The sequence below is a fragment of the Paenibacillus sp. KACC 21273 genome, from assembly GCF_028736095.1.
Taxonomy (GTDB): Bacteria; Bacillota; Bacilli; order Paenibacillales; family Paenibacillaceae; genus Saccharibacillus; species Saccharibacillus kyungheensis.
Window position 1 is genome coordinate 1,125,343 of record NZ_CP117876.1, and the last position, 230,686, is coordinate 1,356,028.

Sequence of the window (230,686 nt, forward strand, 5' to 3'; positions counted from 1 at the left end):
GGATGATTTCTAGCGATAGCAATCAAAGGCAGGGAAGTGAACGTGGTGGATAAAAATGAAGACCATGTTAAAATGCGTATTTTGCAAGCAACCAAAAAACTAGCAGCCACAAAAGGGTTTGAAGCAACCTCAGTACGAGAAATCTGCAAAGAAGCGAATGCGAATATTTCGTTAGTTTCGTATTATTATGGTGGCAAAGAGCCATTATTTGAAGCGATGTTAAAAGAATTTATTCCAATTCCTCTATTTGCAGAACATATCCGTCGTGAAGAAGTCGATCCGATTCAGGGAATGAAGCGGTTGATTGAAGAGATGTATCATTTTTGCAAATGTGATCCAGAGATTTCAGACATTATACATCAAGAATTCACCCTGCATTCTCAGCGAATCGATATTATTCAAAAGTACACTCTTCCGGTATGGCAATTACTTCGTCATTATTTGGAAAATGGTCTACAGCAAGGCACTTTTTATTTTCGGTCGTTGAATCATACTTCTTTGCAAGTGATGGGCAGTATTTTATTTAGCAGTAATGATGTCAAGTCATTAACTGTCGTCACATTGCTAGATATTCAGCGTTCTGTAGAGAATGATCAGTTAGAAGAATTGACGCAGTATATTTTACGTGGTCTCGGTTGTACCAATGAACAGATCGCTATATCGTAGATCATCAAGACGCTATATGCAGATGTTATTTACAGGTATAGTGGTAACTAAGCCAGAACTTTGTTTATCTTCCGCTAAGAAGATAAGTGAAATTTCTGGCTTTTTTTGTTATGAACTAATGTTACATAAAATAACATTAATAATATGTAAATATTACATAGAAGATAAAATAAAAAGGTGAATAGTATATACCTAACATGTTGGAAATAGAGAATGTATATTATAAAATATCAGTAAATAATTATAAAAACTTTTAAAATGAATAAAAATAGTATTGATAACCTAAATTTTCACAGTATAATGAATGTTAATCAGTTAATAACATTTAAATATTATATTATTTGGAATTAGAAGATATAAATTCTAATTGAATAATATAATGGATATCGTTATACTGATGTAAGAAATAGGCAACATAGTTAATTTAATGTGTTACTAAAGTTTACATTATTAAAGGGGGATTATGATGAGAAGCAAGTGGAGTGGATTAATGATCGCAGCATTGATTACAGGATTACTGGCAGGGTGTGGAAATGGAGCTACGTCTTCTTCTGGCGCAAGTGGAGGTTCTACAGCAAGTACAGGTGGTAAAGTGATTAAAATTGCTACCCAATCTCCATTATCCGGTGGTAGTTCTATTCAAGGTGAAGCGATTAAGCTAGGTGCACAGATGTCGATGGAAGATCACAAAGAAGAGTTTACCAAATTAGGATATTCACTCGAATTGGTTCCTTATGACGATCAAGGTGATCCCAAAAAAGGTGTAGCCAATGCTGAATTGATCGGTGCTGATCAACAAGTATTAGGCGTGATCGGGCATCTGAACTCCGGCGTATCTATTCCTTCCTCTGTTGTCTACGAAAAATACAACATCCCGATGATCTCCCCTGCAAGTACAGCTACAGAATTAACCGATCGCAAACTCAAAGTAGTTAATCGTGTCGTTGCACGTGATGATTTTCAAGGTCCAGCAGCGGCTGAATATGCTATAAAAACAGCAGGAGCCAAAAATATTTTTATTATACAAGACAAAACAGCTTACGGTCAGGGATTGGCGGAAGCTTTTCGTGATGCCGCTCAAGCCCAAGGAGCTACGATTTCTGGCTATGAAGGAATCACTGTTGGTGAAAAAGATTTCAATGGTGTACTGAATATTGCAGCTACGCAAAAGCCTGATTTTATTTTCTTCGGTGGATTGTATGCTGAAGCAGGTCTATTGATTAAGCAAGCTCGTGATAAAGGAATTACAGCTCCGATTATGGGAGGAGATGCGCTTGATTCTTCCGGTCTGGTCGATATTGCTGGCGCTGATGTAAAAGGAGCATTGTACAGTTCGGTAGCTGGAGATATTAGCAAATTACCGGACGGACAAGAATGGACAGCCCGTTACAAAGAAGCATTTGGTAAAAATCCAGAAGGTTATTCTGTCTATGCGTATGATTCGATGAGTGTCATGTTAGAAGCGATCAAAACAGCGATGGGTTCAGGTACAGAAGCACCAGCTCGTGATGCGGTACGTGATGCTGTGCGTGCGACCAAAGATTTTGAAGGTGTAGCGACTAAAGTAAGCTTTGATGATATCGGAGACAATGCGTATGCGAAAGTATTTATTTACAAATTCGCTGATGCTACGTATCCAGGATCACTTGAAGCAGAGATTGCTCAACCTGCGAAATAAACAATCCTTTTCCAAATAAAAGCCAAAAGGTATGTGCTGTGATATACACATCTTTTGGCTTTTGTTTTAGAGTACTTTTGCAAAATCATCATGTAGCAGAATGACGAATGAGCGTATGAAGGGAGTAACTGAATGTTCTCAAGTATTTTGCAAACTTTACCTCAGGTATTGATCGATGGTCTGGCGCTAGGTGCAATCTATGCTGTAGTAGCACTGGGTTATACGATGGTATACGGTATTCTGGAATTGATTAACTTTGCGCATGGTGAGATTTTTATGACCGGTGCTTTTGTAGGGACTGCGGTGCTGTTTGGTTTTCAGGGGGCAGGTTGGTTGACCGGTATGCCCGCATGGTTGTCGTATTTGCTGATTATTTTGATCGCAATGCTGGTTACAGGCGCACTCGGAGTCGGGATTGAAAGGGTAGCTTATCGACCGTTACGCAAAGCGCCCAAGTTGATTCTATTAATCTCTGCTTTTGGAGTCTCGTTTGTTTTGCAAGATGTGATTCGATTTATCGCGGAGCTCAAAACAGGTAATTATATTATTAGCACACCGCAATTATTTGATCAGCGTTATCAATTGCCTCTTTCTTCGATCTCTAGCTGGTTTACCGATGCTTCAGTCAAAGCGAATACATTGTTTATTTTTGTAATCGCCATTTTGTTAATGATTGGACTCGATATTTTTGTGAATCGAACCAAATGGGGCGGTGCGATGCGTGCAGTTGCGCAAGATCGGGAGACCGCATCGTTAATGTCTATCAATGTAAATAAAGTGATTGTGCTAACCTTTTTTATCGGTTCAGCATTAGGTGGATCGACAGGGGTTTTATTTGCTCAACAGTATGGAACGATTGATCCGTATATCGGATTTATTTTGGGACTCAAAGCATTTACGGCTGCTGTTCTAGGAGGAATTGGTAATATTCGTGGTGCGATGTTCGGCGGAATCGTACTGGGTGTGCTTGAAATGTTTGCTTCATCGAATCTGGGCATTTTGACAGGTGGTAATTTTGGAGCAGAGTACAAAGATGTATTTGCTTTTATGATTCTGATTATTGTATTGATCTTCAAACCGGAGGGCATATTCGGCAAAGCAATCAAAGAGAAAGTGTAGGTGAAACCGATGGGGAAATTACAAACGATGTTGCAAGCGAATAAACTTGCACAAGGATTACTATTAGCTGCATTTATACTGGTAACCGCAGGTGCTGTATATTTGATCGACCGTTCGGTCACTGCCTTTCTATTGATGCTGGCTTCGCTGTTGCTGTTGTACTATACGTCATTTAGCAATGGGATGAAATGGAGTATTGCCGTATTTTTACTGGTAATTGTGATTCCATTCGCCACTTCAGGCGGTACATCACGCGAATCGTATATGGAAGTAGCGACCCAATGCGGTATATATGTAGCGATGGCGCTCGGGCTGAATATTGTCGTTGGATTTGCAGGATTGTTAGATATGGGGTTTATTGCTTTTTTCGCTGTAGGCGCCTATACATACGGCATTTTTGCGACAGGGCAAGCGAATAATTTTATTTCAGGAGAACTCTTTCCGTTATCCGGTGAAAGCTTCTGGATTTTTATTCTAATTGGAGGTTTTATTGCAGGGATCTTCGGGATATTGCTCGGTCTGCCTGTACTGCGTGTCAAAGGCGATTATCTGGCGATTGTGACACTGGGATTCGGGGAGATCATTCGTATTATTTTTAATAATTTAGAAAAGCCCGTCAATATTACGAATGGTGCGATGGGGTTATCTTCGATCCAGCCACCGAATTTATTTGGCTTTCAATTTACATTTCCACATCAATTTTATTTTATCGTGATCGGGATACTATTAATTGTTATCTTCGCAGTAAGGCGGTTAGAACATTCACGTCTAGGGCGTTCGTGGAAAGCAGTACGTGAAAATGAAATTGCTGCACAGTCGATGGGGATTCCTTTGATTCGTACCAAATTGATGGCTTTTGCAATCGGAGCTTCTTTTTCAGGAATGATGGGTGTTGTGTTTGCAGCCAAGCAGACATTTATCGATCCGACCAGCTTTACATTGATCGAGTCGATCACGATTCTGGTAATGGTTGTGTTAGGTGGAATGGGCAGTGTACCGGGTGTGATCTTAGGAGCAAGTCTGGTCACGATTCTGAATTTACAGGTGTTGACCGAGTTCACAAGCTGGCTTAATCAATTGTCTCAGCAAGGAATTTTTGAAGTACCTAATGCGTTATCTCCTTCTAAAATGCAACGATTTATTTTCGGTATGATCTTAATTTTAGTCGCTATTTTCCGTCCGAATGGATTAATTGCTGCTCGAAATCGCAGACTTCCTGAGGAAGCAGTCAAAGATCCATCTCCACCTGTATCCAAGTCAGAAGTACAACCAGACTAAAAGTTAATACACAGCATAATTAGATCCGTTGAGTGAATAACAGTGAATGAGGAAGGAGCATAAGTATGAGTGACTACCCCGATCATAGTGTGCTAAAAGTGACCAATTTGATCAAACGTTTTGGCGGATTAACGGCTGTGAATGGAGTGAACTTTGATTTTCCGAAAGGACAAATCTCAGCAGTCATCGGGCCGAATGGAGCGGGCAAAACGACTTTTTTTAATATGATTACAGGGATATATGTACCGGATAAAGGCAATATTGAACTGGATGGAAAATCGATTGTTAATATTAAGCCTGATCGGATCACCAGTCGTGGTATCGCCCGTACTTTTCAAAATATTCGCTTGTTCGGCAGTATGACCGTACTTGAAAATGTGCAGGTCGGTATGCATATTCATCTCAAAACAGGTATTATCGGCACACTGTTAAATCTACCTCGTGTTCGTCATGAAGAACATGATTCCCAGCGTGAAGCGTACCGATTACTTGAATATGTCGGTCTGGCAGAATGGTATAACGAAGAAGCAAGCAGCCTATCCTATGGCGCACAGCGGCGATTAGAAATTGCCCGCGCACTTGCCGCCAAGCCTAAAGTATTGCTGTTAGATGAACCTGCCGCAGGGATGAATCCACGCGAAACGTCTGAATTAACAGGGCTGATCCGTCGTATCCAGCAAGAGTTGGATATTTCGATTATTTTGATTGAACATGATATGAAATTAGTGATGGAATTATCTCATCATATTCTTGTACTGGATCATGGAGAGAAGATCGCTGAAGGTGGCCCTGAAGATATTCGTTCCAATCCCAAAGTGATCGAAGCGTATCTCGGTAAAAGTGCAGTCGAGGAGGAGATACAGATATGAGTCTGGTCGAACTAAAAAATGTACAAGCTTTTTACGGTGGTATTGAAGCGTTAAAAGGTATCAATCTGGAAGTGAATGCAGGCGAGATTGTGACATTGATCGGTTCCAACGGTGCAGGCAAATCGACTACACTCAAGTCGATCTGTGGACAGGTGCAGACCAAAGGCGAGATCTATTTTGATGGCAAAAAGATTACATCGCTTGAACCGCATGTGATTGCGCAAAGTGGTATTGCACATGTGCCGGAAGGGCGTCGTATTTTCCCGCGTTTAACAGTAAAAGAAAATCTGGAAATGGGCGCGTTCTCGGTCAAAAGTAAAAAGCTAATCAAAGAGCGAATAGAGAAATCATTTGTATATTTTCCACGGCTCAAAGAGCGTTATCATCAGACCGGTGGCACGATGAGTGGTGGCGAACAGCAAATGCTTGCGATTGCTAGAGGACTGATGATGAATCCCAAAATTCTACTGTTGGATGAGCCTTCGATGGGTCTTGCTCCGGTATTGGTCGATCAGATTTTTGAGATTATTCAGGAGTTGAATGATGCAGGAATGACCATCTTACTGGTCGAGCAAAATGCGTATCAAGCATTACAGATCGCACATCGGGGATATGTCATTCAGACAGGAGAAATTATTTTGCAGGATGATGCCAAAGTACTTTTAACAAACAATCAGGTGCGGGAAGCTTATTTGGCATAGATAGTTTACTTTTTTTGTTTTGAATTAGATTGTGATGGTTGTTTATGAGAAATTAAAAAGCTTCTGTATCGCTATAAAGAGAATAATTCTCTCAATAGTGGACAGAAGCTTTTTTAATTATAACAGTTCATTTAAATAAATTAGCCTTTTTTCACATCTTGAACCGCTTGGTAGATCAAGTTGAACAGGTCTTCCAAATATTCTTCAGCGATACAAGAGAAAGCAACGCGAAGATCATGTGCGCCAAGAGCGATTGTGCCTACTTCGTATTCACGTAGTAAGCGTAGACGAACATCTTCCGCAGATACGTCTTTTAATTTGAGGCACATAAAGTATCCCGAGTTGAATGGATAGTATTCCCATGCATCTTGATATTTATCAGTGTCGAGCAATTCTTTAACTTTGTTTGCTCTGCCTTTCATGATTTGGAACTTTTCTTCTTTTTGCGCTTCGAAATTAGAATCTTGTAACGCTTTTAGAATAAATGTCTGTGATGGGTGTGGCCCACTGGAAATGGTTGCACGAATAATACCCAGTGTTTTTTGTTCTAAAGCTACAATAGATTCTGTATCTTGCGCGCCATATGTGATAAAGCCGACACGGAAGCCCCATACATATTCTTCTTTGGTAGCACCATCGACTTTGATCGGTAGAATACGTGGGTGCAAGTCAAGCAATGAGCCGAACAATGATTCATGCAACGAATCTTCAAAAAATAATCCGAAGTAAGCATCATCGGTAACTACGACTACATTGATTCCTGCTTCCGCCGCTTCGTTAATTGCAGCTACGATTTTTTTGCCATCCGCTACACTTGGAGTATAACCTGTCGGGTTGTTAGGGAAATTGAGAACAACAATCGCTTTACCTTTTTCTTTTTGCGCTAACAGAGCATCTCTTAATCCATCGCTGTTAAATGTCATTTCTGCTGTAAATAATGGATAAGTGATGATCTCCGCTCCGCGACGAACCGCAAAAGTAAGCTCATAGTTTTCCCAGTTTTTATCTGGATATATAACAGCATCGCCTACGTCTGCGAACAGATCCGCTACAATGCTTAGACCATGTGTCAATGCATTGGTAACGATAGGGTTACTGAATTTTTTATCTTGTAATGAAGGATTGTCTTTGATCATTTTCTCACGCCATACACTGCGAAGTTCTGGTTTGCCCGCAGGTGGAGCATAAGGGTACAAATCTTTAGGAGCAAAAGCAGACAACGAATCTTGTAGCACCTTCAAATGCATCGGTCCACCATTTTCAGTTGCAATTCCGATCGTTGCATTATATTTTTTAGCCTGGCTTGATGCTTCTGCCGATTGACTTAATATACCTTCTTTTGGGAAATAAATCTCTTTGCCAAGAGTCGATAACATCTCATAAATATGAGGACTATCTGTTTTCAGTTTCTCGTTCAATTGTCCAGCCAGTGGGTTCATCGTTTTCATCCTTCCAGGTCTGTTAAATAATGAATCAGCCGCACCTGATGATAATGGAACAGTAGAAGTTCGCCTGATTTCTGCTGCCCTAGTATATCATTTTTCGCGTTGAAGTGTCACCGTTCAGGAAGTGAAATTTGACGGGTAAGTTGTGACTATGATGTGAATCTTATAACATATAGCCCAATAGCCCTTAACTTTGATGATGTGGACAGTATTTTTTCATCATTTCGATTGTAGTTAGATCATCGTCAAGACCACGTTCTTGGAGACCATCAATAATATGTTGACGCTGATCGCCTTTGACATTTTGACCGAATTTGAACTTGGCTGTCCATTCCTGCGGGACAATTTTGATCAAAGCGACTCCTTTTAATTGCGGGATATAACGTGGATCATTCGCATCAATCGTATCATAACCGCCTTCAGGTTGAAGCTTATGCATAAATATCGAAAAAGCATCTGCTTTCTCTTCCAGATCGGTGATCAACTCTGCATGTCCACGTACCGTTACACTTTTAAAAAAGGCTGTCGCAGGGCAAGCCAGTTCAGCATCGGTAAAGTAAGAAGGAATCAGCGCATACTCTTTGGCGACCGAAAATGTAACACGAGTATCCTGTTTGAGCAATTTCATTTTCTCTCCTGCACGACTACCATGAATATAAAAAACACCGTTACCATAAGCAAAGTTGAGTGGAATCACCCTCGGAAATCCATCTTCATGACTCATCCCTAGAAATCCAAAACTCATTTCTTGTAAAAATGTTTCCAGTTCTTGCTCTTCTTCGATCGTAAATTCTTTGCGTCTCATATGTATCTCTCCTTTTGTGTATTGACCATCTATGCATTTCAGCATATGCTACAATTGGATTAGTCAAAAGAGCCAATTTGCATGAAAACAAGTAGTCCAATAAAGGAGAATACGATGGATATTACGATTGCGTACCAGCGTGCTATTCAGAAGTATCAACATAAATATGTAGCGTTATACCATGCACTGCGAGAAGGTATTCTAAATGGATCGCTAGCCAGTGGAACACGTCTACCTTCTACTCGTGATCTAGCTACGATGTATGGATTATCACGTGGAAGTGTATCGGAAGCGTATGACATGCTACTGGCTGAAGGATATATTCAATCTGCTGTAGGTAAAGGAACTTTTGTGATCGAACAATCTCTTTTATCGAATACAGATAACGATATTCCGATCCAAGCAGATCATATATCGAATACGACAGCACCTTTGCCTCCTTTATCGCTATGGGGACAACGGATTGTGCAGATTGAACAGGAAATTATAGATACTCGCACATATACACCAGATTCTACTTATGACGAACATCATCTAGTGAAGTCTTTACATCAACAAATGGACTCTACAGATGCACCACCTGACATCATTTCTTTTCAATCGGGCGAAATTATATTAGAAGGCAGTTCACAGATTTCGTGGAAAAGCGCATTGTCTGCCGCAGGTAAAGATGTGCAAAAGTCAGCACTCGATACCAATAAGGCGACAGTTCAAGGTGATCTCTGGTTGCGTGAAGCAATCTGTCATCATGTAGGGCGAACACGAGGAATTACAGCTACTCCAGAACAAGTGGTATTGTGTAGCGGTTCTATGGAAGTGATAGCTTTGCTGTGTCAATTGTTAATCAATGAACAAGATACCGTCATTTTGGAAAATCCATGCTATTCCGGTATACGGCGTGCGATTACGGCATGTGGAGGGAAGATCGAACCTGCTCCACTAGATCAGCATGGCATTATTCCAGAAGATTGGCATGCTCAATTGTTAGTTGTCACACCGGGTCGTCAATTTCCGACTGGATCCATATTACCACTGGCTCGTCGTCAACATATTTTACAATGGGCAAGGTCTCGTGGAGCATGGATCATCGAAGATGATTATGATAGTGAATTTCGCTGGTCGGGTCGTCCAATCGAACCGCTCAAAGCTTTAGATGATACGAATTGTGTGATCTATGTCGGCTCCTTTTCTAGAAGTATGTTCAGCAGTCTGCGTCTTGGTTATGCGATCTTGCCGACCGCACTGGCGCAAGCACTTACCGCTGCCAAGCGCATCTATGATCCATTGCCACCTGCTAGATTAGAGCAAAGAGCGTTAGCACGATTTATGATTCGTGGTGATTATGTACGACATTTGCGCCGTATGAATCGGTTATATCGCTCACGTTATGATGTTTTTCAACAAGCAATTCATGAGTACAATCTGGATGAACTATTTCACTGGCAACAAACCGATTGCGGATTGCATGCTTATGCCACATGGAAACACCAACCTGCTATGTATAGTCAGTGGATGCAATCTGCTTATCGTCATGGTGTAGTCTGGCGTGATGCTGCTACATATCAGATTGTGCCTACTGTACCGTCTGCTTGTTTTATTTTCGCGTATCTGCCTGAATCTCATATTATTGAAGGCGTTCGCCGTCTGCGAGAATCATGGGATCGTATGCAATACAATGATTGACGGTTACAGACTTTTTGGTCAATATAAAGAAAAGCTATCTTATCTGTTGTTAGGATTGAATAGAGCTATAGATAAAATAAAATCAAGGAGGGTTGAGTGATGCTGAATTTGTCACCTTCTTCATTTATACTGAAACCAGCTTTTGCTAAAATCTTTTGTGAACCAGAATGGCGTTGGCCCAAACGTGAAAAACCGATGCCCAATTATGATTTATTCTATGTGTGGAGCGGTGAAGGAGAATTAATTCTAAACGGTGAGCCTTATCCGATCAGTCAAGGCAGTTGTTTTTTGTTCTATCCGGGGGATGAGACAACAGCGACACACAATCCGCAAAAACCACTGGTGCTTACTTATATTCATTTTGATATCGCTGAACCGGCGCAAATGATTCCTGTACGTTATCGCAAATTAGAAGAGCGAATTGATTTTGAATATATGTTGGTACGGTATGTACGATTATTTCTCGAACAAGCTTTTGCCGCAGAAGAAGAAGCCAAGCTGATTTTGAAGCAGTTAATGATTCATTTATTACGTGAAGATCAGCGTGAACCGGTAGAGCGCAAAGTCAGTAATCAGCTAAGCGAAGTTGTGCAGGAAATTGCGAATTATATTCGTCAACATCCTAGTCTGGCTCATCGGGTAGAAGATTTGGCTTCACGTGCCGGATTGTCACCACGCTATTTTTCGATCAAATTTAAAGAGTTAATCGGTGTATCGGTGCAATCGTATATTATCAAAATGCGGATCGAACGAGCAGAACATTTGCTAGTCTATACAGGCATGAATGTAACTGAAGTAGCAGATGCACTGGGATATCGAGATATTTTCTTTTTCAGTCGTCAATTTAAGCAATATACAGGTAAAAGCCCGTCTGAGATTAGATAAATAGGACATAGGGTCAATCATACATTTCTGTAAACTTTGCATTTTACATTATGCTTGATTTAAGATAGGGATACCCGTGATTCTCGATTGTTTCACAATAATTGTCAACGGGTAATACTTGTCATGTTAACGTAATGTAAATGGAAGGAGGTCTACAGAAAATGCGTTTTAGACAGCGGATTCGTAACAGAGGCGGTTCATCTACAGCAGGTAAAAACATTTTTCGTAATCGGCTGCGTCGATTCAAAATGTCCACTACTCTTACTGAATCGTGGTTTTGATCACAAGGTGTATACTTAGGTCGTTCTTTTAACTTATACAAGGCTTGTTGAATGTGTATTCAGCAATCTACTATATATAGCATATCTCAACCTTTACCGGTTGATCAGATGATAGAAAGACAGCCCTGCTTGAAAGTATTCTTTCAAATAGGGCTGTCTTTCTATTCTTATCTCTACATCCATTATAGAAGTATATGATTAAGATTGAACCGTTTCTGGAGCAACACGACGATAAGGGCGAGTAGCTTGCAAATCGACCAGTGTACCCAGACGTTCTCCCATTTTAACTTTACTACCAATGTGTAATTGTTCATTGGCTATAAATGTTCCTTGTTGCACCAGTAGAACTACTGTAGAACCAAATTCGAAATAAGCCAGTTCATCACCTTTTTGCCATGATGTACGTTCAGGATCAGCGTATTGAATACTGCTTACATTGAGCGCACCTACTTTGACGACAGCCACTTCGCCACAATCATGAGACATGTAGGTAATTAATCGTTCATTACGACTGAGTACAGAACGCATAAAGGTCATACCTTTATCATTGACAGGATATACTTTGCCTGGGATATGTTCAGACTCGGTCTGTCTACCTGTGACAGGTGAATGAATACGATGATAATCAGTAGGGCTTAAATAGAGCACAAACATATATCCATCTTTGTACGTCTCCATACGTGGAGAATAATTAAGTAGTTCTTCCAGTAAGTAGTCTTGACCTTTTACTTGTGGAATGACATTGTTCTGAAGTGGCCCCATTGCTGTAATCACAGCATCGACCGGACTCACAAGCGACATTGGATCAGCATCAATCGGACGCATTCCAGGACGAAGTCGACGTGTGAAAAATTCATTAAGGCTATTATAATCTTGTATGTTTTTTTCTGCTTCTTCCGCTGGAATATGATATGCCTGGATAAATTTCGGGATAAATGTCCGGCTGGCCCGTGATTTAGCGAAGCTTCCTGTAAGCCGTGAAACCCACTTGCGTGAAGATAACTCGGTCATCAGGCGAAACACTGTGTTGGCCATAATAAAGTTGAACCCCTTTCTACATTCGGGAAAACAAATATGATGTAGTGCTTGAATAGACAAGCACGACCATAATTCTATTAAAAAATGCTTTTTACTCGCTAAAATACTGGACGATAACGCTCGTTGGTTCGCTACGTTATATTGCCATATATAACACATGAAATCAATGGTTTGAATCAAATGTGACAGGATCGTATCTAAAATCAGCCTACGAATTGTCACCTAACAGTGATAAAATAGAGAGATCACAATTGATAATCGTACCATTTGATATATACAGAAGGATATGCTAAATCATACAGAAGTAAGTACGTGAATGGAGGAATAATAATGACTACATTTGGATTAATCAGACATGGTAGTACCATTTGGAATAAAGAAGGCAGAGCACAAGGGAGTTCAGATATTCCACTAGATGAAGGTGGTTGGGAGCAAGCGTATCAATTAGGCAAACGAATCCAAACCGAATCGTGGGATCGCATTTATGCAAGTGATCTGATTCGTGCACAACAGACAGCGCAAGCGATAGCAGAAGGTGGAGATTTGCAAATTAGTTCTGATCCTCGTCTACGTGAATTGGATGGAGGTCTGATTGAGGGAACGACTCAAGCTGACCGTATCGAACGCTGGGGAGAAGACTGGAAAAATCAAGATCTTGGATTGGAAACGCCTGAGTCTGGAGCAGCACGTGGAGTAAGTTGTCTGGAAGAATTAGTGAGTCTTTATCCAAATGAGCGCATTTTGATTGTTAGTCATGGCGTGTTACTTAATCATGTGTTAAATCAGATTTTAGCAGATGAACCGAAATGGCATGGACTGGAAAATATGTCGATGACTGTTGTACACTGTAATGAAGATCATGTGTGGAGTTGTGAATTATACAACTGTACTCAACATTTATTACCGTCTGAAGCAGAAGCTTTGGAATAAAGAGGGTACAGATCGTTTGTAATCAAAGGAGATTAGAATCATGCAATTAAAGTGGCTAGAATGGGCGAAACAGATTCAAGCGATCAGTCAAGCAGGGCTAGAATACTCTAAAGATATGTATGATATTGAACGTTTCCAACAGTTACGAGAACTTAGTGTAGAGATTATGCATCAGTATACCGATGTAGAAGTGGAAAAAGTGCAAGCGCTTTTTGCCAATGAGACAGGGTATGCAACGCCCAAAGTCGATATTCGCGCTGTTGTTTTTCAAAACGATAAAATCTTGATGGTACGTGAAAAGCAAGACGGTGCGTGGGCATTACCGGGTGGATGGGGAGATATAGGATTATCGCCCAAGCAGATTGCAGTTAAAGAAACGAAAGAAGAATCTGGCTTCGATGTAGAAGCGGTTCGTCTGCTTGGTGTCGCGGATAAAAATTTCCATAACCATCCACCGTCTCCCTGGCATGTATATAAGTTTTTTATTTTGTGCCGGATAGTTGGCGGAGAAGCAACCGTAGGTGATGAGACATCCGAAGTCGGCTTTTTTGCTGCCCATGAATTACCGCCTTTATCAGTAGAACGTAATACTCAAGAGCAAATATTGAAAATGTTTGATAGTAACAGCAGTCCGCATAAAACGGTATTTTGCGATTAATAATAAGTAACTGTATTGGTCATTGTAAAAATAAAGAAAACCAGAACATGTCTAGTTATGATAACAATCATCGGATCATGATTGTAAGAGATGATTATTGTAACCAGACGATCAATACCGGCATCACTATAAAGGAAGCCAGTGTTGTCCAAAGAATACAACGGGAAACAAGCTGGGGAGCCGCATTGAATTGTCCTGCAAGAATAACAGCATTGACTGCGGTTGGCATCGATGTAAGAATCAACAATACACTAAACAATATGCCTTCCACATGCAACAATGTTAACAATACCCATGACAGCAACGGAGCGCCTACGAGACGAATACTCATGCCTGCCCAGAATGCTCTGTTGCTAGATGATATTGTGTGTTCAGCAGGGGTCGTAGAGCTTGTAGTGCCCATCGTAATCATTTGTGTGCCTAGAACAACAAGCGCTACTGGTGAATAAGCCGCCGCTAACATTGCAAATCCAGAATCAAGTGCAGTTGGCAATGAAAGATCAGTTACTCGTAATAGGATAGCGATCACCGTCGCATAGATGGCAGGTAGTCGAAAAATAGCCATACCTGCTTGCTTTACCGAAAATTGAGAACGAGCTGCAAAAAACACGCCGACAGTATTTACAATAATCATTTGCCCGATTACATAGACCGAAGCTTTATCTAATCCCAATTGTCCAAAAGCTAGTAATACCAACGGTAGCCCATAATTCACACAGTTCGTAAATGTAGAGATAAGTGTTAGACCGGCTTGTTCTTCTTTATTCAATCGTAAAATACGACTCAACCCGACCGCAATCGCCCATAATAACACAAGACTTAATAATGAAAAGCTAATAGTAGTGCCTATATCTTGTAGCGAAATATCAGCATGCAATAAAGTATTAAATACAATCGCTGGTGTTAATACATACAGAGACATCGTAGCAATCGGCTTACTATCGAGATTGCGGAATCGCTTGAGCAGAATACCACCAATCACAGGTAGCGAGATCGGCAAAAAAACTTGATATAACGTATGTAACAGATTCATGATCAAATGGTATTCATCCTTTCTAGTGCGATGTTACCAATTTACGTCTGAATGTACTCTTCGTCAAATATCTATATCCTATTCATTTATAGTCTGTACCTATCAATGATTATTCGTTTATTGGAAAGAGTGATCTGATTGGAAATATATGATATATCAGAGCACACAAAAGCCACTTCGTTATGCTGCTAATTACAGCGTCCATGAAGTGGCTTTTGTATGTTCCCAATCATTCTTCGTCAACTAAGCGAAGATTTATTTATTTAGATTGTATATGAGACCGAACTTAAAACATTGTATTTTTGTTAGCTGATTTCTCAGGAACGGCTTGTATAGTGTCCCAGTGTTCTACAATTTTACCATCAGCTACTCTGAAAATATCGACTACTGCAGAACCACGATCATTTTTATCCATACGACTCCAGCTATGCAGAACGACTATATCACCTTCTGCAATGACACGAATAATTTTGTTGCTGCTATTTTTGTTAGATTGTAAAAATGAAGCGAATTGATTCAAAGGCTCTCTACCTGTAGGCACGGTAGGATTATGTTGAATATAATCTTCAGCAATATATTTGTTAATCACAGATACATCGTGTTTGTTAAAAAGATCATCGTAGAATGTTCGCACCATTTTGGCATTTGCTTGAACTTCACTCGGGCTTAGAGGAGTGACTTCGACAGGTGTACCTTTAGCAGGGAACATCGTATTTGTATTTGCTGATTTGGCAGGAACCGGTTGGAAAACATCCCAGTGCTCTACGATTTTGTTGTTTTTGATACGGAAAATATCGACTACAGAGCTTCCACGATCTTTCGCACCTGTGGTCACATAATTATGCACAACCACTAGATCATTTTGAGCGATAATGCGTTTTACTTCAGATTTATAATTTGGATTCTGCTTCAGGTAAGATCCAAAAAATTTCACAAAAGCTTGACGACCATCTGCAGCTAACGGATTGTGTTGCTTATAATTTGAGACGATATACAAGCTAGCTTTGTTCAATTCATGATCATTGAAAATATCTTTGTACATGTTGAGTACCAACTTTTTGTTTTTAGCCAATTGCGCTTCTGTAGACTTCGCTGTTGTCGTGCTAGTTGGTGTCGCACTGGTAGAAGATATTTTGACAGGAGAAGAGGTGCATGTATTATCTTTTGATCCTGCAAGTGGACTCGCCTGAACACCTGTAACTGCAAGCGCAGATGCTAATGTAAAACTGATTGCCAATGTACTTGTTTTCTTCATCATGAATAACACTCCTTTGTATAAAATGATCTTGTATCCTGTATGGATGGAATGATTGTAACTTACATAGTTACATGTATGCAAGTTTTACTTTGAAACGGTTACATACTTGCAGTAACAACAAAAAAAGCTTGTAATGACAACAAAAAAAGCCACTTCATGTCAGGTAGACGATGAAGTGGCTCTTCGTATATAATGCTTCTATTCATTTATATTGCGTGGTGTGAATGTAATCGGGTATTCTTTTACTCCAAATACGAAAGCGCTTTGAATCGGTTGCAATGTCGTATCAGGAACCAGTTGAATATGTTCCATATGATTTAACAATGTCTGTAATACGACTCTACCTTCTAAGCGAGCAAGAGGAGCGCCGAGACAGAAGTGAATTCCGAATCCAAATCCCATATGTTGATTGGGCTTACGGTTAGGAACAAATGTATCTGCATCTGCAAATTTCTGTTCATCTCGGTTAGCTGAACCGACCCATGAGATGACTTGATCTCCTGCTTGAATCGTCTGCCCGCCTAGCTCAACTGTTTCTTTGGCTACCCGTCCAATAGCGACAATTGGTGGATAATAACGCAACGTTTCTTCGACAGCAGTCTGGATCATTTCTGGATGCTCACGTAATTGCTCTTGCAATTGAGGTTGTTCCGCCAGAATCCGAACACCATTCGTTATCAGATTAGTCGTCGTCTCATTACCTGCTGCTAGCAACAGAATACAAAAGCCGACGATTTCTTTATCTGTTAATTTCTGCCCATCAATTTCTGCTGCTAACAGTAATGAGATCAGGTCATCTTCCGGTTGTACACGACGTTGCTCCATAATAGCAGTGAAGTAATTAGATAATTCTTCATGATTTTTAGCTTTTTCCGCCATTAATTCTTGGAAAGCTTCATCGCTATCATCTCTAGCGCCTTTGACCTGTACATCTGACCATTCTTTAAATTTATCACGATCTGATGTAGGGACACCGATTAATTCAGCAATCACGATAACCGGAAGCGGTGTAGCGAGATCATGAACCATACGGATCTGTCCTTTGGCTAAATGAGAAGAAAGCAGATCATCGGCAATTTCTTGAATACGTGGAGCCAACGCTTCTATCGCACGCGGAGTAAACGCTTGATTCACTAGATCACGTAATTGTTTGTGTTTGGGTGGATCGGTTGTCAACATACTCTCATTGGCACGATTACGCTGAGAAGAGAATAATTTTGGATTTTTAAGCACATATTGAACATCTTCATAACGGAAAACGTCCCAACATTTGCGATTTTCATCATACCGAACAGGGGTCTGTTCGCGCATTTCATCATAAACGGTAAAAGGAGATAGCTGACTTTCAATCGCTGCCAGTTCTCGAATAGGAATGTAGTTTGCATACTTCTTGGTAGCTTGATTCATGATATTCCTCCACCTTTATATATTTATTTACATATAAAACTATTTCTTTATTATAAACGTACTTGTGCCAAGATACAAATTTTGTAATTTTTCATGACTGGTACATACAGTTGAAAGGTGGGCTACATATGAATGTTTTATGGAAAAAGATCGAACAAAGTTCGCTACAGACATGGCCTGCACTACAGAGTCAACTGATTAATGGATGGAATATACGTCTTTCTGACGGCTATAGTAAACGTTCCAATTCTGTCAGCCCGTTAGATTATGTAGAAACAAAAATGACGCTGGAAGAGCAGATCGCTTATTGTGAAGCACAATATCATCAGGCGCAATTACCGGTTGTTTTTAAAATGACTTCTTTTGTAGAGCCGACGATACTCGATCAACTTCTACATGCACGAAATTATCAGATCCAAGACGAGACAAGCGTACAGTTGAAGTCACTGAATATGATCGATCAAGAGTATGCTAACTACAAAAGTAATCAACAACAAAGGTTATCGGAAGTAACATATATCATTGAAGAACAGTGGAGTGAAGCGTGGATTAGACAAGCGAGCACACTTGGACAATGGCCTGACAATGTAGGTCAATCTATTGCCAAATTGATGAAGGTGAACCCATCATTACCCAAAGCGTATATCACGCTTTACCAAGCAGGAACACCTGTAGCTTGTGCTATTGGGATTATAGATAGTGATTATATGGGCATTTACGATGTGATCACAGGGGCTGCTTATCGACGTCTTGGTTTTGCTAGAACAATGTTATACCATCTGATGAAATGGGCAAAAGACAAAGGAGCAAGTTATACGTATCTACATGTAGGTGAACATAATGAGGTGGCTATTCAGCTCTATCGTCATCTGGGTTTTGAAGAAATATATCGCTATTGGTATCGTGTATTGCTAGAGAAATAACAAAGAGCGCCTATGATCGGGCGCTCTTTGTTGTATTTACTATTGAATGATTTAATGAGTCGATTTGGGTAAAACAGATGGAGTATCTTTGTAATATACTCTAGTCTCATACGGACGTAATGGTAAAGAATGAAGTTGATGATGTTCGTGATCATCATAGTTAGACAAGACCAGTTCCCATCCTTCATCACTAATACGTTCAGATAATTCAAATGTTGGTTCATCATCAAAGAAATTCATAATAACCATTAACTCAGTGCCTTCATAACTACGTATAAACGAATACACTTGATGATGCAAAGCACAGAGCAACCGATAATCTCCATAGATTACAACCGGATATTTTTTGCGTAAAGCGATTAGACTTTTATAATAGTAAAAAATCGAGTCAGGGTCATTAAGCGCTTGTTCTACATTGATATCCGTATAGTTTGAATTGACTTGAATCCATGGATTGCCATCTGTAAAGCCAGCATGAGTCGTGTTATCCCATTGCATTGGAGTACGAGCGTTATCCCGACTACGTCTAGCTAAATTTTTCAGAATCTCTTCTTCGGTTTTGCCTTCTTTTAACGAAATATTGTAGTAATTAATCGTCTCTACATCACGGTAATCTTCAATATGCTGGAAGCTCGCATTGGTCATTCCAATCTCTTCACCTTGATAAATATATGGAGTTCCTTGTAGTAAATGGATCAGTGTTGCTAACATTTTAGCAGATTGTTTGCGGTATTCGCCTGTATTGCCAAAGCGTGATAGATGTCTTGGTTGATCATGGTTAGAGAAGTAATTCGCATTCCAGCCTTTGCCATGTAGAACGGTCTGCCAGTGACTCATAATCTTTTTGATATCTAACAAGTTCCAGCTTCGACCTACCCATTTGGAACTTCCTGTACCGACACAATCCAGATGCATATGTTCAAATTGGAACACCATATCCAGTTCATGACGTTCATTTCCCACATATTCGAGTGCTTGTTCAGGGCCAAGACCGGATGTTTCACCCACTGTCATCAGATCACGTGTTGCAAATACTTGCTGATTGAGGTCTTTCAGTAAGGTATGGACTTTTTCCAGATTGGAGAAAAATTGAAAAGCTTGTACAACCGGTAGATTTTGTGGATTATCCGCATCCGGTAGACCAACAGCTTTGACAATATGAGCGATCGCATCCAGACGGAATCCATCGACACCTTTATCCATCCACCAGCGAATCATATCGTGTAATTCATTGACCACTTCTTTGTTTTCCCAGTTCAGGTCAGGTTGTTGACGGGCATAGAGATGCATATAATATTCTTCTGTTTCTTGATCATATTCCCAGACCGAACCGCTAAAATACGACTCCCAGTTATTCGGATAGCCGCCATTTTTTCCTTTACGCCAGATATAATAATCCCGCTTCGGATTATCCAGTGAAGAACGTGATTCGACAAACCAATCATGCTTATCCGATGTATGATTGAGCACCATATCGAGCACAACTTTGATTCCCCGTTCATGAGCTTCACGCATAAATTCGTCGAAATCCTGCATCGTTCCGAAGTCTTTCATAATCGCTTGAAAATCACTGATATCATAACCGTTATCAAAATTGGGAGATTCATAAATAGGGCACAGCCAGATCGCCCCGATCCCGAGTTCTTGCAGATAATCTAATTTGGAAATAATGCCTTGAAAATCACCGATGCCATCACCGTTAGAATCTTTAAAACTTCTTGGATAAATCTGATAGATTGCATTTTCTTTCCACCATTTGCGTATCATCGTTGGTTCCTCCATCTGCAAGCTGAGTATATGTTTATAGTAAATAATGAATAAAGAGTTGCACTTTCTTGTGTAATTGATTTGCAAATAAGAAGATAGAGCACTTTGCAAAATCGCTTGGTGTTTGAGCAGAACATAATAGCTTACTATTCTAAGTACTACGATGTACGCGATATCTCTACTTTACTTTTATCCAATTTAGTCACAGACGAAAACGAAATAAGCGATTATCACTGAATCAATACGATGAAAGTGTATTTATTGTGATCATTTCAATGATCTGCTACACTGCTAACAAATACATAATTTATCTAAAGGAGCTTATGATCATGAACAATCATACCGTTGTTATTCGTGAAGCCCATCAACAAGATATCACACCATTAGTAGGGTTAATGGAACAATTAGGCTACCCGACTACAGAAGAAGTGTTCAAAATAAGAATCGATGCGTTAGAGCAACATGAAGATTATCAAATATTTGTAGCTGAAATAGAAGAGCAAGTGGTCGGTATGGTTGGCTTGATTCGTGAACTGCGCTTTGAACGAGATGGAGTACATGTCCGCATCGGCTCATTAGTTGTCGATGAACAATATCGTGGTGCAGGGATAGGTCATTCTTTGATGCAAGCAGCGGAAGGCTGGGCAGGTAGTGTGGGCGCTCAAGCGATCGCTTTAAATAGTGGTAATCGATATGAGCGTGAAGGTGCACATGAATTTTATCGCAAATTAGGATTTGCAGGACTTTCTACTGGATTTGTAAAAAAGTTATAAACAAAGAAAATTGCACAAGTAGGATGAAAAGGTGTCTGTATCAGAATAACCATATCTATTTATAGAGAGGATGTTCATGATGGCTAAAGTATTCGATTCTATGTCTCCCGAGCATATCGCATTTATACAAGCACAGAAGATGTTTTTTGTAGGTAGTGCGGCAGCAGAAGGTCATGTCAATATTTCGCCAAAAGGCTACGATTCATTTCGCATTCTATCCCCTAATCAGGTCGCTTATCTTGATCTGACAGGTAGTGGTAATGAGACCAGTGCTCATTTGCAAGAAAGTAATCGGATGACTTATATGTTTATCGCTTTGGAAGGTAAGCCACTGATTTTGCGATTGTATGGAGATGGACAGATTATTTTACCGGATGATCCAGCATGGGAGCAGTACGCGCATGTATTTGATCTTTATCCAGGATACCGGCAGATCATTGTCTCGAATATTCACCGGGTACAGACGTCTTGCGGATATGGTATTCCTTTCTATGAGTATGAAGGGGAACGAGATACGCTGATTGATTGGGCAGAGAATAAAGGCGAAGAGAAGTTAGAACAATATCGTAAGCAGAAGAACTCGACAACTATAGACGGTATACTTACACCGATAGGTCAAAAGTTGGCTGATATTCAGTAAGTTGTTGTATTTCATCTATATTATTGATAGCATGCAAATGATGGATTATACACGCAGATAAAGAGGGATGAGCATGAAGTTGGTCAATACGATCAAAAATAATTTTAGATTATCAGATTTTATAACGTGGTATGTGATTATGGCGATTTTGTTAGTTGTGTTAGATGTGAAAAATAATCCTGATGGTGTTACATTTTTGAGTGTATTGATTACACTGGTGATGGCGTTGATTCCAGCTGCTATTTTCAGCTTCTTTTTCCGCTTAATTACGGGTTGGATTGTCAAACTCAACGAATAGCAGGGTAATAAATAGAAGTACAGCTTAGATAAGCAAAGGAGTTATTTAGTTATGAAGAATCATGCGATTGCTAGACGAGTGCGTGAATTAGAGCAATATGCCCCGATGCATACAGCACAACCTGATTTGGCTGATTTCTGGCAACAGACATTACAACAATTTGCAGATAAGCCGTTAAACGCTCAACAGACGGAGCAAGTAACACCGATGAAATCGATCCAGTCGTATCAAGTGATCTATGAAGGATTTGACGATACGCCGCTTCATGGTATCTATGTACGACCTGCCGATCAAGCAGGACAAGCGATTCCATGTATCGTTATGTTTCATGGATATACGATGAACAAAGGGTATCCTGAAGATTATGCTCACTGGACAGCGATGGGATATGCGGTATTCGCTATTGATATTCGTGGACAGGGCGGAGATACAGGTAATCATTTGAATGCTGATTTTGGGATGAGTAGCGGTTGGTTGACTCAAGGATTGCTGGATAAAGATAACTTTTATTATCGTGCAATCACGATGGATGCGCTCAAAGCGATACAATGGGTAGCCGAGCAATCTGATGTAGATCGCAGTAAAATTGCAGTCTATGGCGGTAGTCAAGGTGGCGGACTAGCGTTAATTACATCTGCTCTAAGCGATATTCCAGCAATTACTGTCGCTAATATTCCGAATATGAGCCATATGGATTTCGGCATATTAAATTCAGAAAGTTCTCTTCGTGAAGCCGCTCAATTTGTAAGCCGTTATCCTCAACATTTGGATCAAGTGCTAGAGACGTTGAGTTATTTTGACATGATTAATCTAGCAGATCGTATCCATACACCTATATTGATCTCGTGCGGTCTTAAAGACACTGTCTGTATGCCTGAAACGGTCTATGCAGTATACAATCGGATTCATGCAGAAAAAGAAATGTGTTTGTATCCATTTGATGGACATTTTGTGAGTCCATATCATCAACGCAAAACGATGGAATTTGTTCAAAAACATTTCGGATAAATCATCAAAAAGTTTAAAGAAAAGTCTGTTTCTGAGTCTATAAGAAACAGGCTTTTTTTGTTCTGAAAAAGTAAATATATCAATCGAAGGTCAAAAAAGGTCAAAAACGATAAAAGAGGTTGAAAACAAGAATTTTAATAAAGAAAAAGGCTGTAAATCGGTCTAAATAGGCTTATTTTGCCTATAATCTATTTTGCTTACTACAGGTGTTATCACTATAATAAAGACATAAGGTCAAACAAAGTCAAACTTATCAAAAGCAGTTAAAAAATCATTTAAGGAGGAGATTGGATATGTTTGATTTAGTTCCTTTTGGTAAACGTCGTGAGGATGCTTTGAGTCAATGGATGAAGTCGTTTCAAGATATGTTTGAAGATGATTTGCTAACTCCGTTCAAAGGATCGACCTTATCCTTCCGTACGGATATTCGGGAAAATGACAAAGCGTATCTTGTTGAAGCCGAATTGCCTGGTTTACAAAAAGAAAATATCGACATTGATTATGCCGCTCCTTATTTGACGATCAAAGCTGTGCAACAACAAGAGCAACAAGAAGAAAATGCTGAGCAACGTATGGTGCGCAAAGAGCGTCGTTATGGAGAATATGTTAGAAGATTTTATGTGCAGGATATTGAAGAAGATCAGATTCAAGCGACTCTGAAAGATGGAATACTGTTACTAACTATTCCGAAAAAACAGCGTGTTGAAGGTCGGCGCATTCAGATTGAAGATGGCAGTTCCTCTTCGGCTCGACTTGAAGACGGACAGCAAAAGTCTTCTGAATAAAAGTCGCATCATTCACAGGTTAGCTGTAAAATAATCTTATATCCAGAGGTGCATTGTAGATTAAACAGCTATGATGCACCTTTTTTTGAGTAAAAAGAAGCCATTCCGCTTATTTTCCTGTAAAGTACGTTAATAAATAGAAAGATGAAAGCTACAGGAAAGGGGGAGAACCGATGCTCAAAGATTATTATAAGATTCTAGGCGTTGATCGCCAGGCTTCACCCAAAGAAGTGAAGAAAGCATATCAACAATTGGCTAAAAAGTGGCACCCTGATGTGAATAAAGCTACGGAAGCGGAAAGTAAATTTAAAGAAATCGCTGAAGCCTACGAAACATTAAGTCATACCAACAAAAAAGAAACGTATGATCAGCAGTTACATTACCAAGAAAATCCTCCTCGTCATACAAGAGCGAACACCGCGTATTCAACGCGTGATCATAAAGCAAGTCGAGCTTACAATTTTGAAAATTTTGATAATGCAGGTTTTCCTGATGAAGATTTATTCGATATGTTTTTTAATAGCCGTACCGCTGGCGCTGGTCGAGGGATGGAGAATATGACTCAAACGTTACGGGCTAATCTGGATATTACACTGGAGCAAGCCTATCGGGGAGATCGAATTTCGGTACGAGTCAGTGGCAAATCGATTCAACTCAAATTGCCTGCCCGCATCAAAAATAATAGCACATTAAAAATTCGTGGAAATGGTAGCAATGGACTTGATCCAAATGAAGAGTTATTAATTAGCTTCCATATTGTTAACCACTCGATGTATACGATTGAAGAAAGTAATCTGATCGCGGTAGGTCAAATTGCACCGTGGCAAGCGGTTTTTGGTGGCGATATGCCTGTCCGTTTACCTGATCAATCTACGGTTCGTCTCAAAATTCCTGCCGGTACACAGACCGGTCAAACGTTACGCCTTTCCGGTAAAGGATTAAGCAAAGACAAGCAACATTATGGAGATGTACTGATTCGTATCGAAATGATTATTCCGGAGATCAACGATATCGATGAAAATGAACGCAAATTGTATCGTCAATTAGCAGAATTTAACCCGTTCCAACCACAAATCAAAACCAAATAAGGAGGAGTTCACAATGGATTATAATAAGCTGACTCAAAAGCTTCAAGAAGCGGTCGCTTCTTCACAATCCATTGCTTCAACGATGGGACATCAAGAAATTGATACCGCTCATCTGTTAAAAGCATTACTAGAACAATCGGAAGGATTATTACCCCGGTTGTTGCAAAAAATGAATATTTCATTGTCGGAAGTCACACGCTTGAACAATGAACATTTACGTCGTAAACCGACCATTAGCGGCTCATCTGGAGCCGTACGTCGTTATGCTTCACCTGCATTATTATCTGTATTGGATCAAGCTCAGCAAGAAGCGACTACTATGCAAGATGAGTTCGTAGCCGTAGAACATGCTGTACTTGCTATGGTGTCCGGTCATGATCGCGAGAATCAAGAACTACGCAATATGTTACAACAACAAGGATTAAAGCGTGATCCGTTATTAACTGCTTTAGCCGAGATACGAGGTCATCAACGAGTGACGAGCCGGGAGCCGGAAGCAACCTATGAAGTATTGCAGAAGTACGGTCGTGATCTTGTTGCAGAAGTACGCAGTGGTAAAGTCGATCCTGTGATTGGACGGGACGCTGAGATTCGTAGAGTTATTCGTATTTTATCTCGCAAAACCAAAAACAATCCGGTACTGATTGGTGAACCTGGTGTCGGTAAAACAGCGATTGTTGAAGGGCTAGCACACCGGATCGTACGCAGAGATGTACCGGAAGGGCTTAAAGATAAAACGATTTTTTCACTGGATATGAGTGCACTGGTTGCCGGTGCTAAATATCGGGGTGAATTTGAAGAACGTCTTCAAGCAGTGCTCAAAGAAATTCGAGAAAGCGATGGACGGATTATTTTATTTATTGATGAATTGCATACGATTGTAGGAGCAGGCAAAACAGAAGGTTCAATGGATGCAGGGAATATGCTCAAACCGATGTTAGCGCGCGGAGAACTTCATTGTATCGGTGCAACAACACTGGATGAATATCGCAATTATATTGAAAAAGACCCTGCATTGGAGCGCCGTTTCCAACAGGTGCTAGTGCATGAGCCTAATGTAGAAGATACCATTTCTATTTTGCGCGGCTTAAAAGAACGGTTTGAAGTGCATCATGGTGTCAAAATTCATGATAGTGCTATTGTAGCGGCAGGTGTGCTATCTGATCGGTATATTTCAGATCGCTTTTTACCGGACAAAGCAATCGATTTGATCGATGAAGCTTGTGCTATGATTCGTACCGAGATTGACTCTATGCCAAGTGAAATGGATGAAGTCACCCGCCGAATTATGCAGATTGAGATTGAAGAAGCTGCTCTGAAAAAAGAAACTGACGATGCTAGCCAGCGTCGATTAGAACAGTTACAACGTGAACTAGCTGACCTCAAAGAAAAACAACTAGAAATGACAGCACGCTGGGAAAAAGAAAAATCAGCGATTCAAATTGTGCGTGATCTCAAAAAAAATCTAGAACAAGCACGCAACGATCTGTTAGAAGCACAGGAAGAATATGATTTGAACAAATCGGCTGAACTCAGTTACGGTATTATTCCAGATCTAGAACGTCAGTTAAAACAAGCGGAAGAAGAAGCGTATCAAGATCAAGATAATCGTCTCTTGCGTGAAGCTGTTACCGAAGAAGAAATATCAGATATCGTATCTCGCTGGACAGGTATTCCGGTAAGTCGTCTGGTTGAAGGGGAACGGGACAAATTATTGCGATTAGAGGAAAGTCTGCATAAGCGTGTAGTCGGTCAAGATGAAGCTGTACAATTGGTTGCTGATGCTGTGATTCGTTCACGTGCAGGTATCAAAGACCCGAATCGTCCAATAGGTTCATTCTTATTCCTTGGACCTACCGGAGTAGGGAAAACAGAACTTGCCAAATCGATTGCTGCTTCTTTATTCGATCGTGAAGACGGTATGATTCGGATCGATATGTCAGAATATATGGAAAAACACAGCGTTTCTCGATTAGTCGGAGCGCCACCTGGATATGTCGGTTACGAAGAAGGCGGACAATTAACCGAAGCTATACGTCGTCAACCTTACTCTGTATTGCTATTGGATGAAGTCGAAAAAGCACATCCCGATGTGTTCCATATTCTTTTACAATTGCTAGATGAAGGACGGTTAACAGATTCGCAAGGCAGAGTCGTTGATTTTAAAAATACAATTGTAATTATGACTTCAAATATAGGCTCTGCTCATCTTGTGAGTGGATTGGGCGCAGATGGAGAATGGAGCGAGACGGTACGTGACAATGTTATGCGTGAATTGAGTAATCATTTCCGCCCTGAATTTCTCAATCGTGTCGATGATATTGTCTTATTCAAACCACTAAGCTTAACAGAGATTGGACAGATTGTTCGCAAATTGGTAGAGCATTTACAAGATCGTCTGAAAGATCGTCAGATTACGTTACAATTGACTGACGAAGCTGTCCAACTGATTGCTGAACAAGGATTCGACCCGGCTTATGGTGCAAGACCGCTCAAACGATTTATTCAGCGCGCATTAGAAACCAAAGTTGCTCGCGCAATGATTGCTGGCGAAGCTTCAGAAGGATCGACAGTTATCGTAAATGTGGTAGATCAAGAATTGCATGTTGTGATTCAGTCATCGCCATCAGCAGACCGCCCGGCAGAAGAATCTCCTGAGGCTATTTCGATCGGCTGATCGTAAATGGCTGTACAAGTTGTAAAAGATACGCTATTTTGGCGAACTAAATCTAGAATATATTACAAAAAGTCTGCATGCTCGTAATGAGCGGATGCAGACTTTTTGCATTTGATTAGGAAGAGGTCAGTACAGGAGATTCTAAAAATAATTCTTGCGCTGTTTTGATCAGTAGTTGTACCGCAAGTGATGCTTGAGATACAGAAGGAATAGCGATTCCGATCTGACTTGTGATGCGCGGGGTGACTTCTCGTACATCCAGATGATGGGGATGCATCGATAAGGCTAGATTAGAAACGATACCAATTCCAAGTCCCTGACGAACCATATTGATCAATGCACTTACATTATGGGTCGTAAAAGTGATTTTGAGATGGCTTTTTTCTTGATCAAAAGCTTCAATAATCGCGGTCTCATGACCACCTTTGCACAAAATCATATCTTCTCCATGAAGATGCTGAACAGTAATATGAGCTTGCTGTTGCAATGGATGGTTATCCGGTAACAGAAGTACCATATCATTTTCACATAATGGAATAACATCCAAGTCGGGTGCTGGCAACAGAACAATACCGACTTCAATCTTGCGAGTATAGACCCATTCTTTGACATCATTAGCAGAGCCTTCGTGTAGATCGAAAATCAGGTTAGGATAGTTTTGTTTGATTTTTTGAATAATAGGTGGCAAAAAATAAGCAGATGCTGAAGGAAAAGCGCCTACACAGATCGTGCCTACATCTAACCCTTTCACAGCAGCTACCTGTTGTTGTACTTTTTCCATACTGTGTAAAATGGTACGGAATTGTACTAATACTTGCTCACCGATTTCAGTCAGTAATACTCCTTTTTTGCGATCCCGTAACAGTAACAAAGTGTCTAATTCATTCTCAATACTGGCAATCGCATGACTAACAGCAGGCTGGGTCATATGTAGCTCATGTGCAGCTTGGGTAAAACTTAATGTCTCGGCAACCCGCACAAATGTCATAATCTGAGTGATGGTCATAACAATATCGTTATCTCCTTTATGCAAAATATTCATTTTCTTTATGAGTGATAAAAGTATAACCTAAAGAAGCACAAATTTAAAACAGTGTACTGTAATAGATGAAAGGATGAACAACATGAAGACTTTATCACCCAAAATGACATTATGGCTGGTTATTTTTCTTGTAACGATCTGGGGCATTAACTGGCCTTTAACCAAATTAGTATTACCTGATGTACCGCCACTTTTATTTTCAGGTCTGCGAACATTAATTGGTGGACTTATTTTGTTAGGATTTGCTATGAAGCATGTCGAACGATTGCAATGGAAACGAAATCGAAAGATATACGCTATACTCGCCGTTTTAAATATTATCGGTTACTATGGATTGCAGACAATTGGAATCGGTTATTTACCAGCAGGGTTATTCTCAACGATTGTATTTCTACAACCTATTTTGTTAGGGCTGTTCTCATGGTTATGGTTAGGCGAAAAGATGAACACTTTAAAAGTAATTGGATTAATACTAGGTTTTGTAGGTGTGGCTGTGATTAGTTCAGGCGGTCTTGAAGGCAATTTATCGTTAACCGGTATCGGATTCGCGTTAGCCTCTTCCTTATGCTGGGCGCTAGGTACAATATATATGAAGAAAAATAATCAACAATTGGATTCGTTATGGACAGTTACGATGCAGTTATTAATCGGTGGCGTAGTATTAATGATTGCTGGATCGTCTACCGAAAGTTGGAGTGATATTCAGTGGACTCCTTCATTTATTGAAGTATTATTGTTTATCTCGTTGTTTGTTATCGCAGGTGGATGGATGGTTTATTTCAAATTAATCGACAGTGGAGAAGTCAGCACCGTAGGAACGTATACATTTATGATTCCGGTGTTATCTAATATTTTTAGTATCTGGATTCTTCATGAGTCGATCACATTATCATTATTGATCGGTCTAGTTATGATTGCTTGTAGTATCGCTCTCGTCAATTGGAAAAAAGCGATGAAAGCTCCATTGGTTGTCCCTGTTCCTTTAAATAAAAAGTAACTTCGGTTACAGCTAAATAAATACATCATCATTATTAAAAGACTATTTCGATTCTAGGAATAGTCTTTTTTTGCTTTCAAATAATCATAAAAGTGAATGTGGAACCATCTATTCTGAGTTATATTGCGAAATTTTGAACAAAATCTAGGTCAAGCTGACTATGAAGTAAGTACCTTTCTAAGCTGACCGATAGACCTTATTTATATTACATATAATGGTAAACATGTCGAACGTTAATGAGGTTTGTACTATTTTTCATATGAAAATACCTAATTTTGGTTATTCATATTAGAAAAAACTACAATGCTAAATAGTAAGTTGCTATTTTTTCCTTTTATTAGGAAAGCAGCTCTATTTACCTCTGCTTCAAATTCGGACAAAATAAAAACATGTTTTTCAAAACTTATTAATGAGTCATATTTACAGTTTGATCTTTACAGCATGATTTTTACAAATTGATTAAAACAAATAGGAGACAACAAATGATAGGACTTATTTATATTCCATTTCTTGTTCTATTACTGGTCTGTATTATCACAGATTGTCGTAAGCGAATTATTCCAGATGTGATTACTTTACCAGGTACTCTATATTTTTTAATTATCCATCTTGTTGTTAACGATATCACGATCTGGCAAAGTCTTCTTGGTGTCATAGGTTTGGGCGGGATAGCACTTTTACTTGCTATCGTAAGCAAAGGAAAATTGGGTGGAGGGGATATTAAACTTTTTGCAATGGTTGGTGCTTGCTTGGGATGGTCTGGAGGGATATGGGCATTCCTTTTTACATTTCCATTGGCAGCTCTGGCGGCGATTCCTTTACTGCTTTTACGCAAAGTAGCGCCACAAACATTTCGTGTTCCTAATGAATTACCTTTAGCACCATTTATAGCTGTAAGTTGTTTTTTACTAATTGCATTACTACAAAAGGTGGCAGAGACGTATGTTTGAATCTAAAAAGCGTGCATTTGTATTTATGTTGATCGCAATCACTTTAGGCGCTATTGCAGTTATTTTGTTTTCTAGTTATATGAAAGAGACCAAAGCCAGTCTAGGTGAATTTGTAACCGTACAAGTAGCAGCGCAAGATATTCCAGCAGGTAGCGTAATCAAGTCTGAATTGTTAAAGACTCAAGAAATTCCGCGTAAATATATGATGGATTCGTTGATTACCTCTTCACAGCAATTGGAAAATAAAATATCGGTTGTTCCTATTACAGAAGGTTCTGTACTAACAACCTCGGTCTTGCGTAACAATACGTTTGTCAAAGGAGATTATCGTCAAGTGATGTTGCGTGCTCCATTGGCTGTTTTTGATGAACAGATTGATGCGTATGACAAAGTGGATATCGTCTATTCTTATGATGCAAAATCGACTAAAGAAAAAGAAGCAAATGGAGATAGTCGGATTACTAAAGTATTACTGAAAGATGTAACCGTAAATAGTGTTCAAAAAACAGGGAATGAAATTACAGCGATTGGTGTATTGGTCAGCCTCAATGATTCTAAATCTGTGGTATGGGCGCTTAATTATGGTAAAGAAGTACGCTTATTAAAAAGTGGAAGCAGTAAAGATGTAGGTACAGATAATAGTAATACATCAAGTAACGTATCTTCGACAGCAAGCTCACCTACAGCGAACAAAGAAGATACTCAAGCTTCATCAAAAGATAAAAAAACAGCAGAAAAAGCAGTAGAGCAATCAACATCGACTAAAGAAAAAGCGACCAATAAAGCATCAACCGATCGAATTCAAAAAGATGCTATATCTAAAGAATCGTCTCAAAAATCGAAAGAAACTTCTAATACATCTTCAACAGATAAGTAATCGAAGAACGGTTCAAACTTACTATAATCAGCAAGGAGGCAATCCATTTGTCGACAGTTAAAATATCTATCGTATCTAGCAATGAGCGCCTCACTCAACAGTTAATACAAAGTATTCATTTTTATAATATGCAACCAGGCGAAGTGATTGAAAAACCACGTGAAGCTTATATGCAAATTCATCCAAAAGAACCACGTGTTATTTTGTTAGCAGAATCGGAAGAATCAACTGATTTGACACCGATTATCCAGCAGTTAAAAAAAGTAAATGGCTCAGCACCGGTTATTTTTCTAAGTCGTACTGGAGATTTTACACAAATTCGAGAAATGTATCGTGCAGGCGTGACTGATGTACTGCGAATACCTGATGAATTGGATCATCTAGAGAATGTGCTTGAAAAAGCGATACGACTTGCACAACGAGGAACAGATCAACGTTCTATTCATGCACCTGATGCAAATGGTGGTAAAGTGATAGCTTTGTATAGCGGCAAAGGCGGTGCAGGAACAACCACAGTCAGTGTGAATCTGGCGCAGACAATAGCATTGCAAACAGATGCTAAAGTGCTGTTAATTGATCTTAATTTGCAATTTGGTGGGATACAACATTATCTGGATATTCAATTTGAACGTAATCTGGGTGATCTCAAATCAGTATTGAAAGAAATTACGTATAGTCAGCTTAGTAATGTACTGTATCCACTACAATCATCTGGCTTGAATTTGCTATTGTCACCAGCACATCCGCAAGAAGCTGAAAATTTTACCGGCGAAGATATCGAAATGTTGTTCAATACTTGTCGTCAGCATTTTGATTACATCATTTTGGATTTACCTCGCGAATTAAATGAAGTCTCTATTAGTGCAATTAGTCAAACCGACGAATTAGTCTATGTGTTGAATTTGGATCGTGCTTCTATTTTGAGTTTGAAAAGTGTGATCGATATTTTGGATCGTTATCACCTGATGGATATGAATCGTATTTCTCTTGTGATTAACAAACATAGTAAACGATCCGATGTGACAACCAGTGATCTAGAAAAGATTGTTAATATTCCAACGATTGGTTCGATTTCAGAAGATCTTAAAGGTCAGTTACAGACGAGTGCGAATTTGGGGCAACCTCTATTGCTTGAACGCAAAGAAAAGTTAAAAGGGGTCAAAGGATTAATCAAAGAATTTATCAACCTTCAATCTGCTTTAAGTGTTAAAGAAGGAGGCGAGTCTCATGTCGATCTTTCAAAAGTTAAGCAGCAGGCTTGATGATTCGCAAGCCGAAGAGCAGAAGCCTTTAGATTATACTGATTATTTATTTAATCATTACAAAAATCGTCTGCTGAAAGAAACCAATTTGGATCAATTAATCAAACTGCCTAATTTTCAAAAACGACGAGCGATTGAAAAATTGATTACAGATATGATGGAGCAAGAAAAAGTTATTATTACACAGATGGATAAAAACAAATTACTCGACATGATTTTGGATGATTCTGTTGGTTTTGGTCCATTAGAACCTTTATTACAAGACGACGATATTACAGAAATTATGGTTAATGCGCCAGATGAAATTTATATCGAACGGAAAGGTCAGATCACTTTATCCGATATTTCTTTTAAAAATGATGATCATATCCGCAATATTATTGATCGTATTGTTGCTCCTATTGGACGTCGTATTGATGAAAGCTCACCGCTAGTTGATGGACGTTTAGAAGACGGTAGCCGTGTTAATGCAGCGATTCCTCCTATTGCTTTACATGGGCCTGTGATTACGATTCGTAAATTCAAAAAAGATCCATACACAATGAATAATTTAATTGGATTCCAATCCTTATCTAGTAAAATGTCTACTTTTCTAGAAGCATTAGTAGGAGCAAAAATGAATATTATTATCTCTGGTGGTACAGGTAGTGGTAAAACAACATTACTTAATGTGGTCTCAGCAGCAATTCCAATCGGTGAACGTGTGATTACGATTGAGGATATGGCAGAGTTAAGGTTAAATCGTAAAAATGTTGTTTCATTGGAAGCACGTCCAGCTAATATGGAAGGCGCTGGCGAGATTACAATCAGACAGTTGGTTAAAAATGCGCTTCGTATGCGTCCTGATCGTATTATTGTCGGGGAGGTACGTGGCGGGGAAGCTATGGATATGCTTCAAGCGATGAATACCGGTCATGAAGGATCTTTGACCACGATTCATGCAAATAGTCCGCAAGATGCAATGTCTCGATTAGAAGCTATGATTTTGATGAATAACTCATCTATGACAGCTGAAGTGGTAAGACCTTTTATCTCAGCAGCTATTCAATTAGTAGTACAGACATTACGATTATCCGATGGTACACGCAAAGTGGTGTCTATTGCAGAAGCTATCAGTGAAAATGGCAATATTCGATTGAATGATATTTTTCGTTTTCAGCGGATAGGAACAGAAGCAAATGGACGTATAAAAGGTAGCTTTGTGACTACAGGCTATATTCCGCAATGTGCAGATAAGCTCAAAACATTCGGCTATGATCTAGGAGAATCATTTTTCACTCCGATGGAGGAGGAGATCATCCATGTCGGTTGAACATTGGTTTTTAATTATCCTTTTTATAACAGTCGTTGCGATTACGATAACAATTATGGAAATAACGGCTGTACGAAAAAAAGAAAAAGTGCTTCACAAGCGACTGGCTGATTTGCATACGGAAGAGATTAAAACCAATAAAGGAACATACCGCAGACTTGCAGGTAAGTTCAATCGTTCTGATTATGGACGAGAATGGGATAATCGCCTGGCAGGAGCAGACTTGAATATTTCAGGATTTAATTATGTATTAATTCAATGCGCATTGTTATTTATAGCGACTTACCTACTTAACGTATTGGTCGGGTTACAATTTCCGATGGATATTATCGTCGCTTATTTTCTAATCACGATTGGTTCTTCGCAGTGGCTCAAATCTAGACGACGCAAGTTTGCTGCACAGATCAATGGTCAATTACCTGAAGTATGCCGAATGATGGGAAGTTCTATTCGTGCAGGTATGAGCATACAACAAGCGATAGACATGGTAGCCAAAGAATTGAAAGCACCTGCGGGCCCTCTTTTTCAAGGAATGGCTCGTGAAATGCAATTAGGTAACAATCTGGATACTGTACTTGAAAATATGAACGAGAAGTTTAGTAGTCGCGATATTCAATTAATGACTCAGACGATTACGATCCAGCGTCAAGCCGGTGGTAATCTTGCCAAAGCTCTAGATCAATTAGCTAAGACCTTAGAAGAACGAGAACGTATGAACAAAGAATTAAGCAATCAAACAGCAGAATCGAGATATATTGCATTAACACTTGGTTTAATGCCTGTATTTCTTATTATTGCTTTTAATATTGTATTTAAAGGATTTATTACGCCTTTGTTCACGATTCCAGGTTTGATTCTATTGGTTGTTGTCGCTATTTTGATGGTGTTCGGATTTATTATGATTCGTAAAGTCACCAATATAAAGGCGTGAATAAATAATGTTATGGACGAATACTCTATTATATACAGCACTAATTTCGTGGGGTGCTGCTGTATTCTTTTACTGGCGGTATCAGCTAAAACGACTCAGTCTCAAAAAAAGAATGGGTATGGTGAATGAAGATAAGAAAAAGAAACGTACTCTAAGTGAACGATTTAAAAAGCGAATATTTGATTGGTCAGAAAAATTAATTCCTTTAGGTTTGCGGTTCAAATTGTTTACAAATCCGACTACGATTCAACGGCAAATTGAACTTGCTGGACATCCAGGTGGATTACGATTGGATTCCTTTTATGGATTTCGCTTTTTATGTGTATTTGCAGGAATGTTATTCGGGACATTGCTAGTATGGATGGGATTCGGTAATGGCGTTGTATTCATTTTATTTATACTTGCTGGATTAGCATTTCCTTCGCTCTGGTTACGAAGTGCGGCCAAAGAAAGACAAGAGCGCTTAGGTTTGGATTTGCCTGATTTTATGGATGCGATGAGCGTTACTTTACAAGCCGGTGTACCGATGGATCCTGCTATGAAACAAATTATTATGAAAATGGATGGACCTTTACAAGAAGAGTTATCTCGCTTTCAACAAGAATTAGATATCGGAGTTCCGCGCGAAGATGCATATATCCGATTGATGAATCGCAATCAAAGTAAAGAATTAGAAACGTTAGTATCTTCACTGGTACAAGGCAGCAAATTAGGCGTTCCCATTTCTCAGACATTTAATCTGCTATCCACAGATATGCGTGAAACTCGAATCGGTATGATGAAAGAGCGTGCTGCCAAAGCAGGACCTAAAGTCACTTTGATTACCAGCTTTCTTATTTTACCTGCAGTATTGCTATGTGTTGTCGGATTGTTAGTACTTAACTTCATCTATAATCCTGAAGGTATTGGCGTCTCATGGGATGCTTTGCAATAACAAAAGGGATATTGCATCAAACCATTTGATTTTATTGAGAGGGGGTGAATAACGATGATGAACAAATTAGGTTCTTACTTATATGCCAAAGCAACAACGATTGGACAATATACCAAAAATGAAAAAGGTGCTCAAGCAATCGAGTATGTAGGTGTAGCTGCTGTTGTCGTTGTACTGATCATTGCACTAATGAGCTTGTTTGGTAAAGAGGGTGGCGGAATTGCGGAAGCACTGGTGGATAAAATTAAAGATGCAATCGATAAAATCAAAATTGGTGGATAACCAAAGTACTTATACTGGTGACATGCCGTCTACGGGCGGCTGGCGTCAGTATCTTCATAATCAGCGGGGTGCGCAAGCTATTGAATTTGTAGGTGTGTTGCCTTTATTTATTTTAATGGTACTTATTGTTTTTCAATTTGCTTCTGCTGCGATTACAGCAGTAACAGTCAAACAAGCAGTAATGGAAGGCGCACGTGTGGCAATGGTAGAAGATCAAGGAAATGCTGGATATCAGACAGCAATTCGTAATTTTGCAGGTAAATACGATATCAAGGAAATGAGCAAGCAAGAATATTCATCAGGTGGCGATACATATGTCACCGTCAAAGTGACATTGGAATCACCGCTTGTATCTGGAGCTTTGTTCAATACATCGGGATTATCTATTCCGATCTCATCTTCAGCGACGGTACGCAAAGAAGAAGATCCGGCAAAAGAATAATTATACAGTTATTCTCAAAAACGTACGGAAAGGAAGTGTTCAATATCCGACGCGTTATGTATAAAATAGGTGGAGCACTGCTTGCAGTGCTTTTTGTTCTCACATTAGCTTCACCTGTGTTCGCTACAGCGGATACTGATCAAGAGTCTCCTTTTAAAGTCCATCTGAGTGATGTTGAAGTGAAAGATCAGAATGCTGTTCCACCTGACACTACAACCGATACAGCTATTCCGCCTGGCGATAGCGCGCATCCAGATGGTAATCACCAGGGGCAGACTCAGACACCTGATCCTAACGGACAGCCAAAGCCTGAGATTCCTACAAATGGAACTTCTGAAAAAAATCACAATGGTGGCGCTGAGACAGGCGAATTTGCTCCTCTTCCACCTATTAATCTTGGAACAGATACTTTAAAGCCATATGATTTTAATAATATGAATAGTCAAAATCAAAAAGGAAATCAAACAGCGCCCAATAATATTGAATCCAATTCTATAGAGAAGCCAGTTGAGGTCGATAGTAATGCACCAGATAATCGACCGTGGTATGAGAAGCTATGGGATAAAGCAAAAGATATTGCTGCTAACCCCATTGAAAGCTTACAGAACTTTGGGAAAGGTGCAGCAGCAGGAGCTATTGGAGCAGCTGTTGTTATCGGAGCAGCCGTTGTCATTTTTGCAGTTGTGTTGAGCGCTCCTATTTCCGTACCTGTTCTTATTGTAGCTGGAGTAGTTGGTATTGTAGCTGGTGGTATATATGGATTAATGGCTGGCGATGATTTTGAATTTATTAAAGGAATTGGGTATGGTGCTTTAGGAGCTATATCTGTAATTGGTATAGCACAATCTGGAATAGTTGGTGCAGTCCGAGGTGGCTGGACTTTTTTCAGAAGCCAAGGTACAAAATTGTTTTTGAAAGAAGTAGGAAAAAAATCTTTAGGATATGTAAAAGGTTTGGGTAGAGGTCTATGGGATGCAGGTAGAGGATTAGTAACTTCACCTATTCAGACTTTAAAGTCTGCCGTGACGAGTAAGACATTTACAACTTCTATTTTCATTAATATGGGAACAGGACTATTCAATAAAATAGCTTTTGAAGGAAAATTACCGAATCTACAAGAAATGGGTATAATGGCTTTAGAAAGTGTAGCAGGTGCATTAGTGTTTGAAAAAGTATCAGATATATTCAAAAAGCCAGCAGTATCTAACTTTGGTAAATCAGTTTCTGGATTTTTTGGAAGTATAGTAGAATCTCTTTCAATGACTAAAATTAAATCTTTAATCGATCCAGACGAGAACAAAAGTTTAGCAGAGCAAGGTCAATCAAGTATTATTAAATCGATGATTTTGACTCCAATATTTGGACGAGTACTTAAAAATATAAGAACTAAAAATGGTATTACGACAACGACTTCAGATTTGGAAGAAAGAGGAATTGAAGTGAGTCAGAGTAACGTCGGTAATAAATCAATCACACATCGTCAATTAGATATGATTTGGAATAATCGTGCCAATCAAAACACAGTTAATCGTTGGCAAAATAATCATAATTCTTCTTTAACTCAAGCTCAATACGATCGTTTATTACAACAAGAAAAAGCTTTACAAAATATAAAAAATTCATTAGATCTTAATCAGAAAATAGCAGAAGGAGCCATGGACAAAGGTACAGAATGGTCATCAGATAAAAAGAAATAATAAAATATATTAGAAATTTAAGAGAGGAGAATAGAGCATGATTAATTTATTGAGAGAAAATTTTGATGATCGAAAGCAAAAGAAATATTTAAATATTAGTGTTTTAATTATGATGTTATCTCTTTTTACAGTAAGTTATCTCAATAGACACTTAGGAGTATTGAGTTATTTTTGGGGAGTCATTATTGCAGGTGCATCTTTCATACCTGGAATTTTAGTTATTATAGCAATTTATATACTTGCAGATGAACCAGAGCGTAAACAATATCGAATCCGTTTATATTTAGGAGTAATTGTATTTAGTATTATCGGATATTTGAGATATGGAACATAAATTACTAAATGGATGTGAATAGTCATGAGAAAGAAGGGATATTATATCCTATTACTGACTGCTACGATCACGTTAGCAGGATGTAACAACAATTCAGCAGAGCCAACCACTCCACCTAAGACTACTGCAACCGATACAACAGCAGAAAATACAGCGACAACCACAGAGCAAACGACGACAAGTGATCCATTAGCCGCGCCTGTTCCTGTGAACGTTGAAGTGCAAGATGACAAAGCATCTACAGATATGACAGCAATCCAAGCCAAAGATATCAGTAATAGTCCGGCTCAACAGCAAATCAAAAAGCTTATCGAATCTGGCGCGGTGTCATTAGATGATAGTGGGAATTTTAATCCGAAAGAGCCTATTACTCGCTCTCAATTTATTCATTGGATGTACGGATATGATAATAAAGAAATCAAACTCAAAAATAATCCTACCCCTAGCTTTGATGATGTTGCGCAAGACAACCCTGACTATCCATTGATTGAAGGGCTCCAAATTTCAGGTGTTATTACTGGATTTCCAGATGGAACGATGAAATTAGATAAATCATTAACTCGCGAAGAATTAAGTCTGCTTTGGGGATGGTATCAAAGTGATGGCGATGTAGTAGATTCTGCTGTTTCTCCAGAAATTCATTTACAAGCATTAAAAAAATATAGTGATTACAAAAAAATAGGCAATATTTTTATAGATGCAGTATATCGTTATGGTTCTGATGATGATAGTGAATATGCTCATGTATTTGGCAAAAGTAATAAGCTACAACCTCAACAGGCGGTTACTCGGGAACAAGCTGCACAATGGATTGTTGACTATACCAAAATCGAAGACCGCGAAGAAGAAGATACAGATGATGTAGAAGCCAATTTAGAGACATCAGCTTCTAATACGGTAACAGTGACTGATATTTCACAACATATGGCTCAAAACGATATTGTGAATTTGCTGTCTTCAGGAGCTACTTCTGTAGATCCTGATGGAAAGTTTAATCCAAATGATTCTATTACAAGACGTGACTTTATTGAATGGATATATCGCTATCATCCGACAGAAGAATCTACATCAACCGATTTTACTCCGTTTGTAGATGTAGCGGAAAATGATCCTGATTATGCATTGATTCAAAAATTACAGCAAACCAATCAAATTGTAGGATTTGAAGATCATTCGTTAAAATTAGACCAACCTTTGACTCGTGAACAATTGTGTTTGTTATGGACAGCTTATACCAATATAAGTGCTCTGCAAGATCCGATTGTAAGTCCATCTGTAACACAAACTAATTTGTCTAATTATATAGATGGTAAAGAAGTTGGAAAAGACTATACAAATAAAGAATTTTATCAGCAATCTGTATTGCCGTTTTTGATTGGAGATCGTGAATATCGTCAAGTATTTGGCTATGTGCCTCATATTCAACCGCAAGCTGAGGTATCACGAGCAGAAGCCGCACAGTGGATTGTAAAATTCACTGATAAAGATGATTGAGATTACGATATCACATGGAGGGATCAACCATGCAATATACCTGTCAATCTTGCCGGGATATCTCGGAACGCAAATTATTACGTAAAGAAATGGTATGTGCTAGATGTGGCGGTGAGATTGTAGCGGATCCGCAACAGATGGCAAAAGTGAATAAACAAATCATGTTAGTGCTTGTCGTAATGGCGATTATTGCTATTTGTGTTATTGTATACGGCTAATTATTGGTTTGGTTAAACTAAAAATGGAGATGAATACACATGAACCGATGGATGAAGAATATACAGCAGAAACTTCATAATGAACAGGGCGGAATGTCGATTTTGACAGTATCGACGCTTGCCTTTGTTATCATCGGTAGTGTGTTTTTATTTTATTATTTTACCGTTTTTATTGAAAAGCGACAGGCGCAAAATGTAGCTGATGCCACGTCGCTTACTGCTGTACAAGAAGTGAAAAAACAGTATGAACTGGCAATGCAAGAAAAAGCAGAGCAAACCATACAGGACTATTTAGAAAAGCTGGATGAACAATCTTCTGAAAGTGGAAGTAGTGGTTCTTCTTCAAGTTCACCGAATCATTCAAATTCTTCTGGTGGTGGTCACTATGAAGGTAATGCAGGTGGACATACGAATGGATCAGGTTCGACGGGTTCTAAGAGCGACAGTGGTTCTGGTTCAGGTGGTGATCAAGAATCAGATCGTGAAGAACAAATTAAAGAAGATATAGATACCAAAAAGTTAGAAGATATCTTGATTGATAATGAATTTGATGCTACAACAGATTGGATGCTAGTGGTAAAAGAACCTTATTTTGAAGAAGAATTTACAGCAACCCAAAATGGTGATTTATTGTATGATCGGATGCGACAGTATGCCAATCAGATCGGTGCTGCTGCCCGGCAAGCAATAGATAGCAACGGTGGAGATACAAGTGAGGGTAGTCTTACGTTTCCTGTTGAAGGAGAACCCAAATTCAAACTTGCAGCTGCACGTACACTCAAATTAGAAAAACTAGGGATCGAAGAAGATATTTTTGCTGCTTCTGCCGCAGGTATAGGCTCTAAAGATGTACCGATTGATGTGAGCACGAAGCCAGAATTTACGATAAACTGGTAAGATGAGATTGAATATCTAGAGTGAAAGGAGAATTTCATTGTTATCACCTAAAGTTCAGCAATATTTCAAAGAACAAAACGTATGGTATGAAGAAGCTTCGACTGAATATGCAGGTGCACTGGAAACGTTGCAGATTCCACTGGATTCAGACTTTGCGCAGTTTTATCTACATGCAGAGACAGGGCCTACTTTTTACAGTCGACATCAGGAGCTTTACCATATTTGCTGGTTTGTATTGTATTCGAATTATGATCTAAGTATACATAGTGCTCGCGAGACATTGAAATTGCCTGAACAATATCTTCCACTGGATGCTTTTGTCGGTGAAGGTGGATACTTTTACAATCGGCAGACAGATCAAGTGTTGGAGTTGAGTCTCGGTCAACGATTACAAGACTTTTGGGCAGGGCAATTACAACCGCAATGGGAGAGTTTTAACTCTTTTTTAGAATGGTTTTTTGAATTGGATCATTCTTCTCATACTTCATCTTAAATAAGTCGCTAAGATCATCATGATCTGGCGGCTTTTTTTAAGCTTTCCTTTACCTTCTTTTAAGCTGAATTTATAACAATTACGTTATAGTAAAAAGGATTTTGGGAAAAGCGGGAGGGAACGAAATATGCTGCAAGTCCAGCAAGTAAGCAAATGGTTCGATCAGCGTCGAAGTGTAGACGGGATCGATTTTGAAATGAAGCGGGGCGAAATTGTTGGCTTTCTAGGTCCCAATGGAGCTGGCAAAACCACAACGATGCGTATGATTACAGGCTATCTCACCCCATCTTCTGGACAGATATGGGTAGATGGCTTACCGATGCACGAACAATCCAGACAAGCACGTAGCAAAATAGGGTATTTACCGGAGACCCCGCCACTTTATCCAGATATGACGGTACGCTCTTATTTACGCTTTGTAGCGGATCTACGCGATGTTTCGGTACGAGAGCAGAAATTAAGAATTAGCGAAATGATCGATCGGCTTGGACTACAAGGAAGAGAGCGACAGGTGATCCGTTCTTTATCTAAAGGATACAAGCAACGTCTCGGTCTAGCTGGCGCGATTATTCATCAACCGGAATTGCTTATTTTGGATGAACCAACATCCGGGCTTGATCCGAATCAGATTATGGAAATTAGACAATTGATTCGAGAATTAGGTGAACAACATACTGTACTATTGAGCACCCATATTTTGCCTGAAGTCAGTATGCTGTGCAATCGGATGTTAATTATTCATGAAGGCAAATTAGTACTGGATCGCGATGCTGATCATATTGGTGATTCGTTACAACAGAATTTCCAGGTGCAATTGGAAGTGAAATCGAAGCCAGTGATCGTACGATCTGTACTGGAACATGCTGATTTTGCACATACCGAATTTCAGTATTCTCATACGAATGAACAACAAGAGCAATTGATTACGATTAAATTAACAGGAATCGATGAGGAAGACTTTAGAGAATCGTTATCTCTTTTATTAGCAGAAGCGCGGATTCCTGTATTGGAAATGCGTAAAGAAGGTCAGAGTCTGGAAGAGCTATTCGCCAAATTAACGACCGATTCTCCATCTGACCTTAATGTAAATTCAACTTCTGTGGATGATCTAGATACTCCTTTACCGAAGGAGGACACAACCAAGTGAGACGCATGTGGGCAATATGTTCTAAAGAATTACAGTTGTATTTTTTGAATCCAACAACATATTTTGCGATAGCGGTCTATGTATTGCTATCTAGCTATATGTTTTATGTTAGTTTTGTCGGTTACCAGCCAAGTATACTGGATTACCGCTTGATTTTGGGCAATACGATTTTTATGTTATTGATTATTATTCCGTTATTAACGATGCGTTTGATATCCGAAGAATTTAGACAGGGAACCGATGAATTGTTACTGACTTCCCCTGTAACCGTCACTGAGATTGTAATCGGTAAATACTTAGCTTCTCTTGGATTATTACTGGTATTGATTGCTTGCAATCTGGTGTATCCGATCACGATGTCTTTTTTCGGTACGATGAATATACCGATGTTGTTGTTATCTTTGTTAGCGGTATTTTTACTAGGCGCTGCCATGATGGCGATCGGATTATTTGCTTCCAGTCTGTCTCAACACCAGATGGTATCAGCTGTGATCGCTTTTGTATTATTGCTAGGATTATGGATTATAGATTCCTTTACGATGAATTCAGATATCGCTCAGAAATGGCTAGAGCCTTTTTCTATATCCAGCCGCATTGATAATCTAGTCAAAGGTGTATTGCATGGACCGGATATTCTGTTCTATCTCACCTTATCGTTATTGTTCCTTGTACTGAGTATACAAGTCGTGGAACGGAAAAGGTGGAGGTGAGCACAATGAAAAAATGGATACAAGGCACAAATGCAGTCATATTTTCGGTAGCCGTTATTGGTATTTTTATTATTTTGACGTTATTTCTTAATTCGATCGGAACATTTCAAGTTGATCTAACCAAAAACAAACAATATACATTATCCGATCAGACGATCACCACACTACAAGGATTGGATCAGAATGTTGAAGCTCTTGTTTTTCTAAATTCACAGGATGCAGAAGTATATACCCGCGAAGTGACTGATTTATTAGCAGAATACCATAAAGTAAACAGCAAGCTAGAAGTGAAAACTTATGATCTGTTGACCAATCCGACACTTGCGAAGCAATATGGCGTTACCGAAAGTGCAGTAGTATTGAAAAAAGGAGATACTACCAAAATTGTTCCTGTCTACGATATGTTCGCTGATGGTGCAGGAGCTAGTGATATGAGTGCAGAAAGCGCGGAAGCCAGTGCATCTTATCAATTTAGCGGTGAAGAAAAGTTAACGTCAGGTCTGTTATCGCTATCTTCATCTACCACACACAAAGCGTATTTGCTTAACGGACATAATGAATTTGCAACGACAGATATGAGTACACTGATGAGTCATTTAAAAGAAGAGCATATTACTGTGAGTGATCTGTCACTATTGCAAGAAGGTTCAATTCCAAAAGATGCTAATCTGCTAATGATTATTGGACCGCAAAATGATTTGAGCGATGGAGAAACCAAGCTGATTAAGCAGTATTTGAACAATGGTGGTAAGTTATTTTTATCGCTTGGCTTTAATGAAAAAATGAGCAGTAGCTGGAAAAACTTAGACTCTTTGATGAGTATGTATGGTGTCAAAGATACACATGCTGTAGCGGTAGAACCCAAAGACACTTCATTATACGATCCACTTACGATTATTCCAGACTACGGGCAACATGAGATTACAGCCAAATTAGCGGCAAATAAATTGTATACGATGATGTCACTGTCGATAGGATTGCAGTTAGAAGCAGTGAAAGGATGGACAACTACGCCATTACTGACTTCTTCAAGTAACAGTTATGGAGAAACGAATCTATCTGGATTACTAGAATCCAAAACAGAGCGTGATACCAAAGACCTTGCAGGGCCATTCGATCTTGGTTTTGCTGTAGCAGATGCTAAAGGTGAACCGAAAGCTGTGATTTTGGGCGGGTCTACATTTATGATGGATCAGGAAATTGTACAACAAGCGAATTTGGATTTTGCATTGAATAGTATCAATGATCTACTGGGAAATTCGAATAAAATTACGATTCGACCGCAAGTGCAAGAGCAATACCAGACTGCTAATTTATCGTTATCTCAAGCGAAAATCATTTTTATTGGAACGGTTATTGTATTTCCTTTGTTATTTGTCATTGTAGGAATTGTACTATGGTGGAGACGACGTAGAGGATAGAAAGGAGTCGTGCAGATCGTGCAACTTCGTAAATGGATGCCAACGATCATCATGGTGGCGATTTTGCTATTAGGTGGAGCCTATGCCTATTCACAGAACTTTTTTCAACAAGATCAGACTGCTCCTGTGGAAGCGAAATGGATTACATTTACACCTGCTAACGTGCAACAAATCGAAATGAAATCTTTATCAGATGATGCAAAAGCCACTACAACCCCATCATCGATCACTTTAGAAAATAAACAAAATCAATGGCAGATGCGTACACCTGCAAGCTATCCGACCAATGCGTATGCAATTACAGATTGGTTGACTACACTACAAGCAGCAACAGTACATGCTATTGTCGAAAATCAACCGACCGATGTTGCCAAATATGGGATAGATACCAAGCAACCTACGATTGTACTTACATCAACAGATGGCAAGCAGGATAGGCTCTATATTGGTAGCAAATTACCAACAGATGGGTATTACTATGCACGTTTAAATGAAGGAGCTATTATTCAATTATCTCAGCAGACAGTTACGGACTTATCAGCGACTGTATTTAGTTTCGTGGATACGACTCCATTCGGTTGGGATGATCAATATATGACAGCTTTGAGCTGGGCAGGTCAAGATCAGGATAATCAGTGGACTTTAAAACATCAAGCCAATCTGGAAGATCCAAGTCAAGATCGCTGGACATTTAATGGTCATTCGATTAGTAGTGAACAAGCTTCTAATTTGACCGATAGTATCAAAAATATTCCAACCGATCAATTGCCACAACCGGCTTCTCAGCTATCTTCCAAGTCGCCTGTATTCACTCTTGAGGTTACTCGCAAAGAAGGGAAGCGAACAGTGACCGAGACTTATCAAGGATTCCAGTCTCCCGATAACTCTGCTTATATTGAGGTGGTCGATCCTGCTCATCAATGGGCATATCGGTTGCCGTCAGAATCGATCAAGCAAGTGATTCAAGCCGCGCAAGCGATAACTTCGTCATCTGATCACCAATAAGTTCAAAGCGGTATGTCATAGATACACATTATCGAACTGTGGATAACTAACATCTTTTATAGAGTCGATCCTATACTCTGTAAAAGATGTTTTTATTTTTGCCAAAAAGCAGTAATGTTACATAAAATGATTGACTGTAGGTAAAATTGATAATAATATCTAACTATAAATTAATCAAAACATAATCAAAAAGTGATAAATGAATCAAAATATAACAATGATATGGATAGTGAAGTTAACTTTTATGATGTGTATTGATTAGAGGAGGAACAGAAATGACAGAAGCACGAGCAGTAGAAAAGTTGAAAAATTATATCAATGGAGAATGGGTAGAAAGCAAAACAACAGTCTACGAAGATGTATATAATCCAGCGACCAAAGAAATTATCGCCAGAGTCCCTCTTTCTACCAAAGAAGATATTGATTATGCCGTTGAAGTCGCACATCAAGCTTTTCAATCCTGGCAAAAAGTAGCTGTTCCTCGTCGTGCTCGAATTCTGTTCAATTTCCAACAATTACTGTCTACTCATAAAGAAGAATTAGCTCGTCTTATCACTATTGAAAATGGGAAAAATCTAACAGAAGCACTTGGAGAAGTGGGGCGTGGGATAGAAAATGTAGAGTTTGCCGCAGGTGCACCTACATTGATGATGGGAGATTCTCTCGCTTCGATCGCAACAGATGTAGAAGCTGTTAATTATCGCTATCCTATCGGTGTAGTCGGTGGCATTGCTCCATTTAACTTTCCTATGATGGTGCCTTGTTGGATGTTCCCGATGGCTATTGCACTGGGAAATACTTTTATTCTCAAACCTTCTGAACGCACACCGCTATTAACGAAACGTCTGGTGGAATTATTTACAGAAGCAGGTCTACCCAAAGGAGTATTCAATATCGTATACGGAGCACATGATGTCGTAAATGGTGTATTGGATCATCCGTCTGTGCAAGCTATTTCATTTGTCGGTTCAAAGCCTGTCGGAGAATATGTATTTAAGCGTGGAAGCAATAACCTCAAACGTGTACAAGCATTAACCGGAGCCAAAAATCATACGATTGTATTAAACGATGCTGATCTTGAAGATACGGTAACGAATGTAATTGCATCTGCTTTTGGTTCGGCAGGTGAGCGTTGTATGGCTTGTGCCGTAGTTGCTGTTGAAGAAGGCATTGCTGACGCATTTATACAACGGTTAAAAGAAAGAGCAGGCGAGATCACCATCGGTAACGGTCTTGATGATGGAGTGTTTTTGGGGCCGGTTATTCGGGAAGAAAATCAGCAGCGTACGATAGGCTATATTGAAAAAGGAATCAGTGAAGGCGCTACATTAGTCTGCGATGGTCGTGAACAGATTTCGAATGAAGGCTATTTTATCGGGCCGACTATTTTTGAAAATGTAACGACAGATATGACGATCTGGAAAGATGAAATCTTTGCTCCGGTATTATCGATTATTCGAGTGAAACATTTGAAAGAAGCGGTTGAAACAGCTAATCGGTCTGAATTTGCAAATGGAGCGTGTATTTTTACATCCAATGCGTCAGCGATTCGTTATTTCCGTGAACATATAGATGCAGGCATGTTAGGTGTGAATCTGGGTGTACCTGCTCCGATGGCATTTTTCCCTTTTTCCGGTTGGAAATCTTCATTTTTTGGTACATTGCATGCTAACGGCAAAGACAGCGTAGACTTTTACACGCACAAAAAAGTAGTCACTGCTCGTTATGTGACACCGACGTTTGAATAAGGGAGATGGCACATGATGAGTACATTATTGCGTAAGCCTCAACAACAACATATTCGTCCGGGTGTCACCCTTTTGCATGAAGTCAACGCAGATCATTCACCACTGCATTATGTAGGATTCAAAATGATCGACTTGGAACCCGGTGCACTATACGATGAAGTATTAGGTCGAACAGAATGTTGTATTGTAGCAGTGACCGGTACAATCACTGTTAGTGATCATGAACAGACTTTTGCAGGAGTAGGGACACGAACAAGTGTGTTTGAGAAAAAGCCTACAGATAGCGTATATATCTCGAATGATCGTTCTTTTGTAGTGACCGCAGAGACGATAGCTAGAGTAGCATTATGTTATTCACCTTCATCTGTACAACGTCCAACTCGTCTTATTCCAGCTAGTGAAAATAGCGTAGAACATCGCGGTAAATATAATAATCAACGGCTTGTGCATAATATTTTGCCAGATTCTGATCAGACTGTGAATAGTCTATTAGTGGTTGAAGTGATCACAGAAAGTGCCAACTGGTCAAGTTATCCACCACATAAGCATGATGTAGATATGTTGCCTGCTGAATCTTTATTAGAAGAAACGTATTATCATGAAATCGATCCGGCACAAGGATTTGTTTTTCAACGGGTATACACAGATGATCGCTCGATCGATGAGACGATGGCGGTAGAACATCGAAATGTCGTTATCGTTCCTGCTGGATATCATCCTGTAGGTGTACCTGATGGATACACGTCTTATTATCTGAATGTTATGGCAGGGCCCAAGCGCATCTGGAAATTCCACAACGATCCTGATCACGAATGGATATTGCAACGTTAAGCAGATTATCAAATCGAAAATTGTGAAGGAAACGGAGTGGAAGTACAGATGAAATTCGAATTAAAAAGTGACCGTGTATTCGATATGATTGCGATCGGAAGAGCATGTATTGATCTGAATGCTACTGAATATAATCGTCCTATGGAAGAAACGATGACCTTTACCAAATATGTAGGCGGATCGCCTGTTAATATCGCGATTGGCAGTTCCAAATTAGGGCTCAAAACAGGGTTTATCGGTAAGCTTGCAGATGACCAACATGGGCGCTTTATTTCAAGTTATATTCAGAATCTAGGTATTGATATTACAGGAGTCGTAATTGATCAGGCAGGTCACAAAACAGGGCTTGCTTTTACCGAGATCAAAAGCCCTGAAGAATGCAGTATTCTGATGTACCGCGAAAATGTAGCAGATCTCTATCTGGAGCCAGATGAAGTAAGCGAAGATTATATTAAACAAGCAAGGGTTCTACTGGTATCAGGCACTGCCTTATCTCAAAGCCCCTCACGAGAAGCTATTCTCAAAGCAGTCAGCCTCGCTCGCAAGCATCAGGTGAAAGTGATTTTTGAATTGGATTATCGTCCATATACATGGACATCCAAAGAACAAACCTCGATCTACTATACACTGGTTGCAGAACAAGCAGATATTGTCATCGGCACACGAGATGAATTTGATATTTTGGAAAATCGTATAGGAGAAAATGAGCAGACAATCGCTTATTTATTTCAGCATACCCCTCAATTGATTGTGATCAAGCATGGAATCGAAGGATCATATGCGTATACAAAGTCAGGCGATGTTTTTCAAAGCAAAGCATATATGACTAAAGTGTTAAAAACATTTGGTGCTGGCGATTCGTATGCTTCTGCTTTTTTGTATGCTTTATTTGCAGGCAAAGATATTGCTACAGCGCTCAAATATGGTAGTGCTTCTGCTTCGATCGTGGTTAGCAAGCATAGTTCTTCTGAAGCGATGCCTACAGTAAGTCAGATTGAACAATTGATTGCAGCAGATGAGACAGAGGCATAATACAGATCGAGGTGAAATAATGCAAACGATTCGGCTTACAACAGCACAAGCATTAATTCGTTTTTTGAATGCGCAATATATCCATATAGACGGGAACGAATTTCCTTTTGTAGAAGGGATATTTACCATTTTTGGACATGGCAATGTACTTGGGATCGGTCAAGCATTAGAACAAGAATCCGGTCATCTCAAAGTGATACAAGGTAAAAATGAACAGGGGATGGCTCATGCAGCGATTGCCTATAGTAAGCAAATGCTACGCCAAAAAATATATGCAGTCACTACCTCTGTAGGACCAGGAGCCGCCAATCTAGCAGCAGCGGCAGGAACAGCACTTGCCAATCAGATTCCGGTACTTTTTTTACCGGGAGATACATTTGCTACCCGCCAGCCTGATCCGGTGCTTCAACAAATCGAGCAAGAATACAGTGCCGCAGTCACAACCAATGATGCTTTAAAACCGTTATCACGCTATTGGGATCGTATTACTCGCCCGGAACAATTGATGTCTAGTTTACTGCGAGCTTTTGAAGTGATGACCGATCCTGCCAAAGCAGGGCCTGTGACGATCTGTATTGCGCAAGATGTAGAAGGCGAAGCTTATGATTATGATGAGACCTTTTTTGCTCGTCGTGTACATTATGTAGATCGCAAATTGCCAACTGCACGTGAATTAACAGGAGCAGTAGCATTGATCAAAGCAAGTCGCCATCCGGTTATTCTTGTCGGTGGTGGAGCTAAATATTCACAAGCAGGCGATATATTAAAAAGATTATCTGAAAAGCATCATATTCCATTATTAGAGACACAAGCAGGTAAAGCGACTGTTGAATATACATTTGCGAACAACCTAGGTGGGGTAGGAGTTACCGGTACATTGGCGGCTAACAAAATAGCTCGGCAAGCTGATCTGATTATTGGTATCGGTACACGCTATACGGACTTTGCAACCTCTTCCAAAACGGCGTTTAATTTTGAACATGGTCAATTTTTAAATATTAATGTTAGTCGTTCTCAAGCGTACAAATTAGATGCTTTTCAAGTAGTGGCGGATGCAAAAGTAACATTGGAACAACTGGCTCCGCTGTTGGAAGGGTATACCAGTGAATTTGGCAATCAGATACAGGGGCTCAAAGTAGAGTGGGATCAAGAGCGAGAACGATTAAGTCAGATTACATTTAACCGTACAGACTTTACGCCAGAAGTGGATAATCAATTTGATCAAGCGGCACTTAATGAATATGCAGACGCACTTCAGACCGAATTGCCACAGACTACGGCTTTGATCGCTATGAATGAATCTATACCGGCAGATAGTATTATTGTTGGTTCAGCAGGATCGTTGCCAGGTGATCTGCAACGGATTTGGAATCCGAGCATTACCAATACGTATCATCTGGAATATGGATATTCTTGTATGGGTTATGAAGTATCCGGTGCGCTTGGTGTTAAGTTAGCCGCTCCTGATCAAGAAGTATATTCGATTGTGGGTGATGGAAGTTTTTTAATGTTACATTCCGAGTTGGTTACTGCTATTCAATATCATCATAAGATCAATATTATTCTTTTTGATAATGCAGGCTTTGGTTGTATTAACAATCTACAGATGGAGAACGGTGGAGGCAGTTATTTGTGCGAATTCCGTACGCCAGACAACCGTATATTAAATATTGATTATGCCAAAATAGCCGAAGCCTATGGAGCCAAATCGTACAAAGTGAACAATATCAAGCAATTGCAAGATGCTCTGGCAGATGCACAGCAACAGGCATCTTCTACATTGATTGAGATCAAAGTATTACCGAAAACGATGACTCATGGATATGAGAGCTGGTGGAATGTAGGAGTAGCCGAAGTATCTGATCACGAAAGTATTCAGCGTGTTTTTGCGGCGCAACAAGAAAAGTTAAAAACTGCTAAACAGTATTAATATTTTTCTTTAACTATCTTTTAATGATCTACGGATAGCAGGCTAGATTTGAAGTTAAATCGCACCAAGATATGCTCTTCTAAATGCAAAATGATAATAAGGAGAGATGAAGTTGAGAACGGTATCTATGAAACAGATGTTACTCCAAGCGCAAGCAGGTGGATATGCAGTAGGGCAATATAATATTAACGGTGTGCAATGGGTACAAGCTATTCTCAGAGCTGCTCAAGCAGAGCAAGCACCTGTTATTTTGGCGGCTTCTGATCGACTGGTGTCATTTCTTGGAGGATATGCTTTAATAGCAGCTATTGTCGATAAGTCGATACAAGAATTATCGATTACTGTACCGGTTGCTTTGCATTTAGATCACGGAATGAGTGTAGAACACTGCAAGCAAGCTATTGATAATGGATTCAGCTCAGTGATGATTGATGGTTCACATTATCCTATTGAACAGAATATAGCGATGACGCTAGAAGTCGTAAAGTATGCTAGCTCTTTTGGTGTATCGGTTGAAGCAGAAGTTGGCACTGTTGGTGGGATGGAAGATGGATTGATCGGAGGTATCCAATACGCAGATCCGCTTGAATGTGATCGGCTGGTCAAAGAAACAGGAGTAGATGCACTAGCCGCTGCTCTCGGTTCTGTGCATGGTCCTTATCAAGGAGAACCTGTACTTGGATTTGCTGAAATGAAACATATTGCCGACCTCACAGGTGTACCGTTAGTGTTACATGGAGGTTCAGGTATTCCAGCGCATCAGATTCGGCAAGCAATCGAATTAGGGCATGCCAAAATTAACGTTAATACTGAATGTATTCAGGCATGGGCATCAGCTGTACGTACAGTGCTGAACCAGAATCCTCAACTTTACGATCCTAGTCACATTCTTACACCGGGTACAGAAGCTGTCCAACAAGTAGTTCAAAATAAAATGCAAGAGTTTGGTACCAGTGGTCAGGCGATGCACATGGTATAGCAGAGACTTATAAATGATCCAATCAGCAGAATAAACAATATATCATACCAAAAGACAATTCTTTCTCTAATCATAACTTAGAAAAAGAATTGTCTTTTTGGATCGTTTATTTACAAATATATAATTCAATCTGATGTTCCCGACAGAACGAATGATATTCATCAGGTAAGGTGCCAGAAGTAATTAGCACATCGACCTCTTGCAAAGGAGCATACGTAAGCTGAGTAGACTTGCCGAATTTGGAGGCATCCGCAAGTAAATAGACGGACTGTGCTTTTTCAGCTATTCGCTTTTTTATTTCATATTCCAAAATATCTGAATTCGTCAAACCATGTGCAATAGATACTCCAGTTGCCGCCATAAAAGCTTTACTAATATTGTACTTATCTAAAATATGTAGATCATCAATACTGACAAACGATTTGGTTTTGCGTTTGTAGCGATTACCGATCGTAATCAATGTAATATTTTCAAAAGCAACAGCCGCATTGATCACATCTAGACTATTGGTCAAAATGGTTAACTGTTGAGAGGACGAAAGAAATTCAACAATATTACGTGTAGTTGTACCGGAGTCGATAAAAATCAAATCTTGATCTTGTACCAATGCCGCTGCTTGTTTGCCGATTTTTACTTTTTCGGGATGATTGGTATGATCACGATTTTCAAAAGGGATCAAAGCAGGAGTGACTGACGTAACACCGCCGTATACTTTTTGAATCGTTCCCTTTTCTAAAATCTGATTTACATCACGACGTACTGTATTTTTAGAAACGTTAAAATATTCACAAAGTTCATCTAAAGAGACGGTCCCTACTGAATGGATATAATCTTCCAGATGTTGTAGACGTTTTTCTTTCATGAAAGTAAACTCCTGTCTCATTAAAAATGGTACTCAGAATATAACATATGACCAAAAGTTAATCAATAGTTTATCTTTAAATAATAATTTGAGAGTAAATAGCACTAAAAAAGCAAGTTCTCTAGTAATTATACCTGAAGAACTTGCTTATCTATTGTATATTAACGGTAAGATTTGAGCAGTCCTTTGATAAAAATATGCTGTAATTCCATTTCAGGATTCAGCACCAGTATATCAGCACGTTTGCCAATATCTAGACTACCTGTCTGTTCATACAAGCCTAATTCACGAGCAGGATTACCACTTGCGGCGGCAGAAGCTTGCATAATCGATAGTCCTGCTTGCTGGATCAAAAAGCGGAAACCTTCGATCATTGTTAAGCGACTACCCGCTAGTGTTCCACTATCATCCGGTAATGTCGCTATTCCATTGATCACATTTACAGGCTGATCGCCAAGCATATACTGACCATCTCCAAGTCCAGCCGCAGACATCGCATCGGTAATCAGAATAAGATTATGAGCTTGCTTTAACTGTGCTAGCAAAGCAACTGCCGCAGGATGAACATGAATGCCATCGGCTATCACTTCAGCATGAATAGCAGGAGTACTTAGTACAGCACCAGCGACTCCTGGTTTGCGATGATGCAGTGGAGTCATCGCATTAAATGTATGAACTGCGTGATTAAGCCCCATTTCTACAGCAGCCATAACCTCTTCATAAGAAGCATCTGTATGTCCGGCAGCGGCTGTAATTCCATGCTCACGTAACCATGAGATTAATTCCAAAGCACCTTCCCGCTCAGGAGCGAGAGTGAGTTGCTTGATCAGCCCGGGATAACGTGCTTCCCATTGTTCTAACCATTCGATATTCGGTAATACGATATGTTCTGGATTTTGAGCACCCGGCCACTTCGGACTGATAAATGGGCCTTCCAGATGAACACCTTCGACTTGAGCACCTGGCATTTGTCCATGATGCATATAATTGTAGACCTGTTCTAATACATGATCGATATCCGCATGAGGTGCTGTCATCGTCGTAGCTAGAATAGCGGTTGTTCCTTGACTGGCATGAAAAGTAGTAATCGTGTCCAATACTTGTGGATCAGCATCCATAAAGTCTGCACCCATTCCACCATGCACATGAATATCAATAAAGCCAGGAATCACCAGTCCGCCTTGAGCATCATACGTAGTCTGATGTTGCCATATAGGAGCATTGGCTGTTGAACCTACATACGTAATCATTTGATCTTGTACTTGCACGGTTCCATTTTCAATAATATGAGTAGGTGTTACCACACGTCCATGAATAATTTGAAATGAATGAGTGGTATCTGTTGAGATCGACATTACTGAAACAACCTCCCGGCTTCAGCATCTAGCAACACTGTAACATTAGAATGCAATTGTAACAGTGAAGCAGGGCATTGGGTTGTAATCGGACCTGTAACTGCGCGATGGATAATTTCGGCTTTGTCTGCACCGCGTACGAGCAATAGTATTTGACGAGCTTTCATAATACTACCGACACCCATCGTAATCGCTTGTGCAGGAACTTCGTCGATCGAATCAAAATAACGAGAATTAGCTTCTCGTGTCTGTTCCAATAAAGTCACGACATGGGTAGCAGGATTTAAGCTATCATCGGGTTCATTGAATCCAATATGACCATTATGTCCAATACCTAGCACCTGTAGATCAATGACGGCTTCAGACAACATTTCATCATACAGACGACATTCAGCATCCAGATCAGTCGCTTGTCCATCCGGTACATGTGTATTTTCAAGATTAATATCAATATGGTTAAATAAATGCTCATTCATAAATGTACGATAAGAAGCAGGATGATCGGTAGGCAGACCTGCATATTCATCCAGATTGTAGCTTTTTACTTTGGCAAAACTAACTAATCCTTGCTTATGAATCTGAATCAATTCACGATACAATCCTACAGGTGTGCCTCCTGTAGCAAGCCCTAATACTGCACGAGGAGAAGTCTGTACCAGACTAGCGACAATATGAGCAGCTACTTTGTGAAAATCTTCTTCATGAGTCACTTTGATTACATTAGCCATTATTAAAAACCTCCCGAGTCTTTACGATAGCGTTGCACATTTTTATAAGATAGTTCCAACTTAGCAACAGAATCATTAAATTGAGCGCTGATCATACCGGTAAACAAAATATCAATAATATGAAGCTGAGCGATTCGTGAAGCCATATCCCCGCGGCGTACTCCTTGTTCAAGAGACGAAGAGAATAATGCAATATCCGCCATCGAAGCTAATTTATTGTTGCTGTATTGAGTAAGTGATAATACAGTGGCTCCATTATCTTTGGCACAAGAAAGAGCATCAATCGTTTCTTTCGTTTCCCCGGAATAAGAGATCGCTAGAGCTACATCTTCTGAAGAAAGGGTAGAAGCAGAAGTGATCTGCATATGAGAATCAGAGAACGATGTGCTGTTTTTACCGATCCGAATTAATTTCTGATAAAAGTCTTGTGCTACGATCGACGAAGTTGCAATACCGTACAGATCTATACGACGCGCACGGGTAAGATAACCGATAGCTTGTTCAAGCTTAGGTAGATCCAGAAGACGGGTTGTATCATTAATCGATGTAATATGATTGGTTTCTATCGCTTTGACAATCTCTGCTAGCGGATTACCTGCAATAATATCTTGATAGGAACTTGGAATCGATTGTTGTGCTAATTCACTAGCCAATTTCATTTTAAAATCAGGAAATCCTTCGAAATGGAACGTTTTGCAAAACCGAGTAACTGTAGCAGGACTAATGCCACATTGAGTAGCTAGTTGTGTAATCCCCATACGGATCACAGTAGAAGGTTGTTGTAAAATATAATGAGCCAGTCGGCGCTCTTGAGGAGATAAACTTTCGATGCGTTGCTCCAACATATGCAAAATAGGAGACAAGTTTAATCCTCCTTAATGAAAATTATTTTTATTTTATAATTATATATAGAGAAAATTATTTTCTTTCACCATTATCTTAAAGCACCCCAAACAAGATTGCAACCTATAAATATTCTTTTTGGAGCAACGTTATTCACAGTGTAGATCGTACTTCATAAAGGGCATGATTTAGCACGCTTATATATGTAATACATAAGATTGAGATTCTTGTAAAAAATGATGACGGGTGACTGATTCTCCAAAATAGGAGCGGTAAGCATTGATTGTTCCGTCATGCGTGACAATATAGATTCTAGGTTGGTCTTGTTGGCGACACCATGTGATAAACTGATCTGCAACTTTGCTAAATTCTTGCTCACTGATTGTATTTATTCCGTTTGTCCATATGTGCTGTGAGGATTCCGCAATACGAACCGAAGGATAATCTGATCTTATTTGGTGCAAAGACAGTATTTGATCACAACTATAAGCCTGATCTGGTGCTAATAAAGGAAACATTCGCGGACCGACAAATGGATGAGCGATCAGCATACAAGATATATTTTGTGACCAGATCAGAGAAGTTTGAATCGTGCGTCGAGTAGGGCTTATAACTATCATATCATCGGTGTGTAAAGGGAATGTGTATGCTAATTGCTGTGCTTGTTGTTTTCCTTTTTCAGTTAAAGAGGGATGGTGTATATGTAGGCTTTCTGGTGGAGATAAGGTATGTTCGCCCTGACCATGACGTATAAAAATAATTTTCATCGTATTCTCCTTTGGTATGAACAATCATACATAGAATGGATTATTATAATATGTTAACAAAAAAAGTCTATACCCTTATATAAAAGGATATAGACTCTTTCGATATACTTTATTTTATAATCATGATTGTAGCGGATTATAGCCATTTAAGCTGTCTGTTTACGACTACGATATTCAGGTAAAATCAATCTCCATACCATCCAGATCAGTACGATCATTTGTGGGATAAAGGTCTCCCATGTCGGATACATACCAATCCAACTGATCGAAGGCAATCCAGCAACTGTATGAGCAGGGAATTTACCTGCCACTTGCAACGCATGAATACTTTCGCCAAGAAAACGGAAAACGAGATAATAGATCAATACGGTGGCCGTTAAAAAGAATGGACGAATCGGCAACTTCACACTGAACTTGATAATCAGTACAGCAATGACGATTAGAATCACTAACGCAATCGCTATGCCTAAGATCAATTGTGAAAGGGCTATCGCTGGAGCCATTCCAATATAGAAAATAGCAGTTTCTGCACCTTCACGCAAAATAGCGAGTCCAGAAACGATAGCTAACGACCACAGACTACCACGTTCCAAAGCGCCACTGACCTGATTTTCAATATACGTATTCCAGTTTTTTAAATTAGCTTTCTGATGTAACCAGTGCCCTACACTAAGCATCATCACGACAGCGACCAGACCGGTAATACCTTCAATCATTTCGCGAGTACTTCCGCTACTAGACACTTGAGAGAAAGCATACACGAAGATCGCTGCCATCACGCCACTAAGCACCAGTCCAGAAATAGCACCAGACCAGATATAGTTGCCGGCAGTACGACTACCACTACGTTTGGCATAAGCGAGCAAAGCAGCTAAAACCAGAATCGCTTCCAGACCTTCACGTAGCAAAATGATAGCCGCATCCCATGCGGTATAAGATGTTTTGGAAGTTAAAGGTGTTAATTCATCAAGCATCGTCACAATCACTGTATTCGCTTGTGACCATAGGGGAGGATTAGATACCAGATATCCTTGAACTTCAGCCATTTCATTTTCAATAGCTGTATACGTAGAAGCAGAAGAAATCTGTACTTCTCCTTCAACCAACGGCCACATTGAGATAAATTGAGTCATAAGATCAGAGGCTTGGGTCTGATCTTGATTGGTTACAGCAGTCTGTACTTGTTGTAGTAAAGTGACAGCATCACTCAAACGAACCGTACCACTTGCAGGAGCAGTATCCGCAATATCGCCTGCTGCATATTCGTTCAGTAAAGTAATCAATGCTTGAGTGTCTGCTTTGGCTTGTTCTTCACGCGGAGGGTCTGCTTGAAGTGCAACACGAATCATACTCATCTTAACCTCAAGCTGACTATACACTGTGAAATTATCGGCACGAATCGCATTCTCTACATCAGGCCACGAATTAACGATTTGTTTGTAACTGTCTTGAGCAGCTTGCCAATTGTGCTGATCGATATGCTCAATCGTTGTATCCGCTAAAGGCAAAATGACTTTAACTGCTGTGAGTCCCTGCTGAGAAGGCCCGGTACTGCTACTTGTTGCACTGCTTTTGGCTTGACCAGCTTCGGCAAATGTATTGACTGCACGTGCTAATGTCCCTAGAGCAGAGGTAGCTGCTTTGGGATCAGTAGACGATTTGCCAAGAGCTGTTTGAGCATCGGTCAAAGCTGTGTTTACTTCATTGGCTTCAGTTGGAGCCGCCGATGTATCGATAGCTTTCCATGCTGTAGCAAATGTATCTAATTCCTGTTGTGCATCTGTCCACTTTTGTTGTCCGGTATCTACAAGAGCGCTACCTACCAGTGGCAACAGTTGATCTACTTCCGCAGAATCATTAGAAGCAGCTTGTACAGTAGATAGGGATACACCCCAAGCAGAAGCAGATAAGACTATCAATAGACTCAAGCAAAGCATAAACCTGATCAACAGGGCACTTTTACGCATAGCCTAGAACCCTCTTTTCCATATCAAAATAAATAACGATCATACTGATTAGATTGTATTTCAAAAATCGCTATTGTAAAAAAAATATCTCTATAACCTGTCTAAATGAGCAATTACTCAAGCCGTCACACCAGTTGGTCGCCGATATAACCGCCTTGTTGTACACCCGGGAAACAAGCGAAAACAGCACTTCCGATATGCTGAATATATTCATTCAACGCATCGATCTGTGCTAACCGTTGTTGCATCGGAATAAATTGTTTTTCGATACTGCGTTGATAGCTAATAAAAAACAATCCAGCATCCAATTGTCCGGTAACTTTATCCATCCCACTTGAATATGAATAAGGACGACGCAAAATCTGCATAGTACCATCTCCACGAGCGACACGCATATGGGCATTCATTGGAATCACCGGCTTACCTGAAGTGTCTTTAGCTTCCATATCTCCGCGATCAAATTCATTATGTGAACCGAGTGGAGCACCACTGACCCGTTCTCGTCCAAATGTATTTTCCTGATCTCCCAGACTGGAACGGTCCCATACTTCAATACGCATCCGAATCCGGCGCACGACCATATAACTACCGTTGGTCATCCAGCCTGCACCATCTTGTGGTTGCACCCAGACGACTTCGTTCATCACTGAGTTGTCTTTGACACTTGGATTAGCGGTGCCATCTTTGAATCCCATCAGATTTCGTGGAGTCGCCTGATTGGGATCAGCTGCACTACTGCGCTGGAATCCTTCTTGGCTCCAACGTAACACCGCCGAACCGCGGGCAATTCGAATTAAATTACGCATCGCGTGAAAAGCGACTTGCATATCATCAGCACAGATTTGTACAGCTAGATCTCCACCACACCATTCGGATTGTAGATTGTCTCCGTTAAAAGCAGGCAGGTCTTTAAAGTTCGCTGGTCTTTTGCCAGATAGTCCAAATCGATGGTCAAATAAAGCAGGGCCAGCACCAAATGTAATCGTAAGGTTGGAAGAAGAAAGCCCTGCCGCTTCACCAGTATCCGCAGGGGGAAGATTCGGATTTTCATTTTGCCCTTCTAACAATTCGCCAGCCATAAGTGAAGCACTTGCCTTAGTCCAAGCTTGAAATAGTCGGCGTAAGCCTGCGGCATCATTTAAAGTCACATCAAATGAAGCAAAGCACATAAAGTTCTGACTAGGCGTAACAATACCCGCTTGATGTGTACCATAAAAAGAATGTTGATCCCCGCCATGTGTAATGCCAGTTGTTACATTTTCAGCACTACCCGGTGTATCGGACGCAGGTTGTTTGGTGAGACCGGTAGCTTTCATAATACCTAGTGCGCCTGAACTTCCCAAAAGAAGCCCAACACCAGAAGCGCCTGCTAACCGCAACATATCACGACGGCTAACAGGCTTTTTGAATACTCCAGTTTGAGGTTCGTTACTTACTTCTGTAGAAGAAGTTGAATCCACTTCAGATGGAACTGAAGTGGATTTTGGTTGATCTTCGGATGAATTCTTTTTGCTCATTATGATTACACCCCTAAAATAGTACCCATCTGCGACAAAGGTTCAGCCAGTGCATCAAGGTTTTGACTTAATGTACGAATATCTTCTTTAGTCAGTTTGTCATAGGTTACATAACCGCCGTCTTTGGTAGCAAAAGGAGCCAATTCTTTATTTAACGCTTCAAACCGTTCACCGATTTGTTTTTCCAGATCAGCATCTTTTTCAGCCAAACGTGGTTTAAGAATGTCGTAAATTTTTTCTGCACCTTCTACGTTAGCGACAAAATCATACAAGTCCGTATGAGAGTAGCGTTCTTCTTCACCTGTAATTTTGGAAGAAGAGACTTCATTCAGCAGTTCTACGGCTCCAACCACAAGCATACTAGCATCAATGTCAACCGTTTCCACTTTAGCGCGTAACAATTGCGCATCTTGTAGAAGACGATCAGCATATTCGCTCATGCCGTCTGTTGTTTTCTTTTCCCAAAGTGCTTGTTCGATCTTATGGAATCCACGCCAGTCTTTATCATCAACATCGCCTGCACGTGCATCAATATCAGGATCAAGATTTCCCAAAGCTTCTGCAATCGGTTCGATCCGTTCATAATGCATACGAGCTGGAGCATAAAGTGCTTGAGCTTCTTTCAACTTGCCGGCTTTGACTGCTGCTGTAAATTTCTCTGTTTCGGTTACAAATGAATCAATCTCACCGATCGCATATGTACGATACTGTTCGGTCTCATTTTTGAAATCAGCTGTAGAAGCTGTAGTCGATTCGGTAGATGGTGTAGCAGTTGTTGACTCTGTGGTAGTTGCTTCTGTTGTTGCTGGAGCTGCTGTTGTATTAGTAGGCGCTTGATTACCACAAGCGGTAAACAGTACAGAAGATAAAAGAATTGTTGCTGGTAATGTTACACGTGCTTTCATAAAATGACACTCCTTAATAATGATAATCGTTCTCAATTATTAATCTATCATAATGGTGAACGATAAGAGCGTCAATCTTTATTTTTATGTAAATGGATACAGGGGGGATTGAAAATAAATTATATATATTCTGCTATAATAATTATAATTAAGTAATAATTGGATGGAGGAGAATATTTTGTCTATAGAAAAGTTGTCTTTTAAAAATGTAAGGTCTTTAAAAAATGTAGAGATCAACCTAAATGATATTGTTTGCATGATTGGAGAAAATGGGGTTGGAAAATCGAATGTAATTAGAGGAATAAAATATTTCTATGATAGTTTGACTGAAATGAATTTTGACCCATTAATTTTTGATAAAAATAATCCATACAATGATTATATAGAAATAAGTATTGTATATAATGTAGATCGCCTTCTTAAAATTACAAATAGAAATCTTGAGAATCAAGTACTTTTTGGAGTAACTTCATTTTTTGAAAAAATTTCTAATTCGATGGAAAAATTTGTTGATAAAGATAACAATCTAGTCGTTACACTTAAACAATATAAAAATAATAAACAATATTGGAATATACCTTATGATTTAAGAGTATTTTTAAAAAATAATTTTCCAATATACTTCATACAAGCACGTAATATTGAGTTGAAGGATTGGAATAATTTATGGGAAATAATCGGTGATATGAGTAAGTTTAAAGCAGATGATACAATAAATTTTGAAAACGAAATTTTGATTACTTTACAAAAAATTTATGGAGATAAATTTGTTAGAGATTTTAAAGATTTAAAAAATATTTTTTTTGAGAATGAGATTAACTTTCAAGACTTTAATCCCAAACAGCAATTTTCGCATATTTATCAATTACAGATGGGAGGAAAATTATTTAAATATAAAGAAAAAAGTTTAAGTTACTTTTCTGATGGAATGAGTTCATACAATTATTTGAAAATACTAATGACTATAATAGGAAAAATGGCAAAAGCCAAGCTAAAAGAGCCTTGTATTATTATTGATGAGCCTGAGATAGGCTTACATCCAAATTATATAGATGATCTTGTGGATTGTTTTATAGAAAACTCTAAAGCAGTTAGAATAATTATTTCCAGTCATTCTTCAAGAATAGTAAAAAATATTCTTAGCAAGTCTAATAACACTATGTATCACATAAGTCTGAAAAAGAAATATACAATAATCAAAAAAATGAATGAATTTGTAGATAAGAGAGAAAGAAATATAATCTCAGAAAAAGAAGCTAGCTTTTATTTTTCGAAAGGTATTTTATTTGTTGAAGGAGCTACAGAATTAGAATTATTTAAAAATCCTTACCTCATAGATTTATTCCCTATACTAAAAAAATTTGAAATATATTCTTATGACTCTGATAATGTGAAATTAAAATTAACAAATCCTTCCGAGAAAAATACTAGTATTCCATATTTGTTGTTATTAGATATGGATAAAATAATGAGTTTTAATACAGGAGAACAAATGTTTTACGTTAGAGGCGATAATTATAATCCTTTATTGAATAATAAAATAAAAGAGAAAGAAAATTTTCTTTATGGAAAAAAAAGATTTGAAAGCTTAAATTTAAGAAAAAGAATAAAAGGTATTAGTACAAAAGTTAAATTTAATCCAAATATCCAATGGGGATATATTAAAGATGATTATTATCAATTATTAATTTCATTAATTCAAAAGTTTTGTTTGAATTATAATGTATTCCCTGTCACTACTACTATTGAAGGAAGTATAGTCACTTTAGAAAATAGCATGTTATTTCAAGATTGGATCTTATCTCAGACTAGTAGAGATGATCTTAACAAGGTTTATAATTCTGATAATGCTCTATATATTACACAAATGTCTAGAATTTTAGTTAGTGGAAAGTATGATACTTTAAATTTTCCTGATAATGATAAAATTCAGAGGAATAATTTTTCGGAAGATGTAAAAGAAGTATATTCTATAATAGAAAATAATAAGAAGAAGAAGACTGATGGATGGGTTACTGATTATTTAGAGTATTTTTTTGAAAATATAATCAATAATAAAAAGTCAGAAATTGATAAAATTAGTATTTTTAAGTTTTATTTCAAAGAACTCAGTGTTATAATAAATAAGCTTGAACAATTGTTAAATAAGTAATAAAGAATGAGTAGTAAATGCTGATTTAGAAATAAATCGCTCCTTGATGTATTTAAGCATATTTGTTCTGAAAAAATAAATATGTTATTAAAAAGCCAAGGATGAAAAGATACAATTTGCTGCGAAGTTGTCGTCATCCTGTATATGACGATGACTCTTTTCCTGTTAACGCGCCAAGTCGAAATTTTGAGAAGGTACTCATTCTTTATTACTTAATTGTTTAGGAGAGGTTTAACATATTAATATACAATAAAGATTTTTTATATCAAAACATATACAAACTATCAAATACAGAGATTGAAATGATAATTTCCGAAAAAAATAGTAAGTATCATTTAGTAACAATTCCTAAAACAAAAGGAATAAGAATATTAAATTGTATAGAACCTAATAGTAAATTATATGATCTTCAAAAAAATATTTTGAATAATTTTTTAGAATCTATACCTTTAGTTGATAACGTGTTTGGTTTTATTAAAGATGTCTCTTATAAAGACTTTTTAATACCACATAAAAGTAATAATCAAAAAAAATACTATGTTCGAGTTGATATAAAATCTTTTTTTGACTCTATTAATTCAAATTTAATAAAAAATGCTCTTATTTACCATTTCAGATTAAAAAAAGATAATGAGAATGAAGAAGAGTTAAGAAAAATAACTGAAATATTTACTTTAAATGATTGTTTACCTCAAGGCGCAGTGACCTCGCCTGCAATTTCAAATATTGTTTTTAGACCGTTAGATATTAAAATAAGAAATTATTGTAGAAAACTTGATTTTACATATACTCGTTATGCAGATGATTTACTTTTTTCATCGTATAATATTAAGATATTCAAACCATTTTTTGTGAAAATGATAACAAAAATTTTAAAAGAATATGGATTTTTTCTTAATTTTAAAAAACTTAAAAAAACTTCAAAGGAAATTTCTTTAAATGGTTTTGTTGTTGGTGAAAATATTAGATTATCAAGAAAAAGAAAAAATGATATTGCAGCGATTTTATTTTCATATGAAGATGGAAAAAAGCCGAATTCATTAAGAGAATGCATAGGGAGATTTAATGAAATTGAACTTTATTATCGTAATAAACCTTTCTTGGTTAAGAGTGATATAATTAATTATTTGAATGGTTACCGTTCTTTTATTCTGAGTTGGTTAATAAAAGAATATGATAGTGATATTTATTTGAAGAATAAAAGACTTATAGAGAGGATAGAAAAAATAGTGCAACAAATAGAAAAGTTAAATTGAAATTAGCAAAAAGAGTGATGTTTTTTAGCATCACTCTTTTTTATATTTAATAATAATTTACCGTTCTTTGTCTAGTATTCGTGTTTCGTGTTTAATAAAGAACATACTTAGTTTTGCTAATCAAACCTTATCAAGCATTGAACATACCCGAGGAGGAAATAATTATGACGATTAAAGCAGTTATTTTTGATTTAGATGGAGTTATCGTATCGACGGATCAGTATCATTTTGAAGCTTGGAGTAAAATTAGTGAAGAAGAAGGTATCCCTTTTAACGAAACGATCAATCATCAGTTGCGCGGAGTGAGTCGGATGGAGAGTCTGGATATTATTTTGCAACGTGCGACCAAAACGTATACAGACAAAGAAAAATTAGCATTAGCAGAGAAAAAGAATGAGTATTATCGCCAATCGTTACACCATTTAAGCCCGAGCGATCTATTACCAGGGGTTGAACATACATTGAAAGAATTGAAAAAAAATAAAATCAAAATTGCTATCGGTTCTTCTAGCAAAAATACGCCAACGATTTTGAAGCAGATAGGTCTGGATAAAGAATTTGATGCGATTGCAGACGGTAATGATATTACGCGCAGTAAGCCTGATCCTGAAGTGTTTTTATTAGCGGCAACTCGTTTAGATATTGCTCCAGAAGAATGTCTGGTCGTAGAAGATGCATTAGCAGGTGTAGAAGCAGCGATAGCTGGCAAAATGAATGTAGCAGCTGTAGGAGAGTCTTTGCGTAGTTCTGATGCAGACTACTATTTGGAAACGGTCGATGAATTACTTGAATTAGTATTATAACTTGAACACCCTTCAAAACATGCTATGATGAATATATCTTAAATTCATTCTGGGATAAAGATAATGAATAGATAAAAATATTCGGATAGTGGGCTATGGGGGGAATCAGCAATGGATTACACGTCAACATTTGATCGTATAATTGCGCGTATAGGAACCAGTTCAGAAAAGTGGGATGCGCTTCGTAAACATTTTGGGACAGACGATGTTATTCCTTTATGGGTAGCAGATATGGACTTTGCGGCGCCATTACCTGTACAAGAAGCTATTCAGCAACGGATGGAACATGGTGTGCTTGGTTATACAGTTCGTACCAATCAGTATCATCAGTCGATCGTGAATTGGATGGAACATAGGCATCAATGGAGTATAGATCAGGACTGGATCGTATTTACACCAGGAGTGGTATCTGCGCTGAATTTTGCTGTAGAGACTTATACAGAACCCGGGGATAAAGTGATTATTCAGACACCGGTGTATCCTCCTTTTTATAGTGTCGTCAAAGGACATGGACGAGAATTGGTCGAAAATCCGTTGATCCAAGATCCTAACGGAGATTATCTTATGGATTTCGAACATTTAGAAGGTGTGCTAGACGAACAGGTAAAAATGTTGATTTTGTGCAATCCGCATAATCCTATCGGACGGGTATGGAAACGCAACGAATTAGAGCAATTAGAACGTCTCTGTGCGAAATGGAATATTATTGTAGTATCTGATGAAATTCATGGTGATCTTGTGCATGAACCTCATTCTCATATTCCGTATGCCAGCTTGTCTGAATCTGCTAGAAACCGGAGTATTATTTGTACTGCGCCAAGCAAAACATTTAATATTGCAGGCTTGAACACATCTAACATTATTATCCCGAATGAACAATTACGGAACGCATTTGCATTGAAAATCAATCAATTTGGGATCGGGCAAATTAATGTGTTTGGAGCGGTCGCTACAGAAGCAGCATATACACATGGTCAAGAGTGGTTACAGCAATGTATGGAGTACACGTATCGCAATATGGAATATGTACAACAGTATATAGCGGAGCATTTACCAGAATTATCGGTGCGATTGCCAGAAGCAACTTATTTACTATGGATCGATTGTAGTCAGCTTCATATGGAACAATTGGAGTTGGTTTCTTTTTTACTGGATCAAGCCAAGATTGCACTGAATGATGGCAATGCGTTTGGTACGACAGGTCAAGGATATATGCGTATGAATGTAGCATGTTCACGTTCTTTATTAGAAGAAGCGATGGGACGATTGCATAACGCTATAAAAGTATGGAGAACAACACAACCAGTAACAGCTACGGTGGAATAGACTACACCTTATAAGTAACAACTGTTCAAGCTTCTTACGATATCTTCAAATTATTAAAAACAGACTGCTTCTACAATACCGACTATAGGTATCTAGAAAGCAGTCTGTTTGATTTGGATCATTATTGATATACAGAGCTACTATTTTGTATATCACGGCTATGCCAATTTTAGATTTGGTTCAAGTATTCTACAATCGTAAGCAAGCCTTTATCAAAGTTCTCCAAGTTGAAATGTTCATTAGGAGCATGCAGGTTCTCGTCAGGTAAGCCGAAGCCCATCAATACTACAGTAGGAGCAATTAGACGGGAAAATGCTTCAACGATTGGAATCGAACCACCATCTTTAGTGAATAATGCACGTGTACCATAGACTGTTTTGAATGCGTCAGCCGCTTTTTGCAACAATTCGGCAGAAGGATCGATATTGAAAGCACGAGCTTTTTCACCTGGTTTAATATCAATCGTTGCGCCTGTTGGTACATTTGCTTCTAGATGCTTAATAATTTGATCCAACACATAAGCAGGATCTTGATTAGCGACTAGACGGCAAGTGATTTTGGCACTGGCTTCTTTTGGAATAACTGTTTTGCTTCCTTCACCTTGAAAACCACCATACAATCCATTGATCTCAAGTGTTGGACGAGCGCCGACACGTTCTACAAAAGAATAACCTTCTTCACCATGTAGAGATTCTAGCGCTAATGATTGTTGCAATTTCTTCTCATCGAAAGCTTGTTTTACAAATTCATTGCGCATTTCATCAGACAATGGCAATACACCTTCATAGAATCCATCAACCAATACACGACCTTGTTTATCATGCAAAGAGTTCAGTATTTCTACGATAGAGTGAAGTGCATTTGGAACTCCACCACCGAAGCTACCGGAGTGTAGATCCGTATTAGCTGTATGAATCGTAAATTCAAGCGAGCATAATCCGCGCAATCCTGTGCAGATCGCAGGTTTTCCTTTTTCGATCAAAGCTGTATCTGAGATCAATACAGCATCCGCAGATAACATGTCTTTGTTGCTTTCCAAAAATGCAGGCAGATTCGCACTAGAAATTTCTTCTTCGCCTTCGATACAGAACTTCACGTTAACCGGAAGTGTACCTTCTTGCTTTAGAATCGCTTCTACTGCTTTGATATGCAAAAAGATTTGACCTTTATCATCGGTTGCGCCACGAGCGAACAATTTGTCACCACGAATCGTAGGTTCAAACGGAGGCGTCTCCCATAAGTGTAATGGATCGACTGGTTGTACATCATAATGTCCATAGACCAATACCGTTGGCTTACCCGGTGCATGCAAATAATCCGCTGTCACGATTGGATGGCCGGCAGTTGGATGAATCTCTACATGTTCGAGACCCGCTTTTTTCAACGTTTCTGCTAACCATTCAGCCGCACGTAGCATATCTGGCTTATGTTCTGAGATAGCAGAAATACTAGGAATAGATAACCATTCTTTTAACTCATTTAAATGGTGTTCACGGTGTTCTTGAAAATATGTAGCATAACTCATAATTGTATATCCTCCTTAGGAAATAGAGATCATTGCTTGAATCCGATAGGATCATATCCAGTCATCAAAAAGCGTATGTTTCTATTTTACTACGTTTTGCTCCAATTGCGAAAAGTTTAACTATAAAATAAAGCAGAACGGTTCCAAAAGCGTACTTTGGAATCGTTCTGCTCTATACAATCATCATGTATTCAACTATTGATATACTTAAAAAAGAAAGATAAAGAAAAGCATAAAAGAGAGATAATTATAAACACAAACAACAAAAATAGATCTATTCGTTATTGTGTTTCTTTTATCACTATATTTATTTTGTAATCGTGCTTACTTTAAAAGCTCCATCTGTCAATTTACCTGTATTGGCAAAATCGACACCCGGTGTATTGGTCTCTGGATTGATAATCGCTACTGCAATATCATACGTACCTGCGGCAAGACTGCTAGCCACAGGAATCGAATCAGTTACTGTATATGATCCTGTTTTCCATGTGGTTAGATTAGCTGTTGTAGTTTTTTTGGCAACAACGGTATCTCCTTTACGCAATTGAATTTCCAACGGCCATGCAAAAGGGAAATGCTGTACGCCTTTATTTTCGACTTTGACTGTTACCGCTACAGAAGTGCCTGTAAGTGTAGTCGGATGGGATACTTCTTTGATCACAAAATGATAACCCATTCGTTTTTTCAACGTATCGATATTGGCTTGTAGTGTTCCTCCAACAGCAAGAGAAGCAGGGGAGTTAGGGCCGAGCCAGCTTGGTTTACTAAGTTCCGTCTGACGCAACGTTTCAGTAAATCCAGCACCTGTAGTGAGTGCTGCATTCATACCCGAAGCACCACCATAGAACTCACCACCCGAAATGCGTGTTTCCCAGAAATCTTTGTGAGCAGGTTGCTGTTGACCAATATCATCCCAGTAGCCATTTTGCGTTCCTGTGTACCAGCCCCAATCGGCATCGAAGCTTGGTTTGTCTCCGAATACATCGTTAAACATACCCATGACAAGCCCTTTATTATTGGTTTTGGCAAGAGCAATACTGCGTCGAATCATTAATTGCATTTTATCTTCTTTGCCTGCAAAAGCATCAATATAATGTTGTACATATTGATTAGAGATCGCATTAACAGGGAATGTTCCGGTATAGTTCGTTTCTCCATTAGGTCCAACATAAGGCCATGTATGGAATTCACCCCAATGTCCAAGCGATCCAATCTGTACAAAAGCGACCGGACGATCATTCGTATTATAACGATTAGCAATGGCTTCGATCGCTAGCTTATGGCGAGCAATCAAATAAGTGGAACTATAATTAGGAGAAAATCCTGTATTGTTACCAGCGCCCATGCCTCCAGTAGCATCACTATAAGCTACTCCAGCAGATTCACCTTGAGCAACAATATCATTGACTAACCAATCTGGAATATCGCGATGGGCACTTCCAGAAGGGCTATCGAGAATAAGGCGGAATACGACTTTAACTCCTTTACTTTTCCAGTATGCAAAATTGTTAGTCGCTTCGATCGCGGCGAAATCATAATTACCTTTGGTGGGTTCTAATTCTTTCCATGTGACTCCTGCATATACCAATCGGTGTTGCTGCGGGTAAGAAGTCGATTTGGCAGAAGGAGACCAACCTTTAAAAGGATTATTAAGAGGGCTATCTAATTCTGTAGGCGTGACCACTGTTGTAGTACCTGTTGATGGTGTATCTGTAGCAATCGTATAAGAAGGTAATATCAGTGAAGCGGCAGGGAGACGGTTAGTTGCTGAATTGTTATCAATATAACCAATTTTTATCGTATTGCTGACCGCTAACTGCAAGGTAGACAATGGAATAGAAGTCTCAATAGTGGAAGAATTACGTACAAATTGAGAAGCAGGTAAAGTGCTGATTGCATTCCAACTCCAACTTGTGCCATCTCCGGTGTAACGATATAACGTATTATTTTCGAGCATCCATTCAATACCGGTGACACCCCAGCCAGAAGCTTGGTAACCTGTAGCTGTATTATTGTCTGTATTGAGCCAGAAGCTTCCTGTAGCCGTGCTCAGACCAGCACCTTGAACAAGAGCGTACAAGTTGGTACTGTTCTGTGTTACTTTGAGACTTTGAGCAGTACCTGTATTAGTTGTTAAAGTGTTAATACTACTCCAATCGGCTGCATTACCATCTACTCCAATCGTTGCTGCCTGACTTTGTTGAATCATGGTTGAAGGGGCAAACAGTGTACATAACATCACTAACACGATCCACATTAAAGTAAGACGCTTCGTACTCCATTTTAATAATTGCATCGTCATCCTCCTTCGTATTTATACGGTTTATTCGTGACTGAAGATCTGTTTCCTCCCTGTTCAACCACCTCCTTTACGTATTAAATAGTTGATCGACCCATGACTTTTAGAAAATAAGCAATAAAATTATTTTTTTGCCGCAAATATTGAAAATGGATAGAATCAAAAAAAGTATTATGTAAGATCACATAAGCATTATAAGTCAATTATTTTCCATAAACAAGTTAATTTAACTTCAAATTTGTATATTTTTGAGAAAATAAAAGAAATTAAACTTAAAATTGCGGCAAAATATAACATGAAAAAGCATAAAATAGATTGACAAGAGTCAATGTCTACTTTACTATCAAGTCATACTTAGTATTGAGTTAGCTTATTTAACATTGCTTATATTTTAATTTGCCGCAAAATTAAATGATGGAGTGTGGGAAAATGGAGAAAATAAGGCTAGCATTTATTGGAGTAGGCGATATGGGGTCGCATCATTGTATCGGATTCGATCGATTAGATGATTGCGAAGTATCGTACATATGTGATACCCATGAAGCCAATGTAGAACGAACGTTAAAAGAATTAACGAATAGTCAACCTGTTATTTATCAAGATTATCGGGAATTATTGAACAAGGACGATCTGGATGCAGTCGTGATCAGTATTCCTAACTATTTGCACCGTGAAGTAGCTGTTGCTTTTTTAGAAGCAGGCAAACATGTTTTTTTGGAAAAGCCAGTTGCTCATACATTAGCAGACTGTGATGCTATTATTGCGGCGGCAGCTCAACATAATAAAGTATTACAGATCGGGCTGGTCTATCGTTATTCGAATCTGTATCGCCGTATGGCAAAAGAATTAGCGAACGAACGTCTGGGTGATGTGAAATTAATGTGGTGCAAAGAGTTTCGTGATCCTTTTCCACCGACCGATTGGTTTTATGATCAGTCCAAATCGGGTGGAGCGATTGTAGAGAAAGATTGCCATCATTTTGATATCTTCAACTGGATGATCGATTCTCCACCTGTACGTGTATTTGCTTCAGGTGGGCAGCATGTACTGAAACAAGGACAGGAAAATATGATTTATAATTCATATAGTCATTATCCGGTCAAAAGTATAGAACAGACTTCGATCGTAGATCACGCTTTTATCACGATTGATTATGAAAATGGCAGTAAAGCGAATCTAGGATTGTGTATGTATCTGCAACCTAGAAATTTACTGGATGAAGGATTAGAGATCGGACTCATTGGTGAAAATGGTGTGCAAATGGTAGCCAAAAACGACCGTACGATCGATATTGCAGGTGGAGCCGATTATACACGTGAACATTTGGATATGGATGTAACTTCAGATTCGATTATGGGCGGACATACCGGTGGACAGACCCAACGGATCGATTTTTTGAAATGTATTATAGAAGGAACTGAGCCATTTGCCAATGCGGAGATCGGTCGTAATGCTTTGTTAGTCGCGCTGGCAGCCGAGAAATCAATCGTAGAAGAGCGGTATGTGTATTTAGCCGAACTATAAAAAGAAAGGGGGGCTCAAATGAAAGGTCTCAGAAAGTATGATACCCTGTTATTTTTTCTTTTTATTGCTCCATGGATCATCGGCTTTATTACATTTTTCTTGATTCCTTTTGGAACATCTGTTTTTTATGCTTTCACCGATGCTCGTTTACCGGGAGCCGTCACGTATCAATTTGTAGGTCTGGATAATTTTGTCGAGATGACGAATGATTCTATTTTTCTCAAAAGTTTGTTTAATACATTATATTTTGTTGTGTTTGGCGTTCCTGTTGTGACGATTGGTATGTTGTTGTTAGCATTATTGCTGAATATGAATATCAAAGGCATAGCGCTATTCCGTACCTTTTACTATTTGCCGACATTGGTACCGATTGTCGCGACCGTGATTATCTGGCGGTTGGTATTTAACTCCGAATTTGGGATATTGAATGCTGCGCTTGGGAGTATCGGTATTTCCAAAATCGATTGGCTTGGCGGCGAGCATACGATAAAACCAGTTATTATTTTGCTACAAGTATGGATTTCGGGTAGTGGTGTTCTCATCTTTCTGGCTGCTCTCAAAAATGTACCTCGTCATCTGTATGAAGCGGTAGAAATTGATGGAGCAGGTAAAGTACGCAGTTTCTTTTCGATTACTCTTCCGATGATTAGCCCTTCGATTTTATTTGTTGTGATTATTCAGACCATGTACAACTTTCAGCTATTTACCGAATCCTTATTATTATCCCGGGGTGGACCCAATTATGCTTCGTATACGTTTGTATATAGCATTTACAAATCAACCTTTACCGACCTCAAGTTTAGTATGGCGATGTCCCAGTCTATCTTTTTGTTTATTCTGATTGCTGTCGTGACATGGATATTGATGAAAATTTCGAATCGTGTTGTGTATTACGAAGGGGATAAGTAGGGAGGGGAAATAATGAGAAGTACGAGAACGATATCAACCCGTTATGTCGCAGGTGTGATTGTGAAATATGTATTGTTATGTACCGCATTGTTACTATTTATAGGGCCTTTAATCTGGCTACTTTCTACCATGATGAAAACAAAAGCTGAAACGTATAAAATGCCGCCAACTCTTTTACCAGAATCGATTACATTTGAATCGTTTGAGCGATTGTTTGCTGTTCAGCCTTTAATGTTGCAATGGATAGAAAATTCATTAATCGTATCGATCTTGGTCGTGATTGGTGCTGTGATTTCTAGTTCACTGGTTGCCTATGGGTTTGCGCGCTTCAAAACAAACTACGCTTCACGTTTATTTCCATTAGTGTTAATGACATTGATGATCCCTCCTTCAATTATGATGATTCCTTCGTACGTATTATTTACTAAGCTCGGGTGGATTGATACCTGGCTACCGCTTATTGTTCCTTCATGGTTAGGAGGAGCCTATTATATTTTTTTGTTCCGCCAATTTTTCTTAACGATTCCGCAAGAACTGGATGAAGCTACTTATCTCGATGGAGGTAATCGCTGGACGGTTTATTTTCGCGTAATTATGCCTTTGTCCAAGCCGATTATTATCACGACGATTATTTTTGCTTTTGTTAATTCGTGGCTCGATTTTTTAGGTCCTTTTTTGTATATCAAAGACAGTCAGTTATTCACATTGAGTGTAGGCTTGCAATTGTTGATCGGACAGACCAGCCAGGATTTTCCCGCTCTGGCGGCAGGTGCTTTTATCAGTATTATTCCGATAGCGATTCTGTATTTTTTCGCGCAACGTTATATTGTCGAAGGGGTTGTACTGACAGGTTCCAAAGGATAAGGTCGATCATCTAATTAAAGGGGCGCTTATTATGAAAATCAACAGTAAATGGATGTACTGTAGTGTGATCATGTTGGTGATGATGAGTATGATACTGGCAGGGTGTGGACGTGGCACTTCCAATTCGAATTCAGCTTCTGGAACCAAAGAAGGTTCAGCAGACAGTCCGGTTGAGATTACGTATGCGCAGTGGGGAACCGCAGAAGAATTACAGCGTACACAGGAATTGTTGGATACTTTTATGAAAGCCAATCCCGATATCAAAGTAACATTAGAAGGTAAAGATTGGAGCAGTTATTGGGATGGGCTAACCGCGAATGCCGCAGGCGGTAAATTACCTGATGTGATGAAAACAAGTTATGCATATATTGAGAAGTATGCACAGCTTGGTATTTTTAAAGAATTAGATCCGCTATTAACCAGTCAATCTTTTGATCTGAATAATATTGATCCCGGTATCTTAGCGCTTCATCAATATGAGGGCAAACAAGTCTCTTTGCCGATCGATGCCAATGTGATTGTCTGGTATTACAACAAAGCATTGTTCAATGATCCCAAAACCAATCCCAAAGGAGCCAAACCGCCTGTATTAGAACCTACATGGGACGAGATTACACAAATTGCTACCCAGATGACGATCGATAAAAATGGGAAAACAGCAGATGAAACAGGATTCGATAGTAATCAGATAGCCCAGTGGGGGATGTCGATCTCACCCGGTTCAAGTATTGATTGGTTTCTAGAACCTGAATTGTGGTCCAATGGAGCTAAATTAATCAATGATGACGGCACATTAGCGCTGAACACACCTGAAGCGAAGCAAGTGTTAGATACATTTATCGATCTAACCAAAACTAAAAAAATCAATACCACTCCTGCTCAAATTGAAGGATTGGGCGGACAGGTTAACCTAGCGATTACCACAGGCAAAGTAGCTATGAATCCTGGTGGAAGCTGGAATGTAACCAATTATCAGGAAGCGAAGACCGATTACGGTATTACGTATTTGCCTAAATTCAAAGAAAATAAAACCGTTGTTCAGCCCGCAGGTGTAGCCGTTAGCGCTATGACCGAACATGAAGAAGCGGCGTACCGTTTGGCCGCATGGTTAGCAGGGCCGGATGGACAAACAGCGCTGGCACAGCAAGGGTATTCGATTCCGTCAAATAAAGCCGCTGCCGATGCTTATTTAGCCAAAGCAGGTTCAGGTAATCAGATTTTTATTGATGCTCAACAATTTGGAATTGTGTCTCCTTTTACCGCGAAGAAAACGGATTTGGTCTGGACATATGGTGAACAAGCACTTAAGCTTCCGTTAGCAGGTGAAGGAGATGTACAAGCCGCACTAGATCAGTTAGCATCGCAAATGAATTAAAGATATGACGTTCAGAAGCAGAACAATAGTGAGATTATCGCGCTTGTTCTGCTTATTTACATAAAGATGGTATGATTGACAGAAGCAAATGAGCACTATAAAATTAATTTTGCCGCAAAATTTGCGTATGAAATAAGTATACAGATATTGAATCGTTACGATCACATGATCAATCCAAAGAATCACTTGCAGAGAAAGGACAAACTTATGGCTAAACTAAAAGATATTGCTGAACGTGTAGGTGTGTCGATCTCTACCGTTTCACGAGTAATGAAAAATGATGCCAACCGTTCGGTAAGTGAAGAGACACGTAAAAAAATATGGGATACCGCCGCAGAACTGGGATATAACAAAACTCGTTCATCCACTACCAAAAAAGACGAGCAGACTACAGCTTACCGTATCGGTTGTGTTGTAGCGAAGCCGCAAAATAAATATAATAATCCGTATTTCTCTGTGATTTTAGAAGGTATCGAAAAAGAGTTGAGTCGTCGGGGAATGCGGTTAGAATTTGTATTCAGTATCGAAAATCCTACAGATACCGAGCAATTAAAGCATCTTGTGCATGAACATCAGATCAATGGGATGCTGGTAGTAGAACGTATTGAGCAAGAAGCTTATCAATGGATCAAAGAACATGTTCAAGTGGTCGTAGGTGTTGATCTCAGCGACGCTTCGATACCTGTTGTTCATTATGATCGGACTGCTGCTGTGCAAGAAGTGGTGTCTTCACTGATCGAACAAGGACATCGACGGATTGCTTATCTAGGTGGCTCTGAATCGGATGATCATTTTCGCAGTGAAAAGCGTTTTCTAGGGTATCAACGTGCGATGCTACAAGCCGATCTTCCTATTGATGATCAATGGGTGATTGATGTGAAGTGGGATGTATCACTTAGTTACGAACTCACCAAGCAAGCTTTTGCACAGAATAAAGAATTACCAACAGCTATTTTTGCCGCTAGTGATATGATGGCGATTGCCGCGATGAGAGCAGCGAATGAACAAGGGTTGAAAATTCCGGAGGATATCGCTTTTTTTGGAGTCGATGATATTGAAGTTTCTGCCTTTACATCACCACCGCTATCTACCGTGCATGTGCCAAAGTTAGAAATGGGTATATTTGCAGTGAAGTTGTTACTGGATTATTTAGAACATCATTATGCGATTCCTGTGAAAATAACGATTCCCCATCAGATTATTGTTAGACAGTCCTCGGGCACTCTTTTATCTGAAAAAGTAGATGCGCAGGCATGATAGTTCTTTTGCAGTCATGTTGAATAAGATATCGATCAAATGAATGCTCTTTGCTTCTGTAGCAAAGGGTATTTTTTATATATGTCATCATTCTATAAAAGCATACTCTGAAAGAAATCATAGAAGTATGTCTTGAACATCCTATTTTATGGGTAATATGCGATAGGTCATATACATAATTGAAGTGGAAAAGAACAGTATTAGATGAATATTTAAATTGTTATAAGCCATAAAAATTAGCTGTTGACAAATAAGTTTCCCTGATGCAAAATATGGTCTAAGTATTATGTTGCTATTGATATAATTATTATCACTATACAGACACATAGAATGTATTGGTATTCTAGATAAAATAAGCCATTGGATAGGCTTACTGTAGAGAAAGGATGAGACACGAAGAATGGATTCCAACACAGAATTAAATACAAATATAGATGTCAAAAAATCAAACTGGTTACACTCCAGTTCAAGTATCAGTATGGAAGAAGTGAACAATACCGTTAAGATTCCTGAAAATGCTGGATTCTGGCGTAAATTTTTCGCTTTTTCCGGTCCGGGAGCATTGGTTGCTGTTGGATATATGGACCCGGGGAACTGGGCAACTTCGATAGCAGGAGGAGCACGATTCGGATACACCTTGTTATCAGTTGTACTGATTTCTAACTTGATCGCTATGTTATTACAAAGTCTATCTGCCAAACTAGGAATTGTGACAGGGCGAGATTTGGCTCAGGCGACTCGTGATACAACGAACAAAAGAACAGCCGTTTTTCTCTGGATACTGACTGAACTTGCGATTATTGCTACTGATCTAGCAGAAGTAATCGGATCAGCGATTGCACTGAATTTGTTATTCGGGATACCGTTACTATGGGGTATTGTGATTACCACTTTTGATGTATTACTTCTATTGTTATTACAGAAAAAAGGATTTCGGATTATTGAATCTATTATTATCGTATTGATGGCGACGATTTTTTGTATCTTTGTATTTGAAGTGATTATCTCCAAGCCAGAAGTATCAGCTTTGTTAGGCGGATATGTACCGAAGTTTGAGATTGTGACCAATCCAGCGATGTTATTTGTAGCATTAGGGATTTTGGGAGCGACAGTAATGCCGCATAATCTATATCTACATTCATCGATCGTACAGACACGTCAATACAAGCGCACAGAAGAAGGTCGCAAAGAAGCAGTAAAATTTGCGAATATTGATTCTATTCTTTCATTATCTGTCGCTTTTCTAATCAACTCGGCGATTTTAATCTTAGGAGCTTCTGCTTTTTTTGGTACAGGGTTAAATGTTAGCGGGATTGAAGATGCTTATGCTTTGCTAAGTCCGACATTAGGCGTAGGAATTGCCAGTACATTATTTGCAGTAGCTTTGCTGGCTTCAGGACAGAATTCGACAATTACAGGTACACTAGCAGGACAGATTGTCATGGAAGGATTTATCAATTTACGTATTTCACCTGTGTTACGCCGTATTATCACTCGATTATTAGCTGTTATTCCTGCTTTTATCGTGACATGGATTGCAGGAGCAAAAGGAACAGGAGAGTTATTATTGTGGAGTCAGGTGGTACTGAGTCTACAATTACCATTTGCAATTATTCCACTGGTTCGGTTTACCAGTGATCGTGCCAAAATGGGCTCATTTGTCAATCCAGCATGGGTCAAAATTTTGGCATGGATCGCTACTGTGGTGATCGTAGCTTTAAATGTATTTTTAATTATTTATATTTTTGCAACCGGCGGTGGCTTTTAATACCCAATCAATATCAATATAGGATGTTTAATCCATCGATCTCAAAAAGCTTTTATCCACTTACAAGGGTAAAAGCTTTTTTGTCATACTTTGTTCAAATAATAGGCTAAAAAGGTGGGAAAAATGGAATATTTTTTTATAAAATACTAATCGTTTTGTGCAGTTTGTACGTATATATAAGTAGAACAAAATTCAATAATATATGTCATACATTTACCAATATTGATAAATAAATATTACTTTTACGATTTGTTTGATAAGCTGTGGTTAAAATATGTATACCGCAGTCTATATATCACTCAATTGCAATCAAGCGAAAGAATATAGCATTATTGTACATCTATCAATATCCTTCATCATTTACTTCTACTAATGAATTCACTCCTTTTATAAAAGTTACTATTGAGTAATAAGTACTATGTCTTCCTACTGTTTTATGGTTCTATAGGCATACTATTCCTACTCTCATACCTATGTATAGGAATATAAAAATGTCGAAAAAGAACGAATGAGAGGAAAGTGCTATAAATATTATGCAAAATTTACCGATAAACTATATAACAGGCACAAAGTCGCATGAAAAACGCAAACATTACCTAAAATCTAAGGGGGATTCAACCTATGAATTATACTAAATTATCTAACGTAAAAATTATGGAAAAAGCAAAAGCAACTTCTGGTGGATGGTTCCGATTCGTAGAAAGTAGCGAAATTAAAAACAATGCAAATGAAATGGAACAATGGGCAGCTATTTACCACGTTGCTAATGATAAATATATCGTAACTAATGATTTTCTAAATGTAGGATTGAATGACCATGCTAACCAAGTCAACGTTGTGGGTTATGGCGATAATTTAGATAGCATTATGTTCGTTATCTGGGAACACCAAAAAGAAGCAGGCAAATCTTTCACTATTTTAGATGAAATTCGTCAAATCAAAAATGAAGAGATCGAAAAAGCTAGCCAAAAATTGTGGGACTGGAACGAAAAAGCAGCAGACAGCACTTACTTCAAACACGAAATGTTCAACCCGTGGGAAGAAAGTTATTGAGCAATGAATGACCGAATCAAAAACAAGCTCTTCTGAACACCTTATGCTATAGAGGTGCAATCAGAAGAGTTTTTTGTGTTTGGATCGTTTATAATATACATATAGACAGACTGACGGAGGATACATACATTATGGAATTACCAGAAATCACTCATTTTGAACATGGTATTATTCAGGTGAAAATAGCGATGTCTTATCCACTACGCTGGGTCAACAGTTATATTATTGTTGGCGATCATACATGGAGTGTAATTGATCCAGGGCCTCGTAGTGCAGAAAATGAAGCTGCATGGCACACCGTACTGAATACGTTGGAATTACATGTAGATCAATTGGAATCCATTATTTTGACGCATCATCATCCTGATCATTATGGATTAGCTGGTTGGTTACAAGCACAAAGTCATGCACCTGTGTATATGTCGGCACGTTCACTGGCTGAAGCTCGATTAGCATGGGGAGAAGGTAATACCGCAGCTCAAGATTTGATTACGTTTTATAAGATTCATGGTATGCCTTCAGAGATTACCAATGAACTTCCTGAACATTTGCAAAGCTTTGTCACGCAGGTATTACCACAACCAGAAGTATCTATAATTACACCAGAGCAACCATTTCTGATTGCGGGATATCCATGGTTACCGATCCAGACATCGGGTCATGCAGCAGGGCATATATCTTTTTATCAAGCCGATTGGAAAGCGATCATCTGTGGTGATGCAGTCTTACCTCAGATATCACCTAATATTAGTCTGATTCCGAATAGTGATCCTGAACCATTAAAGTCTTATGTAGAAGGATTACGTGTGCTTGGTCAATATGACGTAGAGTGGGCATATCCGGGGCATCGTCGTCCTTTTAACGGATTTAGAGAACGTACTGTCAAATTATTAGATCATCATGAACAACGATTGGATGCGATGACAGAACGAATCCGTACTCAACCTGCTAACGGATACGATGTATGTATGTCTATATTCAATAGCAAGCTTACGCTACATCAACTAAGATTTGCGATGTCCGAGACGTTGGCGCATCTGGAAGAACTTATTCGCCGCGGGATTGCACATAAATATCAACAAGATGGCATTTGGATCTATGCAGTCTGATTAGCACAAATAGGTTACAGTAATAATTAAAGAATACCAATATAAAGAAGCAGGATATAGAGGGTAGCAACCACCTCTATATCCTGCTTCTTTTCATTATCATTTGAAAAAGACTATGATAATACTGAAATATTTACATATTAATAAAAAGTGATACTATCATTCATTCAGATCACCGGTTAATTTGGCAATTGCCCGGCGAGCGATCTGTAATGTGTCTTCTGTAGTGGCTTTATTTTTGGCAGATTGCACTTGTTCTAATTGTCGTTCTGCTTGATGAATCGTATGTTGTAGACTGCGAAGCAATACATCACGTTCATTTTCATCCAATAACGCTTTGAGCTTATCAGTCACATTAGGTTCATGAGGCATCTGGTTATATTCGGAAGCTGACATTTTACGAATATCCAAATAGCTATTTTTGTATTCGATAACGGTTTCGGTATTACGAGCATTTCGCTCTGTTTCAACAACAACCATTTTATTCGCATAATCAGGATAAACATTCACAATTTTTTGTCTAATATGCAATAATCCACATATTTTACGAAAAGGAATTTTGTGTACTCGACTGACTTCTTGTGACATCATATCAACCTCCGCAACCTATCGTCATTAGTTTTAACTCTGTTTAAGTCCATTTTCATCCAATATTAAGCTAATTCTTTTACAATACATAATAATCAACACCCCGAAATGCGAAAGGGGCTTATCATATGTTTAGCACAAATGGAACTTTATTGGATATCGCAGTCGAAGGATTGCGATTCCTTGCTTATTTATTATTGCTGATTGGTGCAGTTATCGGAATATTTAGTAATATGTCTATGATACAAGAAAAGTACCGTTCTGTCTGGTACCGTGGTCGTAATATCCTAGTCTTTATGGGACTTAGTGTTGGTATTGTTCAAGGGATCACCAGTATGATTAATATTATTGTTCATCAAGGATGGTCGGCTGCTATTATTCCATTTACCACAGCTTCAGGACGTTTGGCTAATGGCTGTGCATTAATTGCTTTCTATATCACACTAGCATATGTTATTCCTGCTATCTGGGTATGGAAAAGACATCATCAACCGTCACCTCGTTTTATTTCAGTCTTATTGTACCCTGTATTAGAGTTGTTATTGCTGTCTGGATTATTGACCCGTAATGATTCTGGCATTTTATCGATTCACTTGTTTTATGTATTTACAGGATTATGCTTAATCTGGTTATTCGTACTACAGTTTATGTCTGGTGAAAGTAGAAGACGACGTGAACGCAAGCACTGGTGGGTCAGCCCTGATATCAAAGTAGGTCACCAATCTTCTTCCAATGTTCAACCCGAATCAAAAGAAGAACCATCTTCTTTATTTCATCCCAAAGGATTTTAAAAAAATTAATCTACTATTACCTGTTGGATAACGATCATATATGTGCTAATCAAAAACTCTGATCCCTGTATAAAGTATCTATACAGAGTCAGAGTTTTTTTGTTGGGATTGATTTGAGCAGACTAGACAGATGGTTCGCTTTCATCATCTTCAGGTAATGGGGTATTGCTTGTATCTGCTGTAGGGTCTTGTTCTTTATATTTGCCATGAGCAATACGACTACTTGCTGCCGCTGCAATCGCACCTACAATATCGTCAAAAAACGTATGAATGGGCCCGATACTTTTATCATTTAATCGTCCCAACACACCGGGTTTTAATTTATCGACATATCCATAATTGGTAAAGCCGATACTTCCATATACATTCACAATCGCAAATGCCAAAATTTCATCGACACCATACAATCCTTCATCGTTTTCGATCATTTCTTGTAATGGAGAGATCAATTTACCTTCTTCTGCCAGAATATCTAATTGAATACCGGTCAGAACAGCATTTTGCACTTCACGCTTTAATAGTACTTTTTCGACACTTTCTACACACTCTTCTATCGTAAGCGAAGGATAGTAACTTTTTTGAAGAAACATTACAATGTCTGCTATTTCCAAAATCGTAACCCCACGTTTGAGCAACCATTCTCTTGTCGCTTGTTCTACATTTAGACTGCTTAGATTATAAGGAACTTTGCTTGGTTGGGATTCCATAGATAGCCACCTCTTTCATAAATAACGTTATACAGTATTAACCGATTTTTTATGAAAAACTCACATATCCGCTGTAGCATCATAATCAATCGTCAGATAAGGATGCTTTTACAAGTTAGGTTTGTTAGAATAAGAAGGTGAATATGACGCAGGAGGCAACCATTTATGAGAACAGACGGACGACAACCGAATGAATTACGCCCGTTAACAATAACACCGAACGTGAACAAATATGCAGAAGGTTCTGTCTATATTGAAGTAGGCGATACCAAAGTATTATGTACTGCTTCTGTAGAAGAACGTGTACCGCACTTTATGAAAGGTCAGGGTAAAGGCTGGGTAACAGCAGAGTATTCGATGCTACCTCGTGCTACACATACCCGTAACCAGCGTGAAGCAGCAAAAGGTAAATTGGGCGGACGTACGATGGAAATTCAACGTCTGATTGGACGTGCACTTCGTTCAGTTATTGACCTACAAGCATTAGGAGAACGTACGATTACAGTCGACTGTGACGTAATTCAAGCGGACGGTGGCACACGTACGACATCGATCACCGGTTCTTTTGTTGCGTTAGCAATCGCTATGAACAAATTATCGACTCAAAATAAACTGACTAAATTCCCTATTACAGATTATTTAGCTTCTGTCAGTGTGGGTGTAGTCGGAGATCGTGCTTTACTTGATTTGAACTATGAAGAAGATTCCAAAGCCAAAGTAGATATGAACGTGGTAATGACAGGCGCAGGACAATTTGTAGAACTTCAAGGCACAGGGGAAGAACGTCCATTTTCTCGTGAAGAGCTAGATCAATTGCTAGTACTGGGTAGCGAAGGTATTGAGAAAATGATTGCGATGCAAAAAGAAATTCTTGGCCCGATCGCTTTGAAAATTGGTTCCGGTCAAGCAGGTACACAAGTATGAATCTGATGAGTAGCTCTATTGTCGTTGTTGCTACTCAGAATAAAGGGAAAGTTAGAGAGTTTGCTCATGCCCTAGCTCCTTTCGGCAAAGAAGTGCGCAGCATGTTTGATTATCCTGATCTGCCTGAAGTGGTAGAAGATGGAGCCACATTTGCTGAAAATGCACTCAAAAAAGCCAAAACTGTTGGAGATGCTTTAGGTGTTCCTGTACTTGCTGACGATTCAGGTCTATGTGTGGATCGTTTAGATGGAGAACCTGGAGTGTATTCGGCAAGATATGCAGGCGAATCGGCTACAGATGCTGATAACAATGCCAAATTGCTAGATGCACTTGAACGTTTACAAATGGGTGAAGATACCGATCAGACATTGCTCAGTACAGCACAGTTTGTATGTTGTCTGGTATTGTATGATCCTGCTACAGGCTTAGCAGTAACAACAGAAGGATCAGTAGATGGTTGGATTACATCTCAACCTTCTGGCAACGCTGGCTTTGGGTATGATCCATTATTTTATTTGCCGACTCACGACAAAACGATGGCAGATATTACGATCGAAGAAAAACAAGCGATTAGTCATCGTGGAGAAGCGTTACGTAAATTAGTCGATCAATTGAATCTTAATTCTTAAAGTAGAAGCAGCTTAACCTGAACAATAGAGGTTAAGCTGTTTTTATGTCAATAAGCATTCTTTTTTTGATTATCGAGAGATTTCTATTGTAAAATATAACAAATAGAATTGAAGGAGGGTTTAATAATGGAAGTGAAATTATCGGTTGATTATGATCAGAATGAAAATGGGGTCAAGCTAAAAGATTTGATCACAGAACTCGTTGCTGATGTAGAAGCTTGCAAAGCCATTACCAGCTTGATTATAGGGGATTGGGGCGCAGCTTATGAAGATACGATGGATGATGCTATTCCAGCTCTGATTGAAGCAAGCCCGATATTGCCGAATTTAAAAAGCCTTTATATTGGCGAGATGTCTTCAGAAGAATGTGAAGTTTCGTGGATCAATCAAACCAATCTAGGGCCTGTACTTGCTGCTTATCCACAGATCGAATCGTTTACGATTCAAGGAAGTACAGACTTATCGTTAGAACCTTTACACCATGATAAATTACATACATTAACTATTATTTGCGGAGGATTGCCCAAATCCGTTTTGAATGAGATTTATAACGCGCATTTACCTGAATTAACAACACTTACTTTATATCTAGGAGTAGAAGATTATGGATTTGATGGTTCTATAGAAGATATTTTGCCATTTTTGAATCAGAATCCTTTTCCTAAATTAAAATATCTAGGTCTAACTGATAGTGAAATTCAAGATGAAATCGCTATCGCAGCGGCAAATGCGCCTGTACTTGAGCAACTAGATACACTCGACTTATCGAATGGAACACTATCTGACAAAGGTGCAGAAGCACTTATCAATAGTGATGCGGTCAAAAAGCTTAAACATTTGAATTTAAATTATCATTATATGTCTGACAAGATGATCAAGCGCTGGAAAGATACAGGCTTGTCTGTTGATACAGGTGACCAACAAGAAGTAGATGAAGATGGCGAGTACGAATGGCGTTATCCTGCACTTACGGAGTAATGAATTTGATATGAATAGATCTACATCGACTTCTTATCAGCAATGGCTGGCTTCTGCATCTGCTTGTATTTTGTTTGGTAATCCTAATAACAAGCGGACAGCAGGCTGGCAACAAGCAAGAGAACAATATGATCTGTCTTCTGCATTGGTCGTTCCTTATATTCGTCTGTTGCATAGTATTCGTGCAGGAGAATCGCTAGATGATCTGTTACAAGCTGTATTTCAAAGGCAGACTCATCATCAGCATCCTATTCGTGTGAGTGAACCCAAAATCGGTATTGATGGATATTCAACATCCTCTGGTGTAGAGTCATCTTCGTTATCTCAATCTTCATTATTATTGCGTCTGGATGCACCTGGTGATCATTTTGCGGTTGAACGTGAATTGATTGCATTAGGGGCAGTAGATGCAGAAGGCGATATAGATGATGCGTTGGTGCCGTTAAATGCTTATACAGTAGGCGCTTCAATCTCAGCAACAGCAGCACGTCGATTGCAACCTCAACATGGACGTATCTGGTATCCTGCTCAGTGGTTTCGCGGGTATTGCCGATTGTTATCGTGGCTTCAGCGTGAAGTATCATTGTTATTACCACACGCAAAATGGATGAATGATCCTGCTGATATTGCTATCATGTTCGATAAAAGGCGCTGTCATCAGTGGCTACATACAGCAGGTGTAGCTGTACCTCCACTTGTACCTGATCTGCTAGGGAAGCATACTGGTTATGAACAACTTCGGCAAAGTATGAAGCAACACCGAATTCATCGCGTATTTATCAAATTATTTTGTGGATCTGCGGCTTCGGGTGTGATCGCTTATCAATACAATCCCCGTACCGGTGCAGAGATTGCGACCACTACAATCGGAATAGATAACAGTGGCAACGAGTCTTATTATTATAACTCTGGCAAATTACGTCGTTATACAGACTCTAAGACTATAGCGCAGATTATCGATTGGGTAGGGCAAGAAGGTATGCATGCCGAACGATGGATCAGCAAAGCCAGCTGGCAAAATAAAGCTTATGATGTACGCCAGTTGGTGTGCCGACATGAAGCAGGGCATGGGGTTATGCGATTAAGTCATACTCCGATTACAAATTTACATTTGCGTAATGATCGGTTGGTAGTGTCTCAATCTCATTTGTCAGCAGACCAAATACATGCTATTGAACAGACAGCGATGGCTGGGCTACGTACGTTTCCTTATTCATTTTGTACAGGAATTGATGTGCTCGTTCCGAGTCACGGTGGACAGCCTTATATTATAGATATGAACCCATTTGGTGATTTGCTGTATGATGTAGAGCATCGCGGGTTAGGCACTTATGCATGGGAGTTACAACAATGGTTAGAGCATGAGTGACAATGAAAGGATTATCGTTATGCTTAATATGAATGAAATTGTCGGTACACATGACATTTTGATGATTACACTGGATACGTTGCGATATGATGTAGCCAAGTTAGAAGAAGAGAACTGTACTCATTTATGTGCAACAGGAGGATGGGAGAAGCGTCATAGTCCGGGCAGTTTTACGTATGCTGCGCATCATGCTTTTTTCGGTGGATTTCTACCGACGCCTGCTAATACGGATAAAGCTTCACATATTCGATTATTTCATGGAAAACACAGCGGATTTCGCACTCATCCGTACACCTGGCTATTTGATGCGCCTGATATCGTATCTGGATTGGCGCAAGAAGAATACCGTACGATCTGTATCGGTGGTGTAATCTTTTTTACGAAAAAGAATAAACTGGCAAAAGTGTTACCTGCTTATTTCCAGGAGAGTTATTGGCGAATGACATTTGGCGTGACCAATCCACGCTCTACCGAACATCAAGTGAATCACGCGTTGCAATTGTTAGACGGAGCTGATCTAGAGCAACGTTTATTTTTATTTCTCAATGTATCTGCTATTCATGGACCGAATCATTATTTTATTCCTAATCATATTCGTAAAGACTCGATAGAGACTCAGCGAGCGGCTTTGCGTTATGTTGATAGAGAAGTAGGACGATTATTTGAGGCTTTTCGCAAGCGGAAGCGCCCCACCTTATGTCTGGTATTTTCCGATCATGGAACCGCTTATGGGGAAGATGGATACGAAGGTCACCGGTTAGCACATGAAGTAGTCTGGAATGTGCCTTATCGTGAATTTATATTATAGAAAATGTATATGATATAAGCTGTGCATTGTATAAAAAGTATAAAATCATGTAAATAAAACAAAACATGAAGCTGTTCAAGTTAAGCGGTTATTGATAAAAAAGGAGTGTTGTAGTATGAATTCGGAATCATTACAGTTACCGCTCCATGCGATTCCACCATCAGAATGGACACCTCAGTTGCAGGAATGGGAACAACAGATGAAGAGTGCTCCTTATCGTTCATATCTTTACTCTTATCCACATAAGACAGCGTATCGTGAACTCAGTCCACCGTATTCGTTGCAACAATTATGGGAGCAAGAGCAACTGGAAAGTTATTTTCTTTATATGCATATTCCATTTTGCGGAGCCCGCTGTGGATTTTGTAATTTATTTACGTTGCCAGATAAGCGGGTTGATGTACATCAGCAGTATGTGGATGCGCTGGAGCGTCAAGCCAAGCAATGGGCACCACTTGTAGCCAGACGACCTTTTTCACGATTTGCGATTGGTGGAGGGACGCCTACTTTATTACAGCCAGATCAATTGAATCGATTGTTTGATATCGCCGAACATCTTATGGGGCTTGATCCTACACATGCTTCGATTTCTGTAGAAACATCGCCAGATACGGTAACACCTGAACGGTTGGATATTTTGAAGCGTCGCGGAACTGACCGAGTGAGTATGGGGATTCAGAGCTTTGTCGAATCGGAAAGTAAAGCAATCTATCGTCCGCAAAAACCAGAGTTAGTACGCGAAGCGTTGCGGATGTTAGTGGATTATGATTTTCCTTTACTGAATGTAGATCTGATCTATGGATTGCCTGAACAGACGGTAGAGACATGGTTATATTCGGTAGACCAAGCATTATCGTATAATCCAGGTGAAATATTTATTTATCCATTATATATTCGAGAAAATACCATATTGAAGCCAGGGCATACCGGATTAGAGCAAGATATTCGTCTAGAGCTGTATCATGCTGCTCGTACCCGTCTAGAAGCTGCTGGATATACACAGTACTCGATGCGACGTTTTGCTAAGCCGTTATCTTCCTCTAAGCAACTGTTGCCGTATAGCTGTCAGGAAGAAGGGATGGCTGGACTTGGATGTGGAGCACGTTCCTATACTAGAGAGGTGCATTATGCTTCTCATTATGGAGTGAGCGCCGCTACAACACGTAGTATTATCGAAGACTATGTAGCCGCTGAACGTCATGATCAGGCGAATTATGGATTTGTGCTGAATCAAGAAGAACGCCAGCGACGTTTTATTCTCAAAGCTATTTTACATCGCGAAGGATTAACGATAGCTGATTATGTAGAACGGTTTGGTCAATCACCACTTACTCATTTTCCAGAATTACAGAATTTGATCTGGACAGGGATGGCTGAACTTGTAGAAGACGAGCAACAATCTCAAGTGCTACAACTAACCACCGAAGGGTTAGCTTATTCAGATGGTATTGGAGATTGGTTTATTTCAGACGATGTGTATGCATTGATGGAAGGATATGTAGGCTCATGAGTATGCAGGCAACTATTTATTATCGGGGCAAATTATCTTCGTGCAATTATAGTTGTCCCTATTGTCCGTTTAGCAAAACAGTCGATAGCAAAGAGACATTGATGCAAGATCGTGAACAATTGTCACGCTTTATGGAGTGGGTACGTGAACAACAGCATTATGGTCATCAGCTTTCTATCTTTTTCAATCCTTATGGGGAAGCTCTTGTACATTCATGGTACCGGGAAGCGATGATTGAATTGTCTCATATGAGTCATGTGAACAAAGTGGCTGTGCAGACCAATCTGTCTGTGAAATTAGATTGGACAGCTCAACTGAATCCAACCAAAGTATCGTTTTGGGCAACGTATCATCCAGAACAAGTACGTGAAGATCGATTTGTTGCTCAAGCGATGATATTGTATCAACAAGGCATAATATTTAGTGCAGGTACAGTCGGATTACGGGAAGCTTTTCCAGCGATTCATCGTTTGCGTGCTCGATTGCCTGAAGATGTCTATGTCTGGGTCAATGCATTCAAAGATCGTCCGCATTATTATAGCGAAGCAGAAGTAAAAGAATTGAGCGAGATCGATCCTTATTTTAGATACAATCTGCAAGATTATGATAGTCTCGGACAAGCTTGTCAGGCAGGGGAGCATGTTTTTTATGTGCAAGGCTCAGGGATTGTAAAGCGTTGTTATCAAGATAAGCGTGTGATTGGACATCTTTATCGTCATTCTTTGGAAAAGTTATCGCAAGATCGTCCGTGTCAAATGAAAACATGTGGTTGTTATATTGGTTATATTCATATGAAAGATCAGCCGTTTGACTCTATGTATGGATCACATTTGTTGGAACGTGTACCTCAATCGTATCGTACATTATCTACAGCTATGCAACGATAAACAAAACCGGAATGGAATATATCCATCACCGGTTTTGTTTTTTTATCGATTCTATTGGTAAAAGAGTATAAGTTTATGAAGAAGAAACGCTGGTTTGTTGAGGTACTTGTTGTTGATTTAACATGTACTCCATATTGAATAACTGTTTTTCGACTTTTTCCCAGACGTTTAATTTATAACTATCAATCATAATGCAACCGTTATGCATGTTGTTTACATACACATGAGTACGTGCTTTGAGTACGCAGTGTGCATTGCTACTACTACCTACATTTTGAGCAACGATTCGATCCATAGCTTCCAGTTGAGAACCACGACATACGGAATGTTCATCTAAAAAAGCGATACTGCCCGCAGAATACAATTCACTTTGGATCACACCTGCTTGTGTAACTACGATATCGCCATTTGATTTGATAATAGCATTCTGACATTGAGCCATTTCGATACTGACTTTGGTCTCTTGCATACTGGCTACATTGGAATGAAGCTGTTCTAACAATAATCTCATTCGTCCCAAAGTCTGTTCGCAGAAAATATCTGCTACTTGAGCGGATTGAATGATCTGTCGAAGTAATAGCAATAACTGTTCATTTTGTTCGGTCTGCACTTGTTGGATACTTGCAAATACTTGTAATAGATCACGTGCGAGATCAGGAATAATCTTAAATTTGCTTTCTAACAACAACATAATAACCTGTCCATACCGTACCGTTTGTTTGCGTGCACGTATTTCATTAGTCAGCAATTGAGCAGCAATCTCTAAGCGCTCCATCTCTTGCTTGAGTTGCTTGGAGACCATATACATTCGATTGAACATCACTCCGAAATACCCTGAATACAACTGACCACTAATCACATTTCCTTTAACTAGAATACTTCCTGTCGCTGTGATTGTAGAATTATACACATTTCCATGAACATAGACATTGCCAAGCGATTCAATAATCATATGATCGGTGACATGACCATGAATAATCACATCACCTGAAAAGACGATATTACCTGTACTAAGATCTACATTGCCTTCCACGATAAAAGCATTAGAAATATCGAATTGATGTACTTTTTTGCCCGTTAAGCGTGGTCTGCCCGGAGTAAGAGCAATAATTTCACCTTTGTCATTCATTTCCGTTGATTCTTTAGCGACCACTATAATATCTTGAGCAGGTGTAGGAGGAAGCATATCTCCATATACGTTATAGCCTGGAATTCCGTCGACCAATGCATGTTTGACAGCAATCACATCACCTTCATGAACAGAAGGGATACGGCGATGACTGCGATAATCGATCACACCACCAATTTCATGGAAGATCGTTTCAACTTGTTCAGGAAAAAATAACTCTAATCTTGCATCGATGCCTGGTGTTGACGCTTTGCCACGAGCTACCACCACAGGTTGGTGAGTAGGATGTTCCAATTCTTCCATAATAGCAGCGGTATCCACATGTTTGCGAATCCCTAGCTTCTCAAGTGTATTGATAATATGATTGAATTGCACCACATCAATTACAACATCTTTGTTCGGTGCAACTTTAATAAAAGCACGATCAGAAGCAGGCAAATCTTGCAGTTCCCATGTATATTTTTCACGCGAATATAGAATGAATGAAGCTTCCATTTGATCGCGAGACACTTTAATTTCAAATAACGGTGGGTATTTAATATCCCATGTAATAATATCGTCTTCGGTAACTTCTGTTGCTCCATTTAAAGGAATCCCGTTGATCAATAATGTTAAGGGGGAGACTGCACAAATAGTGGCCGGCTTTTTACCTTCATCTGGTGAAGTGACGATAATCTGATGATTCTCCACCTGAATCCATCCATTACCATGAAAAGAATCCGATGCACCAGACTTACGATCTACAGAAGCAGACGATGAATCCAAGTTCATTCGGTTAATAAGTAAGCCCAGTTCCTTTTCGGAGATGGGTGTAGCCATAGGGAATACCTCCATTTCAATTGCTGATAGATACTATAGGAAAATGGAACCGACATGAGTATGTTTGAAAAAATAAGTGGGAGCGTTTGCAAGTAGGAAAAGTATGTATGCGTGGGAGATTCGATATAGGTATATTAATCCACTTTTTTCCAATTGAAACTTATAATTGAATATAAAGTACCACGTATTTCATAAAAAAAACAGGTAATTCTAAGTATATAATAATTTTTTTTGAAATTAAATACATAATAGAGTATAATCAATAATGTTGTATTACATACATAACCTATTTGTCTCAGTAGCTCAGCTGGATAGAGCAACGCCCTTCTAAGGCGTCGGTCGGGGGTTCGAATCCCTCCTGGGACGTATTTTATTAATTACAAACGGATTGATACAATTGAGTTTAGAAGAAATTAGGGATTTGTTCAGGGCGTTGGTCACTGATGCAGAATCCCTTTTTTTATATTTAAAATTAGTAAGGAGTATAAAATGGATAAACAAAAACTTCAAAATGAATTACATAATGAACTTTTAAAAGCAGCAAAAATCGCTAGTAGCATTGGATATAATCCTCATATTTTTAATCAAATGTTAGCAAATGAAGGAGGATACGCAGTTGCAAAAAAACTAATACACAAAGTTTCTTCAGGATTTGAAAAACTATGGGAAATTAATCGATTAGATTTATCCGCTGAAGCAGTGATGTTAAATCCTAAATTTAAAGACTTATTTACTCAAGAAGAAATAGATACAGCAAAAATGAGATTAAAAGAATTTGGTTACGAGATAGAAGAAATTATCTTACCTATTTTACAGCCAAGTGGTCGTAAAAGAGAATATGATAATTATCAAGATGAAATTAAAGCAAAGGTTATTTACGAGCATCTTGCTAATGGTTTAACACATAGAGAATTAGATGAGAAAGTACTTGGCTTAGATAAAGATAAAAGTAAAGGGTTACAGTCGATGAATATTCTTCATTATTTAGGAATGAAGGCTGATTACAAAGGCATTTTTGAAGGTAAGGAATTAAATGAAGTCTTAAATATTTTAAAAAAGCAAGATGAATCTTTTACAGAAGCAGTTCGATTACTAATATTATTAACTGATGAAGAATTAATAAACAATATTAATTCAGATCTAAAAGCTGAGTTAGAAGAAGAAGGTCATAGGATTGAAGGACAAGTAAAATATTATTATGGTAAACGTTATGAGAGAGATTCTAAAAATAGATTACTAGCAGTTAAAAAGCATGGTTTAAGCTGTTATACTTGTGGATTCAATTTTGAAGCAGTATATGGAGAACGTGGTAAGGATTTTATTGAAGTACATCATATTAAACCATTAAGTACATTAGAAGAAGCAACTGAAGTGAACCCTGAGACAGATTTAGTTCCTCTTTGTGCCAATTGTCATCGAATGATACATAGGAGAAAAGAGGAGATACTAAGCCCTGACGAACTCAAAGTATTAATAGAAAAATTCAAGAATGTAACTTGATTCAATCCCTCCTGAGACGTAAAAAAAGAAGTCTTCTCATTATACCAATGGGGAGACTTCTTTCTATATTCAATAACCATAAATAAAAACAGTAAGCATACAATCACTTAACGATAGATTTCACTTATGTGTTACTAACTAGATAAGTCACATTACATACATTCCCACTACCACCAATCACCTGAACCATATAAGCAGGTGAACTACTTTGTGCAGAAAATCCGTCTGAACCCACGTATGGATCATCAAAGTACAACGTAATTTCTCCTTGAGGTAACTTGTAATAAATTGTTCCTTCTACCCCTGTTGCGAATCCATCAGAATCTGCTTCAAAATTAACAGGCTTAGCATTGTTTGTTACATTGGTCGGAGAAACCACCCATTCTCCATGAGCTAAATTCGTTTTACTTTCCAAAACCAATTCGCTGTCAGTTACATTAATTACAGAAATGTGTACTTCGCGTTGAGACATACGAAAATCACTCCTCTAATATAAAGTGGTCTTGCAGAACTATAATAATTTAATTTACTAAATTAATCAATATATTTATTTTAAAACATTTTTGGTATAAAAAGTAAAATGTAAATATGAATGTAAAGCTTTGAATAGTCTCATTGCGGGTTCTCAATTCCGATTGTATAATCTATGGATAGACGAATATATACAAATAAAAGATCGTAGATCGTTATAGAATAGAGGAGGATCACCTTGAAATCGTGGATGAGTCATATTTATAAAATACCTGCTATTTTACAAGGAATATTGAATACTACACTTGTTTTAGTAGGTTTTACACTAACGTTTTTTCTTCTTAAAGAAACATGGTATATTTTTAGCTTTATGTTTATTGATTCAGATGTGGGTAAAACAGATTATGAATTTACAGAACAGCTTTTAGTATTCTTTTTGTATTTCGAATTTATTGCACTGATTATCCAGTATTTTAAAAGTGGATTTCATTTCCCGTTACGCTACTTTATTTATATTGGGATTACTGCGATTATTCGTCTGATCATTATCGACTACACCAACGCATCCAATACATTATTGTGGTCGATCTCGATTGCTGTATTACTAGGTGCACTGGTACTCGCCAACATGAAAGTTGTACGAAGAGACGAGCATTAAAGACTTATTCATCTAACCCTAATTTTGGAGGAATCTGTATGAGTGAACAAGTGAAAGTATCGCAGCGTACCGCATTGATTTTAGAGCGTCTACGTCGTGATGGAATAACGCAAGAGCAATTGATCGATGCTTTGGAACGCCAGGATATCGCTCCATTAGAGCAGATCACATCATCACAGACTGATTTTCAAGAATGGTTTACTTATGCAATAGAGCATAATGAACCTCTGGTACAAGCAGTAAAAGAAGGATACCGAATCACATTTAATACGATTCAAGGACTGAAAATGTGGTTGGATTATCGCTTTTTGCTTGAAGAAGAAGATGATTATACAGAAGGCGAAGGTCGCTTGGATGAGATTACATTGACTGCTGACCAAATTGAGCAATTAAAAGAGGCTATCGCTGTAAATTGGGTAGTGTTGGAACAAGAAGATGGTACAGTATCTCTTGCGCTACGAGGATTTTTACCTGTTTCATAAATACATGTACAATAAAAAGACTTCTATACTCACACTTAGATGATATATCGGTGGAGATCGAAGTCTTTTTATTTTGTTTGGTTTACGGCTTTTTGAAGCTAGCTTTTTTGATGTTAACTTTTTGATTTCAACTTATAGCCATGTGATTCTAATAAGTGATCATTTCAATCTATCTTATGCTTCATTTGAACATAGCATTTCATTACGATATGGTATACATAGACTCAAATCAAAAAGAAAAACAATAGGAGACCAATGATGCAAAATATAGAAACACAGCGATTACGATTGAGACATTTTATCGAAGCAGATGCGCAAGGACTTTTAGAATATTTAAGACAGCCGCGGGTAAATTGTTTTCTCGATGATAAAATCAATACATTACAAGAAGCTCAATTAAAAATTCAAAAAAGAAGCAAAGATGATTCGTATATCGCTGTCTGTCTCAAAGACACAAATGAGTTGATCGGAGAATTATTTGCGTTAAAAGAAGAACCGGATACGTATTGTGTCGGTTGGAACTTCAATGCTCGGTTTGAAGGCAAAGGGTATGCCAGTGAAAGTGTGCAGGCGTTGTTTCAATACCTATTTACACAGATGCAAGCGAGAAGATTATATGCTTATGTTGAAGATGATAATTACAGATCACAGAAATTATGTGAACGATTCAAAATGCGTCAAGAAGGTTGTTTTGTAGAATTTGTATCTATGACCACGTATGAAGACGGCACTCCTAAATATGAGAATACTTTTCAATATGCATTGCTCAAAAAAGAGTGGTTACAACATCAGTCTATGTAGTCACCACTTATTGTATGTTCAAAAATCGCATATGCAAAAGGTAGCTCATCTCATACACTGCATGTTTATCTATTTATACCTATATGTTTGGCAGAAGCCCGGTATTCTCGAGGACTGACCTGAGATAAATGCTTAAACATTTTACCAAAATGCGAAAAGTTGCCGAAGCCTACTATATTTGCGATATCGATAACTTTAAGCTCAGATTCTCGTAACAATCGTTGTGCTTCCTGTATACGAACTGTATTCAAATATTCAGTGATACTGAATCCTGTTGTTTTTTTGAAAATACGACTAAGGTATGACGGGCTTAAATGAAATTGATCTGCTAGTAAAGGTAAAGAGAGCTCTTGCTGATAATGAGACTTGATATAGCGAGCGACTTCAGACATATGTTGATGAGCTTCAGTTCCGATAGGGGCAGGGAGCTGAGGCTGTTCGCGATGCAGACGGGCACAAGTAATTAGTAATTCAGTTACAATACACTGCATACATAATTCATACCCTGTTGCTTGCACAGTTAACTCACGCAATAGTTGTTGTACAAGAGGATTCAGATGAGATTGTTCTCGTGTAGATAAATGAAAAACAGGTTGCTTGGACTGGAATAAAGATAATATCCATGTACGATGTCCGGCAAAATGTTGTTCAGCAAAATGATCATTAAAGTACATCACAATCCGTTCATGTTCAGGCAGTTCAGCAGGAAGTGTACGATGCAATTCATTTTTGGCGATAAATACAAGATCTCCTTGTTGTACACGATAGATCTGATCTCGTATAAAATAATGCCGCTCACCTGATAACAAAATGTACACTTCATAATGAGGATGAAAATGCTCATGAGTCATTGTAAAATAATCGCTTCGTCCTGCATATTCTACAGTGAGCGCATTCGGTGTCTGCGTATCAGTCAAGCTTGACCCTGTCTTATATCCATGATTCATATCTAGCTTCCTCCCGCTCGATAAAATCCATAAGTTTTTATGTGCCATGTTTATTTACCTAGTCTATCCATATATCTGTAAGCGTTATCTTTAAATGAGTATATCACAACAAAATAAGCGGTATATATGAAATAAAACAAGATTTGCGGAGAAATATAATGCTTTATTTGCTACTCTGTTTATAACCAGTGATAAAGTAATGAGAGGGGAAAATAGCATGACATTGAAAAAATATGTATTAGTAGGTACAGGTGGACGGGCTGAATTTTTTTATGGAGCTATAGCAAATACATATCGAGATACGTCGGAATTAGTGGGACTATGTGATATCAATCTCACTCGCGCCCGTCATGCTAATCAATTACTACAAAATAAATACAATTACCATGCTGTAGATCTATATACCGCAGATCAATTTGAACAGATGATTCATGACAAACGTCCAGATGTTGTGATCGTTACAAGTGTCGACCGTACCCATCATCGTTATATTATCAAAGCACTGGAATTGGGATGCGATGTAATTACCGAAAAACCTATGACAGTAGATGAACATAAGTGTCAGGATATTATTGATGCTGTTGAACGCACCGGTCAGAAAGTAAGAGTGACATTCAATTATCGTTATGCTCCTCATCATACCAAAGCACGTGAATTAATCGCAGACGGTACGATTGGTGATATCACTTCTGTTCATTTTGAATGGTTGCTCAATACAGAACATGGAGCAGACTATTTCCGTCGCTGGCATCGAGACAAGCGCAATAGCGGTGGATTATTAGTGCACAAATCGACCCATCATTTTGATCTGGTTAACTTCTGGATCGGTTCACAGCCGGATACGGTATTTGCGATGGGAGACTTATTGTTTTATGGTCGTGAAAATGCAGAAGAACGAGGCGAAACGAATTTTTATGCACGTTCTACAGGAAGCGAAGTCGCTAAAAATGATCCGTTCGCTTTACCACTAGATACCAATCCTAATCTAAAAGCGATGTATCTGGATGCCGAACATGAAGACGGTTATATTCGCGATCAGAGTGTGTTTGGAGATGGAATTAATATTGAAGATACAATGAGTGTTGTGGTGCGTTACAAAAATAAAGCGATGCTAACCTATTCGTTAAATGCGTATATGCCCTGGGAAGGATACCGTATTGCTTTTAACGGAACCAAAGGACGTATCGAAATGGAAGTCGTCGAAAAATCTTATGTCAATGCAGGCGGAGAAAAAGCAGACGAAGGTGCTCTCAAACGCAAAACGATCAAAGTGTTCCCGATGTTCGCTGAAGCCTATGAAGTGCAAGTGGAAGAAAAAGAAGGCGGTCATGGTGGAGGCGATCCTGTGCTTCTAAACGATCTATTCGGCGAACCTGTCGAAGATCCTTTTCACCGCGCAGCCGATCATGTGGATGGAGCACGCTCGATCCTAACAGGAATCGCGGCTAACCAATCGATCCGTACCGGCTTACCTGTCAAAATCGATGGATTGGTTCATTTTAATCAATCCAAGTGATATGCAAACATTATCAATTTAGAGATCAAACACAATAGATAAGAAAAAGCCCTTCTCTCTTCAATAAGATGGGTTTTTTTCTATGTCTATTCATCCTCCTCATAGTGATTACAATCACTACCTTGAATATAGGCACATGTTACGATTCATTTGAGAATAATTCTCAATAAACAGAATGATAGCCAAGCATGATCAATAAGGAAGGATTGAACTATAATGAGTGAACTGATCAACAACCGGGAACATCGGAGCCCCTTAGAGGATACACGTCAACAGATGCTGAAAGAAATTATTAAAGAACTGCATCAAGGTAAAAGTACTGAAGAAGTGAAAGCCCGATTTACAGAAGCAGTAGGTGATATTACGGTCGAAGAAATTTCTAGCTTGGAACAATCATTAATGGAAGATGAAGGCATTCCTGTGGAAGAAGTGCAACGGTTATGCAGTGTACATGCAGCGATTTTCAAAGGATCGATTCAAGATATTCATCGTGTTCACAGACCAGAAGAACAACCCGGACATCCTGTTTATCTATTAAAAAAAGAAAATGCAGAATTAGAACGGTTATTGCATTTCTCTATCAGTCTGCATCTAGATCAATTTCGCAAATCAGATGCCGAGCATAACCGTCTTAAATTACTGGAAGATTTGAGCTTATTGTATGATGTAGATAAGCATTATAGCCGTAAAGAAAATTTAATTTTTCCATTTTTAGAAAAGTACGGTATTTTCGGGCCGACCAAAGTAATGTGGGGTGTCGATGATGCGATTCGTGGAGCGATTAAAGAAGCCAAACAGTTGTTAACGACTTATCAAGGCAATGCTGATGAAGTGATTGCTTGTATAGAGCAAGTCAGCCGCGAAGTTAGCGAAATGATTTTTAAAGAAGAACATATTTTATTACCGATGGCGTTGGACAAATTAACAGAAGATGAGTGGGTATCGATCGCTCGTGAAAGTGATCAGATTGGATTTTGCTTAATAGAATCGGATTTGCAATGGAATCCTGATCGCCAGCCATTACCTCTAGCTTCTACAGAAGAACATTCAGGTTATATTCATTTACCAACAGGTATACTTTCGGTACAACAGCTTGAACTGATGATGAATCATTTACCTGTAGATCTTACATTTATAGACGAAAATGATGTGGTTCGTTATTTCTCTCATGGCAAAGAACGGATCTTTGCACGAACCAAAGCAGTGATCGGCCGCACGGTGCAAAATTGTCATCCTCCGCAAAGTGTACATGTAGTTGAAGAACTTTTACGAGATTTCAAAGCAGGGATTAAAGATATCGAAGATTTCTGGATTCCTTTAAAAGATCAATTTATCTATATCCGTTATTTTGCTATTCGTGATGAAGTAGGCACCTATATGGGAACATTAGAATTCACCCAAAATATCAAACCTATTCAAGCGCTAGAAGGAGAAAAACGCATTTTATCCTGATCATATATGTATGAAGGATATAATAAAAAAGAACAGTACTCCGATAAAAACACAAAAAAAGAAGTATTCTATAATGAAATAGAATACTTCTTTTTGGTACGTCCCAGGAGGGATTCGAACCCCCGACCGACGCCTTAGAAGGGCGTTGCTCTATCCAGCTGAGCTACTGAGACAAATAAAATATGCGTTTGAAGCGCAACAAAAATATTATAGCATAACATAAATAGGTAAGACAACACTTTTTTTAGATTGTAAAATAACGTAATGCAACGAGGGAAGAACGATTACATACTTTTTGAAGCAGGGACAAGCTATGTTATAATCATAAAATCGTAACGCTTATATTGATATTTTCTTAATATTAAATATACAGTTAGCATTGAAATGTAGGAGGTGCTATTATAACGGACTCAACGAATTCACATACAGAATCATCTGGAAATGTTATTTTGTTTCCCAAAACGTTAGATTTTTATCAGATTGAATTAACGAATATGTTAGAAACCGAACGTTATGGCGAAGCGATGTCTTTGCTTGATTTTTTACTGCATTGTCAGGGACAAAGCGACCAGCAAATCGAAGAGTGGGAATCGCTATTAGGTTGGTTACGGATGAGCTTTCCAGAAGCAGCGATCCAAAATAGTTCTTTGGATCAACAAGAAGAGGAAGAGAACCATCCAGATAGTGATACAATGATGCGAGATCGTATCAAAGGGAAACAATCAGCAGATCATTCGTATGAATCCCAACTACTGGAGACAGCCATGCAACAGCCTGTCACCGAGCGCACGTTGTTAGCACTTGAACAGCTATCTTATTTGGATCAGCCGAAGATTGATGACGAGTTGATTGAATGGTTGCAGACAGGTAAGCAACATCCTTTGATTCAATTCCGTATTTTGCAAACGTTGCGTAGACGTGGGCATTTGGGTAATGTAAGCTTTGAACGTGATCATGAATGGATTGAAGTCGAAGTGGAAAATGTTCCGTTAGAACCTGCTGAGTTTCCTTTACCGGTTATTCAGATTTTGGAGCGTGTCGCTGATAAGACGGAAAGCGATGCACCGAACTTATTTTACTTTGCTCAAGAATTATGGTCACAGTTTATGATGGGCATATACGGTACATCTAATTATCAGTTGATCGCAAGAGGCGACGATGCTGAACTTGATATTTGGGCAGCGGCTCTTCATCAGACCGTTTCTGAGACATTAGAAGGTAGCAAGGAAGAAGAAAGTATCCGTTTACTATACGGGGTAACAGATAATATTCGCTTCCGCTATGAACAAGCTTATCGCGCTATGCACCAATTTGTGTCAGGACAATTGCCACGTTCTTGATCTAAGAACAGAGAGTCCAGACCATCAAAGGAATCACGCTTGAAAAACCATCGATAGTTGTATATACTATAATGGTTATTCTGTACGTGAAATTAACATTTATACAATGTGAAATATTTTTTGGAGGGGAATACTTGAAATGACAGCAAAATGGGAAAAAACAGAAAAGAACCTTGGGGTTCTTGAGGTAGAAGTAGGTGCAGAGCGTGTAAGCGCGGCACTTGATAAAGCATTCACTACAGTAGTTAAAAAAACCAGCATCCCTGGTTTCCGCAAAGGTAAAGTGCCTCGGTCTATTTTTGAAGCACGCTTTGGCGTAGAAAGTCTTTATAACGATGCAATCGATATCTTGCTTCCAGAAGCTTACTCTGAAGCTGTTGACGAAGCAGATATTTTCCCTGTGGATCGTCCTGAAATCGAAATCGAGCAATTCGCAAAAGGCGAAACTTTCAAATTTAAAGCTAAAGTTACTGTAAAACCTGAAGTTAAATTGGGCGAATACAAAGGACTAGAAGTACCAGTTGCTAAAGCTGAAGTTAGCGAAGAAGACGTGAACGAAGAATTGACACGTTTGCAACAACGTCATGCTGAATTGTCTGTACTTGAAGAAGGCGCTGCTGAAAATGGAGACGTTGTTGTTATCGACTTCGACGGTTCTGTAGATGGCGTTCAATTCGAAGGTGGACAAGCAGAGCGTTATTCTCTTGAATTGGGTTCTAACTCCTTTATTCCAGGATTTGAAGAGCAAGTAGTTGGTATGGCTACTGGCGACTTCAAAGACGTAAGTGTAACTTTCCCAGACAGCTACCATGCGGTAGAACTTGCTGGTAAAGATGCAGTATTCAAAGTAAAAGTTCACGAAATCAAACGCAAAAATCTTCCTGAATTGGACGATGAGTTTGCTAAAGACGTAAGTGAATTTGATACACTTGATGAGTTCAAAGCAGATTTGAAATCTCAAATCGCTACTCGTAAAGAAAACGAAGTAAAAGCAGCAAAAGAATCAGCAGCAGTAGAAAAAGCAGCTGAAAATGCTGAAGTAGAAATTCCAGAAGCGATGATCAGCTCCGAAACAGAAAACATGGTTCGTGATTTTGACAACCGTCTTCGTCAACAAGGTATGAACCTTGAAATGTACACAGGATTCTCTGGTCAAACAACAGATGATCTTAAAGAGCAAATGAAAGAAGAAGCTTCCAAACGCGTTCGTAACAACCTAGTGTTGGAACAAATCGCTAAAGAAGAAAATATCGAAGTTTCTGAAGAAGAAGTAACTGCGGAATTGGAAAAAATGGCTGGACAATTCCAACGTGATGCTGAAGAAGTTCGTAACATTCTTGCTGCGAATGGTTCTCTTGCAAGTCTTTCTGACGAAATCAAATTGCGCAAAACAATCGAAATCTTGGTAGACAACAGCAAAGAAGTTGAGCCTGTAGCTGCTGAGAAAGCTGAGTAATTTTTAACTTTATATGAACGTTGCAAATATTTGCAACCTTTTCAGATAAGGCACGTATACATTTGCGTGCCTTATTTTTACCTATTTATAGATAAAATGATTAGCACTGAAAAAATGACATGAGACCTTGTACATGTTAAAATGGTTCTGTGTCATTATTTCTATGCATTTTTATATGCCCTATATTTTATGACAAAGAAAAGAGGTTGGTCTTATGAGTCTAGTACCTATGGTTGTCGAACAAACCAGTAGAGGTGAACGATCTTACGATATTTATTCAAGATTGCTCAAAGACCGTATCGTGTTTCTGAGCACGGCGATTGATGATGATGTAGCCAATCTCATTATTGCACAACTATTGTTTTTAGCTGCGGAAGATCCAGAGAAAGACATTCATCTATACATCAACTCTCCTGGTGGTTCTGTCACAGCAGGGATGGGTATATACGATACAATGCAATTCATTAAGCCAGATGTATCTACGATCTGTATCGGTATGGCTGCAAGTATGGGTTCACTGTTGTTAACAGCAGGTGCACCAGGTAAACGTTATGCATTGCCGAACAGTGAAGTGATGATTCATCAACCGCTTGGTGGTATTAGCGGACAAGCATCAGATATGAAAATCCATGCTGAATGGATTATCAAAACACGTCAAAAATTGAACCAAATTTATGTAGAACGTACGGGGCAATCTTTAGACAAGATTGAAAAAGATACCGATCGCGATTATTTCTTAGAAGCTGAGGAAGCGAAAGCTTACGGAATTATAGATCAAATTCTCACTCGTCCGATCACAAGCTAAAGAGGGGTGCTTACATGTTTAAATTTAATGATGAAAAAGGACAGCTTAAATGTTCTTTTTGCGGAAAATCTCAAGATCAGGTCCGTAAGCTTGTAGCAGGTCCTGGTGTTTATATATGTGACGAATGTATCGAACTTTGCACAGAGATCGTAGAAGAGGAATTGGGACATGAAGAAGAGTTAGATCTTAAAGATATCCCAAAACCACAAGAAATCCGTGCGATTTTGGATCAATACGTTATTGGACAAGATCAAGCGAAAAAATCATTGTCTGTAGCTGTATATAATCACTACAAACGTGTAAATTCACAAAGTAAAATTGAAGATGTAGAATTGCAAAAAAGTAACATTATGCTTGTAGGACCAACAGGTTCTGGTAAAACGTTACTTGCGCAAACAATGGCTCGTATTTTGAACGTACCATTTGCGATTGCAGATGCAACTTCATTAACAGAAGCTGGTTATGTAGGGGAAGATGTTGAAAATATCTTGCTCAAACTAATCCAAGCTGCTGATTATGATGTAGAAAAAGCAGAACGCGGTATTATTTATATCGATGAAATTGATAAAGTAGCTCGTAAATCTGAAAATCCTTCAATCACTCGTGATGTATCCGGTGAAGGTGTTCAGCAAGCATTGCTGAAAATCCTTGAAGGTACGGTTGCTTCTGTTCCACCACAAGGCGGACGTAAGCATCCTCATCAAGAATTTATTCAAATCGATACCACTAACATCTTGTTTATCGTAGGTGGTGCTTTTGACGGTCTTGAGCAATATATCAAACGCCGGATCGGTAAAAAAGTAATCGGTTTTAACTCTAACAATGAAGGTCAAAAAGAATTGAAAGCAGGCGAATACCTAAGTATGGTATTGCCAGAAGATTTGCTTAAATTCGGTTTGATTCCTGAATTTGTAGGACGTCTACCAGTTATTTCTGCTCTAGAACCACTAGATGAAGAAACATTGGTACGCATTTTGTCTGAACCTAAAAATGCATTGGTAAAACAATATTCCAAAATGTTGGAAATGGACAATGTAGAATTAGTATTTGAACAAGGTGCACTTGAAGCGATTTCCCGTGAAGCGATCAAACGTAACACTGGTGCTCGTGGACTTCGTGCCATCATCGAAAGCATTATGCTTGATGTGATGTATGAAGTACCGTCTCGTGATGATGTAACCAAATGTGTGATTACTCAGCAAGTTGTTGAGGATAAAGTGGTTCCTGAGTTACAGACAGGCAAAGATAAAAAGCAAGAAGAAAGTGCATAATAACTTAACGATCAATGGTTGAGTATGCGTTTCTTCTATGATGTTCATAGATAACGCGCCGGCCTTTTTCCTTTGCAGGATGAAGGCTGGTTTGCGATTAAGCCCACATGTAAGGGAGCAAAAAAAATGTTTTTGAGAGAAAACACAAGACCGGTCAAAGTCGGAGATTTGACAATTGGCGGCAGTAATGAAGTTCTGATTCAAAGTATGTGTACCACCAAAACAGCAGATGTAGAAGCAACTGTAGCTGAAATACTACGTCTGGAAGAAGCAGGTTGTCAGTTGGTTCGTGTAACAGTCAACAACGAAGAAGCAGCAGCGGCAATCAAAGAAATCAAAAAACGCATTCATATCCCTCTTGTAGCGGATATTCATTTCAATCATAAATTAGCTTTACTTGCGATTGAAAATGGAATCGACAAAGTACGTATTAATCCGGGTAATATCGGTAGACGTGATAAAGTCGAAGCTGTTGTACGTGCATGTAAAGAAAAAAATATTCCAATTCGTATCGGTGTTAATGCCGGTTCATTGGAAAATCATTTGCTTGAGAAATATGGTTACCCAACACCAGAAGCAATGGTAGAAAGTGCATTATTCCATATCGGTATTTTGGAAGAATTGGATTTCCATGATATTATCGTTTCCCTTAAAGCATCTGATGTGCCTATGGCGATCGAAGCTTATAGTCAAGCAGCGAAAGTGATTCCTTATCCGCTTCATTTAGGAATTACAGAAGCAGGAACATTGAATGCAGGAACGATCAAAAGTTCTGCGGGTATTGGTGCACTTTTAGCACTAGGTATCGGTTCTACTGTTCGTATCTCATTGAGTGCCGATCCTGTAGAAGAAGTAAAAGTAGCTCGTGAACTACTCAAAACATTCGGCTTGATTACGAATGCAGCAACATTGGTATCTTGTCCGACTTGCGGACGTTTGGATATTGATCTGTTTTCAATAGCCAATGAAGTTGAAGAGTATATTTCCAAATTGAAAGTGCCGATCAAAGTATCTGTACTAGGTTGTGCGGTAAATGGACCAGGTGAAGCGAAAGAAGCCGATATCGGTATCGCTGGTGCTCGTGGAGAAGGACTTCTTTTCCGCTATGGTAAAATGATCCGCAAAGTACCCGAAGCAGATATGGTTGTAGAATTGAAAAAAGAAATCGATGCGATTGTTGTAGCGTTTGAAGCGACAGGGAAAATTCCGGGTCGTGAAGAGCGTCATGCACCTGCAACGAAGTAAATGTATAGACTAATGTAATAAAGCATACGTAAAGATACTGGTGGAGGAAGTTGCCTCAATCAGTATCTTTTTTTACATGAATTTCTGCAAAATCAGATCGGTTGGAGGATCATTGGTTTTTCAATGTGATATTTGGTAAACTAGGAATGATATAGGCAGTATGATACGCACAAGCATAGGAGGATGAAAGCGATGGGACCAAATAAAAATAAGGGGCGTCGTTTTCCTTTACTGCCTTTGAGAGGACTACTTGTCTATCCAAGTATGGTATTACATCTGGATGTAGGACGAGATAAATCTGTAAAGGCATTAGAAAAAGCGATGGTTGACGATAATTTAATTCTTCTTTGTTCGCAATCGGAAGTCAGCATCGAAGAGCCGAGCCAGGATGAGATTTTTAGAATCGGAACGGTAGCTAAAGTCAGACAAATGTTGAAGCTGCCTAATGGAACGATTCGTGTACTGGTAGAAGGTTTGGAACGTGCAGAGATTATTCAATATATTGATAATGAAGAATACTATGAAGTGCAAGCAAAGGAACTACCGGAAGAAGAAACCAATGATCCGGAAGTCAGTGCATTGATGCGGACCGTATTGACTCAATTTGAACATTATATTAATTTGTCCAAAAAGGTAACGCCAGAGACATTAGCAGCGGTATCTGATATTGAAGAACCCGGTCGATTGGCAGATGTGATTACCAGTCATTTGTTGATCAAAATCAAAGACAAACAAGATATTTTGGAAACGGTTGATGTTCGTGCGCGTCTGGAACGTTTGTTAGATATTTTGAATAATGAACGTGAAGTATTAGAATTGGAACGCAAAATCAATCAACGTGTCAAAAAGCAAATGGAAAAAACGCAACGTGAATATTATTTGCGTGAACAAATGAAAGCGATCCAAAAAGAACTAGGTGAAAAAGAAGGTCGAGCTGGCGAAGTCGAAGAGTTACGTCAACAATTATCCGAAATTTCGGTACCTGAAAAAGTACAAGAAAAGATTGAAAAAGAAATCGATCGTCTGGAGAAAATGCCTGCCAGTTCTGCTGAAGGTAGTGTTATTCGTAACTATGTCGACTGGTTAATCAGCTTACCTTGGTCGAAATCGACAGATGATGATCTGGATCTTCATCATGCAGAAGCGATTTTGAACGAAGATCATTATGGACTTGATAAGCCCAAAGAACGGGTGCTTGAATATTTAGCAGTACAGAAATTAGTGAAAAAGCTAAAAGGACCTATTCTTTGTCTTGTAGGGCCTCCGGGTGTTGGTAAAACGTCATTAGCACGTTCGATTGCCAAGTCTTTAGGACGCGAATTTGTTCGTATCTCACTTGGTGGTGTGCGTGACGAAGCTGAGATTCGTGGTCATCGTCGTACGTATGTAGGAGCGATGCCGGGACGTATTATTCAAGGAATGAAAACAGCAGGTTCGACCAATCCTGTCTTCCTGATGGATGAGATCGACAAAATGGCTTCTGATTTCCGTGGAGATCCTTCAGCGGCATTGTTGGAAGTGCTTGATCCCGAGCAAAACAATACGTTTAGTGACCATTTTGTTGAAGTGCCATTTGATCTATCCAACGTTATGTTTGTGACAACAGCAAATAGTGTGCAAAGTATTCCTCGTCCGTTATTGGATCGGATGGAGATGCTTTCTATTCCTGGATATACTGAACTTGAGAAAATGCAGATCGCTAAGCAGTATCTATTGCCTAAGCAGACCGAAGAACATGGTCTAACTCCTGAGCAATTAGAAATTGGCGAAGATGCACTGTTACGTATGATTCGTGAGTATACACGTGAATCGGGTGTACGTAATCTAGAACAACAAGTCGCTGCACTTTGTCGTAAAGCAGCCAAAGCAATCGTCTCTGATAATTTAGAAAAAGTCTCTATTAAACCGGATCAAATCAAAGATTATCTAGGTGTACCTAAATTCCGTTATGGTCTGATTGAAAAAGAAGATCAAGTCGGTAGTGTCACTGGACTTGCTTGGACAGAAGTAGGCGGAGAAACGCTAACGATTGAAGTCACCGTTGTACCGGGTAGTGGTAAATTAATGCTAACAGGTAAATTAGGCGATGTGATGAAAGAATCAGCGCAAGCTGCATTCAGTTACACACGTTCCAAAGCTAAAGACCTGCATATTGCAGACGATTTCCATGAGAAAAATGATATCCATATTCATATTCCAGAAGGCGCTATCCCTAAAGACGGTCCTTCTGCCGGTATTACGATTGCAACTGCACTAATCTCGGCTCTAACCGGTCGCCCTGTATCTAAAGAAGTCGCCATGACAGGTGAAATCACACTGCGTGGACGTGTACTCCCTATCGGTGGTCTCAAAGAAAAAACATTAGCTGCTCACCGTGCAGGCTACAAAAAAATCCTACTTCCGATGGATAACGAACGCGACTTACGTGATATCCCGGAAAGCGTAAGAAACGATCTTACCTTTGTGCCTGTATCTCATATGGATCAGGTGCTAGAAGAAGCTCTTATCGCTCCCAAAGAAACACCTGAAACGATCCAGCCTTTAATCTAAACCACTCAATTTAATAACAAACTACCAACGGAATCGTTCTATAAGCAGTAAAATAGAGCGATTCCGTTTATTTGATGTGCTATACTATTACTAATCCGTTGTAAGGGATAGCATACCTTTTTTAGCACGTAGCGAAATAAATAGAATTATTTGATAGAAGCGAAGCGCTCGCCTTTAAGGTCGAATATCTACTGCGATTAGCAGTATTTCAAGATATTCGACCTTAACAGCGATCGACAAAATAATCTATTTATGGAGCGATTGAAGCTAATAGGTCAGCGATTCACTTTCAACTTCTAACTAAAGGGGAACTTGTAATTATGAAAGTAAATAGCGCGGAATTTATTATTAGCGCGGTGCGTCCGAACCAATACCCGGAAGATGGGTTGCCAGAGATTGCTCTAGCAGGACGATCTAATGTAGGTAAATCTTCTATGACTAACCGTTTGATTAGCCGTAAAAACCTGGCACGTACCAGTGCAACACCGGGTAAAACACAACATCTAAACTACTATATGATCAATGAATCGATGTATTTCGTCGATTTTCCTGGATATGGGTATGCCAAAGTTTCCAAAAGTCAGCGTGAAGCATGGGGTAAAATGATTGAAAAATATTTACTCGAACGCGAAACATTACGTATGGTTGTACTGGTAATCGATCTTCGCCATCCACCTTCCAAAGACGATGTAATTATGTATGAGTGGCTTAAATACTATGAACGGGATGTATGTATCGTTGCTACCAAAGCCGATAAGATTCCACGTAGTAAATGGGACAAGCATATCAAAATCGTTAAACATGGTTTGAGCTTTGTACCGGAAGATGATTTTGTACTGTTTTCATCTGAAACAGGATTGGGTAAAGATGAACTATGGTCCGTCATCGAACGTTATGCTTTTGCACTTTCTGAGTCAGAAGATGATGAAGAAGTAGCGCAAGTGGAGACAGAGAACGAAGATCATTCGTTAGAAATGGAAGAGTCCAAACCCCCTCAAAGTAATCAATAAAGTCACGAACAGGTCAGCAAAACGAAGAAGTTTGTATAGAAAAGTGAGTATTCAGGCCGTTCTTTAGAACTTTACGGGGATTGTTCCGTTTTTTTCTGGAATATGGTGAAAATAGTTCATCTTGATCACAAGCAAGGCGTTTCGCAGATGATGTATAATGAATATATTGGAATGTTAAAAGAATTGAGGAGATTTTTATGGCTCAGCGGTTAGCCACAGAATATATTAAAGCCAGTTTACAGTTGTCGAAAGCTCAAATGTCCCAGTTTGTCCATTATGCCGAAGATCCTCAGATCCACCATCGGGTAAAAATACTTGATAACGGAAATCAGGAAATTGTTCTCGGAGTGAAAAACGGAGAAGAAGTGCATTTACCTTTTGACCTCAGAGAAGGAAGCTATGTCTGTGAGTTATCTTTCCGCTTGGTAAATCCGCAGTTAACCAACATCATTCGCAAACTATTTGTTGCTTTCAAAGGCAACGGAATAGTCAATCGAATCTATGATGGATTTATTATGAGATACCATTATCAACAAGGCTCTGTTCGTCAGATTGTGGAATGTATAGGCGAACAAGAGAAAATGATCTACCAACACAAACATACAGCAATAGATATGAAAAGCCAGTGGCAATCCGTATCTGTTGAGACTGATATTGAATTGGTACGAAGTATTGTAGACCGTCTGTTAGACCAACGTTTAGCTTCACAAGGTCCGTATGAGCAGATTGATCAAGAGCTACGTATTCAATCCCAAAGATTGTTCGGTATGGAAGCTTAACTACGAATCATAGTGTCTGTTTTCCTTTTGAGGAAAGCAGGCTTTTTTATTATAAAAATATTATATTTATACATAAAAATGCATGCTAAATCAGATAAAATAAACAATCTTTAAATATTTAATAAATATTGCAAAAAGGCTTGCAATTCATGTCGATAGATGTTATTTTTAATCTCGTTGAAAATAATATTAGGAACCAGGATTCACTCAGGACATAGTAATGTTGCGAGAGATAAGACCCTCGGGAAGTGAATGACGTAGGTCCTAGCGGATGAAATTTTTCAAACATTTTATTCCTAGGAAGGGGGAACCGGAAGATGGAATACTCAACTTTCGGAAGACACGTTGCTGTTGATACTTGGGGTGTAGATTTTGATATGCTGAATAATGCTGAGGTTTTGCAAGCTCATATGGTTGATGCAGCTGAAGCATGCGGAGCAACAGTAATGTCTGTTCAAGCCAAACAATTCGAACCACAAGGTGCTACAGTACTTGTTTTGTTGTCGGAGAGTCACCTCTCGATTCACACATATCCTGAGAGAGGATTCGCGGCTATTGACTGCTATACCTGCGGAGAGACCGTAGATCCACAGTTAGCTATTGACTACCTGGTATCCGTTCTGAAACCTGAAAAAACGTATGCCAAAAAATTAGTTCGCGGTTTGGGAGAACTTCAAGTGGAAACACCTGAAATCAAATCGGTTGAGCTTATCAATCAATAATATAAACTTTGCTTTGTAGAAGCAAAAGATTAAAATGAAATAAGATCTAAACAATAGCCATGGGGGTTACCTATGGCTATTTCTTTTTAAGTCCATCATTTGACGATATGAAATCATTTGATTATGGTAGGGATAAAGAAATTGTGTCTATATTCCGATGATGATTTCATAAACATTTCATAAAAACGACGAAATTCGTAATTTAGCTGTGATATAATTAACGTATTGTTAATGAACGTATAGAGATATGACTTTTAGATTAGGCAGGTGAACTTGCAATGCACATCGTTGTTGTCGGATTGAATTACCGCACAGCACCCGTTGAAGTGAGAGAACGGTTTGCTATTGCGGACGAAGATTTACCGCAGGCGCTCCGGCAGCTCAGAGAAACTAAGAGTGTGTTGGAAGGGACTATTGTAGCGACTTGCAACCGTACGGAGATTTACGTGGTATTAGATCGTCTGCATATGTGTGGACATTTTATTCGTACCTTTATGGAGCAGTGGTTCGGTATTCCCCGTCAGGAATTTACACAGCATTTATATATATATGAAGATGAACAAGCGATTAGTCATCTTTTTCGTGTAGCTTGTGGATTGGATTCGATGGTGCTGGGTGAGACTCAGATTCTGGGTCAAGTAAAGCGTTCATTCCAATGGGCGCAAGAAAATAAAGCAACAGGTACATGGTTTAATATGTTGTTTAAGCAAGCTGTGACACTGGGCAAACGTGCACATTCAGAAACAATGATCGGTGAAAGTGCAGTTTCGATCAGTTATGCAGCTGTAGAGTTGGGCAAGCGCATTTTCGGTGCTTTTCATAATAAAGTGATTATGATTCTAGGTGCTGGTAAAATGAGCGAGCTTACTGTGAAGCATCTATATGCGAACGGTGCGGCTGAAGTGATTGTAGCGAATCGTACACTTGGACGTGCTCAAGAATTGGCGCATAAGTTCAACGGTACACCGTGTACTATTGAACAAGCGATGGATCGTTTACATCAAGTAGATATTCTGATCAGTTCTACAGGAGCACAAGGATATGTACTAAATGCAGATACACTTGCTCAAAGTATGAAATTGCGTAAGTCTCGTCCTTTGTTTATGATTGATATAGCGGTTCCACGTGATATCGATCCAGCAATTGGCGATATTAGCAATGTGTTTTTATATGATATCGATGATCTAGAAGGTATTGTAGAAAGCAATATGGAAATGCGCCGAGCAGAATCGATTAAGATTGAGCGTATGATTCGCCAAGAAGTAGAATCGTTCAATCAATGGCTCAAAACATTAGGTGTACGTCCAGCAATTCGTGCTCTACAAGAACGTGGAGCAGATATTCATGCAGAGACACTGGAAAGTTTATTTAATAAATTACCAGAGTTAGATGAACGACAACGTAAAGTGATCAGTCGTCTAACCAAAAGTATCGTAAATCAAATGAATCATGAACCGATTCATCGGATTAAAGAAATGGCTGCCGAGAAAGATGGGGCTGAAGCACTTGATTTGTTCACTCGAATATTTGCTTTAGAAGATCAGCTTGAACATTCAGCAGATCAAGTCAATCAAAGCGAAGTTTCTGAAGCACAGTCGCCTGTGCAAGCTAATAAATTGGGATTAGAAGGTAGTTTTGGGTCTTTTGCTCCCGCAACCCTATAGGCAGGTGATTCGCTTTGACGCTTTTTAACCTGTTATACGATATTATTATTTATTTATACGCCCTGAGCCTTCTGTTTTATTTCTCGGATTGCATTCGTCGCAATCCGAGGGCGAAGCGGTTAGGCACAGGGTTTCTTATTTTGGTATTTGTTATTCAGATCGTCAGTATTACGATTCGAACGATAGAGGAAAAAACATTACCGTTATTTTCAACGTATGATTTTTTCTTTGTACTGACTTTTATTTTAATATTAATTTCCTTTTTTATTGAAAAGGTATTGAAGACTGATTATGCCGTATTGCTGTTAAATGTAATCGGCTTTTGTGCTATGGTGCAAAATCGACTTCATTCACCAGGTGAAGGTGTACTCCCTACAGGTTGGGATACCGTTCATGGATTATTAATTTTACATGTAATATTTGCTAATATTAGTTTTGCTGCGTATACCGTAGCTGCTGTGTTTGCTTCGATGTATCTCTTTTTACATCGCAAATTAAAACAAAAAAAATGGGATAATACAGTACGCCGTCTACCTAGCTTAGAAAGTATGGAGAAGTACACTTACACAGCGATGTTAATCGGTACACCGGTATTGATCGTTTCGTTGATTGTCGCTTTGATGTCGATTGTTGCAGAAGGAAGATATATTCTTTTGCTGGATTCCAAAGTGGTGTTTACGTTGTTAGCATTATGTGTGTATGTTGCTTTTTTTGCTACTAAAAAAATGCGTAACTATTCAGCCAATACGATGGCACTATGGGCAATCTTAGGATATATTTTGTTTATTTTAAATTTTGTTTCTAATTCATGGTCTGCTTTTCATCAATGGGTGGGTGTATGAGTGATTCTATTCATTATCTGCCTATTATGCTGGATTGTAGAGATCAAGATTGTCTGATTGTAGGTGGCGGTAAAGTGGCTGAACGTAAAAGTATCTCTTTGCTACAAGCAGGAGCATTACTCACGATAATCAGCCCTACTGTAACACCGAAATTGCAACAATTAGTAGATCAACAGCAGATACGCTGGCATGATCGCGAATATCAGAGTGGTGATATCGCTAATCGTGTTCTTTCCGATGAGAAACTTAGTGAATTTGGTTACAGACCTTATTTTTTGGTACATGCGGCTACATCAGTACCTGAAGTTAATAATCAAGTTGCTAATGAAGCACGTTCTTACCGCATTCCGGTAAATGTTGCTCATCAGCGGGAACAGAGTACTTTTATTAATCCAAATGTGATTCGTCGTGGACGGTTAACGATAGCGGTAGCGACTTCTGGAGCTGGACCTTTAGCAGGTCGTCATATTGCGAAAGAAATCAATCAACATTTTGGAAATGAATATGAGATGTATATTGATTTTTTGTATCATTTACGGGAAACGATTGCTACACAAGTTAACGATGAATCATTACGCAAATCATTGCTACATCAAGCGATGTCGCTTTCTATTTTAGAAGATATTCGGCAGGGTGTATTTGAACCCTGGAGTGAGCAACAAATACAACACTGGATCAACCAATCAATAGAGCAATTAGACTATTGAATACAATGGGATCAGGAGATGAATATATGCGTACGATCGTAGTAGGAAGTAGACAAAGTGCTCTAGCGTTAACACAAACAGGGCATGTGATTGATGCGTTAACCGCGATTAGTGAAGAGCAAGGTCTAGAAGTACATTTTGAAATTAAAAAGATCATTACCAAAGGCGACCGGATTCTAGATGTTACTTTGTCCAAAGTCGGCGGGAAAGGTCTATTTGTTAAAGAAATTGAACAAGCACTGCTTGATGGTGAGATTGATATGGCTGTGCATAGTATGAAAGATATGCCGTCTGAATTACAAGAAGGTCTTATCAATGGTGCAATACCACCAAGAGTCGATCCTAGAGATTGCTTGATTACACGTACAGGTTGTTCGTTAGAAGAGCTTCCGCAAGGGGCTAAGCTTGGTACAAGTAGTCTTAGACGTGCAAGTCAGCTTAAATTATATCGTCCTGATCTACAAATTGAATCGATTCGCGGCAATATTGATTCTCGTTTGCGTAAGCTTGAAACCGAAGGCTTTGATGCGATTATGCTAGCGGCGGCAGGATTAGAGCGGATGGGTTGGTCGGATCGAATCACTTCCTTTTTACCGACAGACATCTGTCTGCCTGCTGTAGGACAAGGAGCACTTGGAATCGAATGTCGTGCAGATGATATCGAAATGTTGCAATTGTTGTCTTTGTATAATGACGATCTAACCGCAGTCACAGTCACAGCAGAACGTACATTTTTGGCTGAGTTAAATGGTGGCTGTCAGGTGCCTATCGGTGCATATGCGGTTCGTCTTCAAAGTTCGGATGTGCCGGAAGAGCAAAGTATTATACAATTAACAGGAATGGTTGCTACACCGGATGGCAGTATTATGCTGAAAGAAACGATGCAGGGTACAGATCCTGTAGCACTTGGTATTGCTGTAGCGGCACAACTGAAAAGTCAGGGAGCAGATCGGATACTGGCAGAAGTAAGGGGATGAGTGTATGACCGGTAAAGTGTATTTGGTGGGGGCAGGTCCTGGAGCGTTAAAGTTAATTACGCTTCGAGGCTGGGAATGCATAGGGCTTGCAGATGCGGTAGTCTATGATCGTCTAGCAAGTCCACGGTTGCTCAAGCAAGCCAAGCCAGGAGCAGAAAAAATTTATGTAGGCAAATTGCCTGATCGACATACGATGAAGCAAGAAGAGATTAACCAGTTGCTGGTTGATCTGGCGTTACAAGGGAAAACGGTTGTCCGTCTAAAAGGTGGCGATCCGACGATTTTTGGTAGAGTAGCGGAAGAAGCTGAATTGCTACGCCAACATCAGATTCCTTATGAAATTGTACCGGGGATTAGCTCTTCGATTGCTGTGCCTGCATATGCAGGTATTCCGGTTACTCATCGTGACTTTGCTTCATCTTTATCTATTATTACAGGGCATGAGAGCCCAGATAAATTGGATCAAAGTATTCACTGGGATAAAGTGACTAACGCTACAGGAACACTTGTCTTTATGATGGGTGTTGCTAAGATCGGTTATATTAGTGAGCAATTGATAAAGCATGGACGACCGACATCTACACCGGTTGCTTTGATTCGTTGGGGAACGCGAGCTGAACAAGAGACACTGGTCGGTACACTTGAAGATATCGCTGCTAAAGTAGAAGCTGCTAACTTCAGACCGCCTGCTGTGATTGTAGTCGGTGAAGTGGTGAATCAACGTGAGCATTTGAAATGGGTAGAAGATTTGCCTCTATTCGGTAAGCGTATTTTGGTAACTCGTGCACGTAGTCAGGCAAGTGAATTGGTTAATCGTATCGATGAGCTAGGCGGAGAACCGTATGAGTATCCAGTGATTGAGACAAGGCTGTCTGTAGATGAAGAAAGCACTCAAAATATCGCCAATGCTTTATCAAATTTGCCTAAATATGATTGGGTATTCTTCACCAGTGTTAATGGAGTAGAGTACTTCTTTGAACATTTGAAGCTACATGCTCAAGATATTCGAGCATTGTATCGTGCCAAAATAGTAGCTGTCGGTCCTGCTACATTAGAAGCTCTACGATTGCATGGGATTGCTGCTATGCCCTTGCCTGAGAAATTCCAAGCAGAAGGCTTGTTAGACAGCTTAGAAGGTCAACTACAAGCCGGACAGCATGTTTTACTACCCCGTGGTGATCTAGCACGCTCATGGTTACCGGATACACTTCGAACAATGAATATAGAAGTGACCGAGATCGATACGTATGAGACAGTTATGGTCGGAGAAGATGATATTGAGTTACGTAAGTTATTAGAGGAAGAAGCGATTCATGCTGTTACATTTACCAGTTCTTCGACAGTAACTAATCTTTTAGCAGCTTTGAAAAAGATGGGCATTGAAGATCCTGTACAAGCATTGCAACATTCGATGATTGCTTGTATTGGACCGCAGACTGCTTTAACAGCCGAGCAAGCAGGCCTTAAAGTAGGATTATTGGCTGAACAAGCAACGATTGAAGGATTACTAGATGTGCTTTGTCGTTGGAATGCTGATGTATTGATAGATGTTTAAGTTATAAATTGATGATCGACATCAGATATGCCGACCTTGCAAGTGCTGGTCGGTTTTATTTATCTAGGGTAGTAAGAATATGTTATTTACGATGTATACATTCAAGGAGGAATATCATTATGAGTCAACCTTTTTCACGTCACCGTCGTCTTCGCAAAACGCCTGCTATTCGTAGCATGGTAAGAGAAACGATTTTGCACAAAAGCGATTTTATTCAACCGGTATTTGTAACATACGGTACAAATGTAAAAGAAGAAATTTCGTCGATGCCTGGCGTATACAATTTCTCATTAGATACCATGCAAGCAGAAATTCAAGAAATTGCTGAATTGGGCATTCCAGCAGTCTTATTATTTGCCGTTCCTGAAGTGAAAGACAGTGTAGGTACAGGTGCTTATGCTCAAGATGGTCTGGTACAACAAGCGACTCGTTGGATTAAAGCTAATTATCCGAATCTGCTAGTGGTTGCAGATACGTGTCTATGTGAATTTACCGATCATGGACATTGCGGTGTTGTGCATGCACATGAATGTGATGGTCATATTGAAGCTGAAGTCGATAACGATGAATCGTTAGCATTGTTAGTCAAAACAGCAGTCTCTCAAGCAGAAGCAGGAGCAGATATTATTGCTCCTTCTAATATGATGGATGGATTTGTATATGCGATTCGTGAAGGCTTAGATGCAGCAGGATACAAAGATATTCCGATTATGTCGTATGCTGTTAAATATGCTTCAGCATTTTATGGCCCATTCCGTGAGGCTGCTCAATCTGCACCTCAATTTGGTGATCGTAAGTCTTATCAAATGGACCCTGCTAACGTGCGTGAAGCATTACGGGAAGCAGAAAGTGATGTAGCCGAAGGAGCAGACATGTTGATGGTCAAACCTTCTCTTGCTTATATGGATGTATTGCGTGCTGTACGTGAAAACTTTGATCTACCATTAGTGGCTTATAACGTAAGCGGTGAGTACGCTATGGTCAAAGCTGCGGCACAAAATGGCTGGATTAATGAACGTGGGATTGTAACTGAAATGATGCTTGGCTTCAAACGTGCAGGAGCAGACATGATTATTACGTATTTCTCCAAAGATGTTGTACGTTGGTTGCGTGAAGAAAAATAATTTAATCTCAAATAAATAAATTGATTGATGGAGGTATTTGCTCATGGAATCTACTCATTCTGTTCGTCGTGATGAGCGTTCACGAGAAGCTTTTGAAGAAGCAAAACAATATATTCCTGGAGGCGTGAACAGCCCTGTTCGTGCTTTCAAAACGGTAGGCTTAACACCAATCTATGCTGAACGTGGTGAAGGTTCAAGATTGTATGATATCGATGGTAATGTATTTATCGATTATATCGGCTCTTGGGGACCACTCATTATGGGACATGCGCATCCTGATGTGGTGCGCGCTCTACAAGAAACAGCAATCAAAGGAACAAGCTTTGGTGCACCTACTGAACTGGAAACAAAAATGGCGAAGCTTGTCGTAGAACGTGTTCCATCAATGGATATTGTACGCATGGTCAATTCAGGCACAGAAGCGACCATGAGTGTGATTCGTCTTGCTCGTGGATATACAAAGCGCAATAAAATTTTGAAATTTGAAGGTTCATATCATGGACATTCCGATAGTCTGCTGATCAAAGCAGGTTCAGGTGTTGCTACTCTTGGTTTACCTGATAGCCCGGGTGTTCCTGAATCAGTAGCAACCAATACGATTACAGTCCCTTATAATGATCTGGAATCTCTAAAGTTAGCGTTTGAACGTTTTGGCGAAGAGATTGCTTGTATTATTGTAGAGCCTGTTGCTGGAAATATGGGAGTGGTTCCACCACAACCGGGATTTTTACAGGGATTACGTGATATTACGACTCAATATGGTAGTTTGCTTATTTTCGATGAAGTGATGACAGGTTTCCGTGTTGATTTGAATTGTGCACAAGGACGTTATGGTGTTACACCTGATTTGACATGTCTGGGTAAAGTCATCGGTGGTGGATTGCCTGTAGGTGCTTATGGTGGTAAACGTGAGATTATGGAGCAAGTAGCGCCAACAGGTCCTATTTATCAAGCAGGAACATTGAGTGGTAATCCACTGGCTATGGCAGCAGGATACACCACACTTAGTCTTTTAACTCCAGCAGTTTATGAGCGCTTGGAGACAATTTCTGCTCGTTTGCAAGCAGGATTTGAAAAGAATGCGGCTGAGTTTGGGATTCCATTGACTGTCAATCGTGTCGGATCGATGGTGTGTCCATTCTTCACAGCAGGACCGGTAACAGACTATGATTCTGCCAAAGCTAGTGATATGGATATGTTTAAGCGTTACTTTGGAGCCATGTTAGATCGCGGAATCAGTGTAGCTCCGTCTCCATTTGAAGGTATGTTTGTATCGGGTGTTCATAGTGATGAAGATATTGAACAGACGCTTGCAGCTCATTATGAAGTGATGAAGTCTTTGCAATCATGATGAATGTATCCGATCCTAAGCCATCTTCTATTCTGGCTCAGTGTTCTATAAGAGATGGAGAATGGTTACAAATCACGCCAGATCATGATCTTCTACAGGCAGAAGGCAATGCCAGACACAAAGCGGTGATGCAGTGGTTAGAACAAGTATCGGTTCCGGTGAAATTAATCGGTCGAATGCATTCCAAAGGTGAAGTGAAAATAGACGGAGAGCATATTCGGCTTCGTCTGTTTCCACCGATGGATTATGGATTTGATCCTCGTCCACATGATCGCGCGAAAGTGCTCTATGAAGATGATTATGTTCTGGTGATGCATAAGCCAGCAGGTATGAATGTTCATCCTTCGGAAGCATCTGATCCAACGATTACATTAGCCAATGTAGTGGCCGATCATTATCAACAAACAAATCAGCAATGTGCTGTTCGTCATGTGCATCGTCTGGATGAAGATACAACAGGCCCTGTTTTATATGCCAAAAATGAATTTGCTTTATCTAAATTAGATGAGCAAATGCGTTCTAAAACGATTGATCGTAAATATATAGCTATTGTACAGGGCAAAGTAAGTGATCAATTAAATATCATAGATCAACCGATCGGTAAAGATCGCCATCACAAACAGCGTCGACGGGTTTCTCCGACAGGGCAAGAAGCGATTACTCATATTGAGAAATTATACAGTTCAGCCAGAGCGAGTCTTGTGCGATTAACACTAGAAACAGGGCGCACTCATCAAATTCGTGTGCATATGAGTGATGCCGGTCATACGCTTATCGGGGATGTTCTTTATGGAGGTAGTCAAGAATTTTATCGTCAGGCGCTTCATGGAGAACAATTAACATTTGAACATCCTTTTACAGAGGAAATAATGACTGTTAATGATCCTTTACCAGAGGATATGATCGAATTATTGGATCAATCAGGCATACCTCGCCTTTAAGTCAGCTCTATGACAGGTTTTTTATTGACTTTGATAGGAGCAACGGGTATGATTTGGAGTAAATATTGATTTATTTATGATCTCAATAACCTTGAACGGGAATAGTAGATTATATCGTCCTCAAGAGAGTAGAACTGTTGCGCTGAAAGGTTCTATAGGATCCGGTAGATCGAAGTCGCCTGGGAGTTGTTTATTTGAATTTCAGTAAACCTATTAGATGGATACTGAATGTAGAATAAACCGGTAGCAGCCGTTATCTGCCTCGGAGTGTCGTTCATAGGCTTTTTTATGCATGGACGAAACAAAGGTGGTACCGCGAGAGCTAAGTCCTTTCGTCCTTTGAGACGAAGGGCTTTTTTTATTGAGAATTTTAGCAAAATGACTACGAATATGGGGGTATTTACTATGGCAGATACGCATGAGAATCAAGCAACAACTTCAATGCCGACAACTTATGATCCTAAAGCGGCAGAACGTAAATGGTATGACTATTGGATGGAAAATGATTTTTTCAAAGCAGGGCAACGTCCTGATGCGAAGCCATATACAATCGTTATTCCACCTCCTAACGTAACAGGTATGCTTCATATTGGACATGCACTTGATTTTACATTGCAAGATATTATGACTCGTACCAAACGGATGCAAGGTTTTGATGCGCTTTGGCTTCCAGGAGCAGATCATGCAGGGATTGCAACACAGACCAAAGTAGAGCAGAATCTGCGTGCAGAAGGTATCACTCGTCATGACTTGGGACGTGAGAAGTTTGTAGAAAAAGTATGGGAATGGAAAGACAAATACGCAGCTAACATTCATGAGCAATGGGCGAAAATGGGCTTTTCTCTTGATTATTCACGCGAGCGTTTTACATTGGATGAAGGTTTATCCAAAGCGGTTCGTGAAGTATTTGTAAAGCTATACAACAAAGGTCTCATTTATCGTGGTAAATACATTATTAACTGGGACCCTGAAGCACGTACAGCTTTATCAGATATCGAAGTAGAATACAAAGAAGTGAACGGACATCTGTATCATTTACAATACCCGCTTCAAGATGGTAGCGGACATATTGTGGTAGCAACGACTCGCCCGGAGACAATGCTTGGTGATACAGCGGTAGCCGTTCATCCCAAAGACGAACGTTACAAAGATATGATTGGTAAAATGCTAGTATTGCCAATTACCGGACGTGAAATTCCGATTATTGCTGATGATTATGTTGACCGTGAATTCGGTAGTGGCGCTGTAAAAATCACTCCTGCTCATGATCCGAATGACTTTGAAATGGGACATCGTCATGATCTGCCTCAGATCGTAGTAATGGATGAGACAGGCACGATGAATGAAAATGCAGCGCAATACGAAGGATTAGATCGTAGTGAATGTCGCAAACAGATCGTTAAAGATCTAGAAGCAGCAGGCGTTTTGATCAAAATCGAAGATCATGTACACCAAGTAGGACACAGCGAACGTACAGGCGCAGTAGTTGAACCGTATTTGTCTACACAATGGTTTGTAAAAATGAAACCACTTGCTGATGTTGCGATTAAAGCGCAAAAAGAAGGCGAAGGCGTTAACTTTGTACCGGATCGTTTTGAAAAAACGTATTTGAACTGGATCGAAAATGTACGTGACTGGTGTATCTCCCGTCAATTATGGTGGGGACACCGTATTCCAGCATGGCATTGTGAAGAAACAGGCGAAATTATTGTAGCAACAGAAGATCCAAGTCATTTACCTGAACATGCAGGTAAAACATTACGTCAAGATGAAGACGTATTGGATACATGGTTCAGTTCTGCATTATGGCCGTTCTCTACACTTGGCTGGCCGGATGAAACAGAAGATTTGAAACGTTATTATCCTACTGATTTACTTGTAACTGGATACGATATTATCTATTTCTGGGTATCTCGTATGATCTTTACAGCACTTGAATTTACAGATCAAATTCCATTTAAAGATGTATTGATGCATGGTTTGGTACGTGCTGCTGATGGACAGAAAATGTCCAAGTCGCTAGGTAACGGTATTGATCCACTTGAAGTGATCGAGCAATATGGTACAGATGCGATGCGTTATATGTTGTCTACAAGTAGTACCCCTGGACAAGATTTGCGTTTCCGTCTGGAGCGTGTAGAACAAGCACGTAACTTTGCAAATAAAATCTGGAATGCTTCCCGTTTTGTTTTGATGAATATGGAAGGCTTCCGTTATGAAGATATCGACTTGAGTGGTGATCTTAGTACAGCAGATCGCTGGATACTACATCGTATGAACGAAACAGCACGTGATATTACACGTCTAATCGATTCATATGAATTTGGTGAAACAGGTCGCCTATTGTATAACTTTATCTGGGATGATCTATGTGATTGGTATATCGAGATTGCTAAATTGTCACTATACGGTGAAGATGCAGTAGCGAAGAAAACAACGCAATCGGTATTAGCTTATGTATTGGATCGTACATTGCGCATGATTCATCCATTTATGCCATTTATTTCAGAAGATATCTGGCAACATTTGCCGCATGAAGGCAATACAATTACACTTGCAGCTTGGCCTGAATTTGATCCAGCTTTAGAAAACAAAGCAGCGCAAGAAGAAATGAATTTGTTGATCGACTTGATTCGTGCTGTTCGTAATATTCGTGCAGAAGTGAATGTACCGATGAGCAAAAAAATCGAGTTGATGGTCAAAGCCAAAGACCAAAAAACATTGGATATTATTCAATCCAACGAAGAATATATTCGTCGCTTCAGCAACACTTCTGAGTATCAATCTGGATTGGATCTAGCAGCACCGGATAAAGCGATGACAGCGATTATTACCGGCGCAGAGTTGTATTTACCACTTGCGGGTCTGCTTGATATCGGTCAGGAAATCGCTCGTCTGGAAAAAGAAGTAGCGACTTTAACTTCTGAAGTTGAACGTGTTGATAAAAAGTTAGCTAATCAAGGCTTCGTAGCTAAAGCACCTGCTAAAGTGATTGAAGAAGAACGTGCTAAACAAGCCGATTATTCGGAAAAACGTGAAAAAGTTCTTGCCCGAATCGCAGAATTGAAAGGGTAAGGTGAACAGGATGGAACATGGAACATCAGAGGGGCATCAAGCCCCTTTTCACACTTATGAGCAAGCTGTTGAATGGATAAATAGTCTGATTCCCTTTGGGATTCGTCCGGGGTTATCTCGTATTGAAGGTCTGATGGAGTTATTGAATAACCCGCATCGTAAGCTTAAATTTGTACATGTTGCAGGCACGAATGGCAAAGGAAGCACCTGTGCTTTTTTAACAAGTGTTTTGGTACAGTGCGGTTATGATGTCGGTACATTTACATCGCCTTATATCACCAAATTCACTAATCGTTTTCAATATAACGGTATAGATATTCCAGAAGAGACATTGTGTCGCCTAGCTAATCGTCTATATCCTTTAGTGGAGCAAATGGCAACAACAGATTTAGGATCACCAACGATGTTTGAAGTATCAACAGCACTCGCCATTTTGTACTTTGCTGAAGAATGTTATCCTGATGTGGTGATCTGGGAAACAGGCCTTGGTGGACGAATGGATGTAACTAATATTGTTCATCCAATATTGTCAGTCATTACAAATGTAGGCTATGATCACACTGATATTCTAGGAGATACATTAGAGCAGATTGCTAGTGAAAAAGCCGGCATTATTAAGCCGGGCGTACCTGTAGTGAGCAGTGTAGATCAACCGGAAGTGATCGAAGTACTTCGTGCTAAAGCAGCAGCTTGCAAATCAACGCTTTATTTAGCAGATGAACAATACACAGCAGAACGTCTATCTGGCGATGAAGCGGAGCAAACGTTCCGTTACAAAGGTCTTTTTCGTGAAATCGATATTACGATCTCTATGCAAGGGGAACATCAATGTACCAATGCAGGTGTAGCGATGATGGCGTTAGAAGTACTGCGTCAATATTCAGCTTTTGTATTGGATGATGAGCTGTTGCTGAAGGGATTTAGACATACTTTTTGGGCAGGACGCTTAGAGAAAATGCCTGGCGAACCAACGATTGTACTGGATGGAGCACATAATCCTGAAGGAGCAGCAACGCTTGTCAAAAGTATACCGCAGACTTATCATTACAAGAAGCTTCATATGCTTGTCGGCATGTTAGAAAACAAGCATCATGAGCCTGTATTTAGACATCTATTATCAATTGCAGATACAATTATTTTGACAGAACCCGATTTTCGACGCAAAATGGATGCAGATCAATTGGCACAATTAGTGCTCAGATTACAACAAGAAATGAACAGAACAGAAGTAAATGTTATAGTGGAGCGTGACTGGCGGCAAGGTATTCAGTTGCTTCAATCACGAACAGAACGGGAAGATCTAGGGGTCGTAACCGGAACACTGTATTTAATTTCGGATGTAAGAGCGACTCTTTTGCATCAAACCGATTCTGAAAAGGGCTGGTGAGTCAGATGAATAAGACAGAACATGTACATTTTATCGGGATTGGTGGGTACGGTATGAGTGCCATCGCCCGTGTTATGCTTGAAATGGGATACAAAGTAACAGGTTCCGATATGGCAATGAGCGCGTTAGCAGCGAAATTGCAACAAAAAGGAGCAGTCATTCATATAGGTCATGCGACAGAACAAGTTCATGGTGCTGATCTGGTAGTCTATTCTACTGCACTATCTGATGATAATGCGGAATGGGTAGAAGCGAAGCGTCTTGATATTCCAGTGATTCATCGTTCTGAAATGTTAGCAAGATTGCTTAATGAACGTAAAGGTGTAGCTGTAGCAGGTGCTCATGGCAAAACAACCACTTCTTCGATGATTGCACTGGTGATGGAAGAATGTGATACCGATCCAACGTATATTATCGGTGGAGAAATCGTTAATCTGGGTACCAATGCCAAAGCAGGTAAAGGCGACTATGTAGTTGCAGAAGCCGATGAAAGTGACGGTACTTTTTTACAATACCATCCTGCTATCGCTGTAGTAACCAATATCGAAGCCGATCATCTTGAAAATTATGATGGTGACTTTGCTAATCTCAAAGCAGCCTACGTGCAATTTTTAAGTCAATTACAAGCGGGTGGTAAAGCTATCGTTTGTGGTGATGATGAAAATATTCGCGAAATTATACCGAATATCGAAGGCACAACGATCACTTATGGTGTAGAAGCACAAAATGATTATACAGCGACAGATATTCAACCCGGTGATCGTAAAATTTCCTTTACTATGCAATATCAAGGAGCAGATTTGGGTCGGATTGAATTATCTGTGCCAGGACTGCATAATGTATATAATGCGATGGCAACTGTAATTTCATGTTTGGAAGCAGGAATTTCATTTACAGCGATTGCAGCAGCGATCGTTCAATTCCATGGCGCCAAGCGTCGTTTTCAGGTGGTCGGTGATGCTAGAGACATTTTGATCGTCGATGATTATGCTCATCATCCTACTGAAATCGAAGCGACGATTGTGGCAGCTCAAGCAACAGGCAAACGTGTGATTGCTGTTTTCCAACCGCAACGTTATTCACGCACCTTCTTTTTGTTAGATGCTTTTAGTCGTGCTTTTACAGGAGCTGACGAAGTGATTATTGCTGATATCTATTCACCAGCAGGAGAAAAGCAGATTGAAGGTATTAACTCTGCACGTCTGGTTGAACTGATTAAGCAAAATAGTAATGCGGGTGCGCGTTATATCGCACAAAAAGAAGATATTATTGCAGACTTATCTACTCGTATTCAACCCGGCGATCTTGTTATCACTATGGGTGCAGGCGATATATGGAAAGTCGCAGAAGCACTTGCTGCTGATTTGCAAGCAACGGAGAAAATAGAGTAATGTGATAAAAAAGGCTGTCTCCGGACAGTCTTTTTAACTGGAATAATAACAAAATGTTTGCGAAATGAAGGCGATAAGTTACAAAAAATTGTTACTTTCATTTTTGTTTGTATTGATGTGGGAATAAACGTATAATGATGAAGTGTCAAATTAAAGGCAGGAGAAATAAGAATGAAAAAGAATGCAGGTATGCTTATTTTATTTTTATTGCTAGGCTGGTTTATTGGCACATGGGTAGCCACTTTACTTGAACCTGTAGCGATGGTATCTTTTCTCACGCGATCGACAACGATTGATTGGGAGCCTAGCGCTAATTTAGACATGATTCGTTATCATCTCGAGATTCATTTCAAAGTGAGTCTACTTAGTTTGATCGGTATTGTTGCTAGTATTTGGGCATATCGCAAACTGTAAAGAACCAATCTGACTTTTAACACAAAGGAGAGGACCTTTCGATGAACAGAGAATCAACACGCCGTCTCATTTTGGCGTCCGCTTCTCCAAGGAGAAAGGAATTAATGACCTCTTTACAACTGGAATTTGAAGTGTTACCCAGTGATACAGACGAATCGGTGCCTGAAGACTGGTCACCAGAGCAAGTCGTCAAAGAGCTTGCACTGCGCAAAGCTACTGCTGTTCAACATCATTATACAACCGAGGTAGCAGATAGCATTATTATAGGCAGCGATACAATCGTTGTTTTGGATAAACGTATATTTGGTAAGCCTCGTGATCATGATGAAGCTGTAGCGATGTTAGATGCTTTGCAAGGAAGAAGTCATTATGTCTACACAAGTGTAGCTTGTATTGATACTTCTACTGGTGTAACTCGTGTGGAATACCGGCGAACTCTTGTACATATGAAGCCGCTCACCCCTTCCAAAATTCAATCATACGTACTTAGCGGTGAACCTGCTGACAAAGCTGGAGCTTATGCTATTCAAGGTCTAGGTTCGACGTTGATCGATAAAATAGAAGGCTGTTATTTTACAGTCGTCGGATTGCCTGTATCACTTTTGAGCGATATGTTGGAACAATTTGGTGTGCAGATTATTTGAATCTGTCGTGGAGAAGAGGAACATATTAATGGAGGCGCCACAGTACCTTTTACGTGATGTTCCACTGGAAGAAAGACCCCGGGAACGGATGATGAATTACGGTGCAGAGGCGCTTAGTCATGCAGAATTACTAGCGATTTTACTGCGCACAGGCACAAAAGATGAATCGGTGATGCATTTAGCAAACCGAATTATGCGTCAAGTAGGCAGTATCCGGCAACTGGTTGATCTCAGTATTGAAGAATTAACAGAGATCAAAGGAATCGGAACAGCCAAAGCAATCCAGATCAAAGCGGGGATCGAGTTAGGTAGACGTATTACCCGTACTGGTAAAGAAGAAGTCAAAGCTATTCGCAGTCCGCGTGATGCGGCTGATTTATTGATTGAACAATTACGATATCTTCAAAAAGAACATTTTGTATGTCTGTTTCTAAACACGAAGAATCATATTATTTCCCAGGAAACATTGTCGATGGGTAGTTTAAATGCGTCTATTGTTCATCCACGTGAAGTTTTTCGAGCAGCGATCAAATGTAGTAGTGCATCTGTTATTTTTGCACATAATCATCCTAGCGGTGATCCTACACCAAGCCCGGAAGATGTAGCACTAACCAAACGGCTTGTAGATGCAGGCAAAATTATTGGAATTGAAGTACTGGATCACCTTGTGATTGGTGATATGAAATTCGTAAGTTTGAAGGAACAGGGCTTAATGTAATATAATAGTCGAGATTTAGGAAGAAAGGGAGTTAATAGTTATGTTGGGTGGCTTTTCAAAAGATTTAGGAATTGATTTAGGAACAGCAAACACGTTGGTATATGTAAGAGGTAAAGGTATTGTTGTCAGAGAACCGTCGGTTGTGGCGATTCGTACAGATACGAATACAATCGAAGCAGTAGGAGAATCTGCAAAAAAAATGATCGGTCGTACACCTGGAAATATCCGTGCAATTCGTCCGATGAAAGATGGCGTTATTGCTGATTTTGATACAACAGCTACGATGATTAAATATTTTATACGTCAAGCGCAAAAACAACGTTCGATGTTCCCGCAACATCCAAACGTAATGGTTTGTGTACCATCGGGTATTACAGCAGTAGAACAACGTGCTGTTGAAGATGCAACCAAACAAGCTGGTGCGCGTGAAGCTTATACGATTGAAGAGCCTTTTGCAGCAGCAATCGGTGCTGATCTTCCAGTATGGGAACCAACAGGTAGTATGGTTGTTGATATCGGTGGCGGTACAACAGAAGTAGCTGTTATTTCTCTTGGTGGTATCGTAACAAGTCGTTCTGTACGTGTAGCAGGCGATGAAATGGATGAGTCGATTATCCAGTACATCAAACGTCAATACAACTTAATGATTGGTGAACGTACATCGGAACAATTGAAAATGGAAGTGGGTTCTGCAACTCCATTTGAAAAAGTCGAAACGATGGAAATTCGTGGTCGTGACCTTGTAAGTGGTCTACCAAAAACATTAACAATCACTTCAGACGAGATTGCTGAAGCATTGTCAGATACAGTAGCTGCTATTGTAGAAGCTGTAAAAGTAACTTTGGAGAAATGTCCTCCAGAACTTGCAGCAGATATCATGGATCGCGGTATCGTATTAACAGGTGGTGGAGCATTACTTCGCAATCTGGATAAATTACTTGCTGGTGAAACAGGTATGCCTGTAATCGTTGCTGAAAATCCTTTAGATTGTGTAGCAATTGGTACAGGAAAAGCATTGGAGAATATCCACCTGTTCAAATCACGTAGTAGTTCGTCACTTCGTTCAAAACGCTAATTTTCGGCCAGGTATGGTCAACCCCTGCTAGGGAAAGAAAAACCGTTAATTAAGAGGGTGTTGAAACTGTTTAAGCTGCTGGGTAACAAGAAACTGTTTATCCTGCTTGTAGGACTCATTTTATTTATCGCTTTAATGGGATTTACGTTGACGAATCGTACATCTTTGTCCTGGCCTGAGAAGTTCGTCCGTGATACTGTTGGTTTTGTTCAAGGTGTGTTTTACAAGCCCGCTTCTTACATGGCGGGCTTGTTTGAAGATATCGGCAACTTGAACAACCTTTACGAGGAAAACCAAGAGTTGAAGTTAACAGCGGCGCAGTATTTACTGCAACAAGCTAGTTATAACAAATTAGTACAGGACAATAAGCGTTATAAAGAAGATCTTAAATTTACACAACAGCAACTTGCTCAAAACCAATTTGATCTTCGTATTGCAAATGTAACGAGTGTCGATACAGATGCAGATACAGGAACGATTGTGATTGATCTGGGGCAAAATGATGGGGTACGTAAAGATATGCCTGTTATTTCCACAGAAGGTATGGTTGGAATTATTAGTGAGACAAGTCCGTTCCATTCAACAGTGAAGCTGTTAACGACACTTGATCCACTGGATTCTAATTCCAAAGCGATTGCTGCAACTGTAGTAGGTAAAGAAAATGAATCTTTCGGCATGATAGAAAGCTATGATAAAGCAACAGGTATGCTCACAATGACACAAATTAAAGAAAATGATCCGCTCAAAAAAGGCGATGAGATCGTTTCATCTGGTAGTGGTGGATTATTTCCAAGTGGCATGATTATTGGTAAAGTCGTTAGTCGTCAAGTTGGTGATTTTGGATTGACCAATACAGCTACAATTCAACCAGCGGCAGACTTTAAAGACTGGAAAGAAGTATTTGTAGTGTACACCAAGGAGACTCAGGAATAATGGTACGTCGTATCGTATTGCTGTTGTTGTTATTTCTAGTATTTGTCTGTGAATCAACCATTGTGCCATGGCTGATTCCAGATGTATTGCATACTAGATTGATTCCACATTTAGCGTATATTTTAATTTTGTTTGTAACAGTTTATTATCATCGTCATACAGCGCTTGTGCTAGGATTGGTGTTTGGATTATTGCATGATGTTGTATTTTACGGTGATATGATTGGTGCTTATTCGTTCTCTATGGGATTGTCTGCTTATGTATTAGGGCTGCTGTTCCAATCTCCTCGAGCACCATATCCACTAATGATGACAGTGGTATTAATCGGTAGTTTGTTACTGGATAATATGCTGTATGGACTTTATTTGGTATTTGGTTTAACTAGAGAACCTTACAGTTGGGCGTTAGGACATTATATGTTCCCGAATTTGCTGCTTCATTTTATATTTGCTTTGCTGGTGTTTGTACCTGTTCGTCGTCAACTGGAGAAAGTAGCCAAGTTGCGTAAACGGGCTGCCGAAGATGAGTAAACGTATAATATTCCCACATGCAGAGACATTCAGTTCCTGCTTAATTTGCGGATGAAGCAGGAAAATCCCGCGACTAGCACGAACTGATAGTAAGGTGGGGGTGACAGGTGAATGGCTGTAAAATCATCAAGATATGTAACCATCAAAGGAATTAAAGATGGATTGATTTTTCAATTTGATGATCAATGTGAATTTAATGACCTTGTAACAGAGCTGACGTATAAGCTAGAACATAGTCATCAAAATATTTTAACAGGCCCGCTAGTTCATATTGATATGAAATTAGGAAAACGGGAAATTACAGATGAACAAAAAGATACATTGTTAGATATACTTAGTCAAAAAGGAAATCTGATTGTTCGTTCATTTGATTCTCCGCATGAGGAACCTGTAGTAGCACCTTTGCCAGAAAAACATATGGTCAAAACGATCAGTGGTATGATTCGTTCCGGTCAGGTACTTGAGCATGAAGGAACCGTTCTATTTCTAGGCGATGTTAATGCAGGAGGTACGATTATTAGTACAGGTGATATCTATATTTTGGGAGCACTTCGCGGAATGGCTCATGCAGGTATAGATGGTAATGAACAGGCTGTAATCGCTGCTTCTTTTTTCTCACCTACACAGATTCGGATCGCGGATATGATTAGTCGCCCGCCAGATGAAGGTGAAAGTCGAGAATCTCATATGGAATTTGCTTATTTGCAGGACGGAATTATGAAGATTGATAAAATGGCTAATATTGCTCGACTTGGTCGGGATTTCAATGTGTTCAAAGGGGTGTAGTACATGGGAGAGGCTATTGTCGTCACTTCAGGCAAAGGCGGAGTTGGAAAGACAACCACTACTGCTAATATAGGTACCGCGCTCGCGCTTCTTGGTAAGAAAGTCTGTCTAGTCGATACAGATATCGGTTTACGTAATCTGGATGTTGTAATGGGGCTGGAAAACCGGATTATTTATGATCTTTGTGATGTAGCGGATGGTCGTTGCCGTTTAAATCAAGCATTAGTCAAAGATAAACGGTTTGATGAGTTATACATGCTTCCAGCTGCGCAAACAAAAGATAAAAATTCTGTATCACCAGAACAAGTCAAAGAGATCATTTTAGAGCTCAAAAAAGACTTTGACTATGTAGTGATTGATTGCCCGGCAGGTATAGAGCAAGGATTCAAAAATGCGATTGCAGGTGCAGATCAGGCGATCGTTATGACAACGCCCGAAAATGCTTCTGTTCGAGATGCAGATCGAGTGATCGGATTACTTGAAAATTCACATATTACAGCACCCAAATTGATTGTAAACCGTATTCGCCAAAGTATGGTCAAATCAGGAGATATGCTGGATATTGATGAAGTATTACAAGTGCTGAATATTGATCTTTTAGGTGTTGTACCGGATGATGAAATGGTAATCAAAGCTGCCAACTCAGGGGAACCTACAGTAATGAATCCTGAATCCAAAGCAGCGATTGCTTATCGTAATATTGCTCGTCGTATTTTAGGTGACACAGTTCCTTTGATGCCACTGGATCAAAAGAAAAGTGCATTCACTCGCTTTAAGAAGTTTTTTGGAATGGGTTGATCGATTTTGCTTAACAAGCTAAAAAAGCTAGACTTGGGTATTATTACTTTACTCGTTGTTTTTATGGTGTTTAGCACGTTGATCGTGCGCAGTGCAATTGCTCCTGATCCCAAATTTCAGGGCTATGATACGCGGACGATCATTTTCTATGTCATCGGGTTTATCGTTTTATTTGCAGTCAGCATATTTGATTATCGCATCTTATTACGCAAACACTGGTATTTATATGGCTTAGGTTTACTTTCGCTGTTGTTATTGTATCCGTTTGGTTCAGAGATTAATGGTGCCAAAAGCTGGTATGCTTTTCCAGGAGGGTTACAATTTCAACCTGCCGAAATGGTCAAAATCGTGCTTATCTTAACGATGGCTCATATGTTAAGTAAAAGAGACGGAGATCCTCTTCGATTTCGTTCTGATCTGATACCAACGGCTTTTATTGCATTGGTACCTTTTCTGATTGTATTGATTCAACCCGATTTGGGAAATGCAATTATCTATCTTATTATACTGGTAGGTATGTTGTGGATCGGTAACACCAAATATACCCATGTATTGATTGGATTAACGACAATTGTAGGTGGACTCATATTGGTTGTAGTGATGTTTACTACCTTTAATACACAGATTCATGATTACTTAGAAAGCCATAGTAAGTTGCACTGGTATCAACGTATCAATACATTTATAGATCCAGCCCAGGCTTCAGATGATGATAAGCATCAATCTAGTTATGCATTGATTGCTGTAGGATCAGGCGGTTTGCTAGGCGACGGTTATATGAATGGACAATTAAAAAATAATAAATTTGTACCTTATCCGTATTCAGATTCTATCTTTGTTGTTATTGGTGAAGAATTTGGGTTTATCGGCGCATCGATATTATTACTTTTGTATTTCTTACTCATCTATAGGATGATTTTGATTGCATTGCAGTGTTATGATCGGCGAGGTTCATATATTATTATCGGAATTGTCAGCATGTTCGTATTTCAGATTTTTGAAAATGTGGGTATGATGATTGGTCTGATGCCTATTACAGGAATCACGTTACCATTTATTAGCTACGGCGGTACTTCATTGCTTTTGAATATGTTTAGTATCGGGCTTGTCCTTAGTATTAAGATTTATCAAGAAAAATACGAATTAGAATAGCCGGTACCGGAAGGTGCCGGTTTTTTGTTAACACTATAGTGATGATGAAACTTTTTACTTACAGATAACGTCTAGACATCAAGGGAACGTATAAGGTTCGTTAGATAAATAGTAGCCTTGATGAGAGATAGAGGTGGAACATATAGTGAAGCAAATGATTGTAAACTGTGGTGTCAAAGATACACGTATGGTACTGCTTGATAATAGTAAATTAGTTGAATTTGCTTCAGAACAATCATCAGGTAGCGGAATTGCTGGAAGTTTTTATAAAGGAAAAGTGATGAATGTTCTACCGGGGATGCAAGCTGCATTTGTAGATATCGGTCAGAAGAAAAATGCTTTTCTATATATTGATGATGTTTTGCATGCTCATTTAGATAAACAACCGAAAGTCAAACCAAGTATTGCTGATCTATTAAAACCCGGTCAAGAAATACTAGTACAGGTGACCAAAGAACCTTATGCGAACAAAGGGGCACGTATCACCACTCATTATTCATTGCCAGGGCGATGGATTGTCTATATGCCGGAAGCTGACTATATTGCTGTATCCAAAAAGATCAGTACTGATGGAGAGCGGGCACGATTACGTCAATTGGGTTCACATCTGAAGCAAGGTGAAGAAGGGCTTATATTACGTACTGTAGCTGAAGGAGAAAATGACGAAGCCATTACAAATGATCTGAATACACTAAGACAACACTGGCAACATATTCGTGAATCCTTTGTTCAGAAATCGGCTCCAGCAGAATTACATCGTGATCTAGGGATGGTGGAACGATTAATTCGTGATGTATTTAATCCATTACAAGATCAATTGATTATTGATAACCAAGAGCGAGCTACTTCTGCTATTCAATTTCTGCAAACCTTACTTCCTGCTGGAGTACAACCACCGGTATCTATTTATACGGAAAAAGAACCTTTATTCCATGCAATGAATATCCACGAACAATTGCATCGTGATTTTCAACGTAAAGTATGGTTGCAAAGTGGCGGTTATATTGTATGGGATCAGACAGAAGCTTTTACGGTGATTGATGTAAATACAGGCAAATTCACAGGCGGAATCACACTGGAAGATACAGTAACGCAGACTAATCTTCAAGCAGCTTCAGAAATTGCACGATTGCTTCGGCTACGGGATACAGGTGGAATCATTATTGTGGATTTTATAGATATGGATAATGAAGCTAATCGCCGATCAGTAGTAGAAGCTTTAGAGCAGATTTTACAAAGAGACCGAACCAAAACTCATATTGTTGGATGGACACGATTAGGACTTTTAGAATTAACTCGTAAAAAAGTTCGCGAAGAAACAGGTGGCTTTTCATATGAGACCTGTACAGTGTGTCAGGGAACCGGTAAAATAGCATCATGGATAAAAGATTGATTTCTTAAAATGGCTGTGATAGAATAGTCAAGTATGTGTCTGGTTCATAAGCTTTTCACATGCTGTAACCGCTCCGATGGGGTCACAAGCTTATACGTTGTATAACGTATGACACCTGCATTAGGCGAGTCTGAGACATGAGGAGGTGCAATTCAAATGTACGCAATTATCGAAACAGGTGGTAAACAATACAAAGTTCAAGAGGGCGACGTATTGTTCATTGAAAAGTTGGACGCTAATGATGGCGACAGCGTAACTTTCGACCGTGTTCTAGCAGTATCTAAAGAAGATGGTTTGGTAACTGGTTTACCGTTGGTAGAAGGTGCTTCTGTAACAGCGACTGTCGAGAAACACGGCAAAGGAGCTAAGGTTGTAGTTTACAAATACAAACCTAAGAAGAACTATCACGTGAAACAAGGTCATCGTCAACCATATACAAAAGTAACTATCGGAAAAATCCAGGCATAAGAAGGTGCGGTAATTGATTATCGTGCGAATCGAACGTAGACCAGATGGTATGATTGATGGTTTTTCATCCCGAGGACATGCCCGTTATGCCGATCCTGGTGAAGATATTGTCTGTGCTGCTGTTTCCGCTATAACAATCGGAACAGTGAACTCAGTTGAAGCTTTAACAGGAGTAGTCATGAAATCAAGAATGAAAGACGGGTTTCTAAGTGCGCGTTTACCGAAGCTTTCGGAAAATGCAAATGTGGAACAGATTCAACTGTTACTTGAATCTATGCAGGTTATTCTTATTGGAATTGAAGATGAATATGATAAGTATATAAAAATAAAGCAAGTCACAATCTCGTAAGAAGGAGGTAGACCACATGTTAAAAATTAATTTGCAGTTATTCGCATCGAAAAAAGGTGTAGGTTCCACAAAAAACGGACGTGATTCTCACTCCAAACGTTTGGGAGCAAAACGTGCTGATGGACAATTCGTAACTGGTGGTAATATTTTGTTCCGTCAACGCGGTACAAAAATTCACCCAGGAACTAATGTAGGCATCGGTAAAGACGATACACTATTTGCAAAAGTGGACGGCGTTGTTAAATTCGAACGTTGGGGCCGCGACCGTAAAAAAGTGAGCGTCTACCCGGTTGACGTTGCACCAGTAGCAGCAGCAATCGAAAATTAATCATAAACCTGATAGGTTAGATTAGATAAGCCTCCGGTACTTGATGTGCCGGGGGCTTATTATATTTGCATATAAGTTGGACGTTAACGTAATTTTTAGTATAATAATGTCATAAAATTCTGCGCTATATGTTATACTTGTTCTTGGTTAAAAAGCCATTGAAAGAATGGAGAGAAACCATGAAGCAATCCAATCAAGTACCCACGCTTTTACTTATTTCTATTATCATCCCATTAATTATTGCTTATTGGACGCAATCTTGGATTGCTTACATCGTACTCGGCATCTGGATTGTTGCAGCCTATGCAAAAGGTGTACAATATACATGTCGTTTTTATGAAAAGCGTGAGCAAGTGCAACTTGGAGAATACCATAACGGACAATCCAAAATGGCTGTGAAAAAGAAACAGTATCAAGCAGAACATCAAAAACAACGTGCAGTCATTGACCAAGCTCATACAAAATTAGATGAAGTCTATGCAGTAGCAGTTGATGCTTTAAGCCATCATCGGCATGACTGGATGAATGAACTCCAATTATTGTACGGTTATGTTCAATTGGGCAAACGTGATAAGCAAGTCGAATGTGTTGAAAGAATTAAAGAGCAAATGCTAGCAGAGAGTCGCGTTTCCAAACTGGGTATTCATTCCCTTGTTTTTTATTTACAATCTTTTAAAGCGGTGAATCGTTCGATTCAATTAGAAGTTGAATTAAATGACGGAATCACGCTTGCAGATCGATTGGGAACGGAACAGAGTGAGGAATTGACCCGAGTCATCAAAGAGACGGTCTCTGCATATGAGCAATTTGGTGGATCGTCCTGGGGTGAGTGCCCCACACTATTTCTGATGGTGAGCGAATATGAAGGAGCAGTTCATTTTATATTTGAGCCAGAAGAAGAGTATCCTAATCCTGATGGAGTATGGGAAGCTATTGATTTGATTGTTCAAGACACTCAGATCACAGCAACTCGAACGGAAGAAGATCCTGCCTCCATTTCTCTGCAAGTGTTAGTGGATTCTAAAAATTAGAGGTGTAATCATGTTTGTAGATAAAGCGAAGATTTATGTAAAAGGCGGTGACGGTGGAGATGGTATTATCTCTTTCCGTCGTGAAAAATATGTACCTAATGGCGGCCCGGCAGGTGGCGACGGTGGACGTGGTGGAGATGTCATTTTTCGTGTAGATGAAGGTTTGCGAACATTGATGGATTTCCGTTACCAACGTCATTTCAAAGGCGAACGTGGCGTTAAAGGTCGTAACAAAAGTCAGCATGGTGCGAATGCAGAACATACGATTGTTCGTATTCCTCCAGGTACAGTGATTTTGAATGATGATACAGGCGAAGTGATTGCAGATTTGACTCGTCACGGTCAAGAGATCGTTATTGCTAAAGGTGGACGTGGCGGACGCGGTAACGTTCGTTTTGCTACAGCAGCGAATACAGCTCCTCAAATCGCTGAAAATGGTGAAGAAGGACAAGAACGTTATATCGTACTTGAACTTAAAGTAATGGCTGATGTAGGGTTAGTTGGCTTTCCAAGTGTAGGTAAATCTACACTGTTATCTGTAGTATCTGCTGCTCAGCCCAAAATTGGCGCATACCATTTTACAACAATCACTCCGAACTTGGGTGTAGTTGATGTAGGAGATGGACGCAGTTTTGTGATGGCTGATCTACCTGGATTGATTGAAGGTGCACATGAAGGCATAGGGCTTGGACATGAATTTTTACGTCATGTTGAACGTACCCGTGTAATTATTCATGTGGTAGATATGTCCGGTTCAGAAGGACGCGATCCATTTGAGGACTGGCAGAAAATCAACGAAGAATTAAAACTATATAATGCAGAACTTGAAAATCGTCTACAAATTATTGCAGCTAATAAAATGGACGATCCACAAGCTCAAGAAAACTTAGAAGAATTCTCTAAAAAAGTACGTGAAGTTCGTTCAGATATTGAAATTCTTCCTATTTCTGCGTTGACTCGTAATGGTATTCAAGAAATGCTTTACAAAACAGTCGATATGCTTGATAAATTACCAGATGCAGTAGCGGTAGAAGAAGTAGAACAAATTGCTGAACGTAAAGTGTACACGTTAGAAAAGAAAGAAGACGATGGCTTTATTATTCGTCGCGAGAACGATACTTTTGTTGTGGAAAGTGCCAAAATTGAGAACATGATGAAACGGATGCAATTGAACTCTCATGATGCTATTCTCAAATTAGGACGTACACTTCGTCATATGGGTGTAGATAGCGAACTTCGTCAACGTGGTGCGAAAGATGGCACATTAGTACGTATCGGTGAGCTTGAATTTGAATTTGTTGAAGGTAGTAGTTACTTCTAAGCGCAATCTATATCACTATCAAAAACCGGACATGAATCATCATGTTCGGTTTTTTTGTTATGATTTTAGAAGAAAGCTAATCGTTTTGCTCTATAAAATAGGTAAGGAAATAATATTAAAAAAGTTGTGTGAATAACCTTTCTTCGTAATATAGTTGCCTAACACGAATGGTTACTTTATAATGTCCACTATACGAATACATGAGTCTTTGAGGAGAGGACGTTGTGAAAGAACGCTATTATTTAGTTCGAGAAGATATTTTACCAGAAGCAGTGATCAAAACGATGCGTGTGAAAGAACTGCTTGCTGCTGGAGAGACTCGGACGATTAACGAAGCAGTCGAAAAAGTTGGTTTAAGCCGGAGTGCTTTTTATAAATACAAAGATGGGATTCATCCGCTTAACCGTTTGGAAAAAGATCAGATTATTACGATCTCATTTGATTTAGAGCATCGTTCCGGTATTTTGTCTCATGTACTGGGTCTGATGGCAGAGTACGGTGGAAATGTATTAACGATTCATCAAAGTATTCCTCTTCAAGGTCGAGCGAATGTGGTACTCTCTGTAGAGATTTCTCGCTTAACAGAAGATTTGGAAACGATGGTAGAAGCAATGGAAAATGTTCCGGGTGTCAAACAAATTCGGATTACCGGTCAAGGATAATCTTATCAGTGAATCTACTTTAATCTAGAAGCAATATAGGATAAGCTACAATAAAATAAATATCCTATAATAAAAGCTTGCTAATGAACAGTTCCAGGAGGGAAACAACATATGAAACCAGTAAAAGTAGGATTGCTTGGACTCGGTACAGTAGGTACAGGAGTTGTACGTATCGTAGAAGGAAATCAAGAAGATCTAAGCAGTCAGGTAGGATCGCCTATTCTGATTGGTAAAGTAGCTGTAAAAAATATAGACAAGCTACGCAATATCGAAATTGATCCGTCCAAACTTACAGAAGATCCATGGGAAGTTATTCGTGATCCTGAGATTGATGTCATTGTAGAAGTGATGGGTGGCATTGAACAGACCAAAGAATATATATTAGAAGCTTTAAATCTTGGCAAACATATCGTAACAGCTAATAAAGATTTAATGGCACTACATGGCTCAGAGATTTTAGCCAAAGCTCAAGAAAAGCAATGCGATGTTTTCTATGAAGCTAGTGTGGCAGGTGGTATACCTATTATTCGTACATTGATCGAAGGATTCTCTTCTGATCGTATTATCAAAATCATGGGTATCGTTAATGGAACAACCAACTATATTTTAACCAAGATGAGTCAAGAAGGAGCTTCCTATGAAGATGTGCTTAAAGAAGCTCAAGAATTAGGGTATGCAGAATCTGATCCTACAGGTGATGTAGAAGGATTGGACGCTGCACGCAAAATGGCTATTCTCGGTACACTCGGATTCCGTACAAATGTAGATTTGAGTGACGTAAGTGTCAGAGGTATCTCTTCGGTAACCAAAGACGATATTACGTATGCCAAAAATTTGGGTTATGAAATGAAGCTAATCGGTATTGCCGATCGCCAAGATGAACATATTACAATCAGTGTGCAACCAACAATGATTAAGCAGTCTCATCCGATCGCTTCTGTAAATGGTGTATTTAATGCTGTAGTAGTACATGGTGAATCTGTAGGGGAAACGATGTTCTATGGAGCAGGCGCAGGAGAATTACCAACAGCCACATCCATCGTAGCTGATCTCATTGCTGTAATCAAAAATCTTAAATTAGGTGTAAATGGACTCAAAGCGATTGTGCCTTATAAGACGAAGAAACTACAAAGCGATGAACAAATCTTTTATAAAAACTTCATTCTGCTGCATGTAGATGATAAAGCAGGGGTACTCGCTCGAATTACACAGATTTTTGCAGAATACGATGTAAGTTTAGCTTCTGTTGTTCAACAACCTAATGAACATAATCCAGATGCAGAGATTATTATCATCACTCACAAAGCAAGCAAAGCCAATATGGACAAAGTACTTAAACATTTTGAACAGTTGGATGTTATTCAACGAATCAAAAGTGTATATCGTGTAGAAGATATTTAATTGACTACCGATTCGTGGAATACATTTGAAGTAAGGAGTCATAGATTATGATAGAGCAAGACACTAAACAAGAACATTGGCAGAACCATACAGTACGTGTAGCTGTTCCAGCAAGTACTGCTAACTTAGGGCCGGGATTTGATACATTAGGAATGGCAGTTAATCTATATTCTTGGATCGAGATGAAAGTGTCTACTGAGACCAAAATTACTTTACTAGGTGATGAGCTTTATGGTATTCCGACAGACAAAAGCAATCTGATCTACAAAATGGCACAATTGGTTTTTCAAAAAGCACAAGTAACTATCCCGGACTTAGAAATCACAATGTACTCTGATATTCCACTTACGCGTGGCTTAGGAAGTAGTGCATCAGCCTTTGTTGGTGGACTATGTGCGGCTAACGCTTTAATCGGTTTTCCTTTAACAGACAAAGATATTCTGAATATATCAACTTCTATCGAAAAGCATCCTGATAATGTAGCGGCTTCCTTATATGGAGGGATAGTCGTAGCGACATGGGATGGGCAAGAAGCTAACTGTATTCAGATTACTCCACCAGAAGATTTGGAGACATTAGTTGTTATTCCAGAATTTCAACTATCCACTTCCAAAGCTCGTGAAGTATTACCGACTGGGTTATCTGTAGCAGATGCGATATTTAATATTAGTCGTAGCTCCTTATTAGTAGCTGCATTATCATTAGGCAAACTAGACATGATCAAAACAGGGATGCAAGATCGACTGCATCAACCGTATCGTGCGTCGCTTGTACCTGGTATGCAGCAGATACTGGAGCAAGCTACAGAGCAAGGAGCATTAGGTATAGCGCTTAGTGGAGCAGGCCCTACAATGATCGCTTTTGTAGATCGTCATTCAGTGCAAAAAGAACAACTGGAGCAATATCTGGTAGATACAATGAAAGATCAAGGAATCAATGCACAGGCAATGTGGCTCAAGCCTGTAACTGAAGGTGTAATATACTATGATGATATAGAATCTCATTCATTCATGGATGTAATTAAAGGAGAAGTACGTTTATGATTCGTATAGCTGCTTTACCCTCTGGATCTGTTTCACATGAAGCACTTTTGCATCTACTAGGAGATCAGGAAATCGAGATCTTTCATCATAAGCTTATCGCAGATGTATTTCTTTCAACTGCTGAAGGGAAAACCGACTACAGCGTTATTCCGATTGAAAATACAATCGAAGGTTCTGTAAGTCTTCATATGGATTGGCTTGTGCATGAAGTGGATATTCCAATGCAAGCAGAATGGGTGTATCCATCTATTCAGAATTTGATTGGTAATCGTGCTGAATTCAGCAATGAGAAAAATGAACTTGATTATAGTGGAGTGCAGAAAGTATTATCACACCCTGTAGCAATGGCACAGTGTCTTCATTTTATTCGAAAAGAAATGCCTCATGCAGAACTAGAGCATGTAGGAAGTACAGCAGAAGCAGTAGAGATGGTTAGCAAAAATGCAGGTAAAGGTTGGACTGCTATCGGCACTTCGTTAGGAGCACTTCGATATAATCTTGATATACTAGCCGATCGAGTGACAGACCATGATAACAACTACACACGATTTGTTTTGATCGGACAACAACCTGTTCATATTGAGCGAGCAGCAGATCATACCAAAACAAGTATATTAGTCACCCTATCTGAAGATTTTGCAGGAGCACTCCATCAGGTACTAGCTACGTTCTCCTGGAGAAAGTTAAATCTATCACGCATCGAATCTCGTCCAACCAAGAAGAAGTTAGGAAGCTACTATTTCTATTTGGATGTACTAGCGCCTCAAGATTCAATTTTATTAACAGCAGCGATAGAGGAAATTATAGCTCTAGGTTGTCAGGTGAGAGTACTAGGTTCGTATCCTTGCTTTGAATACAACCTCGTATCCAAGTAGTATAGTTAATCTAAATGAATAGCATACCTTAGGGTATAGATATACCTTTAAGGTATGCTATTTTAGCTTTTAAAAATAATTCCAAAATAATGCTTGCTAAATAAATTCAACCATGATATATTATAAAAGTTGTCACGAACGAACGACAACACAAGCAACACATCATACAAAAACAACTTGAAAAAACACTTCAAAAAAAGTGCTTGCCAAGTGGTTGAAAACATGATATGATATAAAAGTTGTCACCGAGAAACACTGACAACGAAAAACGAAATGTTTGATCTTTGAAAACTGAACAACGAGTGAGTAAACAAAGGTCTTAGCCGACCTTTACAAAATAGAGAACTTCGGTTCTCGCCAGTTTCAATTGAGCAAGTCAAACACTTTATGGAGAGTTTGATCCTGGCTCAGGACGAACGCTGGCGGCGTGCCTAATACATGCAAGTCGAGCGGAGAATGAAGGAAGCTTGCTTCTTTTATTCTTAGCGGCGGACGGGTGAGTAACACGTAGGCAACCTGCCCTCAAGCTTGGGACAACTATCGGAAACGGTAGCTAATACCGAATACATGATTTGTTCGCCTGAACGAATCTGGAAAGACGGAGCAATCTGTCACTTGAGGATGGGCCTGCGGCGCATTAGCTAGTTGGTGAGGTAACGGCTCACCAAGGCGACGATGCGTAGCCGACCTGAGAGGGTGATCGGCCACACTGGGACTGAGACACGGCCCAGACTCCTACGGGAGGCAGCAGTAGGGAATCTTCCGCAATGGACGCAAGTCTGACGGAGCAACGCCGCGTGAGTGATGAAGGTTTTCGGATCGTAAAGCTCTGTTGCCAGGGAAGAACGTCCGGGTTAGTAACTGAACCCGGAGTGACGGTACCTGAGAAGAAAGCCCCGGCTAACTACGTGCCAGCAGCCGCGGTAATACGTAGGGGGCAAGCGTTGTCCGGAATTATTGGGCGTAAAGCGCGCGCAGGCGGCTTTTTAAGTCCGGTGTCACAGCCCAAGGCTCAACCTTGGGTCGCACTGGAAACTGGAGAGCTTGAGTACAGAAGAGGAAAGTGGAATTCCACGTGTAGCGGTGAAATGCGTAGAGATGTGGAGGAACACCAGTGGCGAAGGCGACTTTCTGGGCTGTAACTGACGCTGAGGCGCGAAAGCGTGGGGAGCAAACAGGATTAGATACCCTGGTAGTCCACGCCGTAAACGATGAATGCTAGGTGTTAGGGGTTTCGATACCCTTGGTGCCGAAGTTAACACATTAAGCATTCCGCCTGGGGAGTACGGTCGCAAGACTGAAACTCAAAGGAATTGACGGGGACCCGCACAAGCAGTGGAGTATGTGGTTTAATTCGAAGCAACGCGAAGAACCTTACCAAGTCTTGACATCCCTTTGACCGGACTAGAGATAGTCTTTTCCTTCGGGACAAAGGAGACAGGTGGTGCATGGTTGTCGTCAGCTCGTGTCGTGAGATGTTGGGTTAAGTCCCGCAACGAGCGCAACCCTTATGCTTAGTTGCCAGCACATCATGGTGGGCACTCTAAGCAGACTGCCGGTGACAAACCGGAGGAAGGTGGGGATGACGTCAAATCATCATGCCCCTTATGACTTGGGCTACACACGTACTACAATGGCCGGTACAACGGGAAGCAATATCGCAAGATGGAGCCAATCCTTAAAAGCCGGTCTCAGTTCGGATTGCAGGCTGCAACTCGCCTGCATGAAGTCGGAATTGCTAGTAATCGCGGATCAGCATGCCGCGGTGAATACGTTCCCGGGTCTTGTACACACCGCCCGTCACACCACGAGAGTTTGCAACACCCGAAGTCGGTGGGGTAACCGCAAGGAGCCAGCCGCCGAAGGTGGGGTAGATGATTGGGGTGAAGTCGTAACAAGGTAGCCGTATCGGAAGGTGCGGCTGGATCACCTCCTTTCTATGGAGAATCGTTTCCTGTAACGGAAACATTCGAACGTCTTTCTTTCGGGAAAGACAAACGCAGAACACTCCGGTGGATCTGTGGTCATCCAAGTGGTGACACACTCACTCGTTGTTCAGTTTTGAAAGAGTAAACCTCTTTCAGACTGTTGATCCTTGAAAACTGGATACCGAAAACGAAACATCGCGTTTTAGAAGGTTTCTTCTCTACAAACTGTGCAAACAGTGGTAGGCGAGAAATTGAAATACACCGTTTCTATTTATAGAAACACTTAGGTTAAGCTACTAAGAGCACACGGTGGATGCCTAGGCGCTAGGAGCCGATGAAGGACGTGGCGAACAACGATAAGGCCTCGGGGAGCTGTAAGCAAGCTGTGATCCGGGGATGTCCGAATGGGGAAACCTAACTGGATTCATCTCCAGTTACTCACACCTGAATACATAGGGTGTGCAGAGGCAGACGAGGGGAACTGAAACATCTAAGTACCCTCAGGAACAGAAAACAAGAGTGATTCCGTCAGTAGCGGCGAGCGAACGCGGAACAGCCCAAACCAATGAGCTTGCTTGTTGGGGTTGTGGGACGTCTCTTTGGAGTTACAAAGGAGTATCGTAGTTGAAGAGGTCTGGAAAGGCCCGCTAAAAAAGGTGAAAGCCCTGTAGATGAAATGATGCTCTCTCCGAGACGGATCCCGAGTAGTGCGGGGCACGTGAAACCCCGTATGAATCTGCCAGGACCATCTGGTAAGGCTAAATACTCCCTAGCGACCGATAGTGAAGCAGTACCGTGAGGGAAAGGTGAAAAGGACCCCGGAAGGGGAGTGAAATAGAACCTGAAACCGTGTGCTTACAAAAAGTCAGAGCCCTATTACTGGGTGATGGCGTGCCTTTTGTAGAATGAACCGGCGAGTTACGTTCCCGTGCAAGGTTAAGGTGAAAAGCCGGAGCCGCAGCGAAAGCGAGTCTGAATAGGGCGACTGAGTACGTGGACGTAGACCCGAAACCAGGTGATCTACCCCTGTCCAGGGTGAAGGTACGGTAACACGTACTGGAGGCCCGAACCCACGCACGTTGAAAAGTGCGGGGATGAGGTGGGGGTAGCGGAGAAATTCCAATCGAACCTGGAGATAGCTGGTTCTCCCCGAAATAGCTTTAGGGCTAGCCTCGGAAGGTGAGTCGTGGAGGTAGAGCACTGATTGGATGCGGGGCCCGCAAGGGTTACCAAGTTCAGTCAAACTCCGAATGCCACAGACTTTATTCCGGGAGTCAGACAGTGAGTGCTAAGATCCATTGTCGAAAGGGAAACAGCCCAGACCATCAGCTAAGGTCCCCAAGTGTGTGTTAAGTGGGAAAGGATGTGAAGTTGCACAGACAACCAGGATGTTGGCTTAGAAGCAGCCACCATTGAAAGAGTGCGTAATAGCTCACTGGTCGAGTGACTTTGCGCCGAAAATGTAACGGGGCTAAACACACCACCGAAGCTATGGCTTGATACGTTGTATCAGGGGTAGGGGAGCGTTGAATGAAGATTGAAGGTGTACCGCAAGGAGCGCTGGACCTCATTCAAGTGAGAATGCCGGTATGAGTAACGAAAAGATCAGTGAGAATCTGATCCGCCGAAAACCCAAGGATTCCTGAGGAAGGCTCGTCCTCTCAGGGTAAGTCGGGACCTAAGGCGAGGCCGAAAGGCGTAGTCGACGGACAACAGGTTGAAATTCCTGTACCACCGAAAGCCGTTATGAGCAATGGGATGACGCAGGAGGATAGTGACGCGGACTGATGGATGTCCGTTCAAGCAGTGAGGCTGGTATGTAGGCAAATCCGCATACCGCAAGGCCAGGCTGTGATGAGGAGCGAAAATTGTAGTAGCGAAGGTCATGATTTCACACTGCCAAGAAAAGTCTCTAGCCAGGAAGCAGGTGCCCGTACCGTAAACCGACACAGGTGGGTGAGAAGAGAATTCTAAGGCGCGCGGAAGAACTCTCGTTAAGGAACTCGGCAAAATGACCCCGTAACTTCGGGAGAAGGGGTGCCCCGGTAGTGTGAATAGCACGAGGGGGCCGCAGTGAAAAGGCCCAAGCGACTGTTTAGCAAAAACACAGGTCTGTGCGAAGCCGCAAGGCGAAGTATACGGGCTGACGCCTGCCCGGTGCTGGAAGGTTAAGGGGAGTGGTTAGCGCAAGCGAAGCTATGAACCGAAGCCCCAGTAAACGGCGGCCGTAACTATAACGGTCCTAAGGTAGCGAAATTCCTTGTCAGGTAAATTCTGACCCGCACGAATGGCGTAACGATTTGGGCGCTGTCTCAACGAGAGATCCGGTGAAATTTTAATACCTGTGAAGATGCAGGTTACCCGCGACAAGACGGAAAGACCCCATGGAGCTTTACTGCAACTTGATATTGAACTGGGGTGCGATTTGTACAGGATAGGTGGGAGCCGTAGACATCGGAGCGCAAGCTTCGGTTGAGGCGCCGTTGGGATACCACCCTGATCGCATTTGAGTTCTAACCTCGTACCGTGATCCGGTACAGGGACCGTGTCAGGTGGGCAGTTTGACTGGGGCGGTCGCCTCCTAAAGTGTAACGGAGGCGCCCTAAGGTTCCCTCAGAATGGTTGGAAATCATTCGAAGAGTGTAAAGGCATAAGGGAGCTTGACTGCGAGACAGACACGTCGAGCAGGGACGAAAGTCGGGCTTAGTGATCCGGTGGTACCGCATGGAAGGGCCATCGCTCAACGGATAAAAGCTACCCTGGGGATAACAGGCTTATCTCCCCCAAGAGTCCACATCGACGGGGAGGTTTGGCACCTCGATGTCGGCTCATCGCATCCTGGGGCTGAAGTAGGTCCCAAGGGTTGGGCTGTTCGCCCATTAAAGCGGTACGCGAGCTGGGTTCAGAACGTCGTGAGACAGTTCGGTCCCTATCTGTCGTGGGCGTAGGAAATTTGAGAGGAGCTGTCCTTAGTACGAGAGGACCGGGATGGACGCACCGCTGGTGTACCAGTTGTTCCGCCAGGAGCATCGCTGGGTAGCTACGTGCGGAAGGGATAAGCGCTGAAAGCATCTAAGCGTGAAGCCCCCCTCAAGATGAGATTTCCCAGTATGTAAGACCCCTTGTAGACGACGAGGTCAATAGGTTGGGGGTGGAAGTGCCGCAAGGCATGGAGCTGACCAATACTAATCGGTCGAGGGCTTATCCAAATAAGCTAACACGCGATGTTTTTCGTTTTCGGATTCAGTTTTCAGGGAGCAACACACCTGCCTGTTTGGTAATGATGGCGGAGGGGTTCCACACGTACCCATCCCGAACACGACCGTTAAGCCCTCCAGCGCCGATGGTACTTGGACCGCAGGGTCCTGGGAGAGTAGGACGTTGCCAAGCGAAGCAAGACGATTGACCGTTTCGAGGAGAGATCCGGCGAAGCGGTGACTATTCCCTGATAGCTCAGTTGGTAGAGCACTCGACTGTTAATCGAGTTGTCACAGGTTCGAGTCCTGTTCGGGGAGCCATATGGAGAGGTGTCCGAGTTGGCCGAAGGAGCACGATTGGAAATCGTGTAGGCGTCACAAGCGTCTCGAGGGTTCGAATCCCTCTCTCTCCGCCAGAGGCCGTTTTATTACAGCCACTAGCCTAGAATATTAGTTGTAAATGGACTTGTTCTAAAAGTAATAAGATGTTAGTATGTAAAGTATCGGTTTTATTGTGGCCCGTTGGTCAAGTGGTTAAGACACCTCCCTTTCACGGAGGTAACAGGGGTTCGAGTCCCCTACGGGTCATATTACTTCTTTGGAGATTTAGCTCAGCTGGGAGAGCATCTGCCTTACAAGCAGAGGGTCGGCGGTTCGATCCCGTCAATCTCCACCATAGAATTTTATAGTAAGTGTTAATGACGCGGGGTGGAGCAGTCCGGTAGCTCGTCGGGCTCATAACCCGAAGGTCACAGGTTCAAATCCTGTCCCCGCAATTAATCTGGAACCGTGGTGTAGGGGTTAACATGCCTGCCTGTCACGCAGGAGATCGCGGGTTCAAATCCCGTCGGTTCCGCCATTTTCTTTTAAAGAAATTGGTTCGATCATAGACTTTGTAATTCATATTATACTGCGGACGTGGCTCAGCGGTAGAGCATCGCCTTGCCAAGGCGAGGGTCGTGGGTTCGATTCCCATCGTCCGCTCCAATATTTTCTAAATTTTATATGCGCCCTTAGCTCAGCTGGATAGAGCGTTTGACTACGAATCAAAAGGCCAGGAGTTCGAATCTCTTAGGGCGCGCCATTTTTATCTTGATTGGCCGGTGTGGCGGAATTGGCAGACGCGCGCGACTCAAAATCGTGAGGGAAACCGTGGGGGTTCGAGTCCCTTCACCGGCATATTATTTATCGGGACGTAGCTCAGCTTGGTAGAGCACCTGGTTTGGGTCCAGGGGGTCGCATGTTCAAATCGTGTCGTCCCGATACTAAAAAACCATTGATCGTAATGATCAATGGTTTTTTTATGTTCATTTATATTTGTTTTAATTTACTTATGATAAATAGTTATAAGAATAATATAAAGCTTGCTATAGCATCTACTGTATCGACTTACATCTACTGTATCGACTTACATCTACTGATATAGATGAATTATACGTACATATTTATAGTTATGATTTTAATAAGAATAACTTAACCTAGCTTTGAAATGGAATAGATTTTATTGAAATGAAATTTTGTTATTTTATTAACTCAAGTGGATTTATATTTGCTATAATGAAATGAAAGAGATACATATGTTCGCCTATTTAGCTTTACTTGAATATATGATTAAGATGATGAGTAGTAGTAAGCCCTATAATAAATTACTCTCTATCATCAGTAAGAACTCATTTTATTTATTTGGAAAACAGAATATATGTATTCATTATGATTACTATTTTATTTATAAAAAGAGTATTAATATTTATGTAATAGAACAAGGGAGAGATCGATTTGCGTGTAATGGGAATTGACCCCGGAATTGCGATTGTTGGTTTTGGGTTTATAGATAAAAATGGAAGCAAGTTGACTCCAGTTCAATATGGTTGTATTCAGACAGAAGCTCATACACCTGATGAAGATAGATTATTGCATGTATATGAAGGTACTGTACAATTAATTGAGAAGTATCAACCAGATACGGTTGCTTTTGAAAAACTATTTTTTAACCGTAACGTAACTAATGCGATGTCTGTGAGTCAGGCGCGTGGTGTGATGATCTTAGCAGCTAAACAAAAGGGTTTGCCTATTGCAGAATATACACCAATGCAAGTAAAACAAGCTGTTGTAGGGTATGGTAAAGCTGAAAAAAGGCAAGTTCAAGAAATGATTCGAATGTTTTTGAATTTGCAAAAAATTCCGAAACCTGATGATGTCGCTGATGCATTAGCTGTGGCTGTATGTCATGCTCATTCTTATGTGCTAAATTCGAAGATAAATGAGGTATTGAAAAAATGATTGATTTTTTGCGCGGGCCGATAGTGCATTTAGAAAATGAATATGTGGTTGTAGATATGCAAGGAATCGGGTATCGCGTATTTTGCCCTAACCCTTATGCATGGATGAAAGAGACCGGTGAAGTCACCATTTATATTCATCATCATGTACGTGAAGATGCAATTCAATTATTTGGATTCCCTACACGTGATGAACAGAAATTATTTCGCAAATTGATTGAAGTATCTGGTATTGGTCCACGTGTAGCTCTTGGTATTCTAAGTGGTGGTAGCCCTGAAGGGGTTGTTACTGCTATTTATCAAGAAAATATTACGTTTTTGACCAAATTGCCTGGGATCGGTAAAAAGACTGCACAACGTATGATTCTGGATTTGAAAGATAAATTGGGTGGTATTGGTGATTCTATTATTGCTACAGGATTATTTGCTCCACCAACGACTAGCACTACTTCTGGAGAAGTATGGCCTGAAGTACGTGATGGATTGAAAGCTCTGGGGTATACGGATACCGAATTGGATCGAATCTGGCAAACGTTGAAACACGAAGTATTCCCTGACGATACAGCCGATGATGTTATGAAGAGAGCATTAAAAATGTTGTATACTGGCTAATCTCATTACTATGCTAAAATACATCGGAATAATAGAAATTCGATCTATTTTGGTATATTTGGAACAAAGCTAATGAAGGTGAAAGCTTATTTCTATTTTGCATATATGATGAATAGTATAGTAATTGAGATCAATGGATACTATTTTAAAAAACGGCAATCTATGAACTTATCTTGTGCTAAATATTTATATTAGAATAGCTATGGTATATTTAAAGATAGTGGTAATGAAATTTTAAAAAGACAGGTAGAACAGATGAAGGGGAGCGAATAAAGATGACGGATGACCGCATCATATCTGCTAACTTGATGATGGAAGACCAAGCGGTGGAACTGAGTCTACGTCCCCGTTACCTTTCAGAATATATCGGGCAAACTCGGATTAAAGAAAATATGAAAATTTATATTGAAGCTGCTAAGTTGAGAGGCGAGGCGTTGGATCATGTTCTTTTATATGGCCCCCCAGGGTTAGGTAAAACTACACTTGCTAACATTATTGCTAATGAGCTTGGTGTCAACTTAAGAACAACTTCAGGGCCTGCTATTGAGCGTCCTGGTGATCTGGCGGCTTTGCTGACTAATCTGCAAGATGGGGATGTATTGTTTATTGATGAGATTCATCGATTACATCGGTCTGTAGAAGAAGTCTTGTATCCGGCTATGGAAGATTCGGCGCTTGATATTATGATTGGTAAAGGACCTAGTGCTCGTTCAGTACGTTTGGACTTGCCGCCATTTACATTGATTGGTGCAACAACACGTGCAGGTTTGTTATCTGCTCCTTTGCGTGATCGATTTGGAGTTGTGAGTCGGCTGGAATTATACACAGTCGATGAACTTTCCTTTATTGTAAGCCGAGGATCAGAGATACTTGGTATTGATATTGTAGGCGATGCAGCAGACGAGATTGCACTTCGTGGTAGAGGAACACCTCGTATTGCTAACCGTCTACTCAAACGTGTACGGGATTATGCACAGGTACGTGGTGATGGGATTATCACACCTGAGATTGCAGACGAAGCATTGGATATGTTACAAGTCGATCCGCGAGGATTGGATCAGATTGATCATAAAGTACTGCAAGCGATGATTCATAATTTCCGCGGTGGTCCTGTAGGGTTGGATACTATCGCTGCCACTATCGGTGAAGAAGGTCAAACGATTGAAGATGTATATGAACCCTATCTGCTTCAGTTAGGATTCCTACAACGTACTCCACGAGGACGTATTGTTACGCCTATGGCTTATGATTATTTGGGGATACCTATGCCCGATCATTTGAATGGAAAAGCATAAAATTGAATGAATAGAAAAGGCTGGTTATTTGTAGAGAGCAAGATGCTATAAATAGTCAGTCTTTTTTTGCGCTCAAAGAAGTTGCTTACTGTTCAGCTATCCGTATAATTTTGGAGTGTTGAGTGTTGAGTGTTGAGTGTTGAGTGTTGAGTGTTGAGTGTTGAGTGTTGAGTGTTGAGTGTTGAGTGTTGAGTGTTGAGTGTTGAGTGTTGAGTGTTGAGTGTTGAGTGTTGAGTGTTGAGTGTTGAGTGTTGAGTGTTGAGTGTTGAGTGTTGAGTGTTGAGTGTTGAGTGTTGAGTGTTGAGTGTTGAGTGTTGAGTGTTGAGTGTTGAGTGTTGAGTGTTGTAAGTTAAATAGAGCAATTTTAAATATGTATTGTAGTAATATAGATATAATTTACAACAAGTATAGACGGAGAAAGACAGGACTAGGAAATAGAGGATTTGAATATTAAAACATTTTGAATAAAAGGACTTGAGTATGACCAGTCGCAAGGATTTTGAGAGAATTTCGGTGCAAACCAAGTCATTTGGACTACTTATGCGTATAATGGATAAGAGTGTCGATGTATAAGTATGGACTCAAGAAAGGAACAAGTGAATGAATGTGACTACAAATGTAAATACAACGTTGAAAAAATGGAAGCAAACATTATGGCTTTTGCCTGTAGTGATACTTTTAGCAGGAACATTGCCTCAATCTTCTTATGCAGCAACACCATCTGTTGATAATGAAAAAGTGCGTGTAGGGCTATTTTTAGATGTGGGAAATACATATTCTTCAATAGTCCCTGTAGTTAATGTGAAATCAGCAGGGAGTCTTAGTGTAGGTCAATCGAATAATGGAGTAGTTGATTCTTGGTTATCTATTGGCAATCAAGCCAGCTTTGGTATTGATGGCTATCGGGTGAAAGTATTGGAAACGGCTGATTTCGCTACAGCGGCGGCAGGGATCAAACTATTACAATCGACAAGTGATAAATCCATCGTATTCTCAGCTTCCAAAAATGGTGGCACCGTATATCAATTGTATACAGGGATGTATTCTTCTAAAGCAGCGGCTACGACTGGAGCTTCTCGTGTAGCTTCTACAGTAAGGTCTATTTTGAATGGTCAGACACCTGTGGTAAAAGGTGGTTTCCATTTGTCTGCTGGAAGTTATGCAACTGAAGCACAAGCGAATGCTGGACTTGCTGCTGTCAGTGCAGCTGGATTGGATGGATTTGTCGCTATCACTAAAAGTGGCGGAGCTCTCGCTTACAATGTATGGGTAGGGGAAGAAGCAGATGCGGCTTCTTTGGCAAGTATCAAATCAGTTGCAGCAACAGCATTACCTGATATTACACTCACTACTGTAAATAGTACACAAGCGGCGCTTATTAAACGTACAAATGTGACTTCAAGTATTACTAGCCCTTCACCGATTGATCATTATATGGTTAGTGGAACAGATGTCAAAATGATGTTACAAGGAAACGATTCAGGAACTCAAGTGACTGAACGTTCTGCTCGAACATATCGTGGTGATTTTGAAATAAGTAATTATAACGGTCAACTGGCATGGATTAATGTTTTGCCTATGGAAGAGTATCTATATTCAGTAGTCGGTGGCGAAGTGTCTGCTTCATGGCCAGCAGAAGCTTTGAAAGCTCAAGCAGTAGCTGCACGTAGTTATGCTAGATTTCAAGAGCAAGGTTCTAAATTTAAAATAGCAGATGTGGTAGATACTACACTGAGTCAAGCGTATAACGGTGTGAGTGCAGAAGATAAACGAATTATTGCGGCTGTTGATGCTACAGCAGGTGAAATCGTCACAAAAAATAATAAAGTGATTGAGGCGATATTTTCTGCCAATAGTGGCGGGGCTTCAGCTGATCCTTCTGAAGTATGGAACGGCGGTGGAGATGTATTTGTGAGTGTGGTATCAAAAGAAGATGCGGCTTCACAAGCGGCGCTTAAAAATTGGTATCATGTATTATTAGATAACGGAAAGTCTGGTTATGTACGTGAAGATAATGTAAAATTATCAGGCAAGAAAACATCGGCTGGACTAGACTATATGACAGTTACTGCTAAAAATACAAATGTGCGTCCTTTACCAGTGGTACAAAGTAATGTATCTATGGTAGGTCAAATGAATCCAGGTGATCAAGCTGTTGTGTTAGAATTATTACCTGAGTCCAATAGCTATCAGTGGATACGTGGCCCTTTTACTTCGGCGCAAATACTGGCAACGTTAAAAGGTAAAACAACCGCAAGCTTACCATCTACCATCACTTCTATTCAGGTTTCTCAGCGTGGCCCTTCTGGACGTGTTACTGAAATCAAAGTAAATGGTGCTGTTGTGAAAGTGAAGTATCCTGATGTGTTCCGTTCTGCACTCAATAGTCTACCAAGTACATTATTTGATGTGGTAAATACAGCAAATTATGTAGTTGTAGGTTCAAATAATGATCAAAATGAAATGCCAGCTGCCGGAACTGTTATTTTAGGAGCTTCAGGACAGGGAACAGGTTCAAGCTCAACGGTGATTTTAAATGGTGATGGTGTAGCTAGAGTGACTGAAGCAGGTGGATTTTTATTTACAGGTAACGGGAATGGTCATGGATTAGGTATGTCCCAATGGGGCGCTAAAGGTATGGCTGACAAAGGATCAAATTATAAACAAATCTTGCAACATTATTATAACAATGTGCAAATTACGAAGGGGTAAGTAGAACCATGAAAGTAGATGTATATGATTTTGAATTACCAGAGCATTTGATTGCTCAAGTTCCATTGCAAGATCGAACAGCTTCACGCTTGCTTACTTTAAACAAACAAACAGGTGAAGTCAGACATCAGCATTTTGGTGAAATTTTAGATTATTTACATGAAGGCGATACATTGATTTTGAATGATACACGTGTAATTCCAGCTCGTCTATTTGGGATCAAACGGGATACAGGTGCTAAAGCAGAAGTATTGTTATTAACTCAACTGGAAGGTGATCGTTGGGAAGCACTAGTAAAACCAGGTAAAAAGCTGAAAAAAGGCGCTGTAATTGATTTTGGCGGTGAGCTGGAAGCCGTGATTGAAGAAGAATCGGATATGGGGATGCGTGTATTGTCTTTCCGATATGAAGGTATTTTTCAAGAAATTCTAGATCGTCTAGGAGAAATGCCACTTCCTCCATATATTAAAGAAAAGCTGGATGATCGTGAACGTTATCAGACGGTATATGCAAAACATGAAGGTTCCGCAGCTGCACCAACAGCCGGGCTTCATTTTACAAAAGAATTGTTAGATCAAATTGCAGCCAAAGGTGTACAGGTAGGCTTTGTGACTTTGCATGTTGGATTAGGTACATTCCGTCCTATGTCTGTCGAAACGGTTGAAGAACATGTGATGCATGAAGAGTTTTACTCATTGTCTGCTGAGACTGCTCAATTGTTAAATGAAACGAAAGCGCGCGGTGGCCGTATTATTGCTGTAGGGACAACTTCTGCACGTACATTGGAAACCGTAGCTCGTGAAGCAAAAGGGCAATTGATCGAAGCTTCTAGTGGTTGGACGCAGATTTTTATTTATCCAGGGCATGAATTTGGTCTGGTTGATGCAATGGTTACGAATTTCCATTTGCCTAAATCTACCCTGGTCATGTTGGTCAGTGCATTAGCTGGACGAGAGCATATTATGGATGCTTATCAGCAGGCAGTAGCTGAGAAGTATCGCTTTTTCAGCTTCGGCGATGCGATGTTTATTTATTAGAAAATGATTGTATTTCATAGGGATGCTCCCGTATAATTAACTGTTGATGAACGTTGTTGTAAGCTATATCTATAGTGACGTTAACAGGATAAGCTAACTTAGTGATAAGACTGACTATCCTATTTTATAAGCAGAAGGATGAGAACCAATACTATGGCTGGACCTATTACGTACGAACATATCAAAACTTGTAAGCAATCAGGAGCACGTCTTGGACGTGTTCATACTCCGCATGGAGTTATTGAAACACCTGCTTTTATGCCTGTAGGTACACAAGCAACAGTCAAAACGATGAGTCCAGAAGAATTAAAACAGATGGATGCGCATATTATTTTGAGTAATACGTATCATTTGTTTCTTCGTCCAGGGCATGATTTGATTCGTGATGCTGGTGGGTTACACAAATTTATGAACTGGGATCGCCCAATTTTGACAGACAGCGGTGGATTCCAAGTATTTAGTCTGAGCGATATGCGTAAAATTAGTGAAGAAGGCGTTCATTTTAAATCGCATTTGAATGGAGATAAGTTGTTCTTATCCCCTGAAATTGCAATGGACATTCAAAATTCATTAGGTTCGGATATTATGATGGCATTTGATGAATGTCCTCCATATCCTGCTGAATATGAATATGTGAAAAAGTCACTTGAACGTACGACTCGCTGGGCAGAACGTTGCCTTGAAAGTCATGGTCGTCCACATGATCAAGGGCTGTTTGCAATCGTTCAAGGTGGGATGCATGAAGATCTACGTAAACAAAGTGCACTTGATTTGACTTCGATGGATTTCCCGGGGTATGCTATTGGTGGACTGAGTGTAGGTGAGCCTAAAGACTTGATGTATCAAGCTTTGGATTTCACTGTACCGTTTCTTCCGCACAATAAGCCACGTTATCTTATGGGTGTCGGTTCGCCTGATGCTTTGATCGAAGGATCGATTCGTGGAGTAGATATGTTCGATTGTGTGTTGCCTACAAGGATTGCACGCAATGGTACAACCATGACTAGTGAAGGACGCGTAGTGGTACGTAATGCAAAATATGCACGTGATTTTGGACCACTTGATCCGAACTGTGATTGTTATACGTGTCGGAATTATTCCCGTGCCTATCTGCGTCACCTCATCAAAGCAGACGAGACATTTGGTCTACGATTGACCACTTATCACAATCTGCATTTCTTATTGAATCTGATGAAAAATGTACGTCAAGCGATTATGGATGATCGTCTTCTGGACTTTAAAGAAGAGTTCTTCACGCAATATGGACTACATGATAATGATAAAGGGTTCTAAAAAAACGGTATGTACATGACATCCATCGAAAACGATATGATATTGTTTTTCGATTAATGGTTGATAAGAAAAAGGGGGAAATAACATGTTTGAAACAGCAGCAGCTGCAGGTGGAACAGGCGGTATCTGGGGAGCAATCCTTCCATTTGTATTTATGTTCGTTATTTTTTACTTCTTACTGATTCGTCCGCAACAAAAGAAACAAAAGCAACGTAAAATGATGTTAAATACATTGTCTAAAGGTGATAAAATAGTAACGATCGGTGGATTGCACGGTACGATTGCTGAAATCACAGACGATATCGTTGTTTTGCGCGTAAACGATGTTACTAAATTAACATTCGATCGTGCTTCAATCAGTCATGCAACAGGCGAAAAAGCACCTGTTTTGACTAAATAATTACGTGTATTGATCCTTAATAATAATGTTTACATCGAAGCGGGCCTGATTAACAGGTCCGTTTTTTGCTTGAAGATGATATATTGAAGTAGATAGGATAAACATAAAGTATGAATAAGGAGGTGCAATATGCAACCGACAGCGTTGATGAGTTCATGGCAGCCTGTGGCAGCGATTGTGATCTTTTTGATCATATATGCAGTGTGGATGACGGATCGGATCAGTAGAGCGTTAGTTGCGTTAGCAGGAGCTCTGATTTTTCTTGTGATTGGTATTGTGCATTGGCAAGATGCTTATATGATGCATATCCAGTGGAATACGATCTTTCTCTGGATCGGTATGATGCTCATTGCGGCTGTGATGAATCGAAGTGGCTTGATACCGTATGCAGCGATCTATAGTCTGAAATGGACGAAAGGCGGACCTGTACGGGTTATGCTTTTGCTGACCTGTTTGACTGCTATTGGTTCAGCACTGTTAGATAGTGTCACGATGGTATTATTGATCGTACCGGTCACATTTGTGATTACTCGTAAATTAGAGCTGAATCCTGTTCCTTTTTTGATTGCTGAGATTTTGGTGAGTAATCTGGGTGGTGCTGCGACATTGATTGGGCATCCGGTGAATATTTGGATCGGATCGGCTAATCCTCAGTTGACTTTTAATTTATTTCTGACAGTACTTGGACCTATTGTACTTATATTATTAGTTGTGAATGTAGGTCTGTTATTGCTGTTTTATCGCAAATCATTCCGTCAACACTCACTCAAGGCTCCACTGCAACATTTGGAGGAAGAAGCGCGTTCTTATATTCAGAACCCTCGTCGCGCAATAGCGATATTGATTATATTTATAGTGACGTTGCTTGCGTTTGTAAGTCAGAACTGGATAGGCATTGAGACTCCTGTGATTGCTTTAAGCGGCGCTGTATTGATGCTGTTAGTTAGTACTCGATCCCAGTGGCGTACTGGCGAAATCTGGCGTGAGATCGAATGGGAAACCGTTTTGTTTTTTATCGGGCTATTTATATTGGTAGGCGGTCTAGTCGATACAGGATGGATTAGTCTGGGAGCTACACAATTATTAGAATTAACGAATGGCAATCTGGGATTTGCGGCGATGATTATATTGTGGATAACAGGTCTGGTATCTGCGGCGATTGATAATATTCCATGGGTTGCGACGATGATTCCTTTAATTCAAGAAGCAGGAGTGCAAATGAATGCAGATGCGCCTGCTGTGCTTAACCCTCTCTGGTGGGCTTTATCCCTAGGTGCTTGTATTGGTGGAAATGGGACATTAATCGGTGCTTCTTCCAATCTATTAGTCGCTGCTATAGCTCATCGTGAAAAACATCATTTTAGTTATATGGAATTTTTGAAAGTAGGATTACCATTAACACTTATTTCTTTGGCAATAGCTTCTGCTTATCTTTATTTTATTATCTTGTGAATGTAGCAGGAGATTCCAATTCAATGCAGAATTACTTAATGTTGAGCATGGACAAATAAAAAAATAGACAGGGTAATCAAGTGTGGGAAGGAAAGGTGCTCCAATGGCGATGGAAGAATTGACCAATGCCGAGCTTACTGAAGTAATTGAGACATTATGCGAAAGTAAAGCAGAAGAATTTCGTCTGCTTGGCTACGAAAATGTGACTTCAGATGAGATATGGGATTGCCTCGGCCACAAATATGATAAGCAGGGGATGCCCAAACTTCATGAGTTGGTTAGTGACATTTTGTCGATGAGGGTAAATCAGTTTATGAATTATGTAACAATGTCATCTTATAAAAGCGCACCAGATACTTGGAACCAGGCACCGTTGGATCAATCATAAACTGTTGAATAACAGCATGAACCAATGATAAGCTGGAGTCGGTACTTTATCGACATCAGCTTGTTTATTTTGCAGACCAGTGGTAAATTGACTGTAATTTGTGCCATCGCTATAATAGGAATATTGAGAATGAAAGGGGAACCACATACGGGATGAAAAGAATCATCAGCTTCGTAGTCGTTATGCTCGTCGTTGCTGGCGTTATTGGCGCAACGACACCGTTATTTAAGGATGTTCGTTTAGGACTGGATCTTAAGGGCGGTTTCGAGATTTTGTATCAGGCTACGCCAACCACGCAGGGGGAACAAGTCACCAGGGAATCATTATTGCAAACAGCAAAAAGTTTGGAACAACGTGCAAATGCTTTGGGAACCAGTGAACCAGAAATTACAACAGAGGGTACAGATCGTATTCGTCTGAAAATTGCTGGAGTTACGGACGAAGCAACCGTTCGCCAAACGATGAAAGAACCAGCGGAATTAACATTCCGTAGCGCAGATGGCTGTACAACAGATTCTTCTGCGAAAAAAGATGAAGCAACAAGCAAATCTACAAGTAGCACTAAAAAATCTGATGCTACGAGTAAATCGACTTCCAAAGACAGCAATGAAGTATCGACTCAATCGGCAGGAGCAACACAAGAAATTAATGTTGATCCAACGACTGGAGAAGCTACAACTGCCCCTGGAGATACATACAATGGCGCAGCAGAGCAGGATCCAGCAGCACAAGATCCGCTTAAAGTATATTGTAAAGTAGAATTGACAGGTAATGATTTCACAGAAAATGGAGCATCTATTTCGTACACTCAACTGAATGAGCCACAAATTGCGATTAAGTTGAAAGATGCAAGCAAATTTGCTGAGATCACTAAACGTTTGACAGGTCAAAACTTAGCTATTTTCCTAAATGATCAATTGCTTTCTGCTCCTAGAGTACAAGGTGAACTTTCAGACGGAACAGCTGTTATTACAGGTACGTATACACAAGAAGAAGCACAACAATTGAAAGACCAGATCAACTTGGGTGCTTTGCCACTTAAATTGACAGAAGTGTATTCACAAAGTGTTGGCGCAACATTGGGTCAACAATCGTTGAAAGATACATTGCTTGCAGGGGTTATTGGTTCGATCTTGATCCTGTTATTTATGGCTCTCGTCTATCGTGTGCCTGGTCTTATTGCAGGTTTCTGTATTATTGTTCATACATGGCTATTGGTTATGATCTTTATTGCAGGCGACTTTACATTAACCTTGCCAGGTATTGCAGCATTTATTCTCGGGGTTGGTATGGGTGTAGATGCGAATATTATCACCTACGAACGGATCAAAGATGAACTTCGTAGTGGTAAGAGCTTATTGTCTGCATTCAAAGCAGGTGGACGTAATTCATTCGGAACAATTATGGATGCGAATATCACAACGATTATTGCTGGTGCTGTAATGTTCGCATTAGGTACAGGGGCAGTAAAAGGTTTTGCATTAGTATTGATTCTTAATATCATAGTAAGTATCTTGACGAATGTGTTCTTCTCTCGCTTCTTGCTATCTTTGCTTCTCAAAGGAAAGATTATTACCAAAGCGAAGTCGTTCGGTGTAAAGGAGAGTGAACGCAGTGCGCTTTAAGTGGAATTATGATTTTATCAAAATCAGTAAGTATTTCTATACGTTCTCGATCATTTTGATCGTACTTGGTATTTTGAGTCTAGCGATCTTCAAATTAAATTATGGCGTTGATTTCCGTTCAGGTTCTAATGTGGATGTCACATTAACAAAACCAATCACAGAAGCTCAAGCCAAACCAGTTATTGAAGCTTTAAAATTGAGTGATGATCCTAGTATTACAATCGGTGATGGACGAATGAATGTCCGTTTCGAAAAAGTATTAAGTGATACTCAAGAAAATCAGTTCAAACAAGCATTTACCAAACAATTGGATAGTGGAGCTTCTTTTGAAGTCAACACTGTAGATCCAGCGATTGCACAAGAATTAGAGCGTAATGCTCTATGGGCAGTATTAGCTGCAAGTTTGGGTATTATTATCTACATTACGATTCGTTTTGAATGGCGCTTTGCTGTCGCTGCGGTTGTAGCAATGCTTCATGATGCATTTATCGTAATCGCGATTTTCTCTATTTTCCGTTTGGAAGTCGATCTTACCTTTATTACAGCGATCCTGACTATTATCGGTTACTCGCTGAATGATACTGTCGTTATCTTTGACCGTATCAGGGAAAATCTACGCTTCTCTAAACAGAAGAAAACTGGTGATGTTAAAACCATCGTCAACAACAGTATTTCTCAAACCATGACTCGTTCACTAAATACAGTATTAACTGTATTTATCGCTTGCGTATGTTTGTTCATATTCGGCAGTGAGTCGATTCGTATGTTCTCATTAGCAATGATTCTTGGTCTTGTATTTGGTGCTTACTCTTCTGTCTTTATTGCTAGCCCATTGTGGTTATTGCTTAAAAACAGACAAAAACCAAAAGCGAAAACTCCGTCTAAAACGACGGCGTAACATTGCAAGTCCAACATGTTGAAGCCGCGTCCTGTTACAGACGCGGCTTTATGTTGTTTTAGGAGGGGAAATCGTGAAAAACCAAGATATCCATCAAGGAGAAAAGGTGTTTTGGACATCGGTTGTTACGGGACTCGGATTGGCGATTGTCAAAGGAGTTACCGGTTATATTGCTAACAATAAAGCATTGATGGGAGATGCATTATATACAGCTTCTACAGCGGCAAGTAGTCTTGTCGAACGTTTATCCAATCCCAATGGGAATGCAAAACAGCACACACGCCAACATAACAAATTAGCGCAAAATCAACCTCCTGCCAAAACAGGTGCTCCATTTGCTAACTTGATGATAACTGTGCTTTTGTTGTTAGGTGGATTAGAAATTGGCATTTCAGCTATACGAGATATGATGTCTATAGAGACTCCTGATCCTAAGCCGTATGCGATTATTCCTGTATTTTTATCTATTGCTATCAATGAAGCTGTATTCCGTTATCGTTATCGTTATGCGAAAAAGCAAAAAAATGCTCGTCTGGCAGATGATGTGGATAATCACCGTTATTCGTTGTACTCTTCTATTCTGGTGCTTGCCGGGATGTTAAGTACAATTGCAGCTTTGGAATTGAATATCGATCAACTGTATTATATCGAACCGATTTCAGCTATTCTGGTGGCTGGTATTGTATGGCGTCAAGGATATCGAATTGCGAAGCATTCTATTTATGGATCACTGGTACAAGAATTAGATCAACAAGATGCTGTAGATTTTATGGATACCGTACAACGTGTACAGGGTGTTATCACTGTAGAAGAATTAAAAGCACAAGAAGTAGGAGACAGTGTCAAAATCGATCTTAAAATCAGTGTGAATCCACAAATTACGGTTCGAGAAGCGGCAGAAATTTCAGAGTATGCCAAAAATTTATTGTTAAGTCGTTTTGCTCATGTCAGTAGTGTACAGGTACAGGTAGTGCCTTATAACGGTGGATATCCGTATAAATCGAATTATGAACTGACACAAAGCAGAGATACATCTGGAAACGGTATGCTTCAATAAGGAGGAACCATATGATTCATTCACAATATCATTGGAATATTCGTCGTCCTGATCAGACGATTTCACAGTCTCTAGCGAACAAGTTGGGCATATCTTCATTAATGTCTACTCTTTTAACCAGTAGAGGCTATACAGAGGAACAACAAGCACTACATTTTCTTCATGGAAGTCGTGATGATATTCATGATCCGTATTTGCTAGCAGGGATGACAGAAGCGGTCGCACGAATACGTCAAGCTTTAGAACAAAAGGAAAAAATATGGATCTATGGGGATTATGATGCAGATGGTGTATCCAGTACGACCCTTATGATCTATTTGTTGCGTCATTTACAGGCTGACTTTGATACTTATATTCCTCATCGTTCCAAAGAAGGATATGGACTGCATCAACATGCGATCGATCAAGCTCATGCACAAGGCGTAACCTTAATTATTACGGTGGATACAGGTATTAGTGCAGTAGAACAAATTGCTCATGCAGCCCAATATGGTATAAATGTTATTGTTACCGATCATCACGAACCACCTGCTGTGTTGCCACAAGCGTATGCGTTAGTGAATCCGAAGCTACCTTATTGCCCATATCCTTTTAAAGGGTTAGCAGGTGTTGGGGTTGCTTTTAAGCTGGCTCACGCTTTATTAGGTTCTATGCCTGAGCAATGGTTAGAAATCGTCGCTATCGGTACGGTAGCCGATCTGATGCCACTTGAAGGTGAGAACCGCATGATGGTACGTGCAGGTGTAGAAAAAATGAAAAACAGTTCATTTGTAGGGATTACCGCTTTGATGAATGTAGCTGGTATTGAACATGAACAAGTATCGGCTACACATATTGCATTTGCAATGGCTCCACGTATCAATGCAAGTGGACGAATGGAACATGCGATGCGTGCTGTAGAATTGTTGACTACAACAGATGCAGAGCAAGCTGATTATATTTCTCATGAGCTGGATCAATTAAACAAATCTCGTCAGGAGCTTGTAAATACGATCACTCAAGAAGCACATCAGATGGTTGCAAAAGGGTATGAGGGACAGACCAAAGAGATTCCAGATGTGATTGTAGTCGCAGGAGAAGGTTGGAATCCAGGTGTAGTTGGGATTGTGGCTTCTAAATTGTTAGATCGTTATTATCGTCCTACGATTGTATTGGGAATTGATCCCGTAACAGGGCTGTGTAAAGGTTCTGCTCGTTCGATTGACGGATACGATATTTATCAAGCGCTACTGAACTGTGCCGATTTAATGGATCATTTTGGAGGACATCCAGCGGCGGCAGGAATGACACTTCATCGTGATCAATTGGATGCTTTTCGTCACGCTTTGAATGAGCGAGCAGCTACCATCTTAACGGAAAAAGAGTTGGTTCCACAGACGCAAGCGGATTGTGAATGTGAGTTAAGCGAGTTATCTTTATCTGCGATTGAAGAATTAGATCAGTTGGCTCCATTTGGGATGTCTAATCCATTACCTCGGATTGTGTTGCGCGGTGTTAAAGTGATTCAAGCCAAAACGATTGGTAAAACAGGTACACATCTGCGATTAGTTGTCGAGCAAGGGGATACGATGATAGAAGGTGTTGCTTTTGGTAAAGGAGAACTTGCGGGTTTACTTGCCGAAGGAGATCATATCGATCTGCTCGCCGAAACGAGTATCAATGAGTGGCGGGGGAATCGCAAACCTCAATTGATGATTCAGGATATCGCTGTATCGGGCTTGCAAATCTGGGATCGTCGTGATTGCAAAGCGATCGATAGTGAATTGACCAAAGTTCGTCAACAATTTGGACGTTATATGGCGATGGAACAAGGACAATGGGCGATATTAAGTGAAGAAGATGAAGATTTATTAAAAAGCCAATTGTGTGATGTATCCCTTTGGGGTTATGATAGAAAGGCTGGCATTATCGCTGGCAATACTATTTCTATGCAATATGGTGCAGAAGCTGTACGCACGTTATGTGTATTGTCTTTACCAGCGCATACAGGGCAATTGGATATGATTTTTGCCCAGTTCACTTCTCTTGAAAATATCATTCTTCTCCATGATAAGCGGCAACAGCAGGAACTTCTGCAAAAACCTGATCGAGATCAATTTAAATTGATCTATGGATGGCTTGTCAAAAGCAATCAGCAATTTGTTCATGAAGATGAGCTTATTCCTTACCTGAGTCAAAAAACATCCAGTTCAATAAGAATGGTACAGCTTATGCTGGAAGTATTCGAGGAACTGGAATTTATTATCCGAGAGCAAGGAAAGGTTACGGTTAATACTTCTCCTTCCAAACGTCCTCTGGATAGTTCGAAGCGGTATCAGGAACTTAGCGAGCTGGCTGAAATGGAATATATGTTATGTGAAAGTGATCTGCCGCAGTTAACATCATGGATGATTTCCCGCATGCAAGGCGCGTCATAACAAAAAAAAGTATAGGGTTATACAGGTTTTTATTTTGAGGAGGAGATTTTTTTGGATTTTAAAGAGTATATTCGCGTGATTCCTGATTTCCCGCAAGAAGGAATCAGTTTTAAAGATATCACCACTTTGATGCAAAATGGACCTGTCTACCAACAGTCTATCAATGAATTGAAAAAAATGGTTGAGCATTTGCAAATTGATGTAATTGCTGGTCCAGAAGCACGCGGTTTTGTAGTAGGTGCGCCACTTGCTTATGCATTAGGTGTAGCTTTTGTACCTATTCGTAAAGCTGGCAAACTTCCTTACAAAACGATTCAAGCTGATTATGCACTTGAATATGGTCAAGATAGCCTGGCAATGCATGCTGATGCGATCACAGAAGGACAAAATGTTCTGATTGCTGATGATCTACTTGCTACAGGTGGAACTATTGCTACATCTATCAATTTGATTCGTCAATTGGGTGGTAATGTAGTTGGTACAGCATTTATGATCGAGTTGCAAGATTTAAATGGTCGTGAAAAATTACCAGACGTTGATGTGTTCACATTGACACAATATCCGTTCTAAAACAGAGCATTTCCCGGGAAATAAAAAGAATCATATATAAAAAGTGTTGTAATATCGCCCGATTGCCAATAACTATTGTTGGTAAATCGGGTTTTTTGGCGTTTTTTGAGCTAAATTGGTCAAAAATGAGTTTTTTTATGAAACCTATTGAATAGAAGCCCGTATAACATTGTAGAAGCATACTGTATGTACAGTTATTTCTGTATCAAATAGTCATGCTATTTTAAAGATAAAGGAGGGGGAAGTATGGCTAACATTCGTGAGACGGACTTACCCGGTATTGGCAGGAAATTTTCAGTAGAAACAGAAGAAAGTGAGAAAATTTCGATTATTGTCCATGAAGATGGGAAACGAGAGATTTTTCACAATCCACCAGACAGCCCGGAAGAGTATGAGTTGGTCGTTACACTTGGAGATGTAGAAGCTCGTCAAATTGCTAGTATTATTGGTGGAATGAGTTATCGACCTAGTGGACTGGAACAAGCTGAATTATCGTTATCTCAATTGAGTATCGAATGGTACAAATTGAAAAGAAATATGGATTGTCTGGGGAAAACGATTGGCGACTTAGCGATTCGGGAAAATACAGGCACTGTCGTTATTGCAAGTATTGAATCCAGTCGTAAGCAGAAGATTAGTCCAGGGCCAGAATATGTACTGCAAGAAGGATATACACTTGTAGTAGCTGGTGAGCGTAGTGGTATTCAGATTCTTAAGCAATTGCTTGAGAGGGGGTCTGGATAATATGGACTATATTGTTTTTGAGATTGGGATTGCTGTTCTGTTAGTAGCGCTAGCAGGATTACTTGCATCCAAATTGAAGTTCTCGGTAGTTCCTTTTTATATTTTAGCAGGAATGGCTGTAGGACCTCATGCACCGGTATTCGGCATTTTGGATTTTCGATTTATTCAAAGTGCGGAATTGATTGAATTTATGGGAAAGATCGGCGTTATTTTCCTGCTGTTCTATCTGGGACTCGAATTCTCGGTAGGTCGGTTGGTCAAAGCCGGTAAATCAATAGCGATTGGCGGAACGATTTATATTGGAATTAACTTTACACTTGGATTGCTATTCGGTTTTGCTACTGGATTCGGCATCAAAGAAACATTGGTGATTGCAGGGATTACAACGATCTCTTCTAGCGCGATTGTAGCGAAAGTGTTAGTTGATCTCAAACGGACTGCTAATCCAGAAACAGAAATGATACTCGGCATTATTATGTTTGAAGATGTATTTTTAGCAGTGTATCTATCTGTACTCTCCGGTCTATTGTTAAGTGGAGCAACTTCTATTGGTGGTATTCTTCTATCTGCTGCTCTAGCACTTGGATATATGTTACTTATTCTAGTCGTCGGACGCAAAGCTGTACCGTTATTGAATAAGCTACTCAATATCCCGTCGAATGAAATTTTTATGTGTACTGTATTTGCTGCATTATTTTTAATTGCTGGATTTTCCGAGACGATTCATGTCGCAGAAGCAATCGGTGCTTTGTTAGTAGGGCTTGTTCTTGCCGAAACTTCGCATATGCATCGGATCGAAAAAATTATTTTACCTTTCCGTGATTTCTTTGGCGCATTGTTCTTCTTTAGCTTTGGATTAACGATTGATCCATTGTCATTAGGTGGAAATGCTGTCTGGTTAGCGATCGGCGCTGTAATCTTGACGATGATTGGTAACTACTCGGCAGGAATGTTAGCAGGCAAAACAGCTAACTTGTCACCTAAATCTTCATCCAATGTAGGGCTAACGATTATGTCACGTGGTGAGTTTTCAATTATTGTAGCGAATCTGGGTGCTGCTGGAGGACTGGCTGCGATTTTACAACCGTTTGCTGCAATCTATGTATTAATTTTAGCAATTTTGGGGCCATTGATGACCAAAGAATCGAAATGGATTCACAATGGAATAGCTCGTATTTTCAGACTCAAAAAATAAGCAAATTATTTTCCTATAACACGTCGAGCGAACAGATGTGAGCGTTATTCAGCAACCATATATTGAGTATGGTATATGACTCGTATTATAAGAAAATGACTTGCTTGGGATGGTCATCATGACCTTGATATCTCGAACAGAAAATACAACGCTATTTCTAAAAAGAAACAAGGCATAGCATTCAATAAAAAAGACTACCTTTGTACAATTACTTTGTACGCTAAAGGTAGTCTTTTTATTTTAAAGTAGTGAAGATGAATCAAATGAATATATTAATCTATCAATCTGGATTTTTGGCTGGCAAAGATGGATCGTCTTTATCATTCGATAATCCGGTTACATGTAGCAAACGGAAAAACAAACTCAGTACAATACCTACAATCGTAGCAAGTGCCATACCTTTTAACTCTACAGAGCCAAATTTCAAAGTCGCTCCGCTTAGACCTGTGATCAGTACCATAGTAGTAAGTAGCATGTTTTGCGCTTTGGAATAATCGACTTTTTGCTCGACTAGAATACGTAGACCAGATGCAGCAATAACTCCAAATAGCAGTAGAGAAACACCACCCATAACTGGTTGAGGAATAGCAGAGATTGCTCCTGTAAATGTACCTGAGAATGATAATACGATAGCAAATAACGCTGCACCTGCAATCACATAAATAGAGTACACTTTCGTCAACGCCATAACACCGATATTTTCACCATAAGTAGTATTCGGTGTAGAACCGACAAACCCGGATAAGATCGTAGAAATACCATTACCTAATAAGGAACGATGTAGCCCTGGATCTTTGGATAAATTTTTGCCGACAATATTACTGGTGACTAGCAAGTGACCTACATGTTCTACAATAACAACTAATGCCACTGGAATAATAGTCAAAATAACAGACCAGTTAAATGAAGGTGTCACAACCTGTGGTAATTGGATAAAGCTTGCTTCATGAATTTTGGTGGTATCGACTAATCCCATCGGAAAAGCGAGTCCATAACCAACAGCAATACCAATTAGAATATGTATGATTTTGGGAAATCCGCGAAACGTTACTGCACCTAGCAGGGTAACTCCCAGTGTAATCAGCGATAACGTAATGACTTTCATATCAGGAGCCCATGTACTTGCATCTGCACCTGAAGGAGCTATAAATCCAGCCATTTGTGCAGCCACCGGAATCAGTTCAAGTCCGATTAGAGCAACAATAGCGCCCATCGCTGCTGGTGGGAATACAATATCTAACCAGCGTGTACCGGCATATTTTACAATAAGAGCGACCAGTGCAAAGATAACTCCTGTTATAATAAAAGCACCTAAAGCTAGAGAATATCCATTCTCATCAAATCCGTATTTGGTCAAAACAAGTGTAACTGGAGCGATAAAAGCAAAACTAGAACCGAGATAAGCCGGAATTTTGCCCCGACAGATCCAAATGTAAAGCAGGGTTCCTATACCATTCATCAATAAAATCATACCTGGATCAACATGGAATAGATTAGGAACAAGAACAGTACTTCCGAACATAGCAAAAAGATGCTGTAAGCTTAACAGCAATCCCTGAAATAAAGGCAGTTTCTCATTCACTTGAATTTCACGCTGCACGCTATTCACTCCTCTGTATCAAATGGCACTACTTCAATCATGAAACAACTGTCTGACTCATAACCAGAAGGCATATCTTTAATAGCTTAATGAGTTTGGATGTTTTTTTCAATAACGTTTTTCAGAAAAGCTTGATAATCTTCATAAACCATTCATCCAGAATGGTTGACGCGGATACGTGCAAGAGGCATAATTATAGGAAATCCCCTTTTCGGAACCTGATGCCACACAGATATGGGCAGGTTCCATTTTGATATGTATTTTTGACAACTACTGAAAATTTTAAAAAAGATGTGAAAACAGGTGACATTCTTTGTTTTTTTATAAGGAACTCACAATGTTTATTTATAAATAGAAAGGATACGACAACGATTCTATGGGCATAGAGCGATTACTTGAAAAGGCGTCCGCCTACATTAAAGAAAAGGATCTTCACCGCATACGGGAAGCCTATGAGTTTGCTGATCAAGCCCATCACGGCCAGGTGCGGAAGTCAGGAGAACCTTATATTTTGCATCCTTTGGCGGTTGCAGATATTGTTGTTGGCATGGAAATGGATACGATCTCCATTATCGCCGCACTTCTGCATGATGTTGTTGAAGATACCACCGTATCCCTTGATGAAATTCGTACCCGGTTTGGCGATAATTGTGCCATGCTGGTTGATGGTCTAACCAAGCTAGAACGAATTAAATTCCGCTCCAAAGAAGAACAACAAAATGAGAATTACCGTAAAATGTTTATCGCAATGGCGCAAGATATCCGCGTAATTGTAATCAAGCTAGCTGACCGTCTGCATAATATGCGTACGCTCAAATACCAATCCGAAGAAAGCCAACGTCGGATTGCGTACGAAACGCTTGAAATTTTCTGTCCTGTTGCTCATCGTCTGGGTATTTCGGCGATTAAATGGGAAATGGAAGATATTGCACTTCGTTACTTGAATCCACAACAATACTATCGTATTGCTAATTTGATGCACAAAAAGCGTGCTGAACGTGAACAATATATTGATAATGTTATCGGTCGTATTAATGAAAAGCTATCAGAGATGGGTGTAGAAGCTGACCTTTCCGGTAGACCGAAACATATCTATAGTGTGTATCAAAAAATGACGATCAAAAATAAACAGTTTAATGAAATCTATGATCTGCTGGCGATCCGTATTATCGTAGATAATATTAAAGATTGTTATGCAACACTCGGTATTATTCATACTTTGTGGAAGCCGATGCCAGGTCGATTTAAAGACTATATCGCGATGCCTAAAACAAATATGTATCAGTCTTTGCATACTACGGTTGTAGGCCCAAATGGTGAACCTACAGAAGTACAGATTCGTACATGGGATATGCACCGCACCGCTGAATTTGGTATTGCGGCTCACTGGGCATACAAAGAAGGCACAACAGGTACGATCGAAAATAAAGTTCCTTTTTTCAAAGAAATTCTCGAATTACAGCATGAAGCGAAAGATGCTTCTGAATTTGTAGAATCCCTTAAAATGGACTTTTTCTCTGATCTAGTGTTTGTATTTACACCAAAAGGCGAGGTTATTGAATTACCAATCGGTTCAGTACCGCTAGATTTTGCTTACCGTATTCATACCGAAGTGGGGAATCGAACGATTGGTGCTAAAGTCAACGGTCGTATTGTACCGCTCGATCACCGCTTAAAAACAGGCGATATTATTGAAATTTTGACTTCCAAACATTCATATGGCCCAAGTCAAGATTGGCTCAAAATTGCACAGTCTTCTCATGCGCGTAGCAAAATTAAGCAATGGTTCAAAAAAGAAAAACGTGAAGAGAATGTAGAAAAAGGTCGCGATGCATTAGAACGTGAAATTAAGCGCCTAAATCTGGAGCCTTCTGTCTGGTTAACCGATGATAAGTTAGTCGAAGTCGGTAAAAAGTTTGCCTTTCATGATAGCGAAGATATGTTATCTGCTATAGGATTTGGTGGCATTACAGCAGCTCAAGTCTGTACACGTTTAACTGAAAAATTGCGTAAAGAACAAGAAGAATCTGCAATTATTGAACTGAGTGAACAGGTTAAAGAAGTCAAAACAGCACCGGAAGAAAAACGTCCACGTCCAACCAATGGTGTGAGCGTCAAAGGTATTGATAATCTATTAGTTCGTTTTGCTCGATGTTGTAATCCAGTTCCAGGTGATGATATTGTCGGTTATGTTACACGCGGACGGGGTGTCTCGATTCACCGTAGCGATTGTACCAATGTGCCTGATGTCAGTGATAACAGTGAAGCAGCACGTATTATCGAAGTCGGCTGGGAAAATGCAGTCGAATCGAACTACAGTGTTGATATTGAAATTACCGGTCATGATCGCCGTGGATTGCTAAATGAAGTGTTGCAGACAGTAGCTGAAAATAAAACCAATATTTCGGCTGTGTCTGGACGTTCAGACAAAAACAAAATGGCAATGATTCATATGACGATTCTGATTCGTAATACCGATCATTTGCAATCGGTTGTTGATAAAATCAAACGAATCCAAGATGTATATACCGTTCACCGGATTATGCAGTAAAACCAACACATGATGATACAAATTGAAAAGAAGCTAATCTCCTTTACTGGAATGTTTAGCTTCTTTTCTACATAGAAAGGCAGGATTTGAATTTATGAGAGTAGTCGTTCAACGTTGCAAACATGCTTCTGTCACTGTAAATGAAGAAATTGTCGGGCAGATTGGCAAAGGATTGATGGTGTTAGTCGGTGTTACTCATACGGATACCATCGAAGATGCGAAGTATCTTGCAGGGAAAGTAGCAGGCATTCGTATTTTTGAAGATGAGCAAGGTAAAATGAATCTAGGTCTACAGGATATCGGTGGTGAAGTATTATCGGTATCCCAGTTTACGCTATATGGAGATTGCCGCAAAGGAAAGCGCCCGGGGTTCAGTGATGCTGCACGTCCTGAAGTCGCTACGCCTATCTATGAAGCGTTTAACGAGGCTTTACGCAGTCTAGGCGTAGGTGTAGAAACAGGAATATTTGGCGCAGATATGGATGTATCTTTGACCAATTGGGGACCGGTAACATTGATTATTGATAGCCCTGTTGCTAAAAATTAATACGTTGACATGTAGATGATCGTGATCAAAAATACAATACTAACAAGATCAAAAGGGCAATCTTTGGGACAAAAGATTGTCCTTTTTGTTATTTATTTATCAATTCAAGAGCTGATTGTGGTAGAAGAACAGGAGAACAGGGTAATAAGAAAGCGAGAACAATTACAGTACTACACTGTATTGATTAACTAGATAGCAACACGAAAGGAGAACAATTCCCATGAGTAAAGTAGCATTCTTATTAGCAGACCAATTTGAAGATTCCGAAATGCAGGTACCTTATGACGAGCTAAAAAAAGCAGGTCATGATGCAGATATCATCGGTCTCCAAAAAGGAGAAACGGTGAAAGGTAAAAACGGTAAAGAGGAATACACGATCGAAAAAGCAATCAGTGAAGTTAATGCTGCGGATTATGATGCAGTTGTAATCCCTGGTGGTTCTTCACCGGAAGGTTTGCGTTTAGATCAAGACATTTTGAAATTTGTTACTGAAGTTAATACAGCGAAAAAACCAATCGCAGCGATTTGCCATGGTCCACAAATTCTGGCAAGTGCTAATTTGCTTAAAGGACGTACGATCACTTCATTCCCTCCGCTAAAAGACGACATGGTCAATGCAGGAGCAACGTTTGAAGATGGCGAAGCGATTGTAGATGGTAATTTTATCACTTCTCGTACGCCAAAAGACGAGCCTGCGTTTGTACGTGAAATACTAAAAGCATTGTAAGTGTAACGCACCACGAAAAGATTTCTTTTTCTTAAATAGTATGTCTGTAATACGTATTTAAAATACAGCAAGGAGGTAATGACAATGACTAAACATATTCAAGCTTATTTTCAAACAGAAGATCAAGCAGAGGGTGCTAGAACAGCTCTGCAAACGTTCAATGTAAAACAACTTGAGGTGGGACGATTGCCACACCAAATTAGTCAAAGTGGTAAAGTATTAGTACCACTCGTTCCGATTGCTACAAATACAGGCGGTGCTGTAGGTACAGCAGGAGCTCCATCTGGAGCAGGTCCAGGTGGTATTGTTGCTCCAACGGCTATCATTGAAAATCGTGAAGATCGTCTAGAGAGTGAAGATTCTCCTCGTAGCGATAGTGACAATGATGCAGCATACAGTGCAAGCAATGCTACAGAAAAAGACTATGATGATCTTAAATATGTATTATCTGCTTCTGTGATGGAAGCCGATGTAGAGCACGTGGTACAAGCATTACGTACAAATAATGCATTTGTAGAAGTGTTAGATTAATTGTTATTTTAGTAACAAATAGATGAAATAATCGGTGTTACAGGTGGAGTTTATCCATTTGTAACACCTTTTTTATTGATTTTTATGATAAAAGTTTACCTATTGTAATGAAACTGTAATATAGGAAACATCTTCTCTTAACAATCACCATCTATAATGTACCTATGACCCCCTTTTTAACATACTATGTTGGCCTACAGCCCGTTGCTGTAGGTTATTTTTTTGTCTATAGCGATATACTGTACTTGCACAGTATATTTTTATTAAGTGAAAGTGTTGACTTTAGTGCAGTGGTTCATTACAATCGTTAAATATAACATGATTGTGACTATGAGCTTTGCAAATGTCATAGTAGATGAAAGTTGGAACGATTGAATATAAGATTATGTTGATTAAAGTAATCTTTAAATATACGAATTTGTAGACGGGAAAAGTAACTTAGACCGATACAGTATCGATGATCGATAAAGAGAGGAATTCCGTGGCTGGAAGAATTCCCTGTATCCCTTTGTGAAAAGACCTCCCCGAGAACATGATGTGAAAGATAGAAAAGTGAGATAGGAGCTGTAAATTGATATTTGCAGTATAACTAATCCTTTTGGAATCCAAGTAACCTCATGCGTAGTCAGCGGGCGTTAACCGCTAATGAAGCGAGTGCAATGGTTGTACTCTAGATCAGACAGTTATCGTTTGAGATAGAAGATTGTATTCGAAATGTGGGTGGTACCACGGGTGAATGGAATAATCCAATCCCTCGTCCCTGTTTATAATAAACAGAGGCGTGGGATTTTTTTGTGTCATTTATGAACAGGATAAAGAATCACTTGAATCAAGGAGGAATCAGTCATGGCTTTTCAAAAACCAACAGGTACGCAAGATTTTTTACCAGGTAAAGTAGAAAAATGGCAGTATATCGAACAACAAGCACGCGATCTATGTAGACGATATAACTATCGTGAGATCCGTACTCCATTATTCGAATCTACAGAATTGTTCCAACGCGGTGTAGGGGAAACAACCGATGTGGTACAAAAAGAAATGTATACGTTTGAAGATAAAGGTGGCAGAAGTATGACGCTACGTCCTGAAGGGACAGCTGGTGTTGTACGTGCTTATGCTGAAAATAAATTGTATGGCGAGCCTGATGTCAGCAAATTATATTATATGGGCCCTATGTTCCGTTATGAGCGTCCACAAGCAGGGCGTTATCGTCAATTTCACCAGTTCGGTATCGAAGCTTTTGGCTCTGTTGATCCAGCGATTGATGCAGAAGTGATTGCTTTGGGATTAGAATTTTTTAGAGAATTAGGATTAAAAGGAGTTACGGTTGAAGTGAACTCTGTAGGTACAGCAGAGACACGTGCCAACTATAACGAGACATTACTTGGATTTTTGCGCCCGATGCGCGACACATTGTGTAAAGATTGTCAGACTCGGATGGAACGTAACCCGATGCGTGTATTAGATTGCAAAATCGATCATGACAAATTTGTAGATGCACCTTCGATTTTAGATAGTCTGGATGAAGAAAGTACTGTTTATTTTGCCAAAGTCAAAGAGTATTTGGAGATTATGGATGTAGAGTATACGATCAACCCTCGTCTTGTACGTGGCTTGGATTACTACGCACACACTGCTTTTGAATACAAAGCGCAAGGAATCGGTGCTATTGATACGGTTGGTGGCGGTGGACGTTATACCAAATTAGTATCAGAAGTCGGCGGACCGGATCAACCGGGTATTGGCTTTGGTATCGGAATGGAACGTCTGCAATTGTTACTGGAAGATCAAGAAGTAGAAGTTCCAGGTGTTCAACCACTTGATGTATATTTGCTTGCCTTAGGGGAAGCGGCAGAAGTTGAAGTGGTCAAACAATTATTCAAATTACGTAAACTAGGTTTCTCTGCAGAACGCGATTATCTAGGACGTAAAATGAAAGCTCAAATGAAATCAGCTGATCGCTTCAAAGCCCGCTATACAGCGATTTTGGGTGATGATGAATTGTTACGTGGTGAAATTGCATTGAAACGTATGGATACTGGTGAACAGCAAACTGTCAAAATGGACGAGTTAGCAGATCACTTGAAATAAATAGCTATATCTGATTAAGCAACCCTGTATCACTGCAATAGCGAAAAACGATCAACTCAATTTAAAGGAGAATGAATAACTTATGTTAAGGACTCATAACTGTGGACAATTAACAACTGCCAACATTGGCGAAACGATTACGTTGAACGGCTGGGTACAGACTCGTCGTGACTTAGGTGGCGTACTATTTATCGATCTACGTGACCGTACAGGGATTGTACAAGTTGTATTCAACCCTGCATACTCTGGCGATGCTTTACAAGTCGCAGATCGTGTTCGTAGCGAATATGTATTAGCCGTTAAAGGTGAAGTGGTACTACGTGATGATGAGACAATTAACAAAAACTTGCCTACAGGTGAAATCGAAGTACGTATTACCGAAATTGAAGTATTGAATGCAGCCAAAACGCCTCCATTCTTTATCGAAGATGGTATTGAAGTCGACGAATCAGTTCGTTTGAAATATCGTTACTTGGACTTGCGTCGCCCTGAAATGCAAAAAACGTTGATGTTGCGTTCCAAAGCAGCTAAAGTTTTCCGCGACTTCTTGGATGGCGAAGGTTTTATTGATGTAGAAACACCAATTTTGACAAAGAGTTCACCAGAAGGTGCACGTGATTATCTTGTACCAAGTCGTGTTCATGCAGGCGAATTTTTCGCATTGCCACAATCACCACAGATCTTTAAGCAATTGTTAATGGTGAGTGGACTTGAACGTTACTACCAGATCGCTCGTTGTTTCCGTGATGAAGATTTGCGTTCAGACCGTCAGCCTGAATTTACACAGGTCGATATCGAGACTTCGTTCTTAACTCAAGACAACTTGCTTGATATGATGGAACAATTAATGGTGAAATTATTTAAAGAAACCGTGAATGTAGATATTCCTACACCATTCCAACGCATTACACATGCAGATGCAATGGACAAATACGGTTCAGATAAACCAGATCTTCGCTTTGGCTTAGAATTGGTGAATGTAAGTGATATTGTAGCAGCTAGTGGTGTTAAAGTATTTGCTTCTGTAATTGAAAAAGGTGGAGAAGTGAAATGCTTAAATGCTAAAGGCTGTGGCACATGGACTCGTAAAGAAATCGATAGCTTAGAGCCGTATGCAGCACGTTATGGCGCTAAAGGTCTAGCTTGGATTCAAGTCAAAGAAGGCGAGCTTAAAGGACCTATCGTTAAGTTCTTCAATGAGCAAGAATTAGAGCAAATCAAAACAGCTGTAGGCGCAGAAGATGGCGACTTATTGTTATTCTCAGCTGACACCAAAAAAGTAGTTGCAGATGTATTGGGCGCTTTACGTCTGAAAATTGGACGCGATCTAGGTCTAATCGATGACAAAGCATTCAAATTTGTATGGGTTGTAGACTTCCCATTACTTGGTTACGATGAAGATGCAAAACGTTATGTAGCAGAACACCATCCGTTCACACGTCCTCGTGAAGAAGATGTCCATTTATTCGATACCGATCCAGGTCAAATTCGTGCTCAAGCTTACGATATCGTATTAAATGGTTACGAAGTAGGCGGCGGTTCGATGCGTATCTACAAACGTGATGTACAAGAAAAGATGTTCGCAGCGTTGGGTCTTCCAGAAGAAGAATCTCGTGATAAATTCGGTTACTTGATGGATGCATTCGAATACGGAACGCCTCCACACGGCGGTATTGCTTTCGGATTTGACCGTTTAGTGATGTTGCTTGCAGGACGTACGAACTTGCGTGAAACGATCGCATTCCCGAAAACAGCCAATGCTACTGACTTATTGATGGATGCACCGTCTCAAGTTGACGTTTCTCAATTACAACAATTGCATATCAAGCTTGCTAAAAAACCAGGCGACGATAAAAAACAAGAAAACAACTAAACTCTTTTATAACAAATGATGATTATAGTTGCAGTTTCTCATTTATAAAGAAAGGAGTGAACATCGATGTTAAATCAATTCTCACGTACAGAACTTGCTTTTGGTTCAGAAGGTATGGAAGTGATGAAAAACAGTACCGTTGCCGTTCTTGGGATCGGTGGAGTCGGTTCAATCGCTGTCGAAGCTCTAGCACGTACAGGGGTTGGACGCATTATTTTGATCGATAAAGATACAGTCGATATTACTAATATCAATCGTCAAATTCATGCGCTAACGACTACTGTTGGACAAAAGAAAGCTGATCTTATGGTTGATCGTGTGAAATTGATCAATCCAGAATGTGAAGCAATAGCACTGAACATGTTTTATACCGAAGAAACGTATGAAGAATTATTTAAATACGATCTTGATTATGTCATTGATGCGTCTGATACGATTATTTACAAAATCCATTTGATTAAACAATGCTTGGAACGCAATATTCCAGTGATTTCGAGTATGGGTGCTGCTAATAAGATGGACCCTAGTCAATTTCAGGTCGCAGATATTTCACAAACTAAAATGGACCCGATTGCACGCATTGTCCGTACCAAATTGCGTCAAGAAGGAATCAAAAAAGGCGTGAAAGTAGTCTTTTCTACCGAAAAACCGATGAAACCACGTCAAGATATTACCGATAAAATTGTACCTGAAAATGCACCGGAGATTCGCAAAGCCAAACAACCACCAGCAAGTAACGCTTTCGTTCCTCCTGTAGCAGGACTAATTATGGTCAGTGTCACCGTTCGTGAACTGCTCGAAAAAAACGGTATCGAACTTTAATACGCATTTCTAAATGAATTTTCCCAATAAAGAGCATGTTATCTTTTAAAAGATACATGCTCTTTTCTTATAGTTCTTTTTAAGAATGATCGGCATTAGCAAATTGATAACTGATATAAAAAGTAATATTTTAAATTCTTGCATCTGAAAGAAAGAGAGTGAGGAGAATAACATGCAAAGAGTAGATGTAGTCTATGCTCTTATTTATGATAAAGATCAAGATCAACTATTGATGGTGAATAATAAAGGATCGGGTTGGTCACTTCCTGGCGGTGCTGTAGAAATCGGTGAAACATTAGAACAAGCTGTTGTCCGAGAAGTGCAAGAGGAGACAGGACTAACGATTATAGTTGAACATGTGTTAGCAATAAATGAAGCTTTCTTTCAGGAAAAAGACCAGCACGCTTTATTTATAACCTTTAAAGCAAATATTTTATACGGAGCATGTGAAATTAAACATCCAGAAGAAATATCAGAACTGAAATGGGTCGATTTGTAAACAGCCAATACACTCATGCCTTATCATTCAAATGGAATCAAAAAACTACTTCAGTCATACTGTACATATACATTTCAGTCTTAATTTTCTAAAGTATTTGTTCAATCATAAGTATTAAAACTGTTTATTTAATAATCCTTTATTGAAGCAATCTAACTCTTTTTTAAAAGAATCCAAGTACCAACATAGCGTAAGAAATGGCATTGTTCTGAAAGTCGCCTTTGAAGTGGAATCCCGACTGCTATGCAGTCTAATCAAGGGATTTCATTTCAAAGGCGACGGCAAGAACAAAGCCTTTTCTGAAGCGGATGATGCCCAATACTCCCCATACTCAACCACCATATTTCAATGATGTCCTTCAAAAAAGAACTAGTTTTTTCAAAATGCTTGTGGTATATTAAAAATCCTTTGTTAATGGCAAAACTATAAACATAAGCGCAGACTGACCTGAAAATAGTACACATGACACCATATTCGCTTTGCAAAAAGTGATCATGAGAAGTGTACCTTTTACTGTTACGTCTGCGTTTTGTTTTTTTGCGTGCTTAACAAAGAGATCATAAGTAGATTTCTTAGGAGGTAACTGAAATTGGAGGACAACTTTCAAAGTGCCTATCAAGAAGAGCAAGACAAGTTGCAACAAACAGTTGTTGAGATTGATGAACAACTAGAGCGTTTAAGCCAGATTCCTGTCTATACGGGGCATGATTTTACCGAACAGATTTTGGAATCCGGTCGTGAACAGCAACGTCAATCTCTTTCGAAAAGCGCACAAGCACCATATTTTGGTCGTCTGGATTTTGCAGAAGGAGAAGAAGGAACACGCCAACCTCTGTATATTGGTAAGATCGGTGTTGGCAAGTCTGAGGTAGAGGATCAGCCGTTAGTAATTGATTGGCGAGCACCTGTAGCAAGTTTGTTTTACTCATTTACAGGCGGAGAAGAAGCAGCAGTCTATGAAGCACCAGAAGGATTGATTCAAGGATTGGTCTATCTTAAGCGTAATATTGTTATTCATCAACGCATGTTAGAACGTCTAGCAGATACGTATGATCGTGAAAGTACAGAGCCCGCAGTCACCGATGAATTTCTAGTGTACCGTCTGGGCGAAAACAAAGATAACAAACTACGCGATATTGTATCTACGATTCAAGCCGAGCAAGATCGGATTATCCGCGCTGCCAAAAATACAGCACTGGTCATTCAAGGCGTCGCAGGTAGTGGAAAAACAACGGTTGCTTTGCACCGATTAGCTTTTTTACTGTATCAATATCAAGAGCAAGTATCTGCCGATAAAATGATTATTTTTGCACCCAACCATATGTTTTTAGATTACATTTCGGAAGTGTTGCCAGAACTGGGTGTAGGCGATATTCAGCAGAGTACATTTAGTGATTGGGCACAACAGATTCTGGAAAGTGATATTCGTCTGGTACCTCAATCAGAGACGTATGAATACTGGTTTGAAAATACAGATCGTCCGGCTGTTACAGATCACACCCCTTCACGTTACAAAGGATCACTTGCTTTTATGCAGTTGATTCGTGAGTATGTGAACGTATTGGAACAGACGGCTGTACCTGAGCTTGATTTCAATCCGTGGGATGAGGCTGTTTTGTCACAGCAAGAGATACTGGAATGGTTCAATAACGAATACAAACACTATCCATTAGCGAAGCGCAAAGAACGGGTGATGGCACGTGTTCATCGCTGGATAGAAATGCAGCTTAAAGTAGCACCTTCAGAAGCAATTCGCAAAGAACGCAAGAAAAAAGCAGCTCAACGAGAAAAAGCATACTTAAATAAATGGCCTAAATACGAGCCATTATCATTATATAAACAGTTATTTAAAGCGATCAAAAGTGGTAACCATGCTGAAGCACTTCAATCGATCTGGGAACAGATCCCGGCAGAGGTGCTAAAACAGGTATCTGCTGAATTAAAAAAAGATCGTATTCGTGAAGATGATCTGCCTGCTCTAGTCTATATCCATACGTTACTTCATGAGATGGAAGCAGAACATCGATTTGACCATGTGGTTATGGATGAAGCACAAGACTTTTCTCCTTTTCATGTCGCTTTGCTTGATCTTTATGTACGTGGTAGTTCATTTACGATATTAGGTGATCTATCGCAAGGGATTCATGCTTATCGCGGAGTACATCAATGGGAAGAGATCAGTGATTTATTTACTCCAGAACAGACTGATTATTTCCCGCTGACTCGAAGTTATCGTTCGACGATGGAAATTATCGAATTTGCAAATATCATTTTGGAAAAAGGTGTACAAAATGGAATTACAGCTGTACCTGTATTCCGTAGTGGTGATCCTGTGCGGATGATTCCTTGTTCAACAGATACACGTCTGGAGACAATCCGCTCGAACTGGCAACAATTGCAGACCAAAGATTACCGGACTACAGCCATTTTGACACGAACATTACATGAAGCTATTGAATTACATCAACAACTAACCGAGCAAGGGATAGAGATTCATTTAATTGATGGAGGTAAAGCCGCTTATCAAGGTGGGCATTCGATTTTACCTGTATATTTATCCAAAGGGTTAGAATTTGATGCTGTTATTGTGAGTGATGTGGATACCGACCATTATCGTAATGATGCATGGGATGCCAAGTTATTATATGTAGGTTGTACGCGTGCATTGCATGAATTATGGATTATGCACGGACAGCAGATCCCTGAGTATATTACGAGCGATACAGAATAAAAAGAATACAGAAAAAGAGAGTTCTCTGTACAGTTGATCTGTAGAAGAACTCTCTTTTCTGCTTTTTGTGCAAAATAATGTTAAAATAAAGAGAAGGGCTTTAGTATGATTTAAGATTTGATAACTAAAATCGATGTATCTTCAAGTGCTTTAAGTGAATGGTATTCATCCGGTTCCATCACTAACACTTCATTAGCAGATAGTGTGATTTCTTGATCGGACACAGTAAATACAACCTTTCCACTTTTGACAATAATGAATACTTGTTTAGGACTTTTATGAGTAGGAATTTCTTGCGCTGCACTTAATTGCAGATGAACGATTTGACGGGCTTCGGTATTGTAGATCGAAGTTATTTTTTTGTCTTGTTGAGGTATGACTGTATCTAATGAAATAGTTTGCATAATATAGGTCTCCTTTGGGTTAATAAAATAAAGCAATAATATGATCGATGTGGATCTGCTTTTAATATATACCGGAATGATCATGATATAGGTGATTACAGTCACTATAAATGTGACAGTACAAATGATGGATTATAGATAGGATGTGAACGTATGGACTTATTTTCGTATGATGATCGTGGTCAGGATGCTGAATCGAATAGTATGGGTGTACTTGCTGACCGGATGCGTCCACAGTCACTCGATGAATATATAGGGCAAGAACAGATTGTAGGTCAAGGTAAATTGTTGCGTCGTGCGATTGAAGCCGATCAAGTATCGTCTATTTTGCTGTATGGGCCACCGGGTTGTGGTAAGACCACATTAGCTCATATTATTTCCAAGCATACGCAAGCTGAATTTGTACGATTGAATGCCGTTGAAGCGACAGTTAAAGAAGTTCGTGAAGTGATCGAGCGTGCACAGACGAATAAGTCGCTATATGGAACGAAAACGATTCTTTTTTTAGATGAGGTACATCGTTTTAACAGTTCTCGTCAGGATGCTCTATTACCAGCAGTAGAAAAAGGAACGATTATTTTTATTGGGGCAACTACCGAAAATCCTTTTCACTATGTGAATGGCGCATTGATGAGCCGATCGACTTTGTTTCAATTAGAACCACTGAATCAAGAACATTCCATGATTGCGATGAAACGTGCTCTTGGTGATGCTGAACGTGGACTTGGATTTATGCAATTACAGGTGGATGAAGAAGCACTACAACATATTGCTTCGATGGCAAATGGAGATATTCGGCGTGCTCTTAATGCATTAGAACTTGCCGCTGTGACTACTCCTCCAGACGCAGAAGGCAATATTCATGTCACTTTGGAGGTGGCAGAAGAATCGATTCGTCGTCCGATTGTCCGAGCAGATGAATCGACTCAATATGATGTGTTGTCTGCTTTTCACAAAAGTATACGGGGTTCCAGTGATGCCGCTTTATTCTGGTTCTTGTATGCAGTCGAAAAGTTAGGGATGGACCCGATGACATTTCTACGACGCTTAATCGCCGCTAGTAGTGAAGATATCGGTCTGGCTAATCCACAAGCGATGATTCAGTCGTTAGGGGCGCTAGATGCATATCGTACGAACGGTTGGCCTGAAGCGAAGCTAAATATTGCGCAAGCAATTTTGTTTGCTGTAGAAAGTCCGAAGTCTAATGCAGTCTATACAGCGATCTCCAGCGCTATGTCAGCGATAGATGAGATCAAGTCTGCTGAAGTTCCACTGCATTTACGGGATACTCATTACAAAGGGGCTGCACAGTTAGGGCATGAAGGATACAAGTATCCTCATAACTTCCCGAATCATTTTGTCAAACAAGAGTATTTGCCAAAAGGTATTTCTCGTAAAGTATTTTATCAAGCGACAGAGCAAGGCAATGAATCGAAAATTAAGTTGAATCAAGAGCGTCGTAGAGGATTGTAATATGCCAATCTTTACAAACCAATAGTCATACGTTATATTAAAATCAACTAAATCGGCGATGGAGTTCGCCATTGACTGCTGGTTTCAGCTAATGACTCCTACTTGTGCAATCACAGGATTACTGTGTGTTGTTCGAGTAGGAGTTATTTTTATGTACAGGAAAGGGGATTATAAATATGTATTATGTCTGGGTAGCTCTATTTGGCGTATTAGGAGCATTATGTCGTTATCTAACAGGAGTATGGATTGTCAGCCCTGGCTTTCCGCTAGCCACATTGATCATTAATATTGTTGGATGTTTTCTATTAGCTATCGTGATGAAGTACTTAGCGGAACTTCCTTATATCTCCAAAACGATTATTACAGCGTTGGGTACAGGATTTGTAGGTTCATTTACTACCTTTTCAACATTCAGTCTGGAAAGTATCCAACTGATCGAAAAACACTGGTATGGCACAGCAGCCCTTTATATTGGAGCCAGTCTTATAGGTGGATTGTTATCTTCAAGCTTCGGATTCTATGTTAGTGAACAGTGGCTGAACAAAAGGAGGAACCGTCATGCTCATTAATATGTTGTTGGTATCTGTAGGAGCTGTATTTGGCGTTCTGGCTCGCTTATTGTTATCCAATTGGATGAAAACGAAGTGGCCGATGCAATTTCCTTTAGCGACATTATGTATTAATGTTAGCGGTTCTTTTTTGCTAGGATTATTATTCGCTTCAGGGTTGAATAGTCACTTTCAATTGTTAATTGGAACTGGTTTTATGGGTAGTTATACTACTTTCTCAACATTCAAATTAGAAAATATTGAATTACATCTCAAGCAAAAGTATCGTCTGTTTTGGAGTTATATTGGTGCTTCATATATACTAGGTATCGGCTGTGCAGGGCTTGGATTATGGGTTGGAAATACGTATTTCTAATCATCTCGAAAATCTAAAATACCCAATCAAAAAAGAGTTACCGATGACAATCATCAGTAACTCTTTTTTGTAATACTTATTTATGATCATGTCTATCAAATATTGTTACTCTTGAACCTGTACTATTACATAAAATACTACCAGTATCTTGAGCCGATACTATACAGAGCAATTATACTACTGCTTCGTAAGCTACTTTTTCCACGACATCAATCGTACCGCCACCAAGACAAAGTTCGCCATCATAGAAAACAACAGCTTGTCCTGGAGTGATAGCTTTTTGTGGCTCATCGAACTGTACATGGACATTACCTTCTGCTTGCCATGTTAATGTAACTCCTTGATCCGGTTGACGATAACGGAATTTGGCTACACAATGCAGTGTAGTACCCGGTGCATGCTCTGAACCATCAATCCAGTTCATTACAGATGCGACAAGACCGGTAGAGTATAGACTTGGATGTTGATCACCTTGTACAACATACAGAATATTTTGTTCCAAATCTTTGTCAGCGACAAACCATGGATTACCATTTCCTGAACCGCCAATACCCAATCCTTGACGTTGTCCAAGCGTATAATACATCAATCCATCATGATCACCTTTTACTTCACCTGTTGCAATATCGACCATTTTGCCAGATTTGGCAGGCAAATATCCACTTAAAAATTCGCGGAAATTACGTTCACCGATAAAGCATACGCCTGTGCTATCTTTTTTCTTCGCTGTATATAGACCTGCTTCTTCTGCAATACGACGTACTTCAGGTTTTGGTAAATGACCGATTGGGAACATCGTTTTGGATAATTGCTTTTGATTCAATGCATTTAAGAAATACGTTTGATCTTTGCCATTATCGATACCACGTAGCAATTGGAAAACGCCGTCTTTTTCAACGACACGTGCATAATGACCTGTAGCTACATAATCAGCACCTAGATCCATCGCTTTATTCAAAAATTCACCAAACTTGATCTCACGGTTACACATCACGTCTGGATTCGGTGTACGTCCACGTTTGTATTCGTCTAAGAAATAAGTGAATACTTTATCGAAATATTCTTTTTCAAAATTGACGGTATAGTAAGGAATCCCGATCTGTTCACAGACCCGGCGTACATCTTCTGAATCTTCTTCTGCTGTGCAATGACCGAACTCATCGGTATCATCCCAGTTTTTCATAAAAATTCCGATTACATCATAACCTTGTTGTTTGAGTAGCAACGCCGTTACTGAGGAATCGACTCCGCCGGACATACCGACAACGACACGAGTGTCTGCTTTTGCTTTTTCCATTTGTACTCACCACTTTATATAAGATGAGATGATTCTATTATTTGCGAAATGATTAATAGGAAGTGCACAATAATAAGAGTTCATCTGTAAAAGGTATATCTAACCGACAGCAATAATTCATTGTACCATTTTCTTGTAACATAACGTTGTAAAAGGCACGAATAATTTCCCATAAAGCCTGTATATATGTTACGATAGGTAACAAGAATGATCGGAATACAGTGAATTATCGGAATTTTACGATACGTGCAACTATTAATAATAATTGAGGTTGTTCAATAAATCAACGATTTATCATTGTTTTTGCCAAATTTAAGTGAGGTGCCCTATATGAAGATATCAACTAAAGGACGTTACGGTCTAACGATTATGATGGAATTGTCTTCCCGTTTTGGTGAAGGCCCGACATCACTCAAAAGTATCGCTGAAAAAAATCAACTTTCTGAACATTATTTGGAGCAATTGATCGCTCCACTTCGTAATGCCGGATTAGTAAAAAGTATCCGTGGTGCGTATGGCGGTTATATTTTGTCTCGTGAACCGGAAACGATCACAGCAGGTGAAGTGATCCGTGTACTTGAAGGTCCAATCTCAGTGGTTGATTTTACCGATGAAGATGTAGCAGCGAAGCGTCATTTATGGATGCAGATTCGTGACGCAATCGCACAAGTGATTGATTCAACGACGCTCAAAGACTTGATCACGTATCGTGAGCAAGGTCAAGAAGACAATTATATGTTTTATATCTAAATTCGATGTAGACCACAAGACGGAGGGGAACCCGCAGGTATATTGCTGCTCCCTTCCGTTTTTTGTTGTCTTTGTACGTATATTTTATTTTCTTATACAGAAAGGTGAATACATGATGAAAGCTATTTATTTAGATCATGCGGCTTCTACCCCGATTCATCCAAAAGTCGCTGAACAGATGTTAAAAGTAATGACAGATACCCACGGTAATGCTTCAAGTGTGCATGCTTTTGGTCGCTCTGCGAAAAAAGTAGTCAGTGGAGCAAGAGATCAAATGGCTAAACGGTTAGGATGCCGCCCTGATGAGCTTGTTTTTACAGCAGGAGGAACTGAAAGTGATAATTTGGCTTTATTCGGTATTGCTGAATCATTACGTCATAAAGGCAATCATATTATCACTTCACAAATTGAACATCATGCGGTACTTCATGCGTGTGAAGCTCTGGAAAGTCGTGGATATGAAGTGACTTATCTGCCTGTCGATCAACATGGATTGGTTCATATTGAAGACGTAGAAGCGGCGATCCGTCCAGAAACGATATTGATTAGTATTATGTTTGGCAACAATGAAGTCGGTACGATTCAGCCGATTGCAGCAATAGGACAGCTGGCACGTTCTAAAGACATTATTTTTCATACCGATGCTGTGCAAGCATTAGGTGCTATTGATTTGAACTGTCATGAATTGCCTGTTGATTTGATTAGCTTTTCCTCTCACAAAATCAATGGTCCTCAAGGGATCGGTGCTCTTTATATTCGTCATGGTGTCAAAGTAGAACCTGTTCTTTATGGAGGACTGCAAGAACGCAAACGTCGTGCAGGTACTGAGAATTTAGCGGGTATTGCCGGTTTTGGTCAAGCGGTAGAACTAGCAGTAGAAGGATTACCAGAGCGTATAGAGCATCTTCATTCGCTGCGTACGTATATGCTGGAATGTCTGGAACATGAAGTAGGATCAGAAGGGTATGCAGTCAATACGCCTATCGATCAATCATTGCCTCATATTCTGAATATTAGCTTTCCCGGTGTGAAAAGTGAAACGATGTTAATGAATTTGGATATGGAACATATTGCAGCTGCAAGTGGGTCTGCATGCACTTCAGGTTCGTTAGAATTGTCACATGTTCTTCAAGCAATGAAAATTCCTGAAAATCTATTGAATTCCGCGATTCGCTTTAGCTTTGGGATGGGTAATACTAGGGAAGAAATAGCATATGTAACACAAAAAATTGCAACTATTTTAAAGCGCATACGTAGTAGAAATTAGGGCTCCCCTGTGTGGTGAATAATAAGGGAGGGAAGATGATCATATGACGCCAACAGCCGGGCAAGAAAGAAATGATTTTCTTCCTGCGCAATCTATGCGATGAGGAGGTCCTGAGCGTTATGAAGATGCAGGGAATGATTGGACTTGCTGTATTTGATATTGAAGATGGCAAGCAACTTGGTAAAATTCACGATTTTATATTAAGCGAAGACTGGTCTGTTCAAGGTTTTGAACTGGAAGGTAAAAGCTTTTTCTCATTACAAGTGCGTACCATACTGTGGGAAGATATTGTGTCCTATGGAGAAGACGCTATTATGATCCGTAATCAACAGGCAGTCCGCCAGATCGCGGCTGACGATATTAAACATACATTTTTGATCGGTCAAAACAAAATTAAAGATATGCCACTTCTGACCAGTGATGGAGCGATGTTAGGGTATGTCTCTGATGTTTATTTTGACCACGAGTTGGGTAAAAGCATTACCGGGATTGAAATCAGTGATGGCTTTATCTCGGATATGATAGGTGGAAGAAAGTGGCTTCCGGTAAGCGGACAAGTTGCTTTTGGTGAAAGCGCGATTATGGTGCCGATCGAAAGTAATGAACGACTAGAGGAATGTCATTAAACTTGGAGACGGATAGGGTGAGCGCTGAATGAAATGTCCAAATTGTAATTCAAAAGATATTGGTAAAATTGGTTCCCATCAATTTTATTGCTGGGGTTGTTTTATCGAGCTAACAGTAAATGGTGGCAAAATGTCTGTATATCAAGTCGAAGAAGACGGCACACTAAGTTCATTAGATGATTTGTTTGTCGAAGAACCAGTAGCTATGTATACACAAGCTTGAGCCTTTTTATAAACATGAACGATGTATAGAGTGGCGAATATCGGCTGTTTTGACAGCGCGGTACAATTCTTATCTTATACATACTACGTGTATCAGCGCTATTTTAAAAACCCCGTCTTGTATTGCACATCTGTAGAGGTGGCGATAGAAGTCGGGGCTTTTAAGCATGACCGATGCGATTGACAGACGTATGGGCGCTAGATATACTGATATAGTTGTTAAAGAACCGTGAAATTTCGGAATATGGACGATCCATGACCCGAAATAAAGGAGATCCAGGCATACATCTTTTGTTACACAGGTAATTGAAGTGATGACCGAACCCTACATAGGTATTATTGGACGTATTAAGCGGTTGTTTGTCACTTGATTCACAAAACCTATACACAATAAAAGAGCGGTTGCAGGGACTAATGTTAGATACACACCAGAACACCGCCCCTGATTTTGCGCAGGGCGCTTTTTTTTTACCGACTTGTCAGTAGATACAGGTTGGATAGATCACACTGGATCAACAAGAAATAGATGTTTAACTATTCTGAGGAGGCTCATTACTTATGAAAGCAAGTGAAATTCGTTCCAAATGGCTCGCTTTTTTTGAAAGCAAAGGACACAATGTAGAGCCAAGTGCTCCACTGGTACCTCATAATGACCCATCTCTATTATGGATTAATGCGGGTATGGCTCCACTGAAAGCGTATTTTGATGGACGCGAAAAACCTGAAAATCCACGTATCACTAATTCACAAAAATGTATTCGTACCAACGATATTGAAAACGTAGGTAAAACACGTCGTCACCATACCTTTTTTGAAATGTTAGGAAACTTCTCAATCGGTGATTATTTCAAAGAAGAAGCGATCACTTGGGCGTGGGAATTTTTGACAGGAAAAGAATGGATCGGATTTGATCCAGAACGTTTATCAGTTACAGTCTATCCAGAAGATGAAGAAGCTTTCAAATTGTGGAACGAGAAAATCGGTCTACCGGCTGAACGTATTATTCGTCTGGAAGAAAACTTCTGGGATATCGGCGAAGGCCCTTGTGGACCTTGTAGTGAGATTTTCTATGATCGTGGAGATGCTTATGGTGCTCTTGATCCAAATGATCCAGAAATGTATCCAGGTGGAGAAAACGAACGTTTCTTAGAAGTATGGAACCTGGTATTCTCTCAATTTAATCATAACAAAGATGGTAGCTACACACCGCTACCGAACAAAAATATAGATACAGGTGCAGGTTTAGAACGTTTTGCTTCGATTTTGCAAGAAGTGGATTCTAACTTTGACACTGACTTGTTCCAACCGATTATTCAACAAGCTGCTCAAATTGCAGGCGTAACTTACAAACAAAACGAAGAAACCGATGTAGCATTGAAAGTTATTGCTGACCATATTCGTACTGTTGCTTTTGCAGCGGCTGACGGTGTATTGCCTTCCAATGAAGGACGTGGTTATGTTATTCGTCGTTTGCTACGTCGTGCTGTACGTTACGGTAAAGTGATCGGTCTGGATAAACCGTTCTTATTCAGCTTAACAGGTATTGTAGGCGAGATTATGGGTGTCTACTATCCAGAAGTAGTATCCAAACGTGAATTTATCGAGAAAATTATTCGTACAGAAGAAGAGCGTTTCCATGAGACTTTATCCGATGGTTTGAATATTTTGGCTGATCTGAGTACACAAGCGAAGCAAAATGGACAAACAGCAATCAGTGGTGCAGAAGCGTTCAAATTATATGATACGTATGGTTTCCCGTTTGACTTAACAGAAGATTATGCAGCAGAAAATGGACTAACTGTAGACCGTGAAGGCTTTGATGCAGCCATGCAAGAGCAACGTGATCGCGCTCGTGCTGCTCGTCAAGATAGCGGCAGTATGAAAGTTCAAGGCGGTGTATTGTCTGATTTTGAAGGCAAAAGTGAATTTATCGGTTATGAGCAATTAACAGTACAAGCTACTGTAGTCGCTTTGATTCAAGAAGAAGCATCGGTAGATCGTGTAGGCGAAGGGCAACAATGTCAGGTGATTCTGGATGTAACTCCTTTCTATGCAGAAAGTGGCGGTCAGATCAGTGACGTAGGTCGTTTGAGCAATGATACGGTTGAGGCTTCTGTCGAAGGATTGTTCAAAGCTCCACGCGGACAATTTGTGCATATCGTTACTGTAAGTTCGGGTGAACTGCATATCGGTGATGTCGTAACAGCAGAAGTAGATGCACCAAACCGTAACGATATTATCAAAAACCATACAGCGACTCACTTATTGCATCAAGCGCTTAAAGATGTATTAGGTACACATGTTAATCAAGCCGGTTCACTGGTTGAAGCAGAACGTTTGCGTTTTGACTTTTCTCACTTCGGTAGTATTACACCGGAAGAACTTGCAGATATCGAGCGTCGTGTGAATCAGGAGATCTGGAAAGGTCTAGATGTAGAGATTGAGTACAAAGGAATCGACGAAGCGAAAGCAATGGGCGCTATGGCACTATTTGGTGAAAAATATGGCGATATTGTACGTGTAGTCCAAATCGGTGATTACAGTATTGAATTATGTGGTGGTTGTCATGTTGATAACACAGCACGTATCGGATTGTTCAAATTGGTATCTGAAAGTGGTATTGGTTCGGGTGTACGCCGTATCGAAGCCGTTACTGGACGGCTAGCATACATGTTCTTAGATAGCCAATTGGATATTTTGAAGCAAGCTGCGGTACAATTGAAATCAAACGTACATGATGTTCCTAAACGTATTGAATCGCTTAACCAACAACTACGCGATCTAGGTCGTGAGAATGAATCACTGCAAAGCAAATTAAGCTTGATTGAAGCAGGTCAATTAACAGATCAAGTCGAAACTGTAGGTTCTACTCAACTGTTAGCTGTCTCTGTTAATGTTCCAAGTATGGATGCTTTGCGTGGTCTAGCAGATGAATTAAAAGGCAAGTTGCCTGAAGCAGTGCTTGTTCTAGGTGCAGCTCAAGACGACAAAGTAAACTTTGTTGTTGTTGTTCCGAAGTCTGGTATTGAACGCGGACTACATGCAGGTAAATTGGTGAAAGAAGTCGCTGCTATCTGTGGTGGCGGTGGTGGTGGTCGTCCTGATATGGCGCAAGCTGGTGGTAAAGATGCTTCCAAATTAACAGAAGCTCTTGCAGCAGCGAAGCAACATGTCGCTTCGATTTAATGATATTAGGAACAGATAATGGGTATAAAAAGATAAGGAATAGCGTGTTAGATTCAAAAAGGTGAAACAATTTTGTAACTTTTTGAATTGTTTTAACGTAAATATTCCTTGTATATCCCTTGTTGTGTTATGATGAAAAAGAATCAGCATGAATAGCAAGGGATTCCATTTTGAGGAAGTGTACAAGTATACACTTTTTCCAAAAAGCGAGGTGTCAGCGAGTGGACTCCATGGATAAAACAGTTAAATTTAATGTGAAGGGTGACGAGCACGAAACCTCTTCTCAGGAAATACTTCTCACTGTATACGATGCACTGGTTGAGAAGGAATACAACCCGATCAATCAAATGGTTGGATATTTAATCTCAGGGGACCCCGCTTACATTCCCCGGCATAAAAATGCTAGAAGTTTGATCGGCAAAAAAGAGCGGGATGAATTAATAGAAGAACTGGTCCGATCCTACCTGGCCAGTCATCGGTAGAGACGGAGCGTAAAGAAATGAGAATATTAGGGTTAGATTATGGGGATCGAAAAATTGGCGTTGCAATCAGCGACGCTTTTGGCTGGACCGCTCAAGGGGTAGAAGTCATTGATCGCAAGCGTACCAAGGATGTGGATGCGCGTATCGTCGAGCTTATACGTGAGCTTGAAGTGACAGAGATCGTGGTTGGATTACCTAAGAATATGAACGGAAGCGTCGGTCCCCGTGGTCAACTAAGTATGGAATTCGCTGAAAGTCTCAAAGAATCTGTGCAGCTACCTGTTCACCTATGGGATGAAAGGCTTACCACTGTCTCAGCTGAGCGTACGCTTATTGAAGCAGATGTAAGTCGCAAGAAACGCAAGCAAGTGGTTGATAAAATGGCTGCAAGCTTGATTTTACAAAATTACTTGGATGCCAAAAGTAAAAGGTGAGGGTGGTAAATATGGCTAAAGATCAAAATTTGCTTGAGGAAGAACCAGAAATTATTTATATTCCTGATGATGAAGGTAATGAGGAAGAGTTTGAAGTCATCATGAAATTCGAGGTTGATGGTTCGGACGCCAAATATATGATGGTCGTGCCTATGGAATCCACAGAGGACGATACCGACGAAGTATATGCGTTTCGATATGAAGAAGAAGGCGAAGATCTCAAACTTTTCATTATCGAAAATGAAGAGGAATGGCAGATCGTTGAAGAAACATTCAATACTTTAGTTGCTGAATTGGATGGTGAATAAACCTATGACTGATCTTTCTGCGAGTAACGTCAAGTTTACGTCAAGATTGCTGGAAGCTTATGGTCTGTTGATTGAACTAACGGATGAACAGAACGAAGTGACTGTTTATCGTATTGTCAGTGAATTTCAGATAGACACAGGGACTTATGCAGTCTTGCAAAAAGATAATGGTATTCCTGAAGACGAAGTCGAGATTTTAAAAATTATCGATGCTGCGGATGGACAACCTGAACTTGTGACTATTGATGATGATGATGAATGGGAAGATGTAGCCGAGCTATATGACGAACTGACATTACCGTTTGAAGATTAATCACGGATGCAGTACAATATGCACAATTATCTTCCAAAAAGAGCGGGATCTTTCCGCTCTTTTTGGCTGTAAAAGGAGCTGTTATATTCATTGCGCAGACGAGGTAGGACAGGGATATGGATTATATTGATTGTTCTGATTGTGATTGCAGCCGGTATTGGCTATGGGTGGAATGCTATGCAACCTACAGCAGCATCGGATCAAGTAGTACCGTATACGTTAAAGCAAGGTACAAGCACAGCTACAGTAGCTGATGAATTAGCTCAAAATGGATTAATCAAAAATGCGTTCGCTTTTAAAGTGTATTTGAAAATGAAAAGCGAAGGCAGTGAATTCAAAGCAGGTGATTATGAATTCACTCCAGGTTTAACGTATGATCAGATTATTTCAAAGTTAGATAATGCAGAAGTTGTTGTGCCCAAAACGATGAAATTTACGATTCCTGAAGGGTATACAGTAACTCAGATTGCCGATAAATTAAGTGAGGCTGGGTATATAGATCGCGATGCTTTTATGAAATTAGTAGATGATCCTTCTTCTTTAAAACTCGCTCAAGAACTTAAAGTGCCAACAGGTGATGGTATTCTGCATCCACTGGAAGGTTATTTGTTCCCGGCAACGTATGATCTACCGATTGAAAGTACAGAATCCGATATTATTGCTAATATGTTGTTAGCGACTCGCACCAAGCTACGCTCAATTGATAATCTGGATGCTCAACTAAAAGAACGTAATCTCACGGTTCACCAGCTGTTGACAGAAGCTTCTCTAGTGGAGCGTGAAGTCGTAGTTCCAGCAGAAAGAGCGCAAGTCGCAGGTGTCATCGATAATCGTCTCAAGCAAAAGATGAAGCTTCAAATTGATGCAACTGTGCAATATGCCCTAGGCAAGCAAAAAGATCGACTGTTATACTCAGATCTTAAAATAGATAGTCCTTACAACACGTACTTACATGAAGGTTTACCACCGGGGCCAATCGCTAATCCAGGTCTGGATGCGATCAAAGCAGCACTGGCACCTGAAGCTTCAGAATATCTGTATTATGTTACGAAAAAAGACGGTACAGGCGGTCATTTATTTGCCAAAACGTATCAAGAACATCTCAAAAATATAGAAACAAGCAAGAGTACAGCCAAATAAGGCTGTGTGGGAGGCGGCTTCAAGATGAATAAAAAACCTGAACTGTTAGTTACAGCATCTTCACTCGAAGAATTGTATCGTTTAGCAGAAGCGGGAGCCGATGCTTTTTTGATCGGTGAAGAACGTTATGGTATGCGGCTGTCTGGGGAGTTCAAAGTAGAAGATATTGCACAAGCAGTAGATTATGCGCATGAACATGGCAAGCGTATTTATGTAGCGGTTAATAATTTAATGACAAATGACTTATTAGAAGGTTTACCGGATTATATGAAGCAGATGGCAAAGTTACAAGTCGACGGGATCGAATTTGGTGATCCGGCGATAGTAGGTCTAGCTCGTGAGTATGCGCCTGAGATCGCTTTGCACTGGAATGCAGAGATGACTTCTACCAATGCGACTACAGCGAACTACTGGGGTCGTAAAGGCGCTACACGTGCTGTGCTAGCACGTGAGCTCAATATGGATGAGATTACAGGCATGATCGATACATTAGAAGTAGAAGCTCAAGTACAGGTACATGGGATGACTAATATTTATCATTCCAAAAGACGTCTAGTTGGTAGTTATATGCAACATCAAGGTCGACCGGTTGATGGTGATGATTTGGGTCTGCAACGTGGACTGTTTTTGATCGAAGCTGAGCGTCGTGATGAGAAATTTCCTATCTATGAAGATAACAATGGAACCCATATTATGAGTTCAGAAGATGTCTGTATTCTGGAAGATTTGCATTTGTTAATGGAAGCTGGCGTTCAAAGTTTTAAAATCGAAGGTATTCTCAAATCTATCGCGTATAACGAAACAGCGGTCCGGATGTTCCGTCAAGCGATTGATCAGTATGCTCAAGATCCAGAACAGTATGAATTTGATGAATCATGGATGGATGAGATTCGCCGTATGCAAGATCCTGAACGTGAATTGTCATTTGGATTCTTTTATAAAGAACAAGTATTTTGATAAAGGTAAGAATGGAATGATTGAAAAAGGGGGGCTTTCCATGTCAACAACGGAAAAACCAAAGTATTATGGTAAACGTCATCGTCTTGCCAAACCTGAATTACTAGCACCGGCTGGTAATTTGGAAAAACTGAAATTTGCTATTCATTATGGGGCAGATGCAGTCTATATTGGTGGACAAAAATACGGTCTTCGTTCGAATGCAGATAACTTCAGCTTTGAAGAAATGCGCGAAGGAGTAGAATTTGCTAATCGCTATGGTGCTAAAGTATTTGTAGCTACCAATATCTATGCTCATGATGAAGATATAGCAGGTCTGGAAGAATATTTATGTAAATTAGAAGAAGTCGGTATCTCTGCGGTGATTGTAGCCGATCCTGCGATTATTGAGACCGCTCTTCGTTGTGCACCGGGTCTGGAAGTGCATTTGAGTACACAGCAATCCACATTGAACTGGCAAGCGGTGAAATTCTGGAAAGAAGAAGGATTGCCACGAGTGGTATTAGGACGGGAAACAAGCTTTGCGGAGATCGCGGAGATCAAAAAAAATGTTGATGTTGAAATCGAAGCGTTTATTCATGGAGCAATGTGTTCTTCTTTCTCTGGACGTTGTGTATTATCGAACCATTTTACAGATCGTGATTCTAATCGCGGGGGATGCTGTCAGTCTTGTCGTTGGAAATATGATCTTTTTGAAGATGCTCGTTCAGAACAAGAATGGGTATCCGAAGAAGATGCAGCAGACCAACAGATGTTGCAACAGTTTAGTCTGGGCGTGAATCAAAAGCCTTTATACGAAGAACAAGATTCTGCGTTCTCGATGGGTTCTAAAGATTTGTGTATGTTAGAACATATTCCTAGTCTGATTGAAGTCGGCGTAGATAGCTTCAAAATTGAAGGTCGTATGAAATCTATTCACTATGTAGCGACTGTGGTTAATGCGTATCGTCAAGCGATCGACTCTTATATGGCTGATCCCGAGAACTATGTATTAAAGCCAGAATGGCTTGAAGATATTAACAAAGCAGCTAACCGTCCGCTAAATACAGGATTTTTCTATGATACACCTGATCATGAAGATCATATTTACGAAGCAGAAGAAAAAGCAGTTCCTTATGATTTTGCAGGATTAGTATTGGATTATGATGAAGCTACAGGGATCGCTACTGTGCAACAACGTAATCATTTCAAACCAGGACAGCAAATTGAATTTTTTGGACCGAATCAAATGTTCTTCAAACAAACAGTCGGTCAATTATGGGATGAAGCAGGCAATGAATTAGATGCTGCCCGTCACCCTTTACAAAAAGTGAAAATGAAAGTAGATCATCCTGTTCGTTATTTTGATATGATGCGCAAAAATAACACTAAACAAGCCAAACAAGCTGTAAAAGCAACAGTAACCGTCTAATCATAGTTCATGATTCTGTATCATAAGCTAGATAGTTTACAATTATATTATGTAATAAGGTCTATTATACGTCATAGTATAATAGACCTTATTTTTTTGCGAAAAGGGGTTCAAATTTCCTGTTTTATAACCGATAATGGAATCAAGAGCATTTTCGATGCTTATTTTTTGTTTCGTTTATTAAGGTGAAACAGGGATAAACCAGTCGAATTACATAAAAAAACCTGTATGCACACGAAATCTAAAACGGCGGTGAAGATTATGGGGTTATTGCAGAAAAAAGGCAAAACAAAAAGCAAAATAACACTTCCAGACACCAAGAAGCTTGAAAAAGAGCAAAAAAAGCAACTCAAACGTGAACGTACAGGTTTATCGAAAAAGGCGAAAGAAACAGCTCAGAAAAAATGGTTTACACAACAAAAGAAAACGCATACAACTAATTCTTCTTTTCCCTCTCCTACCGTCAAAACGGCGCGTACATTTCCGAAGTGGGCGCAAATTCCCAAAAGACTAACCTTTTCTACAAACAAAGACAATCCATCCAATGATCCATCTGTACCTGCTCAGCGCTGGCGTGGCTTACATCCAGCTAAATCGGTAGGGATTAAATTATTCCTTATCTTTTTTATCGCCATTATGTTGCTTGTTGTATCATTAGGCACATTCTCGTATTTAACTGCCAAAAGTATTATTAAAGAAAATGCAGCAGTTGGTAATGAACAAACGATTATTCAAACAGGTGAAAAATTAGATGTCATTTTGGGACAATTGGTTAATTCATCGACTCAAATCTTTTTTGATCCTAATATGCAAGAAGAGTTAATCAACTTATCCAAACCCGGTATAGATGATTTTGATAAATTCCAAGCTGTTAATGCGATTACAAGTAATCTACAAAATCAATTAAATTCATTAGATGCGATTGATTCGATCTATATCGTACCTATGAACAAAAATGTAAATGTAGTTGGAGCTGGTGTACAAATTCCAGCAGCCGAGGATGTGCGTAATACAGCATGGTACAAAGAATTAGAAAGTGGCAATGGTGTAATGCAATGGGTTCCTACTATGGAGATGCAAGGCACTGTCAAAAACTTTTTATTTGCACGAGCTGTACGTACGACTAATTCTTCCGATTCGTTTGTATTCGTGATTAGTGCTAACAGTAAGTTGATTGAAGATCAGATTGCTAATGTAAATATGGGTACAGGTGGTCGTGTTGATCTTATTGGCGGTGCTACGAATACAGTGATTGCATCGACGAATAGTGCAGACATTTCCAAGCCATCCAACTATAGCTTTTTACCTCAATTGACAGAGAAAAGCGGTCGAGTTGAAAATAGTGATGGTCAATCGCCTATTCTGATCGCTTACAGTACACTTCAAAATTCAGATTGGAAATTGGTAGGAACTGTACCGATTAATGAACTGGTATCTAGCGCCAAACCTATTTTGAATATGACATTAATTTTTGCAGTCATTGACGCTGTATTCGCTGTATTGATCGGTATCTTTATTATTCGTATTATTGCGAAGCCATTACAAAATCTACAACAATTGATGCGCAAAGGTGCACAAGGTAAATTGAATGTGCGTACGACTCATAAGTCTGAAGATGAGATTGGACAATTGGGTGCCGCTTTTAATGAAATGATGGAAAATATTACGAACCTTGTAAAACAGACCAATCAATCTGCTCAAGAAGTACTGGGTACTGCAACAATATTGAGTAATGCGTCTAAGCAGACCGCTACATCAGCGAAAGAAATAGCAGTAGCGACAGAAGAAATTGCAAATGGTGCAGGTAGCCTTGCCTTAGAAGCAGAACGGGGTACAGAACTTGCTGATGGCATTATGGGTCAAATGAATAAAGTGATCAGTGCTAACAATGAAATGGGTGCTTCTGCGCATGATGTAGAACAAGCAAGTGAGACAGGTGTACAGCATATGGAGAAATTGCTAACCCGTACACAAACGACAGAAGATATGATTCGTTCGTTAGGTGCTCGTATTGACTCATTGCAACAAAGTACTTCATCTGTACAACAAGTGCTTGATGTCATGCAGAATATTACGAAACAAACCAATATTTTATCACTCAATGCAACGATTGAAGCCGCTCGTGCTGGAGCCGCTGGTAAAGGATTTATGGTGGTTGCTGATGAAGTACGCAAACTAGCAGAACAATCGCGCGAATCTATTCTTATGGTTGGTAAAATCACAACTAATATTCAGCAAGAAATGGAAGAAACGATTAAAGTTCTGAATAACGCGTATCCGTTATTCAAGCAACAAACTGAAGCAGTTAAAGATACAACAACTATTTTCGAATCAGTACAAGGTCAGATGTCTGCTTTTGTAACGAAGTTAAACTCTGTAACAGCTTCGATTAATGATCTGAGTCAAGTACAGAATACGATGTCTGAAGCGATGAGTAATGTGAGTGCAGTAGCAGAACAGTCTTCTGCCACTTCACAAGAAGTAGCTTCACTGAGCAATGAACAACACAATGTTAGTGGTCAGCTTGTTCAACTATCCGGTCAATTGGAAAATGTATCGCTTGATCTGAAAGAAACTATTTCTCGCTTTACAGTAGATGAAGAAGAGACTCATTCTTCTGAGGTATCTTCAGATTCTCCAGACGATGTTGTTGAAGAACAGACTGCACAAGCCGAAGAATCTGATTCGTCTACACCTGTTGATATCGACCAATCACAAACAGCGGAAAATGATACACTATTAGATAACGAGTCAGACAAAAGAACGTAATATAGATACACTCGCTTATATGAGTACAGATTGTATCTATCACGTCATTATTTTAGCTACAGCTATGTATAAGAAAAGCCGAAAGACCTTTGTTTATAAAGGTTTTTCGGCTTTTTGCTATCTATACCATATCATTATCACCATTTACACTTACCAAGTCTGCTGAATGAATAGCTATTGTACAGGCGGAGGAGGAACATCTTCGGTAATCGGTTCAAATTCTTCTTTTGGAAGTCGAATCCAGCGTTGTAGATATCCTTGTAACCACAATTCTTTTAACAAAATAATTAAAATAGGTGATAATACCAATCCAACCACACCAAAAATTGATAATGAAATAATCATTGCAGACAACATCAAGTAAGCAGAGGAAATGCCAATCGAATTACCTGTGATTTTGGGTTCAAGCAATTGACGGGTTAACATCACCACGACCAGTAAAACGATCAATCCGATAGCAAGCCCTGTCTCACCAACTACAAAAAGATACACAATCCATGGAATAAAAATGACTGGAATACCGAGTAATGGCAAAATATCAAATGCTGCACTGAGTAACGAGATTGAGAAAGCATTATTCACTCCTAAAATCAGCAATCCTATGTACACCAATACAAAAGTGATCATCACCATTATCAATTGTGCTTTCAGATAAGCTCCAATCGCATAGAAAACATGTTCTTTCAAAAAGAAATAAGCTTTTTTCAGCGTATTCGGTGTGCGTTCGGTAGCGACACGTCGCCAAAGATTAATTTCAGCACTCAAAAAGAAAGCTAAAATAATACCTACAGCAAAGTTAGCAATAAAGGTAGAAAATGAACTGAGCCAGCCCAATACATAATTAAAAGCTGCTTTGCCCCAGATCGCTAAATTCCCTGTAAAGATAGCAAAATATTCATTGATTCGCTGTGTAACATTATCTGGTAATGTATTTAACTCTTGATGCATTAGTGTAGTCAGTCTTGTAAAATGACCTTGCACAATTCTAGCGTATTCAGGTAAGTTATCAGCAATCTGAGCAGATTGAGAAATAAAGATTAATCCTGCTCCAAATAAAGCGCCGAGTAGAAATAATACAAAGGTGAGAACTGCTATTGCTGAACAGACCATTTTGGGCAATCCACGACGATTTAAAAACATAGCAAAAGGTTCGATTAAAGCAAAAATAATAAAAGATAAAAAGATAGGCGCTGCAATATGATAAAGCTTGCTAGCAAGCAATAACACTAGATATACCGTCAAAATGACAATCCCGATATCAAAAGCAGTACGCCAATATTTTTTGTATAAAGGAAGCATAAGCAGACTAAATCTCCTTTTCTAACAGAGTATACAAGCATTTTATAAGTGGACTTCATTTACGTCAACAGAAAAAGGAACTGCCCCTGAGGACAGTTCCTTTTGAGTGGTGCATCATTTTCTATCGAATAATAGAAAGGAGAGAAGACTATATTTTCATAACTCCGCCCATACTTGCATTCGTTACAAGTTTGGAATAACGAGCTAGATATCCTGTTTTTACTTTAGGTTCAAATTCAACCCAACCTTTACGACGTTCAGCAAATTCTTCTTCACTGATATGAAGTTCGATTTTGCGTTCGTTCAGATCCAGTTCAATAATATCTCCGTCATTAACGAAAGCGATAGGGCCGCCTTCAGCTGCTTCTGGAGAAATATGACCGATACTGATACCACGAGAAGCTCCTGAGAAGCGTCCATCGGTGATTAGACCGACTTTGGCACCAAGACCCATACCTACGATTTGGGAAGTAGGAGCAAGCATCTCCGGCATACCAGGGCCACCTTTAGGTCCTTCATAACGGATAACAACGACATGACCTTCTTTAACATGACCGTTAGCAATACCGTATAGAGCATCATCTTGTGAATCGAAGCAGATAGCAGGGCCTTTATGGTATCCGCCAACAGAAGGATCAACTGCTCCAACTTTGATAATTGCACCTTGAGGAGCCAGATTACCGAACAATACAGCTAGACCGCCACGCTCAGAGTGAGGATTATCAATTTTGTGGATAACTTCTGTATTTTGAATCTCTTGACCTTCTACATTTTCACGAATTGTTTTACCTGTAACTGTAATACAATCTGGATGTAGAGCGCCTGGTTTTTTAAGCAATTCATTCAATACAGCACTTACGCCACCTGCCAAATGCACATCTTCGATATGCCAGTCAGAAGCTGGAGCTAATTTTGCTAAGTGAGGTACGCGGTTAGCGACTTCATTGATACGTTCGATCGGATAATCGATACCTGCTTCTTGAGCAAGTGCCAATGTATGAAGAACTGTATTTGTAGAACCACCCATCGCCATATCCAAAGCAAAAGCATTATCCAAAGCTTCTTTTGTTACGATATCACGAGGTTTAAGGTCTAATTTGATCAATTCCATTAATTGTGTAGCTGATTTACGAACAAAATCACGACGATCTTCAGAGACTGCAAGGATAGTTCCGTTACCTGGCAAAGCAATACCCATTGCTTCTGCTAGACAGTTCATGGAGTTCGCTGTGAACATTCCTGAACAAGATCCACAAGTTGGACAACCAAATTGTTCTAATTCAAGTAGACTTGCATCATCAATCTTACCAGCTTGATAAGCACCTACACCTTCAAATACAGATGTTAGGGAAATCGAGCGACCATTTTTGTCTTTACCAGCTTTCATCGGTCCACCGCTAACAAACATCGTAGGGATGTTTACGCGAAGAGCACCCATCATCATACCTGGTGTGATTTTGTCACAGTTTGGAATACAAACCATGCCATCAAACCAGTGAGCTGCAACAACAGTTTCAAGTGAATCAGCAATAATTTCACGACTTGGTAATGAATAACGCATACCAATGTGTCCCATTGCGATACCATCATCTACGCCGATGGTGTTAAATTCAAACGGAACGCCGCCTGCTTCACGGATCGCTTCTTTAACGATTTTACCGAACTCTTGCAAATGTACATGACCGGGTACGATATCAATATAAGAGTTACATACCGCGATAAACGGTTTACCAAAATCTTCTTCTTTAACGCCAGCGGCACGAAGTAAGCTACGATGTGGTGCACGATCGAACCCTTTTTTGATCATATCGGAACGCATTTTTTTGCCCTTGTTGACTACCATGGTGTCGATTTCCCCCCAAATATATAATAGTAAGCTTTTAAGCTTTAGCGCGTTGTAACGCCAAAGGTAAAAGCTAAAAAAGTCTTGCATAATGTAGTATACAGATACGAATTACGCGGAAGTTTTCTATAGAGTCTATCATATGTGTTAGCTTTTTTCTAGCGAATATATATTAAATCTGTAGTAAAACAAAATAAAATGCAAAAGAAATGCGAAAAAAAAGCAGACATTCCACCATTAATGGAAAAGTCTGCTTTTTATGGTATTAACGACTGCCGCCTTTTTTACCTATTTCTCTATAAAAGTCTTTGTCGTGAGATTCGGAAGTAGCTTCGCCACCTTTTTTACCAATTTCTTGATAAAATTCTTTGTCATGAGACTCAGAAGTAGCTTCTCCGCCTTTTTTGCCGATCTGTTGATAAAATTGTTTGTTATGTTTTTTGGAGGTTGCCTGGCCACCCATACGACCTGCTTCTTCACGGCTCATTTTGCCGTTGTTGTTATTCTGTGCCATCACCAAATCACTCCTTATTCATATAAGTGTAAGCATGGAACGCCATGTATACTTATCCGTTACTTACCCGTCTCATTTATAGTGAAACGAAAAATTAGGAATGAGTTGGAAAAAAATATAAGATTAAGCTAGAAAATCATCCTTATTTTCCCTGTTATAGACCGTTATTATTTTTGAAATAAAGTATGTCTTTGAACATAATGAATCATAGAGTAGAACGGTTGAGGAATAGAAGGTTCCACCAATCGTGAAGTCCAGTATTTGACCTGCGGTTGAGCTAATACTACAGCCACCAGTACAGCAAAGATCAAAAGGATTATGATTTCTACAGGTGTATTCAGATGATGTAAGATTCCTGTCGTTTCGATAGCTCTGACTAAAAGACCATGTAACAAAAACACATATAATGTTCGTCTACCTAACTCAGTTATATAATGAGCATACAGAGGCACAATAGCTAGAAAACCAATCGAAGCGATACATTGAAGAATGTACATACACATCCGATAGAAAAGTCCATCACCTGCATTTACACCTAATTGCACAAAAGTCTGATTTCCATAAAACCATCCGATCGAAAGCGGAAGATTCATATAAAACACTACACTTAATAAAGCAAAAGAAAAAATGGCTATCCAGTGTCGGTAACTATAGAAGAAACTCATCATTTTATCTACATTCATATGATAGCCTACAATAAAGAAAGGAAAATAAATCAAAGTTCGTGATAAAGCAAGCCACACACCGTCTACAGGAAGTAATCCTACACCTAATCCAAGTGCTAGAGAGATGATAAGTTGTTGCTTGAATGTAAAAGTACGTAGCGAAATGAGCAACAAACGCCATACGATATGACCTGCCAAAAACCATAGCAACAAATAAGGAGCAAAAAAAGAATGAGTAATATGCGGAACACGAAAAATAGTATAATCGAGTAGAGAATAGATACTTTGAAATAATACATATTGAAGAGCAATATGACGTAATACTTTGCTACCTGCGGGTCCCTGTAGATTGAAGCGAGCAAAATAACCGGTTACCAATACAAACAAAGGCATATGAAATGAGAAAATCCATAAAAAGATAGTATGTGCCCAGACAGACTGCTGAATAAGTGGCTCTAATAAATTGCCTGCCACTACACATACAATTAACAAAAATCGTATATTTAAAAAATACGTTTCTCCTATAGTACTCAATGTAGAGGTATGGTTTCTTATTGACGAATTCATCTGTTATTCCTCCTAAATATATATGATCTATCCAGTCGCCATAGTGATCTTACATAGAGTGTTTTCAGTGGTATTTATAAGTTACTTTAAAAATAAAACAAAAAACTTTTTAATATTGTGATTTAATTCACAATTGAAAACGGTATCTATCGTTAAAATTGTGTATATATGATGAAGCTATGTCATTGACAACAAAGAAAGCGGTTGCGACAATGGTAAATATGACCAGCTACATATTACGCATGATATTTGATGCACTCAGGAGGCTTAACAATGAACAATCAGCATACTTACCCGGAAGTGGTCACTTTCGGTGAGTCTATGGGGTTGATGACTGCGGATGACTCTCGTGGTCTGGAGTACGCTGCCAATCTACACAAATCATTTGGCGGTGCTGAAAGTAATCTAGCGATTGGTATTGCTCGCTTAGGGCATACAGTCGGTTGGTTCGGTCGTCTTGGCGCTGATCCGTTAGGGCGTATGATCCAAAAAGCAATTCGTGGTGAAGGCGTAGATGTGTCTCGCTCAATGCTAGCAGAAGGAGAACAGACAGGGTTGATGTTACGAGAAAATGTATCCGGTCATGCTTCGGTTCATTATTATCGCAAACATTCAGCAGCAAGTCGGATGACTCCAGATGATCTGGACGCAGAGTATATCAGTCAAGCTAAAATATTACATGTTACAGGAATCACAGCAGCTATTAGTGAATCCGGTCTGGCAACTGTAGAGAAAGCGATAGAGATTGCTAGACATGCAGGTGTCAAAGTCTGTTTTGATCCCAATTTGCGTCTCAAATTATGGAGTATTGAACAAGCGCGTCCTGTATTATTGCGTTTAGCCGAACAATGTGATTATTTTTTACCAGGTTTGGATGAACTGAGTTTATTGTATGAAACTGAAGATGAGGCACAGATTTTTGAACGTCTGAATGCATTATCAGCAGTCTGTATTGTCAAAGGCGGACCTAATTTGACCTATGTGTTGGATCAAGGGCAGAAGTTAGAAGTGCCGTATTTCAAAGCAGAACGTGTATTAGATACTGTAGGAGCAGGAGATGGATTCTGCGCTGGATTTATCGTTGGATTGTTACGCGGGTATGAAGTGACTGAAGCTGTACGTCTGGGTAATCTAAATGGGTCTATGGTGATTCAAGCTGTAGGCGATTGGGAAGCATTACCGACTCATGAGCAGGTAGAAGCGAAGCTGAACAATAAAGTTCATATCGAACGCTAAACTTACAAACTAAAGGAGCATATACCGATGAAAAAATTACAACTAATTCAAAAAATAGTCGATAACGGCGTTGTAGCTGTGCTACGCGGAGATTCAGCAGATCAAGTGTTTACCATGGCAGAACAAGCGATTGCTGGTGGAATCAAAATTATTGAGATTACAATGACAGTGCCTGGTGCATTAAAAGCCATCGAAAAATTAAGTCGCATGTATAGCTGGAAAGCAGATGCGTCAGAAAACTTTGCGATTATCGGAGCAGGAACAGTACTGGAACCACAGACAGCACGCGCTGCAATTATGGCAGGAGCAGAATTTGTTGTTGGGCCTTCATTGAATCCTGAAACGGTCAAAATTTGCAACTTATATCGTGTACCTGTATTACCAGGGGTAACTACCCTTGAAGGCATCCAACATGCGCTTGAACTTGGTGTTGATATCGTAAAATTATTCCCGGGCAATCTGTATGATCCATCTATTATCCAAACGTTAAAAGGACCGATGCCTCAAGCGAATATTATGCCTACCGGTGGTGTATCCTTAGCTAATCTAGGAGAATGGGTCAAAGCAGGAGCTGTGGCTGTAGGGATCGGTTCAGATCTAACGACCGAAGCACTCAAAACAGGGGATTACAGTCTGGTACGCCAAAAAGCAGAACAATATATGGAAGCTTTCTATCAGGCTAAGCAGCAATAAAGGTTTAGTCTTCATAAAAAATGCAGACGTGTGCATAAATGATAGACTATTTAAAAATAAACAATGATTCCCTAACATGATATAATCACATAAGAAGCAGCCTGTTGTCCTGCGAAGGAAACGGGCTGTTGCTTTATATAGCGCTAGGATGAATGTGGAAGGGGACTCACAGATTTATGTTTAGAAAGAATCGTAATCAATTTGGAAGTTATGGTAGTACACGTAAGCGCAGTCGAGCTGGAAAGATCGGTAAAATTCTACTCGTTATTCTTATTGTGCTTATTCTTGCAGCAGGAGCGGCGGCATGGTATGTATTTACCCCGTATACGCCAACAAGTCAGGCTGAGCAAGCTTTAGTCTCTGGAACTGACAAGATTGCAGTGCAAGATACAGAAGAATGGATATCATTTAGCAATGCCAAACCTAAAGGAAATAGCATTATTTTTTATCCGGGTGCAAGAGTCAAGCCAGAAGCGTATAGCGTGTTCGCTCATGATCTAGCTAAAAGTGGGCATACGGTATACATTATGAAATTGCCGTTTAATTTTGCTTTTTTCAAAACCGATGCAGCGCAAGCTGTGATTGATCGCCATCCTGATGAGAAATTTGTTATTGGTGGTCATTCATTGGGTGGCGTTTTTGCAGCTCGTTATGCAGCAGCGCATCTGGATCATATAGCCGGTGTATTTTTCCTAGCTTCTTATCCAGAGCAAAAAGGAAATCTGCAAAAAACAGATATTCCTGTACTATCAATTACTGCTTCTAACGATGGATTACTCAAAAAAGATACGTATGAAGCGGCACGTGCTTTTTTACCGCAACAAACGGTTTATTATAGTATTGAAGGTGGTAATCATGCTCAATTTGGTAGCTATGGAGAGCAAAAAGATGATCTTCCTGCTCAAATTGATGCAGACGAGCAACGTAAGCAGACGGTAAACACTATTCTTGGCTGGATGAAAGAAATTCCGACCATTTCAAAATCTGCTACCAAAAAGTAAGGATTTCGATAAAACGTTCTAGATGCCTGTAGCTAAAGGGGTAAATGCCAATGGTACGTTTGCAAATTGGAACACAACAAGTGGATTGCGATGCTCTTTTATTTGATAAAGATGGCACATTGCTTGATTTTATGCAGTTATGGGGATCATGGGCTGAACGTGTGTTGACCCAGATCGAGAATCATTTGCAAGCAAGTGGTCATACTTTTACAGGAGATCGAGAGCATGTATTTGGTACTCGCTATAATCAGGAAGGTCATCTGATCGATTATGACCGTTGTGGCCCGCTCGCGATGGCTTCTGTCGAAGAATCTACAGCGATACTAGCATGGCAGTTATATGCTACAGGTACACCATGGGATCAAGCGATAGCTCAGATTCGTCGATTCAGTGATATCGCTATAGAACATATTGAAAAGGAACGTCCGGTGCAACCATTGCCCGGACTGCTTCCATTTCTAGAACAATGTCGCGCAGTACAGCTTCCACTTGCAGTGATTACCGCAGATTGGACTTCTGAAGCGGTAAAGCATCTTCGTTGGAGTGGGTTGGAAAGTTATTTTGAACATATTATCGGCAGTGATCAAGTACAACAAAGCAAACCAGCACCTGATCTGGTCTATACAGCATGTGAACGTTTGGGTATTTCACCGACTCAGACAGTAATGATCGGCGATAGTAATGCAGATATGCAGATGGGGCAGAATGCGGGTGTGCCTTGTTGTATTGGTATCAGTTCCTCTGAACAATCAGCGTATACAGAACTGCCAGATGCTCATACCATTATTACGCATTATGATCAGCTTAGTATAATCAAGTAATAAATCATGACAACAAATAGATAAAAGGAAATAGAGAGGAGCATACAATAATGGATAACATAGAACAATTAACAGAATGGATACAGCAATCCAAAAAGATTGTCTTTTTCGGTGGAGCAGGTACATCGACAGAAAGTGGTATCCCTGATTTTCGCTCGGCACAAGGATTATATAGTGAAAATGGCAAAAGAGGATATTCGCCTGAAGAAATGTTAAGCCGTTCTTTTTTCGAAAAAGAAACAGAGTTATTTTTTGAATTTTATCGCAGTAAATTAATCCATCCACAAGCTAAGCCTAATCCGGTACATCATGTATTAGCTTTGTTAGAAAAGCAAGGCAAATTATTATCTATTATTACGCAAAATATAGACGGTCTGCACCAGATGGCAGGTAATCAAAAAGTGTTGGAATTGCATGGTTCTATTCATCGTAATTACTGCACAACGTGTAAGCGACAATATACATTAGAAGACGTTTTGGCTCAATCAGGAGTGCCACGTTGTCCTATTGATCAAGGTGTGATCAGACCGGATGTTGTATTATACGGAGAATCATTGGATCAAGCTGTATTAGAGCAGACAGTGGCGGTATTATCTCAAGCGGATTTATTGTTGATTGGGGGAACTTCGCTAACTGTGTATCCAGCAGCAGGATTGGTTTCTTATTTCCGCGGTCAACATACAGTATTACTGAATGCTTCACCGACAGGTCATGATCGTCATGCTGATTTGTTGATTACCGATCCAATGGGCAGTGTGATGGAGCAAGTACAACAGCGCCTCTAATATAAGTTTAGCGAAATGAATTTATTTGCATAATGGTAACGCTTACGCTATGATTTGGAAGATGTGAATATATCTATTTTTGCTTGAAGAAGGGTAGGGGTTATTGTGGTCTATATAGCTTCAGAAAAGCGTTATGAAGAGATGAAATACAATCGTAGCGGTCGTTCGGGATTAAAATTACCAGCGATTTCGTTAGGATTGTGGCATAATTTTGGCGGAATTAACGTCTATGAGAACAGTCGTGAAATGATCACACGTTCTTTTGATATAGGAATTACGCATTTTGATCTAGCGAATAACTACGGCCCTCCTGCTGGTTCGGCAGAAGAAACATTTGGACAAGTATTGAAGCAAGACCTTGCGGCTTATCGAGATGAGATGATTATTTCGACCAAAGCCGGTTATTATATGTGGCCAGGCCCTTATGGAGAATGGGGTTCTCGCAAAAACTTATTATCCAGTCTAGATCAAAGTCTTAAACGGATGAAACTAGATTACGTTGATATTTTCTACTCTCATCGTTTTGATCCAGAGACTCCTTTAGAAGAAACGATGATGGCATTAGATTATGCTGTACGTTCGGGTAAAGCTTTGTATGCAGGAATCTCTAGTTATTCCGCAGAACAGACACGAGAAGCGGCTTCTATTTTAAAACAATTAGGTACACCATTGACTATTCATCAGCCTAATTATTCTATGGTTAATCGTTGGATCGAAGATGGTTTGCAAGATGTGCTGGAAGAAACAGGTACAGGAAGTATTGCGTTCTGTCCGCTAGCACAAGGCTTGTTAACGAGCAAATATCTGAACGGTGTACCTGAAGATTCACGAGCAGCCGGTTCGTCTGTCTTTTTAAGTGAAGATTCGATTACACCGGAAAGTATTCGCAAAGCACAAGCTCTTAACGAAGTAGCTTCAGAGCGTGGACAAAGTCTAGCTCAATTAGCATTAGCATGGGCATTACGTGGAGGCAAATTAACTTCTGCTCTTATCGGTGCAAGTCGTGTTTCTCAGATTGAAGAAAATGTAGCTGCACTAAACAATCTTGATTTTACTCAAGCTGAATTGGATCGTATTGATTCGATTTTGCAAGCAGACGAAAATAAGTAATGTATAGTAGGAATTTGAATAATATAATTATTTTTCATTTTTAAGTTAAAAAGGCTTTAGAACGTGGTTACGTTCCAAAGCCTTTTTGCTGTACAGTCTTTACCCCTTTGTGTAGAACCATGATAGCTAATACAATCAGTATAATTCCCAACCAAGCAGGAGCAGCATGACCGAGTAAAATATACAATTGACCTCCAATAAGTGGACCGATCATTCTAGCCAAAGCTTGGATCGATTGACTTCCTCCTTGAATTCTCCCTTGTTCACTTGCATCGACAGATTTGGAAAGCATTCCGTTAAATGCAGGTCCGAAGATAGAATCACCACAGCCAAATACAAACAGCCCTGCGATAAAAAGAGGATAATACGTGAATCCAATTGATAATGCAATCAGTCCATAACCAATAATTTCGGCGATCATACCAAATGTAACGATTTGTTGATCAGTGTATTTTTTCAACAGTTGGGGCATAATCAGACCTTGAGAAATAATATCTTGAATACCAAGTATGGAAAACATCAGTCCGATCAATACCGGTTTCCATTGAAATGTATCTATCGTCAATTGAGAGAAGATCGCTTGCAAAGATCCATTTGGAATCCAGAGTAAAAAAGCAGATATCAATAATCGACTCAAGTATTTCGTCGAAAGCAGACTAGCAAGTTGAGAAAAAGGATTTAACTTTTGTAGCGTGATCTCTGGTTGTCGATGTTGCTGTGCAAGACTTTCTGGCATAAAAAAGAATCCATACAACATATTTAACAACGTGATAATAGCTCCAAAGTATAAAGGGAATGCATAATCAAATTTAGCGAGTAATCCGCCTAATGTAGGGCCAATAATAGTCGCTACACCTACAATCGCACCTAACCATCCAAAATATTTGGTTCGTTGTTGTGAAGGTATAATGTCTGCAAAGTAAGCAAAGATCGTACTGATACTTCCCCCTGTGATTCCTTCAATTATACGCCCTACAAACAGTACCCATAACGCACCACCAATACCAAAAATCAAATATCCGATAGCTGAACCGAAAAGACATAATAACAGAATAGGACGACGACCGTATTTATCACTTAACGCTCCAAGTACAGGTGCAGCTAGAAACACACAAAGAGCATATACAGACATCAATAGTGTCACCATAATCGCTTGTTCTGCTGAAGAATGGACATACGGTTGAACTAAAAAAGGCACGACAGGCGTTATAATACTGAATCCAAGTCCGCACAGAAATACAGAAATCAGTCCAAAGCGTAAAGCATGTTTATTTACAGATGGTTCGATAGGTTGTGCATGATGAGATGTAGCCAATAGTCATCTCTCCTTATGATTTCATATTGATTCCTAGGAAACAAATTTATAATATTATTATTTTGTTTCCTTGTCAACAAAAATAAAAATAGAAAAAAGACAACTTGCTCTTTATAAAAGAGTCGTTGTCTCGGATAGATCCTATATTTTGATACTGTATCTGTTTATTCAGACTTTGGACTATGATCTAGCTTTTTAATTTCATCATCTAAATGGTCACTGTATCGTTGTATAAATTGAAGCATATGATCAAATTGTTCATCGGTGACTTGTTCAAATACGACTTGATCTCGTTCTTCAAATTCTTGATGTAATTGATCATGGGCTTGTTTGATTTGACTTCCTTGCGCTGTAAGTTTGAAATAAATTTCTTTTTTATTATCTGGTTTCTGATAGCTTTCGATCAGTTGTTTGTCGATCAGCTTTTTAGTGATTTTACTGATGGCTCCTCTGGTCATATATATAGACTCTGCCATCTTAGTGACATTTGCATCGGCATGGTTACCAATATATTCGATACAGTGTACTTCAGAAGGCTTATAATCATGAAGAGTACTTTCCATTTTAAGCTTATTTAGCCAGACCAGTTTACTAAATAAGTCTCGAAAATCAGTCAGTACTTGTTCTTTTTTATTCATATCTCATGGTCTCCTCCCGGTTATGATAGTCTCTGTATACCTATGATCACTATCACGAGCCTATCTACGTCTATCTACGTTATTGATGTTTGTATTGATGAACAGAAGCTCGATATCCAGTAGGCGAAACTTGGTAAAATCGTTTGAACTGTTTGGAAAAATAAAGAGCATCTGTCAAACCTACCGATGCCGCAATCTGTTGGGTAGATAACTCTGGACGTTCTCGCAATAATTGGCGAGCTTTATCGATTCGTAATTTGAGCAGATAGGTTACAGGTGTCATGCCTGTTTCTTTTTTGAAAATGCGAGACATATACGCCCGATTATAACCGAGACTATTGCACATATCTTCAATCGATACAGGATGAGCATATTGACTGGACATATAATGAATCATTTGCTTAACGATACGACGGGTCATCGATTGCGTGCCAGGAAGTACAGACTGTTGCATCATCAAGTCACTGACCTCTGCTAAAATAAGATGAAGATATCCCAGTGCAGCCAGATCAGAGCTTTCTTTTTGACTGGCGAATGATACAAGCAATTGTTCCAAATAAGCACCGATTCGTTCTTGATCACCAGAACGAGCAATCGGAGCATGTAAAGTGAATCCTACCTGTTCTACTAAAGGAGTCGCATGTTGTCCGGCAAAAGCAAGCCAGCGATAATGCCACGGTTGCTCTTGATCTGAAATATAACTAACCAGTTGACCGGGATGAATCAAAAATAGATCGCCTTTAGAAAGATGATACGTGCGTTCTTCAGTAATAAATTGTCCATGACCGCTTTCGATATAGTGAAGCAAATAATAATCATATATTTTGGGACCCAGTCGATGATCAGGAGCAGTCTGACTTTCGCCAGCAAACAATACATACAAAGCTCCTTGATCATGAAAAATAGGATTAGGTGAAACTTGATACGTTTTGGCAGTTGCCATTACAAAGCACTCCTTTTGACTATTCTACAGCTGAAGTCACATTTGTCCATATAGATCACACATCTATTCATTACATCTTATGATATTCATATAGTATACTTAGTTCAAGCCAAAGATTCAAAAACATATTATTTAAAGCAAATAAAGGCGAAAAGAGTATCTTTTATTTGATATCACTGCACAAAATGTATATTTATTCAGTATAATCATAATTAGTCATTAAAGACATAAGGTCACATCGATACTGCTCATTATGATCTACATATAGATCAGTATCAGCTTTTCTCAAATCAATGTATTGTGCAAATCTGTTGTTTATATGCTCTTCACAAAAGAGCGTTACACTAGACATCAGCGGATATACTACTATTAGGAGGCGAATGAAATGGCAATATTAGTAACAGGTGGAGCAGGTTATATCGGATCGCATACGGTAGCAGATTTATTAGAGCGTGGAGAAGAAGTAGTGGTAATTGATAATTTATTAACAGGGCACCGTGAAGCACTGTTAGGTGGTACATTGTATGAAGGTGATCTACGTGATAAAGAATTGCTAGCACGTATTTTTGCGGAAAATGAAATTACAGCAGTCATTCACTTTGCAGCCAGCTCATTGGTAGGCGAAAGTATGCAGAATCCTTTCAAATATTATGATAACAATGTCTACGGAGCCATGTGTCTACTGGATGCTATGCAACAAGCAGGTGTGAAAAAAATCGTATTTTCTTCAACAGCAGCAACGTATGGTGAACCGGAAAAAGTACCTATTGAAGAAAGCGATCGTACAGAACCGGCTAACGTGTACGGCGAAACCAAGTTAATGATGGAACGCATGATGAATTGGTTCGATAAAGTACATGGTATTCGTTATGTAGCATTGCGTTACTTCAATGCCGCAGGTGCACATATCAGTGGCAAAATTGGAGAAGATCATCGTCCAGAATCTCATTTGGTTCCTTTGGTACTACAGACAGCGCTAGGTCAACGTGAATTTATCTCGGTATTCGGTGAAGATTATCCAACAGAAGATGGCACATGTGTACGTGATTATATCCATGTAAGTGATCTAGCAGATGCTCATATCAAATCGGTAGAGTATTTGAACAATGATGGTGCAAGCAATGTATTCAATCTAGGTAATGGTCAGGGATTCTCTGTTAAACAAGTGATTGAGACAGCAGTCAAAGTGACTGGACGCGATATTCCTGTGAAATTTGAAGCACGTCGTAGTGGTGATCCAGCAGTATTAGTAGCTTCTTCAGAAAAAGCACGCTCTGTACTAGGTTGGAAGCCTTCTTATCATCAATTAGAAGATATTATCAGTGGTGCATGGCAATGGCACGAATCTCATCCACAAGGATATGGTGATCATGAGTAATCCAGTAGAACGTACAACAGAACAAAACAGTGCATTACTTGCGATAGATGAACTGATTAAGTTCGCATTTGATAAAGGATTGATTAAAGGTGCAGATATCGATTACGGACGGAATCTATTGTTAAAACAATTCCATTTCGATGAGCCTTATAATCCGGATGTACCTGCTATTCATATGGTAGCTCAAGGACAAGCAGCAGCAGAACCTCAAGTTATGTTAGATACGTTGATCGATTATGCGTATAGTATCGGGTTACTAGCTGAAAATACAGATACGTACCGTGATCTGATGGACGCAGAAATTATGGGACTATTGATGGCACGTCCATCTGAAGTAACAGGTGATTTTTTCGATACATTAGATCGTGAAGGCATTGAATCCGCAACAAGTGAATTTTATCAATTATCGATCAATTCTAATTATATTCGGATGGATCGTGTCTCTAAAAATGTATATTGGAAACAACCAACTTCCTATGGTGAAATGGAAATGACGATCAATCTATCTAAGCCTGAGAAAACGTCAGCCGAAATTGCTTTGGCGAAATTAATGCCTCCACCATCGTATCCAAAATGTCAGTTGTGTCGCGAAAATGTAGGTTATGCTGGACGTATCAATCATCCAGCCAGACAAAATTTACGCGTGATTCCGCTACAATTGAATGGAGAATCATGGTTGTTCCAGTATTCACCTTATGTATATTACAACGAACATTGTATCGTACTGCATCATGATCATGTACCGATGAAATTAACAAAAGATACATTCCGTCGTTTGCTCGATTTTGTCGATGAATTCCCGCATTATTTCCTCGGCTCTAATGCAGATTTGCCGATCGTAGGCGGTTCGATTCTAACACATGATCATTTTCAGGGTGGACGACATACATTCCCGATCGAACAAGCAACAGTAGAAGAAGTGTATGGTCATACTGTTCATGATGATATTACTTTAGAATTGGTCAACTGGCCGATGTCTGTAGTGCGTCTACGTGCGAACAATTCTTCTTTATTGTTGAATTCAGCTAATGATATCTATGAAGCGTGGAAACAATACAGTGACGCTGAAGTGGATATTCTGGCATCAACGATCCAAAATGGGGAACCGGTTCGTCACAATACAGTCACTCCGATTGTTCGTCGTCGTGATGGACAATATGAGATTGATCTTGTACTGCGTAATAACCGCACCAATGAACAATATCCAGATGGTATTTTCCATCCTCATCCTGAGATGCACCATTTGAAACGGGAAAATATCGGATTGATTGAAGTGATGGGTTTAGCGATTTTACCAGGTCGATTGAAAGAAGAATTGGATCAGATTGCTTCTATTTTGACAGGAGATATCGCCCTATTGGAAATGATCAGACAACAACCTGACCATCCATTAGCCATACACTTGTTATGGATTGAACATCTGGTAGAAGCATACGGTACAGAGCTGGATCACGATCAAGCAACATTAACGATTCAAGATGAAGTCGGTACGAAGTTTGCTGAGATTTTAGAGCATGCAGGTGTATACAAACGCAATGATGAAGGACGCAAAGCGTTCCGTCGTTTTATTACTCGTATGAATTATGTGTTAAAAAGTTAAATTATATGCTAGTCAATCTACTATCTCTGGGTAATGATAAGAGGTAGTAGATTTTTTTATGGTTTCGATAAATATAATTGTATCAAATTGATGTTAAAAGCAGTTTGATCGGAAAACTTTGTTTTTATGTGTATAAGGTATATAATTGTAAAGGGCTGAGGAACGGTAACTTACTTATAACTTATTACAACAGTGATCCTACAGTTTAGGTGTTAGATGTATTTTTATATGTGTAGAGAAGGATAACTTTATCTACTAATCGTTATATCCCAAGGAGGCATTTTGAATGAATTCATTTGAATTTTATAATCCAACCCGTCTTATTTTTGGTAAAGGTCAACTGGAAAAGTTGAAAAGAGAAGTAGGTAACTACGGTAAAAACGTATTGCTTGTATATGGTGGCGGTAGTATCAAACGTGCAGGTCTATATGACAAAGTGATCGGTTATTTGAACGAAGCAGGAGCTAATGTAACTGAACTTGCTGGCGTAGAACCGAATCCACGTTTGAGCACAGTACACAAAGGTGTAGACTTGTGCAAATCTAACAATATTGATCTAATTCTTGCTGTTGGTGGCGGTAGCGTACTTGACTGTGCCAAAGCAATTGCTGTAGGTGCAAAATATGATGGCGACATGTGGGATTTTGCACAACGCAAAGCAGCTCCTACAGATGCATTGCCACTAGGTACCGTATTAACAATGGCAGCAACAGGTTCAGAAATGAACAGCGGTTCTGTAATTACAAATACAGAAACACAAGAAAAATTAGGTTGGGGTAGTGCGTATTCATTCCCAGCATTCTCTATTCTTGATCCAGAAAACACATATTCTTTGCCAAAAGATCAAACAGTCTATGGTATCGTAGATATGATGTCTCATGTACTGGAACACTATTTCCATGCTGAAAAAAATACAGATATTCAAGATGGATTCTGTGAATCGATTCTACGTGGAGTTATTGATGCTGGCCCTAAATTGATCAATGATCTACAAAACTTTGAATTACGTTCAACTGTAATGTACGCAGGTACAATGGCGTTGAATGGTGTAGTGAATATGGGTTACAACGGAGACTGGGCTACTCATAATATTGAGCATGCTGTATCGGCTGTCTATGATATCCCTCATGGTGGTGGACTAGCGATCTTGTTCCCGAACTGGATGCAACACAACTTGCAAGTGAATCCTGCTCGTTTTGCTAAATTAGCAGTGAATGTATTCAATGTAGATCCAACAGGTAAAAGCGATGAAGAAGTAGCAAATGAAGGTATCCAAGCATTGCGCGACTTCTGGACTTCAATCGATGCACCTAGCCGTCTAGCAGATTATGAAATCGATGATAGCCAAATCGATGTAATGGTAGACAAAGCTATGAAATTTGGCGCTTTTGGTAACTTTAACAAGCTAGAAGCAGAAGATGTGCGTAAAATCTATAGCATGTCTCTATAATTTCTCCGTTTATTAATACAATCATACATGTTCGAGCTGTTTATTCCTGTCAGTCATGATAAGGAATAAACAGCTTTTTTTGTCTATATCGCAAAAAATTGAAACTTTCCTTACCAACAATACGTAAATATAGGTATAACGCCAAAAAATGGTGGAAAAGGGCTGAATATCGCCTTTTTCCGTCAGATCAAAGAAAGGAGCGAACAGAAATGGAAACGCTATTTTGGATTTGCTTGATCACCGGTGCTTTGTATGCATTATTCAGTCTGTTATTCGGTGACTTGCTTGGTGATGTGTTAGGCGGTATAGATCTGCCTGGATTTGATCTTTTTAAGCCTGTTATTTTAGCGGCGGCTGTTACGTTGTTCGGTGGAGCAGGAATCATGTTAATACGTTACAGTTCGTTCGCTCCTTTCGCTGTTATACTGCTTGCACTTTTGATTGCTGTTGTCGGAGGAATGTTTGTATTTTTTGTCTATGTCAAACCGATGGAACATAGTGAAGTATCGACAAGTTATTCGATTCAAGAAATGATTGGTCGTATAGGAGAAGTGACTATCCCGATTCCTCAAGTGGGATACGGTGAGGTCATGATTAAGCTTACAGGTGGCAACACGTTACATATTGCATACAGTTTCGATCGTTGTGCTATTGCCGCCGGTATGCGGGTAGTGATCGTAGAAGAAAAAGAAGGAACATTAGGTATATCGCTTTTAGAAGATTCATTATAAGGAATATGAGTGTGAGAGCAGTATAATAGCTTTTTGGCAAGCAAGCCTATATCAAACCAAAAGGGGCGAGGATTATGGCATTTTTGAACGAAATGATTGTTGTACCTGCGATTGTGATTGTAGTATTGATCGTACTTGGTATTACATTCTGGGCGAGGTACAAAACAGTAAGTACAGATGAAGCAATGGTGGTTACCGGTTCTTTTCTCGGAAGCCGTAATATCTCAGATGATGGAGCAGGGCGCAAAATTAAGATTGTACGCGGTGGTGGTGCATTTATTTTACCTGTGTTCCAAAAGTCTGAATTTCTATCGTTGTTATCGCACAAACTGGATGTAACAACGCCTGAAGTCTATACCGAGCAAGGCGTTCCTGTACTTGCCGATGGAGTAGCTATTATCAAAATCGGTAGTTCTGTAGAAGATGTGGCTACAGCGGCAGAACAATTTATGGGTAAGCCCATTCAAGCGTTACAAGCCGAAGCCCAAGAAGTATTGGAAGGACATCTGCGTTCGATTATGGGTTCGATGACCGTAGAAGAAGTGTATCGGAATCGTGATCGATTTGCACAAGAAGTACAAAGTGTCGCTGCTCGTGATCTAAAAAAGATGGGTCTACAAATCGTCTCATTTACAATTAAAGATATACGCGATAAGCATGGATATCTGGAGTCGCTTGGTAAACCTCGAATCGCCGCAGTGAAAAGAGATGCAGAAATCGCTGAAGCCGAAGCTGTTCGAGATTCTAGAGTACAGAAAGCACTGGCAGAAGAAGCCGGGCAAAAAGCAGAGTTGCTTAGAGATACCAATATAGCTGAAGCTTCCAAAGAAAAAGAATTAAAAGTAGCTTCATTTAAAAAAGATCAAGATACTGCAAGAGCCGAAGCCGATCAGGCCTATCATATTCAAGAAGCCAAAGCCAAACAGATTATGATGGAAGAGCAAATGAAGATCGAGTTGGTTCGTAAAGAGCGTGAAATAGATCTACAAGAACGAGAAATTACAGTACGTGAGAAATACTATGATGCAGAAGTGAAGAAAAAAGCCGAAGCAGATCGCTTCTCGGTGGAACAAGCAGCCGAAGCGGAAAAAGCTCGCAAAATGCGTCAAGCCGAAGCTCATCAATATTCAATCGAGACCGAAGCCAAAGCATCTGCAGAGCAACAACGTCTAGCTGGACAAGCGGAAGCTGATGCCGAACGGGCTAAAGGTACAGCTGAAGCCGAAGTCATTCGTTTACGTGGTCTTGCTGAAGCCGAAGCGAAGCAGAAATTAGCAGAAGCATTCGAAAATTACGGACAAGCCGCTATACTTGATCTGGTTGCCAAAATGCTCCCTGAATTAGCAGGTAAAATTGCAGAACCAATCGGTGCGATTGATAAATTAACAGTTGTTGATACAGGTAAAGGAGAAGGCGGCGGAGCAACAAGAGTCAGTAACTATGTGACAGAACTGATGGCGACCGCTCCAGAAATGTTGAAAAGTGTGTCGGGACTCGATATAGAAGAATTAATTAAAGGATTTGCAGGTGGCAAATCTCAACAAGCTCAACCTAGTACTTCTAATACTACGGCTGGCGTAAATGTAAATAACCATACGCAACAGACAGCCCGTCCTGAAGCTATATTAGCACTTCCAATCCAAAGCTCACACGATCAAGATCGTGCAACAACATCCACAGGAATTGGAATTTCCAGTGAACAAGAATGATAATGGAAGATTTATATGTAACAATCATGCTATAAAGCAAACTTGCTTTCAATGATGCAGAGACGACAAATCCTTATTCATCAAGGATTTGTCGTCTTCTTTGTATACATAACTAACGAGTAGATTGTATTGACTAGATGGTGAATTTTTGGTAACTTTACGGGATGAAGGTGATCGTAAAAGGGGTGCAAATGTGAGCAGCCTACTTGTGGCTAAAGTGCTGAATAATAACGTTATTATTGCTGATCATCCTCAGTATGAAGAAGTTGTGGTGATCGGTAAAGGAATCGGTTTTAACCGTAAAGCGCGTGATGTGATTCCTTTGGATGTTGTCGAGAAGATGTTTATTTTAACCAATGAGCAAGAACAGGAACAATACAAGCAACTCGCAGTTCAGATCGATGAGCGTATTATCGAAGTCATTAACGAAATTATTTATTATATTAATTCTGAAAGTAAGACTCCACTTAATGAACATATTCATATTGCTTTAACCGATCATATTGCATTTGCAATTAAGCGTGCTGAGCAAGGGATGACGATTCAGAATCCTTTTCTATATGAGACGCGAGAAATGTATCCGTTAGAATATAAATTAGCTGCTCATGCGTTAGAAATAATTCATGACAAGCTAGGTGTAGCTTTAGAAGAAGATGAGATTGGTTTTGTAGCACTGCATATTTATAGTGCACTAACCGATCAACATATCACAGCGATCAAAGCCGATTCTCGTTTGATTGCCGATATGGTCAAAGTTATCGAAGATAGTCTCAAAATTTCGATTACAGGAGATACGCTGGATTATTCGCGGTTGCTTACTCATTTGCGATTCGCTATCGAACGTATCCGTAGAGGTGAGAAAGTAGCCGCTACTCATCGCTTAGAAGAAATGCTCAAAATGGAATATCCCGAAGTGTATTCGTTATCATGGAAATTAACAAAGATGATGGAAAAACGATTACGCCGACCAGTCTATAAAGCAGAAGTAAGCTACCTGACCATGCATTTACAACGGTTTGTCGAGAAGCGTGAAGAAGAAGAGGAAAGTACGCAAGAATAGATTCAAAATTCATTTAACCTTTTTTATTGAAAAGGCTTGCAGATTTAAAAAGTGGGTGCTATAATTCAGAACGTAATCAACAAATGAATAGCGGATTTTTTAACGTGTTACTGATTCGATCAGGCATGAGTTAACAAAGTATTTGATGTAAGGCTGTAAGCACACAGGGGTAGTCTATCCTTATGTACCGAGATCCTTATCCTATCAGATGCGTTGTTCACTCGTGCCTTTTTTTGTGGCTTTCCGCTTTAATTTGTTGAAGCAACAATATACTATTTATACTATTCGAGGGGAAGTGGCGGTATTGTTTAGACGTCTGTTTGGCGTTTTGCAAAAAGTAGGTAGAGCATTGATGCTTCCAGTGGCAATCTTGCCAGCAGCAGGTTTGTTGCTTGGTTTTGGTAACATGCTAGTTAACCCTGACTTTTTGCAGTATATTCCTGCATTAAATGCACACTGGGTTCAAATTACTGCAACAGTAATGATGAACTCCGGACAAATTGTTTTTGATAACTTATCTCTACTCTTTGCCGTCGGGGTAGCCGTCGGTCTTGCAGGAGGAGAAGGGGTAGCCGGGCTCGCAGCCATTATCGGTTATCTGATCATGAACGTAACAATGGGTACAGTTATGGGCGTTACAGCTGATATGGTCGGTAAAGGCGACTTCTCAGTAGCTTCTGTACTTGGTATTCCTACCTTACAAACAGGCGTATTCGGCGGTATTATCGTCGGTATTCTAGCCGCAACGATGTACAAACGTTTCTTCCGTATTGAATTGCCTTCATATCTTGGATTCTTTGCAGGTAAACGTTTTGTACCAATTATGACTGCTATTACTTCGTTGATTTTGGGTCTGGTAATGGTTCTTGTATGGCCTCCAATTCAATCATTCTTGAACACTGTTTCTCACAGTATGGTTGAATCGAACCCAACATTAACTGCATTTATTTTCGGTGTGATTGAACGTTCATTGATTCCTTTCGGTCTACATCACATTTTCTACTCACCATTCTGGTATGAATTTGGTGAATATGTAAATAAAGCAGGACAATATGTACGTGGTGACCAAAAAATCTTTATGGCGCAACTTCGTGATGGTGTTCCATTTACAGCAGGTACATTTATGACTGGTAAATTCCCGTTCATGATGTTCGGTCTTCCAGCTGCTGCACTTGCGATCTACCATGAATCCAAACCACAACACAAAAAATACGTTGCAGGTATTATGGGTTCCGCAGCATTGACTTCGTTCTTAACAGGTATTACTGAACCGCTTGAATTCTCATTCTTGTTCGTAGCACCAGTATTGTTCGGTATTCATGCAATCTTCGCTGGTCTTTCTTTCATGACTATGCAAATTCTAGGCGTTAAAATTGGTATGACCTTCTCAGGTGGTCTGATTGACTTTATCCTGTTCGGCGTTATTCCTAACCGTACTGCATGGTGGGATGTTATTATCGTCGGTCTAGTACTAGCAGTTATCTACTACTTCGGATTCCGCTTTGCAATCCGCAAATTCAACTTGAAAACACCAGGTCGTGAAGATACGCCGGCAGGTGATGATAGTGAAGTAGGTAGTGGTGGTAATAGCAAAGACGAATTGCCACATAATATTCTTGAAGCATTTGGTGGACAAGAAAATATTTCAAGTCTAGATGCTTGTATTACTCGTCTACGTATTCAAGTTAAAGAACCTAAAAATGTAAATAAAGATCGTTTGAAATCTTTAGGCGCTTCCGGTGTCCTAGAAGTGGGTAATAATGTGCAGGCGATTTTCGGAACACGTTCTGATACGATCAAATCACAAATGCAAGATATTATTGCAGGACGTACTCCACGCCCAACACCAGTTACAGTAGACTCTGTTCCAGCAGAAGGAACAGCAGAGAATCAAGTAAACATTTTGGCAGAAGAAGTAATCGTAGCTCCTGCTGATGGTGAATTGATGGATATTAGTGAAGTACCAGATCCTGTATTTTCACAAAAAATGACAGGTGATGGATTCGCTGTATTACCAACAAACGGAACGATCTGTTCACCGGTTAATGGTAAAGTATTTAACGTATTCCCTAGTAAACATGCGATCGGTATTATGTCTGAAGCCGGTAAAGAAATTCTTGTGCATGTAGGCGTAAATACAGTTAAATTGAAAGGTCAAGGTTTCACTGTATTGGTTGCAGAAGGCGATGATGTTATGGCTGGACAACCAATCCTTGAAGTGGATCTGGAGTATGTAAAAGCTAATGCACCATCGATCATCACTCCGATCATTTTCTCTAACTTACCAGAAGGTGCTACAGTAACATTGCACAAAACAGGTAATGTGAAAACAGGAGAAGGCAATATCGTTACAATCAAGTAATGTTATTCATTTCGACTTTTGCAATGAATCTCAAAAGAATATAAAATAACAAACTATACGTACTTGTAAGTTAGAGTGCGATAAGGGTCAACACGATGTTTGCTACAGCAATAATCTATCCTTATTGTCTTTAACTTACAAAATGCTTATAGTTTTGTTATTAAGCTGCATTGTAAGCAAGACTTAGAAAATGATTTATTTTTTCTAAAAACACCATGAATTTGCAGGATATTGCTGAATAATGTTAGCGATTGCTGAAAAAAGTCGAAAATAATTGTTTTGAGACGTGCATCATGCTTTATAATGCTGTACAATATAAGGGATGATCTAGTTATTAGTTAGTTATGATTTATTTTTACTATCCTACTATGATGAAGAAAGCGAGTGAATTTTATAATGGAAAAAACATTCAAAATCGTTGACGAAGATGGTATCCACGCACGCCCAGCAACAGCATTGGTAACAGCTGCTAACAAATTTGCTTCTACAGAATCTTTTGCAGAAGCTAAAGGTAAAAAAGTAACTTTGAAATCAATCCTTGGAGTATTGTCTCTAGGTCTTGAGCAAGGTGACGTTATCGTTCTTTCTACACAAGGTGCAGAAGAAGATGCAGCATTGAAAGCTTTGACTGACGTTATGGTGAATGAAGGGCTAGGCGAAATCAATGGCTAATATTTTGGGAATCGCGGCGTCTTCGGGCATCGCCATTGCCAAAGCATTCCGTCTAGAACATCCTGAATACGAGATTACCAAACGCTCGATTAGCGATACAGATGCGGAATTGGCTAAACTTGAGTCAGCGCTGGAAATTTCCAAAACTGAACTTGAGGCGATCAAAGAACGTACGTTACAAGAAATGGGCGCTAAAAAAGCAGAGATTTTCGAATCACATTTGTTGATTCTGAACGATCCTGAATTGATTAGCCCTGTAAAAGATAAAATTTCTATGGAAATGGTTAATGCTGAGTTCGCACTAAATGAAGTTGCTGCTCAATTCGTAACCATGTTTGAAAATATGAAGAGCACTTATCTTCAAGAACGCGCTGCGGATATGAGAGATGTAAGCAAGCGTATCTTGAATCACTTGATGGGTGTAAACTTCCAAAGTCCTGCTGAGATTCGTGAAGAAGTGGTTATTATTGCAGAAGATTTGACTCCTTCGGATACAGCTCAATTGGATCGTAATTTTGTTAAAGGCTTCACTACAAATATTGGCGGACGTACTTCTCACTCCGCAATTATGGCTCGCTCGTTGGAAATTCCAGCAGTAGTCGGTACAAAAGAAGTGATGGAAGTTATTCAAAATGGGGATATCGTTATCGTTGATGGTCTTGAAGGTAATGTTATCGTTAACCCTGATGAAGCAACTCTTGCTGAGTACCGTGCCAAAGGCGCAGCGTATGAAGCTCAAGTTACTGAATGGCGCAAATTGCGTGATGAAGTAACAGTTTCCAAAGATGGTGTACATGTTGAATTGGCTGCTAATATTGGTACGCCAAACGATGTGGCTGGTGTATTGGATAATGGCGGCGAAGGCGTAGGTCTATACCGTACAGAATTCTTATACATGGGTCGCGATGAATTGCCTTCTGAAGATGTGCAATTCAATGCGTACAAAACGGTTTTGGAAAAAATGGCGGGTAAACCGGTTGTTGTTCGTACATTAGATATTGGTGGCGACAAAGAACTACCTTACCTTGTTCTTCCAAAAGAAATGAATCCATTCCTTGGATTCCGTGCAATTCGTCTTTGCCTAGATCGTCAAGACATTTTCCGTACTCAACTACGTGCATTGCTTAGAGCAAGTGTATATGGTGACCTACGTATTATGTTCCCGATGATCGCAACATTGATGGAATTCCGCGAAGCAAAAGCAGTATTGTTAGAAGAAAAAGAAAAACTGGTTGCTGAAGGTGTTGCTGTTTCTGAGAACATCCAACTTGGCATCATGGTTGAAATTCCTTCTACAGCAGTACTTGCTGACCAATTTGCTAAAGAAGTGGACTTCTTCAGTATCGGTACAAACGATTTGATCCAATACACAATGGCAGCAGATCGTATGAATGAACGGGTATCTTACCTGTATCAACCATACAATCCTTCTATCTTGCGTTTGGTTAAAATGGTTATCGATGCAGCTCACAAAGAAGGTAAATGGACAGGCATGTGTGGTGAAATGGCTGGCGACGCTACAGCAATTCCATTGCTACTGGGTCTAGGTCTGGATGAGTTCAGTATGAGCGCAAGCTCTATTCTTCCAGCACGTAGCCAATTAGCTAAATTGTCTAAAGCAGATATGCAAGAATTAGCTGCTAAAGCTTTGGATATGCAAACAGCTGAACAAGTGGTTGAACTGGTACAAGCAATCCACGCTTAATATTTTCTTCCGTTACGTGCTTGATATCATAAGCACTAATAAGTTTTCCCAACATTTACTTTTAGCTGGTTTCTCTTTATAGAGAAATCAGCTTTTTTTATGACTATAGAATAAATTTTATTGCTGTAAAATAATGTATAGTTCTTTTAGAATAAATAAAATGCAATAGATGGATCGAAAAAAGACTCTGCTATAATCAGCAAAGTCTTTTTTTGATATTGTAGATTTGAGCTATGATCGTATTCATAAATAGAATTGAAAGTGATCAACTAGCAATATCTATAAGTGATTCATACAATCATAAAATAAAATCTGAATTGAATTTAGTTACAAGCACAGTTCAATACTGGTTTACGAGCTGCTGTCGTTTCATCCAAACGTCTGACTGCTGTTCCATAAGGAGCATTCAGTAGCAATTCTGGATTGTCTTTCGCTTCGCCAGCGATCTGAATCATCGTATCGATAAAAGCATCCAGTGTTTCTTTACTTTCGGTTTCGGTAGGTTCGATCATAATACATTCTTCTACATTTAGCGGGAAGTAGACAGTAGGTGGATGGTACCCGAAATCGAGTAATCGTTTGGCAACATCCAGTGTACGAATACCGTACTGTTTAAGCCCTTTACCAGACATCACGAATTCATGCTTACATACGCTTGTATAAGGCATTTCATAATGATCTTTAAGACGGTGCATCATATAGTTCGCATTCAGCACAGCACATTCAGATACTCTACGTAGACCTTCTGGGCCATAGCTACGAATATACGTATACGCACGTACTAGAATCCCAAAGTTACCATAGTATGCTTTGACACGACCGATCGAATCAGGCGAACCGCTACGAAGAGTAAATGTACCATCTTCTAATTTTTCGACTACAGGTTCAGGTAAGAAAGGAAGCAATCTGCTTTTCACCCCTACAGGACCTGCACCAGGACCTCCACCACCATGCGGTGTACTCATTGTTTTGTGTAAATTCAAATGAACCACATCGAAGCCCATATCACCTGGACGAGTAATTCCCATAATCGCATTGGAGTTGGCACCATCATAATATAGTAATCCACCAGCTTCGTGGACGATTTGAGCCACTTCACTGATTTGCTTTTCAAAAAGACCGAGTGTATTCGGGTTCGTCAACATGAGAGCAGCAGTATCCGATCCAACAGCAGCACGAAGTGCATCAAGATCGACCAAACCTTCTGGAGTAGAAGGAATCGTAATCGTCTGGAATCCGGCCACTGTTGCGCTCGCAGGATTCGTACCATGCGAAGAATCAGGCACGATCACTTTGGTACGATGCTCGCCACGTTTTTCATGATACGCACGAATCATCATCAGACCTGTCCATTCTCCATGAGCACCAGCAGCAGGTTGTAGAGTCACAGCATCCATACCTGTTAAAGCAGCAAGGTCTTTTTGCAATGTATGCATCAGTTCAAGTGCACCTTGAATACTTTGTTCTGGTTGATACGGATGAATTTTGGCAAATCCAGCATATCGCGCTACATCTTCATTGACTTTAGGATTGTATTTCATCGTACAAGAACCCAGTGGATAGAATCCGTTATCGACGCCAAAGTTACGACGGGACAATTCGGTATAATGACGAATTACATCGACTTCATATACTTCAGGTAAAGCAGGTTCTTCTTGACGAAGCATTTCCTGCGGAATCAATTGAGATACGTCGACCCGAGGAACATCACAATCTGGTAAAGAATAACCGATTCGACCCGGTTGACTCAATTCAAAAATCAAAGCTTTTTCAGTAACAACAGCGCCTTGTACAGAAGTAACGGTCTCATGGACTACAGTTTCGTTTGTCATAGGATTGCCTCCAGTTCAGTTGCCAATAGATCTATCTCTGCTTTGGTACGTTTCTCTGTGACTGCGAATAAGATATGACCGGACAATTCAGGGTAAGACAAGCTTAGATCATAACCACCAATCATGCCTTTGGCTAACAATTGAGTATTGATATCAGCGACCGAAGTGCCTTCTGGTAAGGCAAGCACGAACTCATTGAAAAAAGGAGATTGGAACGCTAATGTTACATTAGGAATCGCAGATAGTGTTTGCGCAGCATAATGTGCTTTTTGCAAATTCAGATCAGCGACATCCACCATACCTTGTCTACCCATCACAGATAGATACACCGATGCACATAGCGCAAGCAATGCTTGATTAGAACAAATATTCGAAGTCGCTTTGTCACGACGGATATGTTGCTCACGAGTCTGCAATGTTAATACAAAACCACGTTTACCATCGATATCTTTGGTCTGTCCAACAATACGTCCTGGCATACGGCGCATTAACGGTTGAGCAACAGCGAAGAATCCACAAGTAGGGCCACCTAATGACATCGAGATTCCGAGTGGCTGTGCATCACCAACAACGATATCAGCTCCAAGCTTACCAGGAGATTCAAGTAGTCCAAGTGAAATTGGATTCGTACTTACTACTAGCAAAGCACCTTTGGCATGCGCTAGATCAGCCGCTGCTTGAATCGCTTCAATACCGCCAAAAAAGTTAGGGGATTGAACAAGCACTACAGCTGTCTGTTCATCGATCGCTTCAGCAAGAACTTGAATATCGGTAACTCCATCTCCATAAGGAACTTCCACTACATCCAGATTCAAGCCACGAGCATAACTGCGTACAACACCGCGGGACTCGGGATGAATCGTCGAAAGAGCAATAATCTTTTTGCGTCCTGTAGCAGATGCTGCAAGAGAAGCCGCTTCAGCGAGAGCAGTTGCACCATCATACATACTGGCATTGGCAACAGCCATTCCTGTTAATTCACAAATATAAGATTGAAATTCAAAAATCGCTTGTAGTTCACCCTGACTGATCTCTGGTTGATATGGAGTATAAGCTGTATAAAATTCAGAGCGAGAAATCACATGATTGATCACAGAAGGCAAATGATGATCATATAAGCCTGCACCAAGAAAACTGGTATACCGATCTGTATCTGCATTTTGACCCGCAAGACTGGACATATGACGAGTAAGGGTATACTCATCTAGCATTTCAGACATCGGCATTGTACCTTGATAACGAAGGGATGCCGGAATATCTGTAAATAAATCCTCTATCGAAGAAGCGCCCACCACCTCTAACATTTCAGCTTCATTCTGTGGGGTCATGGGAATATAACGATGCGATTTCATAAAGGTAGACTCCTTTGGGGCAACATATCAGTCGCCTTGTGATTTTATTTAGTGACAGCAGATGCTCGTTTGTAGAAAGGAGCTTTGATCACTTCAGCTTTGAGCATTTTACCGCGAATCTCAAGTTCTATCGGTGTTCCTAGAGCAGCACTATCAGCTTCAATTAAAGCAAGTCCAAGGTTACGCTTGAGTGTAGGAGATTGAGTTCCTGTAGTCACTTCGCCGATTTGTCGGCCATCCCGATATACTGGATAGTGAGGACGAGGAATACCACGATCAATCATTTCGACACCAACCAATTTACGAGCTAATCCTTTTTCTTTTTGCGACACTAGAGCATCTTTACCTGTAAAGTTTTCTTTGTCTAATTTGACAAAGTAACCAAGTCCAGCTTCCAGTGGAGAAATATCTGCGGACAGTTCTTGACCATACAGTGGCAGGCGAGCTTCAAAGCGAAGTGTATCACGCGCGCCAAGTCCACAAGGGATCAAGCCAAGTGGTTCTCCAACTTGTAGCAGTTGTTCCCAGATCACCGGAGCATCTGTAGCAGATACATACAATTCATATCCATCTTCACCGGTGTAACCTGTACGAGAAATTAGCGCATGAACACCAAAGATTTCAGCTTTGTCGATAAAAGAAAATCCTGCTAGTTCAGCATAACGATCGCTTTGCGTAGCCGCTTGCAAAATAGCAACCGCTTTAGGACCTTGCAGAGCAATTAATGCTGTTTGTTCTGAAATATTTTCAAGTGTGACATGAGCAGGTAAAGACTGCTTCATCCAATCGATATCTTTATCAATATTCGAAGCATTGATCACAAGCATGTAATGTTCTTCGCCTAGACGGTATACAAGTAGATCATCGACTACACCGCCTGTTGGGTAGCACATCAGTGTGTATTGAGCTTGTCCATCTTGCAAACGAGAAGCATCGTTAGTTAATAATTGCTGTAGATAAGCAAGTGAACCTTCACCTGAAATGATCACTTCACCCATATGAGAAACATCGAATAACCCTGCTTGTTCACGTACAGCTTCATGTTCTTTTTGAATTCCTGTAAATTGAACAGGCAATTCCCAACCGCCAAAGTCGATACAACGTGGTGAACCGGATTGAGCATAAAGAGGGAAAATAGGCGTACGTTTCAATTCTGTTGTCATCATCGTCACCTCATCAAATTAGTATTGTGGCGAAAAAGTAAGATTTTCAATATGTTGCGAAATAGACAAAAGGTCACAACACCTTAAAAGCTCAACAAAAAAAGACAGAGAGAAAAGGAAATAAGCAGGTCGTATACCTGAACTATTTCTTTTTCTCCCTGTCCTTGATACCTGAGAGTTACCTTGCACTTCTAAATACGTCAGAAGCAACAAGTTTCCCCTTGGGTGATTGGGCGTAATCATTCGGATATCGTCGGTGACCGAATAATGCCAATTCTCTCCAGAGCTGCGTCCGGTACAGGTCCCTTTTACCTGAGAGATTCACCATTACTGGCTTACTCCTTCGGCGCTGTCATGATTCTGAACAGTCTCTCCCTGTACTTTCATTCGCTACATATGATGTTATGTATTTCCGAACATTAAGTATTGAAACAGCAATGAATGTATGTATATTATATTAATACTTGATTCAAAAAGCAATGTCAAGAGTATTGACAGTATAATCTGCCTTGCTATACGCTTGTGTGCATGAAGACATTACAACCATGAACCGGAGGAATGAACAATGAGTGAGATTAAAGATCAATTGCTGTACAGTGCAGAACATGAATGGGTAGAACGCATTAGTGATGATACTGTTCGTATCGGGATTACTGATTTTGCTCAACATCAGCTAGGAGATATCGTGTTTGTTGAATTGCCACAATCAGGTGCAGAAGTTGCTTCTGAAGCTGTGATTGGTACGATTGAATCGGTTAAAACCGTATCTGATCTTTTTAGCCCGGTTACAGGAACAATTACTAATTTCAATCCTGAATTAGAAACAGAACCTGAACTGGTGAACTCTGATCCTTACGGACGTGGCTGGATGGTAGAAGTGAAAGTTAGTGGTAATCTGGATGAAGCTTTATCCAGTCTATTAAGTGCAGAAGCATATGCTGAACATGCACAAGACTAAGTTCTAAAAAAAGTGAATACATACAAAATAAGTAGAAATCATCTAGTTATTTGTATTGTAACAAGCTTAAGACTGAAAGCCTAGCAGGCGATCAGTCTTTTTTTGGTATATATGGATGTTTTGTAATTTTAGGTTGGAGGAATCTGCATAATACGATAGAATGATTAAATAAAGCAGAAATAGAATTTTTTTACATAGATTCAATAGTACCATCTTGTACGAAATGTGCACTGCACTTCTATATAGGGATGACTACATCTGGAGGGGAGATTGTTGTCAAAATATCTATATCGTTTATTTTTGATTATGGTGATATTGGGCTCACTGCCTGTACTGGTTATCGGAATAT

Annotated in this window: 199 protein-coding genes, 12 tRNA genes, 3 rRNA genes, 2 pseudogenes, 2 riboswitches and 2 other annotated features (1 of these 220 cut by a window edge); of the genes and pseudogenes, 179 read left to right on the plus strand and 37 right to left on the minus strand. The window is 39.8% G+C overall.

The window, feature by feature from the left end:
• The first annotated feature begins 45 nt into the window (after positions 1-45).
• The 6 genes from PQ460_RS05250 to PQ460_RS05275 all read left to right on the plus strand — a co-directional run bounded on the left by PQ460_RS05250 (position 46) and on the right by PQ460_RS05275 (position 6,311).
• Entirely contained in the window at positions 46-666 is a 621-nt protein-coding gene (locus PQ460_RS05250) for a TetR/AcrR family transcriptional regulator (protein ID WP_274171961.1), read from the plus strand.
• A 466-nt stretch (positions 667-1,132) separates the two neighbouring features.
• Positions 1,133-2,344 carry a branched-chain amino acid ABC transporter substrate-binding protein gene (locus tag PQ460_RS05255; RefSeq protein WP_273613461.1) on the plus strand — a complete coding sequence of 404 codons (1,212 nt, stop codon included), beginning with the start codon at positions 1,133-1,135 and terminating at the stop codon, positions 2,342-2,344.
• Between the two features lie 132 nt (positions 2,345-2,476).
• Complete coding sequence (locus PQ460_RS05260) at positions 2,477-3,463, plus strand: branched-chain amino acid ABC transporter permease (protein ID WP_204826776.1); 987 nt, start codon at positions 2,477-2,479, stop codon at positions 3,461-3,463.
• A 9-nt stretch (positions 3,464-3,472) separates the two neighbouring features.
• A complete protein-coding gene (locus PQ460_RS05265) occupies positions 3,473-4,741 on the plus strand; it encodes a branched-chain amino acid ABC transporter permease (RefSeq protein WP_273613460.1) in 1,269 nt (422 codons plus the stop codon).
• 65 nt (positions 4,742-4,806) lie between these two features.
• Entirely contained in the window at positions 4,807-5,610 is an 804-nt protein-coding gene (locus PQ460_RS05270) for an ABC transporter ATP-binding protein (protein ID WP_274171962.1), read from the plus strand.
• Positions 5,607-6,311 (plus strand): ABC transporter ATP-binding protein, encoded by a 705-nt coding sequence (locus PQ460_RS05275; RefSeq protein WP_274171963.1) that lies wholly within the window; start codon positions 5,607-5,609, stop codon positions 6,309-6,311. Before PQ460_RS05270 ends, PQ460_RS05275 begins: the two co-directional genes overlap by 4 nt.
• Positions 6,312-6,451: 140 nt before the next feature.
• Here PQ460_RS05275 and PQ460_RS05280 read toward each other — a convergent pair whose 3' ends face one another.
• On the minus strand, positions 6,452-7,750 hold the full coding sequence (locus PQ460_RS05280) for an aminotransferase class I/II-fold pyridoxal phosphate-dependent enzyme (RefSeq protein WP_273613457.1): 1,299 nt from the start codon (positions 7,748-7,750) through the stop codon (positions 6,452-6,454).
• A gap of 193 nt (positions 7,751-7,943) precedes the next feature.
• Positions 7,944-8,561, minus strand: coding sequence for a pyridoxamine 5'-phosphate oxidase family protein (locus tag PQ460_RS05285; protein WP_274171964.1), 618 nt, complete (start codon positions 8,559-8,561; stop codon positions 7,944-7,946).
• 114 nt (positions 8,562-8,675) lie between these two features.
• Between PQ460_RS05285 and pdxR the strand changes: the two genes are divergently transcribed.
• Both pdxR and PQ460_RS05295 read left to right on the plus strand, forming a co-directional pair.
• Positions 8,676-10,244, plus strand: coding sequence for a MocR-like pyridoxine biosynthesis transcription factor PdxR (gene pdxR, locus PQ460_RS05290; protein WP_274171965.1), 1,569 nt, complete (start codon positions 8,676-8,678; stop codon positions 10,242-10,244).
• Between the two features lie 99 nt (positions 10,245-10,343).
• Positions 10,344-11,129, plus strand: a complete 786-nt coding sequence (locus tag PQ460_RS05295) for a helix-turn-helix domain-containing protein (RefSeq protein WP_273613454.1) — start codon at positions 10,344-10,346, stop codon at positions 11,127-11,129.
• A gap of 479 nt (positions 11,130-11,608) precedes the next feature.
• Here PQ460_RS05295 and asd read toward each other — a convergent pair whose 3' ends face one another.
• Positions 11,609-12,445 (minus strand): archaetidylserine decarboxylase, encoded by an 837-nt coding sequence (gene asd / locus PQ460_RS05300; protein ID WP_273613453.1) that lies wholly within the window; start codon positions 12,443-12,445, stop codon positions 11,609-11,611.
• Positions 12,446-12,778: 333 nt separating this feature from the next.
• On the opposite strand from asd, the gene PQ460_RS05305 reads away from it, so the two are divergent.
• Together PQ460_RS05305 and PQ460_RS05310 are read left to right on the plus strand one after the other, a co-directional pair.
• Positions 12,779-13,378, plus strand: coding sequence for a histidine phosphatase family protein (locus tag PQ460_RS05305; RefSeq protein ID WP_273613452.1), 600 nt, complete (start codon positions 12,779-12,781; stop codon positions 13,376-13,378).
• A gap of 40 nt (positions 13,379-13,418) precedes the next feature.
• Positions 13,419-14,036, plus strand: coding sequence for an NUDIX hydrolase (locus PQ460_RS05310; protein WP_273613451.1), 618 nt, complete (start codon positions 13,419-13,421; stop codon positions 14,034-14,036).
• 94 nt (positions 14,037-14,130) lie between these two features.
• On the opposite strand, the gene PQ460_RS05315 is transcribed toward PQ460_RS05310, so the two are convergent.
• From PQ460_RS05315 to PQ460_RS05325, 3 genes are all read right to left on the minus strand, one after another.
• Entirely contained in the window at positions 14,131-15,075 is a 945-nt protein-coding gene (locus tag PQ460_RS05315; RefSeq protein WP_274171966.1) for an AEC family transporter, read from the minus strand.
• A gap of 280 nt (positions 15,076-15,355) precedes the next feature.
• Positions 15,356-16,327 carry a nuclear transport factor 2 family protein gene (locus PQ460_RS05320; protein ID WP_274171967.1) on the minus strand — a complete coding sequence of 324 codons (972 nt, stop codon included), beginning with the start codon at positions 16,325-16,327 and terminating at the stop codon, positions 15,356-15,358.
• 198 nt (positions 16,328-16,525) lie between these two features.
• Complete coding sequence (locus PQ460_RS05325) at positions 16,526-17,734, minus strand: cytochrome P450 (protein WP_274171968.1); 1,209 nt, start codon at positions 17,732-17,734, stop codon at positions 16,526-16,528.
• Positions 17,735-17,862: 128 nt separating this feature from the next.
• On the opposite strand from PQ460_RS05325, the gene PQ460_RS05330 reads away from it, so the two are divergent.
• On the plus strand, positions 17,863-18,657 hold the full coding sequence (locus PQ460_RS05330; protein WP_274171969.1) for a GNAT family N-acetyltransferase: 795 nt from the start codon (positions 17,863-17,865) through the stop codon (positions 18,655-18,657).
• Between the two features lie 51 nt (positions 18,658-18,708).
• Here PQ460_RS05330 and PQ460_RS05335 read toward each other — a convergent pair whose 3' ends face one another.
• Positions 18,709-20,424 carry a glycoside hydrolase family 13 protein gene (locus PQ460_RS05335; RefSeq protein ID WP_274171970.1) on the minus strand — a complete coding sequence of 572 codons (1,716 nt, stop codon included), beginning with the start codon at positions 20,422-20,424 and terminating at the stop codon, positions 18,709-18,711.
• Positions 20,425-20,753: 329 nt separating this feature from the next.
• Here PQ460_RS05335 and PQ460_RS05340 point away from each other — a divergent pair, with 329 nt between their 5' ends.
• The 7 genes from PQ460_RS05340 (at position 20,754) to clpB (ending at position 27,693) form a co-directional block, all read left to right on the plus strand.
• A complete protein-coding gene (locus PQ460_RS05340; RefSeq protein ID WP_273613445.1) occupies positions 20,754-21,197 on the plus strand; it encodes a GNAT family N-acetyltransferase in 444 nt (147 codons plus the stop codon).
• 79 nt (positions 21,198-21,276) lie between these two features.
• On the plus strand, positions 21,277-21,837 hold the full coding sequence (locus tag PQ460_RS05345; protein ID WP_274171971.1) for a pyridoxamine 5'-phosphate oxidase family protein: 561 nt from the start codon (positions 21,277-21,279) through the stop codon (positions 21,835-21,837).
• Positions 21,838-21,910: 73 nt separating this feature from the next.
• Positions 21,911-22,135, plus strand: coding sequence for a hypothetical protein (locus PQ460_RS05350; RefSeq protein ID WP_273613443.1), 225 nt, complete (start codon positions 21,911-21,913; stop codon positions 22,133-22,135).
• 51 nt (positions 22,136-22,186) lie between these two features.
• A complete protein-coding gene (locus PQ460_RS05355) occupies positions 22,187-23,143 on the plus strand; it encodes an acetylxylan esterase (RefSeq protein ID WP_274171972.1) in 957 nt (318 codons plus the stop codon).
• A gap of 293 nt (positions 23,144-23,436) precedes the next feature.
• The gene (locus tag PQ460_RS05360) at positions 23,437-23,928 is read left to right on the plus strand and encodes an Hsp20/alpha crystallin family protein (RefSeq protein WP_273613441.1); all 492 of its coding nucleotides are present in this window, start codon (positions 23,437-23,439) and stop codon (positions 23,926-23,928) included.
• Positions 23,929-24,101: 173 nt separating this feature from the next.
• The gene (locus tag PQ460_RS05365) at positions 24,102-25,016 is read left to right on the plus strand and encodes a DnaJ C-terminal domain-containing protein (RefSeq protein WP_274171973.1); all 915 of its coding nucleotides are present in this window, start codon (positions 24,102-24,104) and stop codon (positions 25,014-25,016) included.
• 13 nt (positions 25,017-25,029) lie between these two features.
• Positions 25,030-27,693 carry an ATP-dependent chaperone ClpB gene (gene clpB / locus PQ460_RS05370; protein ID WP_274171974.1) on the plus strand — a complete coding sequence of 888 codons (2,664 nt, stop codon included), beginning with the start codon at positions 25,030-25,032 and terminating at the stop codon, positions 27,691-27,693.
• Positions 27,694-27,808: 115 nt separating this feature from the next.
• Here the strand turns inward: clpB and PQ460_RS05375 are convergent, their stop codons facing one another.
• A complete protein-coding gene (locus PQ460_RS05375) occupies positions 27,809-28,699 on the minus strand; it encodes a LysR family transcriptional regulator (RefSeq protein ID WP_274171975.1) in 891 nt (296 codons plus the stop codon).
• 118 nt (positions 28,700-28,817) lie between these two features.
• Here PQ460_RS05375 and PQ460_RS05380 point away from each other — a divergent pair, with 118 nt between their 5' ends.
• The 24 genes from PQ460_RS05380 to fba all read left to right on the plus strand — a co-directional run bounded on the left by PQ460_RS05380 (position 28,818) and on the right by fba (position 52,658).
• On the plus strand, positions 28,818-29,732 hold the full coding sequence (locus tag PQ460_RS05380; RefSeq protein WP_274171976.1) for a DMT family transporter: 915 nt from the start codon (positions 28,818-28,820) through the stop codon (positions 29,730-29,732).
• A gap of 482 nt (positions 29,733-30,214) precedes the next feature.
• Entirely contained in the window at positions 30,215-30,682 is a 468-nt protein-coding gene (locus PQ460_RS05385) for a prepilin peptidase (protein ID WP_274171977.1), read from the plus strand.
• Entirely contained in the window at positions 30,675-31,559 is an 885-nt protein-coding gene (gene cpaB / locus PQ460_RS05390; RefSeq protein WP_274171978.1) for a Flp pilus assembly protein CpaB, read from the plus strand. Before PQ460_RS05385 ends, cpaB begins: the two co-directional genes overlap by 8 nt.
• A gap of 47 nt (positions 31,560-31,606) precedes the next feature.
• Complete coding sequence (locus PQ460_RS05395; RefSeq protein WP_274171979.1) at positions 31,607-32,821, plus strand: CpaE/TadZ family protein; 1,215 nt, start codon at positions 31,607-31,609, stop codon at positions 32,819-32,821.
• Positions 32,787-34,133, plus strand: a complete 1,347-nt coding sequence (locus PQ460_RS05400; protein ID WP_274171980.1) for a TadA family conjugal transfer-associated ATPase — start codon at positions 32,787-32,789, stop codon at positions 34,131-34,133. Before PQ460_RS05395 ends, PQ460_RS05400 begins: the two co-directional genes overlap by 35 nt.
• Positions 34,123-35,064 (plus strand): type II secretion system F family protein, encoded by a 942-nt coding sequence (locus tag PQ460_RS05405; RefSeq protein ID WP_274171981.1) that lies wholly within the window; start codon positions 34,123-34,125, stop codon positions 35,062-35,064. Before PQ460_RS05400 ends, PQ460_RS05405 begins: the two co-directional genes overlap by 11 nt.
• A gap of 7 nt (positions 35,065-35,071) precedes the next feature.
• Complete coding sequence (locus PQ460_RS05410) at positions 35,072-35,998, plus strand: type II secretion system F family protein (protein ID WP_274171982.1); 927 nt, start codon at positions 35,072-35,074, stop codon at positions 35,996-35,998.
• Between the two features lie 54 nt (positions 35,999-36,052).
• Positions 36,053-36,280, plus strand: a complete 228-nt coding sequence (locus tag PQ460_RS05415) for a hypothetical protein (RefSeq protein ID WP_137223651.1) — start codon at positions 36,053-36,055, stop codon at positions 36,278-36,280.
• A 22-nt stretch (positions 36,281-36,302) separates the two neighbouring features.
• Positions 36,303-36,722 carry a TadE/TadG family type IV pilus assembly protein gene (locus PQ460_RS05420; protein WP_274171983.1) on the plus strand — a complete coding sequence of 140 codons (420 nt, stop codon included), beginning with the start codon at positions 36,303-36,305 and terminating at the stop codon, positions 36,720-36,722.
• Positions 36,723-36,778: 56 nt separating this feature from the next.
• The gene (locus PQ460_RS05425; protein WP_274171984.1) at positions 36,779-38,419 is read left to right on the plus strand and encodes a hypothetical protein; all 1,641 of its coding nucleotides are present in this window, start codon (positions 36,779-36,781) and stop codon (positions 38,417-38,419) included.
• A 37-nt stretch (positions 38,420-38,456) separates the two neighbouring features.
• Complete coding sequence (locus tag PQ460_RS05430) at positions 38,457-38,753, plus strand: hypothetical protein (protein WP_274171985.1); 297 nt, start codon at positions 38,457-38,459, stop codon at positions 38,751-38,753.
• 24 nt (positions 38,754-38,777) lie between these two features.
• The gene (locus tag PQ460_RS05435; protein WP_274171986.1) at positions 38,778-40,247 is read left to right on the plus strand and encodes an S-layer homology domain-containing protein; all 1,470 of its coding nucleotides are present in this window, start codon (positions 38,778-38,780) and stop codon (positions 40,245-40,247) included.
• 29 nt (positions 40,248-40,276) lie between these two features.
• Complete coding sequence (locus PQ460_RS05440; protein WP_274171987.1) at positions 40,277-40,465, plus strand: hypothetical protein; 189 nt, start codon at positions 40,277-40,279, stop codon at positions 40,463-40,465.
• Positions 40,466-40,504: 39 nt separating this feature from the next.
• Complete coding sequence (locus tag PQ460_RS05445) at positions 40,505-41,362, plus strand: hypothetical protein (RefSeq protein ID WP_274171988.1); 858 nt, start codon at positions 40,505-40,507, stop codon at positions 41,360-41,362.
• 37 nt (positions 41,363-41,399) lie between these two features.
• The gene (locus tag PQ460_RS05450; RefSeq protein ID WP_274171989.1) at positions 41,400-41,855 is read left to right on the plus strand and encodes a hypothetical protein; all 456 of its coding nucleotides are present in this window, start codon (positions 41,400-41,402) and stop codon (positions 41,853-41,855) included.
• 127 nt (positions 41,856-41,982) lie between these two features.
• On the plus strand, positions 41,983-43,002 hold the full coding sequence (locus PQ460_RS05455) for an ABC transporter ATP-binding protein (RefSeq protein WP_274171990.1): 1,020 nt from the start codon (positions 41,983-41,985) through the stop codon (positions 43,000-43,002).
• Positions 42,999-43,712 carry an ABC transporter permease gene (locus tag PQ460_RS05460; RefSeq protein ID WP_273613434.1) on the plus strand — a complete coding sequence of 238 codons (714 nt, stop codon included), beginning with the start codon at positions 42,999-43,001 and terminating at the stop codon, positions 43,710-43,712. The genes PQ460_RS05455 and PQ460_RS05460 overlap by 4 nt, the downstream gene beginning before the upstream one ends.
• Before the next feature lie 5 nt (positions 43,713-43,717).
• Positions 43,718-45,133, plus strand: coding sequence for a GldG family protein (locus PQ460_RS05465; protein WP_274171991.1), 1,416 nt, complete (start codon positions 43,718-43,720; stop codon positions 45,131-45,133).
• An 18-nt stretch (positions 45,134-45,151) separates the two neighbouring features.
• Positions 45,152-46,138 carry a DUF4340 domain-containing protein gene (locus PQ460_RS05470; RefSeq protein WP_274171992.1) on the plus strand — a complete coding sequence of 329 codons (987 nt, stop codon included), beginning with the start codon at positions 45,152-45,154 and terminating at the stop codon, positions 46,136-46,138.
• 275 nt (positions 46,139-46,413) lie between these two features.
• Positions 46,414-47,886: a methylmalonate-semialdehyde dehydrogenase gene (gene iolA / locus PQ460_RS05475; protein ID WP_273613431.1), complete on the plus strand. Its 1,473-nt coding sequence runs from the start codon at positions 46,414-46,416 to the stop codon at positions 47,884-47,886.
• Between the two features lie 15 nt (positions 47,887-47,901).
• Positions 47,902-48,717 carry a 5-deoxy-glucuronate isomerase gene (gene iolB, locus PQ460_RS05480; RefSeq protein WP_274171993.1) on the plus strand — a complete coding sequence of 272 codons (816 nt, stop codon included), beginning with the start codon at positions 47,902-47,904 and terminating at the stop codon, positions 48,715-48,717.
• 48 nt (positions 48,718-48,765) lie between these two features.
• The gene (iolC, locus tag PQ460_RS05485) at positions 48,766-49,749 is read left to right on the plus strand and encodes a 5-dehydro-2-deoxygluconokinase (RefSeq protein ID WP_274171994.1); all 984 of its coding nucleotides are present in this window, start codon (positions 48,766-48,768) and stop codon (positions 49,747-49,749) included.
• 16 nt (positions 49,750-49,765) lie between these two features.
• Positions 49,766-51,679, plus strand: coding sequence for a 3D-(3,5/4)-trihydroxycyclohexane-1,2-dione acylhydrolase (decyclizing) (iolD, locus tag PQ460_RS05490; RefSeq protein ID WP_274172872.1), 1,914 nt, complete (start codon positions 49,766-49,768; stop codon positions 51,677-51,679).
• Between the two features lie 112 nt (positions 51,680-51,791).
• Positions 51,792-52,658 (plus strand): class II fructose-1,6-bisphosphate aldolase, encoded by an 867-nt coding sequence (gene fba / locus PQ460_RS05495; RefSeq protein WP_274171995.1) that lies wholly within the window; start codon positions 51,792-51,794, stop codon positions 52,656-52,658.
• A gap of 106 nt (positions 52,659-52,764) precedes the next feature.
• Here fba and PQ460_RS05500 read toward each other — a convergent pair whose 3' ends face one another.
• The 8 genes from PQ460_RS05500 to efeO form a co-directional block, all read right to left on the minus strand.
• Positions 52,765-53,520, minus strand: a complete 756-nt coding sequence (locus tag PQ460_RS05500; RefSeq protein ID WP_274171996.1) for a DeoR/GlpR family DNA-binding transcription regulator — start codon at positions 53,518-53,520, stop codon at positions 52,765-52,767.
• Between the two features lie 161 nt (positions 53,521-53,681).
• Positions 53,682-54,875 carry an N-acetylglucosamine-6-phosphate deacetylase gene (gene nagA / locus PQ460_RS05505; RefSeq protein WP_274171997.1) on the minus strand — a complete coding sequence of 398 codons (1,194 nt, stop codon included), beginning with the start codon at positions 54,873-54,875 and terminating at the stop codon, positions 53,682-53,684.
• Positions 54,875-55,603: a glucosamine-6-phosphate deaminase gene (nagB, locus tag PQ460_RS05510; protein WP_273613425.1), complete on the minus strand. Its 729-nt coding sequence runs from the start codon at positions 55,601-55,603 to the stop codon at positions 54,875-54,877. Before nagB ends, nagA begins: the two co-directional genes overlap by 1 nt.
• 2 nt (positions 55,604-55,605) lie before the next feature.
• Positions 55,606-56,466, minus strand: coding sequence for a MurR/RpiR family transcriptional regulator (locus tag PQ460_RS05515; RefSeq protein ID WP_273613424.1), 861 nt, complete (start codon positions 56,464-56,466; stop codon positions 55,606-55,608).
• A gap of 177 nt (positions 56,467-56,643) precedes the next feature.
• Positions 56,644-57,213: a histidine phosphatase family protein gene (locus PQ460_RS05520; RefSeq protein WP_274171998.1), complete on the minus strand. Its 570-nt coding sequence runs from the start codon at positions 57,211-57,213 to the stop codon at positions 56,644-56,646.
• Between the two features lie 146 nt (positions 57,214-57,359).
• The gene (locus PQ460_RS05525; protein WP_274171999.1) at positions 57,360-59,180 is read right to left on the minus strand and encodes an FTR1 family iron permease; all 1,821 of its coding nucleotides are present in this window, start codon (positions 59,178-59,180) and stop codon (positions 57,360-57,362) included.
• Between the two features lie 125 nt (positions 59,181-59,305).
• Positions 59,306-60,697, minus strand: a complete 1,392-nt coding sequence (efeB, locus tag PQ460_RS05530) for an iron uptake transporter deferrochelatase/peroxidase subunit (RefSeq protein WP_443147192.1) — start codon at positions 60,695-60,697, stop codon at positions 59,306-59,308.
• Positions 60,698-60,702: 5 nt separating this feature from the next.
• Entirely contained in the window at positions 60,703-61,602 is a 900-nt protein-coding gene (gene efeO / locus PQ460_RS05535; RefSeq protein WP_273613420.1) for an iron uptake system protein EfeO, read from the minus strand.
• Positions 61,603-61,780: 178 nt separating this feature from the next.
• Here efeO and PQ460_RS05540 point away from each other — a divergent pair, with 178 nt between their 5' ends.
• From PQ460_RS05540 to PQ460_RS05555, 4 genes are all read left to right on the plus strand, one after another.
• Positions 61,781-63,754, plus strand: coding sequence for a retron Eco8 family effector endonuclease (locus tag PQ460_RS05540; RefSeq protein WP_274172000.1), 1,974 nt, complete (start codon positions 61,781-61,783; stop codon positions 63,752-63,754).
• Between the two features lie 302 nt (positions 63,755-64,056).
• Positions 64,057-65,010, plus strand: a complete 954-nt coding sequence (locus PQ460_RS05545; RefSeq protein WP_274172001.1) for a reverse transcriptase family protein — start codon at positions 64,057-64,059, stop codon at positions 65,008-65,010.
• Between the two features lie 164 nt (positions 65,011-65,174).
• Complete coding sequence (gene pgmB / locus PQ460_RS05550) at positions 65,175-65,813, plus strand: beta-phosphoglucomutase (RefSeq protein WP_273613419.1); 639 nt, start codon at positions 65,175-65,177, stop codon at positions 65,811-65,813.
• Positions 65,814-65,924: 111 nt separating this feature from the next.
• Positions 65,925-67,139 carry a MalY/PatB family protein gene (locus PQ460_RS05555; RefSeq protein ID WP_274172002.1) on the plus strand — a complete coding sequence of 405 codons (1,215 nt, stop codon included), beginning with the start codon at positions 65,925-65,927 and terminating at the stop codon, positions 67,137-67,139.
• A 169-nt stretch (positions 67,140-67,308) separates the two neighbouring features.
• Here the strand turns inward: PQ460_RS05555 and PQ460_RS05560 are convergent, their stop codons facing one another.
• Together PQ460_RS05560 and PQ460_RS05565 are read right to left on the minus strand one after the other, a co-directional pair.
• A complete protein-coding gene (locus PQ460_RS05560; protein ID WP_273613417.1) occupies positions 67,309-68,664 on the minus strand; it encodes a dipeptidase in 1,356 nt (451 codons plus the stop codon).
• Positions 68,665-68,971: 307 nt separating this feature from the next.
• A complete protein-coding gene (locus PQ460_RS05565) occupies positions 68,972-70,960 on the minus strand; it encodes a DUF4832 domain-containing protein (RefSeq protein ID WP_274172003.1) in 1,989 nt (662 codons plus the stop codon).
• A gap of 432 nt (positions 70,961-71,392) precedes the next feature.
• Here PQ460_RS05565 and PQ460_RS05570 point away from each other — a divergent pair, with 432 nt between their 5' ends.
• The 8 genes from PQ460_RS05570 to PQ460_RS05605 all read left to right on the plus strand — a co-directional run bounded on the left by PQ460_RS05570 (position 71,393) and on the right by PQ460_RS05605 (position 80,822).
• Positions 71,393-72,487: a Gfo/Idh/MocA family protein gene (locus PQ460_RS05570; RefSeq protein WP_274172004.1), complete on the plus strand. Its 1,095-nt coding sequence runs from the start codon at positions 71,393-71,395 to the stop codon at positions 72,485-72,487.
• Positions 72,488-72,505: 18 nt separating this feature from the next.
• On the plus strand, positions 72,506-73,396 hold the full coding sequence (locus PQ460_RS05575; RefSeq protein ID WP_273613414.1) for a carbohydrate ABC transporter permease: 891 nt from the start codon (positions 72,506-72,508) through the stop codon (positions 73,394-73,396).
• A 12-nt stretch (positions 73,397-73,408) separates the two neighbouring features.
• Positions 73,409-74,260, plus strand: coding sequence for a carbohydrate ABC transporter permease (locus PQ460_RS05580; protein WP_274172005.1), 852 nt, complete (start codon positions 73,409-73,411; stop codon positions 74,258-74,260).
• Between the two features lie 31 nt (positions 74,261-74,291).
• Positions 74,292-75,635, plus strand: coding sequence for an ABC transporter substrate-binding protein (locus PQ460_RS05585; RefSeq protein ID WP_274172006.1), 1,344 nt, complete (start codon positions 74,292-74,294; stop codon positions 75,633-75,635).
• 207 nt (positions 75,636-75,842) lie between these two features.
• Positions 75,843-76,892, plus strand: a complete 1,050-nt coding sequence (locus PQ460_RS05590; protein ID WP_274172007.1) for a LacI family DNA-binding transcriptional regulator — start codon at positions 75,843-75,845, stop codon at positions 76,890-76,892.
• A 400-nt stretch (positions 76,893-77,292) separates the two neighbouring features.
• A complete protein-coding gene (locus tag PQ460_RS05595) occupies positions 77,293-78,660 on the plus strand; it encodes an Nramp family divalent metal transporter (protein WP_274172008.1) in 1,368 nt (455 codons plus the stop codon).
• Positions 78,661-79,281: 621 nt separating this feature from the next.
• A complete protein-coding gene (locus tag PQ460_RS05600) occupies positions 79,282-79,713 on the plus strand; it encodes a hypothetical protein (RefSeq protein ID WP_273613409.1) in 432 nt (143 codons plus the stop codon).
• A 131-nt stretch (positions 79,714-79,844) separates the two neighbouring features.
• Positions 79,845-80,822 carry an MBL fold metallo-hydrolase gene (locus PQ460_RS05605; RefSeq protein WP_274172009.1) on the plus strand — a complete coding sequence of 326 codons (978 nt, stop codon included), beginning with the start codon at positions 79,845-79,847 and terminating at the stop codon, positions 80,820-80,822.
• Between the two features lie 159 nt (positions 80,823-80,981).
• Here PQ460_RS05605 and PQ460_RS05610 read toward each other — a convergent pair whose 3' ends face one another.
• Complete coding sequence (locus PQ460_RS05610) at positions 80,982-81,413, minus strand: hypothetical protein (RefSeq protein ID WP_274172010.1); 432 nt, start codon at positions 81,411-81,413, stop codon at positions 80,982-80,984.
• A gap of 125 nt (positions 81,414-81,538) precedes the next feature.
• On the opposite strand from PQ460_RS05610, the gene PQ460_RS05615 reads away from it, so the two are divergent.
• Entirely contained in the window at positions 81,539-82,201 is a 663-nt protein-coding gene (locus tag PQ460_RS05615; protein WP_273613406.1) for a hypothetical protein, read from the plus strand.
• A gap of 122 nt (positions 82,202-82,323) precedes the next feature.
• On the opposite strand, the gene PQ460_RS05620 is transcribed toward PQ460_RS05615, so the two are convergent.
• Complete coding sequence (locus PQ460_RS05620) at positions 82,324-82,908, minus strand: phosphatidylglycerophosphatase A family protein (protein ID WP_273613405.1); 585 nt, start codon at positions 82,906-82,908, stop codon at positions 82,324-82,326.
• A gap of 165 nt (positions 82,909-83,073) precedes the next feature.
• Between PQ460_RS05620 and rph the strand changes: the two genes are divergently transcribed.
• From rph to PQ460_RS05655, 7 genes are all read left to right on the plus strand, one after another.
• Positions 83,074-83,832 (plus strand): ribonuclease PH, encoded by a 759-nt coding sequence (gene rph, locus PQ460_RS05625; RefSeq protein ID WP_274172011.1) that lies wholly within the window; start codon positions 83,074-83,076, stop codon positions 83,830-83,832.
• A 5-nt stretch (positions 83,833-83,837) separates the two neighbouring features.
• Positions 83,838-84,461: an XTP/dITP diphosphatase gene (locus PQ460_RS05630; RefSeq protein ID WP_373462045.1), complete on the plus strand. Its 624-nt coding sequence runs from the start codon at positions 83,838-83,840 to the stop codon at positions 84,459-84,461.
• Between the two features lie 126 nt (positions 84,462-84,587).
• Entirely contained in the window at positions 84,588-85,439 is an 852-nt protein-coding gene (locus PQ460_RS05635; protein WP_274172012.1) for an STM4015 family protein, read from the plus strand.
• Positions 85,440-85,449: 10 nt separating this feature from the next.
• Positions 85,450-86,808: an STM4014 family protein gene (locus tag PQ460_RS05640; RefSeq protein WP_274172013.1), complete on the plus strand. Its 1,359-nt coding sequence runs from the start codon at positions 85,450-85,452 to the stop codon at positions 86,806-86,808.
• A gap of 19 nt (positions 86,809-86,827) precedes the next feature.
• Positions 86,828-87,616 (plus strand): STM4013/SEN3800 family hydrolase, encoded by a 789-nt coding sequence (locus tag PQ460_RS05645; RefSeq protein ID WP_274172874.1) that lies wholly within the window; start codon positions 86,828-86,830, stop codon positions 87,614-87,616.
• 199 nt (positions 87,617-87,815) lie between these two features.
• Positions 87,816-89,126 carry an STM4012 family radical SAM protein gene (locus PQ460_RS05650; RefSeq protein WP_274172875.1) on the plus strand — a complete coding sequence of 437 codons (1,311 nt, stop codon included), beginning with the start codon at positions 87,816-87,818 and terminating at the stop codon, positions 89,124-89,126.
• 2 nt (positions 89,127-89,128) lie between these two features.
• Positions 89,129-90,013 (plus strand): STM4011 family radical SAM protein, encoded by an 885-nt coding sequence (locus PQ460_RS05655; protein ID WP_274172876.1) that lies wholly within the window; start codon positions 89,129-89,131, stop codon positions 90,011-90,013.
• Positions 90,014-90,086: 73 nt separating this feature from the next.
• On the opposite strand, the gene PQ460_RS05660 is transcribed toward PQ460_RS05655, so the two are convergent.
• Positions 90,087-91,961 carry a flagellar assembly protein A gene (locus PQ460_RS05660; protein WP_274172014.1) on the minus strand — a complete coding sequence of 625 codons (1,875 nt, stop codon included), beginning with the start codon at positions 91,959-91,961 and terminating at the stop codon, positions 90,087-90,089.
• Positions 91,962-92,253: 292 nt separating this feature from the next.
• Between PQ460_RS05660 and PQ460_RS05665 the strand changes: the two genes are divergently transcribed.
• Both PQ460_RS05665 and PQ460_RS05670 read left to right on the plus strand, forming a co-directional pair.
• Positions 92,254-92,327: transfer RNA gene (locus tag PQ460_RS05665), tRNA-Arg, on the plus strand.
• Between the two features lie 123 nt (positions 92,328-92,450).
• A complete protein-coding gene (locus PQ460_RS05670; RefSeq protein WP_274172015.1) occupies positions 92,451-93,461 on the plus strand; it encodes an HNH endonuclease in 1,011 nt (336 codons plus the stop codon).
• Positions 93,462-93,585: 124 nt separating this feature from the next.
• Here the strand turns inward: PQ460_RS05670 and PQ460_RS05675 are convergent, their stop codons facing one another.
• A complete protein-coding gene (locus PQ460_RS05675) occupies positions 93,586-93,933 on the minus strand; it encodes an aegerolysin family protein (protein WP_274172016.1) in 348 nt (115 codons plus the stop codon).
• Between the two features lie 237 nt (positions 93,934-94,170).
• Between PQ460_RS05675 and psiE the strand changes: the two genes are divergently transcribed.
• The 3 genes from psiE to PQ460_RS05690 all read left to right on the plus strand — a co-directional run bounded on the left by psiE (position 94,171) and on the right by PQ460_RS05690 (position 95,873).
• Complete coding sequence (psiE, locus tag PQ460_RS05680) at positions 94,171-94,590, plus strand: phosphate-starvation-inducible protein PsiE (RefSeq protein WP_274172017.1); 420 nt, start codon at positions 94,171-94,173, stop codon at positions 94,588-94,590.
• 38 nt (positions 94,591-94,628) lie between these two features.
• Complete coding sequence (locus PQ460_RS05685; RefSeq protein ID WP_274172018.1) at positions 94,629-95,072, plus strand: hypothetical protein; 444 nt, start codon at positions 94,629-94,631, stop codon at positions 95,070-95,072.
• Between the two features lie 258 nt (positions 95,073-95,330).
• Complete coding sequence (locus PQ460_RS05690; RefSeq protein WP_274172019.1) at positions 95,331-95,873, plus strand: GNAT family N-acetyltransferase; 543 nt, start codon at positions 95,331-95,333, stop codon at positions 95,871-95,873.
• Positions 95,874-95,938: 65 nt separating this feature from the next.
• Here PQ460_RS05690 and PQ460_RS05695 read toward each other — a convergent pair whose 3' ends face one another.
• Complete coding sequence (locus tag PQ460_RS05695; RefSeq protein ID WP_274172020.1) at positions 95,939-96,820, minus strand: AraC family transcriptional regulator; 882 nt, start codon at positions 96,818-96,820, stop codon at positions 95,939-95,941.
• A 217-nt stretch (positions 96,821-97,037) separates the two neighbouring features.
• On the opposite strand from PQ460_RS05695, the gene PQ460_RS05700 reads away from it, so the two are divergent.
• Complete coding sequence (locus tag PQ460_RS05700; RefSeq protein WP_274172021.1) at positions 97,038-98,336, plus strand: Gfo/Idh/MocA family protein; 1,299 nt, start codon at positions 97,038-97,040, stop codon at positions 98,334-98,336.
• Positions 98,337-98,552: 216 nt separating this feature from the next.
• Positions 98,553-99,788 (plus strand): DUF438 domain-containing protein, encoded by a 1,236-nt coding sequence (locus PQ460_RS05705; protein WP_274172022.1) that lies wholly within the window; start codon positions 98,553-98,555, stop codon positions 99,786-99,788.
• Between the two features lie 99 nt (positions 99,789-99,887).
• On the opposite strand, the gene PQ460_RS05710 is transcribed toward PQ460_RS05705, so the two are convergent.
• Positions 99,888-99,961, minus strand: a tRNA-Arg gene (locus PQ460_RS05710).
• A gap of 276 nt (positions 99,962-100,237) precedes the next feature.
• On the opposite strand from PQ460_RS05710, the gene PQ460_RS05715 reads away from it, so the two are divergent.
• The 68 genes from PQ460_RS05715 (at position 100,238) to PQ460_RS06050 (ending at position 167,000) form a co-directional block, all read left to right on the plus strand.
• Positions 100,238-101,128, plus strand: a complete 891-nt coding sequence (locus PQ460_RS05715; RefSeq protein ID WP_373461983.1) for a hypothetical protein — start codon at positions 100,238-100,240, stop codon at positions 101,126-101,128.
• A 139-nt stretch (positions 101,129-101,267) separates the two neighbouring features.
• On the plus strand, positions 101,268-102,584 hold the full coding sequence (gene tig, locus PQ460_RS05720; RefSeq protein ID WP_273613393.1) for a trigger factor: 1,317 nt from the start codon (positions 101,268-101,270) through the stop codon (positions 102,582-102,584).
• Positions 102,585-102,798: 214 nt separating this feature from the next.
• Positions 102,799-103,389, plus strand: a complete 591-nt coding sequence (clpP, locus tag PQ460_RS05725) for an ATP-dependent Clp endopeptidase proteolytic subunit ClpP (protein ID WP_069325532.1) — start codon at positions 102,799-102,801, stop codon at positions 103,387-103,389.
• A 14-nt stretch (positions 103,390-103,403) separates the two neighbouring features.
• Entirely contained in the window at positions 103,404-104,660 is a 1,257-nt protein-coding gene (gene clpX / locus PQ460_RS05730) for an ATP-dependent protease ATP-binding subunit ClpX (RefSeq protein ID WP_069325531.1), read from the plus strand.
• Positions 104,661-104,786: 126 nt separating this feature from the next.
• Complete coding sequence (ispG, locus tag PQ460_RS05735) at positions 104,787-105,905, plus strand: flavodoxin-dependent (E)-4-hydroxy-3-methylbut-2-enyl-diphosphate synthase (protein ID WP_204826707.1); 1,119 nt, start codon at positions 104,787-104,789, stop codon at positions 105,903-105,905.
• Between the two features lie 192 nt (positions 105,906-106,097).
• Complete coding sequence (lon, locus tag PQ460_RS05740) at positions 106,098-108,455, plus strand: endopeptidase La (RefSeq protein ID WP_274172023.1); 2,358 nt, start codon at positions 106,098-106,100, stop codon at positions 108,453-108,455.
• Positions 108,456-108,775: 320 nt separating this feature from the next.
• Positions 108,776-109,465 (plus strand): ribosome biogenesis GTP-binding protein YihA/YsxC, encoded by a 690-nt coding sequence (yihA, locus tag PQ460_RS05745; RefSeq protein ID WP_274172024.1) that lies wholly within the window; start codon positions 108,776-108,778, stop codon positions 109,463-109,465.
• 197 nt (positions 109,466-109,662) lie between these two features.
• Positions 109,663-110,244 carry a non-ribosomal peptide synthetase module gene (locus PQ460_RS05750; protein ID WP_274172025.1) on the plus strand — a complete coding sequence of 194 codons (582 nt, stop codon included), beginning with the start codon at positions 109,663-109,665 and terminating at the stop codon, positions 110,242-110,244.
• A gap of 317 nt (positions 110,245-110,561) precedes the next feature.
• Positions 110,562-110,966: an adenosylmethionine decarboxylase gene (speD, locus tag PQ460_RS05755; protein ID WP_204826703.1), complete on the plus strand. Its 405-nt coding sequence runs from the start codon at positions 110,562-110,564 to the stop codon at positions 110,964-110,966.
• A gap of 278 nt (positions 110,967-111,244) precedes the next feature.
• Positions 111,245-112,630, plus strand: a complete 1,386-nt coding sequence (gene hemA, locus PQ460_RS05760; RefSeq protein WP_273613389.1) for a glutamyl-tRNA reductase — start codon at positions 111,245-111,247, stop codon at positions 112,628-112,630.
• 140 nt (positions 112,631-112,770) lie between these two features.
• On the plus strand, positions 112,771-113,472 hold the full coding sequence (gene ccsA / locus PQ460_RS05765) for a cytochrome c biogenesis protein CcsA (protein ID WP_273613388.1): 702 nt from the start codon (positions 112,771-112,773) through the stop codon (positions 113,470-113,472).
• Positions 113,469-114,179 (plus strand): precorrin-2 dehydrogenase/sirohydrochlorin ferrochelatase family protein, encoded by a 711-nt coding sequence (locus tag PQ460_RS05770; protein WP_274172026.1) that lies wholly within the window; start codon positions 113,469-113,471, stop codon positions 114,177-114,179. Before ccsA ends, PQ460_RS05770 begins: the two co-directional genes overlap by 4 nt.
• Positions 114,180-114,205: 26 nt before the next feature.
• Entirely contained in the window at positions 114,206-115,156 is a 951-nt protein-coding gene (gene hemC, locus PQ460_RS05775; protein WP_273613386.1) for a hydroxymethylbilane synthase, read from the plus strand.
• Between the two features lie 4 nt (positions 115,157-115,160).
• Positions 115,161-116,711: a uroporphyrinogen-III C-methyltransferase gene (gene cobA / locus PQ460_RS05780; protein ID WP_274172027.1), complete on the plus strand. Its 1,551-nt coding sequence runs from the start codon at positions 115,161-115,163 to the stop codon at positions 116,709-116,711.
• 119 nt (positions 116,712-116,830) lie between these two features.
• Positions 116,831-117,835 carry a porphobilinogen synthase gene (gene hemB / locus PQ460_RS05785; protein ID WP_274172028.1) on the plus strand — a complete coding sequence of 335 codons (1,005 nt, stop codon included), beginning with the start codon at positions 116,831-116,833 and terminating at the stop codon, positions 117,833-117,835.
• Between the two features lie 43 nt (positions 117,836-117,878).
• On the plus strand, positions 117,879-119,186 hold the full coding sequence (gene hemL, locus PQ460_RS05790; RefSeq protein ID WP_273613383.1) for a glutamate-1-semialdehyde 2,1-aminomutase: 1,308 nt from the start codon (positions 117,879-117,881) through the stop codon (positions 119,184-119,186).
• Entirely contained in the window at positions 119,183-120,127 is a 945-nt protein-coding gene (locus PQ460_RS05795) for an RluA family pseudouridine synthase (RefSeq protein WP_274172029.1), read from the plus strand. Before hemL ends, PQ460_RS05795 begins: the two co-directional genes overlap by 4 nt.
• Positions 120,128-120,209: 82 nt before the next feature.
• Positions 120,210-120,470 (plus strand) — a binding site (T-box leader).
• A 62-nt stretch (positions 120,471-120,532) separates the two neighbouring features.
• Entirely contained in the window at positions 120,533-123,202 is a 2,670-nt protein-coding gene (locus tag PQ460_RS05800) for a valine--tRNA ligase (protein ID WP_274172030.1), read from the plus strand.
• 10 nt (positions 123,203-123,212) lie between these two features.
• On the plus strand, positions 123,213-124,589 hold the full coding sequence (locus PQ460_RS05805; RefSeq protein ID WP_274172031.1) for a bifunctional folylpolyglutamate synthase/dihydrofolate synthase: 1,377 nt from the start codon (positions 123,213-123,215) through the stop codon (positions 124,587-124,589).
• 5 nt (positions 124,590-124,594) lie between these two features.
• On the plus strand, positions 124,595-125,980 hold the full coding sequence (gene murC, locus PQ460_RS05810; protein ID WP_274172032.1) for a UDP-N-acetylmuramate--L-alanine ligase: 1,386 nt from the start codon (positions 124,595-124,597) through the stop codon (positions 125,978-125,980).
• Between the two features lie 171 nt (positions 125,981-126,151).
• A complete protein-coding gene (locus tag PQ460_RS05815) occupies positions 126,152-126,394 on the plus strand; it encodes a DUF4321 domain-containing protein (protein WP_273613378.1) in 243 nt (80 codons plus the stop codon).
• Positions 126,395-126,435: 41 nt separating this feature from the next.
• Positions 126,436-127,038, plus strand: a complete 603-nt coding sequence (locus tag PQ460_RS05820) for a Maf family protein (protein ID WP_274172033.1) — start codon at positions 126,436-126,438, stop codon at positions 127,036-127,038.
• 28 nt (positions 127,039-127,066) lie between these two features.
• Positions 127,067-127,756, plus strand: coding sequence for a RadC family protein (gene radC, locus PQ460_RS05825; RefSeq protein ID WP_204826691.1), 690 nt, complete (start codon positions 127,067-127,069; stop codon positions 127,754-127,756).
• A gap of 40 nt (positions 127,757-127,796) precedes the next feature.
• The gene (locus tag PQ460_RS05830; RefSeq protein ID WP_069325512.1) at positions 127,797-128,831 is read left to right on the plus strand and encodes a rod shape-determining protein; all 1,035 of its coding nucleotides are present in this window, start codon (positions 127,797-127,799) and stop codon (positions 128,829-128,831) included.
• Positions 128,832-128,891: 60 nt separating this feature from the next.
• Complete coding sequence (gene mreC, locus PQ460_RS05835) at positions 128,892-129,764, plus strand: rod shape-determining protein MreC (RefSeq protein ID WP_274172034.1); 873 nt, start codon at positions 128,892-128,894, stop codon at positions 129,762-129,764.
• Positions 129,764-130,294, plus strand: a complete 531-nt coding sequence (mreD, locus tag PQ460_RS05840) for a rod shape-determining protein MreD (protein ID WP_273613375.1) — start codon at positions 129,764-129,766, stop codon at positions 130,292-130,294. The genes mreC and mreD overlap by 1 nt, the downstream gene beginning before the upstream one ends.
• 111 nt (positions 130,295-130,405) lie before the next feature.
• Positions 130,406-131,080, plus strand: coding sequence for a septum site-determining protein MinC (minC, locus tag PQ460_RS05845; RefSeq protein WP_274172035.1), 675 nt, complete (start codon positions 130,406-130,408; stop codon positions 131,078-131,080).
• A 3-nt stretch (positions 131,081-131,083) separates the two neighbouring features.
• Positions 131,084-131,878, plus strand: a complete 795-nt coding sequence (gene minD, locus PQ460_RS05850) for a septum site-determining protein MinD (protein WP_273613373.1) — start codon at positions 131,084-131,086, stop codon at positions 131,876-131,878.
• Positions 131,879-131,884: 6 nt separating this feature from the next.
• On the plus strand, positions 131,885-133,030 hold the full coding sequence (locus PQ460_RS05855; protein WP_274172036.1) for an FtsW/RodA/SpoVE family cell cycle protein: 1,146 nt from the start codon (positions 131,885-131,887) through the stop codon (positions 133,028-133,030).
• Positions 133,031-133,175: 145 nt separating this feature from the next.
• A complete protein-coding gene (locus tag PQ460_RS05860; protein WP_273613371.1) occupies positions 133,176-134,423 on the plus strand; it encodes an Rne/Rng family ribonuclease in 1,248 nt (415 codons plus the stop codon).
• A 56-nt stretch (positions 134,424-134,479) separates the two neighbouring features.
• Positions 134,480-134,565 (plus strand) — a sequence feature (ribosomal protein L21 leader region).
• Positions 134,566-134,579: 14 nt separating this feature from the next.
• On the plus strand, positions 134,580-134,891 hold the full coding sequence (rplU, locus tag PQ460_RS05865; RefSeq protein WP_204826684.1) for a 50S ribosomal protein L21: 312 nt from the start codon (positions 134,580-134,582) through the stop codon (positions 134,889-134,891).
• A gap of 13 nt (positions 134,892-134,904) precedes the next feature.
• Positions 134,905-135,240: a ribosomal-processing cysteine protease Prp gene (locus PQ460_RS05870; protein WP_274172037.1), complete on the plus strand. Its 336-nt coding sequence runs from the start codon at positions 134,905-134,907 to the stop codon at positions 135,238-135,240.
• 16 nt (positions 135,241-135,256) lie between these two features.
• Positions 135,257-135,568 (plus strand): 50S ribosomal protein L27, encoded by a 312-nt coding sequence (rpmA, locus tag PQ460_RS05875; RefSeq protein ID WP_069325503.1) that lies wholly within the window; start codon positions 135,257-135,259, stop codon positions 135,566-135,568.
• 179 nt (positions 135,569-135,747) lie between these two features.
• A complete protein-coding gene (locus tag PQ460_RS05880; protein ID WP_274172038.1) occupies positions 135,748-136,599 on the plus strand; it encodes a Spo0B domain-containing protein in 852 nt (283 codons plus the stop codon).
• A gap of 10 nt (positions 136,600-136,609) precedes the next feature.
• On the plus strand, positions 136,610-137,920 hold the full coding sequence (obgE, locus tag PQ460_RS05885; protein WP_274172039.1) for a GTPase ObgE: 1,311 nt from the start codon (positions 136,610-136,612) through the stop codon (positions 137,918-137,920).
• Positions 137,921-138,144: 224 nt separating this feature from the next.
• The gene (locus PQ460_RS05890; RefSeq protein ID WP_204826679.1) at positions 138,145-138,582 is read left to right on the plus strand and encodes an ACT domain-containing protein; all 438 of its coding nucleotides are present in this window, start codon (positions 138,145-138,147) and stop codon (positions 138,580-138,582) included.
• Positions 138,583-138,693: 111 nt separating this feature from the next.
• A complete protein-coding gene (locus PQ460_RS05895; RefSeq protein WP_274172040.1) occupies positions 138,694-139,983 on the plus strand; it encodes a homoserine dehydrogenase in 1,290 nt (429 codons plus the stop codon).
• A 47-nt stretch (positions 139,984-140,030) separates the two neighbouring features.
• Complete coding sequence (gene thrB, locus PQ460_RS05900; RefSeq protein WP_274172041.1) at positions 140,031-141,026, plus strand: homoserine kinase; 996 nt, start codon at positions 140,031-140,033, stop codon at positions 141,024-141,026.
• Positions 141,023-141,901: a prephenate dehydratase gene (gene pheA / locus PQ460_RS05905; RefSeq protein ID WP_274172042.1), complete on the plus strand. Its 879-nt coding sequence runs from the start codon at positions 141,023-141,025 to the stop codon at positions 141,899-141,901. The genes thrB and pheA overlap by 4 nt, the downstream gene beginning before the upstream one ends.
• A 384-nt stretch (positions 141,902-142,285) precedes the next feature.
• Positions 142,286-143,838, plus strand: a 16S ribosomal RNA gene (locus PQ460_RS05910).
• 277 nt (positions 143,839-144,115) lie between these two features.
• A 23S ribosomal RNA gene (locus PQ460_RS05915) occupies positions 144,116-147,038 on the plus strand.
• A 64-nt stretch (positions 147,039-147,102) separates the two neighbouring features.
• Positions 147,103-147,219, plus strand: a 5S ribosomal RNA gene (gene rrf, locus PQ460_RS05920).
• Together the 16S, 23S and 5S rRNA genes with 10 tRNA genes alongside form the textbook arrangement of a ribosomal RNA operon.
• A 52-nt stretch (positions 147,220-147,271) precedes the next feature.
• A tRNA-Asn gene (locus tag PQ460_RS05925) sits at positions 147,272-147,347 on the plus strand.
• Positions 147,348-147,350: 3 nt separating this feature from the next.
• Positions 147,351-147,442 (plus strand) — tRNA-Ser (locus PQ460_RS05930).
• Positions 147,443-147,542: 100 nt separating this feature from the next.
• Positions 147,543-147,614, plus strand: a tRNA-Glu gene (locus PQ460_RS05935).
• Positions 147,615-147,626: 12 nt separating this feature from the next.
• Positions 147,627-147,702: transfer RNA gene (locus tag PQ460_RS05940), tRNA-Val, on the plus strand.
• Between the two features lie 26 nt (positions 147,703-147,728).
• Positions 147,729-147,802: transfer RNA gene (locus tag PQ460_RS05945), tRNA-Met, on the plus strand.
• 7 nt (positions 147,803-147,809) lie between these two features.
• Positions 147,810-147,885 (plus strand) — tRNA-Asp (locus PQ460_RS05950).
• Positions 147,886-147,938: 53 nt separating this feature from the next.
• Positions 147,939-148,013 (plus strand) — tRNA-Gly (locus tag PQ460_RS05955).
• A 20-nt stretch (positions 148,014-148,033) separates the two neighbouring features.
• Positions 148,034-148,110 (plus strand) — tRNA-Arg (locus tag PQ460_RS05960).
• 15 nt (positions 148,111-148,125) lie between these two features.
• Positions 148,126-148,205: transfer RNA gene (locus tag PQ460_RS05965), tRNA-Leu, on the plus strand.
• A gap of 10 nt (positions 148,206-148,215) precedes the next feature.
• Positions 148,216-148,289, plus strand: a tRNA-Pro gene (locus tag PQ460_RS05970).
• A gap of 513 nt (positions 148,290-148,802) precedes the next feature.
• Entirely contained in the window at positions 148,803-149,306 is a 504-nt protein-coding gene (gene ruvC, locus PQ460_RS05975; RefSeq protein ID WP_204822960.1) for a crossover junction endodeoxyribonuclease RuvC, read from the plus strand.
• A complete protein-coding gene (gene ruvA, locus PQ460_RS05980; RefSeq protein ID WP_274172043.1) occupies positions 149,303-149,917 on the plus strand; it encodes a Holliday junction branch migration protein RuvA in 615 nt (204 codons plus the stop codon). The genes ruvC and ruvA overlap by 4 nt, the downstream gene beginning before the upstream one ends.
• Before the next feature lie 275 nt (positions 149,918-150,192).
• A complete protein-coding gene (ruvB, locus tag PQ460_RS05985) occupies positions 150,193-151,212 on the plus strand; it encodes a Holliday junction branch migration DNA helicase RuvB (protein WP_069329815.1) in 1,020 nt (339 codons plus the stop codon).
• A 600-nt stretch (positions 151,213-151,812) separates the two neighbouring features.
• Positions 151,813-153,924: a SpoIID/LytB domain-containing protein gene (locus PQ460_RS05990; RefSeq protein ID WP_274172044.1), complete on the plus strand. Its 2,112-nt coding sequence runs from the start codon at positions 151,813-151,815 to the stop codon at positions 153,922-153,924.
• An 8-nt stretch (positions 153,925-153,932) separates the two neighbouring features.
• Positions 153,933-154,961: a tRNA preQ1(34) S-adenosylmethionine ribosyltransferase-isomerase QueA gene (gene queA, locus PQ460_RS05995; protein ID WP_274172045.1), complete on the plus strand. Its 1,029-nt coding sequence runs from the start codon at positions 153,933-153,935 to the stop codon at positions 154,959-154,961.
• A 153-nt stretch (positions 154,962-155,114) separates the two neighbouring features.
• Positions 155,115-156,254 carry a tRNA guanosine(34) transglycosylase Tgt gene (gene tgt / locus PQ460_RS06000; RefSeq protein WP_274172046.1) on the plus strand — a complete coding sequence of 380 codons (1,140 nt, stop codon included), beginning with the start codon at positions 155,115-155,117 and terminating at the stop codon, positions 156,252-156,254.
• 85 nt (positions 156,255-156,339) lie between these two features.
• A complete protein-coding gene (gene yajC, locus PQ460_RS06005; protein WP_274172047.1) occupies positions 156,340-156,654 on the plus strand; it encodes a preprotein translocase subunit YajC in 315 nt (104 codons plus the stop codon).
• A gap of 129 nt (positions 156,655-156,783) precedes the next feature.
• A complete protein-coding gene (locus tag PQ460_RS06010; protein WP_274172048.1) occupies positions 156,784-158,106 on the plus strand; it encodes an ArsB/NhaD family transporter in 1,323 nt (440 codons plus the stop codon).
• A gap of 103 nt (positions 158,107-158,209) precedes the next feature.
• Positions 158,210-158,494 carry a post-transcriptional regulator gene (locus PQ460_RS06015; RefSeq protein ID WP_204822967.1) on the plus strand — a complete coding sequence of 95 codons (285 nt, stop codon included), beginning with the start codon at positions 158,210-158,212 and terminating at the stop codon, positions 158,492-158,494.
• A gap of 152 nt (positions 158,495-158,646) precedes the next feature.
• Positions 158,647-160,119, plus strand: coding sequence for a protein translocase subunit SecD (secD, locus tag PQ460_RS06020; protein ID WP_273613360.1), 1,473 nt, complete (start codon positions 158,647-158,649; stop codon positions 160,117-160,119).
• Positions 160,109-161,017: a protein translocase subunit SecF gene (gene secF / locus PQ460_RS06025; RefSeq protein ID WP_274172049.1), complete on the plus strand. Its 909-nt coding sequence runs from the start codon at positions 160,109-160,111 to the stop codon at positions 161,015-161,017. The genes secD and secF overlap by 11 nt, the downstream gene beginning before the upstream one ends.
• A 73-nt stretch (positions 161,018-161,090) precedes the next feature.
• Positions 161,091-162,074: a cation diffusion facilitator family transporter gene (locus PQ460_RS06030; RefSeq protein ID WP_274172050.1), complete on the plus strand. Its 984-nt coding sequence runs from the start codon at positions 161,091-161,093 to the stop codon at positions 162,072-162,074.
• A gap of 11 nt (positions 162,075-162,085) precedes the next feature.
• Positions 162,086-164,491, plus strand: coding sequence for a single-stranded-DNA-specific exonuclease RecJ (gene recJ / locus PQ460_RS06035; RefSeq protein WP_274172051.1), 2,406 nt, complete (start codon positions 162,086-162,088; stop codon positions 164,489-164,491).
• Positions 164,492-164,542: 51 nt separating this feature from the next.
• Positions 164,543-165,061 carry an adenine phosphoribosyltransferase gene (locus PQ460_RS06040; protein ID WP_204822972.1) on the plus strand — a complete coding sequence of 173 codons (519 nt, stop codon included), beginning with the start codon at positions 164,543-164,545 and terminating at the stop codon, positions 165,059-165,061.
• 246 nt (positions 165,062-165,307) lie between these two features.
• Positions 165,308-165,805, plus strand: a complete 498-nt coding sequence (locus PQ460_RS06045) for a cation:proton antiporter regulatory subunit (protein WP_273613356.1) — start codon at positions 165,308-165,310, stop codon at positions 165,803-165,805.
• Position 165,806: 1 nt separating this feature from the next.
• The gene (locus PQ460_RS06050) at positions 165,807-167,000 is read left to right on the plus strand and encodes a cation:proton antiporter (protein WP_274172052.1); all 1,194 of its coding nucleotides are present in this window, start codon (positions 165,807-165,809) and stop codon (positions 166,998-167,000) included.
• A gap of 280 nt (positions 167,001-167,280) precedes the next feature.
• Here the strand turns inward: PQ460_RS06050 and uraA are convergent, their stop codons facing one another.
• Entirely contained in the window at positions 167,281-168,600 is a 1,320-nt protein-coding gene (gene uraA, locus PQ460_RS06055; RefSeq protein ID WP_274172053.1) for a uracil permease, read from the minus strand.
• A 376-nt stretch (positions 168,601-168,976) separates the two neighbouring features.
• Between uraA and PQ460_RS06060 the strand changes: the two genes are divergently transcribed.
• The 9 genes and pseudogenes from PQ460_RS06060 to PQ460_RS06100 all read left to right on the plus strand — a co-directional run bounded on the left by PQ460_RS06060 (position 168,977) and on the right by PQ460_RS06100 (position 180,972).
• Positions 168,977-171,151 carry a RelA/SpoT family protein gene (locus PQ460_RS06060; RefSeq protein ID WP_273613353.1) on the plus strand — a complete coding sequence of 725 codons (2,175 nt, stop codon included), beginning with the start codon at positions 168,977-168,979 and terminating at the stop codon, positions 171,149-171,151.
• 94 nt (positions 171,152-171,245) lie between these two features.
• Positions 171,246-171,698, plus strand: a complete 453-nt coding sequence (dtd, locus tag PQ460_RS06065; RefSeq protein ID WP_274172054.1) for a D-aminoacyl-tRNA deacylase — start codon at positions 171,246-171,248, stop codon at positions 171,696-171,698.
• A gap of 220 nt (positions 171,699-171,918) precedes the next feature.
• The gene (locus PQ460_RS06070; protein WP_273613351.1) at positions 171,919-172,425 is read left to right on the plus strand and encodes a type 1 glutamine amidotransferase domain-containing protein; all 507 of its coding nucleotides are present in this window, start codon (positions 171,919-171,921) and stop codon (positions 172,423-172,425) included.
• Positions 172,426-172,509: 84 nt separating this feature from the next.
• The gene (locus tag PQ460_RS06075) at positions 172,510-172,956 is read left to right on the plus strand and encodes a hypothetical protein (RefSeq protein WP_274172055.1); all 447 of its coding nucleotides are present in this window, start codon (positions 172,510-172,512) and stop codon (positions 172,954-172,956) included.
• Positions 172,957-173,802: 846 nt separating this feature from the next.
• The gene (gene hisS, locus PQ460_RS06080) at positions 173,803-175,047 is read left to right on the plus strand and encodes a histidine--tRNA ligase (RefSeq protein WP_273613349.1); all 1,245 of its coding nucleotides are present in this window, start codon (positions 173,803-173,805) and stop codon (positions 175,045-175,047) included.
• Between the two features lie 82 nt (positions 175,048-175,129).
• On the plus strand, positions 175,130-176,920 hold the full coding sequence (gene aspS, locus PQ460_RS06085) for an aspartate--tRNA ligase (protein ID WP_273613348.1): 1,791 nt from the start codon (positions 175,130-175,132) through the stop codon (positions 176,918-176,920).
• A 66-nt stretch (positions 176,921-176,986) separates the two neighbouring features.
• Entirely contained in the window at positions 176,987-177,742 is a 756-nt protein-coding gene (locus PQ460_RS06090; protein ID WP_273613347.1) for a tRNA threonylcarbamoyladenosine dehydratase, read from the plus strand.
• Between the two features lie 172 nt (positions 177,743-177,914).
• Positions 177,915-178,325 (plus strand): annotated as a pseudogene (locus PQ460_RS06095) (NUDIX hydrolase).
• Positions 178,326-178,830: 505 nt separating this feature from the next.
• The gene (locus PQ460_RS06100) at positions 178,831-180,972 is read left to right on the plus strand and encodes a HelD family protein (protein ID WP_274172056.1); all 2,142 of its coding nucleotides are present in this window, start codon (positions 178,831-178,833) and stop codon (positions 180,970-180,972) included.
• Positions 180,973-181,082: 110 nt separating this feature from the next.
• Here the strand turns inward: PQ460_RS06100 and PQ460_RS06105 are convergent, their stop codons facing one another.
• Positions 181,083-181,376, minus strand: coding sequence for a cupin domain-containing protein (locus PQ460_RS06105; protein ID WP_274172057.1), 294 nt, complete (start codon positions 181,374-181,376; stop codon positions 181,083-181,085).
• Between the two features lie 153 nt (positions 181,377-181,529).
• Here PQ460_RS06105 and PQ460_RS06110 point away from each other — a divergent pair, with 153 nt between their 5' ends.
• The 3 genes from PQ460_RS06110 (at position 181,530) to crcB (PQ460_RS06120) (ending at position 183,773) form a co-directional block, all read left to right on the plus strand.
• Positions 181,530-182,849, plus strand: coding sequence for a replication-associated recombination protein A (locus PQ460_RS06110; protein ID WP_274172058.1), 1,320 nt, complete (start codon positions 181,530-181,532; stop codon positions 182,847-182,849).
• Positions 182,850-182,894: 45 nt separating this feature from the next.
• Positions 182,895-182,957, plus strand: a riboswitch (Fluoride riboswitch).
• Between the two features lie 68 nt (positions 182,958-183,025).
• Positions 183,026-183,418: a fluoride efflux transporter CrcB gene (crcB, locus tag PQ460_RS06115; protein WP_274172059.1), complete on the plus strand. Its 393-nt coding sequence runs from the start codon at positions 183,026-183,028 to the stop codon at positions 183,416-183,418.
• The gene (gene crcB, locus PQ460_RS06120) at positions 183,408-183,773 is read left to right on the plus strand and encodes a fluoride efflux transporter CrcB (protein WP_274172060.1); all 366 of its coding nucleotides are present in this window, start codon (positions 183,408-183,410) and stop codon (positions 183,771-183,773) included. Before crcB (PQ460_RS06115) ends, crcB (PQ460_RS06120) begins: the two co-directional genes overlap by 11 nt.
• Before the next feature lie 172 nt (positions 183,774-183,945).
• Here crcB (PQ460_RS06120) and mnmA read toward each other — a convergent pair whose 3' ends face one another.
• Positions 183,946-185,070, minus strand: a complete 1,125-nt coding sequence (mnmA, locus tag PQ460_RS06125) for a tRNA 2-thiouridine(34) synthase MnmA (RefSeq protein WP_274172061.1) — start codon at positions 185,068-185,070, stop codon at positions 183,946-183,948.
• A gap of 330 nt (positions 185,071-185,400) precedes the next feature.
• On the opposite strand from mnmA, the gene cymR reads away from it, so the two are divergent.
• From cymR to PQ460_RS06190, 13 genes are all read left to right on the plus strand, one after another.
• Positions 185,401-185,820 carry a cysteine metabolism transcriptional regulator CymR gene (gene cymR / locus PQ460_RS06130; RefSeq protein WP_069329183.1) on the plus strand — a complete coding sequence of 140 codons (420 nt, stop codon included), beginning with the start codon at positions 185,401-185,403 and terminating at the stop codon, positions 185,818-185,820.
• A gap of 115 nt (positions 185,821-185,935) precedes the next feature.
• The gene (locus PQ460_RS06135; RefSeq protein WP_274172062.1) at positions 185,936-187,087 is read left to right on the plus strand and encodes a cysteine desulfurase family protein; all 1,152 of its coding nucleotides are present in this window, start codon (positions 185,936-185,938) and stop codon (positions 187,085-187,087) included.
• Positions 187,088-187,206: 119 nt separating this feature from the next.
• Positions 187,207-187,713: a PRC-barrel domain-containing protein gene (locus PQ460_RS06140; RefSeq protein ID WP_273613340.1), complete on the plus strand. Its 507-nt coding sequence runs from the start codon at positions 187,207-187,209 to the stop codon at positions 187,711-187,713.
• Positions 187,714-187,741: 28 nt separating this feature from the next.
• Complete coding sequence (locus PQ460_RS06145) at positions 187,742-187,936, plus strand: hypothetical protein (protein ID WP_273613339.1); 195 nt, start codon at positions 187,742-187,744, stop codon at positions 187,934-187,936.
• A gap of 557 nt (positions 187,937-188,493) precedes the next feature.
• The gene (alaS, locus tag PQ460_RS06150) at positions 188,494-191,121 is read left to right on the plus strand and encodes an alanine--tRNA ligase (protein WP_274172063.1); all 2,628 of its coding nucleotides are present in this window, start codon (positions 188,494-188,496) and stop codon (positions 191,119-191,121) included.
• A gap of 221 nt (positions 191,122-191,342) precedes the next feature.
• Positions 191,343-191,603 carry an IreB family regulatory phosphoprotein gene (locus PQ460_RS06155; protein WP_069329188.1) on the plus strand — a complete coding sequence of 87 codons (261 nt, stop codon included), beginning with the start codon at positions 191,343-191,345 and terminating at the stop codon, positions 191,601-191,603.
• 17 nt (positions 191,604-191,620) lie between these two features.
• The gene (gene ruvX, locus PQ460_RS06160) at positions 191,621-192,037 is read left to right on the plus strand and encodes a Holliday junction resolvase RuvX (protein WP_204822992.1); all 417 of its coding nucleotides are present in this window, start codon (positions 191,621-191,623) and stop codon (positions 192,035-192,037) included.
• Between the two features lie 11 nt (positions 192,038-192,048).
• On the plus strand, positions 192,049-192,345 hold the full coding sequence (locus PQ460_RS06165) for a DUF1292 domain-containing protein (protein ID WP_204822993.1): 297 nt from the start codon (positions 192,049-192,051) through the stop codon (positions 192,343-192,345).
• A 4-nt stretch (positions 192,346-192,349) separates the two neighbouring features.
• Entirely contained in the window at positions 192,350-192,658 is a 309-nt protein-coding gene (locus tag PQ460_RS06170) for a DUF1292 domain-containing protein (protein ID WP_204822994.1), read from the plus strand.
• A 177-nt stretch (positions 192,659-192,835) separates the two neighbouring features.
• Complete coding sequence (mltG, locus tag PQ460_RS06175; protein ID WP_443147208.1) at positions 192,836-193,798, plus strand: endolytic transglycosylase MltG; 963 nt, start codon at positions 192,836-192,838, stop codon at positions 193,796-193,798.
• A gap of 24 nt (positions 193,799-193,822) precedes the next feature.
• Complete coding sequence (locus PQ460_RS06180) at positions 193,823-194,755, plus strand: peptidase U32 family protein (protein WP_274172064.1); 933 nt, start codon at positions 193,823-193,825, stop codon at positions 194,753-194,755.
• A gap of 40 nt (positions 194,756-194,795) precedes the next feature.
• Positions 194,796-196,166, plus strand: coding sequence for a peptidase U32 family protein (locus PQ460_RS06185; RefSeq protein WP_274172065.1), 1,371 nt, complete (start codon positions 194,796-194,798; stop codon positions 196,164-196,166).
• 228 nt (positions 196,167-196,394) lie between these two features.
• Positions 196,395-198,935 (plus strand): methyl-accepting chemotaxis protein, encoded by a 2,541-nt coding sequence (locus tag PQ460_RS06190; RefSeq protein WP_274172066.1) that lies wholly within the window; start codon positions 196,395-196,397, stop codon positions 198,933-198,935.
• 174 nt (positions 198,936-199,109) lie between these two features.
• On the opposite strand, the gene PQ460_RS06195 is transcribed toward PQ460_RS06190, so the two are convergent.
• The 4 genes and pseudogenes from PQ460_RS06195 to PQ460_RS06210 form a co-directional block, all read right to left on the minus strand.
• Entirely contained in the window at positions 199,110-200,234 is a 1,125-nt protein-coding gene (locus tag PQ460_RS06195; protein WP_274172067.1) for an AI-2E family transporter, read from the minus strand.
• A 148-nt stretch (positions 200,235-200,382) separates the two neighbouring features.
• Complete coding sequence (gene ilvD / locus PQ460_RS06200; RefSeq protein ID WP_273616345.1) at positions 200,383-202,053, minus strand: dihydroxy-acid dehydratase; 1,671 nt, start codon at positions 202,051-202,053, stop codon at positions 200,383-200,385.
• A 298-nt stretch (positions 202,054-202,351) separates the two neighbouring features.
• Positions 202,352-202,591, minus strand: a pseudogene (locus tag PQ460_RS06205) (KGG domain-containing protein); the annotation flags it as partial.
• 167 nt (positions 202,592-202,758) lie between these two features.
• Entirely contained in the window at positions 202,759-203,823 is a 1,065-nt protein-coding gene (locus PQ460_RS06210; protein WP_274172068.1) for an acyltransferase family protein, read from the minus strand.
• Positions 203,824-204,096: 273 nt separating this feature from the next.
• Between PQ460_RS06210 and PQ460_RS06215 the strand changes: the two genes are divergently transcribed.
• From PQ460_RS06215 to mgrA, 6 genes are all read left to right on the plus strand, one after another.
• The gene (locus tag PQ460_RS06215; protein WP_274172069.1) at positions 204,097-205,059 is read left to right on the plus strand and encodes a sugar kinase; all 963 of its coding nucleotides are present in this window, start codon (positions 204,097-204,099) and stop codon (positions 205,057-205,059) included.
• A gap of 27 nt (positions 205,060-205,086) precedes the next feature.
• Positions 205,087-205,752: a bifunctional 2-keto-4-hydroxyglutarate aldolase/2-keto-3-deoxy-6-phosphogluconate aldolase gene (locus PQ460_RS06220; RefSeq protein ID WP_274172070.1), complete on the plus strand. Its 666-nt coding sequence runs from the start codon at positions 205,087-205,089 to the stop codon at positions 205,750-205,752.
• 176 nt (positions 205,753-205,928) lie between these two features.
• The gene (locus PQ460_RS06225) at positions 205,929-206,753 is read left to right on the plus strand and encodes an alpha/beta fold hydrolase (protein ID WP_274172071.1); all 825 of its coding nucleotides are present in this window, start codon (positions 205,929-205,931) and stop codon (positions 206,751-206,753) included.
• Between the two features lie 50 nt (positions 206,754-206,803).
• Positions 206,804-207,574, plus strand: coding sequence for an HAD family hydrolase (locus PQ460_RS06230; RefSeq protein ID WP_274172072.1), 771 nt, complete (start codon positions 206,804-206,806; stop codon positions 207,572-207,574).
• 50 nt (positions 207,575-207,624) lie between these two features.
• A complete protein-coding gene (locus PQ460_RS06235; protein ID WP_273613327.1) occupies positions 207,625-208,359 on the plus strand; it encodes an NAD-dependent protein deacylase in 735 nt (244 codons plus the stop codon).
• 105 nt (positions 208,360-208,464) lie between these two features.
• Entirely contained in the window at positions 208,465-209,469 is a 1,005-nt protein-coding gene (gene mgrA / locus PQ460_RS06240) for an L-glyceraldehyde 3-phosphate reductase (protein ID WP_274172073.1), read from the plus strand.
• A 67-nt stretch (positions 209,470-209,536) separates the two neighbouring features.
• Here mgrA and PQ460_RS06245 read toward each other — a convergent pair whose 3' ends face one another.
• The 3 genes from PQ460_RS06245 to PQ460_RS06255 all read right to left on the minus strand — a co-directional run bounded on the left by PQ460_RS06245 (position 209,537) and on the right by PQ460_RS06255 (position 212,365).
• Entirely contained in the window at positions 209,537-210,784 is a 1,248-nt protein-coding gene (locus PQ460_RS06245) for an MFS transporter (protein ID WP_274172074.1), read from the minus strand.
• Between the two features lie 164 nt (positions 210,785-210,948).
• The gene (locus PQ460_RS06250) at positions 210,949-211,422 is read right to left on the minus strand and encodes a MarR family transcriptional regulator (RefSeq protein ID WP_274172075.1); all 474 of its coding nucleotides are present in this window, start codon (positions 211,420-211,422) and stop codon (positions 210,949-210,951) included.
• Between the two features lie 79 nt (positions 211,423-211,501).
• Positions 211,502-212,365 carry an AraC family transcriptional regulator gene (locus PQ460_RS06255; protein ID WP_274172076.1) on the minus strand — a complete coding sequence of 288 codons (864 nt, stop codon included), beginning with the start codon at positions 212,363-212,365 and terminating at the stop codon, positions 211,502-211,504.
• Between the two features lie 385 nt (positions 212,366-212,750).
• On the opposite strand from PQ460_RS06255, the gene galE reads away from it, so the two are divergent.
• From galE to ptsP, 9 genes are all read left to right on the plus strand, one after another.
• Positions 212,751-213,743: a UDP-glucose 4-epimerase GalE gene (galE, locus tag PQ460_RS06260; RefSeq protein ID WP_274172077.1), complete on the plus strand. Its 993-nt coding sequence runs from the start codon at positions 212,751-212,753 to the stop codon at positions 213,741-213,743.
• The gene (locus PQ460_RS06265; protein ID WP_274172078.1) at positions 213,736-215,343 is read left to right on the plus strand and encodes a UDP-glucose--hexose-1-phosphate uridylyltransferase; all 1,608 of its coding nucleotides are present in this window, start codon (positions 213,736-213,738) and stop codon (positions 215,341-215,343) included. The genes galE and PQ460_RS06265 overlap by 8 nt, the downstream gene beginning before the upstream one ends.
• Before the next feature lie 286 nt (positions 215,344-215,629).
• A complete protein-coding gene (locus PQ460_RS06270) occupies positions 215,630-216,793 on the plus strand; it encodes an iron-containing alcohol dehydrogenase (protein WP_273613320.1) in 1,164 nt (387 codons plus the stop codon).
• 209 nt (positions 216,794-217,002) lie between these two features.
• Positions 217,003-217,524, plus strand: coding sequence for an NfeD family membrane protein (locus PQ460_RS06275; RefSeq protein ID WP_274172079.1), 522 nt, complete (start codon positions 217,003-217,005; stop codon positions 217,522-217,524).
• Positions 217,525-217,598: 74 nt separating this feature from the next.
• A complete protein-coding gene (locus PQ460_RS06280) occupies positions 217,599-219,233 on the plus strand; it encodes a flotillin lipid rafts scaffold protein FloT (protein ID WP_274172080.1) in 1,635 nt (544 codons plus the stop codon).
• A gap of 193 nt (positions 219,234-219,426) precedes the next feature.
• Complete coding sequence (gene glcT, locus PQ460_RS06285) at positions 219,427-220,293, plus strand: glucose PTS transporter transcription antiterminator GlcT (RefSeq protein ID WP_273613317.1); 867 nt, start codon at positions 219,427-219,429, stop codon at positions 220,291-220,293.
• Between the two features lie 304 nt (positions 220,294-220,597).
• Positions 220,598-222,655 (plus strand): glucose-specific PTS transporter subunit IIBC, encoded by a 2,058-nt coding sequence (ptsG, locus tag PQ460_RS06290; protein ID WP_274172879.1) that lies wholly within the window; start codon positions 220,598-220,600, stop codon positions 222,653-222,655.
• A gap of 396 nt (positions 222,656-223,051) precedes the next feature.
• Positions 223,052-223,327 carry an HPr family phosphocarrier protein gene (locus tag PQ460_RS06295; protein WP_069329214.1) on the plus strand — a complete coding sequence of 92 codons (276 nt, stop codon included), beginning with the start codon at positions 223,052-223,054 and terminating at the stop codon, positions 223,325-223,327.
• The gene (ptsP, locus tag PQ460_RS06300; protein WP_274172081.1) at positions 223,320-225,032 is read left to right on the plus strand and encodes a phosphoenolpyruvate--protein phosphotransferase; all 1,713 of its coding nucleotides are present in this window, start codon (positions 223,320-223,322) and stop codon (positions 225,030-225,032) included. The genes PQ460_RS06295 and ptsP overlap by 8 nt, the downstream gene beginning before the upstream one ends.
• Positions 225,033-225,355: 323 nt before the next feature.
• On the opposite strand, the gene gcvPB is transcribed toward ptsP, so the two are convergent.
• The 3 genes from gcvPB to gcvT are packed head-to-tail and all read right to left on the minus strand — an operon-like array spanning position 225,356 to position 229,379.
• The gene (gene gcvPB / locus PQ460_RS06305; RefSeq protein WP_274172082.1) at positions 225,356-226,864 is read right to left on the minus strand and encodes an aminomethyl-transferring glycine dehydrogenase subunit GcvPB; all 1,509 of its coding nucleotides are present in this window, start codon (positions 226,862-226,864) and stop codon (positions 225,356-225,358) included.
• Complete coding sequence (gene gcvPA, locus PQ460_RS06310; RefSeq protein WP_274172083.1) at positions 226,861-228,216, minus strand: aminomethyl-transferring glycine dehydrogenase subunit GcvPA; 1,356 nt, start codon at positions 228,214-228,216, stop codon at positions 226,861-226,863. Before gcvPA ends, gcvPB begins: the two co-directional genes overlap by 4 nt.
• 44 nt (positions 228,217-228,260) lie before the next feature.
• A complete protein-coding gene (gcvT, locus tag PQ460_RS06315; protein ID WP_274172880.1) occupies positions 228,261-229,379 on the minus strand; it encodes a glycine cleavage system aminomethyltransferase GcvT in 1,119 nt (372 codons plus the stop codon).
• Positions 229,380-229,668: 289 nt separating this feature from the next.
• A riboswitch (glycine riboswitch) is annotated at positions 229,669-229,766 on the minus strand.
• Positions 229,767-229,944: 178 nt separating this feature from the next.
• Between gcvT and gcvH the strand changes: the two genes are divergently transcribed.
• Positions 229,945-230,337 (plus strand): glycine cleavage system protein GcvH, encoded by a 393-nt coding sequence (gene gcvH, locus PQ460_RS06320; protein ID WP_273613311.1) that lies wholly within the window; start codon positions 229,945-229,947, stop codon positions 230,335-230,337.
• Positions 230,338-230,610: 273 nt separating this feature from the next.
• Positions 230,611-230,686 carry the beginning of a helix-turn-helix domain-containing protein gene (locus PQ460_RS06325; protein ID WP_274172084.1) on the plus strand. 2,357 nt of this gene lie beyond the right edge of the window, so 76 of the gene's 2,433 nt are visible here — the first part of the coding sequence; it begins with the start codon at positions 230,611-230,613; its stop codon lies off the right edge, out of view.

Coding starts and splice junctions, on each gene's coding strand:
- PQ460_RS05255 (WP_273613461.1), top strand. CDS start 1,133: ATGAGAAGCAAGTGGAGTGGATTAATGATCGCAGCATTGATTACAGGA.
- PQ460_RS05260 (WP_204826776.1), top strand. CDS start 2,477: ATGTTCTCAAGTATTTTGCAAACTTTACCTCAGGTATTGATCGATGGT.
- PQ460_RS05265 (WP_273613460.1), top strand. CDS start 3,473: ATGGGGAAATTACAAACGATGTTGCAAGCGAATAAACTTGCACAAGGA.
- PQ460_RS05270 (WP_274171962.1), top strand. CDS start 4,807: ATGAGTGACTACCCCGATCATAGTGTGCTAAAAGTGACCAATTTGATC.
- PQ460_RS05275 (WP_274171963.1), top strand. CDS start 5,607: ATGAGTCTGGTCGAACTAAAAAATGTACAAGCTTTTTACGGTGGTATT.
- PQ460_RS05280 (WP_273613457.1), bottom strand. CDS start 7,750: ATGAACCCACTGGCTGGACAATTGAACGAGAAACTGAAAACAGATAGT.
- PQ460_RS05285 (WP_274171964.1), bottom strand. CDS start 8,561: ATGAGACGCAAAGAATTTACGATCGAAGAAGAGCAAGAACTGGAAACA.
- pdxR (WP_274171965.1), top strand. CDS start 8,676: ATGGATATTACGATTGCGTACCAGCGTGCTATTCAGAAGTATCAACAT.
- PQ460_RS05295 (WP_273613454.1), top strand. CDS start 10,344: ATGCTGAATTTGTCACCTTCTTCATTTATACTGAAACCAGCTTTTGCT.
- asd (WP_273613453.1), bottom strand. CDS start 12,445: ATGGCCAACACAGTGTTTCGCCTGATGACCGAGTTATCTTCACGCAAG.
- PQ460_RS05305 (WP_273613452.1), top strand. CDS start 12,779: ATGACTACATTTGGATTAATCAGACATGGTAGTACCATTTGGAATAAA.
- PQ460_RS05310 (WP_273613451.1), top strand. CDS start 13,419: ATGCAATTAAAGTGGCTAGAATGGGCGAAACAGATTCAAGCGATCAGT.
- PQ460_RS05320 (WP_274171967.1), bottom strand. CDS start 16,327: ATGATGAAGAAAACAAGTACATTGGCAATCAGTTTTACATTAGCATCT.
- PQ460_RS05325 (WP_274171968.1), bottom strand. CDS start 17,734: ATGAATCAAGCTACCAAGAAGTATGCAAACTACATTCCTATTCGAGAA.
- PQ460_RS05330 (WP_274171969.1), top strand. CDS start 17,863: ATGAATGTTTTATGGAAAAAGATCGAACAAAGTTCGCTACAGACATGG.
- PQ460_RS05335 (WP_274171970.1), bottom strand. CDS start 20,424: ATGATACGCAAATGGTGGAAAGAAAATGCAATCTATCAGATTTATCCA.
- PQ460_RS05340 (WP_273613445.1), top strand. CDS start 20,754: ATGAACAATCATACCGTTGTTATTCGTGAAGCCCATCAACAAGATATC.
- PQ460_RS05345 (WP_274171971.1), top strand. CDS start 21,277: ATGGCTAAAGTATTCGATTCTATGTCTCCCGAGCATATCGCATTTATA.
- PQ460_RS05350 (WP_273613443.1), top strand. CDS start 21,911: ATGAAGTTGGTCAATACGATCAAAAATAATTTTAGATTATCAGATTTT.
- PQ460_RS05355 (WP_274171972.1), top strand. CDS start 22,187: ATGAAGAATCATGCGATTGCTAGACGAGTGCGTGAATTAGAGCAATAT.
- PQ460_RS05360 (WP_273613441.1), top strand. CDS start 23,437: ATGTTTGATTTAGTTCCTTTTGGTAAACGTCGTGAGGATGCTTTGAGT.
- PQ460_RS05365 (WP_274171973.1), top strand. CDS start 24,102: ATGCTCAAAGATTATTATAAGATTCTAGGCGTTGATCGCCAGGCTTCA.
- clpB (WP_274171974.1), top strand. CDS start 25,030: ATGGATTATAATAAGCTGACTCAAAAGCTTCAAGAAGCGGTCGCTTCT.
- PQ460_RS05375 (WP_274171975.1), bottom strand. CDS start 28,699: ATGACCATCACTCAGATTATGACATTTGTGCGGGTTGCCGAGACATTA.
- PQ460_RS05380 (WP_274171976.1), top strand. CDS start 28,818: ATGAAGACTTTATCACCCAAAATGACATTATGGCTGGTTATTTTTCTT.
- PQ460_RS05385 (WP_274171977.1), top strand. CDS start 30,215: ATGATAGGACTTATTTATATTCCATTTCTTGTTCTATTACTGGTCTGT.
- cpaB (WP_274171978.1), top strand. CDS start 30,675: ATGTTTGAATCTAAAAAGCGTGCATTTGTATTTATGTTGATCGCAATC.
- PQ460_RS05400 (WP_274171980.1), top strand. CDS start 32,787: ATGTCGATCTTTCAAAAGTTAAGCAGCAGGCTTGATGATTCGCAAGCC.
- PQ460_RS05405 (WP_274171981.1), top strand. CDS start 34,123: ATGTCGGTTGAACATTGGTTTTTAATTATCCTTTTTATAACAGTCGTT.
- PQ460_RS05410 (WP_274171982.1), top strand. CDS start 35,072: ATGTTATGGACGAATACTCTATTATATACAGCACTAATTTCGTGGGGT.
- PQ460_RS05415 (WP_137223651.1), top strand. CDS start 36,053: ATGATGAACAAATTAGGTTCTTACTTATATGCCAAAGCAACAACGATT.
- PQ460_RS05420 (WP_274171983.1), top strand. CDS start 36,303: ATGCCGTCTACGGGCGGCTGGCGTCAGTATCTTCATAATCAGCGGGGT.
- PQ460_RS05425 (WP_274171984.1), top strand. CDS start 36,779: ATGTATAAAATAGGTGGAGCACTGCTTGCAGTGCTTTTTGTTCTCACA.
- PQ460_RS05430 (WP_274171985.1), top strand. CDS start 38,457: ATGATTAATTTATTGAGAGAAAATTTTGATGATCGAAAGCAAAAGAAA.
- PQ460_RS05435 (WP_274171986.1), top strand. CDS start 38,778: ATGAGAAAGAAGGGATATTATATCCTATTACTGACTGCTACGATCACG.
- PQ460_RS05440 (WP_274171987.1), top strand. CDS start 40,277: ATGCAATATACCTGTCAATCTTGCCGGGATATCTCGGAACGCAAATTA.
- PQ460_RS05445 (WP_274171988.1), top strand. CDS start 40,505: ATGAACCGATGGATGAAGAATATACAGCAGAAACTTCATAATGAACAG.
- PQ460_RS05455 (WP_274171990.1), top strand. CDS start 41,983: ATGCTGCAAGTCCAGCAAGTAAGCAAATGGTTCGATCAGCGTCGAAGT.
- PQ460_RS05465 (WP_274171991.1), top strand. CDS start 43,718: ATGAAAAAATGGATACAAGGCACAAATGCAGTCATATTTTCGGTAGCC.
- iolA (WP_273613431.1), top strand. CDS start 46,414: ATGACAGAAGCACGAGCAGTAGAAAAGTTGAAAAATTATATCAATGGA.
- iolB (WP_274171993.1), top strand. CDS start 47,902: ATGAGTACATTATTGCGTAAGCCTCAACAACAACATATTCGTCCGGGT.
- iolC (WP_274171994.1), top strand. CDS start 48,766: ATGAAATTCGAATTAAAAAGTGACCGTGTATTCGATATGATTGCGATC.
- PQ460_RS05500 (WP_274171996.1), bottom strand. CDS start 53,520: ATGAAAGAAAAACGTCTACAACATCTGGAAGATTATATCCATTCAGTA.
- nagA (WP_274171997.1), bottom strand. CDS start 54,875: ATGTCGATCTCAACAGATACCACTCATTCATTTCAAATTATTCATGGA.
- nagB (WP_273613425.1), bottom strand. CDS start 55,603: ATGGCTAATGTAATCAAAGTGACTCATGAAGAAGATTTTCACAAAGTA.
- PQ460_RS05520 (WP_274171998.1), bottom strand. CDS start 57,213: ATGAAAATTATTTTTATACGTCATGGTCAGGGCGAACATACCTTATCT.
- PQ460_RS05525 (WP_274171999.1), bottom strand. CDS start 59,180: ATGCGTAAAAGTGCCCTGTTGATCAGGTTTATGCTTTGCTTGAGTCTA.
- efeB (WP_443147192.1), bottom strand. CDS start 60,697: ATGAGCAAAAAGAATTCATCCGAAGATCAACCAAAATCCACTTCAGTT.
- efeO (WP_273613420.1), bottom strand. CDS start 61,602: ATGAAAGCACGTGTAACATTACCAGCAACAATTCTTTTATCTTCTGTA.
- PQ460_RS05545 (WP_274172001.1), top strand. CDS start 64,057: ATGATAATTTCCGAAAAAAATAGTAAGTATCATTTAGTAACAATTCCT.
- pgmB (WP_273613419.1), top strand. CDS start 65,175: ATGACGATTAAAGCAGTTATTTTTGATTTAGATGGAGTTATCGTATCG.
- PQ460_RS05555 (WP_274172002.1), top strand. CDS start 65,925: ATGGATTACACGTCAACATTTGATCGTATAATTGCGCGTATAGGAACC.
- PQ460_RS05560 (WP_273613417.1), bottom strand. CDS start 68,664: ATGAGTTATGCTACATATTTTCAAGAACACCGTGAACACCATTTAAAT.
- PQ460_RS05565 (WP_274172003.1), bottom strand. CDS start 70,960: ATGCAATTATTAAAATGGAGTACGAAGCGTCTTACTTTAATGTGGATC.
- PQ460_RS05570 (WP_274172004.1), top strand. CDS start 71,393: ATGGAGAAAATAAGGCTAGCATTTATTGGAGTAGGCGATATGGGGTCG.
- PQ460_RS05575 (WP_273613414.1), top strand. CDS start 72,506: ATGAAAGGTCTCAGAAAGTATGATACCCTGTTATTTTTTCTTTTTATT.
- PQ460_RS05580 (WP_274172005.1), top strand. CDS start 73,409: ATGAGAAGTACGAGAACGATATCAACCCGTTATGTCGCAGGTGTGATT.
- PQ460_RS05585 (WP_274172006.1), top strand. CDS start 74,292: ATGAAAATCAACAGTAAATGGATGTACTGTAGTGTGATCATGTTGGTG.
- PQ460_RS05590 (WP_274172007.1), top strand. CDS start 75,843: ATGGCTAAACTAAAAGATATTGCTGAACGTGTAGGTGTGTCGATCTCT.
- PQ460_RS05595 (WP_274172008.1), top strand. CDS start 77,293: ATGGATTCCAACACAGAATTAAATACAAATATAGATGTCAAAAAATCA.
- PQ460_RS05600 (WP_273613409.1), top strand. CDS start 79,282: ATGAATTATACTAAATTATCTAACGTAAAAATTATGGAAAAAGCAAAA.
- PQ460_RS05605 (WP_274172009.1), top strand. CDS start 79,845: ATGGAATTACCAGAAATCACTCATTTTGAACATGGTATTATTCAGGTG.
- PQ460_RS05610 (WP_274172010.1), bottom strand. CDS start 81,413: ATGATGTCACAAGAAGTCAGTCGAGTACACAAAATTCCTTTTCGTAAA.
- PQ460_RS05615 (WP_273613406.1), top strand. CDS start 81,539: ATGTTTAGCACAAATGGAACTTTATTGGATATCGCAGTCGAAGGATTG.
- PQ460_RS05620 (WP_273613405.1), bottom strand. CDS start 82,908: ATGGAATCCCAACCAAGCAAAGTTCCTTATAATCTAAGCAGTCTAAAT.
- rph (WP_274172011.1), top strand. CDS start 83,074: ATGAGAACAGACGGACGACAACCGAATGAATTACGCCCGTTAACAATA.
- PQ460_RS05630 (WP_373462045.1), top strand. CDS start 83,838: ATGAGTAGCTCTATTGTCGTTGTTGCTACTCAGAATAAAGGGAAAGTT.
- PQ460_RS05635 (WP_274172012.1), top strand. CDS start 84,588: ATGGAAGTGAAATTATCGGTTGATTATGATCAGAATGAAAATGGGGTC.
- PQ460_RS05640 (WP_274172013.1), top strand. CDS start 85,450: ATGAATAGATCTACATCGACTTCTTATCAGCAATGGCTGGCTTCTGCA.
- PQ460_RS05645 (WP_274172874.1), top strand. CDS start 86,828: ATGCTTAATATGAATGAAATTGTCGGTACACATGACATTTTGATGATT.
- PQ460_RS05650 (WP_274172875.1), top strand. CDS start 87,816: ATGAAGAGTGCTCCTTATCGTTCATATCTTTACTCTTATCCACATAAG.
- PQ460_RS05655 (WP_274172876.1), top strand. CDS start 89,129: ATGCAGGCAACTATTTATTATCGGGGCAAATTATCTTCGTGCAATTAT.
- PQ460_RS05660 (WP_274172014.1), bottom strand. CDS start 91,961: ATGGCTACACCCATCTCCGAAAAGGAACTGGGCTTACTTATTAACCGA.
- PQ460_RS05670 (WP_274172015.1), top strand. CDS start 92,451: ATGGATAAACAAAAACTTCAAAATGAATTACATAATGAACTTTTAAAA.
- PQ460_RS05675 (WP_274172016.1), bottom strand. CDS start 93,933: ATGTCTCAACGCGAAGTACACATTTCTGTAATTAATGTAACTGACAGC.
- PQ460_RS05685 (WP_274172018.1), top strand. CDS start 94,629: ATGAGTGAACAAGTGAAAGTATCGCAGCGTACCGCATTGATTTTAGAG.
- PQ460_RS05690 (WP_274172019.1), top strand. CDS start 95,331: ATGCAAAATATAGAAACACAGCGATTACGATTGAGACATTTTATCGAA.
- PQ460_RS05695 (WP_274172020.1), bottom strand. CDS start 96,820: ATGAATCATGGATATAAGACAGGGTCAAGCTTGACTGATACGCAGACA.
- PQ460_RS05700 (WP_274172021.1), top strand. CDS start 97,038: ATGACATTGAAAAAATATGTATTAGTAGGTACAGGTGGACGGGCTGAA.
- PQ460_RS05705 (WP_274172022.1), top strand. CDS start 98,553: ATGAGTGAACTGATCAACAACCGGGAACATCGGAGCCCCTTAGAGGAT.
- tig (WP_273613393.1), top strand. CDS start 101,268: ATGACAGCAAAATGGGAAAAAACAGAAAAGAACCTTGGGGTTCTTGAG.
- clpP (WP_069325532.1), top strand. CDS start 102,799: ATGAGTCTAGTACCTATGGTTGTCGAACAAACCAGTAGAGGTGAACGA.
- clpX (WP_069325531.1), top strand. CDS start 103,404: ATGTTTAAATTTAATGATGAAAAAGGACAGCTTAAATGTTCTTTTTGC.
- ispG (WP_204826707.1), top strand. CDS start 104,787: ATGTTTTTGAGAGAAAACACAAGACCGGTCAAAGTCGGAGATTTGACA.
- lon (WP_274172023.1), top strand. CDS start 106,098: ATGGGACCAAATAAAAATAAGGGGCGTCGTTTTCCTTTACTGCCTTTG.
- yihA (WP_274172024.1), top strand. CDS start 108,776: ATGAAAGTAAATAGCGCGGAATTTATTATTAGCGCGGTGCGTCCGAAC.
- PQ460_RS05750 (WP_274172025.1), top strand. CDS start 109,663: ATGGCTCAGCGGTTAGCCACAGAATATATTAAAGCCAGTTTACAGTTG.
- speD (WP_204826703.1), top strand. CDS start 110,562: ATGGAATACTCAACTTTCGGAAGACACGTTGCTGTTGATACTTGGGGT.
- hemA (WP_273613389.1), top strand. CDS start 111,245: ATGCACATCGTTGTTGTCGGATTGAATTACCGCACAGCACCCGTTGAA.
- PQ460_RS05770 (WP_274172026.1), top strand. CDS start 113,469: ATGAGTGATTCTATTCATTATCTGCCTATTATGCTGGATTGTAGAGAT.
- hemC (WP_273613386.1), top strand. CDS start 114,206: ATGCGTACGATCGTAGTAGGAAGTAGACAAAGTGCTCTAGCGTTAACA.
- cobA (WP_274172027.1), top strand. CDS start 115,161: ATGACCGGTAAAGTGTATTTGGTGGGGGCAGGTCCTGGAGCGTTAAAG.
- hemB (WP_274172028.1), top strand. CDS start 116,831: ATGAGTCAACCTTTTTCACGTCACCGTCGTCTTCGCAAAACGCCTGCT.
- hemL (WP_273613383.1), top strand. CDS start 117,879: ATGGAATCTACTCATTCTGTTCGTCGTGATGAGCGTTCACGAGAAGCT.
- PQ460_RS05795 (WP_274172029.1), top strand. CDS start 119,183: ATGATGAATGTATCCGATCCTAAGCCATCTTCTATTCTGGCTCAGTGT.
- PQ460_RS05800 (WP_274172030.1), top strand. CDS start 120,533: ATGGCAGATACGCATGAGAATCAAGCAACAACTTCAATGCCGACAACT.
- PQ460_RS05805 (WP_274172031.1), top strand. CDS start 123,213: ATGGAACATGGAACATCAGAGGGGCATCAAGCCCCTTTTCACACTTAT.
- murC (WP_274172032.1), top strand. CDS start 124,595: ATGAATAAGACAGAACATGTACATTTTATCGGGATTGGTGGGTACGGT.
- PQ460_RS05815 (WP_273613378.1), top strand. CDS start 126,152: ATGAAAAAGAATGCAGGTATGCTTATTTTATTTTTATTGCTAGGCTGG.
- PQ460_RS05820 (WP_274172033.1), top strand. CDS start 126,436: ATGAACAGAGAATCAACACGCCGTCTCATTTTGGCGTCCGCTTCTCCA.
- radC (WP_204826691.1), top strand. CDS start 127,067: ATGGAGGCGCCACAGTACCTTTTACGTGATGTTCCACTGGAAGAAAGA.
- PQ460_RS05830 (WP_069325512.1), top strand. CDS start 127,797: ATGTTGGGTGGCTTTTCAAAAGATTTAGGAATTGATTTAGGAACAGCA.
- mreD (WP_273613375.1), top strand. CDS start 129,764: ATGGTACGTCGTATCGTATTGCTGTTGTTGTTATTTCTAGTATTTGTC.
- minC (WP_274172035.1), top strand. CDS start 130,406: ATGGCTGTAAAATCATCAAGATATGTAACCATCAAAGGAATTAAAGAT.
- minD (WP_273613373.1), top strand. CDS start 131,084: ATGGGAGAGGCTATTGTCGTCACTTCAGGCAAAGGCGGAGTTGGAAAG.
- rplU (WP_204826684.1), top strand. CDS start 134,580: ATGTACGCAATTATCGAAACAGGTGGTAAACAATACAAAGTTCAAGAG.
- rpmA (WP_069325503.1), top strand. CDS start 135,257: ATGTTAAAAATTAATTTGCAGTTATTCGCATCGAAAAAAGGTGTAGGT.
- PQ460_RS05880 (WP_274172038.1), top strand. CDS start 135,748: ATGAAGCAATCCAATCAAGTACCCACGCTTTTACTTATTTCTATTATC.
- obgE (WP_274172039.1), top strand. CDS start 136,610: ATGTTTGTAGATAAAGCGAAGATTTATGTAAAAGGCGGTGACGGTGGA.
- PQ460_RS05895 (WP_274172040.1), top strand. CDS start 138,694: ATGAAACCAGTAAAAGTAGGATTGCTTGGACTCGGTACAGTAGGTACA.
- thrB (WP_274172041.1), top strand. CDS start 140,031: ATGATAGAGCAAGACACTAAACAAGAACATTGGCAGAACCATACAGTA.
- pheA (WP_274172042.1), top strand. CDS start 141,023: ATGATTCGTATAGCTGCTTTACCCTCTGGATCTGTTTCACATGAAGCA.
- ruvA (WP_274172043.1), top strand. CDS start 149,303: ATGATTGATTTTTTGCGCGGGCCGATAGTGCATTTAGAAAATGAATAT.
- ruvB (WP_069329815.1), top strand. CDS start 150,193: ATGACGGATGACCGCATCATATCTGCTAACTTGATGATGGAAGACCAA.
- PQ460_RS05990 (WP_274172044.1), top strand. CDS start 151,813: ATGAATGTGACTACAAATGTAAATACAACGTTGAAAAAATGGAAGCAA.
- queA (WP_274172045.1), top strand. CDS start 153,933: ATGAAAGTAGATGTATATGATTTTGAATTACCAGAGCATTTGATTGCT.
- tgt (WP_274172046.1), top strand. CDS start 155,115: ATGGCTGGACCTATTACGTACGAACATATCAAAACTTGTAAGCAATCA.
- yajC (WP_274172047.1), top strand. CDS start 156,340: ATGTTTGAAACAGCAGCAGCTGCAGGTGGAACAGGCGGTATCTGGGGA.
- PQ460_RS06010 (WP_274172048.1), top strand. CDS start 156,784: ATGCAACCGACAGCGTTGATGAGTTCATGGCAGCCTGTGGCAGCGATT.
- PQ460_RS06015 (WP_204822967.1), top strand. CDS start 158,210: ATGGCGATGGAAGAATTGACCAATGCCGAGCTTACTGAAGTAATTGAG.
- secD (WP_273613360.1), top strand. CDS start 158,647: ATGAAAAGAATCATCAGCTTCGTAGTCGTTATGCTCGTCGTTGCTGGC.
- recJ (WP_274172051.1), top strand. CDS start 162,086: ATGATTCATTCACAATATCATTGGAATATTCGTCGTCCTGATCAGACG.
- PQ460_RS06045 (WP_273613356.1), top strand. CDS start 165,308: ATGGCTAACATTCGTGAGACGGACTTACCCGGTATTGGCAGGAAATTT.
- PQ460_RS06050 (WP_274172052.1), top strand. CDS start 165,807: ATGGACTATATTGTTTTTGAGATTGGGATTGCTGTTCTGTTAGTAGCG.
- PQ460_RS06060 (WP_273613353.1), top strand. CDS start 168,977: ATGGGCATAGAGCGATTACTTGAAAAGGCGTCCGCCTACATTAAAGAA.
- dtd (WP_274172054.1), top strand. CDS start 171,246: ATGAGAGTAGTCGTTCAACGTTGCAAACATGCTTCTGTCACTGTAAAT.
- PQ460_RS06070 (WP_273613351.1), top strand. CDS start 171,919: ATGAGTAAAGTAGCATTCTTATTAGCAGACCAATTTGAAGATTCCGAA.
- PQ460_RS06075 (WP_274172055.1), top strand. CDS start 172,510: ATGACTAAACATATTCAAGCTTATTTTCAAACAGAAGATCAAGCAGAG.
- hisS (WP_273613349.1), top strand. CDS start 173,803: ATGGCTTTTCAAAAACCAACAGGTACGCAAGATTTTTTACCAGGTAAA.
- aspS (WP_273613348.1), top strand. CDS start 175,130: ATGTTAAGGACTCATAACTGTGGACAATTAACAACTGCCAACATTGGC.
- PQ460_RS06090 (WP_273613347.1), top strand. CDS start 176,987: ATGTTAAATCAATTCTCACGTACAGAACTTGCTTTTGGTTCAGAAGGT.
- PQ460_RS06105 (WP_274172057.1), bottom strand. CDS start 181,376: ATGCAAACTATTTCATTAGATACAGTCATACCTCAACAAGACAAAAAA.
- PQ460_RS06110 (WP_274172058.1), top strand. CDS start 181,530: ATGGACTTATTTTCGTATGATGATCGTGGTCAGGATGCTGAATCGAAT.
- crcB (WP_274172059.1), top strand. CDS start 183,026: ATGTATTATGTCTGGGTAGCTCTATTTGGCGTATTAGGAGCATTATGT.
- crcB (WP_274172060.1), top strand. CDS start 183,408: ATGCTCATTAATATGTTGTTGGTATCTGTAGGAGCTGTATTTGGCGTT.
- mnmA (WP_274172061.1), bottom strand. CDS start 185,070: ATGGAAAAAGCAAAAGCAGACACTCGTGTCGTTGTCGGTATGTCCGGC.
- cymR (WP_069329183.1), top strand. CDS start 185,401: ATGAAGATATCAACTAAAGGACGTTACGGTCTAACGATTATGATGGAA.
- PQ460_RS06135 (WP_274172062.1), top strand. CDS start 185,936: ATGAAAGCTATTTATTTAGATCATGCGGCTTCTACCCCGATTCATCCA.
- PQ460_RS06140 (WP_273613340.1), top strand. CDS start 187,207: ATGAAGATGCAGGGAATGATTGGACTTGCTGTATTTGATATTGAAGAT.
- PQ460_RS06145 (WP_273613339.1), top strand. CDS start 187,742: ATGAAATGTCCAAATTGTAATTCAAAAGATATTGGTAAAATTGGTTCC.
- alaS (WP_274172063.1), top strand. CDS start 188,494: ATGAAAGCAAGTGAAATTCGTTCCAAATGGCTCGCTTTTTTTGAAAGC.
- ruvX (WP_204822992.1), top strand. CDS start 191,621: ATGAGAATATTAGGGTTAGATTATGGGGATCGAAAAATTGGCGTTGCA.
- PQ460_RS06165 (WP_204822993.1), top strand. CDS start 192,049: ATGGCTAAAGATCAAAATTTGCTTGAGGAAGAACCAGAAATTATTTAT.
- PQ460_RS06170 (WP_204822994.1), top strand. CDS start 192,350: ATGACTGATCTTTCTGCGAGTAACGTCAAGTTTACGTCAAGATTGCTG.
- mltG (WP_443147208.1), top strand. CDS start 192,836: ATGCAACCTACAGCAGCATCGGATCAAGTAGTACCGTATACGTTAAAG.
- PQ460_RS06180 (WP_274172064.1), top strand. CDS start 193,823: ATGAATAAAAAACCTGAACTGTTAGTTACAGCATCTTCACTCGAAGAA.
- PQ460_RS06185 (WP_274172065.1), top strand. CDS start 194,796: ATGTCAACAACGGAAAAACCAAAGTATTATGGTAAACGTCATCGTCTT.
- PQ460_RS06190 (WP_274172066.1), top strand. CDS start 196,395: ATGCACACGAAATCTAAAACGGCGGTGAAGATTATGGGGTTATTGCAG.
- PQ460_RS06195 (WP_274172067.1), bottom strand. CDS start 200,234: ATGCTTCCTTTATACAAAAAATATTGGCGTACTGCTTTTGATATCGGG.
- ilvD (WP_273616345.1), bottom strand. CDS start 202,053: ATGCGTTCCGATATGATCAAAAAAGGGTTCGATCGTGCACCACATCGT.
- PQ460_RS06210 (WP_274172068.1), bottom strand. CDS start 203,823: ATGAATTCGTCAATAAGAAACCATACCTCTACATTGAGTACTATAGGA.
- PQ460_RS06215 (WP_274172069.1), top strand. CDS start 204,097: ATGAACAATCAGCATACTTACCCGGAAGTGGTCACTTTCGGTGAGTCT.
- PQ460_RS06220 (WP_274172070.1), top strand. CDS start 205,087: ATGAAAAAATTACAACTAATTCAAAAAATAGTCGATAACGGCGTTGTA.
- PQ460_RS06225 (WP_274172071.1), top strand. CDS start 205,929: ATGTTTAGAAAGAATCGTAATCAATTTGGAAGTTATGGTAGTACACGT.
- PQ460_RS06230 (WP_274172072.1), top strand. CDS start 206,804: ATGGTACGTTTGCAAATTGGAACACAACAAGTGGATTGCGATGCTCTT.
- PQ460_RS06235 (WP_273613327.1), top strand. CDS start 207,625: ATGGATAACATAGAACAATTAACAGAATGGATACAGCAATCCAAAAAG.
- PQ460_RS06250 (WP_274172075.1), bottom strand. CDS start 211,422: ATGAATAAAAAAGAACAAGTACTGACTGATTTTCGAGACTTATTTAGT.
- PQ460_RS06255 (WP_274172076.1), bottom strand. CDS start 212,365: ATGGCAACTGCCAAAACGTATCAAGTTTCACCTAATCCTATTTTTCAT.
- galE (WP_274172077.1), top strand. CDS start 212,751: ATGGCAATATTAGTAACAGGTGGAGCAGGTTATATCGGATCGCATACG.
- PQ460_RS06265 (WP_274172078.1), top strand. CDS start 213,736: ATGAGTAATCCAGTAGAACGTACAACAGAACAAAACAGTGCATTACTT.
- PQ460_RS06270 (WP_273613320.1), top strand. CDS start 215,630: ATGAATTCATTTGAATTTTATAATCCAACCCGTCTTATTTTTGGTAAA.
- PQ460_RS06275 (WP_274172079.1), top strand. CDS start 217,003: ATGGAAACGCTATTTTGGATTTGCTTGATCACCGGTGCTTTGTATGCA.
- PQ460_RS06280 (WP_274172080.1), top strand. CDS start 217,599: ATGGCATTTTTGAACGAAATGATTGTTGTACCTGCGATTGTGATTGTA.
- PQ460_RS06295 (WP_069329214.1), top strand. CDS start 223,052: ATGGAAAAAACATTCAAAATCGTTGACGAAGATGGTATCCACGCACGC.
- ptsP (WP_274172081.1), top strand. CDS start 223,320: ATGGCTAATATTTTGGGAATCGCGGCGTCTTCGGGCATCGCCATTGCC.
- gcvPB (WP_274172082.1), bottom strand. CDS start 226,864: ATGACAAACGAAACTGTAGTCCATGAGACCGTTACTTCTGTACAAGGC.
- gcvPA (WP_274172083.1), bottom strand. CDS start 228,216: ATGAAATCGCATCGTTATATTCCCATGACCCCACAGAATGAAGCTGAA.
- gcvT (WP_274172880.1), bottom strand. CDS start 229,379: ATGACAACAGAATTGAAACGTACGCCTATTTTCCCTCTTTATGCTCAA.
- gcvH (WP_273613311.1), top strand. CDS start 229,945: ATGAGTGAGATTAAAGATCAATTGCTGTACAGTGCAGAACATGAATGG.